The sequence below is a fragment of the Roseimicrobium gellanilyticum genome (assembly GCF_003315205.1).
Lineage (GTDB): Bacteria > Verrucomicrobiota > Verrucomicrobiia > Verrucomicrobiales > Verrucomicrobiaceae > Roseimicrobium > Roseimicrobium gellanilyticum.
In genome coordinates this window covers 230686-416269 of the sequence record NZ_QNRR01000008.1, presented here as the reverse complement: position 1 = coordinate 416269, position 185584 = coordinate 230686, and the positions used below count along the sequence as shown (strand labels likewise).

Genomic DNA, 185584 nt, shown 5'->3' with positions numbered 1-185584 from the left:
CACAACGCTCACGCACCCGGCGCAAACGCTGCGCGCTCAACTCAGAAAAAAACAGACAACCACTTCCGCGACTCCATTTATCTAACTAGACTTAACCATCTCAAACGCAACATCCTTTACGCCATTCCTCGCCAACTTCCCTTCATGGCATTGGGCTGAAGCCGAAGCTACTTTGGCCGAGGCATCACTGAGGCATCCAACAATCACCTATCAGCCAAACATGGTCTGTGACAGTGTCGCGCAGCGAGTAATCAAGCTGCCCCACTCGTCGTCGCCATCGCCACTCTCCTCCCCTCTGGCCGGAGCCACCATGAGGCCACGGTCAGCATCAGCAGAAAGATGCCGGGGAACGCTTCACCAAAGGGATGTCCTGCAATGAGGTGGGACACCGCGGCTCCAGATGCGAAAAAGAAGAAGCCTGCATAGGCCCACTCCTTCAGCAGCACGAATCCAGGAGCGAGTATCGCCGCCACACCGAGGATTTTCCACACCCCGAGAATGGGACCCAGATAGGCGGGATAACCCAGGTGCGTGATCACCTCCAAGCCCGCCTTCATCTGAAGCAGTTGGAAGATGCCGCTGGAGAGCATGCCCAGTGAGAGCCAGAGGGTGGCGATCCAGTAGAAGATTTTCCGGGTCTTTGTCATATCGGTGGTCAGGGTGATTCGAGTTGGGATGACTATTTCGCCTTCAGTTTCTCAGCGACTTTCTGCAGGCTGTTGTGCGCCATGTTGATGCCCCACGTCATGCCCATCTCCACCATCTGATCGCGGAGTGCGACGGAGCGGTAGATGATGTGCATATTCAGCTTGCTCGCGTCTTCCGTGAGCTTCTCAAACTCCAGGAACTCAAGCTGCGCTCCGAAGGGTGTGTTCTCCATCTCGAAGGTCCGCGTGATCTTCTCATTTGGGATGAAGTCATGAATGGTCCCGCTGAAGACATGCTTATTCCCCTTCGGGTCGGTCGTTTCGAAGTGCCAGGCACCGTGCTTTCTTCCTTCCAGCTTCAGCACCCTGGTGCCCATCCACTGCTCCACAATCTCAGGGTCGACGTGCGCGCGGAAGAGCAGATCCAGCGGCAGATCAAACTCGCGGGTGATCAGCAGTTCCTGTTTTCCGTCCTCGGCATGGACTTTCGTTTTGCGTTCCATGGTTCTTCTTTTTCTCTATTTTGGGGTTTTGTATTTCTTCATCACCGCTTCCAGTTTGTTGAACCGGTCATCCCACAGCTTGCGGAAGGGCTCGATGAAATCCGCGATCTCTCTCATCTTTGCGGGATTGAGATGGTAGTGAATCTCCCTGCCGCTCTGCTCCTGCTTGAGCAGCTCGCATTCGGTGAGGATTTGCAGATGCTTGGAAACAGTCGGCCTCGCGGTATCGAAGTTGGCAGCGATGGCGCCTGCCGTCATGGACTGCGTGGCTACCAGAAGAAGGATGGCCCTCCTGGTAGGGTCCGCGATCGCCTGGAAAACGTCTCGTCGTAGATTCATCGTGTAGCTATGTGGCTACATGATTACGCGTAGCCACTTGGCTACGCAACATCTTTTTTGAAGCGAGGGCTGCCTTTCAGCACGAATAGGCTCGCACTTTGCCCGTCTCCCACTCCACAGTACCGGTGAGCATGATGCGATTCTGGGTCACTTCGATCAAGGTCTACGAGCACGATGCCTCGGCATTCGAGTTCGGGGAACTTCGCTTCGATGGCATGTATGGCTTCGGCACGGAACGACCGCATAGCTATGAGGGTCCGCTCACCTACCTCAAGGATGGGGTCAGGCAGCAGGACTTTGGCCAGGCGGGGCGGGGCCACCGGAGGCTCAGTGGCTCCTTCAATCTTCTCTGGCCGCAAGATCCCGGCAAGGTGCCTGAGCCGCCCTTCCTGCTGGCAGGCACCGATCACATCCACGCCGGATTTGCAGGCCTCGTGGTCGTGGATGCGATCGGACCCGCTGCCGACGTGGCGTTATCGCACGAACCAGGGGGACAACTTCCTTTCGGCGGAGCCGATTGGTTCGGAGTCGCCACCTTCATCAGTCATGAGGGGACCAAGGCCCAGTTTGCACTGAGAACCTATTACACCACGGTACACCCTGCGGGACCGCAGGTGGGGGAAATGGTGGAGGCACTGGAGTACGGGGAGTCCATTGGACCGATTGTTTCGCTCAGGGAGGGTTTCCCCGACTAAGCGGCTTAAGTTTTGGTATAGTCGTTTCTACGCCGAAGGCGTTGTACATCGTCCAGCCCGAGGTCAGCTTGCGAAGCAAGCGCCACCTTGGGAAGTGAAAGCAAGATGCCGAACGCTGAAAGCGTTCCACGAACGCGCTGCACAATGTGGAAAGGTCACCTTGGTCAGCCGCTTTTCTGTGGAACCCATTCAGGGTTCGAATGCTATCCAGCCAACCCAAGGTGGCGTCCGCTTCGCGGCCTGACCTTGGGCTGGACAGTGTGTAACGCCTTCGGCGTAAAAACTCGCTTGGGCCTGGACTCGCATACATTGGTCAAAGCCAGCAAAATGATCCAAGAAACTTGCGTGACACCACACTAGCCTTCACGGATGGATAAACATTCGCCCAACCAGACGATCCCAGGGACCGTGCGGGGGCTGACTGTTTGGAGTGCTGGATCCCGCATGCGGGACAGCTTTCGGGAGCAGAGCTTGCTCTGCGTGAAGCGGCCTACCCTGCAGAATCCTCGAGAGGACTGTTGCCTCAGGTCTGGCTTCACGGCAGCAAGCTGCCTGCGCAAAGCTGTCCCGCATGCGAGATCCAGCACTCCAAATTCGCCGCCTTCCCCATGCCATGTATTGCAGCGATGAGAGAACCTCATGTCGCTTTGCATCATGGCATGATGTGATGTAATACACGAAACGGGCACTCCCGCCGAAAGCAACGACTGATACCACGATGAGTTGGAAACGGGTCTTTGAACGCGAACTTACCCAACGCGTTGCGGCAGGCCCAAGGAGGGAGAACGCCTCGTTCCCGTCAGCGGTCACCATGCCTGGTGATGTTGCATGCCGGGCAGTCCCCGTATTCCAAAAGAGCACTTCGGCGGATACACGTCATAGACCCTTTCACCCACGGGAACGCGGCGTTCCCGCTCCTTGAGCCTGTGTTATGTCCGCGTTCCATAGATACCCCTGCCGCATGAACCGTTCCAGGTAGTCCGACGCCTTTATATAGAGACTCGGTTTCACCTCCTTTTGGTATGAAGTCGCCGCTCCTTGGGAATGGACGGCCACCACTCCACCACTCCACCACTCCACCACTCCACCACTCCACCACTCCACCACTCCACCACTCCACCACTCCACCACTCCACCACTCCACCACTCCACCACTCCATCACTCCATCACTCCACCACTCACTCCATCTCCCCCAGCACTGTCTCAATCCTCCGTTTTACCTCGGCATCTTCGGATTGTTTGAAGGCTTCCTGCAGGGAAGGTTTGGCGAGTTCGCCGAGGAGGCGGAGTTCGCCGGTGGCTTTCTCGCGGACCTTCCAGTCATCATGGCCGAGATCCCGGATGAGCTGGCCCACGCGGGCGAGGGTGGCTTCGGCAATCTTCGGCACGGGATTCGCGATGCGCAGGATTTCATTCGTGGGCACGGTCCACTCGCCGCCGGGCACGCGGAAGCGCACGGAGCTCTCGCGCAGCTGACCCAGCACGGAGCCGCCGCCCCAGAGCTCAATCTGGAACCAGGGTGAATCATCCGCGCCCACCTGGGTCTGGGCGATGTCCTCAGTCACATTCCGCATGTCCTTGATACCGGTGGGATCGATGGGCACCACACCACCGGCAGTCACCGCGTGCAACACCGCATCCGCCACGGGAGCCACGAGCCGCTGCTCAGCGGGCAAGTCCGCAAAGGGCACCGTGGGTCCGGCCTCTTCAGCCGCCAGCTCCTCTTCACCACTCGCAGAGGCTCCAGTGGAAGCGACCACGAGGGCGCGAATCTGCACTCCCGGCACGGTTTGCTTTCCCAGGAGCGCGGAGGAAAACTCCACACTGTCCTGCGACCCCATCCACACACGGAGGCGCGAACCATCGCGGAAGGCAGCCACCGGAATGCTCCCCTCTTCCGCGCCGGAGGAGAGACCCACCAGGTCCGTGAGCTTCACCTCGCGCTGCCCCCACGCACTGGAGAGCCTGAAGGTCGTCGCACCTGCATCGCGCAAAGCCCAGCGCTCACCACTTCCCGTCTCCAACAGGGCGGCCACACCAGGGGGCCACTCTCCGGCAGGTCCCTGACCCGCGAGCACCAGGCGATCCAGCGCCTCGATCTTCATATCCATCTGCAAGCCGCTGCCGAGCACGAACTTGAGCTCCTCCGCCTCCAGAGTGCCGCGAAAGATTTGTCCATCCACAAGATAAACACGCTGCCCGCCATCATGCCGGCCGCCGGCGATGGCGGCCACCTGCTGCCAGGGGATGTCCGCCTTGCCATGGCGATGCTGCACGGAGAGCCGCGCGCAAGTAGCGCGTCCCCGCAGGCGCGTGCCCTCGCCCATCGCCAGCACATCCACGGCCTCACGCTTGATGCCCAGCAGCTCCTCAGGGAACCATGAAGCAAGATCCAGCGCACCTCCACCACCGCCACGCAGATTCACCAGGGTGGGCGCGGTGCCCTTGGGCAGCTCCCGCAGATGACGGGCCAGGGTGAAGGGCTTGAATGCCTTCTCCAGATCACTCGCATCCGGTCGCACAGAGAGGCGCGTCTGCGCCACGGTATGCATGAGGGACGCGGACTTCCCCGCGGGCACGGTGATGGTGAAGAAGGCAGACATCTGGTAGCGCTGGTTCTGCGCGGAGATGCGCGGCTTCACCTGGCTCTGTGGCGAGCTGTAGGTGAAGAGCCAGGCATTTGCCCCCGCCGAGGCCGGTACGACGGCGACACCGGACTCATGCTTCTCCAGCGTGCCCGGATTCTCCCTGCCACGATCGGAGATGATGGACTTCACCTGGCCACTGAAGTTCTGCCGCAGTTCGAAATTGAGCGTGATGTCACGTCCGGTGGGATTGTTGAAGACTTCCAGGTAACGCAGCCCACCCTCCTTCTCCAGGAAGCGGATGTGCCGCGTGACCTGGATGGCTCCCATGAAGGGCTGGTTTCCCTGGAGCATGAGCTCCTTCCCATCGGGCGTGCCCATGGGCTGGTTGCAGTAGAATTGCTCACTGCCGAAGACGAGCGACATGGCGCCGCTGAGGATGGAGTTCCCGCTGCTGTTGCGCGAGATCTGGCCGTTCTGCTCCACGTACCAATCGTTGCCCACCTTGTCCCGCCGCATCTGCGGTGAGGTTGGCACAAGGCCTTGCTGCTGGGCGCTGGCGGCCTCCGGCATGAAGGCGAGCGTGGTCGCGAGCGCCATGACCAGCAGCGATGTCATGGCATGGCGCGAAGGTTCGCGATGAAGTGTGCGGGAGGCGTTCATGAGAGATTTAAGGACGGGGACGAGAAGGTGCACGAGGAGGAAGGAGCTACCTGGACGGTGGTGGCGCAGGCGTGCCGTAGATGGAAACTTCCACAAACTGGTTCCACAGATCATTGCTGCTGCCGCGCCCGTAGAAGCGCACATAGCGGCCAGCAGCTTCCGCCTCGCAGCCGTCGATGAGCCTGCCGTGATTGGTTTCCATGTAGGCGACATCCTGCCCCACACCGAGGCCGGAGGAGTTGTCGTGATCGTTGTTGAAGATCGTGGTCACACCTTTGGTGAAAGTGGCGTCATCACTCACCTGCACAATGAGGTCATGACACACGACCCTGGGCAGATAGTGGCGCCAAAGCAGCACCTTCCAGACATGGCAGCGCTCGCCCAGGTCCACTTGAATCCACTGCGTACCGGGATCGAGCTGCACGGCGGAGGTATCATTGCCTACCGCAATACCATCGGTGAATTGCGCATAGTCGCCCTCTGGTGTGGGGTCAGAGCCCGTCACCTTCTTGCCCCGGGCGACATCCCTGGTTCCCTTTGGCACGAGGAAATTCAGCCGCATCTTCGTCACCTCCCCGTCCCACATCTCAAGGTTGGGCAGCATGTACACCTCACCTGACAGCGGGCCACTCACGAAGTGTGCCCGCGGGTAGGCGGGCCTCATCAGCTCAAGCTGCTCAGGAGCGAAGCCTTTGGGCAGGGCGAGTGGATTGTTGCGCGAGGGCTGTGGAGCCACGACAGGATCTGCCGCCAGCGCCGGATGCAAGAGAAGCAACAGCATCCCAGCAGCACGTAAAGCACATCGAAAGGTCACAGATGCTGTGGGATGAGTCATCACGGCAAGGTGCGCGAGAATCACGCGAAGGACACAGAAGTGATGCCGAGGGCCCTGGACTGCGCGCAGCCCTGCTGCCGCTTTCCCCAAGTGCAGCCCTGCTGCACGCTTCACCGCGACGAAGTCGCCAAGTTCTTCTGGACTCTCCACTCCACGAGCGAGTGTCACCTTCGCCACAGCAGGCTGTGGACTCTTCAAAGCGGCAGCAGGGCTGCACGCAGTCCAAGGACGCTTCGCGTCACCGCATCCAGACCTTGCGCCCGTATTCCCCTCTCCACCGGTATCCCACAGTTCTCTTCCCCTGACGCCCCTCCCCACTATCGACCCAAGGAACCCGAGGCTGGATTCCAGCATCCCTTCAGAGCGCAATTGCGGACAGCTCTTGAGAGCCCGGAAGCAAACCAAACGTGTCAATCCGTCGTGCACGAGTCAGTTGGAGTTGGTGATTGCAGCGTCCTCGACTTGCTGGCCATAGACCTTGATTTCCGAGAAGCGGTTCACATCCTCGCGGGAATTTCCCCGGCTGTACACGCGGATGTAGCGGGCGCGCGTGGCGAAGCCGGGCATGATCCTGCCAAACATGGTCTCGAGATAGGCGGGGTCGGTCCCCTTCCCCAGGCCGCTGGAGTTGTCATGGTCGTTGTTGAAGAGGGTGTGCACTCCCGTCTTGAAGTCGGGATCATCGCTCGCCTGCATCACCACATCATGATACACCACAGGGTCATTGATCTGGTGCCAGAGTCCCACAAACCAGAGGTCATAGGCCGCACCCAGGTCGACCTGCATCCATTGCAGCCCCCCGGGGAGCACCGGATCGCTTGGGGCGTGGATGAGACCGTCCGCGAAGCACTTGAGTATCGCAGCCCCGGGAGAGGAACTGGTGAAGCCCTGGCAGGTCAACAATCTCACCCCATTGGGCCGGGGAATGAACAGCCGGGAACGCTCCCGCTCGTAATCGAACTGCTCGAGGTGCGGGAAATCCTTCTTTTGCACGGTGACAGGACCGCCGTTCGGGAACGAGATGGTGTACCGCGGATAGTCCTTCGAGTAGTTCACCGAAGTGCCATCGGGAGCAGGTGGCCGGGACGTTTCCCCCCGTTCCGTGGTAGGCTCCACGGAGCCCGGGATGCCTGGTTCCCATGCACCGTATACCGAGACCTCACTGAAGTGATTGGCCTCATTCTCCGAGTTCCCCCTGCTGTAGCATCGCACGTAGCGTCCCAGCACCCCGCCGGCCTCGATGCGCCTGCCGAAGTTTGTCTCCACATAGGCAGGGTCCGTCCCCTTGCCCAGACCCGCAGAGTTGTCGTGGTCATTGTTGAAGACGGTGATCACCCCCTTTTCAAACTTCGGGTCGGAGCTGATTTGCACCACCACATCCTGATACACCACGGGGCGGCTGTGATTGTGCCACATGAGGATGTTCCAGATGCGGTGCTCCATGCCCAGGTCCACCTGCACCCACTGCAGCCCCGGCGGGAGTTCCAGCACATCATCATGATAGGCCACACCATTCGTCACCCGTCGCAGGTCCGCCTCCGGCACCTTGGCCACGGAGGCGCTCACGGGTTTGTGCAGCGCCGCATCCCGGTAGCTCCGGAGGGGCTGCCTGAGTTCCAGCCGCGCATGCTCCAGAACCCAGTCACGCTTCTCCAGATGCGGAAAGCGGGCGGCATCGACGCTGGCCGTCGCGAAAGTGCCCAATCCCGGAGCGCAGGCGGGATAGGTCGGCACAGTCCACAAGTTGTCGGAGGAGTTGTTGGCATCTTCGCGTGCACGCTGCTCTGCCGGGGACAAGGGCTTCTCTCCGGCGTCCGCTCCCGGTGGTCCCTGAGGGACGGGCTTCCCAAACACCATGATCTCCGTGAAGCGATTCAGCGGACTCGCTGTGCTGCCGCGAGTGGTGATGCGCACATAGCGGCCGCGCGCTTCGCAGCCATCGATGAGCCTTCCCAGATTCGTCTCCACATAGGCAGGGTCCACTCCCTTGCCAAGACCGGCGGAGTTGTCGTGGTCATTGTTGAAGAGGGTCTGCACCCCCGAGGCGAAGGTGGCATCATCACTGACCTGCACCACCACATCATGCACGATGCCCCACTGGAAGAATGCATGCCACAGCAGCACCTTCCCAATCTTCTTGCGCTCACCGAGGTCAACCTGCACCCACTGCGTTCCCGCGGGCAGAGTGACGACGTTTTCCCTCATGCCATCGGGGTTTCCATCCACGAGTTTGGAGAGTGCGCCCTGCTCTTGCGGAGGTGCGGAGCTGGTCACCGGCTTGCGTTCCGCCACATTGTGACTCCAGCGCAGTACCTGGAATGAAAGCCTCTTCCGGGTCGCTTCCGGATCCGCCCTCTCAAGATTCGGCACGTCCCGTTCCGCCTCGATCACGGGAGACGTGACATACAACGCCTTCGGATAGGTGGGGCTGATGGTGACGACCGCATCCAGGGGATTCACCTGCGGGATTGCCAGGGGATTGTTCGGCACCGTGGGCATCGGCTCATTGGGAAACGGCGGCTCCTTCTCTGCGCCATCCGTGGGTGTGCCGTACACCGCTGCCTCCACGTAGCAGTTCTTCCCGTCCGTGGTGTTTCCCCGGCTGTAGAAGCGCACATAGCGCGCACGGTGCCCGCCACCATCCATGAGCCTGCCGTAGCTGGTCTCGATGTACGCAGGGTCCGGTCCCTTGCCGAGCCCGGCGGTGTCATCGACGTCGTTGTTGAAAACCGTGACCACTCCCTTCGCGAAGTCCGGGTCATCACTGAGCTGGACGATCACGTCCTCATACACGTCGAAGCGCTTCACATCATGCCAGAGCAGGAGCTTCCAGATGCGATGCGAAACCTGCAGGTCAATCTGCACCCACTGCAGTCCCGGCGTGAGATTCAGGAAGGGCGGCTCCTTCCGCCATGGGTGGCCGTCCGTGACGAAGGCCAGGTCCTTGGAGCCAGCGTTGGCCTTGTCTGAAGTCGTCACCGGCTTGCCTGCGGAGACACGTGTGGTCCCGGCAGGGACGCGCAGATAGTCCGTCGCACTCAGGAGATCCATGTTGTGCTCCTGCTGGTGCACCAGCCTGTTGCGCGAATACATCGCGGGAGGCACTGGCGCGCCCCTGGGACGCAGCGGCCGGATGGTGATCTGTGCGTTCTCTAGAATACCCGGTGGCAGGGCCAGGGGATCCCGAGGCGCCTTGTGCGCGGCGGTCGAGGCCAGCTGCGCGGGCGTCGGCTTTGTGAGGAGCTGGGGAGCGGGCGACCCAGAGGCGGGCGCAGAGAGAGTCTTGGGCGGGGTGATGCCCGGTCCGGCAGCATGGGTGGTGGAAACCGTGGGAGCAGAGGCATCGGGCGCGGCCACTTTCGGCGACACGGGCGTGCCGAATACCATGGCCTCCAGATAGTCGTTCTTCTCGGAGTAGGAGTTTCCATTGCTGTAGAAGCGGACGTAGCGCCCCTGCGCTCCCGCGCCATCCATGAGCCAGCCGTAGTTCGTCTCCACGTAGGCGATGTCCGGTCCGGCGCCGAGGTTGGAGGAGTTGTCATGGTCATTGTTGAAGATGACCTTCACGTCCTTGCGGAAGTCCGGGTCATTGGACACCATGGCAATCACATCCTGATACACCACAGGCATGCGATGGTAGTGCCAGAGCAGCACCTTCCAGATGTGGTGGGGCTCGCCCAGATCGATCTGCATCCACTGCACTCCGCCCTCCAGAGCCACCTGCTCGCCGCCATCGTCCTTCGCGCTGCCATCGGTGATGTTCGTCAGCACGCCCACGGCGGAGTCCGGTGCGGAAACGGTGACGGGCCTTTTCAAGGCGGCATTGGTCGTTCCCTTCGGCACCAGGAAGGTGAGGCGCTTCTTCACACTCTCTTCATCACACTTGTCCAGACGTGGCAGACTGACACTGCCGGAGATGCGCAAAGGTCCCTCCGCGGTGGCCTTGGGATAGTCCACCTTCATCTCCACGAGATTCTCCTTTGGCACGCCCTTGGGCAGGGCCAGCGGATCATTCTCACCGGGTGCGCGTGCGGCATCCAGATCCACGGGCGTGGTTACCGCAGACTCCTTGCGCACCACTTCCTGCAGCCAGCCGGCAGGCAGTGTGACCTTGCGACTGCCGAGCTGCCACTCGAGAGATTCGCTCACGAGCTCTCCGAGCATCTTCGCACCGCTCCGCAGCTCAAGGCTCACGACATTGCCATTGGCAGCATCAAGGGTCATGCGTGCGACGTCCTCCGCCTTCAGTTCCACGTTGTTGCCTCCGGTGCGCACCGTGAGCGTGGGGCTGGCGATGGCGCCCACGAGCAGCGAACCATCCCGCAGCCAGCAGTAGCGTGCGGGCGGCTCCACCTTCAGCTTGCCGGTCTCGGGGCCCTTGTCTGTGGGCGCAGCGTCTCTTCCAGGCAGTGCCATTTCTTTGGCCAGGAGATCCGCCGAACCGAATCGCACGATCTCCGCCGTGCGCACTTCCGTGGGCAGGACCTTTCCTGCTGCGTCGAGTACGGGGAAGGTGATCACGGGTTGCTGCGCCACGCCATGGATGCGGCTGCCATCGGCGAGTGTGGCAATGAGATTGAAGGGCGGCTCCGCACGACGCTCCAGGGACCAGATTTCCGAGAAGGCGATGGGCAGTGCTCCGAAAACCGTCACGAGTTGCACGCCCCGCTGTTCCTGCGGTCCCAGCCAGTGGACGGCGCCATTCTGCAGCTCGACAAACGCAGCAGCGCCCTCTGGCGCCTTGCCATCTTCCGCCGTCACACGCAGGAGCAGGAGCTCGAACGCATCGGCATTCAGCGTGAGATTGCCGAGCTCACCCGCGAGTCGACACTCTCCCAGAGAGGCGCGCCCGGTGAGCACCGCTCCATTCCGCAGATACACACGGTGCTCGCGGCCACGCCCGCCACCGCCACGGATGCCGGCAATGTCTGCCAGCGGCACCTCAAGCGTGCGGCTGTCCATCTTTACCTGCACCGCCGTGCCCGTGACATCTCCACGGAGCTGCTCATCCTTCCCCATCCACAGCACATCCTTCTCCTCACGACCCACGGAAAGTTTTCCACACAGCTTGTCGAAATGCACCAGTCGTCCCGCCGGTTGCGAAAGTGACAGGGACGGCGCCGTGGAGGTGGCCTTCAGTGCCTCCGGGGTGAAATTCACCACCAGCGGCGCCATCTCCGCGGACACCATGGGATTCACCAGGCGGCCATCCTTCCAGAAGGCATCTGCCATGCGCTCCAGCTTTACCCCCTTGTCGAGACCGGCCACGCCCACCCAGTGCAGCAGGGCGATCTTTCCATTCGCCGGGACAGCACCCTCATAGCTGAGCGAGACACTGGAGCCCACGTCCTGGACATTCACCGTCCAGCGCGCGCCGGACTGTCCCCACACAAAGAACGGCAGCGCCTGGCTGTCCTGCCTTTCTGCAAAGACCACGGCCGCCACCGTATCATCCGGAACACCATTGCCATATTCGCGAGATTCCCCAGCCTGATTCAGCACGCCTCCGTAGCGCACACTACCGCGCTCGCTCATGGAGGTGCTGTAGTCCACACGGATGCTCCGCTCCTGCGCATCCGTATTGGTGATGATGTCGAGGATGCGCACCGCACGGCGCTTCGGGTCCACGCGCATCTCGCGTCGCAGGGAGATGTTCTGCCGCGGAGTATAGTCGGCATCGAAATCGAGATTGGAGGAATTCTCCGCGCGATCCGTCGAGGTCCTTTGGAAGGAACTCTTCGACAGGGAGGGAGTCGAGCCATCGATGCGAATCTGCATCAAGGGACCCGTGGAAAGGTTGCGTGATCGGAAGCCCTGCGCATCGCGCACACTCCACTCCTGATCCGGGGGCGGTGGTGTGGAGGATTGAGCGGAGGCAGACGGAGCCACGGCCCATGCCATCAGCACCAGAGCGAACGCCATGCCCAGCACCGCGCGCGGCCATGGGAGCTGGTGTGCGTGTGTATTCGTCGTGTGTGCAGGTGCATCTCTGATCGTTGTCCCTGCCCTTTGACCTGTCTTTGCCGAAAGTTTTTCCATGGCCACCAGTGAAGTGAGCGAGCTTGTGGAAATGCATCCACGCCGGGGGGTGCGCATGGCTCTGAGCCTAATGGGTGAAGCTGGGAGAGAAAACAGAAAAGTGTACGACGAAATATTGCGAGCAGGAGCGCGAAGGGACCTGCCGCCGTGGTGTCAAGGCTGAGGTCGTTGACGTTGATGAAAGGGGGAATCACCGACACGCTCTAACATTCATGCCCGATTGACACGAATAGGTGAGACACCGGGACACCATCGCCGACTGACCCGGATATGTGACGCGAAGCGTCCCTGGACTGCGGCAGCCTGCTGCCGCTTTCCTCAAGTGCAGCCTGCTGCACGCTCCACCGCGACGCAGTCGCCAATTTTTTCCGGCCACGCCACCCTACGAGCGAGTGTCACCATCGCCACAGCAGGCCGCCGCAATCCAGGGCCTTCGGCACAAGTCACCTTCAAGAACCTTGGCACATCGCACAGTCAACACAATGCATCCTACGCCGTGCCCTCCTGACCCCGCTCCTTCAGCTCATCCGGCTCCGGCGCGCACGCGTCGTGGATGGGCTCGTGACTCACACCCGCTGTCCAAGAAGGGGGATCGCTGGCGGGGAAGGACTCGAGCATGGCTTCATCGATACGTTCCTGGTCAGTGACGTGGTGACCATCGTCGGCTTTGTCCGTGCAGGAGGATGGATGCGTTTTCATGGGAAGTGCAGTGAGTGAATGAAAGAAACGAAGAGCAGTACGCGAACGGGAACAGAGAGTATCGAAAAAAAGGAGGGTGGTGCAGCGCAGTGCCGTGAGTTCGTCACTCAGCGCTTGTCGTCGTTGCGCCGCTTGAGTTCCTCATCAGAAGCCGCGGTCACCGGTGGTGCCGGGAGGACGTTCGGGTCCATGGAAAGGGTACGCTCCGGCTGCGACTTCGGCGGCTCGGTGGCGGAGATGTCACCCGGGATGGGTCCCGGAGGTCCGGCAGGGGGAATGATGAGCTTTTTCATGAGGGTCGGGCGCCAGGGGCGCAGTGGGGGTGTTCGTCTGCTTTTCCTGAATCGCAGGGGATGGCGAAGGTGCGGGGAATGCGTCACCCATCGGTGGCAACTCCAGCACGAAGCCCGTCAAGTCTTCCAAATGAGCACTTTTCGATGTCTGCGTGTGAGACACACCCTCCGTTCACGTTGTAGGATGGATTGCTGCATCTCCCTCAGCCCATGAGAAACCGCACCTTCACTTTGCTCGCTTCCTGCATCACTTTCCTGATCGCGTCCTGCGTGACGACGGAAACCCGTCGTGACGAACGATTCACCCCGATCTTCGGGAAACCGATAGAGACCGCGAAACCACTTTACCTCTATGCTCTCAACAAGACGCGCAACGGTGATCCGAGCCGACATGGCATAAGCGTAAGCAAAATGATCATGGATGACGAAAAGAGCGAGATTCTCGCAATTTTGCCTGTGGGACACCGCGTCACCTTCGAGAAGCTTCGGCGTACACCGCAGTCAGGCGGCGTGGCGGAGCGGCTTGTGGGATTTACTGTGTACAAGAACGTGAGATACCCGGTCACGTACCTTCTTGGATTCTCGGGAGCCAAAATAGGTTGGGAAGACAGCATCAAAGCATTCAAAATCCCAGGGCAGACACAGAACCCAATGTAAAAAGCCGGTCAGCAAGGGGCACTCGCACACACGTATCCACGACCAAGTTGTCAGCATTCGTTCCACCTCCTCCCATCATGAAAACCTTCACCACTCCCCTGCTCACGTTCGCACTCACCCTCCTGCTCGTGTGTGTTGCTGGCGCGACGGCGCTCCACGCCTACACGCCGGAGGAAGCCATGAAGCATGAAGGCGAACGCGGCACGGTGGAGGGCCTCATTGTGAAAGTCGGCAGCAGCCCGAAGGGCAATCTCTTCCTCAACATGGGCGCGCCATTTCCGAACCACACCTTCAGCGGTGTCATCTCCAAGCCGTCCGTGGAGAAGCTGGGCAAGGACTACATCATGTCCCTCGAAGGGAAATACCTTCGCATCACCGGAGACATCACCATCTACAAGGACAAGCCGGAAATCCTCGTCAATGACAAGAGCCAGATCGAGATCGTGAAGAAGTGAGCAACTGGACTCGATCGGAGGAACTCTTCCCCCTTTGTTATGACACGAGTTCTTACCAAACGTGCTCATTGACTTAGCCAGAGTTTGCTCCATCTCGTTCCCGTTATGGGTCGAGACTTGCTTTATGAGCTATCCAGTAAAGAGTTAAAAGATGCCATTGATGAAATTGTAGCTAATGACAGCAGGATCCTTCCAGCTCGAGGAAAAGTTTTGGCGGCTCTTGTGCAACTTCAGGGAAATACCGGCAAACCAGAGGTAGTTAATCACGAGAAGCTGAGCGAGTTGAAAAAAGCTGGCGGGCTTGAGATGGACGGCTTGCTAATCCCCCCTCACAGTTTAGCTTCTGAGTAACCTATGCCACTCCTAGAATGTCTCCACGATAGGATAGCCCGTGTGGTGAACACGACGGCTTTCGAGGAGTATTTGGATGCTCATGGCTCCAGCCTTATTGAGTTTCAAGCTACTTGGAATCAATGCAAAGGTGAGTTTTCCAATCTTCCGGAAGTGTTCCAAGGAGCAATTTTGGCCGGAGAGGCAGAGCTAAACGAAAGCGGAGCCGTAACGTTCGCCTGATTGTTGGCTGAGAGAGGCTTGGACGAAAGAGTCGGCAACTTTTGACCTGTCGAATTACAAAGGTCCTGAGTGCACCACGGATCTTCGCAAGATCCATGTCACTCTTCCCAGCCGCTCATCACTCGCTCTACTCACGGACTCTGCGAGTCTTCCCTCTCGGGCACAGGAAATGAACACTGGGCCATCTCCGTCGCTTCATACCGCCGCACCGATGCCGACGCATACTCGGCGCACATATGCTCTCCGCGGTAGAATGAGACACGGCCTTCGTTTTCCATGACCGAATCCGCTTCGACGAAAACGGTCCCCAGGGACGCAAGCACAACACGGTAAGTGGTCATGATACCCTCCATTTCTGCTCAGGACTGCTACGAGCGCTGGAATCGGCCTGCACAGGCCACCAATCGCAGACAGCGCGAAAGGTCGAACAAAGGCCGACCCCTGAAAGGAGCTTAGGGGGAGCGCCGGACAAAATCCACAGTTTTTTCGATACGAGTCAGCCGACATGGCCGACCGCGGATGATGCATTTCGCAACGTCGCGCCACCCTTAAATTCCATAGGCATGAAGAATATTCGCATCCACGAGGGCGAATCAGACTCGCCCAAGTCTCCATCCTAAATTTGGGCTTCTCAGGGTGGGTGCGGAGCCTTACGATTTCTTTTGAGCGACTGAAAAAAATCGAGGGGATTTTTGTGCTGAATGACACTGCCAGGACAAAACCCAAGTAGGGCGGTGTCACTTCATCGTAGTCGCAAAGGATTTACCGCCACCATCGCACGACACCTTTTGGTCATTTTCCTCCATCTGACACCCCCGGAAGAAGGCCGCATGCAGAGAGACTGTGTGCGGCTCGCGTCGTGGTGTCCACCCGGGTCGCCGCCATGGAGCGCTCGGTCAGCCGCTCCGGCCTAGGCCAGCCCTTTTCATCCACACTGAGTATGCAGCACACCAGACGCTTCCTCCTTGCCACTGCCGCCGTCTTCTGCCTCTACTCCTCGACCGCGCGAGCGGCGACGCTCTACTGGGACATCGACGGCACCACCCCCGGAGCGGGTGGCGGTGCTCCCGCCGGTACCTGGGACGGCACCAATGCCTTTTGGAACACCGCGCTGGATGGCACCGGCACCACCGCCGCGTGGAACAACGCTGCGTCCCCTTTTGACATCGCGGTCTTCGCTGCCGGAGGCAATGCGGCCCGGCCCTACCTCGTCACCGTCGCAGGCACGCAAAACATCGGCGGGCTGGTGTTTGAGGAAGGCACGGTCTCGCTGAACGGCGGCACGCTGCAACTCTCCGCCACGGGCGTGAACATGAGTGTGGCCTCCAATCTCACGGCCAGTATCGCCTCCATCCTCAGTGGCGGCGCGACCTCCACGCTGACCAAGACAGGGGATGGAACTCTGGTGCTGAGTGGTGCCAACACCTACGGCGGCCAGACCATCATCAATGCCGGCATCCTTTCGATTTCTGAAGATGCCAATCTGGGCGCGGCACCCGGAGCGCCGGTGGCAGATGCCATCACCTTCGGCGGCGGCACACTGCAGATCACGGGCACGCTGACTCCCACGCTCCATGCGAACCGCGGCATCACCATCAACAGCGGCGTGGTCGGCACGCTGCAAGTGCTCAGCGCCTCGAACACCGTGACGTACGGCGGCCTCATCACCGGAGTGGTCGGCACCACCTTCAAGAAGACCGGCGCAGGCACACTCGACCTCTCCGCGGACAGCACCGCCTCAATGCTCGGCACGGTGCAGGTGGATGGCGGCACCTTGCGTCTCAGCGGGAATGGACAGCTCGCCGGGGCTTCCTCCTTCGTCCTTGGAAATCGCGGTGTGCTGAGGCTCGATAACAGCGGGACCAATCTCGGCAATCGTGTTGCCGGACCGTTCATCAGCAACGGTGGCACGCTCGACCTCACAGGCAATGCCGCTCCCACCACGGAAACACTCGGTGCTCTCACGCTCAATGCAGGCGCCCTGACGATCAACAGCACTGCGGGCGCTGGTGGAAACGTCCTCACCATTCCCGCGATCACACGCAATGCGGGCGGCACCCTGTACGTGAATGGAACCGGCCTCGGGGCTGGGCTCAACCAGGTCGTGCTGACCACGGCGAATCCGCTGACCAATACCATCCTGCCCTGGGCCGTGGTGAATGATGGCACGGTGACCCGCTTCGCCACACATGGTGGAGATGGCACTTCGCTGGTCGCACAGACCGCGGGCTACCAGTCGGCGGAGACCGCGTGGACGGGCGCCACGGTCAATGCAATGCCCACCGCGAGCACGACCACCACCACGACCCGGACCATCGGTTCCCTCACATTGAACAACGGCGTGGACCTCACCGGCCCCGCCGGGGATCGCACACTGAATATTGGCAGCGGCGGTATCGGCGCCATCCTGCAGACCGGTGGCGCCAGCACGATTGCCAACAATGGCAACAACGGCATCAATCTCGTATTCGGCGCAAATGAGGCGCTCTTCCATGTCATCGGCACGCTGACGGTCAATCGCGGCGCGGACAACTCCACGGGGATGTCCGGCACGGCGGGCTTCACCAAGAGCGGTGCAGGCACCTTGATTCTCAATACCACTGGCAACATCACGACAGCATCAGGCGGTGGCATCAACCTGAATGAAGGTCTGCTGGAACTTCGCATCGCCAATTCCCTCATCGCAACCGCCTCGGGGTCGCTGGTCATGAACATGAACGGCGCCACGCTGCGCCTCACCAATGATGCCAATACGGTCTTCAACGGCGCCATGGCCGTGAATGCCGATACCACCATCCTGGTGGATCGCGTCAACGCCGCAGCCACGGTCACCACGCATAGCATCGGTGGCACCGGAGGAGGCGCGCTCACCCTCGCGGCGAATCGCACCCTCTCCCTCGTCTCCAATGACGTCACCTCGGGCACCGCCTATGGCCTGACCTTCATCGGCGCCGCCACCCTGCTGGGAAATGCGACCGTCGATATCGCGAATAATGGCGCAGGCACAGGCACACTCAGCCTGCTGTCCGTGAACAGCGCATTCACCCTCACGAAGGCGGGCCTGGGAGATCTTGTGGTCACCAGCACCACGGCCGGGTACTCGGGAACCGTGAACGTGCAGGCCGGTCGCATCGGGTGGAACAACGCCAGCGGCAGCTACACGGACAGCTCCGTCATCACCGGAGCGGGAGGCATCTTCAAGTCCGGTGCCGGTACCGTGCAACTCGACGGCAACAACACCTTCACCGGAGGTATCACGGTGAATACGGGAGGCGTGCTCGCCTTCAGCACGGTGAGCAACAATGACGGCCCGGCCAGCAATCTGGGCCAGGGCACGAATGGCATCACACTCGTCGGTGGCACGCTGAGTTTCGTGGGCGCCACCAATCAGTCGACCAATCGCGCGATCTCCATGACGGCATCCAGCGGGCTGCGCGCCAATGGCTCCGGAAGCATCACCTACGCGGGTGCCATCACCGCGACAGGAAACAGCACGTTGACTTTGACCGGCACCGGCGCAGGCACCATTGCCGGCGGCCTCATCCAGGACGGCGGCGTGGCTGATTTGCTGATCACCAGCGGGAACTGGACCTTCAGCGGCGCACCATCCGCACTAACGGATGACTTCGTGGCCTCCGGCGCCAGCACCGTGGTGAACCTGGACTCCACCGGAGTCATCGCCTGGGAGGCAAGTCCGGCCTCCAGTCCGTATTTCCACATCCGCGAGGGTGCCACGGTGAATCTGGGAGCCAACAACGCCGTGACCTTCGCCGGGACCAGCATCCTCTGGTTCAGCGACAACCTGGCGGCGACGAGCACGCTGAACATGAATGGCTTTAACCTCACGGTGCAGCGCATGGAATTCGGCAACCTGCAGGACAACTTCACCGGACAGATCGATGGCACCGGTACGCTCACCGTGACGAACGCCGCCGCTGGCCAGGGATTCAACCTCTTCCGCGGCGTCATCAATGCGAACCTCGCGGGGGCTGGCGCGATTGTGAAGCAGGGCCTGGGAGAAGTGACCTTCCGGGGTGACAACAGCGGGCTGGGCTCCACCACGGCGCGCATTGATGCAGGCACGCTCGTCCTCGACTACAGCAACAACAACGCCGACAAGCTGAGCTCCACCGCCGCACTCGACATGCGCGGCAGCACCCTCAAGCTTTTGGGCGACGGCGACGCAGACACCATCCAGTCCGTGCTCAGCTTCACCCTGGCCAGCGGTGGCAACAACAGAATCGAACTCACCAGCGGCACAGGCCGCTCGGTCACCTTGAACCTGGGAGCCATCACGCGCGCCACCGGGGCCGGCACCCTGCGCATCGTACAGCCGGTCAGCGGCGGCGTCACCACCACGACCGCCAACAACGCCACCACCGGGATTCTCGGTGGTTATCTCACCATCACGGATGCCACCGGCACGCACTTCGCGCGCAATGATGGCTCTGGAAATATCGTCGCCCTGACTTCGACGGTGAAGAATGATGTCTCCACCTGGGTGACCGGTGATCACATCACCAACGATGCAGCCTTCACCGGCACCACGAACTGCATCACCATCAACAGCCTGCGGTTTGACGCTTCCGTGGCCTCGACGCTCACCATCGGCAGCGGTGAAGTCCTGAACATCGCCAGCGGCGGCATCCTCGTCACCTCCAATGTCACCGCAGGCCCGGCCACCATCACGGGAGGCATGCTCAGTTCCTCAACGGCGGAGCTCATCTTCACCCAGGACAGTCTCGCGCAGAGTCTGACGGTCGCCTCCACCATCACGGCCAACACCGCAGTGACGAAGACCGGCGCGGGCACGCTGATCCTCAGCGGAAACAACGACTACACCGGCGTGACGCAGCTCTATGGCGGCACCTTGGTCGCCAGCGGCGGCAATGCGATTGGAGATGTCGCTGCGGTGGTGATTGCCGATGACCAGGCGACCACGCTGCAGATCACCAGCAATGAAGCCATCGGGCGGCTCTCCGGCGGCAATGCCAGTACGGGCATCTCCGCCGGCACGATTGCCATTGGCACCAACACACTGACCATCAATCAGGTGGGCGGGTCTGCAAACGGCACCTACGGGGGTGTCTTCACCGGCAGTGGCGCGATCATCAAGAATGGCTCCGGGCTCAACACCAATCTCTCGCTCACCGGTGCCAGCGGCTCGGGCTTCACCGGCACGGTGACGGTGAATAGCGGCCTGCTCTTCATTGGCGGGCTGGGCACCATGGATGCCTCGAACTTCACCATCAACAAGAGTGGCAGCTTCATGATCGACAACAACGGCGGCACGCGAAGCGGCACGCGCATCCTGGATACCGCCACCATCACGCTGAACTCGGCCGATGGCGCTTGGTCCGGAGATACCAAGCCGAGCGGTCTGGCCATCCGCTCCGACCAGGGGAACACGCTGAATGAAACGGTGGGTGTGATCCAGGTGAACTCCGGCGCGAACTACACGCGCCTGGAAGGTACCGCTACGAACGCGGTCACCGCCATCGTGGCGGACGACATTGTGCGCAGCAACTTCGCCACGCTCAATGTACGCGGCACCAACATGACCGCCACCACCGCCCAGCGCGCCAAGCTTCGCATCGGCACGGCAGCGAACCAGACCACGTTCATGAATGCCATGGTCGGGGGTGGTGGCGGCACGGGAACCAAGACCATCAGCATCGTACCCTGGGCAATCGCAGAAGAATTCTCCGCGGGTCTGGGAGATGCCAATATGGGCAACTCGCTCGCCGGCTACATCTCCGGCCAGGGCTTCCGTGCGCTGAACCTCACGACGGAATACAACACCTACGCAGCCTCCGCCATCGCCACGGAGAACATCCGTGAAGTCCTCACCGCGGATCTCACAGGACTGGCGAGCAAAACCATCAATGCGCTGGTGATTCACAACAACAGCACTGCGGCCTCCACCTTCAATGTCACCGGCATCGGTGCCGGTGGAGCGCTCACCGTGACCAGCGGTGCGATGCTCTTCACGCTCAACACCGGTGCCACTGCATCCACCGCACACCAGGTTGTGCTGGGCGGATTTGATGCTGGCATCTCCGTGGGCGCCACGAATGAATACGTCTTCCACGTGGTGAATCCTTCCTCCGTGGCGACCACGCCCACGCTGAGCGTGACCATCAACTCGCAGCTCATCTCCAACGCACACATCACCAAGTCCGGACGCGGCACGCTGGTGCTCACTGGCAACAACGCCGCGGGCGGCAACACACGGAGCACGACCATCAATGAAGGCGTGCTGGAGATCAGGGACCTGGACAACATCGGTGGCGACACGGGCAATCTCGTCTTTGCAGGCGGCACGCTGCGTCTGTCCGCCACGTACGCGGGTGATGACCTTTCCCTGCGCACCATCTCCATTCTCAACGGTGGCGCGACCATCGATACGAATGGACTGAACCTCGCCCTGGGCAACAGCTACGGTGGCGGCGGCAATGGCGGACTCACCAAGGCGGGCGCGGGCACACTCACGCTCAATGGCACTGGCAACTACACCGGCGCGACGAACATCACTGCAGGCACCGTGGTCCTGGGCATCAACCAGGGCATCGGCACCGGTGACCTGACCATCGGGGCGACCGGTACGCTGGACATGGGCACCTTCAACGCCAGCGTGGGCAATGTCACCCTTGCCGCAGGCACCGCGCTCAATGGCAGCGGCACCCTCAGCGCCACTGGCACCTTCATCGCCAGCCAGGGCACCATCAATCCAAGTCTCGCGGGGTCGATGAACTTCATCAAACAAACCGCGAGCCAGACGGTGGTGCTCAGCAGTGGCACGAGCACCTACACCGGATTCACGCACGTGCAGAATGGCACGCTCAGCATCGGCACGCTCGCGAATGCCGGAAGCGCCAGCTCACTGGGTGCGGCCACGGGAGACAATGCCGCCATCCGCCTCGGCAGCACCACCACGGCGGGCGTGCTGCTCTACACCGGCGATGGTGATACCACGGACCGGCAGATCTGGCTCTTCGGCACCACGGGTGGTGGTACCATCGACAACGATGGCACGGGAGCTCTCGTCCTCACTGGAGGTGTGGAGGTGGTGCAGCCGGGCACGAAGACGCTCACGCTGCAGGGCACGGCGGGCACCGCTCTCGACCCGAACATCATCAGCGGCATGATCGATCAATGCACCGGCCTGCTCACAGTGACCAAGGCGGAGGCAGGCACGTGGCTCCTGAGCGGAGCGAATGTCTACTCCGGCAACACGAATGTGAATGCCGGCATCCTCATCGCAGGAAACAATCTCGCCTTCGGCACCAGCCTGCTGAACCTGAATGCTGGTACGCTCCAGGGCGATGGCACGGCCCGCACGCTGGCAAATACGGTGCTGCTCAGCTTGAGCTCCACCATCGGAGGCACATCGGATCTCACCTTCACGGGCAACTTCAGCCAGACGAGCGGTGACCGCACTCTCACGGTCAACAACACGGGCATCACCAGCTTCACCGGAGCCTTCGCCCTCGACCGTGGCGCCACCAACGGCATCGTGACCATCAATGCGGGCACGGGTGCGGTGGTGAACCTCAGCAATCTGCAGGACGGCGCCGGCAGCGGCACGGGCAGCCTGGTGAAATCTGGCGTGGGCACGCTGAACGTGAGCAACGTCTTCACCATCGCAGGCAATCTCACCGTCAGCGCTGGCATCGCAAACTTCTCAGGTACTGGCAACACGTCCATCGGAGGCAATGCCACCATCAGCGGTGGCACCGCAACCTTCTCAGGCACGGGCACGACCACCATCAATGGGAACTTCTCCGGCAACAACAGCGTCACCACCTTCTCCGGCGAAGCGACCACGATCAATGGCAACTTCTCCGTCGGTCGCAACACCACCGCGACGGTGAACTACAACACGCCGGACGCCACCTTGAGCGTGGGCAGCGGCAGCTCGAACCTGGTGGAAATCGGCATCGCAACCACGGCGACTTCGGTGGCCACGCTCAACCTCAGTGGACTGAAGCAGTTCAACGCAAACGTCGGCACCTTCAGCATCGCGACCTCCACCAGTGGTTTGTCCAATGCCGACGTCACCCTGGCCACCAACAACACCATCACCGCCGCCACCTCCTTCATCTTTGGCAACTCGAACAACAGCGGCCTGACCGGAACCAACACGCTGCTCTTCGGCAGCGGCACCAACATCGTCACCACTCCCCTCTTCCAGGTGGCGGTGGGGAAAGCCTCGCCGAATGGAAGCACACTCACCCTTGCGACCGGTGGCACCTTCACCCTGAACAATGGAGCGGGAGTCGCCACGGACCTGCATGTGGGTGTGAACTACTCCACAGGCACCGCCACCACTCCTGTGGGTGTGATGGATCTCTCGGGCGGCACCTTCATCGCCACCCTGGACGAGCTCTTGATTGGTCAGAAAACCTCCGGCGGCAGCACGGGCACCGCCACCGGCACACTCAGCATCGGTGCCAGTTCCTCAAATGCCATCACGACAAACACACTGACCATCGGCTTCATGGCAGGCGGCACGAGTGGGGCCGGCCTGAGCAGCGGCACGCTGAACTTCGGCGGTGGCACCTTCACCGCCGCAGGAGATGTGCTCATGGGCAGCCTCGCGAATGTGGGCTCTGTGTTCGGCAAGCTGAACATCACCGGCGGCACCTTCACCATTGACGGAAACATCACCAAGACGGCGAGCACCCTCAGCACGAGTGTCCTCATCGTGGACGGCGCCACCACCGTGCTGGACATGACGGGCGGCACCATCAACACGAGCCAGCTTGCCTTCTTGAATGGCGTGATCAACAACATCGCTGCTGGTGGAGTGACGCTCGATGCCTTCAGCACCACAAACACCGGCACGGGCAATGTGGGTGACGCCCTGCTCCTGCGCGATGTCACGCTCAACAGCGCCGTGACACTCACCGGCGCCTCAGGCGGCGCCATCCACTATGAAAGCGCGAACGGTGGCAATGGCGCCACGGTGAACGGCCTCCTCTCCATGGGCGCGGTGGGCCGCACCTTCAACATTGAAGACTCCGCAGCCGCAGCCGTGGATTTCACCCTCAACGGAGATCTCACCGGCACGGGTGGATTCACCAAGACAGGCGCGGGTGCCATGAGCCTCACCGGAGCCACGGCTCAGACTTACACGGGCGCCACCGCCATTCAGGACGGCAGGCTCATTCTTGATGGCGGCGCGGACAATCGCATCGCCTCCACGAATGCCGTGACCCTCGGCGCGGGCGCGACCTCCGGTGTGTTGCAGCTCGGTGGTGCCGCAGGCAAATCCGACCTCGTGCTCGATTCGCTCGCGACCTTGGGTTCCGGCACGAACAATGCCGTGGTGGGTGGCCACTCCTCACTCTCGACGCTCACGCTCAATCTCGGCGCGAACGCCACCTTCGCCGGACGACTGGGCGGCGCAGGCACAAATGAGAACCGGCTGAACTTTGTGAAGAACGGCTCCTTTGAGCTCACCTTCACCAGTGCGGGCAATATCAATGGCTCCATCAATGTGACTGGCGGTGTGCTCAATGGCGGCTTTGGCTCCAGCGGCACCACCATCACGGTGGCGGGTGGTGCGGCGCTGAACTTCCTCGATGGCACAGCGGTCTCCCGCACGCTGACGGGTACTGGCGTGGTGCTGGATCTCGGAGCAGGCTCCAGCCTCGGCTTCGAAATTGGCAGCGCGGTGGATCAGATTCTTGGCGGCGCGAGTGCCACGGCCTCGGTGACCGGCCCCGTCACGATTGACCTGTTCTCGCTCGGCGGCATCTCGGCCGGCACCTACAACCTCATCTCCATGGGAGGCGGTGGTCTCACCTCCGGAGGTGGCAGCTACAGCATCAACAGCGCCCCGGGCGGATTCAGCTTCTCCCTCAATCAGACCGATACACTGCTGCAGCTTATTATCTCGGCCATCAACGTACCTACGATGTACTGGCGCGGCGGCATCGACAACAGCTGGAGCACGCTGAGCGGTGGCAATACCAACTGGACCACCGACCTGGCCGGCACCACCAATGCGCTGGCTACTCCCGCTGGCAGTACGGATGTGATCTTCAGCGCGACCAATGCGCCAACCATCGGCGGCAGCATCAACACGACGCTCGATGGCAGCTTCACCGTGAAGACGCTGACCTTCACCGCGAATCCCGTAGGAGTGAACTCCGTGGTCATCAGCCCCGGAGCGCTTCCCTCCAGCTCGCTCACCATCACCCCCACGAGCTCCACCACCGGCCTTGATGTGCAGGACAATGCTGGAAACATCACCATCTCCGCGCCGGTGGTGCTGGGTGCAGACCAGACCTGGTCAATCTCAAACGTCAACGCCTCACTCCACATCTCAGGGAACATCTCGGGCGCATTCAGCCTGACCAAGACAGGTGCAGGCACTCTCACCCTCACCGGCACGAACAGCTACGGAGCCACGACTATTTCCACCGGCACCGTGCAGGTGGGCAACGGCGGCACGACGGGAACACTCGGCAGCGGCACCGTGACGAACAACAGCACGCTCATCTTCAACCACGGCACGGGCGCGGACGTGACCATCAGCAGCACCATCAACGGCACCGGCACGGTGACGAAGACCGGAGCGGGGCGCACAGTTTTGGCGGGCTCCAACGGCTACACCGGAAAGACCCTCGTCAATGGCGGCACGCTTGCCATCTCGGATGAATCCGCGCTTGGCGCTGCTCCAGCAGCATTCACGGCGGACCAACTGACGCTCGACGGAGGCGCCCTGCAGGCCGTGGTGACCATGGCCATCGATGATGCGAACCGCGGCATCACGCTGGGCACGAACGGCGGTGTGTTCGATGTGAATGCCAGCGCTACGCTCACCGTCTCGACCACCCTGGGTGGAACTGGCGCACTCATCAAGGCAGGCACTGGCACGTTGAAGTTTGGCGGAGATCTCACACTCTCCGCTTCCACCAATCACCTCATCTTTGGCGCGACCAATGGCGCAGGAGCCTCGGGCGCCCTGGACCTCAGCACGGCCAGTGCGACCTTCGGAGGGAATCTCCTGGTGCAAACCAATACCGCGACGGCCAACAACATCACCATCGGTGCCGGCGAATCACTGACCATCAATGGCAATGTGACCATCGGCTCGAATCTCGGTGTCACCAGCGCGACCAATCTCACCGTCACCGGGGCGGGCACGATGAACATCGTGAAGGCCGGAGGCGTCGTGCAGGTGGGAGGCAGCACGGGGGCCACCCACAACAATGCGACGTTCAACCTGTCCGGCCTGAACTCACTGCAGATGAATCTGGGCGCAGCCGGCATCCTCAGGATTGGTGATGTGTCCTCGACCAACACCGGCTCCACGGGTATCTCCACCATGATTCTCGCGGTGAACAACACCATCACCGCCGGCACCGTTTCCGTGGGTGACTCCGGTCGTGACGCCCAGATGGTTCTCAGACTGGGCAGCGGGACCAACGTCATCAATACGAATACACTCAATGTGGGAAATGCCTTCCGCTCCGGCGGACGCCTGGACTTCTTCACCACCACCGGCACCGCGACGGTCCGTGCTCTGGATGGCACCAGCCGCGCAGTCATGAATGTCGGCGTGGGAGGCAGCGGCACCGCCACCAACGCGTCCTTTGCCGTGGACTTCACAGGGCACAGCGTGGATCTTCTGCTGAGCACGCTGACCATCACGGACCAGGCCCGCATGGGTACGGGAACGGTGAACACCTCGTTCATTTTTGAGGCTGGCACCTTGGATGCCACGACCATCAATATCTCCCGTCGAACCACGACCACCGCCGCGACTGGTGCATTCAATACCACGGTGGACTTCAAAGGGGGCACGGTGATTGTCGGCACGGGTGGCATCACCCTGCTGACGCAGAATGCCAACACAGGAAACAGCGGCGCCGTGAACAGCACCCTGAATATCACCGGTGGCACGGTGACCGTGAATGGCGACATCGTGCAGGCAGGCACCGGGACCGCCGCTCACAATGGCAAACTGAACCTCGACGGCGGCAGTCTCGACATGCTCAATCACAACATCGGTGGTGCAGGCGTTGCAGCCATTGACAATCTGGTCTTTGCCTCGGGCACCCTCAAGAACGTGAATGAGATCAACAACGGCGCCGACTTCAACAAAACCACAACCGGCACCCTCATTCTCGAAGGCACGAACAACTACACCGGCGTGACCAATGTGAATGCAGGCATCCTGCAGGTGGGCAGTGGCAGCACCACGGGAACGCTGGGCTCGAATGCCTCTGTCACCATCGCCACCAGTTCCACCCTGCGCACCAGCAGGAGCAACACCATCACCCTCTCCCAGGCCATCACCGGTCTTGGTGCGGTGGATGTAAGCAACACCGCCACGGGCATCACCGTCCTCACGGGCAACAACAATACCTATGCGGGCGGCACCACCGTGACCTCCGGCACCTTGCTGGCCAACAACACCACCGGCTCCGCTACAGGAACCGGCGCGGTGAACGTGACCGCGACAGGCACCCTGGGTGGTCGCGGCTTCATCACCACCAGCGGACTCACCGTGGCCAGTGGCGGCACGCTGAAGCCCGGCGATGCCACCGTGGCGAATGGCATTGGCACCCTCACCGTCACCGGCGCTTCCACGCTCAGTGCGAGCGGTGGTTCCATTCTCGATCTCCAGATCACCCACACCAACGGCACCAGCACCTCTGCAGCAGCGAATCGGAATGGCGATGGCACACTGAACTGGGGCGTCATCCTCGGAGCCAGCACCGTGGCAGGCACCTCGGACGTGATCGATGTCGTGGGCGCACTCACGATCAACAACACCGGCACCACGACGGTGCGCCTCTCTGCCGCCGATACCGGAACGTTTGAAATCGGGATGGTCTGGGACCTCCTGGACTGGGTGACCGTGAGCAGCACCAATCCGACCAGCTACTCGTATGACTTCTCCGCGCTCAATCTTGAGCTCGGCTCGCTGGGCATGGAACTCGATACCTCACGCTTCAGCACGGACGGCTACATCGGCATCGCCGCACTGGTCCCCGAACCAAGCCGCGCGCTGCTGCTGGTGCTGGGACTGGGTGTGGTGGTGATGCGGAGGAGGAGACCGGTGCGACGGTGAGCGGTGCGACGGTGTCATGGAGCGGCATTGTGCATGTGCCAGCACCCAAGCGCGTGGCCGTCGTGCTAGAACGAGTGAAGCAGTGAGGTGTGATACACCCGAACGATCCGGACGCTGTGACGCGAAGCGTCCCTGGACTGCGTGCAGCCTGCTGCCGCTTTCCTGAAGTGCAGCCTGCTGCACAATCCATCGCGACGAAGTCGCCAAGCTTTTCCGGACGCGTCACCCTCACCCGCGAAGGTCACCATCGCCACAGTCCCGCAAAGCGGGATGGACTCTGGAAAGCGGCAGCAGGCTGCACGCAGTCCAGGGCCTTCGGCACAGTTTCTCGGTCGTCAACTGGCGTTCACGTGGAAGGTGGGACCACTCTCGCACAACCGGGCATTCTCAGTCTCCGAAATTCCTCTGCGTCTCTGCGTCTCTGTGTTGAATCCAATGCAGCCTACCCCGCCCCACGAGCAGGGAACCAACCCCAACACCCTTCAGCACCCCATCCTCTCCCAATCTCCCCCCTACCGCAATTCCAAGCGATTTTCAGTTGCTCACCCCAATTCCCATCGTATTAATGGGATATGCCGCAGAGCGAATTCGCGGCAGCTCGCCGATCCGGACCACGGAAGGACATTGATTCCACCACCTCCGGAGCCCACCTGACTTGAGAAGGCGCACGGTTCAGTACTCACGCCGGGATGCGCCTTCCCCTATTTCTCACCCTCTCCATCATCAGCAGCACCGCCTTCGCCTCGCAGACACCGGAGGCCGAGGCCCAGCAGGCCGCGAAGCTGGAGTTCTTTGAAAAGAAGGTGCGCCCCATCCTGGTGAGCCACTGCTACTCATGCCACTCCGCGGATACGAAACCCTCCGGAGGATTGCGCGTGGACGATCGCAACGGACTGCTCATGGGCGGCAATGCCGGCCCTGCCGTCATCGCAGGCGATCCCACGAAAGGCCTGCTTCTGGATCGCATCCTGCACACCGACCCCAAGAAGCGCATGCCCAAGGAGGGCGAACTCCTCACCGAGTCCGAAGTGGAAGTGCTGAAGACATGGATCACCGATGGCGCGGTGTGGCCCCACGAGGCCCTGCCCAACAACATCGGCAAACTTTCGAAGAAGGCGGAAGAACTCAAGGCCACACACTGGGCGTGGCAACCGCTGAGCGAGCCGAAGGTCCCCGAGGTGAAGGACACGGCATGGCCGCGCACCAACATCGACCGCTTCATCCTTGCCACCCTCGAAGAGAAGAAACTGCGTCCTGTTTCTGAAGCAGACCGCGCCACCTTGCTGCGCCGCGTGACGTATGACCTCACCGGTCTGCCTCCCACGACAAAGGAAATCACCGGCTTCCTGGAAGACAAGGACAGCACGGAGATCGCCTTCGCCCGTGTGGTGGATCGTTTGCTCGCGTCCTCTGCCTTTGGTGAACGCTGGGGCCGTCACTGGCTGGATGTGGCACGCTATGGCGAGTCCACCGGCCCTTCACGCAACGTGCCATATCCCCACGCGTGGCGTTATCGCGACTACGTGCTGGATGCGGTGAATCGGGATGTGCCCTTTGATCGCTTCATCCAGGAACAGGTCGCCGGAGACTTGCTGGCCGCCGATTCGCCCGCCGAGCGTGATCGTCTACTCACCGCCACGGGATTCCTCGCGCTGGGTGTGAAGGACGTGAACCAGCGCTTCAAGGTGCGCTTCATCATGGACAATGTGGATGAGCAAATCGACGCGGTCACGCGCTCGGTGCTGGGCCTCACCGTGAGCTGCGCGCGCTGCCACGATCACAAGTTCGACCCCATTCCGGTGACGGACTACTATGCGCTCGCGGGCATCTTCACCAGCACGGACCACTGCGCCGGTGTGCGGAACAAGATGGGCGGCGGCGGTCTGGACTACTACGACCCTGCCATGCTCGTCGCGCTCTCCACCACCATGGAGGCCGCGCCGAAAGAGCAGGTGGAGAAGCTGCAAACGCAGGTCGCTGAAGCCAAGAAAGCGTGGGATGACATCCGTGGTACACCCGCAGGACTGAAGCTCACCGCGGATGGCCGCCCCACCCAGCGCGCATACCGCACGAAGTATGAAAAGCTGCAGGCGGACCTGCTTGCCCTCACCGATCCCGCTGCACGCGGTCATGCGGTGCATGGTGTGCGCGACAGCAAGGTCATCGCGGACACCGAAGTGCGCATCCGTGGTGAAGCAGAGCGTCTCGGTCCCGTGGTGCCACGTGGTTTCCTGAGCACCTTCACCGTGCCAGGCGCGCCCGAGGTGAACCCCGCGCAGAGCGGTCGTCTGGAGCTCGCACAGTGGCTCACCAGTCCGAACAATCCTCTCACCCCGCGTGTGATTGTGAACCGCGTATGGCAACACCTGCACGGCGTGGGCATCGTGAATACCGTGGACAACTTTGGTGTGAATGGCGACCATCCATCGCATCCCGCATTGCTGGACTACCTCGCCACGCGCTTCATGCGTGAAGGCTGGTCTGTGAAGAAGCTGGTGCGTGAAGTGGTGCTCTCGAAATCCTACCAACTCGGCACAGCAGTGCCGGAAGGATATCGCGAGATCGATCCCGCGAACCGCCTCGTGTGGCGCCATGCTCCACGGCGCCAGACCGCAGAAGAGCTGCGCGACTCCATGCTCGCCGCCGCAGGTCGTCTCGAATCGAAAGTCCCCGAGGGCTCACCCGCGAAAGACCTGAAGATGATCGAAATGCGCGACAACGGTGCGGAAGCCCGCAACATCCATGAAAGCGCAGACCGCAGCCTCACACGCAGTGTGTACCTGCCGCTGCTGCGTGGCGTCACTCCTTCGTCACTGGCGGCCTTCGACCCGGTGGAGCAGACGCTGGTGACCGGCCAGCGCGAGGCCACCACTGTGCCAACGCAAGCCCTGTACCTTCTGAATTCCACCTTCGTGCGGCAGCAGGCGCTGGTGCTCGCGGAGCAGGTGGTGGCAGAGAGTGGCCGCTCGGATGTAGAGGCCCTGCGCGAGGTATACCAACTCACCTTGGGCCGCCAGCCCACGGAGCAGGAGGCCACGCGCGCTGGCGCCTTCCTCGCATCCTATGAGTATTCCTATCAGGATGCATCACCTCCTGTGGTGCTGGCCTCCCTCACCAGCGAGCCTCGGCCCGCAGGCGCTTCGGATGCCAGGACGGACGCCATCCCGGTGAACCCCGATGATGTCGATCGCACCGAGCAGGCCGTGCGCGAAGAAACCGTGCAACCCCGCACCCCACGCGCCGCCGCCTGGATGAACCTCGTACAGGCCATCTACGCCTCCGCCGAGTTCCGCTTCGTCCGCTAACCCACTTCCCCTCTCCCCCTCTCCCCCTCTCTCATGTCTTCCCCCTTCACCCCCACCCTCACCCGCCAGACCCTCCTGCGCTCGGCAGGCGCGGGTTTTGGCTATCTCGCGCTCGCCGGTTTGCTGGGCCATCAGCAGCAGGCCTTCGGTGCCGAGAAGAAACTGGAGCATCCACTCGCGCCAAAGAAGCCGCACTTCACCCCACGTGCGAAGCGCATCATCTTCGTCTTCATGGAGGGCGCGATGTCGCAGCTCGATACCTTCGAGTACAAGCCGCAGCTCGTGAAGGATGGTGGCAAGGGCGGTCCGGGCGGTGGCACACTCACGAGTTCGAAGTTCAAGTTCAAGCAATATGGCCAGACCGGCTCGTGGTTCTCTGAACTGCTGCCGAACATCGCCACGCACGCAGACAAGTTCTGCTGGCTGCGCGGTCTGCATACGGATACGCCCGCGCATCCGCAGGCCGTGGTGCAGCTCCACACCGGCAGCGCCAACGCCGCACTCACCCGCCCCAGCATGGGCGCATGGCTGCTCTATGGTCTCGGCAGTGAGAACAATGACCTCCCCGGTTATGTGACCATCAATCCTCCGCCGAATTTCGGTGGCGCGGTGAACTACGGCAGCGCCTTCCTGCCTGCCGAGTACCAGGGCACGCGCATCAATGATCAGGGCCAGCTGCCCAACGTGAAAGCCTACTCAGCAAGGTCACTCCAGCGGAAGCAGCTCGACCTCATCCAGTCCATGAACCGCGATCTCGCCGCCACCTCCGGCGCGCCGGATCCGGTGGATGCCATCATCGAATCCTTCGAGCTCGGCTTCCGCATGCAGAGCAAGGTGCCCGAGCTGCTCGATATCTCAAAGGAGCCCGTGAAGGTGCAGGAGGCCTATGGCGTGAAGGATGGTCCGCAGGGCGCCTTTGCCCGCCAGTGCCTCATGGCGCGCCGGCTCAGCGAGGCTGGCGTGCGCTTCGTGGAAATCTGCCAGTCCGGTTGGGACCATCACAACAACCTGCACAAGGGGCTCATCGATCGGACCAGCACCATCGACCAGCCGGTTGCTGCATTGCTGCATGACCTGGAGACCCGTGGACTGCTGGAGGAGACCCTCGTGCTTTTTGGTTCCGAGTTCGGACGCCAGCCCACCGCGCAGGGGCAGGATGGCCGCGACCACAACATCACCGGCTACTCCATGGCGCTTGCCGGTGCCGGCGTGAAGGCAGGCTATGTCCATGGTGCCACCGATGAATATGGCATCAAGGCCGTAGAAGGCCGCATGCACACGAATGATCTGCACGCCACCCTGCTGGCACTCATGGGGCTGGATCACGAGAAGCTGCGCTATCGCTATGCAGGCCGTGATTTCCGGCTGACTGATGTCGCAGGAAATGTGGCGACGGAGATTTTTGCGTAGCAGCTCTTCAATCTTCAGAGAGAGAGAGAAACGCAAAGCAGCGGAGCAGCAAAGCAGCAAAGAGAGGAAATTTGTGAGGCGCAGCCTCCTTGGACTGCGGCAGCCTGCTGCCGCTTTCTAGAGTCCACAGCCTGCTGTGGCGATGATGCCTCCGGTCTATCACTCCGCCCACCTTTACACTGGTGGGGAGCTGCTGCGTCGGCTTCCTAATCAGGTGGGCGGAGGCGGTGTGGAACTGGTGCGTGATAAGCCGGTTTCACCCGGATGCTCCGCACCACCTCCGCCCGCTCTAGTCAGGAGGCCGACGCAGCAGCCCCCTACCGGTCAACAGGCGGGCTATGTCATGGACCAGAGGCGCACGATTCTTCTTTCTCCACCCGTTTCGTAACCTGCTCACTTCACCCGGTTCTTATCCACAATGCCCACGATGATCGTGAGGAAGGCTACCAGGCGCACGCCGTAGACCAGCGGGGCGAGCTCATTCTCCATGTCCAGCACCGTGCGCATGATTCGCTCCACCATGAGGAGAAGGAACGCCACCGCGAAATAGACAAACAGCCGGTCCTTTGTCTTCTGCCAGAAGCGCAGGAAGAAAGCCGCCGCTGTGAAACTCATGGCTGCGATGGCTCCAGAAATGAACGCGGCAACAATCATGGGAACGAAGGAAGCGGATTAGGCAGACTTGAAAATCAATCCGTACAGAAGAACACACATGGCGACCAGACTCATGCAACTGCGCCACAGGAGAAGGTCGACACCTGTGGGAATCAGGACCAGATCCACCACCAGAATGAAATTTGCGAAAGCCAGGATGATGAAACAGGTGGCGCTCCAGAAGAGGAGTTCATGTTTGGAGCGCTTGTACCCGCGCATCAAAAGCACGGCGCATAACAGGCATGCCAGAGAACAGAGGATGTAGACTATCTGGACCATGAGTTGCCAATCATGAAGGTTTCTTTCTGAGCCGGAAAGCATCCGCGAAATCCTGCGCAGGATCCGTCTGCGGCTTCCGCGGACGGTAGATCGCTTCAATCACTCGCACGGGATAGGCCTTGTAAGAAGCGCCCAACCGCTGCGCTGATTCAAGCAGAGTCGCATCCGCAGTCGAGAACTTGTAGCCCAGCGGTGGACCCGGATTGCACACTGCAAGATTCTTTGAGACCATCTCGTCCAGCCATCCCTGCACAGAGTCGCGTGTGCTCATGATGACTTGATAAACGGATTCCACGCTGAACTCTTGTTCAGGATTTCTCCCCAACAGCAGAATGATCTCGAGCTGCTCCACCGAGCGCACGTACTGCTCGATGAATTGCACGATGGATGATGAAAGCCCGTCTTCAGCCACGAGGAATTAGTCTTCTGGGATCAGGGCTTGTTGGATCGCATTTGATCTCGACTTCAGGTTTCGATTTCCGGAGAATGCTATTCGCATGTGCCGGGCTGGATGGATGGGTGCATGATTGGTTGGGTAAAAACTATACTTTGAGGGTGAGCTTGCCGCGTTCCATCAGCTATATTAATGCTGGCGCTCAACGCAAGACGTAACCTGACGTCAGCATCTTCCCTAGCCCGGGAGTATCTTGGATTGTGTCATCATGAAAGCACTGTCACCTCGGAAACGCACCGTCGCCAACACCGCTGCCGCAGCCCCTCCTGCCATCAATGGCTTGGCTGGAGCCAAAAGCAGCTCCACAGCCAAGAGCGCTTCTGGTTCCCCCCCTCCGACCGCGAAAGCATCCGCCCCGGCTGACAGTCCCGAGACCGCTGCCTTTGCCATTCTGGAGGCCATGCTGGCCCTCCGTGACGGAAACTTTTCCAAGAAGCTCCCGACGAACTGGACCGGCGTGTACGGAAAAATCGCAGACACCTTCAATGAGGTGGCCGGGATCAACGAACGCCGCGCCCAGGAGACCGCCCGCATCTGCCGCGTGGTAGGCAAGGAGGGCAAACTCAAGCAGCGTCTCCGCGTGCCGGGTATCGTCGGCGGCTGGGCCACCGAGGTGGAGTCGCTGAACGAACTGATGGATGACCTCGTGCGTCCCACCACGGACGTGACACGCACCATCGGTGCGGTGGCCCAAGGTGACCTCTCCCAGTCCATGGCCCTCGAAGTCGACGGCCGCTCGCTCCAGGGTGAGTTCCTCGTTTCTGCACGACTGGTCAACCGCATGATTGACCAGCTCTCCGTCTTTACCTCGGAAGTGACACGTGTGGCCCGCGAAGTGGGTACCGAAGGCAAGCTCGGCGGTCAGGCCCAGGTGAAAGGCGTGTCCGGGGTGTGGAAGGACCTCACGGAAAGCGTGAACCAGATGGCGGGCAACCTCACTGCCCAGGTCCGCAACATCGTGGACGTGACCATCGCCGTGGCGAACGGGGACCTTTCCAAGAAGATCACCGTGGACGTGCGCGGGGAAATTCTCCAGCTCAAGGAAGCCATCAACTCCATGGTGGATCAGCTCCGCTCCTTCGCCTCGGAAGTGACACGCGTGGCCCGCGAAGTGGGTACCGAGGGACGACTCGGCGGTCAGGCCGTGGTACCCGGTGTGGCGGGCACGTGGAAGGACCTTACCGACTCCGTGAACTCCATGGCCTCCAATCTCACGGCGCAGGTGCGTAACATCGCCGCCGTGACCACCGCCGTGGCGCGCGGTGACTTGTCCCGAAAGATCACCGTGGATGTGAAGGGCGAAATCCTGGAGCTCAAGGAAACCATCAACACGATGGTGGACCAACTCAATGCCTTCTCCTCCGAAGTGACGCGTGTGGCGCGCGAAGTGGGTACTGAAGGCAAGCTCGGTGGCCAGGCCCAGGTGCGAGGTGTCGCAGGTACGTGGAAGGACCTTACCGACTCCGTGAACTCCATGGCCTCCAACCTCACCGGCCAGGTGCGTAACATCGCCGACGTGACCACCGCCGTGGCAAGAGGTGACCTTTCCCGCAAGATCACGGTGGACGTGAAGGGGGAAATTCTGGAGCTGAAGAACACCATCAATACCATGGTGGACCAGCTCAACGGCTTCGCCTCGGAAGTGACCCGTGTGGCCCGCGAAGTGGGTACCGAAGGCAAACTGGGTGGTCAGGCTGCGGTGTCCGGTGTGGCCGGAACGTGGAAGGACCTTACCGACTCGGTGAACTCCATGGCCTCCAACCTCACCGGCCAGGTGCGTAACATCGCCGACGTGACCACCGCCGTGGCGAGAGGTGACCTTTCCCGCAAGATCACCGTGGAAGTGAAGGGTGAAATTCTCGAGCTGAAGAACACCATCAATACCATGGTGGACCAGCTTAATGCTTTCGCCTCCGAAGTGACTCGTGTGGCCCGTGAAGTGGGTACCGAAGGCAAGCTCGGTGGTCAGGCCGCGGTGTCGGGTGTGGCCGGCACGTGGAAGGACCTTACGGATTCGGTGAACTCCATGGCCTCCAACCTCACCGGCCAGGTGCGCAACATCGCCGACGTGACCACCGCTGTGGCGCGCGGTGACCTTTCCCGCAAGATCACCGTGGAAGTGAAGGGTGAAATTCTCGAGCTGAAGAACACCATCAACACGATGGTGGACCAGCTCAATGCCTTCGCCTCGGAAGTGAGCCGCGTGGCCCGCGAAGTGGGCACCGAAGGTGAGCTCGGTGGTCAGGCCGAAGTGGAAGGTGTGGCCGGCACGTGGAAGGACCTTACGGACAACGTGAACTCCATGGCCTCCAACCTCACGGGCCAGGTGCGTAACATCGCCGACGTGGCGACTGCTGTGGCGAACGGTGACCTTTCCAAGAAGATCACCGTGGACGTGAAGGGGGAAATTCTCGAACTGAAGAACACCATCAATACCATGGTGGACCAGCTCAACGGTTTCGCTTCCGAAGTGACGCGTGTGGCGCGCGAAGTGGGTACCGAAGGCAAGCTCGGCGGTCAGGCGCAGGTGCGTGGTGTGGCAGGCACGTGGAAGGACCTTACCGATAACGTGAACTCCATGGCCTCCAACCTCACCGGTCAGGTGCGCAACATCGCCGACGTGGCCACGGCCATCGCGAAGGGTGACTTGTCCCGCAAGATCACCGTGGACGTGAAAGGTGAAATCTTGCAGCTCAAGGAAACCATGAACACCATGGTGGACCAGCTCAACGGCTTCGCTTCCGAAGTGACGCGTGTGGCCCGTGAAGTGGGCACCGAAGGCAAGCTCGGTGGCCAGGCGAATGTGCAGGGTGTGGCAGGTACGTGGAAGGATCTCACGGATAACGTGAACTTCATGGCGAACAACCTCACCGCGCAGGTGCGTAACATCGCCGAAGTGACCACCGCCGTGGCGCGCGGTGACCTTTCCCGCAAGATCACCGTGGACGTGAAGGGCGAGGTGCTCGCGCTGAAGGACACCATCAATACCATGGTGGACCAGCTCAACTCCTTCGCCTCTGAAGTGAGCCGTGTGGCCCGTGAAGTGGGTACCGAAGGCAAGCTCGGGGGCCAGGCACAGGTGGGTGGTGTGGCCGGCACGTGGAAGGACCTTACCGATAACGTGAACTCCATGGCCTCCAACCTCACCGGCCAGGTGCGTAACATCGCGGAAGTAACCATCGCCGTGGCGAACGGGGACCTTTCCAAGAAGATCACGGTGGACGTGCGTGGTGAGATTCTCGAGCTCAAGGAAACCATCAATACCATGGTGGACCAGCTCCGCTCCTTCGCAGCGGAAGTGAGCCGCGTGGCGCGTGAAGTGGGCACCGAAGGCAAGCTCGGTGGCCAGGCGCAGGTGCCCGGTGTGGCCGGTACGTGGAAGGACCTTACGGACAACGTAAACTCCATGGCCTTCAACCTCACCGGCCAGGTGCGTAACATCGCCGACGTGGCCACGGCCATCGCGCGCGGTGATCTTTCGCGCAAGATCACGGTGGACGTGAAGGGCGAAATTTTGCAGCTCAAGGAAACCATCAATACCATGGTGGACCAGCTCTCGGCCTTCGCCTCGGAAGTGACGCGTGTGGCGCGTGAAGTGGGTACCGAAGGCAAGCTCGGTGGTCAGGCCGAAGTGGGTGGTGTCGCGGGCACGTGGAAGGACCTTACGGATAACGTGAACTCCATGGCCTCCAACCTCACCGGCCAGGTGCGTAACATCGCGGAAGTGACCATCGCCGTGGCGAATGGCGACTTGTCCCGCAAGATTACGGTAGACGTGCGTGGAGAAATTCTCCAGCTCAAGGAGACCATCAATACCATGGTGGAGCAGCTGCGCTCCTTCGCCTCCGAAGTGACGCGTGTGGCGCGTGAAGTGGGTACGGAAGGACGACTCGGGGTGCAGGCCGTGGTGCCTGGTGTGGCTGGCACTTGGAAGGACCTTACCGACTCCGTGAATGCCATGGGCTCAAACCTCACGGCCCAGGTGCGCAACATCGCGGAAGTGACCACGGCCGTGGCACGTGGTGACCTTTCCCGCAAGATCACGGTGGACGTGAAGGGCGAAATTCTCGAACTGAAGAATACCATCAACACGATGGTGGACCAGCTCAATGCCTTCGCCGCGGAAGTGACTCGTGTGGCGCGTGAAGTGGGTACCGAGGGCAAGCTCGGTGGTCAGGCCCAGGTGTCCGGCGTGGCCGGCACGTGGAAGGACCTTACCGACTCCGTGAACGTGATGGCAGCGAACCTCACCGACCAGGTGCGCGGCATCGTGAAAGTGGTGACTGCCGTGGCGGATGGCAACCTGCGCCAGAAACTCACCGTGCAGGCGAAGGGTGAAGTGGCCGCGCTTGCTGAAACGATCAACAACATGACAAACACGCTCGCGACCTTCGCCGACCAGGTGACGAACGTGGCGCGCGAAGTGGGTGTGGATGGACGTCTCGGCGGCCAGGCGAACGTGCCCGGTGCTGCCGGCACGTGGAAGGACCTTACCGGGAACGTGAACCTGCTTGCGGCAAACCTCACCACGCAGGTGCGAGCCATTGCTGAAGTGGCCACCGCCGTGACAAAGGGTGACCTCACCCGCTCCATCCAGGTGGAGACGCGTGGTGAAGTGGCCGAGCTGAAGGACAACATCAACACGATGATCTACAACCTCCGTGAAACCACGGAGCGCAACCAGGAGCAGGACTGGCTGAAGACGAACGTGGCGAAGTTCACCCGCATGCTGCAGGGCCAGCGCGACCTCTTCACCGTGGCGCAGATGCTCCTCTCTGAGCTCGCACCGCTGGTGGCCGCGCACCAGGGCACCATGTACCAGACCACCGGCACGGGTTCCGATCGCAGGTTCCTGCGTCTGCTCGCCGGTTTCGCCACGCCCAAGGGTCAGATGGATCGCCTCGACATGGGCGAAGGCCTCGTGGGCCAGTGTGCGGTGGAGCGCCAGCGCATTCTCCTCACGGACGTGCCACCCGACTACTCTCCGGTGCAGTCCAGCCTGGGCATGTCCACTCCGGCGAATATCGTGGTGCTGCCCGTGCTCTTCGAAGGGGAGACGAAGGCGGTCATCGAGCTGGCCTCCCTGCACCCCTTCACGGAAGGGCGCCTGAACTTCCTCGAGCAGCTCACGCAGTCCATCGGGGTCGTGCTCAATACCATCGAGGCCACCATGCGTACGGAAGGCCTGCTGCAGCAGAGCCAGCAGCTCACCACGGAACTCCAGTCCCGCCAGACGGAGCTCCAGCAGACGAACGAAGAACTCGAACAGAAGGCGCAGGAGCTCGCCGAGCAGAACGCGGAAGTGGAACGCAAGAACGTGGAAATCGAGCAGGCCCGCCGCGCCCTGGAAGACAAGGCCGCGGAACTCGCGCTCACCTCGAAGTACAAGTCCGAGTTCCTCGCGAACATGTCCCACGAATTGCGCACACCGCTGAACTCCATCCTGATTCTCGGACAGGAGCTCTCCGAGAATGCGGCGAGGAATCTCACGGACAGGCAGGTGGACTTCGCCAAGAACATCCACTCCGCCGGCTCCGACCTGCTCAATCTCATCAATGACATCCTGGACCTCTCCAAGATCGAGTCCGGTACAGTGACGGTGGAAGCAGAGGAGATTCCCTTCGACACGCTGCGCGACTCCGTGCGGCGCAACTTCGGCCACGTGGCGGAGAACAAGAACCTGCCCTTCATTGTGGACTTTGATCCCTCACTGCCGCGCGTGTTCTCCACGGACCTCAAGCGTCTGCAGCAGATCATCAAGAACCTGCTGTCCAATGCCTTCAAGTTCACCTCGCAGGGCAGTGTCACCATCAAGGTGCGGCAGGCCACGGAAGGCTGGAGCCCGGACCATCCCGTGCTGAAGCGCTCGCCGTATGTCGTGAGCATGGCCATCACGGATACCGGCATCGGCATTGCACCGGAGAAGCAGCGCCTCATCTTTGAAGCGTTCCAGCAGGCGGATGCCGGCACCTCGCGCAAGTACGGCGGCACCGGTCTCGGGCTCGCCATTTCGCGTGAGCTGGCCACGCTGCTGGGTGGTGAGATTCGCCTCACCAGCACCCTCGGTGAGGGCAGCACCTTCACACTGTACCTGCCACTGAACTTCACCGGCCCCGTGGCACAGAGCCTCGATCCTGTGAAGTCACGCGCCATGCAGGAAGTCTCTGAGACCGCCATGCGAAACTACCGCAGCACCGGCGAGGAGATCATCGAAGACGATCGTGACATCATCGCCAAAGGCGATGCCGTCCTGCTCATCGTGGAAGACGACCCCCACTACGGACGCGTGCTGCTGGGACTGGCGCGGGACAAGGGCTTCAAGGGACTCGTGGCCACCCGTGGTCAGCAGGCCCTGCTGCTGGCGCGGCAGTACGCTCCCACCGCGATCACGCTGGACATTTTCCTGCCGGATATGCTTGGCTGGACCGTATTGAACAACTTGAAGCTCGATCCTGCCACCCGGCACATCCCAGTGCAGATCATCTCCCTGGAGGAGGAGCGGCAGCACGGCCTGTCCCACGGTGCCTTCTCCTACATGGTGAAGCCTGCCACCACCGACGAGCTCGACCACGCCTTCGACCGCATCAAGACCTTCGCCCGCCCGCGCGTGAAGAATCTCCTCGTGGTGGAGGACAATGACATCGAAAGCCAGAGCATCGTGGAGCTCCTCGGTCACGAGGACATCCAGATCACCACGGCATCCACCGGCTCCGAGGCCATGAAGCAGCTCCTGGACAAGCCCTATGACTGCGCCGTGCTCGACCTCCGTTTGCCGGACATGAGCGGCTTCGAACTGCTGGACAAGATCCAGGAGGAACCCAGCCTCATGGAGGTACCCATTGTCGTCTTCACCGGAAAGGAACTCTCCGAGGAGGAGGAAAAGCGCCTCCGCACCATGGCCAAGAGCATTGTGCTCAAGGACGTGCAGTCGCCCGAACGTCTGCTGGATGAGACCGCCCTCTTCCTGCATCGCGTCATCGCCGAGCTCCCCGAGCCGAAGCAGAAGATGATTGCGCGCCTGCACAACTCCAATGAGGCGCTGGAAAGCCGCAAGGTCCTGGTGGTGGATGATGACGCCCGCAACATTTTCGCCCTCTCGATCGTGCTGGAAAACCAGCAAATGGAAGTCCTAAGCGCGATGAATGGGAGACAGGCGATTCAGATCATCGAGGACACACCGGACCTCTCCATGGTATTGATGGACATCATGATGCCTGAGATGGACGGTTACCAGACCATGCGCGAAATCCGTAAGAATCCCCAATTCCGTACGCTGCCCATGATTGCTCTCACGGCCAAGGCGATGAAAGGCGACCGTGAAAAGTGCCTCGAAGCCGGTGCCAGTGACTACATCGCGAAGCCCGTGAACACCGACCAGTTGCTTTCCCTGCTACGAGTTTGGCTGCATCGCTAAATTGGATGACGACGACGACGCCCGGCATCAATATTCTCCTGGTGGACGATGACCTCAAGAACCTGATGGTTCTTGAGACGATACTCGACGCTCCGGATCACCGTCTCATCAAGGCGACGACGCCGGAGGAGGCGCTCATGACGCTCATGTCCGAGCCGTGCGCTGCCATCATCCTCGATGTGCAGATGCCTGGCATGAGTGGCATCGAGCTCGCCCAGCTCATCAAGCAGCGGCGGAAGACACAGAACATCCCCATCATCTTCCTCACCGCTCACTACTACGAGGAGGAGCACATCGTCCTCGGCTATGGCGCCGGCGCGGTGGACTACATCACCAAGCCGGTGAACCCGGACATCCTGCGGTCCAAGGTGAGCGTCTTCGTGGAGCTCTACCGGAAGACCGACGCGCTGACGAAGCTGAATGACACGCTACAGGCGGAGATTCAGGAACGCCACGCTGCGGAGGAGAGGTTTCGTTTTGTCGTGGAATCCAGTCCCACGGCGATGGTGGTGACCGGGCAGGATGAAAAAATCGTGTTGGTAAACTCACGCGCCGAGAGCCTCTTTGGCTTCTCACGCGAGGAGCTGCTGGGCGAATCCATCCGCATGCTTATTCCCGAAGGCCTCGCGGATGACCTGAGCACAGACCCAAGAGCGAACTCCGGCGAGCCTGTGGAACTTGAAGTGCGCCGCAAAGATGCCGGCAAGGTGCCGGTGGAAGTGGGCCTCAGCCAGTTCGAGGCCAGCAGCGGAGCCTTCCACATTGCCTCACTGGTGGATATCACCTTCCGCAAGCAGGTGGAAGCCGCACTGATGGCCACGAATCGCGAGCTCGCCATCAAGAATGCCGAGCTGGAGCGCGCCGCTGAGGAAAGGACCAAGCGCATCCTCGCGGAGGCCGCGCGCGCCGAGGCGGAAGCGGCGAACCAGGCAAAGGATCGCTTCCTCGCCATGCTCTCCCACGAGCTGCGCACTCCCCTCTCCCCCGTGCTGCACGCCGTCGCCATCATCCGCGAGGAGTACCAGGTGGACAAGGGCATCCGCGAACTGCTCGATACCATCCAGCGGAATGTGCAGCTGGAGGCGCGGCTTATCGATGACCTGCTGGACCTTGCCCGCATCCGCAACGGCAAGATGCAGCTCCATCTCGAGAATGTGGATCTGCACACGCTCGTGCAGCGCGCCGTGGAGATCTGCCATCCCGAGCTGCAGAGAAAGAACATTCAACTGAAGCTCAATCTGGAGGCCAGGAACAGCCACAGCGTCGCGGACGCCGCACGCATCCAGCAGATCTTCTGCAACCTCATCGGCAACGCCATCAAGTTCTCGCCGCCCTCCTCCAGCATCTCCATCAACAGTGCGAATGCGGACGATGAGAAGACCGTGCAGATTCGCTTTGAAGACGTTGGCGAGGGCATCGCGCCCGAGCGCATCAACCGCATCTTCGATGCGTTCGAGCAGGCGCATGGAGACCGCTCCACGGGACTCGGTCTTGGGCTGGCCATCTGCCGTGCTCTGGTCGAGGGGCACCGGGGTTCCATCACGGCTTCCAGTGGCGGACCGGGACGCGGCAGTGTGTTCATCGTCGGCTTGCCCACCGCAGCGGAGCGCGTCACGACGGAGCGCACACCCACGCGGCCGGAAAAGGATTCCCCCGCTTCTCTACGTCTCCTTGTGGTGGAAGACCACCAGGACACCGCTGTGCAACTCAAACGCCTGCTCACGCGGCGCGGCTATGCCGTGGAGCTGGCTTCGAGTGTGGAGAGCGGCATGGCACTCATTCGCGACTCTTCTTTCGACGTGCTGGTGAGCGACATCGGACTTCCCGATGGTGAGGGCCTGCAACTCATGCAGCCCTTCATCCGCGCTGCCGGCGAGCGCCAGATAGGTGGCATCGCCCTCAGCGGTTACGGCATGGCGGAGGACATCGCCCAGAGCGAAAGGGCAGGCTTCGATTTCCACCTCACCAAGCCCGTGGATATCGGTGAGCTGGACAAGTGCCTGCACACCCTCGCTGCGAAAGTGCAGCCGGTGGGTGGCAGGGCGAGTTAGAGCAAGGCTAAGCGTAACTCGCGAAGCCCAACGTAGCTCGCGAGTCCCTTCGCGAGTAGTACGTATCACTGACGAGGCACACTAAACAGCCACTCTGCCGAAGCTTGATGCAGCACGCGAGGGGTACGTAAATCTCGCGAAGGGACTCGCGAGCTACGTTGGAGATTCGCTCCCTCCCGCATTCCGCACGATCACCCCCATCGTGCCATTCGCCACATGGATGCATCGAGTGATATTTTCGATCACGTTCATCTTCAAATATTGCCTGGGGTTGAATGCCACCGGCCCCTTGCCCGTCGATTCAGTTAGGAGACAAAAACCCAACCCAAAAACTGAATCATGAAAATTCTACCCCGACCGCTCATGGCGATGCTGGTGGCCGCGATTTCGCTGGCTCTCACTGGTGGCGACCTGATGGCGGCCAAAAAAGACAAGGGCAAAGGAGGCGGCGACCGAAAGGGCAAGAAGGAACAGGTGCAGCGCAAGGGCGGCGGAGACCGCGGCCCGCGTGTGGCACATTCCCGCCCCTCGTCCCCGAAACCTGACCGACGTGTCGTAGCACGATCCTCTCCGAAGCCCAAGGCGAACAAACCCTCGTCTCGTGATACCACCCGTCTGGCGGTGCAGCGCACCAAGGGACGCGATAACAATGTCCGCAAACGCTCCGACGACATCGCGCGCCATCAGTTGGCCGCGTCCTCGTCCCGTGATCGTGTAGCCGCGGCAAATCGCAAGTCCATTGAGCGCTCACAGAACCTCGCAAAGGCGAAGGAACGTGTCGACCGCGATCGCGATCGTGTCGTGAAGCGCGATGTCAACCGTGACCGCACGGATGTGCGCCGCGAGATTGATCGCCGCAACATCGCCACAGCGGCAGCGCGACGCGACAATGATCGCAACCGCGACCGCGATCGTGCCGACGTGCGCCGCGAGATTGATCGCCGCAACATTGCCTCCTCGGCAGTGCGCGACTCGGATCGCAATCGCATCGTAAGAGACCGGGATCGCGACGGCGACCGCCGCACGCATTCCCACCGTGACCGCAGTCACTACACCGTGCGCCATGACCACGATCACCATTCGCACGACTGGTATCGCAGCAATGGCTACGTGTACGACTACGACTACTACCGGACCTACCACAGGCACCGCTACTACAACGATGCCCTGGGCGTATTCATCTTCTCCCTGGTGGCGCCTCCTGCCTATGTGTATGAGTCAGCGCCCGCCTACTACGACTCCACCCCCAACTACTACAGCGGGTACGGATATGAAACTCGCGTAGCGGTGCAGGAAGAACTGGCTCGCGCCGGCTACTACGACGGCACCCTCGACGGCGTCGTCGGACCCGGCACGCGCTCGGCCATCTACGCCTATCAGCAGGACTACGGCCTGTACGCCACCGGCCGCATCGACGACCAGTTGCTACAGTCGCTGGGTCTGACGACCTACTAATGGTGCGGCGAACAACGAACTAGAAACCCAACATCAGATCCCAAGGCAGGCGCGGAAACGTGCCTGCCTTGTTTTTTCTGTGGAGTTGATGGTCTTTGGTCGATAGTTGATAGCCTGAGAAAGCCGGTGAATCAAAACGTGAGGATGCAAAGTCCGCGGGCCACGGATGCTACGACCTTGTTCCGCTTTCATCTGGCACGCAGAAGAAGCGCTTTGCGTCGTGGAGTGCGGTGGCACGGGCCTCCCTTGAGGCCGCGACACCGCTTTGAACAAAGGAGATCCATCCTGATGCTTCGGAAGACTTCACTGGAATCCAGCATCCAATATTCCCCCGTACAACAACACCACCACCTTGGGAACTTGGACCATGACATCGTTTCACAAAGTTCACTCCTTCCGTTCAAAGCGGTGTCGCGTCCCGCAAGGGGCGCGGTCTTGCCACCGCACTCCACGACGCAAAGCGACTCGGCGACGTGTGCCCGTATGTATCGCCTTCGGGCAAAGCAGGCCACCCTCTATCTCGCAAGAGAACTCTGTATCTCCTTATTGAACTCACCGACACAAAACGAAGCTTCCCCTGCCCTCGCGAGCCAGCTACACTCACCCCCATGAACCGCAAAATCGCATCCGAATTCGACCAGGAATTGCTCGACCTCTATGATGACTATGCGCACAGCCGCATTGATCGCCGCGCGTTTCTCGACCGCGCCTCGAAGTTCGCCGTGGGTGGCCTGACCGCCGCTGCGTTGCTGGAGGCCCTCAGCCCAAATTATGCCTGGGCCCAGCAAGTGCCCAAGGATGACGCCCGCATCAAGTCAGAGTATGCTGAATACGAATCTCCAAAGGGCGGAGGCAAGATGCGCGGCCTGCTCGTCACACCTGCGAATGCCTCCGGCAAGCTGCCCGGCGTCATCGTGGTGCACGAGAATCGCGGACTCAATCCCTACATCGAAGACGTCGCCCGGCGCCTGGGCGTCGCAGGCTTCGTCGCCTTTGCACCGGATGCACTCACACCCTTGGGTGGCTATCCCGGTGATGACGAGAAGGGCAAGGAAATGCAGGCCAAACGCTCCGGTGAAGAAATGGTGGAGGACTTCATCGCCGCCGCCCTCTGGCTGCAGAAGAACCCTGCGTGCGATGGCAAGATTGGCGTCGTGGGCTTTTGCTTCGGCGGACTCATGGCGAATACCCTCGCCGTACGCATCCCGGATGTCATCAAGGCCGCCGTGCCCTTCTACGGCCGCCAGCCCGCCGCCGCGGATGTGGCGAAGATCAAAGCGCCGCTGTTGCTGCACTACGCCGAGCTCGACACCCGCGTGAATGAAGGCTGGCCCGCCTACGAAGCCGCGCTGAAACAGAACAATGTGAAGTACACCGCCCACATGTACCCCGGCGCGAACCACGGCTTCCACAACGACACCACCCCACGCTACGACAAGGCCGCCGCTGAGCTCGCGTGGACGCGCACGCTGGAGTTCTTCAACAAGAACCTCAAGGGCTGAGTCAGCGCCATCAAAAACAGGCTCTTCTGCCTTTCCCCGACCCGTCTTCCCACCCTGACGCTCTTCGTACGAGCGTCAGGTTAACAAGCCATGTGGCATCATGAAGGAAGGAGATACCCGCAAATGACTTGGAAACCATGACGCGCAGCGTCCTTGGACTGCGTGGAGCCCTGCTGCCGCTTTCCCAAGTGCAGCCTGCTGCACGCCATGTCGCGACGAAGTCGCCAAGTCTTGAGGACGTATTGCACCACGAGCGAGTGCGACCCATCGTCAGAGCCTCTGGATCATTCTGCCCGTCCATTGTCCTCTGGAATCGCACATGCTTTCTTAACCTGGCACACAGGCACGGCGTAAAAAACAGCCACGGTTCGATTTACCAACCTCTACGCTGCCGCCGACCTTTGCGTGCTCTCAACTGCCGGCATTTCCGTGCAATTCTGAGCAACAACACCCAGCAGGGCTTCGACCTCTGTGGACGCCACAGGAATTTCGGAGACACCCCGCACCATCGCTTTGGGAAATTGGGCGACGATGAATCCTTCGCAGACGAAGCGGTAATCCACTCTGCTCTCGTGACACCCGTCCGCTAATATAGCCGACATACTACCCACCCTGGACTCAACGCGGTACGTTTTCATAGGCTTGGCGAAGCTTTATTCATAACGCAAATCCCTCTCAAAAATATACTTAATTTTCCTTTAGCTGCCCGTTTTTGCGCGCAGGACACACGAATTCACTAGGGAATCCAGCGGGCTGGCAATTTCTCTCGCTTCAGGACTCTCAGTTTTCCTGGCAATTATCAGGGCACTTTAAATAATGAAAGGGCCTCCCTTCAGCCTAACTCCGTATAGGACTGGAAAGTGGAAATCCGCGCTTCCCGCGAAGGCTCACACCTCAAACACTTCATCGGCGAGACCTTCCGGGAGCTCCCGATGCGTGACCACAATCAGGGTGATACCAGGTCTCGCACGACGGATGTTCCCATAAATCTTCCGCTCCATGTCGATGCTCACGGCACTCGCGGCCTCGTCCAGGATGAGGAGGTCCGGATGCGCGGCCAGCGCGCGTGCAAGAACGATGCGCTGCCGCTGACCTCCCGAGAGCCGGATGCCCTTCTCCCCCACCCGCGTCTGCAAACCCTCGGGAAGTTTCATCACAAAGTCATCAATCTCCGCCAGCCTCAGAGCGGTCTGCAGCTCCTCTTCAGCAATATCTCTCCCCAGCATGAGGTTCTCCGCCAGTGTGCCATCCATGAGCTCAAAGTCCTGCCCTGCGGCAGCCACACCGGAGAGCCACTGTTCGCGCTTCACGCGCATGAAGTCCTGCGCATCGATGGTGATGCGTCCTGACGCAGGCTTGAGCAGCTTCAGCAGCATGCTGACGAGCGTCGATTTCCCTGCGCCGCTCAACCCACGAATCGCAAGCACCGAACCGCGCTTGAGTTCAAAGCTGAGGTTCACCAGCACCGGCTCGTGTTCATAGGCAAAGGAGACCTTCTCGAATCGCAATGTCTGCCACGGCGAGTGGAGGGACAGGTCCTCCATCGCATCATCCCGCATGTCCGGCGCGCGGAGTTGCTTCAGGACGGCAGCCAGAGGCCCCTGCGACTTCACCAGGGTCAGCAGTGCTCCGTCGATTCTGCCCAGGTGCGGTTGCAGCCGGTACATGAGCGCAATCACCGTGGCCGTGATGGCGAGAGAGTCCCCCATGGCTGCGGAGAAGAAACACAGTGCCGCCATGACCACAAGAATCGAGACATCATTCAAGGGGCGCAGGTAGTTTTCCACGAGAGCCATCCTGGTGAAGACACCCGCCACCTCGCGGGAGAGCCCCTCGAACTGCGCCACCTCGGCCTTCTCGAAGCCATGGGCGCGGATGGTGCGGATGGCCTGCATGCGTGTGTACATGCGCAGCGCGAGCTCTTCATTCGTCCTTGTGGCCTCAAATCCCATGCGACGCAGCGGCTGCTTCAACCCGGCGCAGAGCCATCGCAATCCACCCCCGAGGATCATGGCGAGTATCCCGAGTGGCCATGAAATGAAGAAGACGATCACGAGATACACGACCAGGGAGCAGACAGCGATCATCAGGCCGCACAGCGAGCGCACCACCTCGGCGACATACCAGCTCTCCACCTGCAGCGCATTCGTCATGGTGCCGTAGTCCGTGCGCGCGAGGTCCTGGTAGGGCAGCGCCATGAACTTCTCGAACAACGAGAGCCGTGTCCTGTGATGAATGCTGTTCGTGAGGTGCGCGCTCAGCACGCTGTAGGCGCCCGCCACCAGGGCGCGTACCAGCGCGATGCCAATGACCGTGCCCCAGAGCACCACAGGACTCTTCTGCGCCGCCGCTTCGGCAAAAGATGCCAGCTCTCCAATCAGCCCTGCATCGGGCAAGGGGAAGTCACTTGAGATACCCTTGAAAACAATCAGCACCATGAGGCTGACGGCACAGCTATCGATCACCGAAGACAGCAGACCCAGCACCACCGCCACCGGCAGGGCACGCTTCAATCCGGAGATGAGCGGGAGCAGTTCCCGCGCGGTGCGCAGATCACCCGCGAGTGTGGCCACGAGCGGGAGGCGCCCCCACCACGAGTGCCTGGCCTTACGGAGCGCTGTCAATGCCTGCTGCATCCCGTTCGCATGCGTCGAGTTCCGGATCCTCCAGATCCATGCTTCGTCCAAAGGCCGTCAAATCCAGGCGCTCATCCACACGGATGCGCTGCAGCACCACCTGCCCCACGCGGGCCACCGCGTCTGCGCCGGCAGCGTAGATGGTGCGGTAGCCTGCCGCCTGGAAGATGCGCTGCTCCCGGAACCCCAGCGCCCCATACGGCGGTGCGATGCTGAAGACAGGCCTCCCCAATGCGTGCCCCAGTGTCGTTCGCGAGCGATACGCCTCCCTCAGCAGGGCGCCTGAGCTCAAGCTCGTGGCGGCTGTATGCGAGACGAGATGACTGCCGAAGGTCACGCCTTGGGCCGAGAGCTTCCGGATGTGCTCCCAGGTCATCAGCGTCTGCCTGTCGGCCTCGTCCTCGTCCTCTTCCCAGCTCGAAGTTCCCCCCACCTGTCCCGTGGACACGAACACATGCGCGGTGAAACCATTCCGGCGCAGGATGGGCCACGCCGTGGACTCGAAGTCCGCATAGCCATCATCAAAGGTGATGATGAGAGGCCGTCCCGGAAACTCCTGCTGCGGCCAGTCTGGATTGATGGCATCCGGCTCCAGGGAGTAGTAGCCGCGACGCCTGAGATAGCGCAGTTGCTTCTCGAACTGCGCAGGGGACACGCGATACTTTGCCAGCTTTGCCGCTCCCTCGTCGGCGATGCGGTGATACATCAGCACCGGCAGCTTGCGCGTAGCGGCTTCACCGCAGGCCTCCAGGCGCGTGCGGCGTGCGCCATGCCACACCACTCGCGCAGCCACATGCACCGGCAGCGGGGTACCATACATGCCTGTGACCAGCTTTGTTTCACCGCCCGCTGCTGGAGCTTTCTTCAGCAAATCAATGCGATACAGGTCCGTGGAGAAGGTGGCAGCCAGTGTCAGTTCCCCATTCTGCCGCATGGCCTTCACAATGCCCTCTGCTCCGAAGGCGTGTCCCCAATCAAAAGCTGTTTGGGTGGAGTCATCTGCCAGGAGACGCGCATGCGCCGTGAGGAGGCACCCACCCGGATTCAGCGCCGCGGCGAACTTCGCAATCACTGCATCAAGCTGCTCGCGGCTCTCCACATAGTACAGCACCTCACTGCACACGATGAGATCATAGGTACCCTCGATGGGCTGGGTCATGAAGTCGAGCGTGGCGAACTCGACATTCCCCTTCTCACGACAACGCTCCTGCGCACGGCGGATCGCGGTCTGCGAGATATCCACGGCATGGAGTCGCTTCACGCGCTCACAGAGCTTCACGGTGAAATGTCCCTCCGCGCAGGCGACTTCCAGTGCCGACTCGAAGGTCACCGGCGGCAGCAGATCCAGCGTCTGCTGGTACTTCGTCTGCTCATACACATTGCCATAGTCCCACGGGTCTTCGCTTTCGAAGAGCGACTCCCAGACATCCTCCTTGTCGAGCCTCTCCTCAGAGACAGCCGCCTCGGATGTCTCAGCCGCGCAGCAGGCCTCACCCGGGCAGGGTCCGGGTGAGGATTCGTATCCACGAGGGACGGGCCCTACCCCATAGATGGTCTGCACGGCCTCCGTCGCAGGCGTCTCTCCACGTGGCGGCAGGCCTGCCACACCCTTCAGCAAGGCACGAAGGAAGCGCCTCTTGCGCGACCAGGGCTTCACCAGACAGGCCAGCTCAAACGCAGCGATGCGAATCGTGTCCCACGCCTTCGTATGGGAGAGCACAGGGATGCCCGGTATACGGAACAGCTCCCCGTGGATCTGGCACTGCACATAGATCGCATCGACCTGCGGCGGCACCCAGCTTGGACGAAGCAAATCCGCAAAACGCACCAGCGCGACATCCCCCACAATCATCGGCTCCTCCAACGCGCAATAGTGGAACAGCTCAACCGCGAGATCCTTCGCCAGCAATGTCGCCAGTCCGCTCTTCCCAGTGCGCTCCTCCACCCTCTGAAACAGTGGCAACAGTCCCGTCTCCATCTGCGCCCATCTTCCCAGCAGTTGATGCACGGGCAGGTTCGCTCCCAGGCTCAGGCCTTCCACCAGTGCCTGGGTGTGCCAGCGGTCCGCTGGTCGAGGCGCCGCCAGTTCCCCTTCCGTGCCCGAAGGCTCAAGCGATGCATCTCCCTGCGCCGCAGCAATCGCCCCGGACCACAGGAGGAACCACGTCCGGCGGCAGGCTATCTTCCGCGCCTCCGGCTTGTAGCGCGCCATGGATGGTCCGTAAGCTTCACGCTGCTGACGGATCAGCACTTCATTGGCCCCGTGCCACATCTTCTGGCTGCTCTTGGAGAGCGATTGCGCACGGTTCCGATAGATGGCGAGACTCTGCGGTACGGTGGCGAGCGTGACTCCCTGTCCTGCGACCTTCAGCCAGAGGTCCCAGTCTTCACAGGCCTCCAGTGATGGATCAAAACCTCCCGCTTTCACAATCAGCTCACGTCTCGTGATCGCGGCGTGGATGGGAAAGTGCGCACTCGCAGCCAGCTCCACACAGCCATCCCGCGAAATGGGAGTGCGCTCACCTTCGAATATCTCGCCCTCGGGTCCCACGCTCCTCGCATAGCCACACACCACCATGTCCACAGCATGCTCCCGGGCAGCGGCCAGCATCACCTCCAGATGATTGGGAGCGATGGTGTCGTCGCTGTCCAAAAAGAGCACCCACTCACCGGCCGCCTGGGCAAGGCCGCGATTCCGCGCATGTGAGACCCCGGCATGCTCTTGGGAAAAACAACGGATGCGCGAGTCCTGCCCACTGAGCTCCCGGGCCATGTCACCGGTGCCATCACTTGAGCCATCATCCACGATGATGAGCTCCCACGTCTGGAAAGTCTGCGCCTGCAGGGACGCCACGCTTTCCTTCAGGGTGCGTGAGGCATCGCGCGCGGGCATCACCACTGAGATCTCAGGCAGGGCTGTTCGCGTGAGACTCATGAGGCATCCATCTCCATCTCTGGGTGCCAGCTCATGGAGCAACAGCGTCCCCTGCCGACTTCCCGGCGACCATCTGACTCAAGACCGGTGCTGAAGAGCAACCTTTCCATTACAGCGCGATATGCTCGATGACTCCGTGGAGGGGAAACAGACCACCCACACCAGCCGTCACTCTGCTGGCCACGGCAATTCCCACCTCCGGGAACCGGCGGAGCAAGCGACCCAACTTCGCGAGCACGAACTCGGTGAGGCACTCGATGATGTGCGTCACCTGGTGGAGGTCCCGCACCCACTTCAAGATTTCCATGCCTGCAGCCCTCTTGCCCTTGCTGTGGAGCACCACGCGCACGAGCGACCAGAGAATCTCGCTGGCATGCTTGCTCACGGACTCCTTGGGCAGCCCATACTTGCTGCACAGATAGGCATACATATGCAGCTGCGAATATCTCATCTGGACCAGGTCAGATGACATGTTTCCCGGATACTTCCGGTATCCCACCAGGTAATGGGGCACACACACGTACTGATACCGGCGAGCCAGCTCCAACTGGAACAGGAAGTCCTCACAACCCTGCGCGCCCTTTTCGAAAAGCAGCGAGGAGTACCCTCCCACTTCCACCGCGGCAGAGCGGCGCACGGTGAGCCCGCTGCCATTTCCCACCAGATTCTGCCCGAGTTGCCTCTCGAAGACATCTCCGGAATAGTTGTACAGCACCGACTTGGCGAAGGCCTTCCCATCCCGGTCAATGAGGTAGAAAGGGGAATAGGCCACCGCTGTGTCAGGACCTGCGGCCTCCAGCGCCTCCACATGCAACTGCACCCGCTTGGGATGCCAGAGGTCGTCCGCATCCAGCGGGGCGATATAAACTCCCCTGGCGGCCGTGATGCCTGCATTTCTCGCCAGCGCCACTCCGGACTTCCTCTGGCAAATCACACGGATGCGAGCATCCCTTTCAGCCAGCGCCCGCACGAGCTTGCAGGTGCCATCCGTAGATCCGTCGTCCACGACGATGATCTCCAGATTCTCGTACGACTGCCGCAAGACCGAGTTCAAGGTCTCCACGATGGTTCTTCCGGCATTGTATGCCGGAATGACAACAGAGACGAGAGGCATCGACATTGGTAAAACGCTAGGATTGAACTACATAGACCATGATGAGGATGTCCCCCTGCGGGCGACAGGTGCTCTTTAGCAATTCCTAAAGAAATAGACTAAAGAATTGCTTAGTTTTGCAATATATTGCAATTTGTGTCAATTCTTTACTTGGACGGAGAAATACCATAGGCCGGTAGTTCCTTGGTTTTGAAGCCACTCCAGCCCCCATAACACCTCTACGCAGAAATACTTACCACCCCTTGGATAGGTTGGAATACCTTCAAAGTCAGGCGCTTTCCAAGTTACCCGCAATCGCAGGCATATGGGCAGTGCTCGCTCTAAGGAGACTGCGCCAGCTTCTCGAGCATCTCCACCACGGCATCCACCAAACGCTCACCGGTCCCGGGCTCGGCATAGCTGTGAAAGCCGGTCCACACCTGGTAGCCGCCGAGTTTGAAGGCATCTTGATCCGGGATGTAGCCAATCCAGTCATTCGCCAACTCCGCGATGTACGTGTGTCGGTAGGGAGAACGATTCTTGATATCCAGCCCCAGCTTGGTGAAGAACTCCGCAGGCACTCCCACGATGGCCACGTCTCCTATGACCATGACCTGAATCCACGTGGTGCGCTCCTGCCCTTGCAGCGGAGCGAGCTCTTTGCGCATATTTCGAAAAACCCTCGCCGTGTCCTCCGCTCGTGTGGGGATGCGCTTCTGGCAGTAGGTGGTGACGGCATACTCTTCACGCGCCTCATCGAACTGGCGCACCTTGAAGACAAACGGCTGCTTCATCGCGGCGATGCGATACACTTCACGTGGCTGTGCCTTTGCCAGGGTCTCGCTCACACTCTGCTTCATCTTCGTGATGGCCGTGAGGGAGGGCACAAAGAGATTGTGCGTGGAGCCGGAGGCCCCTTCCAGAAAGGAGACCACACCACCCATGTCCTGCTCCAGCTCCTGCGCGGCAAGACCATAGAAAGAAGGCGAACGCTTCCCACCCGTGCGTAGGCCGATGGTGTGCGTGGAGTGATTGTACATCATCGCAAGCAGCTTCCCGGCGCTGTCGCGAAAGGCGAAGACGGGCAGCTCAGGATCGAAGGGTCCCGTAGGCCGTACAAAGTCACTGCGCTCACCCGTCCAGTAGATGGTGCCATCCGAGAGCATCTGCCGGCTGTTCTGCCCGATGGTATCCTCGTGCCCCAGGGCGAAGTGAAACTGGCAGTCCTCCGTCTGCTTCGCGAGATTCGCATCCGCTTTCTGCACCGCTTCGAGAATCTTCTTCTGCACTTCCTTGCAGAAGGCTTCGTTCCGTCCGTAGCCGTGCACCTTCACCGTGCTCGGCGCGTGATGCGTGTGGGTGCAGTTGATGAGCACATGTGAGGCAGGGATGCCGGTGGTCTTCTCAATCTCCGCCACCACAGGATCCAGCAGATCACGCGTGATCATGAGGATGTCGCACGCCACCATGGCCACCTTTGGGTGCGGCGCCTTCTCCAGTACCACGGCCACGGCGCGCAGTTCCCCCTCCTGCCCCGTCGCTTTGCCTGGGAGGATGCTGCCCGCGATCTCCATGGAATCATCCGCCACGAAACTCGCTGCTGCCGCGCCCACGCGCAGGCCGGGTGGGGTGGACTTCGCTTCACTTGCGAGTGGAAGACTCCCGGCAAGCATCACGCCGAGCAGCAGCGAGCGGATGGAACGTGCGGTCATGGGAAGAAGGGGAACAGCTTCTTTACCTCTTCATCCGTCGGCTGGCGCCCGTACTCGCAGATCTCAAAGGCCTCGGCAAACTTCACCGCAGCGCCTTTCTCCGGGCCATACCACTTCGTGAGCACTTCACGAAAACGATTCGCCTCCCCACCCTGCCGGCGCTCCCATCGCTCGCGCAGCCAGCCCATACGCGCTGCGACATCTCCTGCAGGCGGCACGTTCTTCACATGCTCTGCACTGCCGCTCGCCCCGCCTTCATACGCTTGCGAGGGCATTTCATGAATGGCCTTCAGCTTCTGGTCGAAGACATCATCCACCGAGACGATGATGTCTGCCTGGAAAGGATAAGGCTTCTTGAAGAGATCACTCGAATAGAGGAAGAGCGGATTCTTCTTCACCGGCGGCACCTCAGGACACACGAAAGGCACCGTGACCATGAAGGCCGCGTCCTGCACCAGGATGCCCACATAGCGATGGTCCGGGTGGTAGTCCCACGGGCGATGCGATATCACAATGTCCGCCTGCCACTCACGGATGAGCTTGATGATGGTCTTGCGATTCTCCAGTGAAGGCATGAGCTCGCCATCGTGAATGTCCAGCACCTCGGTGGTCGCGCCCACCACCGCATCCGCCTTCTGCACCTCTGCGAGTCGACGCTGTGCCAGCGGGCCACCCGCCGATTGCCAATGGCCGATGTCGCCATTCGTGACCGAGACGAGCTTCACATGATGGCCCAGCTTCGCCCACTTCGCCGCTGTGCCGCCCGCCTTGTACTGCGCATCATCCGGATGCGCGCCGAAGACGATGATGCGCAGCTTGCCGTCATCGGGTGGTGGCGACTTGGGTTTCTCTTTTTCTTGAGAGAAGGCAGATGCGGAGATGGACCAGCAAAGAGCCGCGCCCATGAGCGCGGAGATACAGAGGAAGCGTGTGCGTTTCATACCGGTGATGTGCAGTGATACGCGCAATAGCGTGCATCATTTCCGCGGAGCACAAGAAGCTCGGAGGTTAGGCCTTCCGGCCTGACAGCGGGCGTTAGGCTTTCCAGCCTGACGGTAGCTCGCCACATCCGCCTATCACACCACAAGGCCCCTTCCAGTTAACCGCAAAGCGGCAGAGAGGCAAAGGACGCGGAGGAGCATGAGGGTTGGGTGCTGGGATAGGAAGCGTGTTAGGGAGAAGTGACGTCTCGATGCAGAGGAGATGGAGCAGCAGAGCGGTACCACGAGAAGCCCATGGGATGACGTTGCGGCCTATCAAGGAGCGGGAACGCCTCGTTCCCGAACCCCTGACACGTCAAACACTCCGCCTGGTGCATACCGCGCCATCTACCACCGCATTCCTATCATGGGCCACCCGCAGCGCATGTCATGCTTCCCGCGAGTGCCATGTCAATCGCCCGGGAACGAGGCGTTCCCGCTCCTTGAGCTGCCGCTTCACGTCACCGTGGTACGGTGCGCAAACCCTCCGCGCTCTCTGCCTCCTCTGCATCGAGACGTGGCAATCTCACTGTGTGCCACACTACCCATCTTAAATCCCTCTCACTCCTCCGCGTCCTTTGCCTCTCTGCCCCTTTGCGGTTAACCCGAAATGACCCTGCGGCATGAAGCCCCGAATGCAGCATGGACATTCCCGTCAGGCCGGAAGGCCCAACCTCCGTCGCTGAAAGACAGACTGCCACATTCCACACCGTTTGTTGCTGCAATCCACGCTCTCTCGCATGCGCATTCTCCCACTCACCCTGCTCACGCTGGCCTGTCTTGCCTTCGTCACTTCATCTCCTGCGCAAGACTTCAAAGTCGGCGTCGCCAGGGCAGACATCACGCCTGCGGAACCCATTCGTCTCGCCGGATACGCGAGCCGCACCAAGCCGCATGAGTCCGTGGACCAACCCATCTGGGTGAAGGCACTCGCCCTGCAGGACAACGCAGGCGCCACCTCCATCATCATCACCGCGGATACCATCGGCACACCACGCTGGTTCAATGACACCCTCGCCAGCCGCATCGAGCAGGAACTCAAGGTGCCACGCGAACGTTTCCTCTTCGCGAACTCCCATAGCCATTCCACGCCCATCATCCATCAATCACTCACCGCCATGTATGGCCTGAATGAAATCGAGACGAAGGCGGTGGAAGCGTACACGAAGTCCTTCCTGGAAAAATCCTTTGCCGTCGCAGCCGATGCTGTGAAGAACCTGGAGCCCGCCACGCTCGACTTCGGCAAGAGCGAGGCCACCTTCGCCGGGAACCGGCGCCAGTTCGGCCCCAAAGGTGTGGGCTTCGGCATCAATCCCAACGGTGCCGTGGATCATGAGGTACCCGTACTGCGCGTGACGCGGTCCGATGGCACGGTGAAGGCCATCCTCTTTGGTTACGCCTGCCACTGCACCACACCGGGTGCCGGCCCCGAGGTGAGTGGCGACTGGGCGGGTCACGCGATGGCAAACCTGGAGCAGACCTATGCGGGAAGCACCGCGCTCTTCATCACCGGCTGCGGTGCGGATGCGAACCCCAATCCACGCGGCTCCATCATCCTCGCGCGCGCACATGGCCTGCACCTCGCGGGCGCCGTGGCTCGTGCCCTCACGGTCCCGATGCGGCCAGTGAAGGGAGCCATCACCGCTTCCTTTGGACGCGCCGACCTGCCACTCGCTCCTTTACCCGACCGCGCCTACTATGAGGCTAAGTTGCAGGACAAAGCACCCGCCGTGCAGCGTTATGCGCAAGAGCATCTGGCGAAGATGGACCGTGGTGAGAAATTCATCACCTCGTATGATGCGCCCGTGCAGGTGTTGCGCTTTGGAAACGCCTTCACCATGGTCGGCCTCAGCGGCGAGACCTGTGTGGACTATGCCCTGCGACTCCGTCGCGAACTGCCAGACGAGCGCCTGTGGGTCGCGGGCTATTGCAATGATGTCTTCTGCTATGTGCCCTCCATGCGCATCCTCACCGAGGGCGGCTACGAGGCAGACTTCAGCATGATGTACTACGGCTTCCCCACCCGCTTCGCCCCGGAGGTGGAGAATGCACTGGTGGGCAAAGCGCTGGAGTTGGTGAAGAAAACGGCGACGCCGTGAATGCATAGGTCCGAGAGCCGGATGCTCCTATCGAGAAGGGAGACTTACACGACAGATCCAGATGCTGTGACGCGCAGCGTCCTTGGACTGCGCGCAGCCTGCTGCCGCTTTCCAGAGTCCATCCCGCTTTGCGGGACTGTGGCGATGGTGACGCTTGCTGGTGATCTCACACTTCCGGGAAACGATAGGCGACTTCGTCGCGGTGTAGCGTGCAGCAGGCTGCACTTAAGGAAAGCGGCAGCAGGCTGCGCGCAGTCCAAGGCCTTCGGCACCGCGTCTATATCCTTACCCTCACGTTCACGTGCTCTGCGCAATCGTCACTCCTGCGCCACCGCATTGTCTGCTTCACCCTTCACCACCTCATACCGCATCTCCGCCATCGTCGCGCCCATCTGACGGACAGACACCAGCTTCAACTTCGGGCTCAGCACCCGGCGAGGGAACAGTTGCTTCCCCTTGCCCAGTGTCACCGAGCCAATCTGCAGGATGAGCTCATCCAGCAGACCTGCATCGTAGAACTGCCCTGCGAGATCGCCACCGCCCACGACCCAGATGTTCTTCTCACCCGCAGCAGCGCGCATCTCGGCATGCACGTCACACACATCACCTTTGACGAATCGAATGTCGGCACCTTCAATTGCAGGAAGCTCGCGGCTGGTGAAGATCCACGCCGGTTGCGTGTAGGGCCACGGGGAGCCCACCTCGGCAATCACCTGGTCCGCATTACGCATCATCCACTCATAAGTCGTGGATCCCATGGCCAGCGCTCCCACTTCCGCGATGAACTCCGGGTAGCTGGATTCACCCAACGCCCCAAGAGGAAACAACCACTCCAGCGAGTCGTCTTCCGTAGCAATGAATCCATCCAGGCTGGTGGCGGTGTAGTACTGGGTTTTCATGAGGGGGAGTTTGGCTTTTGTTCCGGGACCTATCTCCCAGCACACGCCATCGAGTCCAAGAAGAAAAAGAGCCAAATCAAACATCCGTGTCCGTTAGTGTTTGTTAGTGGCTTCCTCAACGAGCCACCCGCCCACTGCCATGCTCCTCCGCTCCATCTCCCGCCTGCTCTCTTTCCTTCTGCCATGCCTCACCACCACGGCTGCGGAGCCGCCTGCACCGCTCAAACCCCATCCCGCCGCCCTGCCCAGCATCCACGCCCCGGGCGAAGTGGATCGCCCGGAGATGGTCGCCTTCATCGTGAGTGATCCGGCCAAGCTCCCTGGCATCGTCGTGGATGAGACCTCCGCCACGCTGGAGGGCGAGTGGCAGTACTCCACGCACACGCCACCCTATGTCGGGCTCGGCTATATCCACGACATGAAGGCGGGCAAGGGCAAGAAGTCCGTGACCTTCACTCCGGACTTGCCGAAGGCCGGATGGTACGAAGTGCGCCTCGCCCACTGCTACAATGTACGCCGCGCCACGAACACGCCCGTGACCATCCACCACGCGGATGGCGAGAAGCAAATCCGCATCAATCAGCAGGAAGAACCCGAGCACGCCAAACTCTTCCGCTCCCTCGGCACCTTCCGCTTCGAGGCCGGACGCAGCAGCTGGGTGCGCATCTCCAATGAAGGCAGCGACGCCGGCAAGGTGGTCATCGCCGATGCTGTGCAGTTCATTCCTGCCGAGCAGCCCTCACAGCCGAACGCCGGACGCGGCCCTGGGAGCGCTGGCCTCTGGCCGGCGTATTCGAAGCTGTGCCTCATGGGTGAAAGCACCACCAACGCCGGCCGGAGGCCAGCGCTCCCAGCGCTCCCAGCGCTCCCATGTGTTGAATAACATCCACGACAAAAAAGATCTTCTGGCGTGAATATCCCAACGAATAACAACCGCATCATGCGCACCCTCTTGCTCCTGTTCCTGCTCACGCTCATTCTCCTGGCTCCCTCAGGAGCTCCCCTTCTCCACGCCCAGGCACCCATCCTCGCCTTCCCTGACGCCCAGGGCGATGGCGCAACGACGGTGGGCGGACGCGGTGGCAAAATCATCCGCGTGACCTCGCTGGAGAATACAGGACCCGGTTCACTGCGGGAAGCCGTGCGCACCAAGGGACCGCGCATCATCGTCTTTGAAGTCGGCGGCGTCATCGACCTGAAAAAAACCTCCCTGGTCATCTCCGAGCCGGACGTCACAATTGCAGGTCAGACAGCACCTTCACCCGGCATCACGCTCATCAAGGGCAGCCTCGTCGTTTCCACGAACAATGTCATCATCCGTCACCTGGCCGTACGCCCCGGCGAGGCCGGGCACGAGAAGAAGAGCGGTTGGAATGCAGACGGCATCACCACGGTCGGAGCCTCTCATGTGATCTTCGACCATCTCTCCTGCACGTGGGCCACGGATGAAAACCTCTCCACCTCAGGCGCCCGCTTCGAGGGCGCGACTCCGGAGGAGTGGCGGAAGAACACCTCCCACCACATCACCATTTCCAACTGCATCATCGCCGAGGGACTTTCGAAGTCCACGCACGACAAGGGCGAGCACTCCAAGGGCACACTGTTGCACGACAACACCTCACGCATCAGCGTCATCGGCAATCTCTATGCATGCAACGTGGAGCGCAATCCCCTGGCCAAAGGCGGCGCCCAGGCCGTCATCGTGAACAACTGGATCTCCAATCCCGCGCGCAATGCCATCCATGCCGCACTGGTTCCCAGCGAATGGAAAGGCCACGAGCACCAGCCCGCGAAGCTCAGCATCGTGGGCAACGTGCTGGAACATGGTACCGACACCTTGCAATACGTGTCCCTCCTCGGCTACTACGAGAAGACTCCCCTGCAGGTGTACATGGAGGACAACCTCGCCTTTGACCTGGAAGGCAAGCCCGCGAAGCTCACACGCGGCGAAGCACTCCCTCTTGAGAAGGAGAAACTCTTCTGGCCAGAACACTTGAAAGCGATGTCCTCGGACAAAGTGAAGGAACACGTCACCGCCAACGCCGGCGCCCGCCCCTGGGATCGCGATCCGATTGACCAGCGCATCATCGACGCCGCGCGGAACAAGAAGGGCAAAATCCTCAACAGCGAACAGGAAGTCGGCGGCTATCCCGAAGTGAAGCCCGCGACCAAGCAGGAGTTCAAAGAGAACGAGTGGGATTTGGAAACCATGGAGAAGAAGACGGGGAAGTGAAAGAGGTCGCAAAGCAGCAGAATCAGCAAACGCAGCCCATGGAGGTTAGGCCTTCCGGCCTGACGTGGAAGTTGGGTCTTCCGACCCGACAGAAACTCACTCAAAACCCGGTTTCAGCGAACTTCATCTCTGAATCCCCAGCCAATCCGCTCCCACTCCGGATTCACCCACCGTCGCCAGCGTTCCCGTGGAATGTCAGCCTTCGCGGGATTCCTTCCGATGTACTGCACCACTCGGGCAAGATGGCGCGCGTCCCGGACAATCGTATCAAAACTTTCCTGCACCCACACAGAGCCCTTCCGTGACAACATCTGGTTCATTTGATCTGCAGTGTAGCCCTTCCAGGAGTGAAGCACATCATCCAGAGAGTGATTGTCCAACGGTCTGAAGACCGCATGAACATGGTTGGGCATGACACAGTGGGCTCCCAGTTCATAGCGCTTCCCATGAAAGTGGAGCATCGAATTGCTCATCATTGCTGAAACATCCGTGTGTGCCAGCCAGCAGTCTCCTGAGCCAGCATCCAGCCAGGATTCCACGCGGCGCAGGATCTCGCGTCTGCGCTCGTCCTGTTCCTCGTTACAGGCGAACTTTTGCGTAGCGAACTGTTTGTATAGGATTCGCAATTCTTCCAACCTCTCCTGAGGCAGTGAATCACCGAGGTGAAACGTAACAAAGTAGGTGGCGCCGTCTTGCGTCCAATGCGGAAGGTGTCTGCGTGTGCGTTTGATCGCACGGGTGGGATCGAGAGGCTTGAATCCTGGAGGGCCGGAGATGAATTCCACGTGACATGCAATCCTAGTGACATTGGATGTCAAACTGACGGCAGATGAATTTTTACCATTAGCTGTCGGGTCGGAAGACCCAACATCCACGTCAGGCCGGAAGGCCTAACCTCCTTGGCTTTTTCTCTGATGCGTCGCCGCTCGCGTTTCCTCATCACACACCACGCACCCGCCGCACGCGCATCCACATTACCCTCCGCGCTCTCTGCCTCCTGCGCGTCGAGGCGTGGCTACTTCGATGCGCACCGCGCCATCCCTTCACCAAAACCCTTCAAACCTCTGCGTCCTTTGCCTCTCTGCCCCTTTGCGGTTAACCAGAAGTGGCCTTGTAGTGTGATGAGCGAGTGCAATGCGCGTCTGCAGCTATGCGCGCCGCATCGCACGCCGCAGTTTCCCAAGCCGCCGCAACACCAGAAACGCGAGCGACGCCACGCAAACCATCACCAGCATCACACGCAACGATGCTGCCGCAGGCAGCGAAATGCCAACACCTGTCGCGAGCGCCACGTAGCCCGCTACACACGCAGGGCACTTCGGCATGAGAGCCAGCAAGGCCGTGGGCATGAGCCATCCCATGACCTCGCCACCACGACTCCATCGCGAAGACGACCCCGGCGCAGGCCGGCGAGTCTCCTCGCCGGCGCACGTCTGGTGCTTGCTCGTGGCACAGCAGGAGCGCGTGCTCACGCGAGAGCCTCCTCCTTGGATTTCTTCGCGCTGCCACTGGCACAACCGCAGCCTCCGTTTGCCACTTCCTCAGGCGAGGACACCGGCCAGTAGGGCATATCTGCGTCCGCGAACTTCTGGTCTCCACCACTGTTCTCATAACGGTCGTGATAGCGCAGCCACGCCATGCCGAAGGGCAGCTCCTCTTCATCACGACCCTTCGGTACCATGTCGAGAATGCGGTAGGTCCCCAGGAGGATATCCAGCCCACGACCAAAGGTGGAGTAGGTGTGGAAGATTTCGCCCGCTTCGTTCTTGTAAAAGACGCTCAGCCCGGGTCCCTCTTCACTGGGAAACTCCGTCTCTTCATAGTTGTAGTACACCTTGCCCTTCGCCGTCTCTTCCTTGGAGAAGGAGACATGGTAGTCCTGGTTGAAGTCGGTGTGATAAGCGGACACCCACTGGAAGTTCCAGCCCATGCGCTTCTTGAAGGCCTCCAGCTTCGCCATCGGCGCGTGCGAGATGGCCACGTAGCTCACATCACGAGCGCCCAGGTGCGGCAGGGTGGCATTGTTGTGGTCAGACACGTAGGAGCAGCTCGGGCAGCCTTCTTTCCAATCAGGTCCAAACATGAAGTGATACACCACGAGCTGGCTGTGCCTTCCGAAGAGGTCCGCCAGCTTCACCTTCGCGCCGCCGGGGGCGTCAAAGACATAGTCCTTCGTCACCTTCACCCAGGGCAGCTTGCGGCGTTCCTCGGCGAGCTGGTCCAGCAGCTTGCTGGATTCCTTCTCCTTTTTCAGCAGCGCCTTGCGCGCGGTGGTCCACTCTTGTTGGGATACGACTTTATGTGGTTCGAGTTTCATGGTCACGATGATGGCTTGTTTATTTTTTCTACACAGTATTTGATTAAAAAGACATGAGCGTCCTCTGCACCTGGGCAGACCAATTCCGCCCCCGCGGGATCACACCCGTGGTTTTTTGTTTCTCATTTCACAGGCACGACGAACGAGCGGTCGACGCCCGGACAGGCGTGCCTGAAATTCTTCAGATGATGAAAGGCGTAAAAGTAATCGCTGGCCGTCAGGCCTTCGGCTTCTCCAGGAAGGCGGCCAGGCAATCGATGATGCGGCTCCAACCACGCGAGTGGCTGTCCCGGCTCTCCACCGTGGCAAATCTCGTGTGCGTGAAGATCATCTCCGTACGGTCACCGCGCTTCAGGAACTCCACCGTCACCAGGGTTTCCTTCCCCTCCGGTTCACCAAATTCCTCGCCGCTGCCGTCCTTCTCCCAGTCCCACGTGTAGACCAGCTTCTCCGGCGGCTTCACCTCGCGGAAGACGCCCTGCGCGGTGAAGTACTCCCCGTCCGTCTGCTGCATCTGGATGCGGAACTTTCCACCGACGCGCACGTCCATGACGGCGAAGGGAATCTGCATGCCCGGCTCCGGCTGCATCCAGAGTTTCACGTGCTCCGCAGAGGTCCACACCTGGTAGGCCAGCTCCTGGGGAGCATTCAGCACGCGTCGAAGAATGAGCGTGGCGTTGTCAGGCTTCTGCAGCTCGTTAGTTGTGGGTGTGGGTAGGGGCATCGTCATCGGGTTTGGTCTCCTTATTGGGTTGTAGTTTCTCCAGGTACTTCTCGAAGCCATCCAGGTTTGCCGTCCAGAACTGGCGGTAACTGTCCAGCCACGCCTGCGCCTCCTCCATCGGCTTCGCGTCCAGGGCCAGGGAGTGCACCCGGCCATCCTTCCGGCGTTTCACGAGTCCGGCCCTTTCCAGCACGATGACGTGCTTGGACACGGCCGCGAGGGACATAGCGTGGGGCTTCGCCAGGTCCGTGACGCAAATCTCCCCCTCCGACAACTGCGCCAGGATGCGCCGTCTTGTCGGGTCTGCCAGCGCCCCGAAGGTCTTGTCCAGCAGGTCTGAGTCATATTCAACCATACGGTTGAATGATAAGGCCAGCCTCTGGGAGCGCAAGACTATTTTTCAGTTTTTACTGGACCTGGCCGACTGCGGCGGTTCCGGGTAGGGGTGATGGTCTAGGGCGGTTTAAGTCACTGTGTAGCCATTTTTGTCTTAGGTCGCGCCACCCCCACCGCGACCAGCGGTCGCAGCCACAGGAGTACCACGACTGCTATCGCCGCGTAGGGGATGGCTCAGGCTGTGGCTGCGACCGCTGGTCGCGGTACGGCAAGTCCCCCTGATCCAAAACCACGACTTTGTTTAACCCGGTTGATAGCCTGAGGGACGGCAGTTCCATGCCGTTCGTCACCCGAGGACTTCAGGCTATCAACTCTCCCTACTTCAGCATCTCCGCGCTGCCCACCTTCGTCACGCGGCCCAGCAATTCTCCAGGAATGCGCCGCTCCTCCGTACCGGGATACGGATCCATCAGCTCCACATGCCCATCGACAAAGAGGATGTTCGCCTTGTTGCCGTGGCGGAAGTGAATCGTCTTGTACGATTCATTGATGATGTAGAACTCCTCAATCATCGGATTGCTGGGGCTCGCCGGCTTCTGGAAGGTATTCACCTGGCCACAGTCTCCCATGAGAATGACGGACGTGGCATGCTGCAGGTGGGCCACATTCATGGGATTGCCTGTCATGCGGCCGCCCAGTGCCCAGTTGTACCCGTAGCCGTAGCTTGCGCCCTTGAACTTCGCCTTCCACAGCGCGTTCCCATAGTTGAAGCCCTTGCAGACTTCCACGTTCCCCACCGATTCGATGTAGGGATAGAGAGGACCGGCCTCGCGATCCAGATCGCGCTTGCCCTCCGGCACCCCGGGCTGGTACGGCTCCTTGCCAAAGAACCACTCGCGTGAGCCGTCGCGATTCGTCTTCACATACGGTGGGAAAAATCCGCCATTGTCCGAAGTGTAGAGATTCACCGCCATGCTGAGCTGGCGCAGATTGTTTGAGCAATGTGCCCGTGTGGCCAGCCTGATATACAGGCGGTACCCACCAAAGGTGATCGTGGCCAGCACCGCCAGCAGTGTCACCACCACCAGCAACTCCACCAGGGTGAACCCCGCCACGCGCCTCCGCCTGCGATGCGCAGTGCCGCTGCAATCGATGGCTGCCGCGAGGGATGACCTCATAAATGAAGAGCGTGGATTCGGGTGATCACAGTGACCGTACCTGTAACTATCAGCCCATACACCAAACCGGCTTCCTGCGCGAGCGACGCGCCACGATGACGATAGCGCCCACCAGCAACAACATCGCCCTGCCCGGCTCCGGCACGGCAGAGATGCGGTACACGCTGTACGGCAGGCCAGAGCCCGAAATCAGCGTCTCCATGTACCCGGGGCCAGAGAAGTCCGCCAATGTGGGCTGCACACCCGAGGGAAGCGGCGGCACCATGATGGGCCCCCATTCATCCTCGCCCACCTGCGTCCCGGCAGCATACGACCACGCGTCAATACTGCCATCTTCCAGATAACGGTCAGACATCCCTGTGTAGGACCAGGTCCAGGTGGCGTCCGGGTAGTTTCCGATTTCCACAGGGTCTGCGAAGGTGTTCTCATAGCTCCCGCCTGAGACAAAATAGTTCCACTGCGCGCCGAAAGGCCACGGTCCGGGATACACCATGCCACCGCCCGAAAGCTGGAATCCGGAGAGGAATCCACCTCCGGCCTCGACCGTGCCCACCGAGTTTGTATACGTACCCGAGGGAACAGTCACGCCATTGCCGAAGATGGAGACCAGCAGTGCCTCACCAGAGTTCACCAGAGGCTGAGGGGAACCAGGGGGAGCCGGCTGATATCCTGGAATCGTCAGCAGTCCAGTGTACTCCACGCGGAATTTCTCCGTCACATAGGCGCCACCCGGCCCCAGAGGTCCCTGCAGCATGAAGTAGGAACTGGAGGTGCCGGACTGCGCCCACAGCGAGGCAGGCGCAAGCAAGGTGAGAGCCACGGCGCAGGTGGCCAGAAGTGAGGACAAAAAAACGTGCCGGGAACGAATCATCGGGGGGAGACGGATTGCTGTAGGACGCGAGCCCTTTCTTGTCTATGTCTTTCTTAGACAAATTCCCCCTTGTCCCCTCGCCGCTTCTGTCGTTTGATGCAGGCATGCTTCAAGACCGGGCTGATCAACGCTCCAACTCCGCCGCCACCACCATCTGGTTCCCCCTCATTCTCATGGCGGGAGCACTTCTTCTTCGCGTGCTGGCGCAGCAGGGCATTGTGACAGGCGTGCCGAATCTCAGCCCGCTCGTCGCGTTCGCGTTTGCAGGTGCCCTCATGTTCCCCCGCCCACTCCCCTGGTGGTCGTGGGCACTCATCCTCCTGGTCGTCGACTGGGCTTGCGATGGCTTCAGTTTCTCCGCCGTGACTCAAGGTGGTCGCTATGAGATTCTCCTCGCTTACGGCTGCTACGTCTTCGCCGCATGGTGGGGTTCCCGCCTTCGCGACCGCGCGGGCGTGGTGGAAACCTTGGGCGGCACACTCGCGTGCAGTGTCCTTTTCTACGTGGTGACGAATACCATGTGCTGGTGGATCGAGCCCTACTATCCCAAGAACGTCGATGGCTGGGTGCAGGCCCTCACCGTGGGCATCCCACCCTACCCCAGTACGCTCGTCTTCTTCCAGCACTCCCTGATTGCCGACCTCACCGGTGCCCTGCTGCTCGTGCTCGTGTACAACACCGAAGCCGTCCTGCGTCACCTGCGCGCGATGCCATTGATTGGCCGGCGCGCGGCTGCGGCTGCCTAGCGCGTACAGGTGAAACGCAAAGCAGCGAAGCAGCAAAAAAACTGACGGAGGTTAGGCCTTCCGGCCTGACGTGGATGTTGGGTCTTCCGACCCGACGGCGGCGCAACGCAACATTGCCCCTTCGCACCGCACGGCTGTTTCCGGCTCACCGCAAAAGGGGCAGAGAGGCAAAGGACGCACAGGGCACCTGCCATCCCAACCATTGCGTCTCTTGCGTTTTTTTGCGGCTATCCTTTCAATCGATGCAGGCGCAAGCCCCTCCCCAAACGGACCGCTCGCCCACCCTCCCACAAGTCTGTCATCATCCCTCGCGAGCATGATACAAATCCTCCCAGACCTGGCGCACGCGAGTCAGACCACCCTGCTCATTGCCTCGTTGTCATTGAGCGTCGTGCTGTCGGCCATCATCTTACGTTGGCCTCGCATGCTCTGGCTCGCCTTGGTCATCGCGGTCCTCTTCGGACTTGCGGGAGCACCACTTCTCACTCATCCCGGCTATCGCTATGCGGTGATTCATGAGCGTGGCATGCTCTACTTCCTCTCCAGAGCTCTGCTCTTTGCTCTCCCCCTGCTGGTGTGCTGTACCGCGCCGTTGCTAGGGACAAGGAGAACTCAGGCCACAGACTGACACAGCGCACCACCTCCACGCGGCGATCCCTGCGCCACTGTCGGGTCAGAAGACCCAACATCCACGTCAGGCCAGAAGGCCTAACCTCCGTGGAGTTCTTTGCTGCTCTGCTGCTTTCGCTGCTTTGCGACCTTCACAAAGCAGCTCAAACACATCCAACACGCTGCATTACTACAGCTTCCGCTCCGCCACCTCCGCGGTGATTTCCTCCACAAAAGCCGCCAGCGGCTTCACACCGAGGTCACCCTTCTTGGAGTGGCGGATGGCCACGTTGCCACTCGTCGCTTCCTTCTCACCAAGCACCAGCATGTAGGGCACGCGGTCGAGCTGGGCGTTGCGAATCTTCGCGCCAATCTTGTCGGAGTCATTCACCAGCGTCACACGCAGACCGGCGGCCTGCAGGGCGCTGAGTACCTCACCGGCGAAGGCATCGCTCTTCTCACTCACCGTGAGAATACGCACCTGCTCCGGCGCGAGCCACGTGGGGAAGTGACCGGCGAAGTGCTCAATCAGCACGCCGCAGAAACGCTCCATGCTGCCGAAGGGCGCACGGTGAATCATCACGGGACGATGCGCCTTGTTATCCGCACCCGTGTATGTGAGGTCAAAGCGCACCGGCAGCACGTAGTCCACCTGCACCGTGCCCAGCTGCCACTCGCGACCGATGACATCCTTGATCACGAAGTCGATCTTCGGCCCGTAGAAGGCGGCCTCACCGGGCTCCTCCGTGAAGGGCACGCCCAGGCTCTGCGCCGCGGCGCGGCAGGCGGCCTCCGCGAGGTCCCACTTCTCGGCATTGCCGGTGAATTTGCTGCTGTCCGGGTCGCGCAGACCCACACGCACGCGGTAGTCATGCATGCCCAGCGTGGTCAGCACCGTCTTCACCAGGGAGAGACAGCCGAGCACTTCCTGCGCCACCTGTTCCTCCGTGCAGAAGAGGTGCGCATCATCCTGCGTGAAGCCACGCACGCGCGTCATGCCGCCGAGCTCCCCGCTCTGCTCCCAGCGATACACCGTGCCGAACTCGGCGAGGCGCACCGGCAGGTCGCGATACGACTTCGGCGTCTGCGCAAAGATGCGGATGTGATGCGGGCAATTCATCGGCTTCAGCAGGAAGCCATCGTAAAGGTCATCATCCGGTCGCACACGCGACTCAGGAATCGTATCCGCACCCGTGCGGGAGTTGATTTCCTCACGCAGCTTCTTGGAGATGCCGTCCAGGCGCTCCATGACCTCGGCGCACGTGCAGCCCTCGGCGGCCGCCTTCTTCAGGTCGTCGTTCTCAATCACCGGGGAGAACTGCGAGTCCTTGTAGTACGGGAAGTGACCGCTCGTCTTGTACAGCTCCAGCTTGCCGATGTGCGGTGTGAAGACCTGCTGGTAACCCTGCTTGCGCAATTCTTCGCTGATGAAGTTTTGCAGTTCCTGACGCAGGATGGCGCCCTTCGGCAGCCAGAGGATGAGCCCCTGGCCCACCTTCTCATCAATCGCGAAGAGCTGTAGTTCGCGGCCCAGCTTGCGGTGGTCGCGCTTCTTCGCTTCTTCGAGCTGCTCGAGGTGCTTTGCGAGCTCTTCCGCCGTGGGGAAGGCCGTACCGTACAGGCGCTGGAGCTGGGGCTTCGTCTCGTCCCCCATGTAGTAAGCGCTGGCCACCGACATGAGCTTCGTGTTCTTGCACTTCGACGTGTAGTTCACGTGCGGCCCGGCGCACAGGTCCAGGAACTCGCCATTCTGGTAGCAGGAGATTTCCTCCCCTTCCGGAATCTTGGCAATGAGGTCCAGCTTGAACTGGCTCGGATTCCCCGGGCGCTCCGTAAGGCCGCCGAGACGCCCGCTCTCCGCAAGCGCAATGGCCTCCTCACGCGTGATCACCTTCTTGTCAAAGCGCTGGTTGTCCTTGGCGACCTTCTTCATCTCCGCCTCGATTTTCTCGAAGTCGTCCGGCGTGAGCCGGTGCTTCATGTCGAAGTCGTAGTAGAAGCCACTCTCCACGGGCGGCCCGTAGGCAAACTGTGCATCCGGCCACAGACGCAGGATGGCGGTGGCCATGACGTGCGCGCAGGAGTGACGCAGGCGCTCCAGATCAGACATCTGGGCGCGTTCTTCAAGGGTCTTGCGTTCGGCGGACATGGCGGGGAGGGGTCAGAAGAGGTGGTGAGAATAAAAAGGGGGCAGGCAAGATTGACCAGATGGGGAAATCATCAAGCTGATTGCGGTGGTCCGGCACCGGCAGCTTCGTCACAGGCAGCTTCGACTGGAGACGCCCACCCCATCGCTCAGGCCCTGCATTTGCTCCCGGAGGGAGCACGGCCGGTAGCCGGTCGGTGGAGGGAGTCTAGACGACCCCAACCACCGGATCTATGGCGAGAACATCAAGGCGTCCCGGAGGGCACGCCGGAAAGTGTGGCAAGACGATGGCACCTGAATCCGGCAAGCCACCCTTTCCGCCGTCACCTCCGGGACGGTATCTCTTTCCCTCTGCGTGATCCGGTGGTTGCGGTCGTCAAGACTCCCTCCACCGACCGGCTACCAGCCGCTGTCCCTCCGGGACAAATCCTCCATGATAACTTGAATTCGCACCCATGGTAAGACACTCCCAACGTACCTCGCCAGTCCCTTGGCGAGCCATCAAGCTCACCGCCCACTCAAAGGGCAGCGATTCGAGTGACTCGATTGGCGAATACCTTGAAGATTGTCTCACCTCCCGAAACTCCGAGACCCCACGGGGTCGAGGTATCAATGGTCCAGATTTTGGGATAACCCTCGCCAGTCTCTTCGGGTATCCACTTACAGGCCATCACACCAGGTTGGGGATAGGTGCTCTGCGCATCAAGGTTTGCCTCGGTGAACACCGGAACCTTGTCCACAAAGGACCATGCCTGACCAGCCGCATCCGTAAGCACGGCCTCCACCCAACCCGGAAAGTGACTCTCCACGTGCCGGACAATTTGAACTTCTACAATGCAGATGGAAGGCTCACCGAACTTTGGCAGTTTCTCAAACGGAGTGATGGGATTCAAAGACCGCCAGCAGCGGTCGCTGATCCACATATCGGGATCCAGCTTGTGAAAGCAGTGGTGACAAACCATCACCCATCTCCAGTCGGCTCCCTGACACTCCAGCATCCACAACGGACTGACTGGGTCATCAACAATACCATCCTCAGGGTATGGGTGAACTTCCTTCTTCAAAGGGTCCTTTTCCACCCCGCAGGCCATGCATTTGACTTTCATGAGCGTCCCCTACCTGATGTGATATACCTGTGAACCGCTAATCAGTTCGAAGCCCTCCCGCGCCCTGCTGCGTGTATTTGCCTCTTCCTTTCCTTCGACCGACAAAACGGTGCCACAAGCGCCCTGAGCAGACTGACGAGCACTCTGCGGAAAATGCCAGCCAGTGCCGCAAAGCCCTTCCCGATGTGCGCCCGGATAGACTTGGGAATCGACCCGACGGCCTTCCCCAAGGGCTCCATCAACGCCGTGAAAATCTCTGCAATCATGCGGTACCTAGGGTAATGATATGGAGAAAGCCCGTCCACCAGTTTCGATTGGGCCGGAAACGACGCAACCTTGTGAGCCAGAATTTTGCATGGGTTGAAACACCCGGTAAACCATACTCATATAGCGCAACTAACCAGTCCCTCAGTGAATCAGTACCCCGGTGCCCATTCCACCGCTGCCGCCGCTCTTGTCATCCATGCAAAAACCAGGCACAATAGGCCCATGAAAATGCCATCATGCTGGTTACTTCTGGTGTCGTTCGTTTTGTCATTGGCGACAGTTCCGGCTCATGGTGCCGGTGAGAAGAAGGACTATCCGCCGACTGCCGCGCAAGACGCTCTGGAAGCTGCCTGCAAACAGGCCTCCGCGGAGTCAAAAATGGTCTTCGTGAAATCGGGCTTTCCGGAATGCGGATGGTGCCGGGTCTTTGACCGCTACCACGCCGCCAGCGATGTGCAGCAGATCCTGGGCAAGTACTACGTGGTCGTCGCCATCGATACCAGCTACATGCCGGACGGGCGGGCAGTGTTCAGCAAACTCGCCAAGCCAGGCGCGCCTTCCTGGGTCATCATCGCGCCGGACAAAACCGTGATTGTTGATTCGTATGCCACCGCAGGAAACGTAGGGTACCCCCTCCAACCCAAGGAGACAGAGCACTACACCGCCGCTCTCAAGAAGGCGACACCCAAGATTACTGACCAGGAACTGCAAACGCTCTCCCAGCAGATTAAGAAAGCGGCGGGGAAGTGAAGCCAGCCCATTTGCTCATCCTCTGCTCTGGAGTTACCATCGCCCTGTGGCACGTTAAACGCCCCGCGCAAACACACTCGGCGCACATCCCACCTTCTTCCGGAAGGCCGTGCTGAAGGCACTGGCGGATTGATAGCCAATATCCTCCGCCAGCTCCTCCAGGCCCACGTCTCCCCGACGCAGTACATCCTGCGCCAGGCTCATGCGCCATAGGGAGAGATACTCCATCGGAGCACAACCTACCTTCTCAGAGAACCGCGCGGCAAAAGCAGAGCGCGACATGCCCACATGTTCCGCCAGATTCGCCACGGTCCAGCCGTGTTGCACGCGAGCATGCATGGCTGCCAGGGCACGTGCGATAAGTGGATCACTCAATCCCGCCATCAGTCCGGCGGCCATGCTGCTGGGGTCATAGTCATGAGACCGCAGGGAGTCCACGAGCAGGACCTCCAGCAGCCGCGCCAGAATCATTTCACGCCCCGGCCTGCTTCCCGAGTACTCCTCCATGATGAGCGAGACAAGGCTCGAGAGGCGGCTGGTGTCTGCCTCCCCGGAGCGGAGATGAATCCTGCCCGGCAGCAGTGCTAGGAGAAGCTTCCCATTCACCAGCTCCGTCTCAAAGGTGCCGCCCAGCATGCGAAAGTCCGGCCTCCCCTTCTGCTCGCCGTGCCTCACTCCCATGCGCGAAGGAATACCCGCGACATGGCGCACCCCGGGCTTGCTGTAGAGCGCGAACGCAGGCGTGGACGTCAGCAGGAGAAAGTCACCCTTCTCCAACCGCAGCGGTGCCTTGCCTTCCAGCGCCAGCCAGCATTGCCCTTCCAGCACCACGCAGAAGCTCGGCTTCTCATGCGCGGCATAGCGCACACCCCACTGACCCTTTCCCGAGATGGGCTTGGAGAAGACCGCATGGGGTCGCAGCAGGGCGATGATGTCATCTAGAGGGTTCATACACTCATTCTGGACGCTTGGTAATGTCTTGCGGACTCCTAATTATGGTTCGTCCAACGGTAACAGAGTACACTGCGCCATCACAATCCAAATCAAAACGAACCAAATCAAATCATGAACAAAACAAGAACCCTCTTCATCACCGGCGCATCCTCAGGTTACGGCAAAGCCACCGCACAATACTTCCTCGACCACGGATGGAATGTGGTGGCCACCATGCGCAAGCCAGATGCCGGACTCTTCACCGCCACCGAAGGCCAACTCCAGGTCCTGCCCCTCGATGTCACCAACGCGGACAGCATCAACAGCGCGCTCTCCCAAGCCACTGCCACCTTCGGTCGACTCGATGCCGTGGTGAACAACGCCGGCATCGGCCTGCTGGGCGCATTCGAGGCCACGTCGGACGCGCTGCTGCGCGAAATCTTCGAGACAAACACCTTCGGCGTCATGTCCGTCTGCCGCGCCGCCATTCCCCACCTGCGCGAGCAAGGCGGCGGTGCGCTCATCAATGTCACCTCCAGCACGGCCATCGCGCCCATGCCACTCGTCGCCGTGTATGCCGCCAGCAAGTGGGCGGTGGAAGGCTTCACCGAATCCCTCTCGCACGAACTCGCGCCCTTCGGCATCAGGACACGTATCGTGGAGCCCGGCTATGCTCCCACCACCAACCTCGGGGCCAACGGTGCCCACCGCATGCAGGGCCTGACTCCCCCACCCTACGATGCCTTCGCCCAGGCCTACTTCGCCAAGCTGCAAAACTATCCCACCGCCTATGCCACCGAGCAGGACATCGCCGAAGCCGTCTTCCGCGCTGCCACCGATGAAGGCGATCAGGTCCGCTACCCCGCAGGCTCAGACACCAGGATGCTCGCTGAACTCCGCTGGTCCACTTCCGAGGAGCATTATATGGCCAAGGTGCGCGAGATGTTCGGAGTCTCGAGCTAACACACCGCTGAACAAACGTTCATCGACCCACTCAATAAACCCCCGAAGTTTTATCGATTAGCACTCTGCCTCACGTGGGGATGCCTTGCCGTGGAGTTGCTCTTCCTCCCTCTGAGCCTCCACCGCCTCACCCGCGCCGCTGCTTGGGCAGCTCTGGTACTCATGCATGCTGGCATCCTTCTCGTGGTGGACTTCGCCGACCTCAGCATCGGCATGCTCATGATTCACCTCTTCACCTCTTCACCTTTGACCGCACCTGGATACCGCTTTCGTGGATGGACAGGCTGCAGGCAGGGCAGAAGAGCGTGACTTTAGTGAAAGCATGAAAATGGAAATGGAGCAGGCACGATGACCAGATGGTGAATCATCAAGCCGCTTAGAGAGCGAAGATGCCTCGCGGCAACACCGGCAGATGAGGTCCCACATCCGAAGATCTGGCGTCGATCGCAGCTCTCAAGAACTGTCCCGTAGAGGCGATGCACCCGGGCCGGCCCGTGGCAACGCTCTGTTCCCCGGGGAACAGGCGACACAGGAACACCCACCTTGTGGGAACACGAAGTATTTTTCTCCTTGTCAATGTTACCATTTTCGCCATATGCTCACCATATTACCCAATGGTAATCCTGCAACAATCAACATCAAACCTTGTAGCGCCATGATCTATCCCACATCCTCCGTCAGCAAGGAGCTTGAGTTCAGCTCGAACATTTCCAAGGGCGCTTCAGGAATGAAGGCGCGCCGCGTGCAGGAGTGGCTCACGTTTCACAAGGTGCCAACTGCAATAGATGGTGAGTTCGGCGACGCCACAAAGGCGTGTGTCCATGTCTTTCAACAGAACAATGGCCTGGCGCAAAGCGGCGTGGTAAACCGCAATACCTGGGATGCCCTTGTACTACCTTTGCGTACTGCGGTGGAGGCGACTGTCCCAGCGGGTACAGCCCTGGATCAGGCCGTGCGTCAAATAGCCCAGGCACACCTGGACGAAGAGCCAAGAGAACTTGGTGGTGACAATCGCGGGCCTTGGGTGCGCGCTTATTGCGGTGAAGATGGACCCGCCATGCGCTGGTGCGCGGGATTTGTCACCTATATACTGAAGCAAGCATGCCATTTCACAGGCAAGCCCATGCCAGTGCAAGGTTCCCTCTCCTGTGATTCCCTCGCTTATCAGGCCAAAGCCAATAAGCGCTTTATTCCTGGGAAGGCCGTCCAAAACGGCTCGTCGCCCTGGAGCAGCTTGGGAAACTGCCAGATCTTTCTCGTTCGCAAATCCTCCACGGATTGGACTCACACCGGCTTTGCATTTGGAGGCAACAAAAACGTGTTCTCCACCATCGAGGGCAATACCAACGACGAAGGCAGCGCCAATGGCTATGAAGTCTGCCAGCGTACCCGCTCGCTCGACGCAAAAAAGGACTTCATCTACCTGGCCTGAACCGGGAGTTGTGCTTTCATCCTCGCTACTCACACCCTCCGGCAACCGAGCGCATGCAGGCCTGACACCCCACCCTGCCACACCTTCGCCCAGGCCTATTTCGCGAAGCTGCAAGAGTATCCCACCGAACAGAAAATCGCCGAAGCCGTCTTCCGCGCCGCCACCGGTGAAGGCGCACCTGTCCGCTATCCCGCTGGCCCAGACACCAAGCTACTCGCCGAACTGGCTGGTCCACGTCTGATCGCGCTGCACTACTCCAGCTGCGCCACCACCTTCATCTTCCCCCACATGATGACCCAGTGGCCGGGGAAGGTGCAGACGTACTCGTACTCGCCGGGGGTGCCGGGAGCAGTCAGTTGCAGACGCGACTTTTCGCCGGGCTCAAGCATCTTGCTGTAGGCGCTGTCGAGGATGGCGGGATGCTTCGGCACGTAGAGGAAGCCCTTCGCATCGGGTGTGGCGGGCATGGTCTGGGCGGCGGTGCCCACCTCGGCATGCGTGCCGCCTTTGCAGAAGATGATGTTGTGCGGCATGATGTCGTTGTTCTCGAAGATGACCTCGAATGGCTTGCCGGCCTCCACGGTGATCTCGGGTGTATCATACCTCATCTGCTCGCGCACGGTGCGGATGACGAAGACGCTCACGCCGAGCTCGCGCAAACTCTTGCGCAGAGCAGGGCCGGTCTCCGCGGGCAGCAGGGCGCACAGCTCCGTGCCGAAGCGTGAGACTTCCACATAACCCATCTCGGTGCGCTGATTCGCGGGCACGGTCTTGGCGTAGGAAAGGATGCTCTCCACGAGCGAAGGCGCAAGACTCTTGTCCCAGGCGGTGCGCGGAATCTGCATGGCGGCCTGCGCCACCTGATCACGGTATTCGCCCTTCAGCAGCACCTTGGCGAGAATGCCAAAGTTCTGCAGGCCAAACTCGGCGCCGGTCAGTGGCAGCGCGGCGATGGCGGCCTTGCGCACGAGCGGCGGCAGGTTCGTGCCGCCAGCAGCGTCTGTGGCGAAGGTTTGATACTTCGCACGGAGCACGGGATCCGGGATGATGACGATGCTCTCCAGAAGCACGGAGATGGTTTCGTGATTGTCCTGACGCTCTTTTGCAACCTTCGCGGGGTCACCGGTCATGGTCACATAGGCAGCCATGCCAGCGACGCGGGCGCTGCGCACGCCGTGGTCCTTGAAGGCGAGACGCGTGATCTGTGCCTCAGCGGTCTTGAGCGCTTGAGGTGAGCTGGAGGCGAGAAGTTTGCCCAGCTCTGCGGACACAACCGTATTCACCTGCTGGTCATCGAAGCGCATGATGGCGGAGACGAGCTCCACTTCGCGCGTGGTGCCAAGCAGCTTCGCGAGGTCCACCGCAGCAGCTTCACGCGTAGCGGCATCCAGCCCCTTGCGCTCCAGCTGGGCTTTCAGGACGCCTTCCACGCGGGGCGCAGCCTTGAGTTCGTCATTGGTCATCTGGCCCAGCACATAGGTGAGAGCGGCGGGATTCGCTTTCACATCAATGGCGGAGGGCGAGGGCTTCAGCGCACGCATCGTTTCACCCAGGGTGTAGGTGATGTAGTAGTCCTGCGGCTGCTTCAGCGCTTCGAGCGCCACGTTCGCGGCCTTCGGGTCCTTCGAGAAGCTGCAGGCACGCACGGCTTCGAGGCGTACGAGGGGATCCGGGTCGTTCGCGGCCTTGGTGAGGAGGTCGAGTGCATCCGGCACGCGGTCCTGCCAGTAGCAGAGCACGCGCACTGCGGCGGCGCGGGCCTCGGGCATTCCAGAGGTGAGCACACGATGGAGCTGTGGCATATCCACTTTGTTCAGGTACTGATACACCCAGAGTGCTTCCACAAGCTGATGCTCCTGGCTGGCGGAGGTCTTGGTGATGACGGCATCGCGCAGTGGCTTCACCCAGGCATCGAGCGCCTTGAGCACTTCCTCAGACTTCCGGGTGGAAAGTTCCTGCTTCACACGCTCGCGCACGCGGTACTCAGGAGCACTGAGGAGTTCGAGAAGCTTCTTGATGGGCTCGCCCGCCACTTTTACTGGCTTCACCAGCGGCTTCTCAGCATTCCAGATGCGCCAGATGCGTCCATGTTTATGGTCGCGGAGCGGGTCGCGGATGCTGTACTGCATGTGGCCGATGAGTGCCTCCGCCCAGTCCACGATGTAGAGGGAGCCATCCGGCGCGAACTCCATGTCCACGGGACGGAAGTTGGGGTCGCTGTTCAGCATGAGCGGATCGATCTCTGTGGCTTCGTAGCCGGAGTCGACGGCCTTCACGGTGTGATTGAGTGTGCCTTGCACACCGATGCAGTTGTTCAGCAGGAAGTTCCCCTGCATGTCCTCCGGGAAGTTGCGGCTGCTGACGAACTCGCAACCGCTGGTGGGACGCACACGCTTCTTCAGGAAGGTCTTCATGGAGGCGTGCTTCTCAGGATAGGGAAGCTGGCCGCTGAAGGCCGTAGCGAAGTAGTTCATGCCACCGCTCGCATCGGCGATGAAGGTCTGTCCCCACTGATCAAACGCGATGCCGTGCGGGTTTGCGTAGTTGTAGCTCACGAAGACGCTGAGCTTCTGGGTACGCGGCTCATAGCGGTAGGTGCCCGCGTTCGCACAACGCACCGGGCCATAGGGCGTCTCCACCTGGGTGTAGTGGAAGGTGCCTTCCTGGAAATAGAGGTCGCCGCCGGGGCCCTGGGTGAAGGCATTGATCACATGATGGCTGTCCGCGCTGTCGAAGCCGCTGAGCATCACCTCGCGGAAGTCGGCCTTGTCATCACCATTCGTGTCCTTCAGGAAGGTGAGATTGCGCTGGTCACTGACGAGAATACCACCGTCATAGAACTCGAAGGAGATGGGCAGGTGGAGTTTGTCGGCGAAGGTATTGCAGTAGTTCGCTTTGCCATCGCCATCGCTGTCCTCCAGGATGATGATCTTGTCGATGAACTCATCCCCCGGTCTCCACTGCGGATAGCTGGGCATGGTGCAAACCCAGAGGCGGCCCTTGGTATCGAAAGCCATCGCGGTGGCATTGGCGAGTTCGGGGAAGTTTTCCTCGCTGGCGAAGCACTCGACTTTGAAGCCCTTGGCCAGCGTGAACTTCTTCTGTGTTTCGGCCACGGTGGGAATCTCCGCACTGCTGCCCTCGGCCGTCTTGCTGGTCTGTCCCGTGTTCGCGCCGGCGTCTTTCTTGATGCCCGCGCCGAACCAGGTCTTCACATCGAGGAAGGGAGGCACATTGCTGTCGTCGGCTTTGTCGGAAACCTTCTCACCCTGTGCGAGCTTCCAGATGCGGGCATCGCGGTTGGCCACCATGACATCGAGCACCTCGCGCTCGCGCTGCATGACATCGCGATTGGTCTGGTCGCCATCGGCGAACTTCAGGCCGCTGCGTCCGCCGTAGACATAGTAGCTGTCGACGATGCGGTAGCGGTTGTACCAATGGAAGTTCTTGGATTCGATTTCGGCATGGAGGGCACCTCGCGAACCTTCGCTCTCTCTGATGAAATCGAAACGACGCTCATTCTTCAACTCCTCGGATGTGGAAAAGAGCGCATCTTGGAGAATCATTCCAAAAACCGCGTCACCCTCGCGCTTGAGGTGCACTCCATTGATGGTCAGTGGGAATCCATACCCCTTCGCACCCGATTCGAACTGCTTCTTTGCCAGTTCAAAAGCATTCCCTGATCCTTCAAAGACGTTGGCAAACACCACCCCGTTCTTCTCCGCCACTTCCTGCATGGCCTTGGTATACAGAGCGAGGCGTGCATTCAGTTCCTTCAGCGCATCGCCTGTGAGCAGATTGGGATTCTCCAAATCCTCCGCCGCCATCGGCGACACCAGCGCAATCCTCGGCGCGCCCTTGCCATTGTAGCTCTGGGCCTTGGTGTGCTTGATCCACTCCTCGAGGTCGGTTTTGAACTTCTCCAGTCCCGCCTCGCCCGCGAAGGATTCGTTGAAACCGAAGAAAGCAATGACCACATCCGCCTTGCTGAAAGTGAGATGTTCATCCGGCGTGCCGAAGCCCTCCGCGCGCGGGCGCAGGGCCACTTCGTCCGCGGACCAGGAGAGATTGCGCACCACGAGGTTGTGCTTGGGGAAGCGCTGGTAGAGGAGCGTCTCGAAATGGTTGTGCCCCGGGAACTGCATGCGCTCGGCGAGGGTATTGCCGATGATGCAGATGTGGTCGCCTTCGCGGATTGCAAGGGTTGCCGGTGCGGCGGTCAGTTGTGTGACTGCACTGCTGAAGCACAGGAATGCGGGGAGCAGGAGGGTCAGGAGGCGGTTCATGAGTAGGAAGCGGGCAACTTAATCACACGTAGCGGGAATTTTGGGACAGGACAAGGGGGACTGGGAGTTGATGGTCTATGGTTGATAGTTGATAGCCTGAGGGATGCTGGGTGCGGCGAGGTGCATTGGCTTCAATACAGCGCCGAGCGGAGCGAGACGACTGCGAAGCAGCCCGGAGGGTGAGGACGAAGGACGAATCAAACACGGAGACGCAGAGGAACTTCGGAGACTGAGGAATACAGGTCGTGGTGCGGACGGAAGGTTTGGAAAAGAATCAAAACTGGCAGAACGAACTATCGTTTTCGAGGCATGATGCTGATTTTGAGCGGGGAGGAATGGCCGCAAAGGAGCGCGAAGGGCAGACAGGATGGGTTGGGAAATTGAGGGGAAAGTCTCAGGGGGACCACATGGGTAGGAGCTGCTGCTGGTGGTACATGGCCTTTCATGCAGAGCGAAGAGGGTTGGCACGTCGGGGTTGGGGAACGAGGCGTCCCCCTTCCTTGGGCCTGGTGCGGGGCCGTGGGGAGATGGGTGAAGCGGGGGCTTCGGGAGCTGTGTGGGAGGAAGGACGGCTCAGGGAGCTTGCCTCATTTTTTAATCGACACAAGTGTATCTCCAATCGTGTGAAGCAATGCGAGGTGGACTGACACCGCATCTGATGGCAACGATGCTGGCATCACCTTCGGGATGCGGTGATTTTTCTCGCTTGCCCGGTGGTGTCGCTTCGCTCAACCACCGGCTACATGCTGCCATGCCTCCGGCATGGGGGCTGCGCGGTTTGGTCCATGCTGCGGTTGGTTTTTCGAGATGGGTTCTTTGGCGTGGCGTCCTCGCGAAGGGACTCGCGAGCTACGTTGGTGGGGTGCCATGGAGTTTGGAACGTGATGTCGAAAGTGATGCCTGCCCCTCCGATTGAAAGCGGTGTCGCGCTTGAGCGCTTGCCACACGCACTCCAAGACGCAAAGCGTGTTCTCTGTGTGCCAGACGCAAGTGAAGCGGGGTCTTGATTTGAGACGGCCCAGCTTCGCTTTCTTGATTTTTCAGACTGGCCATGTGTGCAGAGCTGGTCCCGGCATCAACGGAGGTGTGGAGTGGTGCGTTACCCGAGTTCCTCAGCAAGGCCGACGATGATACCCTCTGGTCCGCGCACGTAGGCGAGGCGGTAGATGTCACCGTATTGCACCACTTCGCCGACGAGTTCAGCGCCGTGGGCAACGAGGCGGGCGACGACTTCATCGATGCCTTCGACGGCGAACATGATGCGGCGGATGCCGAGAGCGTTCACCGGAGTGTTCACCGGGCCGATGCGGATGGGGTCCGGTGTGTGGTACTTGTCGAGCTCAATGCGCCCCTGGCCGTCCGGAGTGCGCATCATGGCGATGGTGGCGCGGACGTTCTGAAGATTGATGAGGCGCTCCACCATGGGACCTTCGACGATGGTCTCGCCTTCCAGTTCGAGGCCCAGCGCGATGAAGAAGGCTTTCACGGCCTCAAGGTCTTCGACGACGATGAGGATGTTATCCAGGCGTTTGAGGGTAGCGGGCTTGGGGGATGGGGTTTCGGGCATGGCTTCGGCGTGGGTGAGGGCTGGGAGAACTTGCGTCACTTCAAGTTGACTGAGGGGCACGATCCGCAGTATTGGCCGCCAACGGTTGTTCCGAGTTCATCGTCGGTTCGGAATGCCACTCATGCGGAATGTCCCGCATGAGCAACGCATGATCCAAAACGATGCTTCCGGCTGGGAATATTGATACGTTATCAAAGTAGGATGAGCGGGCAATTTGAATGGCGAGTGGTGACACCCGCCAATCGGACACCCTCAAAGAGAGACCGTCGAGCACACAGGAATCTGGACGGGCGGAATACCCGATACAGCCTGACTCGAAGAATTGGGAAGAGTCCGCCAGGGAGTTGAAAATGGATGTTTCAGGAAATACTTCGGTCTCACTTGCTTCAAGGTGGACGAGTGGCGCTTCGATGCCCTCTGCAAGGATTCGCAGCGAGATCCTTCCGTTGTGGTCATCGACCGTAAACTTCGAATAATGGTGAACGCCTGGAAACACCCGCCCTCCCGCAAGGGCATTCAGTCGAGAGCTCGTGTCGCGTCGTGGAATATAAACGCCCTGTTGTGTCCTCCCTTCATCATCCTCCCACTCAACGGCGATCCGATGAGCGGCATTTTCGCTGGTGATGCCAAACGATCCCGGAATCCCCTTGGGACGGATGCCCTCCAATCGAATGAGACAAACGCCTGCTATCGCATAGGCGCCGACCAGCTTGGGGCGAAATCTCGAAGGGAGCACGGATTGCGCGACATCGGGCGCGACTCTGTAGTTCAGCAAGATTCGCCGCCGAATGATTCCTGTAATCGCCGGGATTTTCATTGCTTCGGCGAATGATCAAGCTGAGCCAGCAATGGAGATTTCTCGCCGTTGGCACCAATGTCTTGCTCGGCTTTAGACAGTCTCCGAATTGCGTGCCACTCGACATTCAAGGTGGCTGAGCCATCTCCGCTATCGGATAAGCGCACGCAAGCTCCATACTGTGGATTTCCTGGAGAAACCATCCTGGCAGTCCGTCCACGATGGGGCTTCTTCAATATTTCAACGACATCACCAGTCTCGAAAGGAGCTCCATTGATTCGCTCCCGCCACCGGTAGACTGGCGGCAGGATACATGAGCCAAAAATGAGCGACGCGAAGTAGGCGATGAGTCCACCCACAAGAATCACAAATACCAGCACAAACGAAGAAATAGAGAAGCCAAGAACACCGAAAGTTGGAATGAAGTGAATGATGGATGTGGAAATTGTCGCCGCAACGAATCCTACTTTCCAGACCTTCGCCATCCAGTTTTCGGCGAAAACAACTTGGAAGGGAGTGGCTTTCATACTTCTGCTGTGCAGGTAGATAGTCTGCAATGATGCAGGAAAATCAACACCTGCATAGCTTTTCAGAACAACGTCGCGATGAGGCTCCGCACCCATTTGCCCACCACCGGGACTTAGGCAAGTCCCGCTCCTTGAACGAGGGCCTGCTCACCCATTGGAGAGAGAAATGAGTCTGCGCTTTGCAGGCAACACGTTTTGCTCAAACTTCATTCGTTGCTGCTTTCGCTGCTTTGCGTTTCAACTACCAAGCCGCCCCGCCACCACGCAAATCTCATCGCGGTTGCCGGGGAGGTGGGTGGCGCGGATGGGACCGGGGGCGAAGTCGCGGATGGCGGTGAGGTTTTCCTGGAGGCTGGCGAAGACGGCGCGGTCGTTGATCTTCAGCGTGAGGATGAGGAGGCTGGCCTGCACTTGGGCCTGCATCTTTTTCACGAGGCGAATCATCACGGCGGGGGCGAGATTCAGGTCGGAGATGAGGAGGTCAGCTTGCGGCGGGAGGAGATTGGGGTCCACCTCACCGGCGGGCATCTGGAGATGCTTGAAGGGAATGCCTCCTTGAGGAGTGCGGTAGTTCAGCACACGTGGGTCCATGGCGCCAGGGTCGATGCCCATGACGCGCATGCCACGCTGGAGCAGGGCGTAGCTCGCACCACCGGGGGCGCTGCCGAGCTCCACGGCGATTTTTCCACGCAGCGGGTGGGTGTTTTTCGTTTCAAGTCCGGCGAAGGCGAGGGCTTGCACGAGCTTCAACCAGGCGCGGGAGGGTGATTCCAAGGGAATAACGGCACGTGGGATGCCGCCGGGAGTGGGATTGGTGTTGGCACCGTGGCGGTGCCATCCGGCGAAGAATGGGGCAGCGAGATCATCTTCCACGATGACATCCAGCACGGTATCGCCCAACACGGTTTCGCTATCATCATCCATCGCCACACCGGCATCGCGCAGGGATTTCAGCAGGCGAGTGCGGAAGGCATCGATGCGGGACCACTCCTCCAGCGGGAGGCCGTCTTCGGGAAACTCACGCGGATAGACGTGCAGCTTGAGCGTGTGTCGTTTCACCTCGCCCAGTTTGCTGGCGAGGTCCGCGGCGTCTTTGCACGTGCCGATGGAGTGGCCGCTCATGCGGGCAAAGATGCCGGGCAGCACGAAGTCCGCGGTGGGCGGGACCTCACATTTCCAGGTGATGAGGCCGGGGCGCATGAAGGCGGGGCGGAGGCCTTCGGGGATGGATTTGGCCTCATCCTTCAGGGCCTTTTCCCAGCCTTGCTTGCAGGTGGCGAAGACGAAGGGAGCCTTGGGGGCAGCGTTTCCGCTATGAGAGTCAGGTGAGTCAGGTGGCATTTCCGCGTATGCAGATTTTTTTGGGGTTTCTCAGTTCGGCTCGTGGAGAATGCGCTGTTGCCCGGTGGTTGGGTGAGGAGTGGTGCGATCTTCTCCTGGACCCCTTCAGGGTCCTAGTTTTTTCTACATCTACCCAGGGTGTCGGTCGCTTAGGCTCCCTAACCCTGGGCTGGGCTCCCGCAGTCCTTCAGACTGCAACTTCGAGTCGGGTTCAACCCTTGGTTGGAGTGGCGTGAGCAGAGAATGGTGTTCGGCATGAATGATGAGGGATGGAACTGCCCCAAGATTCCTTATTTAGTCGGCTGCCATCCGGAAATGGGGGCAGGAATACCCCCACTCCTTGGGTGATGGCGCTCGCTACTTCAACCTACGGTACCGGAAATCTGAATCAGGAGCCTTTGGTCTTTGCGGTGGTAGTGGCAGTGGCAGTGCCGTTTGCCTTCGTCCACTCTTCGCGGAGGGCGGGGTCGAGGATGGCTTTCCATTCGGCGTAGCCTTTTTCATTGAGGTGGAGCTTGTCCTTCAGGTAGACCTCGGCGGTACGGGGCTTGCCGTCTTTGTCGAGGAGGTGGGAAGCGGACTCGACCCAGCGGGACCAGTCGTGTTCCTTGCACCAGGCTTCGAGCTTCTTGTTGAGCGCAGTGACCTTGTCCATCTGGTCGATGCGCTTCTCGGAATACTTCACGGCATTCACCACCACGCGGGTGTTGGGAAGTTTTTCGTGGATGAGGTCGAGCACCTTGGTGTAGTCAGCGTAGGCTTCGTCCAGGGTGAGCTTGGCATTGATGTCGTTGCTGCCGGTGTAGAGCACGATGACCTTGGGCTGATAGCGGGCAATGACGCGGTCGAAGTAGACGAGGAGGTCATTCGCCACGGAGCCGCCGAAGCCGCGATTGATGACGGGGAGGTCAGGGAAGTCGGTCTTGAGATTCTTCCACATGCGGACGCTGGAGCTGCCGGTGAACACGATGCCGCCGCGCGGGGGTGGTGTGCTGGATTTTTCCTCGTCGTCGAACTTGGCGATGTCCTTGGCGAACTTCGCCGAGTCCGGGCGCTTGGTGCCGGTGGGGGTGGTGCCGGTGGGGGTGGTGGCGGTGGGGGTGGTGGCGGTCGCCGCTTCTGCGGCGGGTGTTTTCGCAGAGGGCTTGGGAGTTTCCGCGAGCAGGGAGCTGGCGAAAAGCGGCAGCAGCAGGACGGGAAGGAAGCGAGCGTGCCAGAGGCTGGAGAGGTGCATGGGCTGGGATGCTAATGGGATGGGTGGATGGTGGCAATGGCAATGAAATGGAGAGATGCAGCGATGAGGTGGAACGAGGGGAGGAACCACTAATGGACACTAATTTTCGCTAATGTTTGGGTGAGGGAGAGGCATCCGAGTGCTGGGAGTTGCTGCACGAAGTGCCACACCGCCTCCGCCCGCGAAAATTAGGAGGCCGACGCAGCAGCCCCCTACCGGTCAAAAGGCAGGCGGCGGCGTAGACCGGAAGTGTACGATTCTCCTCGCTCTATTTATTTAGACCCTTCGGACGCTGTCCGGTCTGGAGACCTGACTTCCTTGTGTGTCAGGACTAGGGAGAGGGAAACCGTACCCGCATGAAACAGGGACCACAGGGTCTGTTTTCATCTGGCAGGTAGAAGGCACGCTTTGCGCCGCGGAGTGCGTGCGGCAAGCGCTCGAGAGACACGCTTTTTCACCGGAGAGGATGAGCATCGTGGTAACCGTTATTGGTCAGACCGGAGGTCTAGAGCGGTTCAATTTACAGTGTAGCCATTTTCGTATTGGGGCGCGCCACCCCAACCGCGACCAGCGGTCGCAGCCACAGCTGCGGCCTGAACCATCCGCCACGGCAGTAAGTCTTGGTACCACTGTGGCTGCGACCGCTGGTCGCGGTGCGGCAAGCCACCCCTGATCCAAGGCCACGACTTTGTTTAAACCGCCCTAACATCCGCTGTCAGGCGAGGACGCCTAACCTCCTTCTTATCTTGTCGTCCCTCGGTGCTGTTCTCTCTCTTATGAGGTGCCCTTCCCCAGCGAATGCACTTTATTGGTGTCTCGTTGGTGTTCATTAGCGGTTCACCCTCAACCTACTCGCCTGCCACGCGCCACCCACCGGGCCGTTCCTCCCCTGCCCTCTCAAAATCCCTTCGCAGGGCTGAATTTCTTCTTGCAAATACTACATTCCGTGGCTTTTTCCCGGCTCCACAAAACGGAAAACCTGACCGCCAGGTTGGCGGAATTCAAACCATCTAATGAGCCAAGCCGCAACCACAGATACGAAGCCCTTCCAGATCCATGAGAAGGACACCGGAAGTGCAGACGTGCAGATCGTGCGCCTGACTGACCGCATCAACCATCTCACCGAGCACCTCGGCACGCACTCCAAGGATCATGCGTCCCGTCGTGGCCTCCTCATGATGGTCGCGCGCCGCCGCAAATTGCTCGACTACCTCAAGCGTACCGAGGAGCCGCGCTACAATTCCATCCTCAAGGCGCTCAAGCTGCGCCGCTAAACTTTGCCGAAAGGCGGGACTGTCACCGGTTCCGCCTTTTTTGCTTTGTGAGGATCGATGTCCGGCGGGCAGTTCACTGCCCAGGCAGCATTGCATTTCCGCCTGCTGCCCCCTCGCCCGGACGCCCGTATTGACTTGATCTCAAGACAACGCGGTCCCCTCGGTGCAGGCCATTCATGCCTGCCCGTACCCCCACGCCCCCGGCACACGGCCCTCGTCCCGCCAAAAACCCCAGTTCATCCGACCCGCTCAGGCACGTACACGCGTGAGCACCCATGGACCGCCGGAGGCATCACCCGAGCAAGACAGACAACACAGAACAAAAGAAAGTATCTTTTATGGCAATCCATAACATCACCGCAAGCCTTCCCGGCGGCGACATCTTTATCGAAACCGGCAAGCTGGCCAAGCTCGCTGACGGCGCCGTGACCGTGCGCCTGGGAGACACCATCGTCATCGTCACCGCCGTGTCCGCCACGAAGGTGAAGGAAGGCCAGGACTTCTTCCCCCTCTCCGTCGAGTACAAGGAAAAGGCCGCTGCAGCCGGCAAGTTCCCTGGTGGCTACTTCAAGCGTGAAGGCCGCCCCACCGAGAAGGAAATCCTCACCTGCCGCATGACGGACCGCCCGCTGCGCCCGCTCTTCCCGAAGGGTTATTACTTCGACACCCAGGTCGTCGCCCTTCTGCTGAGCGCGGATGGTGAAAACGACTCCGACATCCTCGCGATCAATGGCGCCTCCGCCGCGCTGTGCGTGTCTGACATTCCCTTCGCCGGCCCTGTGGGCGCCGTGCGTGTGGGCCGCGTGAATGGCCAGTTCGTGGTGAACCCCACGCACGCCCTCCGCGCCAAGAGCGACCTCGACCTCGTGTACGTGGGCAACAAGACCGACGTCATCATGATTGAAGGCGCCGCCCAGGAGCTTCCTGAGGCCGACTTCATCGCTGCCCTCGCCTTCGCGCAGGAGCAGGTGCAGGTGCTCGTGGCCGCACAGGAGCAGCTCGCTACCCTTGCCGGAAAAGAGAAGCGCCAGGTGAACCTCATGCTGGTGAAGGATGAACTCCTCGAAGTGGCTTACGAAGTGGCAGGCAGCCGCATCGAAGGCGCGCTCTACCGCCCCAGCAAAATCGAACGCAGCAAAGCCGTGGGCGCCCTGCGTGACGAAGTGGAAGCCGCCATCAAGGCAAAGTATCCCGAAGCCGGTGCTTTCGAAATCAGCCAGGCCTTCGACTACCTGCAGAAGAAAGCCTTCCGCATCTCCATCCTGGACAAGCAGTCCCGCTGCGACGGTCGCGCGATCGACCAGCTCCGCAACATCAGCGGCGAAGTGGGTCTCATCCCCCGCTCGCACGGCTCGGCCCTCTTCGCCCGTGGTGAGACACAGGCGCTGGCTCTGGCCACGCTCGCTCCCCTCGACGAAGCCCAGGAACTCGACACCTACGCCGGTGGCGAAGACACGAAGCGCTTCATCCTGCACTACAACTTCCCTCCCTTCAGCGTGGGTGAGACCGGTCGCTTCGGTGGCCAGAACCGTCGTGAAATCGGTCACGGCGCTCTCGCTGAGCGCTCCGTGGAGCCCGTGGTGCCCGCTCCGGAAGACTTCCCCTACGCCGTGCGCGTGTCCAGCGAAGTGATGGAATCGAACGGTTCCACCTCCATGGCCTCCGTGTGCTCCGGCGTCATGGCCCTGCTCGACGCCGGTGTGCCGCTCAAGCGCCCCGTCGCTGGCATCAGCGTGGGTCTCGTGAGCGAGTTCGACGCGAATGACACGATGACCCGCTACCTCACGATGCTGGACATCCTGGGCAGCGAAGACCACTTCGGCGACATGGACTTCAAGCTTTGCGGCACCGAACTCGGCGTCACCGGCTTCCAGCTTGACCTGAAGCTTCCGGGCATCCCGCTCAGCATCCTGAATGAAGCCATCGGCAAGGCGAAGGTCGGCCGTACGGACATTCTCGCCATCATGAACCAGGCGATCAGCGAAGTGAAGCCGCTCAGCAGCTTTGCTCCCCGCATCGAGAAGACGAAGATCAACCCCGACAAGATCGGTGAGCTCATCGGACCTGGCGGCAAGAACATCAAGGCCATCCAGGCCGAGTCGGGTGCGGACATCAGCATCAGCGACGACGGCACGGTGCTCATCTACGCCTCCTCCAAGGAAGCCCTCGAGCGCGCGCTGGAACTCGTCAACAACACCGTGGGCGAAGTCGAAGTGGGCCGTGTGTACACAGGCCGCATCGTCAGCACCACGAACTTCGGCGCCTTCATGTCGCTCGGCGGCAAGAAGGATGGCCTCATCCACATCTCCGAACTCGCCGACTACCGCGTGGAGCGCGTGGAAGACGTGGTGCGCACCGGTGACACCGTCACCGCGAAGTGCATCGGCGTGGATGACAAGGGCCGCGTGAAGATGAGCCGCAAGGCCGTGCTGAAGGAAAAGGACGCCGCGGCGAAGGCTGAGGCGGGCGCTGCCTAAGCGGGACGAACGTACATTCTGTTCCTAGATTCAAAAGAAGCAGGCAGCGATGCCTGCTTCTTTTGTTTCACGCCAGGACAAGGAGGTTAGGCGTCCCGCCTGACAGTGGGCGTTAGACCTCCGGTCTGACGGAAGTAAAAAGCAAGCGGCACAAAGCACCAGGAGCCATCTCCGAAACATCCCTCCGGAGCACGAAAGCTCCACGAAGTGCGCAGCATCACGTGTAGATCGACTTACTGCGGGACAGATGTCTCTGGTCAGACCGGAGGTCTAACGCCCACTGTCAGGCGAGGACGCCTAACCTCCTGCTGAAAATTCCACCAAAGCTCTGCTTCCACGTTCCCGCACCCTTGCTAAGGTCACCCTTCCGTTGCTGCTCACGCCTCGCTTCCTGCTTCCGCACCTCCTTGATGAAGTCCCTCCTCTCCATTGCCGCCATCACCCTGCTCTGGGCGCTCCTGTATCTCACGGGGCTCGGGCGGCGGGAGATTCGCGGGGAGGAGTGGCGGCGCACGCTGCCGGGGCGCACGATGCTGAACACAGGGAACTGGGTGGTGCCCTACTCCGGAGGTGAGCCCTTTGTGCGGAAGCCGCCGCTCATCAACTGGGTGAGTGCCGCGAGCTTCAAGCTCACGGGAGTGCAGAACGAATGGTCCGCGCGGCTTCCCAGCGTGCTCACCATGCTGGGCGCGTCCTTGCTCATGTATGGCTTTGGCCGCAGAGCCATCGGCGAGCGCGCTGCGTTGCTGGGAGTGGTGTGTTTTCTCACCAGCATTGGCTGCATTGAGAAAGGGCGGCTTGCGGAGATTGAGGTGTATTACATCGCCTTCACGGGTGCGGCCTTTGCCGCGTGGCTCGCAGGCTTTCTGGGCAAGGCAAACCGCTGGCTCACGTGGCTGGTCGCCGGGGTGCTGCTGGGACTCGCGCTGCTGGCGAAGGGGCCGGCGCATTTCCTCTTCTTCTACCTGCTGCTGGCTGGCGTGTGCTGGCAGACGAAGCGCTGGCGCGAACTCTTTTCCCTGCCGCATCTGCTCGGAATTCTGGTGTGCCTGGGCATCGCACTCGTGTGGGCCATCCCCTTCATGCAGGAGTATGACAAGCTGCTGCAGGTGCTGCACCAGCGCGCCGTGGCAGACGCACAGCTCAAGGGCCTGCCGGCGCCGGAGATTCCACGCAATGCGATGGACGCCTGGAGTCATGAAGTGACGAGCCGTGTCACCGGTGAAGAGAAGAGCTCCGTGAGTGACTGGATCGTGCGCGGGCCACGGGCGCTGGTGATGTTCCTCCCATGGATTCTCTTCCTGCCGCTCGCGTTTAGAAAGCGCACCGTCACTGGCGCACGTGAGACGGAGGACTGCACCCAGGTCTTCCGCGGCATCTTGTATGGAGCCATGACGGGTTTTGCGTTCATGGTGCTGCTGCCCAGCTCCAGCCCGCGCTATGTGGCGCCACTGCTCGGTCCCGTGGCCATGCTCTTGGGCTGGCTGCTCTCCGCGGGCTTCGCCGAAGGGCAACGCCGCGCCTTTGCCATCTGGAAACATGTGATGCTCGCCGTCGCGGTGGTCTCACTGCTGGGTCTCGCGGGATTGGTGCTTTTCGCCAAGGTGGATCTCTCACTGCCCGTGGGTGAGTCCGTGCTCTGGATCGTGGGCTTTGCGCTCAGCACCATCGCCTGTGTGTGGCTGCTGCGGCACCGCGAGTCTCTGGCAGAGAAGTTTGCCGTGTGGTCCTGCATTGGCCTCACGGCGGCGATAGGCTTCTACGGGGCGCTCACCGGGGTGTACGTGCACACGGATCACATCATCAAGCCCGTGGCGGATGCCATCAACAAGGCCATGGAACCGAAGGATGGCCCGCTGATGCTGCTGCACCTTGCGCAGATCCCCTACCCCTTCTACCTGCCGGAGGATACGTTCGAGATCTACGACATCAACACCATCCCGGACAGTGGCATCAAGTGGATGCTGACCACACCACAGATCTACAAGGACTGGTGGCTCTACTTTGAGCGCCGCTATGGCAAGGGCGAGATTCGCGGGCAGTTCACGGGCGAATGGGGTGAAGCTCGCAGCGAGAAGGAATTTGTGCTGATTCGATTCTCCGGGAAGTGAGAGAACGGCTCGCTGCATTCGTCGGTGGCAACTGGCCGTGAAGGTCGATACCTCTCGCGAAGTACATCGGCGATCTGGCCTGTCTTATTATGGGAATTCAGATGCCATCATGGTGATGTAACTCGGCTGACTGGACGAGGTGCGAAGGCTGGTATTGGCGGGGAGCCTCGTACCGAGGCGTGTTCTTGATTCTCACCCAGTCTCTGCTATCATAACTCGTCTGCCCGCTGATTGCATTGTGCAAGAGAGCTGGATACCATTCCCCTGATTTTTTCATAACGACAATCCATGGACCTGACAGGCGGCCAATGGCTAGACGGTGTGGAGCAGCAATTGGCACACCTCCGCAGGGAGAGCAACCGTACTGCGGCACAGTCTGTGGCGGCGCGGGAAGAGGCGGCTGATGCAAAGCTGCAGATATGGCTGCAGAAACTCACCGAACTACAGGGGCTGGCCAGTCGCGATGTGGCACTCACGTGGGCTCTTGAGGCAGCGACTTCCGTACTTTCAGCGGATTTTGCCAACGTCCAGCGGCTCCACCCCACAGGGCAGGGCTTGATACTGGAGGCGCAGCGAGGGTTCGGACGGTCGTTTCTGAACTTTTTCGAGTTCACCAATGACCGTCACTCCGCCTGCGGTCTGGCAATGCAGGAGCATCGACCGGTGATCGTGGAAGATGTGAATACCAGTCCCATCTTTGCAGATACCCAGAGCCTGGACGAACTGCAGAAGGCCAGCGTCCGCGCCGTGCGATCCATGCCGCTGGTGGATGGCACGGGCCAAATGCTCGGGATGATTTCCGTGCACTACTGCCGCCCCCGTGCGCACGTGGTATCGGAACTCAAACGACTGCAGCTTCTCGCCGCTGCCGTGGCGCGGCTGCTGAAGTGAGACAAGAGACGAGAGACGAGGATGGATGGAACCAGGCAGCGCGGATGATCCATTTCGTGGCCGCGAGGTTCAGTACAGCAAGCTGCCGCTGTTTGCAGAAGGGCGTATGTCACCCTGCCGGAGAAGGCTTCCACTCCCAGCGGACGGACTTCCATAGTCGGTACTGAGCAGGCTTTTGAATCCGGGGCTCGTGCCCGTGCTTTGCCGATTGTTGGATCGTGCTGAGGCACTTTCATGGGATGAATGATACGAACTGCCCGCACCTATCAGGCCTCCTCTGTAGGTAGAGTCCCCACTGTCGCATTGGACGCCACTCGTGCCATGCCACGAATTGAACGTCGTGAAACTGGAGTTCGACGAATCGCAGGAGCTCGTGGTGCGTGGTGTGTTGCAACTGACGCTGTAGCTGTAGCCGGAACTTGATGCACCGGCGTACACACTGGGGAGACTGTAGCTGCTACTCGTTATTGTTCCCCACCCCGTGTCACGGCTACTCGATGAGGCGCACCCTCCTGCATCAGAGGACGGAAGGTAGTACGACGTGCAGGAAGAGAGGCACAAACCCACCGCCATACTGGCAAGGCATCCGAGGCTTCGGGTCACTCGCATGATTCGCTGCTCCATCATAGTGTCGTAAGAGGCTGGGTTGAGGGGCTCACATGAAGTATTCATGCTGACCTCCGACACGGACGAGGGCATCCCAGAATTTATTCGACCAACATGAGAATGTTCCACCATGGCGATGGCAATACTCGCTCGTGGAGTGACGCACCCAGAGAGGTGTGCAGCATGCTGCACTTGAGGAGAGCGGCAGCAGTGCTGCGCACAGTCCAGGGCCTTCGGCACCGCCGTTGTATCCTCACACTCACGTTCACGCGCCCGCGGAATCAGGCAGCCACCCAATTTGAGTGGCTCACTGGCGCCCCGTCCGTCTATTGCGCTGCTCTAGAGCATTTTCCCTAAAACTGTAGCCGTAGATAATGAGAACAAAGGCGTATTCGTCCCGGAGGGACGCTGGATGGTAGCCGGTGGTGGAGGCCTGTAATCAGGCCGGGAACCACCGGATCATGGATGCCAAAGCTACTCCGTCCCGGATGGGACGGCGGAAGAGGCGGTCATGGTCTCTTCCTCGTGCCGGGGGTCTATGATACTCTTCCGGCGTCCCATCCGGGACGCAAGAACGTTTGATGCGTAGATCCGGTGGTTGCGGTCGCTGAGGCTCCCTACACCACCGGCTACCAACCAGCGTCCCTCCGGGACGAGCTGCCACAACTCAATTCGAACTGGCTATAGCTTTATTTAAAATGCTCTAATACATCAACCCGCGTCGTCCACGCAGCTTGTCATTCACATTTTCGCGCTTGTCCCAGTAGTCCTCGGCGCGATCACCGGGTCCACTGTAGTGGCGGCGATCATAGCGGTCTTCACGACGGTCCATGCGATCTTCCACACGATCGACGTGACCGGCGACACAGGAGGACAGGAGAGCGCTCCCCATGCAGGCGAGCAGCAAATGGGAAATCAGATTCGTTTTCATGGCAGTGTCTTTGGATGGGATGGTGATGCGGAGCGCCAGTGGTGCCGGCGCCCCGCACGGAAATGGTCATCTTCACTCCGCAGCCTCGCTGGCCATGCTGCGGATCTGCTCCTGGCTCTTCTCCAGGTTAAACGAACCCGTCGTCTGGCTCGGCGGATATCCGTCATGGTCATTGAGAAGTGCCCTGCCAGCGCCGGGATGGGCACCGATACGCACACGCGGTCGGGGAACCAGTCACTGCACGTGTTCGAGTGGTACTGCGATATCTGGAAGGCAGCCCAATGCCTGGCTCGTGTTGTTTTCATGTGCAATCGTTCCACGTTGCTCCGTTGCATGATTGCACGGACCAACCACCCGTTCCGCGCTTCGCTTGCTTGAGCATTGAGTAGTGATTCTCTCCAAATACCCGGCGTTTGCCTATTGTACCTTGGTGCAATAAGGCCTGAATGCCTGTGTACCTCCCCTCGCTCCCCTCCCAGCATGAATCAGCAATGTAATATCAATGGCAGCATGAGGTCATGGCTGTCCCGTACGGTGCCCATCGCTGGATGAGGCAGACACAGTCCAGGTCACCATCACAACGCCACCAAAGTTGGCGCCCCCACTGCGGAGGTCCTCGGTGCCAGCATCCGCCGCCTGCCCCACCTCCGAGCCCGGATGCGATTCCATGGTGGAGGAAAATGGGGCCGCCTCAGGGTCACATCCCTTCAATCACTACGCTGCCTGAGCCTCGCCAGCTCTGCTTTGGCCTTCTCGAGTTGATGCTCGTAGGCGGACTCTTGCAGAGACCACTCTTCAATTCCCGGATTCGTGGTGGCGCGATGCGTGTCCAGGAGCCGTTGGAGGAAGTTCACCCTCCATACGGCGTGCGCAAGTTCGTCTCCGGCATCCTTCATCGCTCATTCTGGTTTTTCTAAAACGTGAATCATTGCCCGAGTTTGCGCCACATAAATATGACGCTGAAAAAACGTGCATCTTGCTCGACGGGCTGGCTCAGATGGCGAGCAGCACCCAATCCCGAATCTCTCCGCGAGGTCCGGTGCCCAGTTCCTGGGCGTAGCGGTGGAGGGACATGCCGAAAGTCCGGTGAAAGTACTGCGCGAGATGGTACGGCGTCACGCCTACCAGCCGCGCCAGAGCGGCCACATCGCGGCTCAGACTGGGCCGTCGTTGAATGATGTCTGCCACTCGAGTCGCTATCTCCACCTCGAACTCTGACAATGCCATGCACTACGATGCGCGCAGGTATGCGGCATCACCATTAACAATACTGTTATTTTTTGCATCCTTGCAATTGTAAGCAACCAGCTTGCTGAGACTGGTTTGCTACAAGCGGAGAATCTCGACCAAAACAATGAAGCCGCCGCTCACTGTTGAGCCTGCTGCCCGTTCGATGACTTGAGGCTCACTTCATCCCTTTGACCCCGGTCTTCTGTTTCTGGCTCTCCTGAGGCTGGTCTTCGCCCTCTCCGCCGGTGCGAATCCTTGCGGTTTGGCGCACCTTGTTCGAGTCGCCATCCACTTCGAATTTCCCCTTCCCAAGCCTCACGATGCCGCTTTCCTTCATGGATTCCCGCACGCTGTCCTTGCGCTGAAGAGTGGATTTCGTGGGGTCCGTGATGTTGGAGACGTTCCCCACTTCGAAGCGTGCGGTGATCTTCTTTACTCCGCCAACCTCCATGCCCTTGGGCTCGGGCTGCTTCTGGGTCTGCTGCTGGCCGTCCACACCCACTTTCGCTTTGGGAGCTTCTACTTCCAGTTCGCTTTCGAGTTCGCTCAGGGCATCATCCCCGTCAATGCCAGGACCGTCATCTTTGACTGACTTGGAGGATGATTGGGATTGAGTCTGTGATTGGGAATGTCCCATGTCCACACCTTGGGATTGATTGAGGGATCTCTCATCATCCACCTCCTTCTTGGCGCTCTTCATCAGGTCCCGCTTCTCACCATCGAGCATTTGCTTCGCCTGGTCGTTGAGACGGTCGTCGATGTCCTTGAGCTTCTGCATCGCGTGCAGGCGCTTTTCATGGAAGGCGTCCTTCGCATTATCCACGCCGCCATAGCGCAGGGACTTGAGCGAGGCCATGGCATTGTGATGGTCGAGCTTGTCCAGGCGATTCTCGTAATGATCGAGATCCTTTTGAAGTTCACGCAGCTCCTTGAGCTCGGCCTTGGTCATGTTGTGACGGGCCTCGCCCTTCTTTTGGGCCAGGGTCTGGTCAGCCTTCTCCTTGTACTTCGCGTGCTCGGGACTGCGATCGATTTTGCCGGTGCTGTTCGTGGCGTTGCGCACACCGTTGGCATCGAGCTTCAAGGTCTGGTTCTGGTCCAGGCCAAGCTCGTTCTTGCGCCGTTCCATGTCGACGGTGCCGATGTAGGAGGTCTTGCGGGCGTCCGTGAAATCTGCGGATGTCGCCTTCTCGATACCGCCACCGTTCCAGTACTTGCTGCACTGGTCGACCACCTGCTTCTCCTGCGCCTGGATGGCTTCGTTGTAGGTTTGCTTGTCAAAGGTATCCACCACACGGCCGGACTCACGCATCGTGCGGATGTGACTTTGCATTTCCTGCAAGCGTGTCACGGCGCCATCGATTTCCGCGTCAGTCAGCTTTCCGCCACCGCCGGGGTACTTCACGCTGGAAAGCTGCGCGCGCAGGGCATCAGGGCTGGTGCTCTCGATCTTCCTGGCTGTCTCCGAGTGCATGTACCGGGGCAGGTTCGCCACGGGCTTGGCCTGCAGGTCGGTGTCACCACCAGCATCCGTGAAGAGGTGGTCCCGGGATACCTGGGGGAAGGCGAGGTCATTGTCGATGCCCTTCACTTGACCCGTAGCCGGGTCGATGAAGATATTCCCCGCGTGCCGGTCCACCTGTCCGGTGATGTAGTCCAGCGCTTCGAGGTCGTAGAGCCCCTTCTGCACATTGTGCGAGGAGTAGTCTATGTCCATGAAGTACTGCTTGCCGTTCTGCGCGTTCCCAGTGACGCCGAAGCCATCCACACCGACACTGATGCCCACGGGGCGGCCCTGCGAATCGACGCCGAACTTTTCCTTGGCGAGAACATTCGTGCCAATGAGTTCATCCACCTGGGAGCTGGCCACTGCGCGGGACAGCAGGTGCAGGTCGTTGGGCGCTTTGTTCGGGCCGGGCCGATTGACGCCGGTATAGGGAGACTCGGAGAACAGGTAGGCGGTGGAGTTCACCGTCTGCGCCAGCTTGTTGGACTGCATTGAGAGGTCTCTGGAGAGTTCCAGATCCTTCAGCTGATCCTTGGTGAAGCTGGTCAGTGTGCCTTCATAGGAGCCGACATCGAACGTACCATCACTCGCCCTCGCCTTGACCCAATTGAGCTGACGCTCCAGGTCCGTCTTGATGTTCGGATCTCCGTTGGGATCCAACGCACCGATTTGGTTGTTCAGGTCCTGCTCCAGTTCTCCCAGGCGTTTCTTTGCCTGAATATCGGCTGCATCACGCTGGTTCCACACCTGGACCTGCAGCCTGTCTACATCCATCTTGGCGATGCCCACCTGCTCGCCGCCTTCGCCGAGAGGTCGCACCCCGGTGGAACGTGCGACGTAGGTTTCGCTGGCCTGGTGCTGGCCTCCCGGACCGCCGCGGGCAGTCAGTTGGAAGTCGGTGGACTGCGCTTCCTCTGTGGGTTCGAAGTCTTCAGGCATGATGGAAAGGGTTGTTAATGATGAACTTGGCCGGATAACGCCACCAGCAAGTCGCTGGGCACAGGCGCTGTTGAAAGAATGTTCGGCCTTTTGGATGCTGCGTTACGACCTCGCAACAAAACTCAGCTTGCACTCCCATAAAAAAGCAGGCCGGGCTATACCCGGCCTGCCTTTTCATAATTTCTGGGATTGGGCTGTGTGGAATGCGTTACTTCTTCTCCACCGGCAACCACTGGACCACGTCGATGATCACGTGGCCGTCCGTGCCTTCGTTGGAGATTTCCACGCTGGCCTCTTCACCTTCATTGAAGGTGAAAGTGCCCACCGGTTGCAGATAACCTTCCACGGAGGGCTTGTTCTTCTGATTCACTTTCACGGTCTTCGAGCCGCCGACATAGCCGACCGTCACGGGTACGTTGGTCGCGCGATTGCTCAGCGCGGTGTAGCCAATGCGCACCTCGTAGCTGCCAGCCTTGGGCAGCTTCGCCGTGAAGACGGCCTTCTGCTTGCCCTTGTCCTCATTGTTGTCATGGGCATAACCTTCACCGATGTAGGGATGCGAGGTGGTGCCCTGCTTGTCGAAGCCGGTCAGCTTTGCCTGCGCGTCGTCCACAATGATGCCGCCAAGCTTCTCCTTCTCAATGACAGGAGCGACCGGCATGGGAGGTGACTCGAAGTCCAGCACCTGGCCATCTGCCAGCATGCGCTCCTTGAGCTTCGCATAGTCAATCTTCTGAATCTCCACGCCCTGCTCGATGGCCTGCACGGCAGCGGTGGCGGCACTCTGGCCCAGCACCATGAACACGGGTTCCATGCGGATGCTGCCGTAGGAAATGTGGGAGGCGCTGAGGCAGATGGGTACGAGGAGATTCGTGCACTCCTCCGCCTTCGGGCGGATGCTGCGATAGCTCACGGGATAGGGGCGCACGCCCACCTGCACGTCGCCTTCGTTGCGCACCTTGCCCTCCTTGGTGATGTAGCGCTGCACGTTGTGCGAGTCCATGTTGTACGCGCCCATGCCCACGCTGTCCTCCACCACTTCGAGACGGCGGCAGTTCTTCTCCGCCATCACGTAGTCGGAGATCATGCGGCGGGCCTCACGCACATAGAGCTGGCGGGGCCAGTGGCCGCTGTCGGCGAATTCATCCTTGCTCAGGCCGAGCCGGGAGAAGGCCGCGCGGATTTTCTCCGGCACACGGGGATGGTTTGCATAGGTCCACATGAGACCCATCTGGTAGTCGCGGTGCTGCTGCACAATCTTCTCGCGTGTGGCATAGTCCGCGTCCGGATAGTCATAGTTCATGCCGATGTTGTCCGTGCTGACGGCGAAGTTGTTGTTCGTGTCCGTCTTGCGGTTCGGCATCGGTGTGGGAGCCCAGGAGATGCGGTCATCACCCGCCTCTGCATTGCGCAGTGCGAGTTCGAAATGCTTCTCATCATAGTTCGCGGGCTTCGGCCAGGGGATGCGGTTCTGCTCGTCATCCGTGCTGCACATGCGGTAGTTGTAGGCCTGCACGCGGTGGTCACCTGCGAACTCCTCGCCGGGGCCTTCCTTCTGCACGCCGGGGATGATGCCGCTCTTGGGGTCGCCGGGCACCACATAGGGGTCCACGTCCACCTTGAACTGGTGATGCTTTGAGCGGCCGACCTGCACACCGTTGAGAGTCTCGCCATAGGTGGCGTTCGCCTCGCGGCCCACGTGGTACTTCACGCCAGCCTTTGCCATGAGGTCGCCTTCATAAGTGGCATCGATGAACATCTTCCCGGAGAAGCGCTTGCCGCTCTCCATGATGATCTCGGTGATCTTCGCGCCGTCCTTCTTCACGCCATTCTTCAGGTCGAGACGCTCACCGAAGACGACGGGCACCTTCGACTCCGCAATCCACGTGTCATACACCTTGCTGGCCACATGCGGCTCGAAGGTCCACATCGTGTTCTCCGTGGCGCTGTTGCCATGCGGACGCTTGGCGAAGTACTGCTCGCGCGTCTGCTGACGCCAGGCCTTGTCATCCTGGTAATGCTGCCAGATGCGGTGATAGAACTCGCGCGACATGCCGCCGATGGCTCTTTTGTTGCCGATGTCCGTGGCGCCGAGCCCGCCGGTGGTGAGGCCACCGAGGAATTTCGTGGGCTCGATGAGCACGACCGTCTTGCCCATCTTCACAGACTGGATGGCGGCCGTGACGCCGCCGGAGGTGCCGCCGTACACCACGACGTCATAGCTCTGGACGTCCTGGGCAGCGGAGAGTGAGGTGGAGCCAAAGGAGGCGGCGACCGCGGTGGCAGCAGCGGCCGCAGTGAGGAAGCGAGCAGCAGAATGGTTCTTCTTCATGAGGAGCGGGCAATGAGTACGCCGGCCAGCGGGAATCTTCTCAGCGAGCACTCCCACCGTGCCGACTCCAGATGAGGCCGGAAACAGGCGGATTGGACAGGGAAATTGTACCCCGTCCGGGTCAGCGCCACGCGGTTTCGAGGAACCGATGACCGTGCATGCCATCGAAGCACGCACACGCAGGTGCACTCCCGGCGTCGGCCAGCTCGCGGAATGAAGCAGCTCTCGTATTGATTTCTCCACAGGGGGGTATCATGATGGCCGCCGCCGCTGACCCACCGCGCGCGCCTCGCGCTCCCCTCACTCCCCCGCATGAAAAAGCTACTGGCCCTGGCACTCATTGCCTTCGTCATCTGGAACGCCTACCGCGTCCGCGGCGGGGAGGACTATCTCCTCCCTGAGCCGGGAAAGATCTATTACTACACGGTCACCCTGACTGCCAAAAGCGGCACGATCCTGGAAACTGAAGCCTCGTTCAGCAATGATGGCCTCGTGGATATCGACGACAAAGAATTCTACAAATTCGTCCTGAATGTCGACAACATTCCCGCCCTGAACAAGAAGGTCTTCTACTCCCGCATCGCAAAGGACGGCATCTACAGCCGCACCAGCAGCAAGGTGCGCATCCCCGAGTTCATGGATCTGCCGCTTCCTCCCGTGGTGGGCCACAAGTGGACTTATGAGGTGGAAGGCCAGCCCTATGACGCCGAGATTCTCGCCTCCGAATCCGTGGCCACACCGGACAGATCGTACCGGGGCTGTGTGAAGGTGGTCGCCCGAGGCGGCCCGGGCGGGCAGTTCCGGGAATCCACCACCTACTATGCACCCCGTGTGGGCATGGTGAAGCAGACCGTGGAATTCCTGGACGGGACCATGGAGTTTGTCCTGAAGAAGAACAACTGAGGCCTCCCAGGAGTCTCCGTCCCCGTCTTCCAGTTCTAGCCTTCCAGGTACGGATTTCCCTCCCGTTCCTCGCCGATAGTGGTCTCCTCCATGTGTCCCGGCAATACCCGGGTGTCATCCGGGAGGACGAGCAAGTGCTTCTGGATGCCCGCCAGCAATATTTCCAGGTTTCCGCCGGGGAAATCCGTACGGCCAATGCTGCCGGCGAAAAGGACATCCCCACCGAAGACCAGCTTCTCAGTCTCGCTGTAGAAGGTCACGCTGTCCGCCGAGTGCCCGGGGATGTGAGCCAGCTTCCACGTGAGTCCGCCGACTTCAATCGCGTCGCGTCCTTCCAGCACTTCGTCCACCGCATACTCCGCGACCGCGAAACTGGTGCCGCTCACGAACCCCATGAGGAACTCCAGGGTGAGTTCCCGCGAAAACGGCGCGAAGGCCCAGACTTTGGCTCCATGCTCCCGCTGGACAGCGGCGGCATCCTGGACGTGGTCGAAGTGCTGATGGGTCAGCAAAAGGTGGGAGACCTTCACCCCCTGACGCCGCAGCCAGTCAGCCACGCCATCCGGTGCATCCACCAGGAACGAATCCGTAGGCGTGTTCACCAAATAGCCATTGGTCTGGGCGATGCCGCCAGTGTAGGTCGAGATGCGTAGCATGGCACGGATTAGCGGGGAAAGAGGTGGACTTTTCAAACTAGAAAAGCGACAATCCTTCGAATTACCCCGGCTCGACCGGCGTATCATCTCTGACTGTGTCACGAAACACCCCTGTGCTTACTATGCGCAAAGCCTCATCGCTCTTTTCGACGGTGGCCCTGCTGACCGTTTTGGCTGCCGCTCCCACTCCTTCCCGCGCGGAGACCAATTTCGGCCAAGTGGCCATGCATGTAGCCTACATGCTGCAAAATCATCACCTCTCCCATCAGGAATTTGATGAGACCGTCTCCAAGAAGCTGCTGGAAGCCTACCTGAACTTCCTGGACTACAGCCATATTTACTTCACCCAGGAGGATGTGGACAAGTTCCGCTCCGACTACTCCGGTACCCTCGACAAGCACATCCACACCCGGAACATCAGCCCGGCGCTGGACATCTACTACCGCTACGAGGAGCGCGTGAAGGAGCGTGTGGCCTTTGCCAAGAAGGCGCTGGAGACCAAGAAATTCACCTTCGATTCCAGCCGTGTCATCGATGTAAAGCGCGAGAAGGCCCCCTGGCCGAAGGACGTGGCCGCCGCGGATGCCCTGTGGGTGGACCTGATTGAGGGTGACCTCCTTGCGGAACGCCTCTCCGACCGAGCCCGTGAGGATGCCCAGAAGCGCAAAGCCGAAGAAAAGGCCAAGGAAAAGGCCGCCAAGCCTGAGGGCGACAAGTCCGCCGCGGCTGAAGCTGCCCCGCCCAAGACCGAGAAGGTGGAAGAAGCGCCGAAGACCGCCAAGGGCGAGCCCGTGAAAAAGGCTGCCCCTGCCAAAGGCAAGGACGAGCCCGAAGAGACTCCCGAGCAGCGCGTGCTGAAGCGCTACGAGCGCCTGCTGGAGCAGCTCGCCGAGAACGAACAGGAAGACATTGTGAACTACTTCCTCTCCTGCCTCGCCGGCAGCTATGACCCGCACACGGAGTACATGAGCCAGCAGGAGACCGACAACTTCAAGATCACCATGCAGCACTCGCTGGTGGGCATCGGCGCCCTCCTGAGCAGCAAGGACAACCTGGCCGAAATCCAGGGCATCGTGGTGGGCGGCCCGGCGGACAAGCAGGGTGAGCTGAAGATTGGCGACCGCATCCTGGCCGTGGGTCAGGGAGATGGCACCGGCAGCAACAGCGACTGGGTGGACATCAAGTACATGAAGCTGCAGAAGATTGTGGAAATGATTCGCGGCAAGGACGGCACCGTCGTGCGCCTGAAGGTGAACCCCGCCGGCTCCGAGGACCCCTCCAACACCCACACCATCTCCATCGTCCGTGGTGAAGTGGAGCTGAAGGAAAAGCTGGCCAACGCGGAGCTCATCCAGACGCCCCCGGTCGATGGCAAGTCCAGCAAGCTGGGCTGGATCAACCTTTCCGCCTTCTATGCCGACATGGAAGAAGGCACCGTGAGCTGCACGGCTGACGTCCAGCGCCTGCTGAAGCGCCTCATGGCCGAGAAGATTGAAGGCCTCGTGGTTGACCTGCGCGGCAACGGCGGTGGTTCCCTTGAGGAAGCCATCAAGCTGACCGGTCTCTTTGTTCCGAAGGGCCCTGTGGTGCAGGCCAAGGACTGGAGGGACAACGTCACCTGGCGCGACTGCGAGAACGAGCGCGCCGTGTATGAAGGACCTCTCGTGGTGCTCACGGACAAGGCCAGCGCCAGCGCCAGCGAGATCTTCGCCGCTGCCCTGCAGGACTACCGCCGTGCGGTGGTCATTGGTGAGAAGTCCACCTTCGGCAAAGGCACGGTGCAGACCATCCTGCCGGTGGAGCGCTACATGCCCTTCTTCAGCGACAAGAGCCGCGCGGGCGCCTTGAAGGTGACCATCCAGAAGTTCTACCGCATCGCCGGTGGCTCCACGCAGCTCAAGGGTGTGATTCCCGACGTGCAGCTCCCCTCCCTCCGTGACGTGATGGAAATCGGCGAAGACTCGCTCCCGAACGCTCTGCCGTATGACACCATCCCGGCCCGTACCTTCACCTACGCCACGAAGACCCCGCTGCCGCTGAACGAGATCCGCAGCCGCGTGGAGACCCGCATCGCCGCAAACCCTGAGTTCCAGTACGTGGTGGAAGACACCACCCGCCTGAAGGAACGCATTGACCGCAACACCATCAGCCTGAACGAGAAGGAACGCCAGAAAGAGCTCGACGAGACCCGCGCCCGCAGCGAGACCCGCAAGACGGAACGCAAGGCTCGTGTGGAAGATCTGGCCAAGACCGCCAAGGCGGGCTTTGACCAGTATCGCCTGACCTTGGACAACGTGGACAAGCCGGACCTCGTGAAGGAGTCCAACTTCACCAAGGAACAGGCCACCGGCATGCGTGTGGCCGAGAGCGAAGACGATGAAGACGGCGTGGGCGATCTGAAGCAGTTCCCCTATGGCATGGACCCGGCGAAGCTGGAAACCCTGCACGTCCTGCGTGACCTCATCCAACTCTCCGGCCGCCCCGCCCAAACGGCGAACACGAGCGACGCGCGGAAGGCGAATGGGTCGTAAGAATCCTGCGAGACGACAAACTTACTAACGACAAAGGGCAGGCTGTAGAAGGCCTGCCCTTTGTTGGTTTTCTGGTGCCGGAGAAAGTGGCCAACTGCGGGAGAGGTGGTGTGGTCACCTGCATGGGATTCAACGCAGAGACACAGAGACGCAGAGGGAACTTCGGAGACTGAACGCACCAGGGTTCTTCAATGATTTGGTCATTGAGGCATCGAAAGTGGCCTTGATTGCGAGATGGCTTGCTTTTGTGTCATGGCTTCCCATTGTCTGTGGCCTGGTGACGTGACGTACCACCAATCAAAACTCAATATACTCTCTGGCCACATCATCGGCGCAGCCATTGAAGTACATCGTGAACTGGGACCAGGGCTGTTGGAGTCCGTCTACGAAGTTTGCCTGGTAGAAGAACTGCGAAACCGCAGACTCGATGTAAAGAATCGACTTGCTCTACCGGTGTTGTACAAGGGGCGTGCACTCGATAAGGAACTCGTGGTCGATATCATAGTCGAGAACACTGTCATTCTAGAACTGAAAGCAGTGGAAGGAGTGCTTCCAGTCCATCAGGCTCAATTGTTGTCCTACCTCAGACTTACGAACAAGCCTCTGGGACTACTACTAAACTTCCATGTCAGCATCATGACCAAGGGCATCACTCGGATCGTCAACGATCGGTCCGACGTCATTGAAGATGCTGCCGAGAATCTCGGTCGCAACCGTTCAAGAGGCTAGCCACCACCTTCCGTTCCTACCAACCGAGCACCTCAGCACTCAGTCTCCGAAGTTCCCTCTGCGTCTCTGTGTCTCTGCGTTGAATCCCATGCAGGTGACCACGCCCACATTCCCCCGGTGTTCCACCTCACGTCCCCCTCGTATTCCCATACAGATCCACGTGGATCCGGGGGCAATAACGCCACCCGCGCTGCTTGCACCACTCCACCACTTGCAGGGCGGACTCGTGCAAGCCTTGCACGGTCTTTCCCTCGGGCATGAGAAGCACATTCTCCGGCGGCGTCTCCACTCCGGCCCCGGCAATCATCTGCTCCACCTCGGCGCAATCCGCCTCACTGCCCACCACAAACTTGAGCTGGTGCTCATAGGCCTGGCACCACGCACGCACGACCTCCGGCTGCCAGCGCGTCTTCTCATGTCGATCGTGCCACGCCTGACCCGCCTGCGCCACACTCGGCGTGGAGTGATGCAGCTTCGGACTCAGTGAAGCCAGGTCACACGGCACCCCTTCCGGGGCAATCGTCCCCGCCGTCTCAATCGTGATGTGCTTCCCCGCATCCTTCAGCGCCTTCAGCAACTCCGGCATGCCCTTGGCAATCATCGGCTCCCCGCCCGTCACCACGACGAATCGGGTGGGATGCTTCTCCACCTCCGCAAGGATCTCCGCCACACTCATTTCCTCCCCCTCAGGATTCCAGGAAGCATAGGGTGTATCACACCAGTGACAGCGCAGATTGCAACCTGAGGTGCGGATGAAGACGGACGGTACGCCGGCCAGTCTCCCCTCCCCCTGTACGGAAAAGAACATCTCAGAAATGCGCATTGCGATTGGTGGGCGCCTTGGACAGCAACGGTACGTGTGCGGCTAAGGCGCGGACTTGATGGTCTATGGTTGATAGTTGATAGCCTGAAGGAAGTGAACGGGATGCTGGCCGCTGAGTGCTGAGCATCCACGAAGCCCTCAGTCTCTGAGGTAGAACTGTGTCTCTGCGTTGAAGCCCATTCAGGTGACCACACCCACTACCCTCAGGCCATCAACTATCAACCATAGACCATCAACTTCCCCAAGATGCCGCAGCGATGACTTGCGCATCGCGGTCGAAGGGTTCAGGGAAGGCGCTCCCCCCGACTTCGAGTTCTGTCTGGCCAGACAGGGCCTATTCATTTAAGATATCTTAAACATCCCGTGTCTCGTCGCCTGCTACACTTCCTTCTCGCCTGCGCTCCGGCACTGCTGCTGGTGCACTGTTCCTCCGCGCCGAAGAACTACGCCTACCGCTACGTGGAGGGCAAGACCGCTGTGCTGGAGGGTCGCTATGCCCGCGCTCCCAAAGACGCGCCTGAAGCCGTGAAACGCGCCATCGCCGCAGGCAACCGGTTGATTGGCAAGCCCTACATCTACGGTGGCGGCCATCGCCGTGTGGAAGACGTGGGCTACGACTGCTCTGGCACGGCCTCCTACGTGCTGTACCATGCCGGGCTACTCTCGAGTCCCATCTCCAGCACCGAGTTCCGGAACTACGGCAAGTCCGGCGCTGGCAAATGGATTACCCTCTACCCGCGACGCGGCCATGTCTTCACGGTCATCGCGGGCCTGCGCCTCGACACCGGTTACAACGGCCAGGGCGAAGGTCCCCAATGGAGTACCCGCAGCCGCCCCACCAAAGGCGCCGTCCTGCGCCATCCGCCGGGACTGTGAACCGGCGCGTGTGCGTGCCGTGTAGCGGTGGGACGCCAGACGGCAGAACAGAAAGACGAACAGAGGTTGAGCCATCTGGCCTGACTACGGTGCTGGATCTTCCGAGCCAATGGCAAATCTCGACGCCACTCTTCCCTCACAAAGACAGCGTCGAACTATCGCAAAAGTCCCAGAGAACTGAGGTGCACGTTATTTGGTCAGCGAGCAACGCGGTATCGTTTCCCGATCAAGATTCGATCAGGTTGGGGATGAAGCACCCGCTGACCGAGGGCTTTTTCCAAGGCGTGGACGACGAGTTGCCTTGTTGCCTTGCGTTGTGAAAAATCTGCTCGCGAAGGAACTTCCGAGGTACGTAAGTGAAATTCTCGAATATCCATGCCCACAAGTCCCGAAGATGCCCTGGCAGAGCGTGAGCGCTTTTTGAAACAGCTCTCGCCGGACACGGCATTCTACCGGCTCTTTGACCACATGCCGGATGTGTCCTTTTTTGCCAAGGACCGGAGCTTCCAGTTCATCTGTGCCAGCCGCCGTTTCTACGAGCGATTCGGTTTTTCCGCCGAGGCAGAAATCCTTGGCAAGAACGACTTTGATCTCTTCCCTCCCCGGCTTGCGGAAAACTTCCGTCGCGATGACGAGCTCGTGATGAACAATGGCGAGCCGAAGTTGAACATCGTGGAGCTCTTCTTCACCCAGCAGGGCATTCCGGATTGGTTCGTGACGAACAAGCTCCCCTTGAAGGATCGCAAGGGAAGGGTCATTGGCGTGATGGGCACGGTGCAGAGCTATGAAGGGCGCAAGCAGCTCCTGCAGCCCTACCTCCAGCTCGACCGCGCCGTGACCTACATCCGCGAGCATTTCCGCACCGGTGTGACCGTGGCGGAGCTGGCGGAGATTGTGCACCTCTCACCACGCCAGCTTCACCGGAAGTTCGTGGAGACCTTTGGCAGCAGCCCACAGTCCTTCATCATGAAGCTCCGCATCCAGGCCGCGTGTGAAGCGCTCCAGAAAGAGAGCAGCCAGATTGGCGAAGTGGCCCGTGAGATGGGCTTCTGCGACCAGAGCTCGTTCACGCAGCAGTTCCAGAAGCATGTGGGTCTCACGCCGATGCGATACCAGCGGCAGTTCAGGCTGCGTGTAGGATGATGTGAGAAGTTGAAGCCGAAGTGGGAAGCAGCAAAGGGGGGGGACCGATTGTCCAACCGGTGGGAAATACTCCTCGATCCAGGCACCGGTGTTCAAAGCGCAACGATGTCGATGTTGATGAGGTTGCCGGGATAAGCATAATGCGTTTTCACGCTGCTCGTGGCACGGCGGTCGAGTTGTCTACGTCGGGGAATCCATCCCAACGCCATCGCGGGTCATCCAGACATCCCAAGGTGGAAAGCGCGTGATGCACGGCCAGAGCCAGCTCATAGATGTCTGCAGGGGCTGCCGATGGTTTGCCTCCGAACAAGCGCCCTATCAAACCCGGGCGATGCGTCGGGCTGATTTGCAGCATCCACAGACTCGGCTCCTCAATGGACGCCAGAGTCACCTCCAGGCACGCCTCACCACGATTGCACTCAGCAAACCATCCAGCGTCGCGCCAGTTTTCCATATCGCCGGGCCGCCACCCTGCTGCTTCCAATCTGGCAATCAGTCCCCGCATCAAGGACGCACCCGGCGGATGCTCGAACTCCAAGTCTTCAGAACTTGTCGCAATGAAACGAAGGTTTTGTGATTGAGGCATGAAGGAACGCGGCAGGATACATGTCACAGTTCCATTTGTCTGCAACCACAGAAGTACCTGCCGGAAAAGCTTCACTCCTTCTCCGCGCTCACTTTCACCTCCGTCCGCTCACTGAAGTCAGCGCTGGACATCACGCTCAAATCCACGCCGGTCAGCTTCTCTGTCTCCTCAAACCGGAACCGCGCGAGATGCTGGCTGGAATCTGAATCTGCCACCACATAAATCATCTCCGCTGCATAGCGTCCTGACGACCACACCTCGCATCTGAACTTTCCCTTCGTCTTCTTGATGAGTTCCTGGGCCAGCTTGATGGCTTCGTCTTTGTTTTTGGAGTGTCCCGCAATCAGATACACCGGCTGCTTCGCCAACTGATCCCGCACCTGCTTGGTCTTCCGCGGAGGAATGGAGACGAGGCGCTGCCCGTACTCCTCGGTGGAAACGCTGAGGTACAGGCAATTTTCATCCTCATAGACTTCATCCAATCTCCACTCCAAATCGGAGTTCCTATCCTCCAGGAAGCGTTCCTTGATCCAGCCGGCCCACGCGAGGTTCGTCGATCCCAACCACAGTCCCTTGGAGGGTTCAACTTCGAGTTGGACCACATTCTCAGCGCTCCATTTCCGTGCCTGGCTGGGGTAGCGCTCCAGCAGGTCGGCGAGCTTCACTTCACCGTCTTTTTCATTCAGCTTCCTGGTCGTCGCCTCGGGGGTGAAGGGGTCATCCTGCGTGGCATCGTTTGTGGTGGTGATGTCCAGCAGCAGCTTCGCCTGAACTTGCGCGCCCAGGGCCGCTTCCTGCTTGGGGTCGGACGGTTCCTTGGAGTACTCCACGAGGAAACGTTGTGTGCGATTTCCGTAGTACGTGCCGAGATTGTCGACCTCCGTCCTCAGGGTGATGTATCCCGTGGGATTGCTCCCCAGCAGCTTCTCCTCCACCGTCACGATTTGGCCAGGCGTCGCCAGGGCCAGCGTGGTGGATGCGATCAAGAAGATAACGACCGCCGGGATGAGGAAGGTTCTTGCCATGGCTGATGAGAACTCTCCGCGCTTCACCACCCATTTCAACGGGATTGCGACTTCATTGTGTTTACATTTCCGCGGCCCCCTCCAGCCCACGCTCGGCGCAGGGCACAGGGCACAGGTCGCTCTTTTGCATTCAGTCATGATTGCGCCTATCATGCCTGGTTCTGATGGCACCTTCTCCCACCACGCTAGCATGGCTCATCCTTGCGCTGCTTGTGCTGCCGGCCTGCTATCTCGCCCTCTGCTACCGCATGCATCGTACGGGCATCACGCGCCCACCGCATGTCCCGTATTTCTTCCTATTCGGCACTGTAGGTGGATGGCTGCTGGCATTGGCCTTATCACCATCCGGATGGACGGCCACGACCATTATCTCGCTGATCACACTGGCTCCCATGGCCCTGCTGACATCCGCCTGGTGGCTCCGGAGCAGGCGCACCCTCAGCATCTACCATCGCGCGGCGTTTTACGGCTGTGTGGGATACCCGGGAATTGTCAGTGCACTTCTGTGCGTGGGTACGCTGCTCCATATCTTCACACGCTGATCACTCCCGGGAGGTACGCTCCGAGGCCGGGCTTTCATGTCCTGCATCGCCGCCTTGAGAAGGTGGAACGTCAGCCCGTGCGGGCAAGCCATGGCGGACGCAGGTGTGCGAAGGGCCTCCGGCCTTCCCACCCATGGACCGATGTGCCCTGAGACGTGCCAGTGGCACAGTGCCACACCGCTTCACGAGGCAGCCGAAAAAACTGAAATGCGATCTGTCGCTGTCGCGTTACCACAGGGCATCTACCAGATCACGCGTACCTACGCCCGCTCCGCATGCTCATGAAACGCGCCCTCCTTTCCGCACTGCTTCTCGCCTCGGCATCGCTCGCGCCCTGCGCCACATCATCTGCCGCCACGCTCGTGGAGAATGGTCAGGCACGCTCGGAGATTGTCATCGCGGAGAATGCGCTGCGACCGGTGCGGCTCGCGGCGCAGGAGTTGCAGGATCATCTGAAGAAGATCACCGGGGCGCATGTACCCATTGTGACCTCACCTACGACGCAGTCGCAAACAACGAAGATTCTCGTCGGTCGCAGTACGCATACGGACAAGCTCAGAATTTTCACCGATGGCCTGAAGGATGGAGCGTACCGCATCGTGTCGGGTGATGGCTGGCTGGTGCTCATCGGTGGGGATACCGAGTTCACCCCCATCGCACCCTTTGCGAGGAGCAACGCGGAGATTGCCAGCGGGAAGTTGCAACGCGAGTGGGACGCCATCATGGGTGAGCTGTGGGGCGTGCCCCATGCCGGCCTGTACAAGAATCGCTTCCGCCTGCCTGGCACCACCGGTCTGCCGGATGCCATGCGCACCACCGCAAATGCGTCCAGCATTTCCGCCCTTGAGATGTGGGGCTTCGATGAACGTGGCTCCTACAATGCGGTGTGCGGCTACCTGATGGATCTGGGCGTCCGCTGGTATGCTCCAGGCGAGATAGGCGAGGTGATACCCGCCCTCAAGACACTGCCTCTCCCCAAGGTAGACAAGACCGTGATCCCAGACTTTCCCCTGCGCCGCTTCAACGTGCGCCTCGGTGTCTTTGGCGAGGACGTCGCGATGTGGGCCATGCGTCTGGGACTGCGTGATCCCTACGGCATCCAGGTGGCCCACGGCCTGGATGACATGACGCATCGCAAGGAGATCTTTGAGAAGTATCCGGAGTGGTTCGCACTCTATGGTGGCAAACGTCACACCGCACCAGACCAGCGGCTGAACCAGCTCTGCTACTCCAATGAGGAACTCTTCCAGCACACGGTGCGCTACGTCCGCGCCCAGCTCGACCACTACAAGCTGGAGGCCATTTCCGTGATGCCGCCGGATGGCTTCAGTGCGATGTGCCAGTGCGAGAAGTGCAAAGGGAAGGACACGCCGGAACGCGGCGGCCAGGGACTGCTCTCCGACTATGTGTGGGACTTCGTGAACCGCGTGGCAAAGGAGGTGCGCAAAACACATCCAGAAGGGAAAGTGATGAACTGTGCCTACGGCGCGTACACACTGCCTCCACTGAAGATTGCAAAGCTGGAGCCGAATGTGGTGGTCTCGATTGTAGGTGGCCGCCGCCCGGCAAACAATCGCTCTGAGGAGCAGGCAGAAATCAAGGCGCTGCGGGAGAGCTGGCTGCCGAAGACCGCGAACCCGCTCATCAATTTCGAGAACTATCCCCTGACCGAGCGCGGCTGGTACCTGCCCGCATACACGCCACATGTCATGGGGAACAGCATCAATGCGATCAAGGGTACCTTCCAGGGAGAGGATATCTGGCTGAGCATGCGCCAGGATTTCGAAAAGACCGACCCGGGCTTCAATCACTACCTGGTCTACTTCACCCAGCGCATGTACTGGGGAGGCCCGCAGCAGGATGTGGACGCCATGTTCCGCGAGTACGTACGGCTCTTCTACGGTCCAGCTGAGCAGGAAATGCTCGCCTTCTTCGACTACTGCGAAAAGAACTGGCAGGACATGGAACAGGACAAGACGAAGGCGGACCACGCGCTCGCACTCTTTGCCACGGCGAAGGCGAAAGCGGAGCCCGCTTCCATCTTCAGTCGCCGCCTGGGTATGGTGGATGCCTTCCTCAATGGCCTGCGCAACAAGAGCGAACAGCTCGGCAAGAAACGCGGCCCGGTACCGGTGTTCCGTCTCGTGGGTGAGGGTCGCGGAAAGATTGTCATCGACGGGAAACTCGATGATGAGCCGTGGGCAAAAGTATTCCCCTCCGCCACGTGTCGTCTCCGCGAGTTGCAGACAGGGAGACTGCCCACCTTCGGCACGACCGTGAAAGGCACGCTCATCGGCAATGATTTGTATCTCGCCTTCATCTGCGAGGAAGAGCCCGGAACGAAACCTCAAGTCGGAACCTCGAAGAAGGATGATGCGGCGCTGTGGTATGGGGATTGCGTGGAAGTCCTGCTGGAGACGAACTCCCACTCCTACTATCAGATCGCGGTGAGCCCCAGCGGAGCCGTGGTGGACCTCGACCGCAAGGCACCGCGAAATGCGTGGCTCGCCTGGGACTCCCAGGTGGAGGCAGCCACGAGCATGAGTGATGGCCAGTGGATCGTCGAGATGCGCATCCCGATCACGGAGGACAAGAGCGATCCGCTTCACCAGGTCATCGGCCAGAAACCTACACGGAGCTTGCCATGGTTTGTGAACTTCTGCCGCCAGCGCGTGCGGGAGGATGGACAGGAACACAGCGCATTTTCCCCCACAGGCGCAGACCACTTCCACAATCCGATGAAGTTCGCCCATTTCTACAATGGCAACAGCTTCCAGTTCGACGCCGCCGAGCCTGATGCGGATTTTCTCACGGCCATGCGGAAGGCCTCTGACCTCGACACGAACAAGACTCGCGAACAGGCGCTGGAGGCTTATCAAAAGGCGGCGGAAGGTGACACTACGCCACTGCAGAAATCCTATGCACTGGAGAATGCTGCCCAAGCCGCCAGCCAGTTGCGCAAGTACGATGTAGCTGACCAAATCACCGCCTCCATTCCCGTTGACGCCGTGAAGAAGTCCGTGCGTATGCGGCATCTTCTGAATCAGGCGAAAGCGCCGCAGGTCATTGCCGAATACGCCGGTGAGGACATCACGAAGTGGCCCTTCTGGAAGCGTGGTGACGGCTACCTCGCCCGCGGTCGTGCCCATGCCGTCACGAAACAGGCGAAGGAAGCCGAGTCCGATCTCAGCAACGCCCTGCAGTGGATTGCCGACAAGCGCGTCCGGGATGCCGCGCTCCTCATCCAGGGCCAGAACCGAGAGACGAACCTGAAGGATGCGGATGGCGCTCTCACATCCTATCACACCATCGTGGACGGCGTGGCGCAGATTGGCTCGTCAGATCAGTACGCCGCCCTGCATGGCATCGCCCGCATCCAGACGCAGCGCGGACAGTTTGATGATGCGCTGAAGACGCTCCGCATCATTCAACTCGAAAAAGCACCCGGCATTCTGCGCACCACCACCCAGCTTGCCATTGGTGATACGCAACTCGCCGCCGGCAGAAAGGTGGATGCCATGGCCACCTACCAATCCATCGCGAATGACGCAACCACCGAGCCCCGATTCAAGAAGGCAGCAGAAGAGAAGATGGCGGGAATGAAGTAAAGCATTCACACCATCACCGCGCGGACCAGACTTGAACCGCGCTTCAAATTTCCCCACGCGAGCCCATGGCCCTCGACGTGCGGGGATGATTGAGCCACACATGGGGGCAACCTCTGGCCACTCAGCCTCCGGCATTTCGCAGGTGGCAGGTGCGTTCCGGGATCCTCCAGGGTGCGCCATTCACACAGCAGGGAGGGAACACCTCTTCAGGTCCTTCCTCCATCTCAACCCCACGAATTTCATGCCCGAACTCAGCGAAACCCAAAAGGCGCTCCTCGAAACTGCGGAGTTCAACCTGAAGCTCAGCCAGGACATCCGGAACCTTCCCGAGCATACGCCCAAGAACTACGCAGACAAGTTCGGGTATACCTCCGCCCAGGTAGGCGTCCTGCTCGAGCATCGCGCGAAGCTGGAGGGCCTGCCACCCGATGGTACGCATGCGGCAAGGCTCGGTGCAGTCATTGCCAGATTGGAGCGGGACATCACCCATGACCTAGGCTCCCTGCGCAACCTTTCCGCCAACTCCGGCGCCCCGAATCCTGAGAAGATCGCACAGCTACTCCGGATTCAGGGCCTGGCGGATGGCTTCGCAGCCATGAATGTGATGCCCGAGTCGCGCGAAGCTGCGCTTGCCATCAAGGGCGAGCTGCAGTCAGAGATTTACACGAGACAGAGCCCGGGATTTGATGTGCTCGTCGTCCCACCGGAACATCGCGAGTATCAGGACAACCTCCAATCCGTGGAGAATGCGATCCGCTCGCGCCGGATGATGGGGCAATTCATCCGGGAGGACGCGACCGCCGTCCTCGCAAGGGAACCGGACGCTCACACACTGATGCAAGTGAGGGAGAAGACGGGCAAACTCCAAGCCCGTCACCAGTCGCTCCTGGAGAAGATGGGGCCGGAAGCCTTTCAGAGTGCCCAGGATGAAATCAACCGCATCCGCATGGGCAGCTCAGACACCATCCAGGGAAAGAGCGGTGGTGGGGAAAAGGCAGGCGGCGCCGACCAGGCCACACGCAACTGGCTTGAGGCATCCCAGCGCGCCACGGAGATAGCGCGCTCCGGCCAACCCATCACGCTCCAGCAGATTCAGGAGCTCAATCGCATCCTCAACCAGAACATGCCTGCGAATGATGGTGTGGCGGGTGAATTCCGCGCCAAGACGGAAACTGCCGGCGGCGGCTCGCAATACCCCTACCCCGAGCATGTGCCGCAGATGATGGAGGAGTTCACACGATGGTTTGAGGCCAACCAGCATCGCGATCCCATCGAGCTCGCAGGTCTCTCGTATCAGAAGCTGGTGAGCATCCATCCTTTTGACGATGCCAATGGCCGCACCTGCCGTCTGGTGGTGGACTCCATCCTGCAGAGCAAGGGATTGCCACCCGCATCCTACGAAGGCGGCGAGGTGAATCTCGCTGCCTTTGGCCAGCCCCAGGGCGGCAAGCCAAACGTCACGCCGGATCAGGCCATCCAGACAGTGGCCACTGCCGTGGAGCGCAGTGTGAACGTGATGCGCAAACACCGGCTCGGGCTTGATGAGGGACTGGAGGAGATGCCTCAACTGGAAGACCCTTCACGTTCGGTGTCCAGTTCTTCGCACTCACCACCGAGCCCATCACCATCATCGTCGTCATCGTCATCGTCATCGAGCTCTTCACTCTTATCATCGAGTCCCTCGGAAGAACAGAGACCATCTCGGAGCGTGCGTGACACCATCGGGTGGACTCGCGGCGGCGTCGACCGCCAGCAACAACCGTCGCACGGCATGGGCGGCCACCGTACGCATCAGTGACCGCATCCTGTCTTTTGCCTAGGCAGATCTTCAGGAGCACCGCTCACTCGGGTGGAAAATGAGCCGAGCCTCAGATGACTCAGCAGCTGGCAGACATCAAGGTCATGAATGCAGATTACCCACGACATGATCATCGGCGCCCGTCTGGTGCAGATTCACCAGACGTACTCGCTCAAGGATGGGCTCGACGTTCGTGAGCACTACTTCACCTGCGATCATGGGTTCTCCTTCTGCCTGCCTCTTGCCGGGCACGAATGGCTCACTGAGGATATTCCATCCGATGCTGAACTCATGCCGCACCGCCTCACGACTCCCTCGTTCCGTGTGAAGCGAGGCTGGTTCGGGCTGCAATGGTTTGTCCGGCAACCCGACGTCGAAGACGACACCGTCGACAGACTCACGAAGCCTCATATTGCACAAGTTCTTTGCGGGCCTTTCGATGAAGAGTTCGGCTACTATGAAAGCACTACCATCCTCATGTCTGATGGTCATCGCCTCTCCTGCACTCCGGTTGCTCCGCATGGGACCGGCGCTGCAGGACTCTACTATCATCCTCCGGATGTCAGGCACATCGAGCGCCTGACCGACTACTTTACCATTCCCATCGCAATTCGAGTGTGAGGCGTATTCTCGAGCATTTTGAATAAAGCTATAGCCAGCTCGAATTGAGCTATGGCAGCTCGTCCCGAAGGGACGCTGGATGGTAGCCGGTGGTGTAGGGAGCTTCAGCGACCGCAACCACCGGATCTACGCACCAAACGTTCTTGCGTCCCGGATGGGACGCCGGAAGAGTATTATAGACTCCCGGCACGAGGAAGAGACCATGGCAGCTTCTTCCGCCGTCCCATCCGGGACGGAGTAGCTTTGACATCCATGATCCGGTGGTTCCCGGCCTGCTTACATGCCTTCACCACCGGCTACCACCCAGCGTCCCTCCGGGACGAATACGCCTTTATTCTCCTCATCTAAGGCTACAGTTTTAATGAAAATGCTCTCGCTCTCACGTGCGCACATCATATGTCTCCACCACCTCCGCCACTCTCGCGCGGGCACGCTGGAGGGCGGATTGTTTCAGTTCCTCACCCAAGGCAGTTCCTTCGATGCGGATGGTCTCCACGTCCGTGATGCCGATGTAACCGAGGATGGTGCGCAGATATGGCTCCTGGTGATCCCTGGCTTTCGCAGGGCCTTCCGAATAAATCCAGCCGCTGCCCAGCACGAGGATGGCTTTCGTGTTCTTCAACAATCCTTCCGGACCATTGGCGGTCATCTGAAATGTGTGGCCTGCTCGCACGATGTGGTCGAACCACGCTTTGAGCGTGGAAGGAATGGTGAAGTTGTACATCGCCGCTTCTATCACGAGCAGGTCCGCGTCCTTCAATTCAGTGAGGTATTCACGCGAAGCGGCAAGCACCTCCGCTTCAGGAGTCCCCAGTGAAAACAAGAATTCCGGGCTGATGTGCGGCGGTGCATGCACCGTAAGATCACGCTGGATGAAGGAGGCCGCGGGCTGCGCGAGTTTGAGCTTTTCCACCAGAAGTCCACCGATTTCCCGACTGGTGGAGCTGTGGGTATTCACACTGGAGAGCAGATGGAGGACCTTGTTCATGTGGAGGGAAGATGTTCGGATCGATTGAAGAGGTGGGCGCGCAGGGCGGGGTCATCGGTGAGGCTCGCCGCGCGCGTGAAGGCTTTGCGAGCTTCTCCGGTTCGACCCAGCAGGTGCAGAAGGTGCCCGCGTGCAGCCCAGTAAGGCTGGTAGTCGGCCACGCGCTCGCGGGGCACGGCCTCCAGCGCGGCGAATCCCGACGCAGCATCGCCCGCTTGCGCCATGGCCACAGCACGCCCCACCTGAGAGCCGATGGTCGGCGCGATTTTCACGAGACCCTCATAGAGCAGCAGGATCTCTTTCCAATCAATGAGGCCACTCACCGCGCGGTCCGCATGGATGGACTGGATGGCGGCCTCCAGTTGATAACGTCCCACGCGCTTGCAGGTGGAGGCATATCTCAGGTGTTGCTCAGCTTCCTCCATCATCGCGCGTGACCATCGCCTGGCGTCCTGCTCATCCAGCGGCACGAAGACACCCTCATTGGTGAAGCGTGCCTCACGCCGCGCTTCACAGTGCAGCATCAGCGCGAGCAGGCCACGAGCCTCAGGCTCCGTGGGCATGAGCTGTACCAGCATGCGTCCCATGGCGATGGCCTCCTCCGTGAGTGCCTGGTGTGTGGTTCCACTTTCATTCAGGCTGTCCCATCCCGTGGTGTAGGCGGAGTAGATCGCATCCAGCACGAAGGACACACGCTCATCCCACTCGGGCGGCTCCGGCACGGTGAAGGGGATGCCGGCGGCGCGGATTTTGTTCTTCGCACGTACGAGACGCTGTCCCATGGCAGTGGGTGATACAAGGAAGGCAGAGGCGATGCGCGCCGCATCCACGCCCAGCACGGTCTGCAGCATGAGCGGTGTGCGCGCTGCCACATCAATGGCCGGGTGTGCACACACGAAGAGCAGCTTCAGCCGCTCGTCCGGGAACTCTTCTCGCGAAACCTCCGCTCGTTGTGCTTCCTCAGCCGCGAGCCGCAAGGTCTCCTCGAAGGCTTGCTTCACCTGTCGACGACGCGCGGTGTCGATAGTGCGATTGCGCGCAACGTGCAGCAGCCATGCCTCCGGCTTCTCCGGCACGCCATCGCTGGGCCAGTGCTGGAGTGCGGAGACGAAGGCCTCACTGAGCGCATCCTGCGCTCCTGCGACATCCCCCGAGCGTGCCGCGAGGTAGGCGACAAGCCGCCCGTATGAACCTCGCACCACACTCTCGATGGCCGCATGTGCCGCGGACTCACTCATCAGGAGTCCTTCTTTGCACTCGTGGAGAAGTGCCCACCCAGAAGGGGACGCACCTCGATGGAGGTAACAGCCGCCGCAGGATGACGGGCCGCCCACTCCAAAGCGACATCCAGGTCCGGCACATCAATGATACCAATCCCGGCGAGGTACTCCTTGGTCTCCGCATAGGGGCCGTCATGCACCTGCCGCTTCCCGTCGCGGACAGACACCGTGGTAGCCGTCAGCGGCCCCTCCAAGCCAGCCCCACCAACGAGAACACCTGCCGCTTGCAATGCCTCGCCATAGGCCCTGCCAGCTGCGATGGCTTCGGCGTCATTGCGTTTTTCGAAGTACTCCTTGGGATGATGAACGAGTAGTGCGTATTTCATGGGATGGGTGGCTGAATTGAGTTTGGCAGGGGGATTTTGCGATGTTTGACCGCAGGTGGGAATCCCGCTTTTCACCCCGATGACGAGTCAGGCGGAGACGTTTCGACATTTGGGTGAAAATTCTTTTCCAAGGCGGATAAGAAAACCTGCCACCGCTGTCCGGCCAGGGGACCTTGTTCCCTTGGCTTCTCTGCTGCTTTGCGATTTTCCCGGCCTCCCACACGCCCCTTGCCAGCCGGGCGGGACACGCTTTCATAAGCCGCATGATTTCTCCAAGGTGGTGCACTCCCGCGCTCGCGTTGACCTTCTTCACATTTGTGGAGGTGTGTCCTCCACTCCTGTCCCAACAGCTCTCCACCGATCCGGCGTCCCCACTCCTCCTCAATGACGTACACTCGCGTCTGAACGCCACCCCAGTGGCGGAGGTGCTGAAGCCCACAACTGCGGACGAGGTCATTGCCGCCGTGAAGCGGGCTAAGGAGGAGAAGAAGAACATCAGCATCTCCGGCGCGCGACACTCCATGGGTGGGCAGCAATGGGCGAAGGACTCGCTCCATCTGGACATGCGAGGGCTGAGCAAATTCATCTCGCTCGACGCGGAGCGCGGCCTCGCCCGTGCGGAGGCCGGCATCACCTGGCCCGCGCTCGTGGATGCCCTGGAGAAGGCACAAGTCGGCAAAGACCCCATCCTCAGCATCACCCAGAAGCAGACCGGTGCGGATGAACTCACCCTTGGTGGCGCCGTCTCCACGAATATCCATGGTCGTGGCCTGCTCTGGCGCCCCTTCATCCAGGACATCGAATCCATCACCCTCGTGGATGCAGAAGCAAAGGTGCGCAAGATCAGCCGCACCCAGGAGCCGGAACTGTTCGGCCTGGTGGTGGGAGGGTACGGGCTTTTCGGCGTGATCACAGAGGTTGAGATTCGCCTGCGCCCGCGTCTGAAGCTGGAGCGCGTGGTGGAGGTGATGCCCATCACGGGAGTCACGCAACGCATCGAAGAGCGCATTCGCGATGGCTTTGTGCTGGGCGACTTCCAGTTCTGCCCGGATGAGAAGTCCGACAACTTCCTGATGGAGGGCGTCTTCTCCTGCTACAAGCCCTCCGCACCAGACACGGCCATGCCCGTGTCCCAGCTTTCACTCAACCCGGAACGCTGGCGCAACCTCATCGTGAAGGCGCACACGGACAAGGCGGCAGCATGGAACGACTACACCACCTACTACAAGAAGACCTCCGGCCAGCACTACTATCTGGACCGCGCGCAATTCAATCACTACGACGTGGACTATGAAGAGCGCATGCAGGCCGCTACGAAGGATGTGCCTGCAGGCTCCCTCATGATTCTAGAAGTGTACGTACAACGTCCGCTGCTGGAGGACTTCATGGCTGCCAACGCCGAGGACTTCCGCAAACACAACACCAACGTCATCTACGGCACCGTGCGCTTCATCAAGCGCGATGGCGAAAGCTTCCTCCCCTGGGCCAAGGATGACTACGCCTGCATCGTCTTCAACCTGCGCGTGACGCACACCCCCGAAGGCGTGGAGAAAGCCAAAGGCGAATTCCGCCGCCTCATCGACCGTGCCCAAGCCCGCGGAGGCAACTTCTTCCTCACCTACCACCGCTGGGCCACGAAGGAGCAAATGCTGAAGGGCTATCCCCAGTTTCCGCAGTTCCTGAAGCTGAAGAAGCACTATGACCCAGAGGAACGGTTCCAGAGTGAGTGGTATCGTTATTGGAAGGGGGAGTTCAATAAAGAGTAACCAGTAGATCAGTATTCAGTAACCAGTGTTCAGAAACTGACCCACACTTACTGCTTACTGCTTACTGCTTGCTGCTTGCTGCTTACTGCTTGCTGCTTGCTGCTTACTGCTTACTGCTTACTGCTTACTGCTTACTGCTTACTGCTTACTGCTTACTGCTTACTGCTTACTGCTTACTGCTTACTGCTTACTGCTTACTGCTTACTGCTTACTGCTTACTGCTTACTGCTTACTGACTACTGACTCCCCTCCCGTGCCCCACACCCTCCGCATCACCCTTCTCTGGCTTTGCACCGCGCTCTTCCTCGCGCGCGTGATGGGTCAGATCCTGGTGGGCGTGTACCACACACCACTGCTTCCCGAGTGGAAGGAATGGTACTCGGGACTGCTCCCCTATCCTTGGTTGCTGCTGTCGCAGTTATTGCTGCTCATGTTCATGACCGTGGTGAACGTGGACACCGCACGGCGCAGTGGGCGGTTCCATGTGGTGAGCACCACCGCGCGCGGCTGGCTGAAGCTCTTTGCCGCGCTCTACGCGGGCTCCATGGTGGTTCGCTATGCGTACCGCATGGTCACCATGCCGGAGGAGCGCTGGTTCGGCGGCACCATCCCCATCTGGTTTCACTTCGTGCTCGCCGCATGGGTATGGCTGGTGGGGATGCGGTCCCCTTCATCGACCAGCGAGAAGCATTGAACTTCCTCGCGGCAACTCGATGAATTGCTGCACCTCAAGCTCTCCATGCTTGAGGTGCTTCTTCTCTACTCGTACTCCGCTTTTTTCCAGCCAAGAAACACGGAGAGCTGCGGCGCAATCTCCTCAACGACCTCGCCGGAGTGATCGGTATAGTGTGTGTAGACGGGAGGATCCTCGCCACCCGGGCGCAGCCAGTACTCGCCACTGTCGGCGTTGGCGAAGCAGAGCATGACCTCGCCGGTGGCTGGACTTTTGCGCAGGGCACTCCGATCCGGTGGGACGAGATCGATCACGTGGAACCAGGCCACGCGATGGGGGCGGAGTGTCCATGATTTTTCCCGCCACTCGCTGCCGGGCTGCATCATGGCCTTGTAAGCGACGGGCAGGGTACAACCGAGCTGCTGCTCCAGGGAGGCGAAGTCAAGCTGCTCCCAGGCGCGCTCCAAGGACTCCGCTGCGGCGAGGTCCTTGTCCTCGGAAGTCACGGCTTTCGTGGACAGAGCCACGCGCATGATTCCCAACCCGAGAAACCTCACACCCACGCAGGTCAGCAGAATGATCACGCCTGCCACCATTTGTTTCGCCCCCTGCGTTTCCACCATCTTGGAGGCGGCGTGGTAGGCATTGTCCGCTGCCAATATCAGGATCCCCATGCCTCCGATCAACATCCAGAAGCTGACGAAGAGCCGCCATACCAGACTCCCCATTCCCTTGTCGCGCCGCCAGTTCAGATAGTGGATGACTTTGTACCCATAGATCATCGCGATGAAGGGACCACCCAGCGACAGGTAGATCATGATCGCGGGAATGATGATGACCCATGGTCCCTCCTTCGCATTCACCTTGTCGCCCGACATCGTGAGCACGAGCGCTCCTGCGAACCACAGCAGTGCGATGAGCCCGCATCCCCGCATGGACTTGCGTCCCTCGCGATGCATTTCCTCCACCGCAGCGTAGGCAGACCTTGCTGCGGTGCTTCCGTTGGACGACGCTGACTCGCTGCCTATTCCCACTTTCCTGTCTTCACGAAGCGGAGGACGCGCTCTTTATCTCCACGCGCGGCCCACACCACACGCAGGAAATCGGCCGGGTGAATCTTGTGCTTCTCAAGGAAGGCACGATCGCCGCCGCAGCCGAACATGGTATCATTGTCCATTTCACCGCGCAGCTTGGCCTCGGCCTTCGCGATGATGCGGGGCAGCCAGGGGATGCCGTCCATCTCCTCAGGCTTGGGAGGCAGCGCGCTCATGGGCACGATCTTCGTGCTGTGCACCCCCTTCTGCTCCACGAGGAAATAATCCCGGCGCACCGCTGCCACCAGCAGGGCGGTCTCAGGCGTGGGCTCATCACCTTCCGCCGTGCAGCAATCCTCCACGTAGTCGAAAATCTCCCGCGGCTTTGCCCCGATGGAGCTCAGGTAGGCAAGGTCTTCCTCATCGAACCATGCCGCGAAGTCCTTGTTGTCATCTTCATACTCATCACAGCAGCTCACGAAAAGTTCGCCAAACTGCGAGGCCCAGTGGAAGGAATTGGACATGGGAAAGGGAAAGTAGGGGGTGAAGAGGGTTTGCCTGGTTTTTGAGAATGCCTACGCAGCCCACCGAGAATGTGGTTGCGTCTGACATGGAAAACGCATGATAGGGACATCCGCCAAAGCGTCAAACGACCATCTCCGCGCCCGCCTTCCTCCTGCCACACATGTCCATGACCGACTCCGCCCCTCCGCCCGCTCGTGCAAGCCTCTGGCAGCGCCAGCGTGGTCGCTTTGGCACATCGGGGCTGGTGCTTCTTGGAGTGATGCTTGCCTTGCTGCTCGGCTGCGTGATCTACGCTGCGGAAGGAGAGAAGCCCTGGGGCCGTAGTGTGCAACGCCGTATCGCGAAGCAGGAGAAACTGAAGCCCCAGGAGTACGCCATCATCGGTACCTGGTGGGCTGCGGTGGTGAATGCCGGGGTGCTGGCGCTCCTCCTCGGCACCGCAGGAAAGTGGATGCCCCATCCATCTTCGGCGGCTTCAGCCTCGCGCTCACTTTCCCTTGCAAAGACAGAGTCAGAGACACCCGCCCAACCACCGTCCTCGTCCTCAAGTCAAGCGCCACCGGACTTCGCCAGGGGGAAGCTCCGCCTTCTCACGTTCATCCTGCTCGGCGTCGCGCTGGTGCTCGGTGCATGGGAGCGCTGGCCGCGCCTGCATCACAGCCTGTGGAATGATGAAGAGTACGCCGTGCGTCGGTTCTCCCACGGCGCCTGGGAACAGCAGAAGGATGGTGTGTGGAAGTTCGAGCCCGTCACGTGGGTGGATACCCTCTTCGAAAGCCGCAACGGAAACAATCATGTGGCGAACTCACTCTCCATGCGCTGGAGCCTCGACGCGTGGCGCGCCATCACCGGTGCCCCGCGTGAGGCCTTCACCGAATATGTCACACGTCTTCCTTCCTACGTCGCCTCCATCCTCACACTCCTGATGATCTTCCTGTTGGGGAAGGAACTCGGCTCACCGCTGGCCGGGCTCGTGGGCGCCTGGTTGCTGGCGCTGCACCCGTGGCACATCCGCTATGCGGCGGAGGCGCGCGGCTATGCGATGATGATGTGCTTCCTCTGCCTGAGTTTGTACGGTCTTCTCGTCGCGCTGCGCACGGGCCAGCTACGCTGGTGGCTGCTTTTCGCCGTGGGTGAGGCGCTGTATCTCCTGAGCTTCCCCGGAGCGCTCATGGTGGCTGCCATGGTGAATCTCCTCGCCCTCATCGAGCTGGTGCGCCGCCGCGGGTGGGAGAAGATTGGCACGCTGATTGCCATGAACCTGCTGGGTGCGGTCATCGTGCTGCAGCTCATGCTGCCGAACATCCCACAAATCCTCATCTTCCTGAAGGAACCGCAACCCAGCTATGTGACGGATGTGTGGCAGTGGTACCGCGATCTCGGCTCGGTGATGGTATCAGGCTGGCCGTACGAGAACTTCTTTCCCGATGCGCATCGCGGCACAGACTGGCTGCACGAGCAGGGTGAGTATTTCTTCTCACCGGGAGTCGCGCCCTTCATGTTCCTGCTGCTTGGCGGAGCAGCGTTGATCGTGGCCTGTGTGCAGAGTGCGGGCACGCGCATCGTGATTGTGGCCCCGGTGCTGGCGGGCGCCCTCACGTGCCTCATGAACGTACGGCCCGGCACACCGATGACGGTGTGGTACCTCATCTTCCTGCTCATCCCCGCCGTGCTCGCCCTGCCGCTGCTCATGGAGGAGGCAGCACGTCTGGTGCAGTGGCGCTGGGCCAGCACCGTGCTCATGGTGTGGGTCGTCTTCCGCTTTGGCACGGCCGCAGCGCATTCACGTGATCTGGTGCGGAATGTGGATCGCCAGCCGGTGCGCCAGACCATCGCCCTCATCCGTGAGCAAGCTCCCAACGCGATGACAGGCACCTTCGGCGTAAGCGACCGGCAGAGCGCCATCTACGATCCACGCGTGCGGATTCTGTACAATGTGGCGGATCTCGATGGCATCATTGCAGATAGCAAACGCACCGGCCTCCCCCTGTACCTCTACCACTGCAGCGACCAGCAAATCCCGCAGCGGGTAAAGGACCTCTACATGCGCGTCACGAAGTCGGGAGAATTCGATCGCATAGCCGAGTTGCCGGGCTCTGAGGAGCTTTTCAGCTATCGGGTATATCGCATGAAGTGAGGAGGAGAAGCAGGCGGTCAAGTCACACCAACGGCCGTTTCTCAAGCGCGCGGCCGCTCACCCTCGCTCGCCATCGTCTTCCTCCTGTCTCGCCCCCGACTCAGGCGGAGTCCCCTTGAACATGTCACCCTGGACGGGAAGCTCTGTCTCTTCCACGGCCTTCACTGTGGAGGGAAGGTACTCAGCCAGCAATTGCCCGGCACGATAAAACCGGACGGAGGAAGCGTCCTGGATGCAAGAATCCGCTTCAATGTAAGTGGGACCAAAAGAGTGAAGAACAACTCGAAATACCTTCATGTGCGGGCCGCACAGACTTTTGCATGAGTCTCTGCTTCGTCCACGCAATTCAAAACTTTTTTCCTTCAACTTGTTATTGCATTCTGCATGATTCACCCTGTCAGGGTGTAGGACACCATCCGTTCGGGGTGCGGAAGCTGCAGCCTGCTCAGCCCAGAGCTTCAGGCATCGCCTGCTTCCGCGCTGCGTCCTCCCATGCGGGCTCGGGTTGCTTCTCCGCCTGGAGCTCGCCTTCCGCCATGAACCAGAAATCCAGGTCACGCCCACTGGGTTCCCCGGCGATCTGCCAGAGCTCATAGGCCCGGACGGCAATCTCCATCTCCATGGACGAATGGCGTTGTGCCCTGCTATCGCCAGTGATGTTGATGTTGTCTTCCATGCGATCTCCTTTGGAAGGGAAATCGCCGCCGCCGCTTTCGCAGGATGGCAGCATGCCACCGCGGACGTTTTTTATTTGGCGCGAAGAACCACCTTGCGTGTGCTGCCGCTTCGCCCAACGCAACTGTGCAAAAGCTGCATCATAGGTGACTATTTAGTGAAAAGACCAAGAAGCGGGTCGTAGCGATGCCACGGAGGTGCTTTATTTGAGGCAGTGTCTTTCGTGGATCCCGAATCAGCGGAAACTCTCGCGTTGCTCCCCCAAGTGATTGCGATGGTGGAACTGCAGCTTTCCGAGCATCGGGCTCGGAAGGACCGGTCCCTGACCTGGGCTCTGGAGGAGGCCCGCCTGGTGGATCGCCTGGTGGCGGCCCGCACAGAGTTGCTCCACACCGCCGAGGACAAGCACCGGGAGGAAAGAGGCTAGGCTGCTAGATGGCAGCAATCAGCCACGGACGTGCCATGCCACGTGTGCGCCTGCTCTCCCACTCATGACGGGCGTACTCGGCCATCGACACTCCGTGGCAGAGGTGGAAGGCGCGCTCCAGATGCAAAGGGGTCATCTCGGCAATCGCGCACAGCGCCGCCACATCCACCGGTAATGAGGGCTCGGCGCAAATTGCCTTGGTCACCCGTCGCACGGCTTCCTGATAGAACGCCCATGCCGATGCTGATGCCATGGCGATGGCCGGTGAAGCTGAAGTAGACGAAGTGGTTGCTTCTTGGGAAAGGGAATCTGAAAGTGATCTTGCCATCCTTCTCGGTGCTTGGAATTGGATTTCGTTCTTGGCAGACTGTCAGCGCATCGAGGGAGACCTGCTCCCGGTGCGGACATTCATTGGCGCGGGTTGCGGACTCACTTGAGCGCAAGGATTGCGGTAGCCTTCCCTTGAGCACGAGTTCACGCCAGCCGTATGGACCGTGACAGGGGGCGCGACGCTGGCCATGCGCCCAGCTTCCACCGCCCTGCGTTGTATGCGTGAAAACCCTCTGCCCGCCATCAGTCTGCTGCTCGTCTGTAAGTATGGTTGCGTCCATTGGACGCAGGAGGGCTTGATTTCTTCATCGCGGGGGAAAGGTGACTCGCATTTAGGGAGCGGTCTAGGAATGATTCCTATATAGGACTAAAGTCCTATTAGAACGGCTCTTGAAAGAACTCTTGGCTGCATCCCTCAATCGTGCAACCTGCCTCTTCTGAATAGGTTCCTAATAATTACACTTTCGTGCAAATTCCAAACATCCATTCATGCATCCTGCCACGAATCCGGTGCCATTCGGGACTGATCCATGGAGCCTACGCCGGAAAACCTGAAGGCCTTTGGGCACGCCCGGTGGCGGGTGAAGTTCACCGCGCATCTGATCACCTTGCATGAAGGCGTGGGAGGCCGGGGCTCGCCCGACTGGGAGCTGGAACATGCCGAGCATGTCAATCGCCACCGCCTGGCTGAGGAAAGCCTGGCCGCTTTCCCCGCTGAGTGGGCAGAGCTCTACCCATGAAAAGTTCGCCTTCTACACAACCGCAGAAGTGAGCACCTGCGATGATCCGCGATTGCCGCTCCGGATGTCATGCACCCCCACATCCACGCCTTGGATAACCTCGAGCATGCGCACTGGAAGGTGAACTTCATCCGCCACCTCCTGCAGGCGCACTTGGTATCACCATGGAAAGGCACCCGTGAATGGCAGGAGCAGCACGCAGACTTCCTTCACCGCCTGGCTGCCGCGGAAGATGAACTGTCCATCTGCAGAAAGGCACTCGCCGTCCTGGAGAAGATCGTTGAGGGGCCCCGAGGATCTGAAACAGACCATGCTGAGGTCCGCCCGCCACGGTCACCGGCGCGCCTGCAGCCCGGAAACGAACCCGTGACTAGGCCCGACTCTCCCTGAACAACGGAGACGTGCTGAAAAGCTGCCCCTGCGGAGCAATGCCGGTTTCCTCCACACTCTTCACCGCAGACGCCAGATACTCTGCGGTGACATGACCTGCGCGATAAAATCGCACTGAAGTGCCCTGCTCATAAGTATCGGCTTCGACGAATGTGGAACCGAAGGAATTTAGAATCACGCGAAAGACCTTCATGAGCTGGCAAAGGTCCTTCCACATTCTGATTCGTCCAGAGAAATGAAACAGTTTCTCCTCACCGTTGTTATTGCATCCTGCACGAGGACGCTGACAGTTCGCGCAGGATGCATGCTTTGGTGGGTGCGCTGGCGGGGATTCGTGCCACACTCATTTGTACTCCAACCTGAGCCTTCCTTTGAACTCTGATGAACTTGCCGCCCGCATGGCGGAGGATATGGCCGCCATCGAGCGGATGCGCATGCCCTTTGGCAAATTCGGTCCCCAGCATTTTCCCCCGCATGGTGTGCCCATCTTTGATCTTCCGGCGGAGTACCTCGCCTGGTTCAACCAGAAAGGCTTTCCCAAAGGCCGGCTGGGGGAACTGCTCAAGATTGTGTATCAAATGAAAGTGGACGGGAGCGACCTTGCCTTCGACCCCATGCGCAAGCGCAACGGCGGAAGGACCATGCTGCGCGCGGAGCGCAAGAGAGAGTGGACGGCACCGGATGCGGAGTGAGTGAAAAAAGTAGCTTCAGCTTTAGCTGAATCAGTGGCGAATGGCATTGCCATCACAATCCGGCTGGAACCATTGCTCCAACCGGGGCCGCAAGCCTGCATCGCCCTTCGGCCGAATCCGAATCTATTTTTCCCCCACCACGCTCACCACGACGCTACGCGTATGCGGCGCACGGCGGTGCTCGAAGAGATAGATGCCCTGCCACGTGCCCAAGGTCATGCGACCTCGCATCACCGGAATCACTTCGCTGGTACGCGTAAGCACCATGCGGATGTGGCTGGGCATGTCATCCGGTCCTTCACAGGTGTGCACGAACCACGGAGTATTCTCCGGCACGAGGCGCTCGAAGAATTCATGCAGGTCCGTCCGCGCAGATGGATCGGCATTCTCATAGATCACCAGGCTGCAGCTCGTGTGCTGCACAAATACCGTGACCGTTCCCGTCTTGATGCCAGAAGCCTGCACGATGCGCTCCACCTGCGAGGTGATTTCATAGGTCCCCTTCCCTCGTGTGGTGAGGCTGAACTGATCCGCGTGGGCTGGCATGGCAGTGATGATGACAAATTCCGAAGTTCTATCTCCTCTCTCCCGACTGGCTCATTTCTTCCGTGCCGCCTTCTTTGCTGCCGCCTTCTTTTTAGTCTTCGGTTTTGGCGTTTCCTTCACGGCTGCCTTTCCTTCCGCCTTCACCTTCGGTGCATTCTTCTTTTTTGACTTCGGCTTCGCGTTTCGCAATGACGCCTCCACCCCGAGCAGTGCCCAGGGCTTCATCTTCATGGGACTGGAGAGGGCACTCTCCGGCGGCTCCCAATAGCTCATCACGGTCTCGTTGCCGTCCTTGTCCACAAACTTGAAGGGCTCGCAGCCGGCATCAATGAAGATCTGCCGGTTCTCCTCATCAGTTTTGAGGAAGAGCCGGCCGTAGGCTTCCAAGGCAAACATGATGCCATTCTTGTAGAAGCCCGTGCCGCCGAACATCCGGCGCGGGATGACTTCGCCCACGGAGGCGAGCAGGTCGAGCATGTCATCTGACGTCATGGCATCACTCCTCTCTTCGTCGTTGAATACTCAACAGCTCGTGGGCTCCTTGCGCGCCACCTTCACGGTATGCGGAATGGCGCCGAGCACAAAGCCGAGGCATTCCACCGCACCGCTCGGCTTGCCAGGCAGGGCGAGCACGAGGGACTGCCGCACGATGGCGCCGAGGCAGCGGCTGAGGATGGCATTCGGCGTGATCTCCAGCGACTTCATCCGCATGAGCTCACCAAACCCGGGAATCTCCACGCGCATGATGCCACGGATGGCCTCCGGCGTGACATCGCGGTCGGCAATGCCGGTGCCACCCGTGGTGAGAATGAGTCCACAACCCTGGGCTGCAAAGGAAAGCACCGCCTGCTGAATCGCAACCACATCATCCGGCACGAGTGCCTCTGCCTCCACACTCCAGCCTTGCTCCATGCTCGCCTTTCTCAACGCGGGCCCGCCGTGATCCTCATACACGCCGGCACTGGCGCGGTCCGAGACGGTGATGATGCCGACCGTGATCGTGGCGGCGGCGGTGGGAGCGGGAGCGGGTGTGGACATGGAGGTGCGTCAGAGTCAGCCTTTCTCGGCCAACTCCTTCGTCTTGCTCACCAGATGCACCCCGTCAAGCCGCATTGCCTTGTCCACGCCCTTGCACATGTCATAGATGGTCAGCAGGGATACGGTGACTGCGGAGAGCGCCTCCATCTCGACTCCGGTCTGGCAGATGGTCTTCGCCGTGGCGGTGGCGGTGATGCCCTCGGGATTCAACACGAAGTCCACGCCCACCTTGCTGAGCGGGATCTGGTGGCACAGCGGAATGAGATGCTGGGTGAGCTTCGCCGCCTGGATGCCGGCGATGCGGGCCACGGCCAGCACATCCCCCTTCTGAATCTGATTCTCCCGGATCAATTCCAGGGTCGCGGGCTGCAGCTTGATGTGACCGGTGGCCACCGCTTCACGACGCGAGACTGGCTTGGCCGAGATGTCCACCATCGCGGCTTCTCCGTTGGCATTGGTATGGGTGAGTAGCATGGCAGCAAAAAAGTTCAGGGTTCAGTCCTAGAGAGGCGTCAGATTTACGCCAGACAAAAACACGGTGCCTTCGCTGGAATCGCCAACGGCAAGCCCAGTGGTCTGGCCAATCTTACCCGTCAGCCACTCTTTCGCCCTGCGACAATTTCGCCGCCCGGCGCACGGCCTCGATCTTGTCGAATTCCTCTTTCGAAATCCCGTGCACCCAACACACCGCGGGCCAAAAGCGGAACAACTTCAGTCCAACCATGTTCCATCTGAATTTTACCTCCACCACTTCATTCCAAGGAATGGAAACAATCAGCTTTTCTCTGAGGTAAACATCCACATGTGTGGGTGAGACCTGCCAGAGGTATGTTTTCCGTTTCGGGTCCGCCCACATCAGGAGACCAGCCGCCAGGTAAGCGATCGGAAAGATGAAAACTTCCATCAGGAGCACGACTTCCACGATGATCCGAGGCAGACGCCCAGTACTGAAGTATATGACTGGAAGCAGCCCGAGGAAAATCCCCGACAAGCACGCCACCAGCCACCAGTAGGCGCTCCAGAAAGTCAGATTAGGGTTTTTGGATTCGATGCGCATAAGACACACGCCCGGGCACCACTCTACTCTTCCGCACCCGCCGCGCCAGCGAATCAGGACGCAATCGGATGCTCGGTGGCCAAGGTAGCTCCGGGTGAGCAACCGGGAGCTATTGCCGATTTCGTTGAAGGTGTGCTACTAGTAGGGATACAGGGACATCACCGGACCTTTGATTCAACATCTGGAAACCGTCCGCCGTCCAAACTTCAAAGTTTATTTCCGCCATGAAATCACTGCCTGCTCTGTTTGCTGCGGCTGCCTGTTTGTTGCTGGCCAGTTGCGCGTCGCCAATCGCGAAGCGCATTGAGCGCAATCCGGACATCTACAACAAGTTGAGCGAGCGTCACAAGAGCCTCGTCTCGCGCGGTGAGGTTGAAGAAGGCATGAGCAAGCAGGCTGTTTTCATTGCATGGGGACGCCCGGACCGTGCCTTCCGCGGCTCGCGCAATGGGCGCGCCATGGAGCAGTGGTCCTACCTCGCCTATGATGCCGTGCCTGGTGGGTGGTATGGTCCAGGATGGGGCTATGGCGGGTGGTATGGAGCGCGCGGTGGGTACGGCTATTGCTACGATCCCTTCTACTCGTACCAGCCGATGGTGAACTACGTGCCGTATGAACGAGCCAAGGTGGAATTCTCCAATTCCAAGGTGACGGCGTGGACGAGGTGATTTGAGGTGCGGAAAGCGAAGCCTCGACATCTCCATAGATCACGAGGACGCAGCAAAATTGGAGTGCTGGAGCTTGCTCCAGCTTTCCGCAGGGAGTTTGCTGCCGTGAAGCCAGACCTGAGGTGGCCACCCCTCGGCGTGTGCCAAGTCGTGAGTGGCTTCACGCAGAGCAAGCTCCAGCACTCCAAAAAGTTTGCTCGATGCGCAACGTGGCAATACAGAGCTTCCACGTGCCTGCCAAAGCGGTGCTCCGCGACAAGGTAGCACGGGACGCGATCACTCAACACATCGAGTGCCTATCCAGTCACGAGACATCTGACGACAAGGCGGACCGCGCTCGCACACCACTCTCGCCTCGATAATGAATCACGCCCGATCCGCCACTGACGCAGCACCATCCTCAGCCCCGGCACCACCTTTCACATCAATGCCGTGATGCTTCAGATACGTGGCGCAGGCTTCCTCTCCCATATACTTCCCGAGCAGTCGGGGATCGGTTTCCGTGATATTCACGAGGATGAGGCCGTCCAGGCAGGAGGAGAAGTCCTTGTCCACATTGAAGCTCAGCAGCGTGCCATTGAGCCTCAGGTAGTGCTTCAACAATGTGGGAATGCCTTTGCCGTCTTCCTCCAGACTTGAGATGAGCGCGGAGAAGTCATCCACATTGCCGAGCTCCGCGGAGATGAACTCGCGCAGCAGCTTGCGGTTCTTTCCATAGCGGAAAGGTTTCCGCGGCTTCACCAGGGTGGCGAGGTCCGGATGCAAATTGTTATCACTCAGGAACTCCACCATGAGCTTCCGCGAGAGGCCCTGGTATTCACCACTGATGCTCACCGGTCCGTAGAGCTTCTTGTAGTGCGGGTAGCGCGTCACCCACGTGAGCACGCCCTTCCAAAGGAGCGGCAGCGCGGCAATGCTGCGCTGATAGTTCGGCGCGATGAAGCTGCGCCCCATCTCCAGCGCATCATCCAGGTGCTGCAGGAAGGGTTTCTGGAACTTGAAGAGTGTGCTGGTGTAGAGCCCTTTTCTTCCATAGCGGCGCATGATCACGTCCGCACGTCCCAGTCGATACGCTCCGGCCACGCGACGTTCCTTTTCGTCCCACAGAAAGACGTGCAGGTAGTGATCATCAAAGCGATCCAGGTCGATCTCTTCACCCGTCCCCTCGCCCACGGCGCGGAAGGTGACCTCGCGCAGGCGGCCAATCTCCCGGAGCAGCACGGGAATCTCCGCTGCGGATCCGACAAAGACACTCAGGTTTCCCTGGCTGGCGAGATGACTGCCCTGGGCACGCAAGGCTTCCACTTCACGCTCAAACGCCTCCTGCTGGCTCTCTGCCTGGGAAGAAGCGACCACCGGCTTCACGTCCCGTGCTTCCACCACCTCCTCTGCCTCCTTGTGACGCCCCTCGGGCTTCCCACGCTGGCTCATGATGAAGGTATGCAGACGCAGATAGCGGGTGAGGCTCTCGTCGTCCTCGAACTTCTTCAGCCGGGAGAAGGGAATGGGCTGCCCCACCTTCACCTGCACGGGCTCCTTGCAGCGCTGGAAGAGCTCACGGAAAATCAACCCCGTGCGCATCAGCGGATGCAGCATGCCGGCAGCGTGGAACAGAGGACTGTTGTGCCCTTCGAAATACACAGGCAGCACCGTCGCCTTCGTACGGCGTACGAGCGCGCCCACATGAGAGCTCCAGGGGCTCTCCTCGATGCCGCGGCCCATCTTGTAGTGCGCGACCTCCCCACTGGGGAAGATGGCCAGTGTGCCGCCCTGCCGGAGGAAGCGCAGGGCCTCCTTCATGGGGGCAAGATTGCGCTGGGCGCTGTTCTCCCCATCAAAGGGATCCACAGCGATGATCCACGGACGCATCTCCTCCATCGTACCGAGGAGGTAGTTTGTCATGAACCGCACGTACGGGCGGTACGCAGACACGAGGTCCGCGAGGATCACAGGGTCCAGAATGCCGAAGGGATGGTTCGACACCACGATGAGCGGCCCCTCGGCGGGAAAGGTGAAATTCGCAGGCCAGTCGACCTCGTAGCGAGCACCGAGTTCCTTCAATCCTGAAGAGAACCAGGCACGGGAAGAGGGATAGTCCGGATGGTTGACGTAAGCGCGGCGCGTGCGCTCGTACAAATCATTGAAGCTCCGAATCGCCAGACCGCGCTCCACGAGAGGAGCAGCGAGTTTGTAGAGATTGCGCTGGAGTGGCTGCTGGATGCGGGAGGAAAGGTCAATCACCATGGCGCGTGCGGGCGTTGGTGGCGACTGGCGGCTTTCCGTTCAAAGGAGCCATGTAGGCTGCTCTAAAGGAAACGCCCGAGTCGTGGGGAGGGTGGAGCCTCGCTCCTGCCCTCCCATTGTCAAGATGGCGAAGGCATCCTTTCTGACACCTTCGCCTTCCTTGACCTTACGCACCACGAGGCTGTTTTTTCCGCAGGAGGTAGAACTCAAGGCTCTCCCGCAGAGCCTCCCAGCTCGCGTCGATGATGTTGAAATCCACACCCACTGTACCCCAGCTGTCCACGCCATCGGTACTCTCGATGAGCACACGCGTCTTGGCAGCGGTACCGGACTTGCTGTCCAGGATGCGCACCTTGAAGTCGCACAGGGACACCTTGGCCAGCTCGGGATGTGCGGTGGCCAGGGCCTTGCGCAGGGCCTGGTCCAGCGCATTCACGGGACCATCACCTTCCTCCACCGTGTAGATGCGCTCGTTGTTGAGCTCGATCTTCACCGTGGCTTCGCAAGTGTCCAGGCCACGCTCGCCATGCTGGCGGTGTGTGGTGTGATACTCCAGCAGCTTGAAGCTGGGCTGGTAGAGGCCAAGCTCGCGGCGCAGCAGCAGCTCAAAGGAGGCGTCTGCGGCCTCGTACTCATAGCCGTCATTCTCACGCTGTTTGATCTGGTCCAGGATGCGGCGGGACTCTTCACCACGCTTAAGGTCAAAGCCCATCTCCTGGGCCTTGCGCAGGATGTTGTCCTGGCCGGACATGTCACTCACGAGCACCACCTGGCGATTGCCCACGGCGGTGGGCTGGATGTGCTCATAGCTGCGCGCCAGCTTCTGCACGGCATTCACGTGCGTGCCGCCCTTGTGCGAGAAGGCGGTGCTGCCCACGAAGGGCGCGCGATTGAAGTGCGGCAGGTTCGCCACATCATCCACGAACTTCGAGAGCGCCGTGAGCTTGGTGAGATCCGGCACGATGCCTTCATAGCCCATCTTCAGGGCGAGGTTCGGCACCACGGTGGTGAGGTTGCAGTTTCCCGTGCGTTCACCATAGCCATTCATCGTGCCCTGCACCTGCACGGCACCAGCGCGGATGGAGGCAAGCGCATTCGCCACGCCGAGACCACCGTCATCATGTGAGTGGATGCCGATTTTCGCCCCGGGGAAACGGGCCTGCACCTTCCTCGTGATTTCTTCCACCTCATGCGGGAGGCTGCCACCGTTCGTCTCGCAAAGCACCAGGAAATCCGCGCCACCTTCCAGCGCGGCGGCCAGGGTGGAGAGGGCGTACTCAGGCTCGTCCTTGAAGCCATCGAAGAAATGCTCGGCGTCATAGATGACCTCGCGCCCGGCTTCCTTGCAGAAGCGCACCGTATCGCGGATCATGGCGCGGTTCTCCTCGGGCGTGGTACGCAGGACTTCCGTCACGTGCAGCAGCCAGCTCTTTCCGTAGAAGGTGACGACCGGCGTGCCGGCATCGATGAGCATCTTCACCTGCGGATCGTCTTCCACCGCAAGGTTCGCGCGACGGGTGCTGCCGAAGGCGGCGATCTTCGCGTTCTTGAACTTCTGGGTCTTTGCCAGCTCGAAGAACTCCATGTCCTTCGGATTGGAGCCCGGCCAGCCGCCCTCGATGTAGTGCATGCCGAACGCGTCCAGTTCGTGGGCGATGCGGAGTTTGTCGTGCGCGCTGAAGTTGACGCCCTCGCCCTGCGTGCCGTCACGGAGGGTGGTGTCATAAAGGGAAACTGCGGGTGACTTTGACATGTGATGCAATGAAAAAAGTTTGGCTCAAGGGGTGCGGCGGAAACCGCGGAATCAGTTGACGGTGAGCTGTCCCGGGGTGTCGTGGGGCCTTTGCTTACAGGCCGCCTGTGGAGGCGGGAAAGGCAGTGCCACGAGGCACGCGGAGGGGCAGCAAAGCTGAAAGGGGCTTCCAATGCAAGCGCACAAAACTTCTGTCTGGCGCGACGGAAGCCCTACCTAATTCGAATGAGCCGGATGCTGACGGCAACGGGATGCATGAGCCGGAGAGTCTAGCGCGCAGTTGCATGCGTGCAAATGGTTTTACGTTCACCAGGGACCGTCGGATGAAAAGCCCAGTCCCAGCGACAATCTGAAGGAAAATCCTGCGGATGAACCCGTTCTGAGAGGATGCCCCGCCTCTGCCTCCTCGCATTTTGGTACAGTCTGTTCACCGCCTTGGCTCTGCCCTCTCCTGCCAGCGCCGCTTCCAAGCCTCTCCCCAAGCTCGATGTCCCGGGAGTTCGCGAGGAACAGGTGATGCTCCCCATGCGGGACGGCGTGAAGCTCTCCGCGTACCTCTATTTCCCGGAGACCCCCGCGCAGGAAAAGCTGCCCGCCCTCTTTGAGCAACGCTACGCGGAAATCACTGGCCTGGGCACACGGAAAGCAGCAGCGACGCTGGCGGCGAAGGGCTTCGTGGTGGCCATGGTGAACTACCGTGGCACCCATGAGAGCGAAGGCACCTGGGTGGGCTATCGTGCCACGCAGTGGGGTCAGCAGCGCGATGGCTGGGATGTGTGTGAGTGGCTGGCAGCACAACCCTGGTGCACGGGAAAGGTCGGCACCTTTGGCAGCTCGCAGGGTGGCTATGTGCAGAACTACCTCGCCGTCACCCAGCCTCCCCACCTCGTGGCCCAGTACATGGTGGACACGGGATTGAGCCTCTTCCACGAAGGCTACCGCCTCGGCGGCGCGACTCGCCCGGAACGCTACAAGGCCATGGGCAAGGTCGCACGAAACTACGCCGACCATGAGGCTCTGCTCAAGACGTGGGACCGCCACCCGGACTACGATGGCTACTGGAAATCGGAGGACTGCAAACCCTACTTCGCCAAGATGAACGTGCCCTGCTTCACCATCGGGAGCTGGTATGACTTCATGATTCAGGGCAGCATTATGAGCTTTCAGGGAAGACAAAAACTCGGCGGTCCCCAGTCGCGCGACAACCAGTGGCTCCTGCTTGGTCCCTGGCTGCATGGCCGCCTGAACAAGGGCAGCAAGGTGGGTGAACTCATCTATCCCGAAAACGCCACCTGGCCCGAACTGGAACACATGACACGGTGGTTCAACCACTGGCTCAAGGGCGAGGCCAACGGCATCGACAAAGAACCGAAGGTGCGCTGGTACGTGATGGGCGCCACGGGTGAAGACAGCGCTCCCGGCAATGTGTGGAGCGAAGCCGCTGACTGGCCGCCGAAGCTGAAGGACACACGCTTCTTCTTGAATGCCGATGGTGTGCTGAGCACACGACGCACAGGCGCAAAGGGTTCACGCACCAGCTATGCGAGTGACCCACGCAAGCCCATGAACATTCCCGGCACGTCCTTCCCCGGCGCGAAGGACGCACGCTCCTTTGAGCAACAAGCCGAAGTGCGCACCTGGACCACCGAACCGCTTGCCGTGCCCATGGAGTGGACCGGCGAAGTGAAAGCGGAGCTCTACATCTCCTCCACGGCAGCCGATACCGACTTCATCGTGCGCGTGAGCGATGTATATCCGGACGGACGCAGCATCCTGCTCATGGATTACCCCATGCGCGCGAGATATCGCGACGGCTTCGACAAGCAACGCCTCCTCACGCCGACGAATGCCGAGGCGCTCGCCACGCGGAATGATCCTCGCTCGGATGAAATCGCGAAGCTCAACATGCATGTCGGCTGGACGAGCATCATCTTCAACAAAGGCCACCGCATCCGCGTGACCATTGCCAGCACGGGAGCGCCCTTGTATGAGCCAAACAACCAGACCGGGGGGCGACAGACGCTGGATTGGATGAAGGATACGCAGAGTGCGATCAATACCATCTGGCATGATGCACAGAGATCTTCGTGCGTGCGCGTGCCGTTGAGGGTGGTGGGAAAGTGAGAGGAACAGAGCTACCCAGCGCGTTGCCAGAGGCCCAAGGATCGGGAACGCCTCGTTCCCGTCAGCAGGTGACGTCCCTTAGAGACGTTGACTACTTCAAGGCTCTTCTATTGTGCCGGACGAGTGCTCGGCAGCTCCTCTCCATAGACCTATTCACGCTGGGAACGAGGCGTTCCCACTCCTTGGGCCTATGCCATGTCAGGGACGAAAAGGGGCTCAGTCGTAGGAGACACTCACTGCATTCATTTCACCCTACACCGACTCCCGCCTCGTAAACGTCGGCATCACGCGTACATTCCCCTCGCGCACCACCCCGTCCTGCACCAGTCCCACCACCATCCGGTGCACCCGCTTCGCGAAAGCCGCCGGACTCACCGCATAGCGGGCCACGCGCGGTTCGGTACTGTCCAGGTACGTATCATCGTCACGACAAACGAGTGCCATGTCCTGTGGAATGCGCACCCCGCGCCTCAACAGATGCGTGAGCACCGTGAGTGCTGCCGCAGAACGCGCCACCAGCAGCGCCGTGGGTCGCGGCTTCTCGGCCAGCATGTCATCCAGCTTTGCACACAGACCGGCATTTGTCCCATCGTGCCGACAGATGGTGCCGCTCACACCACGCTGGGCGAAGGACTCAAGCCCTTCCAGGAATCCACGCTCGCTTTCGATGTCACCACCCAACTGCTCTCTACGGATCAAAAGCGCAATACGCTTGTGCCGTCTGCCCGCAAACAATCCCACCGCATGACGGCATGCTGCACGATAGTCACGATCCACTGCTGACAAGTCCGTGCCGGGGAAGGATGAACCCACCACCACACAGGGTGTATCATGTTCTGAGAACCATCGCTGCATCGCCTCCGTGGCTTGGTACAGCACCCACGCAGCCGCAGGCGTCCCTGCAATGAGCGACTCCAACGCCCGCGCCGGATTCTTCCTGCCAAAACCCGCACGCCCCACCACCACTTGCAGGAGGTGCCCCTCATTCGCAAGCTGCCCGCGCAGCTCATCCACCCACAGCATCACAAAGGGCGGCATGGCATGCAGAGGCTCCGGACTCAGCAGACCGACTGTGAGCGTAACCGGTGACTTCGCCGGAGGCTTGGTGAGCACCTTCGTGCGGCAACCGTGCGCCACCTCCACCAGCTTCTCCCTCTGCAGCACCTCCATCGCCGCGCGCAGCGTGGGCCGGCTGATCTGCCACTGGGTGCACAGCACGCGCTCTCCGGGGAGATGTCCACGCCACAGCCCGGACTGGATGCCCTGCCGCAACACCCTCACCGTCTCTGCCACCAAAGACGAACGCTGCGGACGGATGGGCTGGCCCTTCATGCCGCGCACTGAAGCGGATGAGACACACGCTGGTCAAGGGATTTTACCAGCAGCACGGGAAGAAGTGAGCACTCGATTTCAACACGGAGACACAAAGCCACTGAGTTTTTTATTAAGTCTCTGTGCCTCCGTGGCTTTATGTCTCTGTGTTGAAATCCAAGACGACCTCTCGCCCACGGTCACCTCACCAGCACAAACTCCCCGCTCCCCATCACCTCGCCATTCACCATCACATCCACTAAGTGCTTTCCGGGATGATGATCACGCGTGGTAAAATCCACAAACCGCTGGGTCTTCGCCAGTGTCAGCACCGCTCCCGGCTCCAGGGTGCACTCCTTCCACTTGAAAACCTTGGCCGAAGTCGCCCCCGATTTCTTCACGTAGTGGATGGCGTAGTCGATGACAAGCCTCTGCGCCTTCTTCGCCTTCGATTGCAGATGCAGGGACATCGTCAGCCGCTCACCCAGTTTCACCTTCTGCGGCGACAGTGAAAACTCCACCACCTTCACCTCCGCCTTCTCCCCTGCCCCGATGACGGCCAGCGCGCGTTTATCCCCTTTCTTTATCAAGGTGCGCAAAGCACGCTTGGCAATCCAAGCCGTGTGCTCATGCTCCATGGGCCACTCAGCGAGAAGATCCAGTACCCAGTCAGGATGGTCCTTGGTGATGTCATTCAAGTGATTCGCCACGGACTTGCGCACGTACAGGCTCGGGTCCGCTTTGAGATTCGAGAGGATGGGCAGCACCGGCGACGGATCCTTGATGAGTGCATCCAGCCGGAAGGACCAGGGCAATCGCGGGCGGCACCCTTCGCTGGCGAGGCGGCGCACATGCTCGTCTTTGTCACGTGACCACCCGTGCATGACCTTGAGCGTGCGCTTCAGGTCCTGCCGCAAAAACGGACGAATCGCGAACTCCGCAGAGCCGAAAGGGGTGAAGAACTTCAGCGCCTCCATGGATGGCTCAAAGTGTTCCAACCCGTACTGGCTCACATAGTCCGGCAGCACCAACGTGACGAAATTGTGATCGATGCGCGGCGCCACGTTGCGCAGAATGCCGAGCGTCTTCTCATAGTCAGACGGCAACGTGGCATGCAACCCCTCCGTCATGCGCCGCAGACGCTGCATGAGATTCAGCGGCTCCAGCCCGGGCAATGTGGCTGCAAGGAAGGCCTTCGCATCGAACTTGGGATGCACCGCCACGACATCCGCCGCCATCGTACGAAAGCGGGCTTCATTGAACCACTCCTTCAGCGCAGGCGCAGCGGGCTCCTCGTTTTCAGCCATATCCGCTGCCTAGCACGGACAGCGCCTTGATGAAAGCAAATAGAGGGCTTCCAGGTACACGTTAAAATTTTAACGAAAGTGTTGACCTGCACGCCCGCTTTACGTTAAAAAAATAACGCAAAGATTTTGTCCGAGCCACGTCATGCACATCGGAAGCCACGCCTGCGCGCCTTCCCAGCCCCATCCTGCCATGCCTGATCCCACCGAACTTTCCCGTCGTGAACGCCAGATCATGGATGCCATTTACGCCATGGGCGAAGCGACCGTCCTCCAAATCCAGCAGGGCCTGCCGGACCCGCCCACCTCCATGGCCGTGCGCCGCATGCTGCACATCCTGGAGGAAAAGGGCCACCTGAAGCGCCGTCAGGAAGGTCGCGAAGTGATCTACGCACCCCGCGAAGCGAAGGGTAAGGCGGGCACGAGCGCACTTCGTCGTGTACTGGATACCTTCTTCGGCGGGTCCCTGGAGGAGGCGCTTGCGGCCCATCTCCATTCGCGGAAGGACGCCGTCAGCGCGGACGAACGGAAACGGCTTCTCAAGCTCATCGAACAAACCAGACATGAGGGACGCTGAGATGCCCATTCATACCACCATCGCTTCTTTGCTGGACGAAACGATCCCGTCGGTGTTGTGGGAGGCCCTGCTGAAAGGGACTGCTCTTATCCTGCTCGCAGGCGCAGCGACCCTCTTGATGCGCCATTGTTCCGCAGCGCTGCGTCATCTGGTCTGGTTGCTCACACTTGCCGCTTTTGTTCTTCTTCCCTTCGGAGCAGCAACATTTCCTGCGTGGCGCATTCTCCCAACGTGGTCGGCACCGGACGCGCGCCCGATGGCAATAGCCACCACCACCACGGCAGCGGCACCCCTCCAGGTCCATCATACTTCAAGCGAACTCCCCGCAGTCCCAGTCCTCACAGCATCGGACACATCAATCCTCACGGCGCCGGAAATCACTGGAGCGGCAGAAGGGCTCCCCGTCTCTGCCTCACCTTCGCGCCCGCTGCCGTGGCTCGGTCTCGCCTGGTTCGCAGGCATGGCTTTGCTGACCCTGCGTCTTGTGGCATCGCATCTCCTGCTCAGTCGGACAGCACGCCGTGCTCTCCGCATCACCACCGGCCCCATCGCCAATTCCGTCCAGCGAGCTGCAACCCAACTGAAGCTCCAAGCGCCACCAAGAGTCTTCCTCGATTCGCAGGATCGCATTCCCATGGTATGGGGCATCTGGCACCCCAAGCTGCTGCTTCCCGCCCAAGCCGCCTCATGGGATGACGAACGACTCGATGCTGTGCTCCTTCACGAACTCGCTCATGTGCGACGTCGCGACATGGGGACCCTCTGTTTTGCACAGGTGGTCTGTGCGTTCTTCTGGTTTCATCCTCTTGTCTGGCTCGCCGCATGGCGCCTGCGCATGGAGAGCGAGCAGGCCTCCGACGATCTCGTGATTCAGAGTGGCATGCGTTCGTCCACCTATGCGGAGCATCTCCTTCACCTCGCCACACATCTTGCCACGCCGCGCAGCATGCATGCGAGTGGACTGGCCATGGCCCGTCCCTCCCAACTGGAGACGCGCCTCCACGCCATCCTTGAGTCGCGTACGAATCGCCGTCGCGTCAGTCTCCGTCACGCCATCCTGACAGGCGTCTTCACGCTCACGCTTCTCATCCCCCTCTCGATGCTGCAGGCCGCAGAGCAGAAGGACACCGCGCCCACAGCCCAACCTCAGTCCACGCCTCCTGCCCCTGCCAGGGATCCTGCCAGCATCTACAGCTCCGATCCCGAGAAACCCTGGACTACACGCGGGCATGTGACTGAGTGGCCCTCGGGCAGACCTCTGGAGGGCGTTGAGATCTGGGTGCACGCAGGCATGGGCTCACTCTTCCGCACCGGCGTGGCCACCACGGATAAGGACGGACATTACAAGGTCACCTTCGGACGAGGCGTCATGATGCCTGTGGATACTCCCAATCTCCAGGTGGTGAACATCACCGCGCACAAGCCTGGATGGTACGAGATCAACCTCAACAAACATGGCGCCGGTGCAGGTGCCTTGCGCGCGGTCACCGAAGCAGATCTGGAATCCTATGGCGTCACCGCAGACAGGCTGTTGCTGCCGGACAAGCCTCGCACGGTGAACTTCGAGATGAGGCGTGCGACGAAGCTGCGGGTCACCTTGAAAGGCACTGGCTCCTTTCCCAATCTGCCTCCTCAGGCCTATCGGGTAAAAGACACGGAAAAACCCATCGCCGGACACACCGTGCTGAAAGACGCTCCTCTTGCCAAATGGAAGGTGTGGCTCACGGGAAAAAACCTTCCTCCCGGCAGCGGTGTGCTGGCGAGCGCTGAAACCGACGAGCAAGGTGAAGCCGTCTTCGAGGATGTACCCGTCGGTATGGCCTGGAAGGTTCAAGTGGATACCCACATGGAGCACAAGGAGCCGGTATCGCAGGACTTTATCCTCGGCGATGACAAGGAGCACCATCTGGAACTGCTCCTCAGCGAAGACCAAAAAGACCTGTCTCTTACAAGTCCGGAGAAACCCACCGGAACCACCATACAAGGTACCCTGACCTTTGGCCAAGGGCAGCCTTTTTCAGAAACGGCCGGATTCTTCCAAGGCGAGAAAGGACCGAAGGAAGCAGAAGGACGCCTGCTCCAGGCGATACGCCGTCAGGAACTGGTGTTGGCAAGTCCACGTAGCCAGGACGTCCTCAAGCGACTGCAACTGGAACTCGCCGTCATCCACGCCTACGAGGCCAGCCTCCCTGCGATCAAGAATGGCAACTACCACGAGATTAGCAAAGCTGCCTCCGCACTCAGCGCGCATCGCAGCAATCTGATGAAACTTCGCCAATACAAGTTGGAGCACAAGAAACTCACGCCAGCAGAACGCGGCATCATGGATGCGGAAGCCGAAATCGAGCGCACCCAGAGGGAAAGTGATGACCTCGCCTTGCCTGCCGCGATGGTACGTATGGCTGAGGCTGACCTCGCCCATGTGAAAGAACTGGAATCCAAAGGACAGGCCACGCCACGCCAGACTGAAATCGCCACACTGAATGTCGAGCTAACCCGCGCCCAATGGGAGCAAAAGGATCAAGCCCGCATGAATGCCATTCTGGAACAGCTCAAGAAGCTGCAGGGAAAGTAGGCTCTTCCCACAAAGTCATGTGAAAACGGAGAGACAGCGTGTAACATGGCCTTTCTCGAAAACCGGCCCATGGTCAGCTTCATCACGCCCGACGTTGCGATTGGAACCTATCTGGATGCTGAAGACAAGGCCGTGATTGCAGGGCAGGGCTTCCGCTCCATCCTGTGCCTCAATGGTCACCTCTACGGCTGCGAGCCAGCGGCATGTGGAGTGGAGGCCTTGAAGGTGTACGATTTCATCGATGGTCCGGGAAATGATCCATGGCTGGTGCGGCAGGCGGTGCTCACGCTGGAAAAGTTTGTGAAACAATCGCCGAAGGTGCTGGTGCATTGCCGCGCGGGAAGGAGCCGCTCGGTGGTGATTGTGGCCGCCTGGATGATGCGTACTGCCAAGCTCTCTCCCGAGGATGCTCTCGCGTTCATCGCAAAGCAGCGTGAAATCGCCCTGACACCGGGCATTGAAGACCTGCTGTACGAGGAGGATTGGGAGAAGTAGTGCTACTTTTTTCTCTGCTTGCTGAAGACTCGGGTCACTGCGCGAAATAGCTTGGTCCACCACGGTAGCCGCTGCGGAAACTCCGCGAGCTCCTGTGCTCCTCCCGGAAGCCCCTCCGACTCCGCCTGCAAATGACGGGCCATTCTTCCTTCCAAGTGCGGAAACTCAGCCAGGTCCTCGGCACTTCCTGGCCGCCCTTCTGACTTCGCCTGCAGATGACGAGCCATTCTCCCTTCCGACGTATCCACACCGGAATCGAGGAACATCTGAATGATCCGCTGATACTCAGGCCGCTTCAACACCTTTGGGGAATACAACTGCAATGTCTCCATCGCCATGATGAGACTCATCCCATCGCATTCCTCGGCATTGGCGCAAAAGTCCCGGATGACGTCTTGGGCCAGCTGGCGATGCAGCGGCAGGCCATCATTGAGAATCAGGGCCGCAGCGACGACTTTGCCTTCACTGGAGGTTGTAAGACTCGAATAGATCAACTCCCGACTCCCTACAGAGTACTGGAACTTTTCTCCATAGCACTCAGAACGGAGCTGAAAGAGCTTCAGCTGGAGACTGTCCTTGTTCAGGGGCAAAAATTTCACCGTAGCCAACCCTCCGCGTCACGAGAGCAAAGATCAACAGCAGATGGGACTCGGCAATCCCCTGTCACGACCGCCCACCATTTTCCCTGTCCAAGATTCCCCGGGCTGGACTTCTCTCCCAGTTCCCACCAGACTTTCGATTCTGCCGGACCTATTTCCCTCGACATGAAACGTCTCCTCCTCACTACCCTCCTGGCCGCCGCCTTGCTCACTCCCGCCCAAGCGGAAGAGCATGATGTGGTGATCTATGGCGGCACCTGCGCGGCTGTGATCGCCGCGGTGCAGGCCAAGAAAATGGGCAAGACTGCCATCATCGTCTCGCCCGACAAACATCTCGGCGGCCTCTCCAGTGGCGGCCTCGGCTTCACGGACACCGGTAACAAGGCGGTCATCGGCGGTCTCTCCCGCGACTTCTACCACCGCATCTGGCTGCACTATGACAAGGCTGAATCCTGGAAGCAGCAGAAGAAGTCCGAGTACGGCAACAAGGGCCAGGGTACACCGGCCATGGACGGCGCCGAGCGCACCATGTGGATCTTCGAGCCCAGCGCAGCGGAGAAGGTCTTCGAAGACTACGTGAAGGAGTTCAACATCCCGGTGAAGCGCGATGAGTGGCTGGATCGTGAGAAGGGTGTGAAGAAAGAAGGTGGACGCATCACCTCCATCACCACGCTGAGCGGCAAGACCTACAGCGGGAAGATGTTCATCGATGCCACCTATGAGGGCGACCTCATGGCTGCCGCGAAGGTGGACTACCACGTCGGCCGCGAAGCGAACAGCGCGTACGGCGAAAAATGGAATGGCGTGCAGGTGGGCATCCTCCACCACCGCCACCACTTCGGCGCCGTGAAGAAGCCCATCAGCGCGTATGTGGTGCCCGGCGACCCGAAGAGCGGCGTGCTGCCTCGCGTGAGCGCAGAGCCCGTGGGTGAGTACGGTGCTGGCGACAAGCGCGTGCAGGCCTACTGCTTCCGCATGTGCCTGACCGACCATGAAGAGAATCGCATCCCCTTCCCCAAGCCGGAAAAGTATGACGCAAAGCAATACGAACTGCTGCTTCGCGTGTTCGACGCCGGCTGGCGCGAGACGTTCGGCAAGTTCGACCCCATTCCGAATCACAAGACGGACACGAACAACCACGGCCCCTTCAGCACGGATAACATCGGCTTCAACTACGACTACCCCGATGCCTCCTACGAGCGCCGCAAGGAAATCATTGAAGAGCACAAGACCTATCAACAGGGCTGGCTGTGGTTCATCGCCAATGATCCCCGCGTGCCGAAGGATGTGCAGGATGAAATGAAGAAGTGGGGCCTGCCCAAGGACGAGTACACTGACAATGGCAACTGGTCCCCGCAGCTCTACATCCGCGAAGCGCGCCGCATGATTGGCAACTACGTGATGACGGAACTGGAACTCACCAAGCAGCGCCCCACCCCGGAGTCCGTCGGCATGGGCAGCTATACCATCGACTCGCACAATGTGCAGCGCTACATCACCCCGGAAGGGTATGTGCAGAACGAGGGTGATATCGGCGTGAGCACGAAGGGTCCGTATGAAATCGCCTACGGTTCCCTCGTGCCGAAGAAGGGCCAGGCAGACAATCTCTTCGTGCCCGTGTGCGTCTCCAGCACGCACATCGCCTTCGGCAGCATCCGCATGGAGCCGGTCTTCATGATTCTGGCCCAGAGCGCCGCCACCGCCGCCGTGATGGCCATCGACAGCAACATCCCTGTGCAGGATGTGCCCTATGAAAAACTCAAGGAACGCCTGCTCAAGGACGGCCAGGTGCTGCACTACAGCGGCCCCACCTCCAGCAAGGGCAAGGACGCCGGCAAGCTCGAAGGCGTGGTCATTGATGACCAGAGGGCAAGGACAACGGGTGAATGGGAAGAGAGCGGCGCGGCCAAGGTCTTCGTGGAAAACGGCTACCAGCACGATGGCAACGACAAGTCCAAGACGGTGACCGCCGTCTTCGAAGCCATCATCCCCAAGCCCGGCAAGTACGAGGTACGCTTCGCCTATCCCCCGAACAACAACCGCGCCTCCGCCGTGCCCGTGGAAATCGAGCATTCGGGTGGCGTGGAGAAGGTGACCGTGGACCAGCGCAAAACGCCATCCGTCGATGGGCTGTTCGTCTCGCTTGGCACTTTTGAGTTTGCCGCAGGCAAGCCTTCCACCGTGACCATTTCCAACAAGGGCACACAAGGCTTTGTGGTGATCGATGCTGTGCAGTGGGTGCCAGTGGAGAAGTGAGTGCGATGACGTGACGGAAGGCACTGGTCACCGGAAATCTCCAGTGAAGCTCGTGAGAAGGGCGCGTTGAATAGTCAACGCGCCCTTCTTTTCGTTATGAAACCCTTCCGGCATGCCTTCACCGCCCTCGCCCTGATTGCGACGGCCCTCGTCTTTCCCGCACACTCCCGCGCCGCCGAACCCCTGCTGGAGAAGCAGGACCTCTTCGAAGCTGGCCAGGGTGGCTATGCACTCTACCGCATCCCCGGCATGGTGGTCACCAGCAAGGGCACCGTGCTGGCCTACTGTGAAGCCCGCAAGGACGCGAAGGGTGACTGGGGTCCCATCGATGTGCTCATGCGCCGCAGCACGGATGGTGGCAAGACCTTCAGCCCACCCAAGGCCATTGTGGAAGTGAAGGGCGAGCTGCCTGTGAATCCTCTCGCCATTGCGCAGAATCTGGACAAGTCCGGCGACAACACGGTGAACAACGCCGTGGCCTTCGTAGACCACAAGACTCGCGCCGTGCATTTCCTCTACTGCCTGGAGTACATGCGCTGCTTCTACATGCGCAGTGACGATGATGGCGTGACCTGGACGGATCCGGTAGACATCACGAAGACGTTTGAGGACTTCCGTCCGGACTACGACTGGAAGATCCTCGCCACGGGACCAGCACATGGCATCCAGCTCAAGACTGGCCGCCTTGTGGTGCCGGTGTGGCTTTCCCTCGGCACGGGTGGACATGCGCATCGCCCCTCGGTCACGTCCACCATCTACAGTGATGACCACGGCAAGACCTGGCATCGCGGTGACATCGCCGTGCCAAACACGGAGGAATGGATCTTCCCCAATGAAACCGTCATCGTAGAACTGGCGAACGGCATGGTGATGCTCAATGTGCGCTCCGAGTCGAAGAAGCACCGCCGCATCGTGGTAGTCAGCAAGGACGGTGCAACCAAGTGGTCCAAGCCCCGCTATGATGAAGCATTGTTGGAACCCATCTGCATGGGCAGCATCGTGCGCTACACCGCCAAGCCCACCAGCGACAAGAATCGCATCCTCTTCGCGAACCCACACAATCTCGACCGTCTCGATGGAAAGGACCTCGAAGGGAAGTCACGCGACCGGCGCAATCTCTCCGTCAAGCTCAGCTATGACGAAGGCAAGACATGGGCCGTGAGCAAGTCGCTGGAGCCTGGCTACGGCGCGTACAGCGACCTCGCCGTGCTGCCGGATGGCACCGCCCTCTGTCTCTACGAGCGCGGCCGCGCCTCTGATGAAGAGCTGAAAAAGTCCACCAGCTACGCCTACCTCACGCTGGCACGATTCAATCTCGAATGGCTCACGGATGGGAAAGATACACTTGTTTCATCCCTCGATGGCAAGAGCCACTACGGTGCGAAGCGTGAAGACTTCAAGCTGGAGGACTTCGAAGCCTTCGTGATTCATCCCACCAATCCTGCGGCAAATGGTGCAAAACCCTGGGTATGGTATGCACCATCGATTGGGAATCATCCCAGCTCCGGAAACACCTGGCTGCTGAAGCAGCTGCTCGACAAGGGCTTCTACGTCGTTGGCGCGTACGTCGGCGAGACCTATGCAAACCCCAAGAGCCGCCAGCAGTTCGATGCACTGTACAAGCACGTGACGGAGAAGTATGGCCTCGCGCCCAAAGCCTGCCTGCTGGCGCAGAGCCGCGGTGGATTGAATCAGTACAACTTCACCGCAAATCATCCGGACCGTGTGCAGTGCATCGCCGGCATCTTCCCCGTGGGTGATCTCGCCAGCTACCCCAGCCTGAAGCGTGCCGCTCCTGCCTATGGCGTGACCCCTGATGAGTTGGAGAAGCAACTCGTCCAGCACAATCCCATCGACCGCCTGGAACCCATCGCGAAGGCGAAGATTCCGATTCTGCACGTCCATGGTGATGCCGACAAGGTCGTGCCGCTGGAGAAGAACAGCGCCGTCATTGCAGAGCGCTACAAAGCACTCGGAGGCGAGATGGAGCTCATTGTTGTCCCCGGCAAAGGTCACCAGAATGATCCGGCCTTCTTTGAGTCCGAACCCATCCTGAAATTTCTTTTGAAGCAAGGACTGGGAACTGCGGAATAGTGGTGGCAGGGCTGGGGCTGCACGCTCAGGTCCCGCCTAGCTTCACATGCCTTCCCAAGAATCACGCCCACACCCATCAAAGCCCTCCGCTGCGGAGGCTATGGGCCGCCCTGTCCGCTTCCTGTTCATCTGCAGCCGGAACCAGTGGCGCAGCCCCACGGCGGAAGCGCTTTTCAGAAATCATCCCCACGTCGTCGCGCGCTCCGCGGGCACGAGTCCGAATGCTGTGCATCATGTGAATGCCCTGGACTTGAAATGGGCGGATGTCATCTTCGTGATGGAACCCAAGCACAAGCAGCGGGTCGTTGCGGAGTTTCCAGAAGCGACACGCTACAAGGAAATGCACGTGCTGGACATCCCGGATGACTATCAGCGCGATGATCCGGAGTTGGTGCGATTGCTCACGGAGTGCCTGGCACCGTATCTGGAGAAGTGAGGCCCGATGAGGCTCCAGCTATTTTGAGACACCTCAACCCGTTGCTGTAGCGCTTTGCGTCTTGGAGTGCGGTGGCAAGCGCTAAGGCGCGACACCGCTTTGAGCGAAGGGATTTCATGTTGCGTGCTTTGCTTGCCCAATAGAAATCCACAATGCTGGAGTCACTATGGTTAGCAGACTTGTGGAGGATCGACTGCGCGACGTCACTCCGCTGAAAGCGGTGTCGCGGCCTCAAGGGAGGCCTGTGCCACCGCTCTCCAAGACGCAAAGCGCGGACTATGTCATCAGCGAGATTCCACTCACCACGATAGTGATCGCGATGGCGGCAAAACCAGACCATACACCCCCACCCTACTCTTCTTCACTCCTCGCACCCGCATTTCCCGCCTTTTCACCCAGGAACTTCACCGGCTTCTCATAGATGGCGAGCACGATGCACCCCGCCTCACTCACCACGCTGTGATGCGTGCCAGGTGGATGGATGCGCAGGGTCCCCGCATGAATGGTGCCACTCTGGTCGCGCTGGCTCCCTGCGAGTACAAAGATGTGCTCCCAGCCATCATGATAGTGCGTGGGCACGCGGCCCTCCCGGCGGAAGCGTATCAGCGCCGCCGTAGGTCCGGTGATGCCGTCGCCGTACAGGCGCACGATATCCACCCCATCACGGAAGTACTGCCAGGGCAGATTTTCCTCGTGTTGGACGATGTTGAAGAGGTCCTTCAGCTCAATGAGCGGAAAGGCCGGGGGCGTGGGGGTCGGGTCAGGGGCAGTCACAATGCGGCGGTAGCATAAGAAAACCGCATCGCGTGGCGAGCGAAAGTTTCATCCATGAATATCAATACAGGGGTTGAATCCACACTCATAGGTCTAATCACGTGGTGATGGCCTTGATGAATGCTGTCGAGTCACTGACGGCGCCGAAGACACCGCCCTGCATCTTGATCATCTTGAGCGCCGAGGTGTAGTTCCCCACATCTGTGGCTCCCGTGCAATCCGCCAGCAGCAAGCACTCATAGCCCCGGTCATTCGCCTCGCGCATGGTCGTGTGCACGCACACGTCCGTAGTGATGCCCGCGAGCACGATGTTGCGAATGCCCTTGCGGCGCAGCAGCATGTCCAAATCTGTGGCGTAAAAGGAGCCCTTGCCCGGTTTGTCGATGATGGCCTCACCCGGCAGTGGTGCGAGTTCCGGAATGATATCCCAGCCTGGCTCACCACGGGTGAGGATGCGACCACAAGGCCCCGCGTCACCTATGCCAGCGCCAATGCGCTGACTGCGCCATCGCTTGTTCTCCGGCAAATCTGAGAGATCCGGGCGATGCCCTTCACGCGTGTGCATCACGTGGTAGCCCTTCGCGCGCGCCGCGGCGAAGACTTTTTGGATGGGCTCGATGGGCGCCCGGGTGAGCGTGATATCATAGCCCATCTTGTCCACATAACCTCCCTGCCCGCAGAAATCCGTCTGCATGTCGATGACAAGGAAGGCAGTATTCTCAGGACGGAGATCACCGTCATAGGGCCAGGGATACGGATCAGATTCGACGAAAGCCATACTTGAGATGGAAAAGAGAAAGCAATTGATGTTCCAAGAGGACATGAAATGGCGATCCGGCAGTTTCCCACCGGATCGCCCGTTTTTTCACACCAGACCAGGCACAACGAAGAAAGGAGTAATGAGCAGAAGAGGGTGATCGTGTGGAGCAGGAGCGGGCTTCATCAGGCAGCGTCCGGCAGGGCGCCGTGTTCCTCCTCCGGCTCCTCCACAGGCTTCGGGGCTACCACGGCGAACTTCGCGCAACCGACAAGGACCACCGTTACCATGAGATAGGCCACCGTGACCACGGGTGACTGGGCCACACCAATGTGCTCACCATGCATCAGGCCAAAGAAGGTGAGCACCGCACCCGTGCCCGCGAAGGCGGCGGCATTCCAGAACTTCCGGTCGATGATGAACACCGCGATGGCCGCAAGAATGACCCCACTGAGAATCGCACCACCTCCCAGAATCTCCAGGCCGTGATAAAGCACGCCCACCTGGCCCATCTTGTCGAAACCCACGGCGGCAGCATTCGTACCGGCAGCGCCAAGGGAGTTGTCGATGAGCACCTTCGCCCACGCCGCAAGGTGAGGGAACAGCGCAAGCACAACGGCCGGCGCATGCGACTTGGGCGTTTCCTGGAAGGCCTGTGCACCAATCAACATGCCGATGTAGAGCAGAATCGGTGAGATCGCCACCAGCGGAATCAATGAAGACATCAGCGAGACAATTCCAAAGATGCATAACACCAGTACTGCAATGCCCGTGGCAGCAGAGTAGCCTATGCGCCCGCCCATCGACTTCCAACCGGGGTGGCCAATGTATACGGCATTGATGAAGGGATTGCCCAGGCAGCAGCCGATGAGGCTGATGACACCATCGGCCGTGAGCACCCGAGTGGTGGGAAACTCATCACCTGCCACCGCCGCGCTCTCCACATTATCCAGGGCCTCCACGAGGTCGTAAATACCGAAGGGGATGGCCGTGACCAGAATCACACCCAGGAACTCAAACCCGGAGAAGATGTGGTCAAAGGCCGGAATCGGAACCGAGAAACCAAAGCCGGTGAACGATTGCCCGAGCTTCTCCAAGGTCATGCCACCGTAGTTCAAGCCGAAGAGATTGGAGCCCCAGGCCATGAGTGTGCCCACACCAATGGCGATGAGACCCGCGGGAATACCCCGGAAGTAGCGCACACCACCAAACCAGCTCAGTAGGATGATGGCGAAGCAGGTGATGCCAATCACCGGTGTCATGAACATTTCGAGTGCGGGCCGCATGGAAATGAAGCTGATGGAAACACCCGCCAGCGTACCGAGCAGCGCGGCACGAGGGGTGATTTTGCGGATGATGGGCGCCGCAAATCCCCCCAGCATGAGGACGAAGCTCTGGATGAATACCCAGGTAAGACCTGCCTCCCACCCCTTGATGGGATCTCCCGTCTTGAGTGTGATGGGCAGCATGATGACAAAGGTCACCACAAACATGTGCGGCACGCTGGTCCCGGAAGGCAGGGCGCACACATCAGTACGACCGGTCTTCTTCGCAAGCTTGTAGGCCAGCCATGCATAGTAGACGGTGCTGAGACAGAGCATGACGCCGCATGCTGGCAGGATGCGGCCAAAGACCACATCCCCTGGCATCTTCACCACATACAAGAGAAGTCCTGTGAGGGTCAGAAGATTTACCAGGATGTTGGTCCCAAATCCAAAGAAGGCGTTCCAATCGCCCGGGACCCAGATTTTTGGCTTGAGGGTGGCTGAAGTGCTCATGGTGGTAGCAGTTGCATTGATGCTTGATGATGCGTGCTGATATGAAGTGATGTGATGATGATGATGGTGACGGAAATGATGCCCCCTAGGCATGGCCCACGGCCGCTATGATCTCTCCAGAGGTCGTGACCCAGCCGAAGATGCCGCCCTGGGCCTTGATCATGTTGAGCCCCATCTCCTGAAAGATGGGGAAGTAGGAGCCCACGCAGTCCTCCGGCACGAGGCACTCGTAGCCACGGTCATTGGCCTCACGCACGGTGGTATTCACACACACCTCCGTGGTGACACCCGTGACCACGAGCTGCTGGATGCCTCGATTCTGCAAGATGGCCTGGAGATCCGTGGCGAAGAACGCGCCCTTGCCCGGCTTGTCGATCACCGGCTCATCCGGGAGTGGATAGAGCTCGGGAATGATGTCATGCCCAGCCTCGCCACGGATGAGGATGCGGCCCATGGGGCCTTCATCACCGATGGTCTTTTCGCTCTTTCCGCGCACCTTCTTGGCAGGCGGCAGATCGCTGAGGTCGGGACGATGGCCTTCACGTGTGTGCATGACCTGGAGTCCCGCAGCGCGCCACGCATCAAGCAGCCTTTTGTTCGGCTCAATGGTGCGACGGAGTTGCGAGACATCGTTGCCCAGCATCTCACCGAATCCACCCGGCTCCAGGAAGTCCCGCTGCATGTCGATGATCAGCAGGGCACACTTGTCCGGTTTGAATTCGAAGGGATAAGGTTCGGCAGCAATGTTCGCGGTGTCCATAGCAGGGGTCTCCAGTCAGTCAGTGGGTTTGGGCAGTTCTGCGGCTCATGGAGCAACCTCCGCGCCTAGAAGAAGATGGAAATGCCGCCGTGGAACTGGACGAGGTCATCGCGATGCTCGTTTGCGGTCAGCACCGAGTTGCCATCCAGCAGGCCCTGATTGTCCAGGTGGTAGTACTTCACGCCGGCATAGAGGGTCCAGAAGCCCATGTCCTTCGGGATGAAGGTGAGCGGGATGCTGGCCTTCACCCCCGTGCAGAAGACCGCGAGCCCATCGCCACCGGGACTGCCGTCGAACTGCTGGTAGAAGTCGTCATCCACCAGGTTGATGAAGGTGGGAAACTCAAACTTCACCGGACCCGCCTTGAAGCCGGGATTGATACCAATGGTGAAGTAGAAGGACTCGTCTGAGGTAGAAGGGTCGAAGACGACCGTGGCCTTGTCTTCGAGTTCCTGCCAGTACGCGACCCAGGGATTCAGCGCAAAGCCGCCGCCCCAGAGTTTGGAGTCATCATAGGAAAGCTTCACCTCCAGGTGCTGCGAGGTGGGATAGGAATCCACCATGCTCTTGAAGGCCGTGTAGTTCACATCGAGCTTCACGCCTCCATCGAACTTGAAGCCAAGTCCCGCGATGGGGTCGAACTCATTCCAGTGCCCGGGATCGGCGCCCGATTCATTCGTATGGAAGGAACTCCACACCCCGGTGGTCAGGGTGATGTCCTGCAGGAAGGCATCCGGCTCGGAGTAGAGCGTCCAGAAGACGAGGAAGAGCGGCTGGAAGATGACACCTTCGTTCTCCACATTCAGACCACGAGGCGTGATGTAATGATCGGAGATGTCGACTTGCAGCAACGCGTGGATCCAAGGCTCAGCAGGTTTCATTTCGACCGGAGCCACGGCCTTGGTGCTGGGTGTGCCAGCGAAGAGCTGTGGAGTACCTGAGGCCAGAGCGCCAGCCATCGCCAAAGCAGCGAGACTGCGGGAGAGACACTTCTTGGGGAGTAGATTCATGGGTGTTGATGGAGCTTGTGTGGGAGTGTTCGGTGTCGGCGCGTGCGAGGATTTGCACAGGCGATGCCAAGTGACGCAGTGAGTCGTTTTTCACTGGCATCGAGACACTTACGCACACAACCACCTAACAAAGGTGACCATGGGAAGTGTTGCAGATGTTGCGTGGTGCAACACGGTGTGGCGTTGCAGAGGCGACTGCCTTCAAAGTAGCTTCGACTTCAGTCGAATGAGCGGCGTCGCAGACCGTACGGCTAAAGCCGTAGCTACTTTCTTAATCACGCATTCGGAAACTTTCGGTAAATCCGGCTCCGATTCACCTTCAGCAGCCTTGCCGCTTCGGCGACATTGCCACCGGTGTGCTCCAGCGCGCGCTGAATGAGCACATGCTCGGCAGATTCGAGATCAAAAGGAATGTCCTCCAACGCCGTCGATGGCGTTCCAGAACTCATTTCCCCACGAACACCGCCACCAGAGTACGCGCGGACATCCATTTCAATCTCCGCTCCCCTCTCCTGAAACAACTGCAGGTGCTCCTTCTGCACCGGTCCACCCGCACTGAGGATGAGTGCGCGCTCCATCACATTCTTCATCTCACGCACGTTCCCGGGAAACGGATAACTCTGCAGGGTACGCAGTGCCTCCGCGGTGATGCCTGGCACTGGCACGCCCATTTCATCGGAAAACATCTGCAGGAAATGCTTCGCTAGCAGAGGCAGATCTTCGGGGCGCTCACGCAACGGTGGCGTCTGCACAGCGTAGCGCGCGAGCCGGAAGTAGAGATCCTGGCGGAAGTCCCCACTCGCAATTTTCCCCGGCAGGTTCGCATTCGTGGCGCTGATCACACGCACATCCACGCGCCGTGGTTGGTTTGCACCCACGGGCGTCACCTCGCCATCCTCCAGCACGCGCAGCAGCTTCGCTTGCAGCGTCGCAGGCATGTCACCGATTTCATCCAAAAAGAGCGTGCCACCATCTGCCAGCTCGAAGTAGCCCTTCCGATCTGAAGTTGCGCCCGTGAAGGAACCCTTCATGTGGCCAAAGAAGAGTGACTCCGCGAGCTCCGCTGGTACCGCTACGCAGTTCACCGGAATGAACGCACCCGACGCACGCGGGCTGTGATGGTGGATGGCACGCGCCACGAGTTCCTTGCCCGTACCGCTCTCACCGGTGACCAGCACGCTCGTTTTGCCGAAGTGCTGCAAGCGCTCGATGTCCTGGATGATCCGCTTCAGATGCGGGCTCTCACCAACAAAGCCCGCCAGCCCCCAGCGCTGTGCTTCACGCGACATCAATGTTGAGAGCCGCTGATCCGCACGCTCCCTCGCGCGCTCCGCTTCACTCCGGCGGCGCATCTCCTCCTCCAGGGCGGCATTGCGCTCCTGCAGCTCACGCGTGAGCAGGCTGATCTTCAGATGCGTGGCCACTCGCGTCACCACCTCCTCCGCCTGATACGGCTTGCCAATGTAGTCCACGGCGCCCACGCGGAAGCCATTCAGCACACTCTCCGTCTCCTGCCGGCTGGTGATGAAGATGACTGGGATGTGCGCTGTCTCCGGCTCACGCTTCAGCATGCGGCACACGGAGAAGCCATCGTGCCCGGGCATCATCACGTCCAGCAGGATGAGGTCCGGCAGGGCTCGTGCAGCAAGCTGCAGCGCATCCTTGCCATGGGAGGCCGTGAGCACCTCGTGCCCCTGCGGCTCCAGCACGCTGGCCAGCAGGGAGAGGCTGGCTGGTGTATCATCTACTATCAGAATGCGTGCTTGGGGCTTCATCAGAATCAGGTGATGGGTATCTGGGCGACGAGTCGCTGGATGGACTTCATGTCATAGCTCGCGAGGAAGCCACGCAGGTGCTGCGCGAGGCGTTCGCCCGCAGGTCCCAGCTTCTCCACTTCACCCAGGCAGCTCTTCAACACGGTGGCGCTGTGCAGTTCCGCCGCCACCGCGAGACGGCTGGCAAGATCCTCGGGCAGAGCAACCTGCCGGAGGTCAATCGTATCCCCAGATTCATCCGGCGCGACGCGCTCCTTATAGATGAACCGGACGGAAGGCAGGTGCAGCAGGCACGCATAGATGCGCTCCGCACGAAACGGCTTGGCCACAAAGTCATCGCAACCAGCCTTGAGGTACTGCTCCTTCTCATGCGAGAGCGCGGAAGCGGACGTGGCCACAACTTTCACGCCCGTCTCGCCGAACTCCTCTGCGATGCGCCGTGTGGCCTCCACGCCATCCAGCTCTGGCATGCGCATGTCCATGAAGACAATCTGCGGTCGGGATACCCTCACCGCTTCCAGAGCCTGGCGACCATTCTCCGCCAGCACCACCTCACAGCCAATCTGCGTGAGCATGGTGGAGAGCACCTGACGATTCTCCGCAATGTCATCCACCACCAGCGCACGCACGCGGCAGCCGTCTGCCAGTCCCTTCACCTCGCGAAGCACGGGCGGCGTATGGCCACGGACGACCACCGCAGGCGGCAGCTCCACAGACACGGCGAAACACGAACCCACCTCCAGCTCGGAGCGCACCTCCAGCTTCCCCTTCATGATCTCCACCTGACGCCGTGCGATGGCCAACCCCAACCCTGTACCTCCCCTGCCCCGTGCTGCCGGCCCCTGTTGGAAAGGCTCGAAAATCTGCGTCTGCACAGCGGGCTCAATGCCCATGCCTGTGTCCTCCACTTCAAAGCGCCAGTGACCTTCTTCTCCCTGCAGCACACGCAGAGTCACGCGGCCCCGCGCGGTGAACTTCACCGCATTCGCCAGAAGATTGATCAGCACCTGACGCAGCTTGCCTTCATCTCCATGCACCCAGACAGGCTGCTCCAGAGCCGCGGCCTCCATGCGCAGGCCGAGCTTCTTCTCTTCGCAAGGGTGATGAAACATCGCCTCCAATTCGCGAACGAGCACCGTGAGATCGAAGTCCACCGGCTCCAGTTCCATGCGCCCGGCATCGATCTTCGAGAGGTCCAGAATCTCATTGATGATGTGCAGGAGATGATCACCGCTGCTCAAGATGGTGGTCACAGCATCCCGATGAAACGGATGCAGCCCTGGATCGCGGGCGAGAATCTGTGAGTAGCCAATGATGGCATTCATCGGCGTGCGAATCTCGTGGCTCATGTTGGCAATGAACTCGGACTTCGCGCGGTTGGCAGACTCAGCGGCCGCCTCCGCCTGCTTTCGCACATGCACCTCGGATTCCAGCGATTCATGGGAACGCCGGAGCTCCGAGGCACGCCGCGCACTGCTCCACAGGTAGCCCGTGAGCAGCAGGGTGATGAGCATGGTGCTGCAAGGCGCAAGCCACAGCAGCGTGTCCGAAGCCGGCGCAATGAAGCCTTCGATGGGTTCGAAACTCAACGTCCAGTGCCGTCCCGCGACCTCTACGGACGATTGCCACGAGGGACGATTCGGCAGCCTCTCACCCACCTGCCGGTAGAGCAGCGAGCCATCCGCCTGATCACGCACGGAGAGTGCGACACCATTCTCCCCCACGGTACGCAGGGAAAGACTCACCAGGTCTCCGATGCGGAAGACTGCGGTGGCAAAACCTCGCAACGCCCCTCGACGAGCCTCTTGGGTCCCTGGTGGCGGTCTCACGGAATACACCGGCAGGAAGACAATGAACCCCTTCTGCGAGCCAGGCTCCTGCGCCAGGCGGATGGGCACGGTGGCACAAGGCAGAGCTGTATCCCGCGCGCGCTCCAGGGCCTCGCGACGTTTTGGTTCCGCGCCCACATCGAAGCCGAGAGCCGCCACATTCCGTTGCAGGCTCTCCAGATAGTACACGGGAAAGTACTCCTCGCGTATCGCCGCTGGCACGATGACACCTTCCTCATGAGACTTCTCCTCCGTGAAGCCAAAGGTGGGGAATCCCTCTGCACGCGCGCGGTTCTCCCATGCGGTGCGCTCACTCCCGGGCACACGCGGGTCCCACGCCAGGGCCTGCAGCTCCGGCTGCCTCGAAAGGGCGCGATCCACAAAAACGCGAAACTCCGCGCGTGTAGCATCAGGATTCGCATCGAAGAAGGCAGCGATGGCGTGCAGTACCTCCATGGAGCGGAGGACTTGCCCTTGAATCACCTCCGCACGATCCTGCGCCAGCTTCCGCACCTCTTCCACCCACACGTGATCCTGCCCACGACGGAGCACCCCCGCCAGCACCGTGGACAGCAGTGTCCCCAGCACCAGGGCCAGCATGGCAGGTGCCTTGGCAGGCGAGCTTCGAGTTGATGTGGAGAGCATGAGGGCGCGACGCGCTTCCATGAGAAACAGCACCCATCATGCCAAAGGTCCCCCGGCTGGGCAGGTTTGACGCCCGGCGAGGTCCGATGGAGTCACTGGTGAGCAACCTTCACCAGTTAGTTCCAGGTGTGCGCACCGTTCCCTGTCACACGTTCACGCTTCCTCATCCCGGCATGTTTTCCCTCGGTCAGCTCCATCGCTCCATCCTTCACGCCGCCACCTTCGGCGCACTCGTGTTGGCGTCTTCCATGACCCATGCCGCGGAACCACTGTTTCAGACCGTTGGCCTCTTCCCGGTCACGCCGGACAACAAGCCGAACTACCGCATCCCCGCCATCCTTCAGGCGCAGAACGGAGACATCCTCGTCTTCGCCGAGAAACGTAACGATGGCCCCGGCGACATCGGGAATCACGACATCGTCCTGAAGCGCAGCGGTGACAAAGGCACAACCTGGGGCGAGGAGCAGACGATCTTTGACGACGAGAAGCGCGTCTCCACGGACATCACCGTGGGCATGGACCGCAGCAATGGAAAGCTGTGGCTCTTCCTCCTGCGTGACAAGAAGCAGTTCATCCACTTCACCAGCACGGATCACGGCCGCACCTGGCAAGGACCTGTTTCCATCCATGAACAAGTGACGAAGCCGGAATGGGACACACTCAAAGGCAAGCCGGATGCCGAGGAGCCCACGAATCCCAAGGGCCGCATGGCGATGTGGGAGAAGGATTGGGATCAGCGCTATGGCTGCGGCCCGGGCAATGGCATGGTGCAGCTCAGCCAGGGACCCAAGGCAGGCAGGCTTGTCGTGTCAGCACGGCATCGTGAGGACATTGGCAAAGGACGCCTGCGCAGTTTCGCACATTCCTTTTACAGTGATGACCACGGGACCACGTGGAAGCTTGGTGGAAACATCGGCATGCACACCAGCGAATGCCAGCTCGTGGAGCTCGCCGATGGCACGCTCATGGTCATGTCCCGCAACGAGAGCAACACCGATGCCCCAGACAACATCCGCCACCTCACCGCGCTGAGCACCGATGGTGGCGAGACATGGACCACGCCGAAGCGCGCGGAGGAACTCATCTCCCCACGCTGCCACGGCCCCATCGAACGCCTCACCCTCGCGGAGAATCTCGGAAAGAATCGCCTGCTCTTCTCCAGTCCTGCCTCCCCCTTCCGACAAGCCGAGCACCCGTACGGACGCTACAATCTCACCGTGCGCCTCAGTTACGATGAAGGCGCCACGTGGACCGCAGGCAAGACCATCTGGCCGCACCCCTCCTCCTACTCAGACATGGTGGTTCTGGATGACATGACCATTGGCTACATCTACGAGCGTGGACCGAAGGGCAGCACGCACTACTGGGATGAACTGCACTTTGTACGCTTCAATCTTGAGTGGCTCACCGATGGGCGTGACACGCTCACAGGCGTTGCACCCGTCTCTACACCATAAACGCCGCGCTTTCGCATGCTTCGCACCCTTTCTCTTTCCACCCTGCTCCTCGCAGCCATCCACACGGCGTACGCCGGGGAGCCTGCCGCCTACCGCATCGAGCACCAGGTACTGCTCAGCGGGAAGCAGGGACTGCACTTCACGCAGTCCCGCACAGCCATCATTCCCGGCAATCCACCACAGGTTATTCTCACCACGCAGGAGACGGAACTCCATGGCGCGCATGGCTATCGCGACATGCTTCATGTGTTCAGTGCAGACCTCGGCCGCACCTGGAAACCTCCAGTGCATATCGAGAACCTTCGCCGCACCACATTGGCAGACGGGTATGACATCGTGATTGGCGACGTGTGCCCCCAGTGGCATGGGAAGATGGGTGTGGTGCTGGCCACGGGCAAGACATTCAACTTCCGCGACAGCAAGACCGAGGACCGCGCCCGTGAGCGGGTGTCCTACACCGTCTACGACCCGAAGACCCAGGCATGGAGCGGCTTGAATATCGTTCAGCTTCCTGAGAAGGATCATGAGGGCAAACCCATGCTGGAGGCAAATGCCGGATGCCATCAACGCTTCGACCTTGAGAATGGCGACATCCTGCTCCCCATCCGCTACCGCAAGGATCCGAAGACGCGGCAATACACCACCATCGTGGCGCGCTGTGCGTTCGATGGAAAGACGCTCACCTACAAGGAGCACGGCTCTGAACTCACCACTGTGGAGTCAGGCTCGCGCGGCCTGTACGAGCCCTCCGTGACTGGATTCGGTGGGCGGTACTTCGTCACCATGCGCTCGGACAAGTCCGCCTTCGTGGCTCGCAGCAAGGATGGCATCAACTACGAACCCATCGTCGAGTGGAAGTATGACGATGGCCAGGTGCTCGGCAGCTACAATACCCAGCAGCATTGGGTGACGCACAGCGATGCGCTCTATCTCGTCTATACCCGCCGCGGTGCGCACAACGACCACGTCTTCCGCCATCGCGCGCCCCTCTTCATCGCTCAAGTGGACCCGGAGAAGATGTGCGTCCTGCGCAACACGGAACAGGTGCTCATGCCCGAGACCGGTGTGGACCTTGGCAACTTCGGTGTGATGGATCTCAATCCCCAGGAGACGTGGGTGGTGACCTCCGAGGCCAGCTTCCCCAAGGAACGGCTCGATGAGCCCAATCGCATCCTCCTTGCGCGCATTCACTGGGCAAGGCCAAATCAGACTGCTGCCGCGCAGCTCGGTGCCGCGAAATAGCTTCCACGCATCGCTCCACCCCACCCCTCCCTTTTCATCACATCCTCCATGAGTTCCAACCGCCCCATCGCCCATTCCGACCTGCTTCAGCTCAAACGCTGGAACACCCCCACCATCTACAACGGCTGGGAACAGGTCACCAAGCGCAATGCCTCACGCGACGCCTTCAATCTCGAGGAAACACGCGACTTCATGCCGCAGATGGGCCCCATGGTCGGCTATGCCGTGACTGTCGTCATCCAACCCGGCGAGAAGAGTCATCGTGATGAAAACCCGAAGGGCTGGACCGAGTACCGTGAATACGTGGCCAGCATTCCTGGACCAAAGATCGTGGTCGTGCAGGATCTCGACAAGCCACACACCTACGGCGCCTTCTGGGGCGAGGTGAACAGCAACATGCACCGCGCCCTCGGCTGCGTGGGCACCATCACGGATGGAGCCATCCGCGACGTGGATGAAATGACCAACGCGGGATTCAAAGCCCTCGCCCGGCGCATGTGCGTAGGTCACGCCTATTCGCACCCCGTACGTTGGAACTGCGAAGTGGAGGTCTTTGGCCGCAAGGTATCGCCAGGAGACCTTATCCATGCAGACAAGCACGGTTTCCTCGTGGTGCCCGAGAATGAACAGGCGAATCTGCTGGAGGCCTCGCGCTTCATGGATGCCAACGAATGCCTGACCGTCATCCCGGCCGCACGCGATACCGCGGGCAAGAGCACGCGCGAGATTCTCGATGGACTCAATGCCGCCGCCGCGAAGTTCGGCGAGAACGTCAAAGGGAAGTTCCAGCGTCACGGTGAGTGGTGATCGCGCCACTCTTATCAACTCCATTTCCCTCACACCATCTTTGCTTCCTCATCGCATGAAACTCCTTACTTGCTGCACCCTCCTCTCCCTCGCACTTGCCTCCGTCGTACCCGCCCGAGCGGCAGAGCCCTTCCTTGAAAAGATCGACCTCTTCAAGGCCGGTGAAAACGGTTACAAGCTCCAGCACATCCCTGGCATCGTGGTCACCGCCAAAGGCACCGTACTCGCCTGGTGCGAAGCCCGCTTGAAGGGCGGCGACTGGGATCAAATCGATATCCTCCTGCGCCGCTCCACCGATGACGGCAAGACCTGGAGCGAGGCGAAGAAGATTGCGGACGTGCCTGGTCCGCACACGAAGAATCCCTTCTCCCTGGTAATGAAGAATGTGGATCCGAAGGATGTGACCTACAACAACCCCGTCCTTATTGCGGACAAGGACGGCACCGTGCACATGCTCTTCTGCATCGAGTACATGCGCTGCTTCTACCAGCAGAGCAAGGATGACGGCGTGACGTGGAGCACCCCCGTGGAGATCACGGCCACCCTTGAGAAGTTCAAGATGGACTACGACTGGAAGGTGCTCGCCACCGGTCCGAACCACAGCATTCAGACCAAATCCGGTCGCCTCGTGGTGCCCGTGTGGCTCTCCACCGGTACGGGTGGCAATGCCCACCGCCCTTCCGTGACCTCCACCATCTACAGTGACGACCTGGGCAAAACCTGGGTCGCCGGTGACATCGCCGTGCCCTGCACGGAGGAGTGGATCAACCCCAACGAGACCGTCGCCATCGAACTCGCGGACGGCAGCGTGATGCTGAATGTGCGCAGCGAATCCAAGGCGCATCGTCGCCTCACCACCATCAGCAAGGACGGCGCCACCGGCTGGAGCACGCCGAAGTTCGATGATGCCCTGCTCGAGCCCATCTGCATGGGCGGCATCGTGCGCTACTCCACGGAAGCCACCGGAGGCAAGAACCGCATCCTCTTCAGCAATCCCGACAACTTGAAGAAGGCCACTGGCAAGGGAGAACCCGGCAAGAACCGCGACCGCCGCAATGTCTCGGTCAAGCTCAGCTACGACGAAGGTAAGACTTGGACCGTGAACAAAGCCATCGAGCCCGAGTGGAGTGCCTACAGCGACATCGCCGTGACGAAGAGCGGCACCATCCTCTGCTTCTACGGTCGTGGGGAAAAAGCTGGCTTCGCTGGGGACAAGCTCACCGTGGCCCGCTTCAATCTGGAGTGGCTCACGGACGGCAAAGATGTGCCGCAGAAGAAGTAGTCACGCCACTCCCACTTACTCATCTTCCTCATGCGCTACGCTTTCCTTTCCTGTCTGCTTTCGCTTCAAGTCTTCGCCGCCATCCCCGTCATCGAAAAGACCGACATCTTTGTCGGTGGCGAGGGTGGTTCGGCGCTCTACCGCATCCCTGGCATCGTGGTCACCACGAAGGGCACCGTGCTCGCCTACTGCGAAGCTCGCCGTAAGGCGGGCTCGGACTGGGGAGAAATCGAAATTCACCTCCGCCGTAGCACTGACGGAGGCCAGACATGGGCTGCTCCCCAGCACATCGCACACAGTGGTGAGCGGATTGAGGGCAATCCCCACAAGCACGACGAAGAAGGGGCGAAGGAGCAAACGGTGAACAACCCTGTCGCCATTGTCGACCGCGACGGGAAGACCATTCACTTCCTCTACTGCATCAACTACGCGCGCTGCTTCTACATGCGCAGCACGGATGATGGCCTCTCCTTCTCCAAGCCGGTGGAGATCACCTCTGCCTTCGAAGCCTTCCGTCCGAAGTGCCCCTGGAATGTCCTCGCCACCGGCCCCGGTCATGGCATTCAGATCAAGAGCGGCCGTCTCGTGGTGCCCGTGTGGCTCGCCTACGGAAAGAAGCCCGGAGACCACGCGCCCTCCATGGCTGGCACCATCTACAGCGATGACGGCGGTACCACCTGGAAGGCGGGCGACATCCCCCTGCCCAACGAAGGCGAGCTCAAAAACCCCAACGAGACCTCTGTCGCGGAGCTCTCGGATGGCCGTGTCATGCTGAACTCGCGCAGCGTCTCCAAAGCCAGCCGCCGCCTCGTCACCACGAGCGCGGATGGCGCCACCGGCTGGAGCACTCCCATCTTCGATGATGCCTTGTGGGAACCCATCTGCATGGGTGGCATCGTGGCGCACCCCAAGAAGCCCGGCATGCTGATCTTCAGCAATCCCCACTCCCTCGAACTCAACGCAGAAGGCAAGCCCCTCCCCGGAGCTCGCGGCAAGCGGCGCAATCTCTCCATCAAGATCAGTTACGACGACGGCAAGACGTGGCCAATGAATCGCACGCTTGAAGATGGTCCCAGTGCCTATTCCGACCTCGCCGTGCTACCGAGTGGTTTCATCCTCTGCTTTTACGAACGCGATAAACGGCTGACGGTAGCATGCTTCCCTCCGGCTTGGGTGACAGGCAATCCCCGCGAAGCTCCCTGACCCCATCCCGGCTCAACGCTATTTGCTGAGAGATCCACCGGATCGAGTTCGTCTTTCGCCAACGCCTTTCTGCACTGCTTACGGGTCCTCTATCGTTCTGCCGCCACACCTCTCCTCGCCATGAAACGTCGTTCCCTCTTCCTCGCTGCCTTGCTGGCCGCGTGCGCCACCACGGACGCCCGGGCCAATGTGAAGCTGAACTCACTCTTCTCCGACCACGCGGTCCTCCAGTCAGGCGTGCCCGTGCCCGTCTGGGGAAAGGCGGACCCCGGAGAGGAAGTCACCGTCACCATCGCCGGCCAGTCCGCCACGGCGAAGGCAGACGAGGCAGGCAAGTGGAAGGTCACACTCGAGAAGCTTTCCGCCACCAAGGATCCGCAAACGCTCATCGCGAAGGGCAAGAACACGATCACCGTGAAGGACATCCTCGTGGGTGAGACCTGGCTCTGCTCCGGCCAGTCCAACATGGGCATGCGTGTGAGCGGTGCGCTGAATTTCGAAGATGAGAAGAAGAACGCGAACCTGCCGCAAATCCGCATGTACATCGAGCCCTCCCAGGGCTCAGCCACCCCGCAGGAGGAGGGCCGCGGCGCATGGTATGTGTGTTCGCCTGAGACTGTCGGCACCTTCTCCGCCACGGCTTACTTCTTCGGTCGTGAGCTGCATCAGAAACTCAACATTCCAGTGGGCCTCATCAATTCCTCCGTGGGAGGCACCCGCATCGAGGCATGGATCAGCGCGGAGGCGCAGCAAAAGGAACCGGCGCTGAAGGAATTCATCACCCAGAATGACGCCACACGCACCGCCTTTGATGCTGCGGCAGAGAAGACCAGGTTCGATGCCGAGATGGCCCGCTTCAATGAAGGAGTGAAGCGCGCCAAAGCCGAAGGCAAACCCCTTCCCACCCGCAAGCCACGCGATCCCGTCGCCAGCCATGAACGCGCCACAGTGCTGGGGAATCTCTTCAACGGAAAGATTGCGCCACTCGTCCCCTACGCCATTCGCGGTGTCATCTGGTATCAGGGTGAAAGCAACGCCAGCCCGCAGCTCGCGCGCTTCTACAAGACTCAACTCCCCCTCCTCATCAAAGACTGGCGCACGCGATGGAATCAGCCGGATCTCCCCTTCGGCTTTGTGCAGCTTCCCAATATCCAGCGTTCCCCCTCCTGGGTCGACGTCCGCGAGGCCCAGGACAAGACGCTCAAAAACGTACCTCACACCGGCATGGCCGTGACCATTGATGTGGGTGAAGTACGCGATGTGCATCCGCACAACAAGCAGGCCGTGGGCAAGCGACTCGCCGCCTGGGCCCTTAGTGATGTGTACAAGGTGAAGGATGTCGTCCCCTCCGGCCCACGCCTCGCCGGCCATGAAGTGAAGGATGCCAAGGTGACCCTCACCTTCACTCACACAGAAGGCGGATTGAAAGCGAAGGCTGGCCAATTGGAGAGCTTTCAAATCGCCGGAGCGGATCGCAAATGGCACACCGCTGATGCTGCCCTCGTGAAAAACACCGTGGAGCTTTCCAGCCCTGAAGTCACCCAACCCGTCGCGGTGCGTTATGCGTGGACAGACAATCCCAACACCTCGCTCTACAATGGTGCCGGCCTGCCCGCTGCGCCCTTCCGCACGGATGATTGGAAGCAGGAGCTGTCACTCCCCGCGATCTTCTCTGATCACATGGTTCTGCAGGCCGAGGCTATCATCCCCGTGTGGGGCTGGGCCGTACCGTATGAAGATGTCACCGCGACCTTCAATGGTGTCTCCAAAACCATTAAGGCAGACGTGAGCGGCAAGTGGATGATTCGCCTCGGCAAGTTCAAGGCCTCCGCCAAACCTTCCGAATTCGTGGTGAAGACCGCGACGAAGGCGATCACCCTCAAGGACGTGCTCGTGGGCGAAGTATGGCTCGCTTCCGGCCAGTCCAACATGGCTTACATGTTCTCCCGCGGACAGTATCCCGAAGAAGAACGCCAGGCCGCCGCACTTCCCGAGCTGCGTATGTTCACCGTAAAGCAGAACTCCCAACGCGCGCTGCAGGCCGATTGCGAGGGCTCGTGGGTCGTGGCATCGCCCGATGCCGTGGGTGCCTTCTCCGCCGTGGCCTACTTCTTTGGTCGCGAACTGCACCTCGCCCTGAAGCAACCGGTGGGCATGATCAATTCCTCCTGGGGCGGCACCGACATCGCCGCCTGGACCAGCGAGGACGCCCAGGCGAAAGTGCCCGCACTCAAAGCCAAACTCAACCAGTGGGCCACGGATGAACTCATCTATGACGCCGATGCCGTCTACGCCCGATGGCTGAAGGCGGACGAAGCGTGGAAGGTCAAGGTAAAGGACGCCAAGCTGACCGCCGTGAAGCCGCCCGCTCGTCCCAAGCTGAACAAGCAGCCCGAGCGTGACCAGAATCATCCTGCGAATCTGTACAACGGCATGATCGCCCCGCTGCTGCCCTATGCCATCAAGGGAGCCATCTGGTATCAGGGCGAGCACAACTGCTCCGGCCTGGAGAAAGCCACGCTGTACAAGACCCAGCTCCCACTGCTCGTGAATGACTGGCGCGCCCGCTTCGGCATTCCCGAGATGCCATTCGCCTGGGTGCAGCTCCCGAACTTCGAGCATGTGGGCTACCGTCCGCTTGTACGTGAAGCCATGCTGGAAAGCCTGAAGGTGAAGAACACCGGCATGGCCATCACCGTGGACATCGGCGAAGCCAAAGACAACCATCCACGCAATAAACAGGGCGTGGGCCAGCGCCTCTCCTACTGGGCGCTCGGCACCGTCTACAAGAAGGACGTTCCCGCCACCTCCGGTCCACTGTTCCAAGGCGGAGAAGTCCAGAATGGAAAGATGGTCATCACCTTCGACCACACCAACGGCGGTCTCGCGGCCAAGGATGGTCCGCTGAAGGGCTTCCTCATCGCGGGAAAGGACAAGGTATGGAAACCCGCCACCGCGGTCATTGAGGGCGACAAGGTAATCGCATCCAGTCCTGATACACCATCCCCCGTCGCCGTGCGTTACGCCTGGGAAGCCAGCCCCGTATGCAATCTCTACAACGGCGCCGGTCTTCCCGCCTCCCCCTTCCGCACCGACACCTGGCCACTGGAGGACATCTTCGCTCCCAAGCCGCCCGCCGCCGTGGACCTTTCCAAGGACACCGCGCGTCAGGTCGTCATCGCCCAGGGCACCGCTGAGGAATATCAAGGCCACCCCACCACCGTGCTCCTGCCCGATGGCAAGACCATGTACTGCGTGTGGACCTACAAGCACGGGGGCAATTGCGGTCCGCTGAAGCGCAGTGACGACGGTGGCAATACCTGGAGCGACCTCCTCCCGGTGCCCGAAAGCTGGAAGACCTTGAAGAACTGTCCCTCCATCTACCGTCTCACGGATCCGAAAGGCAAGGCACGCCTCTTTGTCTTCGCCGGTCAGGGTCCCGATGGCACGATGCATCAGTCCGTTTCGGAGGACGACGGCAAGACGTGGTCTCCCATGGTCTCCAACAAGCTCGTGTGCGTCATGCCTTTCTGCACCATTATTCCCGTCGAAGGTGGGAAGAAGCTGATTGGCCTCACCAACATCCGCCGTCCCGGCGAGACAAAGGACACGAAGTCAAATATCCTGACCCAGAGCATTTCCGAAGACGGCGGCTTCACCTGGAGCCCCTGGAGGATCATTCTCGACATGGGTGATCTGAAGCCTTGCGAGCCCTACCTCGTACGCTCTCCGGACGGGAAGCAACTCCTCTGCCTCATTCGCGAGAACAAGGAGCGCGTGGCGCTTTCCATGGTGAGCAACAACGAAGGTAAAACATGGTCTCCTGCGAAGCCGCTTCCTGCGGGGCTGCACGGCGATCGTCACATGGCGCACTACGCAGAGGATGGCAGACTCGTCGTATGCTTCCGCGACACCGGCCTCAAGAGCTCCACCAAGACTCACTTCGTCGCCTGGGTCGGCAAGTATGAGGACATCATCTCCGGTCGTGATGGCCAGTATCGTCTGAAGCTGCTCCACAGCTACAAGGGCGGCGACTGCGGCTATCCCGGACTTGAGTTACTGCCGGACGGCACCTTCGTGGCCACCACTTACATCAAGTACCGTGAAGGCCCCGAGCAAAACTCCGTCGTAAGCGTACGCTTCAACCTGCAGGAGACGGACAAGCTCGCCAAAGAACGCCGATAGGACCGCCTCGCAATTTTGGAGCCCCCATCTCATCCCTTCTCAGTCTCCGAAGTTTCCTCTGCGTCTCTGTGTCTCTGTGTTGAAGCCAATGCAGCCCGCCACACCCAGCACCCTCCCCGTGGCATGCCAGCCCACAGCCCCCAGTCCGGCGTTCCCGTTCGACATTCCGCATCCGTCATTCAGACTTGGCGCACACCATGCGACTCCCACCTCTCCTCCTCCCCCTCCTCTGCCTCGCACTCGGCTTTGCCACTGCGAATGCCGAGGACCTGCTGCCCACCCTCATGACCACACGAGGAAAACTCCTCGTGCAGCAGGACTTTGAGAAGCCCCTGCCGCCCTTCGATGGCAAGTCGAACGGCTTCGCCAGTGGCTTCAAGGCCTGGCGCTACAACTCCGCCGCACGCGGCGGTCACTGGGACGTGGTGAATGGCACCTTCGTAGGAAAGGAGAATCCCGCCGTGCAACACCCCGCTACCGCCTCCTACGGCTTCGACTTTAAGGACGTCGTCATACAATGCGAAGTGCAGATGCATGATGTCCCCATGGAGGGCCGCCCCAAGCGCCATGTGCAGGTGCGCACCACCGATACCAAGGACTACATCTGCAGCGTGGGCATCGATGAAAAGGGCTTCAACATCCGCAAGGATGACAACGACCACGGTGGTCCCGACAAGGCCGTGCCACTCGGACTCACTCTCACGCCCATGGCCCTCGGCGAATGGCACACCGTGCTCTTCGAGATCCTCGGCGACGAAATGACCCTCACCGTGGATGGCAAGACGATGACCGGCCAGCACCCCCTCATCACCTCGGCGAAGTGCAGCGTCATGTTCGTGGCCGGCGTGGAGAGCGCCGTACGCAATTTCAAGGTGTGGGAAGCCACGCCCAATTCCGACTGGGCCAAGAACAAGGCGACCATCCTAGCCAGCATGAAGGCCAGCAAGGCCCTGCCCGCAGCTCCCGCGACGAAGCCTAAGAGTTGAGTTCTCTCAAACGTCTTTCGCACACCATGCGCCTCTTCCTTGCCTCCGCCCTCACCCTCCTCCTCGTCTGCGCGACCGCCTCCGCACAGTCACCTGGCGAGACCCGCATCGCCAAATGGAAGGATGATCGCACTGCGGTCTTCCTCCTGATGTTTGACGACAGCTGGCCGAGCCACTGGCAGGTGGCCGCTCCGGAACTGGTGAAGCGCGGCCTCACCGCCACCTTCTACATCTGCCCCGCCAAGGGCGAGTACAAGCACTCCATCGAAAAATGGGAAAAGGAACTGTGGAAGAAGGGGATGGTCTACGGCGTGCACACCATGACGCACGGCGGCATCAAGGACGCCGCGCATGGCGAGTATGAGATCGGCGAGAACGCCAGCTACATCCGCACCATCGTCCCGCACACGAAGGACAAGCTCGTCTCCTACGCCAGACCAGGAACGAAACCCGGCACCTGGAACATCACGAATGAAGAAGAGGCCGCACTGCTGAAGAAACATCAGCTCATCGACCGCCCTCCCTTCAAGGATCACGGCGCCGTCTACCATCTCAAGACCACTGAGGAGATGATCGCCCTCGCGGACAAGGCCATCGCCGCCAAGGACATGGAGTACCTCGTGGTGCATGGCGTGGAGCGTGTGGGTCCCGTAGTGAAGTACCAGGACTTCTGGCCGCTCGCCCAGGCAGTCTTCTTCCCATTGCTGGACGGCTTGAAGGAACGCTCCGACAAAGGCGCACTCTGGGTCACAGACCACATCTCCTATCACCAGTATCTCACAGAGCGCGAAAGCGCTGAGGTGAAGATCGTAGAAGCAACGGACAAATCCATCCGCCTCCAGTTGACCTCCAAAGCGGACCCCAAGCTCTACGATCAACCACTCACCCTACTGACCCACGTGCCCACGACATGGAAGAAGTGCAGAATCACGCAGGGCACGCAGAAGACCACCGTCAGCGTGAGCAACGGCACTGCACGCTACGATGCGCTTCCTGGCGGCTCGGACATCGTGCTTCAGGAAGACTCCACCCCATAACGCCCATGCGTCCTCTCCTCTCCCTCAGCATCGCATGCTGCCTGCCGCTCCTCATCAGCACAGGCGCCTTCGCAGAGGAGAGGAGCATCACCCTGGGAGAGCTACCGCTTCTCTTCGCGGACGACGGTGGTATCGCGACGAAGAGCGGCGTTACCCGCACCATTCATCCCGCGAAGCAATCAAGCTCTCCTGTACTCCAGGCAGACAAACCTTGGGAGGGCGACCGTGTTTACATCCACGGTTCCGTCTATCCGGATGATGCCACCGGCGGCTACCGCATGTGGTACCTCACGCGGCAGGAGGCCATTCCGGACATCAAGAACATTGCCGTCCCCGGCTTCCGTAGGAATCGCTATGATGTGACCCTGTACGCCACCTCACGCGATGGCCTCACGTGGGAGAAGCCATCACTCGGGCTGCACGCCTTCGCAGGCTCGAAGGAAAACAACATTGTCTTCGACCTGCACAGCCCCAGCGTGCTGCTGGATCAGCACGAGACTGACCCAGCCAAGCGCTGGAAGATGCTCGGCTACTTCGGAGGTGACTACTACGCCGCCGTCTCGCCCGATGGCCTGAAGTGGAAGAGCCATCCTGATAAGAAGCCCATTTTCCCCGAGGGAGATAACATCAGCCTCGCGCAGGATCCCATCACGGGTGAATACCTTGCCTACCATCGCCTGCACGCCACTCTTCGAGGCACCTCACGTCGCACCGTGTGGCTCTCCCGCAGCAAGGACTTCGCCACATGGAGCAAGGCAGAGCTCACCTTCGCCCCGGATGAAATCGATGATGCCTGGGTCACCGAACCCAAGCAACGCACCGAGGTGAATAACATGTCCGTGCTCACGCACGCCGCAGGCTACCTCGGTTTTCCCACCATCTTCCGCGTCACCGCTCCCGACCGGAAGAACCTCTCGCCCGAGGGCAAGCCCATCCCCTTCCCCAAAGGTCAAAGCCCCACGGACGGCTACATCGATGTGCAACTCATCACCAGTGCCGATGGACTCCACTGGCAGCGCACTGAGCCACGCATTGCCATCATCGCCCGTGGCAAGCCTGGCACCTTCGACGCCGGCACCATCCTCGGCGTCTCCAGCACCGCTGTGCATGTCGGAGATGAGACATGGATGTACTACACCGGCCTCACCACTTCTCACGGAGGAGCTCTTCCGGAGAAGCGCAATTCCATCGGTCGCGCCGTGTGGCGGAGGCACGGCTTTGCCTCACTCGATGCAGGAGAGCAAACAGGCACCGTGCAGACCATTCCCCTCCGCCACGCTTCACCGCACCTCATCATCAATGCTTCCACCTCCAACGATGGTCTCGTCCGCATCGCAGTGCTGGAGAAACACGGCGCGCCCATTCCGGGCCTCTCCCTCGACGAAAGCAACGAACTTCGTGCAGACGCCACCCAATGGAAAGCCTCGTGGAAATCAGGCACCGCCATTCCTACCGACCGTCCCGTACGCATCCTGGTGGAACTGAAGAACGCCCGGCTCTACAGCCTGTATGCCCAAGCCGCCACCGAGCCTTGATGAGAATGGGAGTGTCTGGTCAAATGGGACGTCCAAAAAGCCACCTCACGGACTTCTTTCCCTTATGAATCGCCTTCTTCTCTCATTGGCCACCGCCGCCTCGTGCATCGGTGCCGCCTCTCTCGCCCCCGCGGCTGACGTTCCTGCCACTCCAAATCCCGGCCTGCGCTACTACTACCCCGTGCCTGCGGCGAATCCGGCTCAGACCATCCAGGTGGACGTGTGCGTCTACGGCGGCACCCCCGGTGGCGTGGCCGCAGCGACCCAGGCGCATCGCATGGGAAAGAAGGCTGCGTTTGCCGTGTTTCGTCGTCACGTGGGTGGCATGACCTCAGGCGGTCTTACCGCCGTGGACGTGGGAAATGCGCGCTCCATCGGCGGCATGGGCGCCGAATTTCTGAAGAGCGCCAGCACCGCGAAGCGTGAAGCCATGAATGATGTGAGTGGCGAGTTGGGCTTCCGCCCTTCCCAGGCCGAGACCATCTTTCGCAAGATGCTCAGCGACGCCAATGTGCCCGTATACTACGAGCACCGCCTCAAGACCGTGGAGAAGGACGGCACCCGCATCACCGCTCTCGTCTTCGAAAACGGCAATCGCATCGAGGCGAAGATGTTCATCGATGCCACCTACGAGGGCGATCTCTTTGCCCGCGCCGGAGTGAAGTACTTCGTGGGCCGCGAGGACAACAGCGCCTATGGCGAAACCGTGAATGGCTTCCAACTCGCGCGCACTCACCAGTTCCGCTTCGCCGTGGATCCGTATGTGAAAGCGGGCGACCCTAGCAGCGGACTCCTCCCAGGCATCACCGGCGGCCCTCTCCCCGCTCCCGGCACCGGCGATAAACTCGTGCAGGCCTACAATTTCCGCATGTGGGCCGTGAAGGCCGCCGATGGCATCGCCTGGCCCAAGCCTCAAGGCTACAACCGTGGCGACTTCGCCCTGCTCGAGCGCTACCTTACCACCGACCTCAATGCCGAGTGGAAGTTCACCTACGGCAGCGGCCCGGTGAAGCTGAACATTGGCGACTGCAACAACGCCGGCCCCATCTCCACGGACTTCGTCGGCGCCAGCAATGACTGGCCGGATGCGGACTATGAAGCGCGTGAAAAGATCTTCCAGCAGCACGTGACCTACCAGCAGGGCATGATGTGGTTCCTCGCGCATGATGAGAAGCTGCCTGAGAAAGTGCGCGAGTTCACGAAGAGCTTTGGCCTGCCCAAGGGCGAATTCGCGGAAACGAACGGCTGGCCGCATGAGCTCTACGTGCGCGAAGGCCGCCGCATGGTCTCCGACTATGTGATGACGCAGAAGAACTGCGACAGCCGCGAAGTCGTGCCGGATAGCGTGGGCCTCGCGAGCTACACCATGGACTCCCATCACACCTCCCGCGTGCTCGTGGATGGCAAGGTGAAGGCGGAGGGCTGCATCGAGATCAAGGTGCCGCATCCCTATCCCGTCAGCTATCGCAGCATCGTGCCGCGTGAATCTGAGTGCTCGAATCTCCTCGTCTCCGTGTGCCTCTCCTCCACGCACGTGGCGTACGGCTCCATCCGCATGGAACCTGTCTTCATGATTCTCGGCCAATCTGCCGCCACCGCCGCCGTACAAGCAATCGATGCCGGAGTGACTGTGCAAAAGGTGGACTACACCAAGCTCCGCGAACGTCTCGTCGCCGACCACCAGGTGCTCGAGTGGACGAAGGAGATGCAGGAAGCTGCTGAGAAAAACAAAAAGAAAAAGTAACACGACCTTGTGAAATGAACGCCCGCGAACTCTCCACCGCTCTCCACGAGGGACAGCATGTCTTTGGCACGCTGATTGTCTCCCCCTCCCCACGGTGGCCGGAGGCGGTGCGGAGTTGCGGGCTGGACTTCGTCTTCATTGATACCGAGCACATCGCGCTCGATCGCGAGCAACTCTCGTGGATGTGCCAGATCTATGCCGGCATGGGTCTGGCACCGCTGGTGCGCATCCCCTCGCCCAGTCCCTATGAGGCCACCATGGTTCTGGATGGTGGTGCCGCAGGCATCATCGCGCCCTACATCGAGACTGCCGCGCAGGTGCAGGCCCTGCGCGGTGCGGTGAAGCTGCGCCCCATCAAGGGTGGAAAGCTGCAGTCCATGCTGGAGGGTGCTGCCGCAGAGCCCGTGTTGCACGACTACATCACCTCCGCCGCTTCCGACCGCATTCTCATCGTCAACATCGAGAGCCAGCCCGCCATCGATGCGTTGGATGAGATCCTCGCCGTGCCCGGCCTCGATGCCGTGCTCATCGGCCCTCATGATCTCTCGTGCAATCTCGGTGTGCCCGAGCAGTACGACCATCCTGACTTCCTCGCCGCGTGCGAGACCATCTTCCGCAAGGCGCGTGCCGCTGGCATCGGCGCAGGCATCCACTTCTGGGGTAGCATTGAGCAGCAGGCCCGCTTCCTGAAGCTGGGGGCCAACCTGCTCATCCACAGTGCGGACATCCTCCTCTTCAAAAAGCACCTGCCGCTCGAGCTTGCCGCGGTGAAAGAAGCCGCAGGCATCAGAAATGTCTCGAAATCTGCGACAGCGGAGATCAACATCTAGGCCACCTTGCATGAAGCCGCTTCCCTTTCTCGCCATCGTCACTGCCGCACTGGCCCTCTTCTCCGGCGCTGGCGGTTCTGCCCAAACGCCCGCCGGCAATGACACGGCCAGGAAGCCCCTCGCGGTCGTCCTCAAGCTTGATGACCTCGTGAAGGGCGGCAAGCCCCCCACCGCCACCGTCTCGCCCCGCTTCCAGCGCACCACGGACTTCCTCGAGGGTGAGAAGCTCAAGTATTCCTACGGCATCCTCTGCGACTCCCTCGAAGGCGATTGCCCCGCCTACGTCGCCTGGATCAAAGAGCGAGCTGCCAAGGGCTACATCGAGTTCTGGCACCACGGCTACTACGCCCGCCTGCTCCCGCAGGAGATGAAGGTGAATGGCCGCACCGCCGAGTACATGGGCGGCACCCCCGAGGACCAGGCCGCCATGTTCCGCAAGTCGATCGACCTCATGAAGCAGAAGACCGGCATCGAGATGAATGCGTTCGGTCCGCATAGCACCGCCATCGATGGCACCACCTACAAGGCTCTGGAAGGCATCCCGGAAATCAAGATGGTCTTCTACTACGGCCCGCCCAAGGACGTGCCCACGAGCAAGTTTGTCTTCAAGCGTCTCATGGAACTGGAGAAGCCCCTCTTCGTTCCCAATCCGGAGAACGTAAAAGCCACCTACGAGCAGAAGAAGGACACCGTGCCCTACTTCGTGATCCAGGGCCATCCCAACCAGTGGGACGACGCTCGCTTTGAGAACTTCAAGAAAGCCGTCCTCTACCTCCGCGACCAGGGCTGCCGCTTCCTCACCCCATCTGAACTTCTCAAGGAACAGACCGCGGCAAAGTAACAAGCGAAGGGACCAGACGTGGTGGTCCGCACACTCCGTGTGCGGTCAGTAGCAGGTGGAGAAAAGAGGGCATCGCACCTCAGGTCTATGACGCAGCCCACCTGTTGACCGGTAGGGGGCTGCTGCGTCGGCCTCCAAATTTCCGTGGGCGGAGGGGGTGTGGAACAGCGTGCGGCACGCACCACCCTCAGGTACTTCGTCCACTTCCGCGTCCTCTGTTCAGGAATCCAGCGTAGCGCTCTCATTCCTAAAAGACCCGTCCACTTTCTCCGTATCATCGCCATCACTCATGACGGCGACTCTCTCTTTTTTGCCCCGCCTTTCCAGAATCTCACTGCTGGCAGCAACCTTCCTCTCACTCGCTCCGGCACAGGGCCAGGCGCAGACCCCGCCCCCATCGTCCGTCCCGAAGATTCTCTTCGACACCGACATGGATACCGACTGCGACGACGCGGGTGCCATGGCCGTGCTGCACGCTCTTGCGGATCGCGGAGAGTGCGAAATCCTCGGTACGGTAGTCAGTGTCACCCACCCCGGTGCCGCGCCCACGGTCGCCGCCATCAATGCCTACTACGGCCGCCCCCATCTTCCCATCGGAGCTCCGAAGAAACATGGCACCAGCCATCCCTCCAAGTATGTGGATCAAATCACCCGGGAGTTCCCCACCGCACTCAAATCCACCGCCGATGCGCCTGACGCCGCCCTGGTATACCGCGACATCCTCGAGAAGCAGCCCGACCATTCCGTGACCATCGTCACCGTGGGTTACCTCACGAACCTGGGAAACCTCCTGGAACTCCCCGCAGAAGGCACCCGCCTCTCCGGAGCCGACCTCGTGAAGCGCAAGGTGAAGCTCTATGTGTGCATGGGCGGCAACTTCATCGGCTCACCTGCGAAGGATGACCTGAAGCTGGGCAATGTGAACTTCCAGCGCGAGCCCGCCTCCGTCTTGAAGGTGATTCGCGAATGGCCCACCCCCATCGTCTTTGCCGGTCGTGAGGTGTGTTCCGTGCCTAGTGGTCTGCAGATTGGCAAGAGCCTTGCGAAGACACCCGCGAACAATCCCGTCCGCCGCTCCTATGAGCACTACTTCGGCGGCACCGCGAAGGACCGCCACGTGGCGGATCTTGCTTCCGTGCTCTACGCGGTGCGCGGTCAGCGGGACTATTGGGACCTGCAGTCCACGGGCTTCATGGATCTGAAGGACGACATGACCTTCGAGTGGAAGTCCGAGCCGGACAAGGACCAGTCCTACCTGCTCAAGAAGAAGGACGCCTCCGGGAAGCCCAATGACCGCTACATCGAATCCGTGCTGGATGAACTGCTCATCCAGCCTCCCACGACTGTCGGAAAGCCGCAGGACAAGAGGACCGGCGACACGAGCAGTGAAGAACTCATCAAACAAGCGGGGAATGCGCAGGATGAGACCGAACGCCAGCGCCTGCTCAGGGAGCTTTCGAAATCATCTACCGCCAGCCCTTCTCTCCAAGCCGAAGCAGCCACGCTTGCCGCGTTTGTTGAAAAGTGGAATCGCAGCGGCCTGAAGTTCTACGGGAAGCAGTGGGATGCCTACGACTTCGGCATTCCCGAGAGCTCGCCCCTGCACGTCATCACCGCATTGTATCAGGGCCGCATGCGTGCGTGGCAGTTGATCGAGAACAGCACCATCCGCAGCCATCCCGTAGAGGGGCCAAAGCTGCATCAGCGAGCCTGCGAAGACTTTCGCCGTTACCAGAAAGCCTTCCCGCAGAATCCCATCCCCGGCATGTATCTGGGAAAACCCATCCCATGGTTGAATTCAGTCTCTCAAACATCCTTTGATACAAATTCACTTCCTGATACACCCGATGCCCCCGAGTGGGCCGTGCTCCAACGCGAGCAGATTGAGCGCCTGCGGGAAATCATCCACTGGTGGATCGATAACCGTCAACGCGAAGACGGCCAGTTCGGCGGCGGCTGGGGCGACGACTGCGAAATGTGGCGCTGGTGGGCCTCCGTGCTCTTGGGCTTTGACGACAAGAAATCCCTCACAGCCCAGCTCAAGTTCTCCAAGTCCGCCATGAACCGCCCGCATCTCAAGGGCGGCTTCAATCAGGAGATCACCGATGTGGAGCACGCCGCTGAGGACACCACCGACAATCTCATTCCCCTCATGGTGCTGGAGCCGCAGCAAAAGCGGTGGAAGGATTGGGCTCTGAAGATGGGCCCCTTCATGCGCGATGCTTGGACGGGAAAAAATGAGCGCGGCCAGCTCCAGTTCAAGAGCTTCTACTTCAGCGCCACGGGCACCAGTCCCGCTCCGGCTCGCGCATTCGATGTGATGGCCGACGTGGGAGCGCTGCATCCCGCCTTCCTCATCTGGCAGCAGCAGAATGATGCGGTGCTGGATGACCTCCTTCCCGCATGGCTGGACACCTGGGTGGATGCCACCGCCCGCGCAGAGAATGGCAAGCCCGCCGGCATCCTCCCGGCCTCCATCCGCTGGCCCGATGGTGCCACCGCTGGCGCGGAGAAGCCGTGGTGGGAACCGGTGAAGCCAGGTGGCTACATGCACTCCTACTACATCTGGCCCAGCGTCATGACCGAGCTCACGGATGCGATGGTCATCGCCCACGTGAAAACCGGCAAGGACAAGTACCTGCAACCCCTGCGCTCCATGGCCGCCATGCGTCTGAAGTGGCTGAAGCAGAAAGAACCCAGCCATGCGAAGCCCGGCAGCGACGCCTGGTGCGCGGAGAATCTCGGCCCTCGTGAAAATGCGAACAGCAACTTCGGCGCTCTGGTGAAGTCCCTCGCCCGTTGCAAAGCCCTGACCGGCACCACGGAATTCGATGAACTGCTCGCCCTGGAAAGCGCCCAGCACACCCTGCGCTCAGACGCCACGGGCCGCGAAGAGATCACCGCCGCCCTGCGCGACAGCGCCAAAGCTCTGCGCGTGAACTTCCCCGGCTTCACCAGCGAAGTGCGCTCGACAGACCGCGTCATGCGCTTCGCCCAGTTCCTCGCGGAGGATTACAAGTTTGATGACTACAAAGGAGTCACCCTGCCCAAGCACGAACTGCTCTACCGCATGGTGAGCGGCGATACGAATGCACCCCGCTTCCCCCAAATGGCCGTGCGCTGGGTCACTCCCGCGCAGGACATGGCGGTGTTCGTAACGAAGGCGAATACCACCCACCTCACGGCAGAGTTGTTTCACTTTGGCGAGGAAGATCGCTTTTTCGAAGCCGAACTCCGCCTGCTGAAACCCGGAAAGTACAAAGCAATGCTGGAGGAAGGTGGAAAAGAAGAACCGCTTCCGGCATTCGACGTAATCGCGGGCACCTTCTCAAAGCTCCCCATCAAACTCCCCCCCTGGAACGCTCGTAACACTGAAACTTCAGCCCGCCAACTGAAGATCACTCGCCACCTCGCAGAGTTCTCAAGTCGATATCACTCTCATGTGATCGCACGCTGCCACGCGCTTGCCACTAAACATTGCGACGCAACGAACTTGGACTGCTGGAGCTTGCTCCAGCTTTCCGCAGGCAGCTTGCTGCCGTGAAGCCAGCATCAACACGGCTATCCTCCACCAGACAAAAATGCTCGACAGCTTCTCGCAGAGCAAGCTTCCGCACCTCAAATCACCATACCGCGTGCACCACCGCTTAGACCACTCCCCCACCTCAGTCTCCGAAGTTCCTCTGCGTCTCTGTGTTTGATTCGTCCTGCCGTCCTCACCCTTCGGGCTGCTTTGCAGTCGTCTCGCTCCGCTCGGCGCTGCGTTGAACTCACTGCACGTGACCACACCCCTCACCGCCCCAAATGCACCCACGTGTCATAGTCAATCGCCACCTTGCCCTCGACCTCATACTCCCGAAAAATCCTCTCCAGCTCCGCCATCATCTCCTCATGCCCCGCTTGCCCCACCGCAGGTGCATAGGAAGAAGACAGCAGCCGTCCCTTGAGCCCATCGTAGTCGAAGTACTGCGCGTTTGGAAATGATGTGGAGCTGAACTTCCCATCGCGAAAAAAGCTCGCGAGCACCTTGTCATCCACGAGCTCGTGCCGCACCTGTCCGTAGTCCGTGGCATGTTTTAATAACAGCGCCTCATACGCTACGAGGAAGGGCGTAGAATCCACCTTGCGCACATTCCAGATTAACGCGACCCAACCTTCCGGTTTCAGGATGCGATCGAACTCCGCCCGCGTCGCCTCTCCCGCGAACCAGTGAAACGCCTGCGCCGCCACAACCAGATCCACCGAGCGCTCTGGCAATGTCGTGGCCGTCGCAGCTCCCGCCACGCTGTGAAATCCCGCTCTACCACTCAGCATCAACTCCGCCGCCGCACGCATGTCCGCATTCGGCTCCACCGCGTGCACGGTGCATCCTACCTGCAGCAGAAACTCCGCCGAGATGCCCGTGCCCGATCCGATATCCGCCACCATTGACCGAGCACTCAGCCCCACCTTCTCCCGCAGCAGCTCCAAGATCCCATCCGGATACCCAGGACGATACTTCACATAATCCGCCACACGGTTCGAAAACCGCTTCTCAGGGTCACGGGATACGTCAGACATGCGTCAAAGTCATTGAGGGGGGATATGGCGGCACCCACCGCACTACTCCATTACTCCATTACTCCATTACTCCATTACTCCATTACTCCATTACTCCCATCAGCCCAAGTCGTTCTTCAACACCACGCGATAGCGTGCTTTCCCCGCGCGCACATGATCCAGCGCCTCGTTCACCTGGCTCATGGGAAACTCCTCGGTGATCGGCGGAATCTTATGCCTCGAAGCGAAGTCCAGCATCTTTGCAACCGTAGCCGGACCTCCCACCGGAGAGCCTGAGATGCTCTTCTGCCCTCCAATGAGGGAGAACGCTCCCACCGGGATGGGCTCCAACACTGCCCCCACCAAGTGGAGTCGTCCCTTCGGCGCGAGACTGCTCAAAATGGCATCCCACGGCATGGCGACATTCACCGTGCTGATGATGAAATCGAGCGATCCTGCAATCTTCTTGAGCTGGGCCTCATCACGCGAGTTCACAATCTGGTGCGCTCCCATCTTCATCGCCTCCTCCCTCTTGGAATCACTGGAGGTGAAAGCAAAGACCTCGCAACCCCACTTGCTGAGGAACTGCACCGCCATGTGACCGAGTCCACCAATGCCAATCACACCCACACGATCCGTCGGCCGCACTCCAAACTGCACAATAGGATTGAACACCGTAATGCCTCCGCAGAAGAGCGGCCCGGCGCTCGCGCCATCCAGCTGCTCAGGCAGGAGTGTGGCCCACGCCCAGTGCGCACGCACCCGATTGGCAAAACCTCCGTGGCGATTCACGATGGTGCCCTCACCATTCGGACACAGGTTGTGATTTCCCGAGAGACACTGCGCACAGTGCATGCAGCTTCCCGAAAACCAACCAACTCCCACGCGCTGCCCTACCTTCAGTCCCTTCGCGTTGCCCCCCACTTCCACGATGCGTCCCACGACTTCATGCCCCGGCACCAGGGGATAGGCGGACATCCCCCACTCGTTGTCGATCATGGAAAGGTCACTGTGACACACGCCGCAGTACTCCACGGCGATTTCCACCTGCTCGTCACCCAACGGACCCGGGTCGAAGGAGAAGGACTCCAGTTTCTTGCCTTTTTCGAGAGAGGCAAATCCGTGAAAGCTGCTTTTCATGGGAAGAATAGGCTGAGGTTGAATGAACCCATCGACCACGGCCTGCCGCAGCCTTCAGTTCAGATTCGATACGGACCACCAGTAGAGTCCGGTCATACAAAACTCACAAGCCCTTTAACATTTCCAGCGCCCGCTTCTCAAACAGCGCCTGCCACTCCGGCGCGACCAAAGTGTCACAATCCTCCTGCGCATAGCCTGTGTTGTTCCGCTGGGCCACCGTAGGCGTGTAGTAGATGTAGCCATTCGTGTACCCTGCGACAAAGCAGTGCGGATGTGGAGCAGCCTTCTTGATGTTCAGCCCCACCTCCACCGTCACCTCCCCGGGGAAGGTCACCAGGCGAAACTCTCCCACCCTCACCGAAGCCATCTCCACGTCCAGCGTGGTGTTACCTGCCGCCACAGTCTGCGCCTGATGCTTCTTCAGCAGCGCGAGATTCGCATTCAGTCGCGTGAGCTTCTCCATTACCTCGATGTTGTGCAGATATGCCTCGATGCTCGCGCGGTTGTCCGCATCCAGGCGCGTGTAGTCCTCCCTGCCGCCATCCTTCTGTCGCAGGTATTGCTGAGCGTGCGCCGCAGGCTGCTCGGGAAAAAGACGATGCTGCATCAGCAGGGGCAGAAAACTTTTGAAGTTCAGATTGGTCCCACGAAGGGACCTCGTGAGCTTCACCTGCTCTGCCTCATTGGCCGCGATACGGCGCTCAAAGTCTGCCGCGCGTGGCAGCGCCAGCGTCGTGCTCGCAATGCCCAACGACTCATCCGCCCTCGTCTTCATCTCCCTCACGGCACGCATCACACTGAGTCCCAGCATCGTGCCCAGCGGCTCCGCCTGCGGAGGGTGCGCCACGCCCTTGTAGCCAATGGGATTGATGTCACCGCCACAGCCCTGCACAAACAATGCCACCGCGCCATTGCCAAGCTCCTCTTCAATCACCTTCGAAGCAAAGCCGGGATAGTCCGCCGAGTTCCCCGTGCTGGGCGGGTTCATGATGGGATGGCACGCAAAGTTGTACACCACCGCCATCGCCTTCCCATCGGCATGGTCCACACGCAGAATCCCTATCTCAGGATCAATCGGCCCCACCGCCTTCACATCTTCATCTCGTGGCAGCGGGTAGGCACGGCGCATGTCCACCTCGCTGCCATCCTTCATCTTGATGCGGCGATTTTCACTGATGCGCTGCTCACTGCCCCTGCCAGCAGCGACATGTGCTGGCGCCATCTTCTGCCATGCCTCCTTCACCGCCTGCACCGTGAGCGCAGCCGTGTCCGGTCGCGGCACTCCATGGCAGTGGCTTGCATTGATGATCACGCTCTCCGGCGCGATCCCGAGTTCCCTCTTCAGCTCTCCACGCACCGTGGCCAGGAATCCATTGCCAATGCGGCCTATCTCACCCATCGAAACCACGTCCAGCGTGATGATCACCACCACAGTTTTCTCGCTCTTGAGCACCAACGCCTTCGCATAGAGCGGGTCATTCACCACGGGCACCGTCCGGTCCGTGATTTCTACACGCGCAGCTCCTGCCTGCAGTGTGGCAGCCTGGGTCGCTGTGCTCGCCACACTCCACGACAACAGGCCCAGCATCAGCCCCATGAACAACCTCACCACACTACCGTAGCCTGCGGCTCTCTCGCCGACACTGGACCCATGACGGCCGGGAAAAAATGGAATTCGGGACATGGCGGATGAACTGCTTGATGAATCAAGATGCAGACTGCGGAAGTCTGACCTACCCGGCCCGCTCCGCCTTTCTTTCACGTCCAACCTTTTGAGGCAAAACTGACGACAAAAAATTGCAGCCAATTCCAGCGACTCATGCGATGCTGAAAAACCATGAAACAAAAAGCATCAGCAATCTGGAACGGCGGTCTCAAGGACGGAAGCGGAACCATCACCACGGGTTCCGGCGTGCTCTCTGGTGTCCCCTACTCCTTCCGCACCCGCTTCGAGGGTGAGAAAGGCACGAACCCCGAGGAGCTGGTCGGTGCAGCGCATGCCGGATGTTTCTCCATGGCTCTCTCCATGATTCTCGGCCTGGCAAACATGACACCCCAAAAGATTGAGACCGAGGCCACGGTCACGCTGGAGAAGGTTGGCGATGGCTTCCAGGTCACCGCAAGCCATCTCGACGTGAAGGTCACCATCCCTGGCGCAGATGAAACCGCCTTCCAGGAAGCCGCCGAAACCGCCAAGGCGAACTGCCCCATCTCAAAGCTGCTGAACGCCAAGATCACGATGACTGCCACGCTGGTGGCGTAGTTCAGACGCGCATCTCTCTGTCACGGAGGCAGCCCGCAAAGCTGCCTCCTTTTTTGTTGATTCAAGCCACCTCCACTACGAGCCCTTCTTCGCCCCCGGCGCGGCAGCAGCGGGAGCCCCATTCGGCGCCGGCGCTTCCGGCTTCGGCTCGGGCGGCAGGCCCAGCTTCTCGCGTACGGTATCCACCGTCATTCTCGCCACGGGAATGTCATAGCCCAGCGTGTCGCCATTCGCCTGGAATCCATTTCCGTCCACATCCACATAGATGGGCGTGTGGTAGGCCATGGGGCGCAGGCGCGCCTGGTCACTGCTGCCGTAGCCGGTCTTCAGGTCACCCTCTTCTTCTACAGCCACCACGATGAGGTGCGCGTCCTTCTGCAGCGGCACGGTGATGGTCTGGTCAAACTGCACCACACCATCCTTGAATATCTCAGGATGTGATTTGCGGGTGAAGTTCAGCGTCGGCTCCTTGCGCGAGTTCACCAGCACCTGGATGCGGTCAATGTTCACCCAGTCCGTGCACTGCACCTTTACCTTCAGCTGCACCACCCCATTCACACGCACGTCATCACCCGGCACCTTTCCATCCGCCGTGGTGACGTTGAGGAAGGGTCCGGTGGTCAGGAAATAGTGCCCCGCTTTCGCCTGCGCCGCGAGGTCACCGGTCCAGTCAATCTTTGCGGGTTCATCCGTCTTGCTCGGCAGGTACATGCGCCAGCCACCCACCCCATTGCCGAACACCGTATGCGCATCTGCCACCGCCACCGGCTTCACCCGGAAGCCGGCATTGAGAAGCTGCAGCCAGATGAACTGGCGCACGTAGCTCACCTTCGTGGCGAGGGCACCCTTGGGACGATTCAGCGTCCACGGGGAATCCGCGAGAATCCCATCGCCGATGAAGTTCTCCGTCTCCATGCCATCCACCATGGCTTCGATGCCCACGAGGCCGCCGTCCGGCTTGCTATCCAGATTGCGGTCATTGAAGAGGAAGGCGTTGTCCGGATGATTCACCTGCACCCAGCGATCCACGCGTTCGCCCTGCCAGCCACGCAGTGTCAGCGCCGTGATGCGCGCATCCAGATTGTACACGGGTGCACCATTGTCCTGAAGGAAAGGCTCCACCGTCAGCGGAAAGCAATTGAGGTGCGCCGCGCTGCCCGTGAGCTCCATGCCCACCACAGTCTGGATATCATTCTGTAGCCCCAGCTTTTCAATGAGAGGCCGCCAGTCGTAGATGCGGTTGTGCTCCGTGGTGGGGGCAAACTCGATGTGTTCAGCAGCGATATTGATCAGCCGATCGGGTGTACCGCAGATGTTGTCCCCGCTCTGCGTGGAGTGGTTGTGGAAGTCCGCGCTCACCCAGCCGGTGCTGTCCACCAGCCTCTTCAGCGTGCCCTTCACCTCAATCTCCTGCCCCGGAGCCAGCGTCACGTCCTGCGCCAGGTGGCTGTGCTCGATACCACGCGTCACCACCACTCGATAGTTCCCGGCCGGCACCTGCACGGTGAAGTCACCACGCTCGCTGTGCCATTGATCACGGCAACCATGTGCCCTCATCGTAGGACCAAGGTCCACCGGCTGCGTCTCTCCTTGTGCGAGGATCTGCGCCTTGCAGGGGATGCTGCGCCCCCTTTCATCCGTGATGGTGAACTTCAGCTTTGTCGCAGATTCCAGGGCCGCACCGATGGACGCTGTCTTTCCGGAGGCGATGCTCACCTCCTGCGTCACCGCCGGCCGTCCCATATCCTCTACCACCACCGTGTGCCTGCCTGCGGGGAGCGCCAGCTTCACCTCCCCCTTCTCGTCCGGGTATCCCTTGAGCACATTCTTGTCATCCACCAGCGAAACAGAAGCCGACAATACTGGTTGCCCTGCCTTGTCTGCCACCTTCACCGTCAGCATGCCTTCCTTGCCCTCGCGCTTCTCACGCACCCGGCTCCAGGCCTCCGCCGGAGACGTCCCCACCGCCAGAAAGCGAGCCCACGTCACCTGTTCACCCGGTACCAGCTCCACTTCCTCAGCGGGTGGCTCTTTCTTCCAGTCTTCCAGGGGGAGGTTCGCATACGCATAGCCCGCCTTGTCCCGGGGGTCTACCGCGTCCGCCCACTGGATGCCATCCTTCTGACCGCTTTCGTTGAAGCGGGTCCAGGCATCCTTGGTCTTCGCTTTTGTTTTTTCCTTCCCCTCGTTGCGCAGAGTCGTGATGATCCAGAGACCATGCTCGCCATCTCGCACGCGGTACTCATGCCGCTCGTAGAGTCCTCCATTCTTCGCTGCGGTGATCACCGTCTCCACACCCGCACTGTTTGCATCATCCTCCGCCACCACCCGCACCCAGGAAACCTGCCCCTTCTGCCCCGTGGGTCCGAAATAAATGAGCTGGTCATTCTGCGCCCCCACCAGCGTCAGGTCATAGAGGCAGCCGGGGGTCACGCCATCCGCCCCGTAGAAGGTGCTCATGTTCGCGCGCCTCAGGGGGGCATTCTGGGATACCAGCGCCACGATCTTGTCATTCTTCAGGACAAAGTCCCCGCGGATGCCATCCGCCTCCTTCCCTTGGGGCAGCTCGCCCTCCTGGCCTTCGCCTATTTCAAACGAATCCGCAGCAGGGACAGAGGCCGTCAATGACAGGCAGGCCAGAAGGGTGGAGAG

General features: G+C 60.3%; 134 protein-coding genes (1 of these 134 cut by a window edge). 61 read left to right on the top strand and 73 right to left on the bottom strand.

The features are described 5' to 3' along the window. Positions 1-251 precede the first annotated feature (251 nt). The 3 genes from DES53_RS21965 to DES53_RS21955 are packed head-to-tail and all read right to left on the bottom strand — an operon-like array spanning position 252 to position 1489. Positions 252-647, bottom strand: a complete 396-nt coding sequence (locus DES53_RS21965; RefSeq protein WP_113960456.1) for a DoxX family protein — start codon at positions 645-647, stop codon at positions 252-254. Between the two features lie 32 nt (positions 648-679). After that, positions 680-1150: an SRPBCC domain-containing protein gene (locus DES53_RS21960; protein ID WP_113960455.1), complete on the bottom strand. Its 471-nt coding sequence runs from the start codon at positions 1148-1150 to the stop codon at positions 680-682. A gap of 15 nt (positions 1151-1165) precedes the next feature. Continuing rightward, entirely contained in the window at positions 1166-1489 is a 324-nt protein-coding gene (locus tag DES53_RS21955) for an ArsR/SmtB family transcription factor (RefSeq protein ID WP_113960454.1), read from the bottom strand. Between the two features lie 131 nt (positions 1490-1620). Between DES53_RS21955 and DES53_RS21950 the strand changes: the two genes are divergently transcribed. After that, a complete protein-coding gene (locus DES53_RS21950) occupies positions 1621-2184 on the top strand; it encodes a hypothetical protein (RefSeq protein WP_113960453.1) in 564 nt (187 codons plus the stop codon). A 1179-nt stretch (positions 2185-3363) separates the two neighbouring features. Here DES53_RS21950 and DES53_RS21945 read toward each other — a convergent pair. From DES53_RS21945 to DES53_RS21925, 5 genes are all read right to left on the bottom strand, one after another. Further along, on the bottom strand, positions 3364-5433 hold the full coding sequence (locus tag DES53_RS21945; RefSeq protein WP_113960452.1) for a hypothetical protein: 2070 nt from the start codon (positions 5431-5433) through the stop codon (positions 3364-3366). A gap of 46 nt (positions 5434-5479) precedes the next feature. Further along, positions 5480-6214, bottom strand: coding sequence for a hypothetical protein (locus DES53_RS21940; RefSeq protein WP_147263543.1), 735 nt, complete (start codon positions 6212-6214; stop codon positions 5480-5482). Between the two features lie 483 nt (positions 6215-6697). After that, positions 6698-12190, bottom strand: a complete 5493-nt coding sequence (locus tag DES53_RS21935; protein ID WP_147263542.1) for a discoidin domain-containing protein — start codon at positions 12188-12190, stop codon at positions 6698-6700. Between the two features lie 606 nt (positions 12191-12796). Then, positions 12797-13006: a hypothetical protein gene (locus DES53_RS21930; protein ID WP_113960449.1), complete on the bottom strand. Its 210-nt coding sequence runs from the start codon at positions 13004-13006 to the stop codon at positions 12797-12799. A 107-nt stretch (positions 13007-13113) separates the two neighbouring features. Beyond that, positions 13114-13299, bottom strand: coding sequence for a hypothetical protein (locus tag DES53_RS21925; protein WP_113960448.1), 186 nt, complete (start codon positions 13297-13299; stop codon positions 13114-13116). Between the two features lie 210 nt (positions 13300-13509). Between DES53_RS21925 and DES53_RS21920 the strand changes: the two genes are divergently transcribed. The 6 genes from DES53_RS21920 (at position 13510) to DES53_RS21890 (ending at position 32789) form a co-directional block, all read left to right on the top strand. Beyond that, positions 13510-13956 (top strand): hypothetical protein, encoded by a 447-nt coding sequence (locus tag DES53_RS21920; RefSeq protein WP_113960447.1) that lies wholly within the window; start codon positions 13510-13512, stop codon positions 13954-13956. Positions 13957-14033: 77 nt separating this feature from the next. Continuing rightward, entirely contained in the window at positions 14034-14411 is a 378-nt protein-coding gene (locus DES53_RS21915; protein WP_113960446.1) for a hypothetical protein, read from the top strand. 105 nt (positions 14412-14516) lie between these two features. Next, complete coding sequence (locus DES53_RS32565; protein ID WP_170157299.1) at positions 14517-14762, top strand: hypothetical protein; 246 nt, start codon at positions 14517-14519, stop codon at positions 14760-14762. Positions 14763-15924: 1162 nt separating this feature from the next. Continuing rightward, entirely contained in the window at positions 15925-28074 is a 12150-nt protein-coding gene (locus tag DES53_RS21900; RefSeq protein ID WP_170157298.1) for an autotransporter-associated beta strand repeat-containing protein, read from the top strand. A 689-nt stretch (positions 28075-28763) separates the two neighbouring features. Then, positions 28764-31379 carry a PSD1 and planctomycete cytochrome C domain-containing protein gene (locus DES53_RS21895; protein WP_113960442.1) on the top strand — a complete coding sequence of 872 codons (2616 nt, stop codon included), beginning with the start codon at positions 28764-28766 and terminating at the stop codon, positions 31377-31379. Positions 31380-31412: 33 nt separating this feature from the next. After that, positions 31413-32789, top strand: a complete 1377-nt coding sequence (locus DES53_RS21890) for a DUF1501 domain-containing protein (RefSeq protein ID WP_113960441.1) — start codon at positions 31413-31415, stop codon at positions 32787-32789. Positions 32790-33182: 393 nt separating this feature from the next. Here the strand turns inward: DES53_RS21890 and DES53_RS21885 are convergent, their stop codons facing one another. The 3 genes from DES53_RS21885 to DES53_RS21875 are packed head-to-tail and all read right to left on the bottom strand — an operon-like array spanning position 33183 to position 34134. Further along, entirely contained in the window at positions 33183-33443 is a 261-nt protein-coding gene (locus tag DES53_RS21885) for a DUF5985 family protein (protein WP_113960440.1), read from the bottom strand. An 18-nt stretch (positions 33444-33461) separates the two neighbouring features. Next, a complete protein-coding gene (locus tag DES53_RS21880) occupies positions 33462-33722 on the bottom strand; it encodes a DUF5985 family protein (protein ID WP_113960439.1) in 261 nt (86 codons plus the stop codon). A 10-nt stretch (positions 33723-33732) separates the two neighbouring features. Further along, a complete protein-coding gene (locus DES53_RS21875) occupies positions 33733-34134 on the bottom strand; it encodes a hypothetical protein (protein ID WP_113960438.1) in 402 nt (133 codons plus the stop codon). Between the two features lie 442 nt (positions 34135-34576). Here DES53_RS21875 and DES53_RS21870 point away from each other — a divergent pair, with 442 nt between their 5' ends. The 4 genes from DES53_RS21870 to DES53_RS21855 all read left to right on the top strand — a co-directional run bounded on the left by DES53_RS21870 (position 34577) and on the right by DES53_RS21855 (position 46598). Beyond that, positions 34577-41590, top strand: coding sequence for a HAMP domain-containing protein (locus DES53_RS21870; RefSeq protein ID WP_425468385.1), 7014 nt, complete (start codon positions 34577-34579; stop codon positions 41588-41590). A 5-nt stretch (positions 41591-41595) separates the two neighbouring features. Continuing rightward, on the top strand, positions 41596-43641 hold the full coding sequence (locus DES53_RS21865; RefSeq protein ID WP_113960437.1) for a response regulator: 2046 nt from the start codon (positions 41596-41598) through the stop codon (positions 43639-43641). A gap of 339 nt (positions 43642-43980) precedes the next feature. Beyond that, positions 43981-45096: a peptidoglycan-binding domain-containing protein gene (locus DES53_RS33580; protein WP_211325641.1), complete on the top strand. Its 1116-nt coding sequence runs from the start codon at positions 43981-43983 to the stop codon at positions 45094-45096. Positions 45097-45704: 608 nt separating this feature from the next. After that, complete coding sequence (locus tag DES53_RS21855) at positions 45705-46598, top strand: dienelactone hydrolase family protein (protein WP_113960436.1); 894 nt, start codon at positions 45705-45707, stop codon at positions 46596-46598. Between the two features lie 887 nt (positions 46599-47485). Here the strand turns inward: DES53_RS21855 and DES53_RS21845 are convergent. From DES53_RS21845 to DES53_RS21825, 5 genes are all read right to left on the bottom strand, one after another. Then, positions 47486-49171, bottom strand: coding sequence for an ABC transporter ATP-binding protein (locus DES53_RS21845; RefSeq protein ID WP_170157297.1), 1686 nt, complete (start codon positions 49169-49171; stop codon positions 47486-47488). A gap of 34 nt (positions 49172-49205) precedes the next feature. Further along, positions 49206-52169 (bottom strand): trifunctional glycosyltransferase/class I SAM-dependent methyltransferase/polysaccharide deacetylase, encoded by a 2964-nt coding sequence (locus DES53_RS21840; protein ID WP_113960433.1) that lies wholly within the window; start codon positions 52167-52169, stop codon positions 49206-49208. Between the two features lie 109 nt (positions 52170-52278). Next, positions 52279-53283, bottom strand: coding sequence for a glycosyltransferase family 2 protein (locus DES53_RS21835; protein WP_170157296.1), 1005 nt, complete (start codon positions 53281-53283; stop codon positions 52279-52281). Positions 53284-53603: 320 nt separating this feature from the next. Next, complete coding sequence (locus DES53_RS21830) at positions 53604-54974, bottom strand: hypothetical protein (protein ID WP_113960431.1); 1371 nt, start codon at positions 54972-54974, stop codon at positions 53604-53606. Next, positions 54971-55915, bottom strand: a complete 945-nt coding sequence (locus tag DES53_RS21825; protein WP_211325640.1) for a PIG-L deacetylase family protein — start codon at positions 55913-55915, stop codon at positions 54971-54973. Before DES53_RS21825 ends, DES53_RS21830 begins: the two co-directional genes overlap by 4 nt. A 779-nt stretch (positions 55916-56694) precedes the next feature. On the opposite strand from DES53_RS21825, the gene DES53_RS21820 reads away from it, so the two are divergent. After that, a complete protein-coding gene (locus DES53_RS21820; RefSeq protein ID WP_113960430.1) occupies positions 56695-58053 on the top strand; it encodes a neutral/alkaline non-lysosomal ceramidase N-terminal domain-containing protein in 1359 nt (452 codons plus the stop codon). A gap of 317 nt (positions 58054-58370) precedes the next feature. Here the strand turns inward: DES53_RS21820 and DES53_RS21815 are convergent, their stop codons facing one another. Beyond that, entirely contained in the window at positions 58371-58952 is a 582-nt protein-coding gene (locus DES53_RS21815) for a dihydrofolate reductase family protein (RefSeq protein ID WP_113960473.1), read from the bottom strand. 139 nt (positions 58953-59091) lie between these two features. Between DES53_RS21815 and DES53_RS21810 the strand changes: the two genes are divergently transcribed. Next, a complete protein-coding gene (locus DES53_RS21810) occupies positions 59092-59835 on the top strand; it encodes a golvesin C-terminal-like domain-containing protein (RefSeq protein WP_211325639.1) in 744 nt (247 codons plus the stop codon). Positions 59836-59892: 57 nt separating this feature from the next. Then, positions 59893-61185 carry a pectate lyase family protein gene (locus DES53_RS21805; protein WP_113960429.1) on the top strand — a complete coding sequence of 431 codons (1293 nt, stop codon included), beginning with the start codon at positions 59893-59895 and terminating at the stop codon, positions 61183-61185. Between the two features lie 113 nt (positions 61186-61298). Here DES53_RS21805 and DES53_RS33145 read toward each other — a convergent pair whose 3' ends face one another. The 7 genes from DES53_RS33145 to DES53_RS21775 form a co-directional block, all read right to left on the bottom strand. After that, positions 61299-61646, bottom strand: a complete 348-nt coding sequence (locus DES53_RS33145; protein WP_281270188.1) for a transposase — start codon at positions 61644-61646, stop codon at positions 61299-61301. Between the two features lie 687 nt (positions 61647-62333). After that, entirely contained in the window at positions 62334-62657 is a 324-nt protein-coding gene (locus DES53_RS32560) for a hypothetical protein (protein WP_147263539.1), read from the bottom strand. Next, positions 62654-63502: a DUF899 domain-containing protein gene (locus DES53_RS21795; protein ID WP_113960427.1), complete on the bottom strand. Its 849-nt coding sequence runs from the start codon at positions 63500-63502 to the stop codon at positions 62654-62656. Before DES53_RS21795 ends, DES53_RS32560 begins: the two co-directional genes overlap by 4 nt. Positions 63503-63719: 217 nt before the next feature. Further along, positions 63720-64226 carry an SRPBCC family protein gene (locus DES53_RS21790; protein WP_170157294.1) on the bottom strand — a complete coding sequence of 169 codons (507 nt, stop codon included), beginning with the start codon at positions 64224-64226 and terminating at the stop codon, positions 63720-63722. Beyond that, positions 64201-64581 (bottom strand): ArsR/SmtB family transcription factor, encoded by a 381-nt coding sequence (locus DES53_RS21785; RefSeq protein ID WP_113960425.1) that lies wholly within the window; start codon positions 64579-64581, stop codon positions 64201-64203. The genes DES53_RS21790 and DES53_RS21785 overlap by 26 nt, the downstream gene beginning before the upstream one ends. Positions 64582-64939: 358 nt before the next feature. After that, on the bottom strand, positions 64940-65740 hold the full coding sequence (locus DES53_RS21780; protein WP_113960424.1) for a prepilin-type N-terminal cleavage/methylation domain-containing protein: 801 nt from the start codon (positions 65738-65740) through the stop codon (positions 64940-64942). 49 nt (positions 65741-65789) lie between these two features. Continuing rightward, entirely contained in the window at positions 65790-66560 is a 771-nt protein-coding gene (locus DES53_RS21775) for a PEP-CTERM sorting domain-containing protein (protein WP_211325638.1), read from the bottom strand. A gap of 155 nt (positions 66561-66715) precedes the next feature. On the opposite strand from DES53_RS21775, the gene DES53_RS21770 reads away from it, so the two are divergent. Both DES53_RS21770 and DES53_RS21765 read left to right on the top strand, forming a co-directional pair. Continuing rightward, positions 66716-67357 carry a DUF6580 family putative transport protein gene (locus tag DES53_RS21770; RefSeq protein WP_113960422.1) on the top strand — a complete coding sequence of 214 codons (642 nt, stop codon included), beginning with the start codon at positions 66716-66718 and terminating at the stop codon, positions 67355-67357. Positions 67358-67673: 316 nt separating this feature from the next. Further along, complete coding sequence (locus tag DES53_RS21765) at positions 67674-67985, top strand: hypothetical protein (RefSeq protein WP_113960421.1); 312 nt, start codon at positions 67674-67676, stop codon at positions 67983-67985. A gap of 171 nt (positions 67986-68156) precedes the next feature. Here the strand turns inward: DES53_RS21765 and thrS are convergent, their stop codons facing one another. Then, on the bottom strand, positions 68157-70115 hold the full coding sequence (thrS, locus tag DES53_RS21760) for a threonine--tRNA ligase (RefSeq protein ID WP_113960420.1): 1959 nt from the start codon (positions 70113-70115) through the stop codon (positions 68157-68159). Positions 70116-70630: 515 nt separating this feature from the next. After that, positions 70631-71218 carry a hypothetical protein gene (locus DES53_RS33575; protein ID WP_211325637.1) on the bottom strand — a complete coding sequence of 196 codons (588 nt, stop codon included), beginning with the start codon at positions 71216-71218 and terminating at the stop codon, positions 70631-70633. A 489-nt stretch (positions 71219-71707) separates the two neighbouring features. On the opposite strand from DES53_RS33575, the gene DES53_RS21745 reads away from it, so the two are divergent. Then, positions 71708-72235, top strand: coding sequence for a DUF255 domain-containing protein (locus tag DES53_RS21745; RefSeq protein WP_113960418.1), 528 nt, complete (start codon positions 71708-71710; stop codon positions 72233-72235). A 54-nt stretch (positions 72236-72289) separates the two neighbouring features. Here the strand turns inward: DES53_RS21745 and DES53_RS21740 are convergent, their stop codons facing one another. Beyond that, positions 72290-73186, bottom strand: coding sequence for an AraC family transcriptional regulator (locus tag DES53_RS21740; protein WP_113960417.1), 897 nt, complete (start codon positions 73184-73186; stop codon positions 72290-72292). A gap of 114 nt (positions 73187-73300) precedes the next feature. Between DES53_RS21740 and DES53_RS21735 the strand changes: the two genes are divergently transcribed. The 3 genes from DES53_RS21735 to DES53_RS21725 all read left to right on the top strand — a co-directional run bounded on the left by DES53_RS21735 (position 73301) and on the right by DES53_RS21725 (position 75563). Next, positions 73301-74131: an SDR family oxidoreductase gene (locus DES53_RS21735; protein WP_113960416.1), complete on the top strand. Its 831-nt coding sequence runs from the start codon at positions 73301-73303 to the stop codon at positions 74129-74131. A 90-nt stretch (positions 74132-74221) separates the two neighbouring features. Next, a complete protein-coding gene (locus tag DES53_RS21730; RefSeq protein WP_113960415.1) occupies positions 74222-74440 on the top strand; it encodes a hypothetical protein in 219 nt (72 codons plus the stop codon). 346 nt (positions 74441-74786) lie between these two features. Further along, the gene (locus DES53_RS21725; protein WP_211325636.1) at positions 74787-75563 is read left to right on the top strand and encodes a peptidoglycan-binding domain-containing protein; all 777 of its coding nucleotides are present in this window, start codon (positions 74787-74789) and stop codon (positions 75561-75563) included. A gap of 251 nt (positions 75564-75814) precedes the next feature. Here DES53_RS21725 and DES53_RS21720 read toward each other — a convergent pair whose 3' ends face one another. From DES53_RS21720 to DES53_RS21695, 6 genes are all read right to left on the bottom strand, one after another. After that, positions 75815-79849 (bottom strand): PVC-type heme-binding CxxCH protein, encoded by a 4035-nt coding sequence (locus tag DES53_RS21720; protein ID WP_170157292.1) that lies wholly within the window; start codon positions 79847-79849, stop codon positions 75815-75817. A 1099-nt stretch (positions 79850-80948) separates the two neighbouring features. After that, positions 80949-81416 carry a VOC family protein gene (locus DES53_RS21715; RefSeq protein ID WP_113960471.1) on the bottom strand — a complete coding sequence of 156 codons (468 nt, stop codon included), beginning with the start codon at positions 81414-81416 and terminating at the stop codon, positions 80949-80951. Between the two features lie 40 nt (positions 81417-81456). Continuing rightward, the gene (locus DES53_RS21710; protein ID WP_113960413.1) at positions 81457-82233 is read right to left on the bottom strand and encodes a DUF2071 domain-containing protein; all 777 of its coding nucleotides are present in this window, start codon (positions 82231-82233) and stop codon (positions 81457-81459) included. Next, positions 82230-82835 (bottom strand): hypothetical protein, encoded by a 606-nt coding sequence (locus tag DES53_RS21705; protein ID WP_113960412.1) that lies wholly within the window; start codon positions 82833-82835, stop codon positions 82230-82232. The genes DES53_RS21710 and DES53_RS21705 overlap by 4 nt, the downstream gene beginning before the upstream one ends. 141 nt (positions 82836-82976) lie before the next feature. Further along, a complete protein-coding gene (locus DES53_RS21700; RefSeq protein ID WP_113960411.1) occupies positions 82977-84080 on the bottom strand; it encodes an SAM-dependent methyltransferase in 1104 nt (367 codons plus the stop codon). A gap of 388 nt (positions 84081-84468) precedes the next feature. Further along, the gene (locus tag DES53_RS21695; RefSeq protein WP_113960410.1) at positions 84469-85314 is read right to left on the bottom strand and encodes a GDSL-type esterase/lipase family protein; all 846 of its coding nucleotides are present in this window, start codon (positions 85312-85314) and stop codon (positions 84469-84471) included. A 1013-nt stretch (positions 85315-86327) separates the two neighbouring features. Here DES53_RS21695 and rpsO point away from each other — a divergent pair. From rpsO to DES53_RS21675, 4 genes are all read left to right on the top strand, one after another. Further along, positions 86328-86588 carry a 30S ribosomal protein S15 gene (gene rpsO, locus DES53_RS21690; protein WP_113960409.1) on the top strand — a complete coding sequence of 87 codons (261 nt, stop codon included), beginning with the start codon at positions 86328-86330 and terminating at the stop codon, positions 86586-86588. Between the two features lie 338 nt (positions 86589-86926). Next, positions 86927-89065: a polyribonucleotide nucleotidyltransferase gene (locus tag DES53_RS21685; RefSeq protein WP_113960408.1), complete on the top strand. Its 2139-nt coding sequence runs from the start codon at positions 86927-86929 to the stop codon at positions 89063-89065. 410 nt (positions 89066-89475) lie between these two features. After that, positions 89476-91176, top strand: a complete 1701-nt coding sequence (locus DES53_RS21680) for an ArnT family glycosyltransferase (protein ID WP_113960407.1) — start codon at positions 89476-89478, stop codon at positions 91174-91176. A 288-nt stretch (positions 91177-91464) separates the two neighbouring features. Next, complete coding sequence (locus tag DES53_RS21675; protein WP_113960406.1) at positions 91465-92067, top strand: GAF domain-containing protein; 603 nt, start codon at positions 91465-91467, stop codon at positions 92065-92067. 1309 nt (positions 92068-93376) lie between these two features. On the opposite strand, the gene DES53_RS21670 is transcribed toward DES53_RS21675, so the two are convergent. The 7 genes from DES53_RS21670 to DES53_RS21650 all read right to left on the bottom strand — a co-directional run bounded on the left by DES53_RS21670 (position 93377) and on the right by DES53_RS21650 (position 99612). Further along, positions 93377-93604 (bottom strand): hypothetical protein, encoded by a 228-nt coding sequence (locus DES53_RS21670; protein WP_113960405.1) that lies wholly within the window; start codon positions 93602-93604, stop codon positions 93377-93379. A 72-nt stretch (positions 93605-93676) separates the two neighbouring features. Next, entirely contained in the window at positions 93677-93820 is a 144-nt protein-coding gene (locus tag DES53_RS33140; RefSeq protein ID WP_170157291.1) for a hypothetical protein, read from the bottom strand. A 300-nt stretch (positions 93821-94120) separates the two neighbouring features. After that, positions 94121-94273, bottom strand: coding sequence for a hypothetical protein (locus tag DES53_RS33135; RefSeq protein WP_170157290.1), 153 nt, complete (start codon positions 94271-94273; stop codon positions 94121-94123). A 38-nt stretch (positions 94274-94311) separates the two neighbouring features. Next, positions 94312-94500, bottom strand: coding sequence for a hypothetical protein (locus tag DES53_RS21665; protein ID WP_113960404.1), 189 nt, complete (start codon positions 94498-94500; stop codon positions 94312-94314). A 97-nt stretch (positions 94501-94597) separates the two neighbouring features. Beyond that, positions 94598-94831, bottom strand: a complete 234-nt coding sequence (locus DES53_RS21660; RefSeq protein WP_113960403.1) for an AraC family transcriptional regulator — start codon at positions 94829-94831, stop codon at positions 94598-94600. Positions 94832-95009: 178 nt separating this feature from the next. After that, positions 95010-97280 (bottom strand): hypothetical protein, encoded by a 2271-nt coding sequence (locus DES53_RS21655; protein WP_113960402.1) that lies wholly within the window; start codon positions 97278-97280, stop codon positions 95010-95012. Between the two features lie 208 nt (positions 97281-97488). Further along, the gene (locus DES53_RS21650; protein ID WP_113960401.1) at positions 97489-99612 is read right to left on the bottom strand and encodes an FAD-dependent oxidoreductase; all 2124 of its coding nucleotides are present in this window, start codon (positions 99610-99612) and stop codon (positions 97489-97491) included. A gap of 312 nt (positions 99613-99924) precedes the next feature. Here DES53_RS21650 and DES53_RS21645 point away from each other — a divergent pair, with 312 nt between their 5' ends. Beyond that, the gene (locus tag DES53_RS21645) at positions 99925-100515 is read left to right on the top strand and encodes a hypothetical protein (protein ID WP_113960400.1); all 591 of its coding nucleotides are present in this window, start codon (positions 99925-99927) and stop codon (positions 100513-100515) included. A 35-nt stretch (positions 100516-100550) separates the two neighbouring features. Here DES53_RS21645 and DES53_RS21640 read toward each other — a convergent pair whose 3' ends face one another. After that, positions 100551-101171 (bottom strand): MBL fold metallo-hydrolase, encoded by a 621-nt coding sequence (locus DES53_RS21640; RefSeq protein ID WP_170157289.1) that lies wholly within the window; start codon positions 101169-101171, stop codon positions 100551-100553. 122 nt (positions 101172-101293) lie between these two features. On the opposite strand from DES53_RS21640, the gene DES53_RS21635 reads away from it, so the two are divergent. Continuing rightward, complete coding sequence (locus tag DES53_RS21635; protein WP_113960398.1) at positions 101294-103702, top strand: carboxy terminal-processing peptidase; 2409 nt, start codon at positions 101294-101296, stop codon at positions 103700-103702. A gap of 252 nt (positions 103703-103954) precedes the next feature. Continuing rightward, entirely contained in the window at positions 103955-104431 is a 477-nt protein-coding gene (locus DES53_RS21630) for a GxxExxY protein (RefSeq protein WP_113960397.1), read from the top strand. 127 nt (positions 104432-104558) lie between these two features. Here DES53_RS21630 and DES53_RS21625 read toward each other — a convergent pair whose 3' ends face one another. After that, complete coding sequence (locus DES53_RS21625; protein WP_245958231.1) at positions 104559-105239, bottom strand: 7-carboxy-7-deazaguanine synthase QueE; 681 nt, start codon at positions 105237-105239, stop codon at positions 104559-104561. Positions 105240-105617: 378 nt separating this feature from the next. Between DES53_RS21625 and DES53_RS21620 the strand changes: the two genes are divergently transcribed. After that, positions 105618-106130 (top strand): NlpC/P60 family protein, encoded by a 513-nt coding sequence (locus DES53_RS21620; protein ID WP_245958230.1) that lies wholly within the window; start codon positions 105618-105620, stop codon positions 106128-106130. A 375-nt stretch (positions 106131-106505) separates the two neighbouring features. Then, the gene (locus DES53_RS21615) at positions 106506-107273 is read left to right on the top strand and encodes an AraC family transcriptional regulator (protein ID WP_245958229.1); all 768 of its coding nucleotides are present in this window, start codon (positions 106506-106508) and stop codon (positions 107271-107273) included. 148 nt (positions 107274-107421) lie between these two features. Here the strand turns inward: DES53_RS21615 and DES53_RS21610 are convergent, their stop codons facing one another. Both DES53_RS21610 and DES53_RS21605 read right to left on the bottom strand, forming a co-directional pair. Continuing rightward, on the bottom strand, positions 107422-107859 hold the full coding sequence (locus DES53_RS21610; protein ID WP_147263537.1) for a hypothetical protein: 438 nt from the start codon (positions 107857-107859) through the stop codon (positions 107422-107424). Positions 107860-107930: 71 nt separating this feature from the next. Next, a complete protein-coding gene (locus tag DES53_RS21605) occupies positions 107931-108884 on the bottom strand; it encodes a hypothetical protein (protein WP_147263536.1) in 954 nt (317 codons plus the stop codon). Between the two features lie 164 nt (positions 108885-109048). Here DES53_RS21605 and DES53_RS21600 point away from each other — a divergent pair, with 164 nt between their 5' ends. The 4 genes from DES53_RS21600 to DES53_RS21585 all read left to right on the top strand — a co-directional run bounded on the left by DES53_RS21600 (position 109049) and on the right by DES53_RS21585 (position 115453). Next, positions 109049-109426 carry a hypothetical protein gene (locus DES53_RS21600; protein WP_113960393.1) on the top strand — a complete coding sequence of 126 codons (378 nt, stop codon included), beginning with the start codon at positions 109049-109051 and terminating at the stop codon, positions 109424-109426. 281 nt (positions 109427-109707) lie between these two features. Then, positions 109708-113034 carry a DUF4838 domain-containing protein gene (locus DES53_RS21595; RefSeq protein WP_170157288.1) on the top strand — a complete coding sequence of 1109 codons (3327 nt, stop codon included), beginning with the start codon at positions 109708-109710 and terminating at the stop codon, positions 113032-113034. A 241-nt stretch (positions 113035-113275) separates the two neighbouring features. Continuing rightward, positions 113276-114832 (top strand): Fic family protein, encoded by a 1557-nt coding sequence (locus DES53_RS21590; protein WP_170157287.1) that lies wholly within the window; start codon positions 113276-113278, stop codon positions 114830-114832. Positions 114833-114940: 108 nt separating this feature from the next. After that, on the top strand, positions 114941-115453 hold the full coding sequence (locus tag DES53_RS21585) for a hypothetical protein (protein ID WP_113960390.1): 513 nt from the start codon (positions 114941-114943) through the stop codon (positions 115451-115453). 379 nt (positions 115454-115832) lie between these two features. On the opposite strand, the gene DES53_RS21580 is transcribed toward DES53_RS21585, so the two are convergent. The 3 genes from DES53_RS21580 to DES53_RS21570 are packed head-to-tail and all read right to left on the bottom strand — an operon-like array spanning position 115833 to position 118047. Beyond that, the gene (locus DES53_RS21580) at positions 115833-116441 is read right to left on the bottom strand and encodes an FMN-dependent NADH-azoreductase (RefSeq protein ID WP_113960389.1); all 609 of its coding nucleotides are present in this window, start codon (positions 116439-116441) and stop codon (positions 115833-115835) included. Then, positions 116438-117679, bottom strand: coding sequence for an RNA polymerase sigma factor (locus DES53_RS21575; protein ID WP_113960388.1), 1242 nt, complete (start codon positions 117677-117679; stop codon positions 116438-116440). Before DES53_RS21575 ends, DES53_RS21580 begins: the two co-directional genes overlap by 4 nt. After that, positions 117679-118047 carry a YciI family protein gene (locus DES53_RS21570; protein ID WP_113960387.1) on the bottom strand — a complete coding sequence of 123 codons (369 nt, stop codon included), beginning with the start codon at positions 118045-118047 and terminating at the stop codon, positions 117679-117681. The genes DES53_RS21575 and DES53_RS21570 overlap by 1 nt, the downstream gene beginning before the upstream one ends. A 263-nt stretch (positions 118048-118310) precedes the next feature. Here DES53_RS21570 and DES53_RS21565 point away from each other — a divergent pair, with 263 nt between their 5' ends. Together DES53_RS21565 and DES53_RS21560 are read left to right on the top strand one after the other, a co-directional pair. After that, complete coding sequence (locus DES53_RS21565) at positions 118311-119813, top strand: FAD-binding oxidoreductase (RefSeq protein WP_113960386.1); 1503 nt, start codon at positions 118311-118313, stop codon at positions 119811-119813. Between the two features lie 253 nt (positions 119814-120066). After that, a complete protein-coding gene (locus DES53_RS21560; protein ID WP_113960385.1) occupies positions 120067-120507 on the top strand; it encodes a hypothetical protein in 441 nt (146 codons plus the stop codon). Between the two features lie 65 nt (positions 120508-120572). On the opposite strand, the gene DES53_RS21555 is transcribed toward DES53_RS21560, so the two are convergent. Both DES53_RS21555 and DES53_RS21550 read right to left on the bottom strand, forming a co-directional pair. Then, complete coding sequence (locus DES53_RS21555; protein ID WP_113960384.1) at positions 120573-121445, bottom strand: SMI1/KNR4 family protein; 873 nt, start codon at positions 121443-121445, stop codon at positions 120573-120575. 65 nt (positions 121446-121510) lie between these two features. Then, the gene (locus DES53_RS21550; RefSeq protein WP_113960383.1) at positions 121511-122044 is read right to left on the bottom strand and encodes a hypothetical protein; all 534 of its coding nucleotides are present in this window, start codon (positions 122042-122044) and stop codon (positions 121511-121513) included. Between the two features lie 167 nt (positions 122045-122211). Here DES53_RS21550 and DES53_RS21545 point away from each other — a divergent pair, with 167 nt between their 5' ends. Beyond that, a complete protein-coding gene (locus tag DES53_RS21545; protein WP_170157286.1) occupies positions 122212-124182 on the top strand; it encodes a glycosyltransferase family 39 protein in 1971 nt (656 codons plus the stop codon). Between the two features lie 445 nt (positions 124183-124627). On the opposite strand, the gene DES53_RS21535 is transcribed toward DES53_RS21545, so the two are convergent. Then, positions 124628-124912, bottom strand: a complete 285-nt coding sequence (locus DES53_RS21535) for a DUF2934 domain-containing protein (RefSeq protein ID WP_113960380.1) — start codon at positions 124910-124912, stop codon at positions 124628-124630. Positions 124913-125080: 168 nt separating this feature from the next. On the opposite strand from DES53_RS21535, the gene DES53_RS21530 reads away from it, so the two are divergent. Then, complete coding sequence (locus DES53_RS21530) at positions 125081-125284, top strand: hypothetical protein (protein WP_147263534.1); 204 nt, start codon at positions 125081-125083, stop codon at positions 125282-125284. Positions 125285-125288: 4 nt separating this feature from the next. Here the strand turns inward: DES53_RS21530 and DES53_RS21525 are convergent, their stop codons facing one another. Next, positions 125289-125537 carry an AraC family transcriptional regulator gene (locus tag DES53_RS21525; protein ID WP_113960378.1) on the bottom strand — a complete coding sequence of 83 codons (249 nt, stop codon included), beginning with the start codon at positions 125535-125537 and terminating at the stop codon, positions 125289-125291. 607 nt (positions 125538-126144) lie between these two features. Between DES53_RS21525 and DES53_RS21515 the strand changes: the two genes are divergently transcribed. Beyond that, the gene (locus DES53_RS21515; protein ID WP_113960376.1) at positions 126145-126354 is read left to right on the top strand and encodes a hypothetical protein; all 210 of its coding nucleotides are present in this window, start codon (positions 126145-126147) and stop codon (positions 126352-126354) included. A 370-nt stretch (positions 126355-126724) separates the two neighbouring features. Here DES53_RS21515 and DES53_RS21510 read toward each other — a convergent pair whose 3' ends face one another. Continuing rightward, positions 126725-126937 (bottom strand): hypothetical protein, encoded by a 213-nt coding sequence (locus tag DES53_RS21510; RefSeq protein ID WP_147263533.1) that lies wholly within the window; start codon positions 126935-126937, stop codon positions 126725-126727. Between the two features lie 178 nt (positions 126938-127115). Here DES53_RS21510 and DES53_RS21505 point away from each other — a divergent pair, with 178 nt between their 5' ends. Continuing rightward, on the top strand, positions 127116-127436 hold the full coding sequence (locus tag DES53_RS21505; RefSeq protein ID WP_211325634.1) for a DUF3820 family protein: 321 nt from the start codon (positions 127116-127118) through the stop codon (positions 127434-127436). A gap of 123 nt (positions 127437-127559) precedes the next feature. Here DES53_RS21505 and DES53_RS21500 read toward each other — a convergent pair whose 3' ends face one another. From DES53_RS21500 to DES53_RS21480, 5 genes are all read right to left on the bottom strand, one after another. Continuing rightward, positions 127560-127982: a secondary thiamine-phosphate synthase enzyme YjbQ gene (locus DES53_RS21500; RefSeq protein ID WP_113960374.1), complete on the bottom strand. Its 423-nt coding sequence runs from the start codon at positions 127980-127982 to the stop codon at positions 127560-127562. A gap of 51 nt (positions 127983-128033) precedes the next feature. Then, positions 128034-128474 (bottom strand): TfoX/Sxy family protein, encoded by a 441-nt coding sequence (locus DES53_RS21495; protein ID WP_113960373.1) that lies wholly within the window; start codon positions 128472-128474, stop codon positions 128034-128036. Positions 128475-128504: 30 nt separating this feature from the next. After that, positions 128505-129020, bottom strand: coding sequence for a MogA/MoaB family molybdenum cofactor biosynthesis protein (locus DES53_RS21490; protein WP_113960372.1), 516 nt, complete (start codon positions 129018-129020; stop codon positions 128505-128507). A 15-nt stretch (positions 129021-129035) separates the two neighbouring features. Then, positions 129036-129494 carry a cyclic pyranopterin monophosphate synthase MoaC gene (gene moaC / locus DES53_RS21485; RefSeq protein WP_113960371.1) on the bottom strand — a complete coding sequence of 153 codons (459 nt, stop codon included), beginning with the start codon at positions 129492-129494 and terminating at the stop codon, positions 129036-129038. Positions 129495-129606: 112 nt separating this feature from the next. Next, a complete protein-coding gene (locus tag DES53_RS21480; RefSeq protein ID WP_147263532.1) occupies positions 129607-130077 on the bottom strand; it encodes a hypothetical protein in 471 nt (156 codons plus the stop codon). A 224-nt stretch (positions 130078-130301) separates the two neighbouring features. Here DES53_RS21480 and DES53_RS21475 point away from each other — a divergent pair, with 224 nt between their 5' ends. Then, positions 130302-130745, top strand: a complete 444-nt coding sequence (locus tag DES53_RS21475; RefSeq protein ID WP_113960369.1) for a hypothetical protein — start codon at positions 130302-130304, stop codon at positions 130743-130745. A gap of 366 nt (positions 130746-131111) precedes the next feature. Here DES53_RS21475 and DES53_RS21470 read toward each other — a convergent pair whose 3' ends face one another. Together DES53_RS21470 and cimA are read right to left on the bottom strand one after the other, a co-directional pair. Beyond that, a complete protein-coding gene (locus DES53_RS21470) occupies positions 131112-132989 on the bottom strand; it encodes a bifunctional lysophospholipid acyltransferase family protein/GNAT family N-acetyltransferase (RefSeq protein ID WP_113960368.1) in 1878 nt (625 codons plus the stop codon). A 166-nt stretch (positions 132990-133155) separates the two neighbouring features. Next, positions 133156-134742: a citramalate synthase gene (cimA, locus tag DES53_RS21465; RefSeq protein WP_113960367.1), complete on the bottom strand. Its 1587-nt coding sequence runs from the start codon at positions 134740-134742 to the stop codon at positions 133156-133158. Between the two features lie 435 nt (positions 134743-135177). Here cimA and DES53_RS21460 point away from each other — a divergent pair, with 435 nt between their 5' ends. Further along, complete coding sequence (locus DES53_RS21460; protein WP_245958228.1) at positions 135178-136866, top strand: CocE/NonD family hydrolase; 1689 nt, start codon at positions 135178-135180, stop codon at positions 136864-136866. 252 nt (positions 136867-137118) lie between these two features. Here DES53_RS21460 and DES53_RS21455 read toward each other — a convergent pair whose 3' ends face one another. Together DES53_RS21455 and DES53_RS21450 are read right to left on the bottom strand one after the other, a co-directional pair. After that, on the bottom strand, positions 137119-138198 hold the full coding sequence (locus DES53_RS21455) for a substrate-binding domain-containing protein (RefSeq protein WP_113960366.1): 1080 nt from the start codon (positions 138196-138198) through the stop codon (positions 137119-137121). Positions 138199-138377: 179 nt separating this feature from the next. Beyond that, positions 138378-139484, bottom strand: a complete 1107-nt coding sequence (locus DES53_RS21450) for a DNA alkylation repair protein (protein WP_113960365.1) — start codon at positions 139482-139484, stop codon at positions 138378-138380. 190 nt (positions 139485-139674) lie between these two features. On the opposite strand from DES53_RS21450, the gene DES53_RS21445 reads away from it, so the two are divergent. Genes DES53_RS21445 through DES53_RS21435 form a run of 3 tightly spaced genes read left to right on the top strand, consistent with a single transcriptional unit; the run spans position 139675 to position 143128 of the window. Next, entirely contained in the window at positions 139675-140058 is a 384-nt protein-coding gene (locus DES53_RS21445) for a BlaI/MecI/CopY family transcriptional regulator (protein WP_170157285.1), read from the top strand. Position 140059: 1 nt separating this feature from the next. Further along, a complete protein-coding gene (locus DES53_RS21440) occupies positions 140060-142633 on the top strand; it encodes a M56 family metallopeptidase (protein WP_170157284.1) in 2574 nt (857 codons plus the stop codon). Between the two features lie 45 nt (positions 142634-142678). Continuing rightward, the gene (locus DES53_RS21435; protein WP_113960362.1) at positions 142679-143128 is read left to right on the top strand and encodes a dual specificity protein phosphatase family protein; all 450 of its coding nucleotides are present in this window, start codon (positions 142679-142681) and stop codon (positions 143126-143128) included. Between the two features lie 2 nt (positions 143129-143130). On the opposite strand, the gene DES53_RS21430 is transcribed toward DES53_RS21435, so the two are convergent. After that, complete coding sequence (locus tag DES53_RS21430) at positions 143131-143727, bottom strand: hypothetical protein (protein ID WP_147263531.1); 597 nt, start codon at positions 143725-143727, stop codon at positions 143131-143133. 165 nt (positions 143728-143892) lie between these two features. Between DES53_RS21430 and DES53_RS21425 the strand changes: the two genes are divergently transcribed. The 3 genes from DES53_RS21425 (at position 143893) to DES53_RS21415 (ending at position 148513) form a co-directional block, all read left to right on the top strand. Next, complete coding sequence (locus DES53_RS21425) at positions 143893-145983, top strand: FAD-dependent oxidoreductase (RefSeq protein WP_113960360.1); 2091 nt, start codon at positions 143893-143895, stop codon at positions 145981-145983. 96 nt (positions 145984-146079) lie between these two features. Next, positions 146080-148077: an exo-alpha-sialidase gene (locus DES53_RS21420; protein WP_113960359.1), complete on the top strand. Its 1998-nt coding sequence runs from the start codon at positions 146080-146082 to the stop codon at positions 148075-148077. A 100-nt stretch (positions 148078-148177) separates the two neighbouring features. Then, entirely contained in the window at positions 148178-148513 is a 336-nt protein-coding gene (locus DES53_RS21415) for a low molecular weight protein tyrosine phosphatase family protein (protein WP_113960358.1), read from the top strand. Positions 148514-148864: 351 nt separating this feature from the next. Here DES53_RS21415 and DES53_RS21410 read toward each other — a convergent pair whose 3' ends face one another. The 7 genes from DES53_RS21410 to DES53_RS21380 form a co-directional block, all read right to left on the bottom strand. Next, a complete protein-coding gene (locus DES53_RS21410) occupies positions 148865-149287 on the bottom strand; it encodes a cupin domain-containing protein (RefSeq protein ID WP_113960357.1) in 423 nt (140 codons plus the stop codon). 97 nt (positions 149288-149384) lie between these two features. After that, a complete protein-coding gene (biuH, locus tag DES53_RS21405; RefSeq protein ID WP_113960356.1) occupies positions 149385-150065 on the bottom strand; it encodes a biuret amidohydrolase in 681 nt (226 codons plus the stop codon). Between the two features lie 164 nt (positions 150066-150229). Further along, positions 150230-151822, bottom strand: coding sequence for a regulator (locus DES53_RS21400; protein ID WP_211325633.1), 1593 nt, complete (start codon positions 151820-151822; stop codon positions 150230-150232). 85 nt (positions 151823-151907) lie between these two features. Continuing rightward, complete coding sequence (locus DES53_RS21395; RefSeq protein ID WP_113960355.1) at positions 151908-152582, bottom strand: cysteine hydrolase family protein; 675 nt, start codon at positions 152580-152582, stop codon at positions 151908-151910. A 65-nt stretch (positions 152583-152647) separates the two neighbouring features. After that, complete coding sequence (locus DES53_RS21390) at positions 152648-153592, bottom strand: hypothetical protein (RefSeq protein ID WP_113960354.1); 945 nt, start codon at positions 153590-153592, stop codon at positions 152648-152650. 275 nt (positions 153593-153867) lie between these two features. After that, on the bottom strand, positions 153868-155367 hold the full coding sequence (locus DES53_RS21385; RefSeq protein ID WP_113960353.1) for a sigma-54-dependent transcriptional regulator: 1500 nt from the start codon (positions 155365-155367) through the stop codon (positions 153868-153870). Positions 155368-155372: 5 nt separating this feature from the next. Continuing rightward, positions 155373-157841 carry a CHASE domain-containing protein gene (locus DES53_RS21380; RefSeq protein WP_170157283.1) on the bottom strand — a complete coding sequence of 823 codons (2469 nt, stop codon included), beginning with the start codon at positions 157839-157841 and terminating at the stop codon, positions 155373-155375. A gap of 173 nt (positions 157842-158014) precedes the next feature. Between DES53_RS21380 and DES53_RS21375 the strand changes: the two genes are divergently transcribed. The 13 genes from DES53_RS21375 (at position 158015) to DES53_RS21315 (ending at position 178534) form a co-directional block, all read left to right on the top strand. Next, positions 158015-159298, top strand: a complete 1284-nt coding sequence (locus tag DES53_RS21375; protein WP_170157282.1) for a sialidase family protein — start codon at positions 158015-158017, stop codon at positions 159296-159298. Positions 159299-159313: 15 nt separating this feature from the next. Continuing rightward, positions 159314-160540 (top strand): sialidase family protein, encoded by a 1227-nt coding sequence (locus DES53_RS21370; protein WP_113960350.1) that lies wholly within the window; start codon positions 159314-159316, stop codon positions 160538-160540. 48 nt (positions 160541-160588) lie between these two features. Then, positions 160589-161347, top strand: a complete 759-nt coding sequence (locus DES53_RS21365; protein WP_113960349.1) for an RraA family protein — start codon at positions 160589-160591, stop codon at positions 161345-161347. Positions 161348-161402: 55 nt separating this feature from the next. Then, entirely contained in the window at positions 161403-162629 is a 1227-nt protein-coding gene (locus DES53_RS21360; protein WP_113960348.1) for a sialidase family protein, read from the top strand. A 30-nt stretch (positions 162630-162659) separates the two neighbouring features. Continuing rightward, positions 162660-163832 (top strand): sialidase family protein, encoded by a 1173-nt coding sequence (locus tag DES53_RS21355; RefSeq protein WP_113960347.1) that lies wholly within the window; start codon positions 162660-162662, stop codon positions 163830-163832. Between the two features lie 120 nt (positions 163833-163952). Continuing rightward, positions 163953-168017, top strand: a complete 4065-nt coding sequence (locus DES53_RS21350; RefSeq protein WP_113960346.1) for a sialate O-acetylesterase — start codon at positions 163953-163955, stop codon at positions 168015-168017. A 197-nt stretch (positions 168018-168214) separates the two neighbouring features. Continuing rightward, positions 168215-169003 (top strand): LamG domain-containing protein, encoded by a 789-nt coding sequence (locus DES53_RS21345; RefSeq protein ID WP_113960345.1) that lies wholly within the window; start codon positions 168215-168217, stop codon positions 169001-169003. A gap of 26 nt (positions 169004-169029) precedes the next feature. Then, positions 169030-170040, top strand: a complete 1011-nt coding sequence (locus tag DES53_RS21340; protein WP_113960344.1) for a polysaccharide deacetylase family protein — start codon at positions 169030-169032, stop codon at positions 170038-170040. A gap of 5 nt (positions 170041-170045) precedes the next feature. Continuing rightward, positions 170046-171575: a glycoside hydrolase family protein gene (locus DES53_RS21335; RefSeq protein ID WP_113960343.1), complete on the top strand. Its 1530-nt coding sequence runs from the start codon at positions 170046-170048 to the stop codon at positions 171573-171575. 64 nt (positions 171576-171639) lie between these two features. Next, positions 171640-173319 (top strand): FAD-dependent oxidoreductase, encoded by a 1680-nt coding sequence (locus tag DES53_RS21330; protein ID WP_113960342.1) that lies wholly within the window; start codon positions 171640-171642, stop codon positions 173317-173319. Positions 173320-173333: 14 nt separating this feature from the next. Then, on the top strand, positions 173334-174149 hold the full coding sequence (locus DES53_RS21325; RefSeq protein WP_113960341.1) for an HpcH/HpaI aldolase family protein: 816 nt from the start codon (positions 173334-173336) through the stop codon (positions 174147-174149). A gap of 10 nt (positions 174150-174159) precedes the next feature. After that, complete coding sequence (locus tag DES53_RS21320) at positions 174160-174990, top strand: polysaccharide deacetylase family protein (protein WP_113960340.1); 831 nt, start codon at positions 174160-174162, stop codon at positions 174988-174990. Between the two features lie 289 nt (positions 174991-175279). Then, positions 175280-178534 carry a nucleoside hydrolase gene (locus DES53_RS21315; protein ID WP_113960339.1) on the top strand — a complete coding sequence of 1085 codons (3255 nt, stop codon included), beginning with the start codon at positions 175280-175282 and terminating at the stop codon, positions 178532-178534. A gap of 248 nt (positions 178535-178782) precedes the next feature. On the opposite strand, the gene DES53_RS21310 is transcribed toward DES53_RS21315, so the two are convergent. The 3 genes from DES53_RS21310 to DES53_RS21300 all read right to left on the bottom strand — a co-directional run bounded on the left by DES53_RS21310 (position 178783) and on the right by DES53_RS21300 (position 182353). Continuing rightward, a complete protein-coding gene (locus DES53_RS21310; protein WP_113960338.1) occupies positions 178783-179550 on the bottom strand; it encodes a class I SAM-dependent methyltransferase in 768 nt (255 codons plus the stop codon). Between the two features lie 99 nt (positions 179551-179649). Next, positions 179650-180669: an NADPH-dependent aldehyde reductase Ahr gene (gene ahr / locus DES53_RS21305; RefSeq protein WP_113960337.1), complete on the bottom strand. Its 1020-nt coding sequence runs from the start codon at positions 180667-180669 to the stop codon at positions 179650-179652. Between the two features lie 103 nt (positions 180670-180772). Continuing rightward, a complete protein-coding gene (locus DES53_RS21300) occupies positions 180773-182353 on the bottom strand; it encodes a hypothetical protein (protein WP_245958227.1) in 1581 nt (526 codons plus the stop codon). Between the two features lie 153 nt (positions 182354-182506). Between DES53_RS21300 and DES53_RS21295 the strand changes: the two genes are divergently transcribed. After that, positions 182507-182932 (top strand): OsmC family protein, encoded by a 426-nt coding sequence (locus DES53_RS21295; RefSeq protein ID WP_113960336.1) that lies wholly within the window; start codon positions 182507-182509, stop codon positions 182930-182932. A 75-nt stretch (positions 182933-183007) separates the two neighbouring features. On the opposite strand, the gene DES53_RS21290 is transcribed toward DES53_RS21295, so the two are convergent. Next, a protein-coding gene (locus tag DES53_RS21290; RefSeq protein WP_113960335.1) for a CehA/McbA family metallohydrolase crosses the window boundary here: on the bottom strand, positions 183008-185584 show its 3' portion. It continues 18 nt past the right edge of the window; only the last 2577 of its 2595 coding nucleotides appear in the window; the start codon falls outside the window, past its right edge; it ends in the stop codon at positions 183008-183010.

What these genes read in the sequence shown, in the direction of transcription:
- DES53_RS21440 (WP_170157284.1), top strand. Translation starts at nt 140,060, where the DNA reads ATGCCCATTCATACCACCATCGCTTCTTTGCTGGACGAAACGATCCCG.
- DES53_RS21660 (WP_113960403.1), bottom strand. Translation starts at nt 94,831, where the DNA reads ATGGCATTGTCAGAGTTCGAGGTGGAGATAGCGACTCGAGTGGCAGAC.
- DES53_RS21605 (WP_147263536.1), bottom strand. Translation starts at nt 108,884, where the DNA reads ATGGCAAGAACCTTCCTCATCCCGGCGGTCGTTATCTTCTTGATCGCA.
- DES53_RS21700 (WP_113960411.1), bottom strand. Translation starts at nt 84,080, where the DNA reads ATGCCACCTGACTCACCTGACTCTCATAGCGGAAACGCTGCCCCCAAG.
- DES53_RS21500 (WP_113960374.1), bottom strand. Translation starts at nt 127,982, where the DNA reads ATGCCAGCCCACGCGGATCAGTTCAGCCTCACCACACGAGGGAAGGGG.
- thrS (WP_113960420.1), bottom strand. Translation starts at nt 70,115, where the DNA reads ATGTCCGCCGAACGCAAGACCCTTGAAGAACGCGCCCAGATGTCTGAT.
- DES53_RS21965 (WP_113960456.1), bottom strand. Translation starts at nt 647, where the DNA reads ATGACAAAGACCCGGAAAATCTTCTACTGGATCGCCACCCTCTGGCTC.
- DES53_RS21645 (WP_113960400.1), top strand. Translation starts at nt 99,925, where the DNA reads ATGAAAAAGCTACTGGCCCTGGCACTCATTGCCTTCGTCATCTGGAAC.
- DES53_RS21635 (WP_113960398.1), top strand. Translation starts at nt 101,294, where the DNA reads ATGCGCAAAGCCTCATCGCTCTTTTCGACGGTGGCCCTGCTGACCGTT.
- DES53_RS21710 (WP_113960413.1), bottom strand. Translation starts at nt 82,233, where the DNA reads ATGAAAATCCCGGCGATTACAGGAATCATTCGGCGGCGAATCTTGCTG.
- DES53_RS21820 (WP_113960430.1), top strand. Translation starts at nt 56,695, where the DNA reads ATGCGCATTCTCCCACTCACCCTGCTCACGCTGGCCTGTCTTGCCTTC.
- DES53_RS21435 (WP_113960362.1), top strand. Translation starts at nt 142,679, where the DNA reads ATGGCCTTTCTCGAAAACCGGCCCATGGTCAGCTTCATCACGCCCGAC.
- DES53_RS21340 (WP_113960344.1), top strand. Translation starts at nt 169,030, where the DNA reads ATGCGCCTCTTCCTTGCCTCCGCCCTCACCCTCCTCCTCGTCTGCGCG.
- biuH (WP_113960356.1), bottom strand. Translation starts at nt 150,065, where the DNA reads ATGGCTTTCGTCGAATCTGATCCGTATCCCTGGCCCTATGACGGTGAT.
- cimA (WP_113960367.1), bottom strand. Translation starts at nt 134,742, where the DNA reads ATGTCAAAGTCACCCGCAGTTTCCCTTTATGACACCACCCTCCGTGAC.
- DES53_RS21525 (WP_113960378.1), bottom strand. Translation starts at nt 125,537, where the DNA reads ATGGCATCAGCATCGGCATGGGCGTTCTATCAGGAAGCCGTGCGACGG.
- DES53_RS21705 (WP_113960412.1), bottom strand. Translation starts at nt 82,835, where the DNA reads ATGGGTGCGGAGCCTCATCGCGACGTTGTTCTGAAAAGCTATGCAGGT.
- DES53_RS21915 (WP_113960446.1), top strand. Translation starts at nt 14,034, where the DNA reads ATGAAAACCTTCACCACTCCCCTGCTCACGTTCGCACTCACCCTCCTG.
- DES53_RS21535 (WP_113960380.1), bottom strand. Translation starts at nt 124,912, where the DNA reads ATGCTGCCATCCTGCGAAAGCGGCGGCGGCGATTTCCCTTCCAAAGGA.
- DES53_RS21345 (WP_113960345.1), top strand. Translation starts at nt 168,215, where the DNA reads ATGCGACTCCCACCTCTCCTCCTCCCCCTCCTCTGCCTCGCACTCGGC.
- DES53_RS21665 (WP_113960404.1), bottom strand. Translation starts at nt 94,500, where the DNA reads ATGAAGGATGCCGGAGACGAACTTGCGCACGCCGTATGGAGGGTGAAC.
- DES53_RS21365 (WP_113960349.1), top strand. Translation starts at nt 160,589, where the DNA reads ATGAGTTCCAACCGCCCCATCGCCCATTCCGACCTGCTTCAGCTCAAA.
- DES53_RS21920 (WP_113960447.1), top strand. Translation starts at nt 13,510, where the DNA reads ATGAGAAACCGCACCTTCACTTTGCTCGCTTCCTGCATCACTTTCCTG.
- DES53_RS21490 (WP_113960372.1), bottom strand. Translation starts at nt 129,020, where the DNA reads ATGTCCACACCCGCTCCCGCTCCCACCGCCGCCGCCACGATCACGGTC.
- DES53_RS21330 (WP_113960342.1), top strand. Translation starts at nt 171,640, where the DNA reads ATGAATCGCCTTCTTCTCTCATTGGCCACCGCCGCCTCGTGCATCGGT.
- DES53_RS21595 (WP_170157288.1), top strand. Translation starts at nt 109,708, where the DNA reads ATGAAACGCGCCCTCCTTTCCGCACTGCTTCTCGCCTCGGCATCGCTC.
- DES53_RS21900 (WP_170157298.1), top strand. Translation starts at nt 15,925, where the DNA reads ATGCAGCACACCAGACGCTTCCTCCTTGCCACTGCCGCCGTCTTCTGC.
- DES53_RS21625 (WP_245958231.1), bottom strand. Translation starts at nt 105,239, where the DNA reads ATGTTCTTTTCCGTACAGGGGGAGGGGAGACTGGCCGGCGTACCGTCC.
- DES53_RS21510 (WP_147263533.1), bottom strand. Translation starts at nt 126,937, where the DNA reads ATGAAGGTCTTTCGCGTGATTCTAAATTCCTTCGGTTCCACATTCGTC.
- DES53_RS21495 (WP_113960373.1), bottom strand. Translation starts at nt 128,474, where the DNA reads ATGACGTCAGATGACATGCTCGACCTGCTCGCCTCCGTGGGCGAAGTC.
- DES53_RS21960 (WP_113960455.1), bottom strand. Translation starts at nt 1,150, where the DNA reads ATGGAACGCAAAACGAAAGTCCATGCCGAGGACGGAAAACAGGAACTG.
- DES53_RS21785 (WP_113960425.1), bottom strand. Translation starts at nt 64,581, where the DNA reads ATGGTTGAATATGACTCAGACCTGCTGGACAAGACCTTCGGGGCGCTG.
- DES53_RS21955 (WP_113960454.1), bottom strand. Translation starts at nt 1,489, where the DNA reads ATGAATCTACGACGAGACGTTTTCCAGGCGATCGCGGACCCTACCAGG.
- DES53_RS21770 (WP_113960422.1), top strand. Translation starts at nt 66,716, where the DNA reads ATGCTTCAAGACCGGGCTGATCAACGCTCCAACTCCGCCGCCACCACC.
- DES53_RS21640 (WP_170157289.1), bottom strand. Translation starts at nt 101,171, where the DNA reads ATGCTACGCATCTCGACCTACACTGGCGGCATCGCCCAGACCAATGGC.
- DES53_RS21805 (WP_113960429.1), top strand. Translation starts at nt 59,893, where the DNA reads ATGCGCACCCTCTTGCTCCTGTTCCTGCTCACGCTCATTCTCCTGGCT.
- DES53_RS21680 (WP_113960407.1), top strand. Translation starts at nt 89,476, where the DNA reads ATGAAGTCCCTCCTCTCCATTGCCGCCATCACCCTGCTCTGGGCGCTC.
- DES53_RS32565 (WP_170157299.1), top strand. Translation starts at nt 14,517, where the DNA reads ATGGGTCGAGACTTGCTTTATGAGCTATCCAGTAAAGAGTTAAAAGAT.
- DES53_RS21930 (WP_113960449.1), bottom strand. Translation starts at nt 13,006, where the DNA reads ATGAAAACGCATCCATCCTCCTGCACGGACAAAGCCGACGATGGTCAC.
- DES53_RS21945 (WP_113960452.1), bottom strand. Translation starts at nt 5,433, where the DNA reads ATGAACGCCTCCCGCACACTTCATCGCGAACCTTCGCGCCATGCCATG.
- DES53_RS21855 (WP_113960436.1), top strand. Translation starts at nt 45,705, where the DNA reads ATGAACCGCAAAATCGCATCCGAATTCGACCAGGAATTGCTCGACCTC.
- DES53_RS21815 (WP_113960473.1), bottom strand. Translation starts at nt 58,952, where the DNA reads ATGAAAACCCAGTACTACACCGCCACCAGCCTGGATGGATTCATTGCT.
- DES53_RS21830 (WP_113960431.1), bottom strand. Translation starts at nt 54,974, where the DNA reads ATGACCGCACGTTCCATCCGCTCGCTGCTGCTCGGCGTGATGCTTGCC.
- DES53_RS21555 (WP_113960384.1), bottom strand. Translation starts at nt 121,445, where the DNA reads ATGCATCGCGAGGGACGCAAGTCCATGCGGGGATGCGGGCTCATCGCA.
- DES53_RS21630 (WP_113960397.1), top strand. Translation starts at nt 103,955, where the DNA reads ATGGCTTCCCATTGTCTGTGGCCTGGTGACGTGACGTACCACCAATCA.
- DES53_RS21675 (WP_113960406.1), top strand. Translation starts at nt 91,465, where the DNA reads ATGGACCTGACAGGCGGCCAATGGCTAGACGGTGTGGAGCAGCAATTG.
- DES53_RS21935 (WP_147263542.1), bottom strand. Translation starts at nt 12,190, where the DNA reads ATGGCGTTCGCTCTGGTGCTGATGGCATGGGCCGTGGCTCCGTCTGCC.
- DES53_RS21395 (WP_113960355.1), bottom strand. Translation starts at nt 152,582, where the DNA reads ATGGACACCGCGAACATTGCTGCCGAACCTTATCCCTTCGAATTCAAA.
- DES53_RS21455 (WP_113960366.1), bottom strand. Translation starts at nt 138,198, where the DNA reads ATGAAGGGCCAGCCCATCCGTCCGCAGCGTTCGTCTTTGGTGGCAGAG.
- DES53_RS33145 (WP_281270188.1), bottom strand. Translation starts at nt 61,646, where the DNA reads ATGCTCCACTTTCATGGGAAGCGCTATGAACTGGGAGCCCACTGTGTC.
- DES53_RS21950 (WP_113960453.1), top strand. Translation starts at nt 1,621, where the DNA reads ATGATGCGATTCTGGGTCACTTCGATCAAGGTCTACGAGCACGATGCC.
- DES53_RS21570 (WP_113960387.1), bottom strand. Translation starts at nt 118,047, where the DNA reads ATGAAATACGCACTACTCGTTCATCATCCCAAGGAGTACTTCGAAAAA.
- DES53_RS21515 (WP_113960376.1), top strand. Translation starts at nt 126,145, where the DNA reads ATGGAGCCTACGCCGGAAAACCTGAAGGCCTTTGGGCACGCCCGGTGG.
- DES53_RS21375 (WP_170157282.1), top strand. Translation starts at nt 158,015, where the DNA reads ATGTTTTCCCTCGGTCAGCTCCATCGCTCCATCCTTCACGCCGCCACC.
- DES53_RS21685 (WP_113960408.1), top strand. Translation starts at nt 86,927, where the DNA reads ATGGCAATCCATAACATCACCGCAAGCCTTCCCGGCGGCGACATCTTT.
- DES53_RS21585 (WP_113960390.1), top strand. Translation starts at nt 114,941, where the DNA reads ATGCAGATTACCCACGACATGATCATCGGCGCCCGTCTGGTGCAGATT.
- DES53_RS33135 (WP_170157290.1), bottom strand. Translation starts at nt 94,273, where the DNA reads ATGGAATCGCATCCGGGCTCGGAGGTGGGGCAGGCGGCGGATGCTGGC.
- DES53_RS21715 (WP_113960471.1), bottom strand. Translation starts at nt 81,416, where the DNA reads ATGCCCGAAACCCCATCCCCCAAGCCCGCTACCCTCAAACGCCTGGAT.
- DES53_RS21650 (WP_113960401.1), bottom strand. Translation starts at nt 99,612, where the DNA reads ATGAAGAAGAACCATTCTGCTGCTCGCTTCCTCACTGCGGCCGCTGCT.
- DES53_RS21745 (WP_113960418.1), top strand. Translation starts at nt 71,708, where the DNA reads ATGAAAATGCCATCATGCTGGTTACTTCTGGTGTCGTTCGTTTTGTCA.
- DES53_RS21655 (WP_113960402.1), bottom strand. Translation starts at nt 97,280, where the DNA reads ATGCCTGAAGACTTCGAACCCACAGAGGAAGCGCAGTCCACCGACTTC.
- DES53_RS21590 (WP_170157287.1), top strand. Translation starts at nt 113,276, where the DNA reads ATGCCCGAACTCAGCGAAACCCAAAAGGCGCTCCTCGAAACTGCGGAG.
- DES53_RS33580 (WP_211325641.1), top strand. Translation starts at nt 43,981, where the DNA reads ATGAAAATTCTACCCCGACCGCTCATGGCGATGCTGGTGGCCGCGATT.
- DES53_RS21320 (WP_113960340.1), top strand. Translation starts at nt 174,160, where the DNA reads ATGAAGCCGCTTCCCTTTCTCGCCATCGTCACTGCCGCACTGGCCCTC.
- DES53_RS21370 (WP_113960350.1), top strand. Translation starts at nt 159,314, where the DNA reads ATGCTTCGCACCCTTTCTCTTTCCACCCTGCTCCTCGCAGCCATCCAC.
- DES53_RS21790 (WP_170157294.1), bottom strand. Translation starts at nt 64,226, where the DNA reads ATGCCCCTACCCACACCCACAACTAACGAGCTGCAGAAGCCTGACAAC.
- DES53_RS21840 (WP_113960433.1), bottom strand. Translation starts at nt 52,169, where the DNA reads ATGAGTCTCACGCGAACAGCCCTGCCTGAGATCTCAGTGGTGATGCCC.
- DES53_RS21550 (WP_113960383.1), bottom strand. Translation starts at nt 122,044, where the DNA reads ATGTCCAATTCCTTCCACTGGGCCTCGCAGTTTGGCGAACTTTTCGTG.
- DES53_RS21740 (WP_113960417.1), bottom strand. Translation starts at nt 73,186, where the DNA reads ATGAACCCTCTAGATGACATCATCGCCCTGCTGCGACCCCATGCGGTC.
- DES53_RS21835 (WP_170157296.1), bottom strand. Translation starts at nt 53,283, where the DNA reads ATGCCTCTCGTCTCTGTTGTCATTCCGGCATACAATGCCGGAAGAACC.
- DES53_RS21720 (WP_170157292.1), bottom strand. Translation starts at nt 79,849, where the DNA reads ATGAACCGCCTCCTGACCCTCCTGCTCCCCGCATTCCTGTGCTTCAGC.
- DES53_RS21470 (WP_113960368.1), bottom strand. Translation starts at nt 132,989, where the DNA reads ATGGTGATTGACCTTTCCTCCCGCATCCAGCAGCCACTCCAGCGCAAT.
- DES53_RS21400 (WP_211325633.1), bottom strand. Translation starts at nt 151,822, where the DNA reads ATGAGCACTTCAGCCACCCTCAAGCCAAAAATCTGGGTCCCGGGCGAT.
- DES53_RS21360 (WP_113960348.1), top strand. Translation starts at nt 161,403, where the DNA reads ATGAAACTCCTTACTTGCTGCACCCTCCTCTCCCTCGCACTTGCCTCC.
- DES53_RS21610 (WP_147263537.1), bottom strand. Translation starts at nt 107,859, where the DNA reads ATGCCTCAATCACAAAACCTTCGTTTCATTGCGACAAGTTCTGAAGAC.
- DES53_RS21545 (WP_170157286.1), top strand. Translation starts at nt 122,212, where the DNA reads ATGACCGACTCCGCCCCTCCGCCCGCTCGTGCAAGCCTCTGGCAGCGC.
- DES53_RS21890 (WP_113960441.1), top strand. Translation starts at nt 31,413, where the DNA reads ATGTCTTCCCCCTTCACCCCCACCCTCACCCGCCAGACCCTCCTGCGC.
- DES53_RS21315 (WP_113960339.1), top strand. Translation starts at nt 175,280, where the DNA reads ATGACGGCGACTCTCTCTTTTTTGCCCCGCCTTTCCAGAATCTCACTG.
- DES53_RS21335 (WP_113960343.1), top strand. Translation starts at nt 170,046, where the DNA reads ATGCGTCCTCTCCTCTCCCTCAGCATCGCATGCTGCCTGCCGCTCCTC.
- DES53_RS21480 (WP_147263532.1), bottom strand. Translation starts at nt 130,077, where the DNA reads ATGCGCATCGAATCCAAAAACCCTAATCTGACTTTCTGGAGCGCCTAC.
- DES53_RS21580 (WP_113960389.1), bottom strand. Translation starts at nt 116,441, where the DNA reads ATGAACAAGGTCCTCCATCTGCTCTCCAGTGTGAATACCCACAGCTCC.
- DES53_RS21300 (WP_245958227.1), bottom strand. Translation starts at nt 182,353, where the DNA reads ATGTCCCGAATTCCATTTTTTCCCGGCCGTCATGGGTCCAGTGTCGGC.
- DES53_RS21880 (WP_113960439.1), bottom strand. Translation starts at nt 33,722, where the DNA reads ATGGTCCAGATAGTCTACATCCTCTGTTCTCTGGCATGCCTGTTATGC.
- DES53_RS21765 (WP_113960421.1), top strand. Translation starts at nt 67,674, where the DNA reads ATGATACAAATCCTCCCAGACCTGGCGCACGCGAGTCAGACCACCCTG.
- DES53_RS21615 (WP_245958229.1), top strand. Translation starts at nt 106,506, where the DNA reads ATGCCCACAAGTCCCGAAGATGCCCTGGCAGAGCGTGAGCGCTTTTTG.
- DES53_RS21795 (WP_113960427.1), bottom strand. Translation starts at nt 63,502, where the DNA reads ATGAAACTCGAACCACATAAAGTCGTATCCCAACAAGAGTGGACCACC.
- DES53_RS21895 (WP_113960442.1), top strand. Translation starts at nt 28,764, where the DNA reads ATGCGCCTTCCCCTATTTCTCACCCTCTCCATCATCAGCAGCACCGCC.
- DES53_RS21600 (WP_113960393.1), top strand. Translation starts at nt 109,049, where the DNA reads ATGGCACCTTCTCCCACCACGCTAGCATGGCTCATCCTTGCGCTGCTT.
- DES53_RS21445 (WP_170157285.1), top strand. Translation starts at nt 139,675, where the DNA reads ATGCCTGATCCCACCGAACTTTCCCGTCGTGAACGCCAGATCATGGAT.
- DES53_RS21810 (WP_211325639.1), top strand. Translation starts at nt 59,092, where the DNA reads ATGCTCCTCCGCTCCATCTCCCGCCTGCTCTCTTTCCTTCTGCCATGC.
- DES53_RS21295 (WP_113960336.1), top strand. Translation starts at nt 182,507, where the DNA reads ATGAAACAAAAAGCATCAGCAATCTGGAACGGCGGTCTCAAGGACGGA.
- DES53_RS21575 (WP_113960388.1), bottom strand. Translation starts at nt 117,679, where the DNA reads ATGAGTGAGTCCGCGGCACATGCGGCCATCGAGAGTGTGGTGCGAGGT.
- DES53_RS21780 (WP_113960424.1), bottom strand. Translation starts at nt 65,740, where the DNA reads ATGAGGTCATCCCTCGCGGCAGCCATCGATTGCAGCGGCACTGCGCAT.
- DES53_RS21725 (WP_211325636.1), top strand. Translation starts at nt 74,787, where the DNA reads ATGATCTATCCCACATCCTCCGTCAGCAAGGAGCTTGAGTTCAGCTCG.
- DES53_RS21450 (WP_113960365.1), bottom strand. Translation starts at nt 139,484, where the DNA reads ATGGCTGAAAACGAGGAGCCCGCTGCGCCTGCGCTGAAGGAGTGGTTC.
- DES53_RS21565 (WP_113960386.1), top strand. Translation starts at nt 118,311, where the DNA reads ATGATTTCTCCAAGGTGGTGCACTCCCGCGCTCGCGTTGACCTTCTTC.
- DES53_RS21385 (WP_113960353.1), bottom strand. Translation starts at nt 155,367, where the DNA reads ATGAAGCCCCAAGCACGCATTCTGATAGTAGATGATACACCAGCCAGC.
- DES53_RS21380 (WP_170157283.1), bottom strand. Translation starts at nt 157,841, where the DNA reads ATGCTCTCCACATCAACTCGAAGCTCGCCTGCCAAGGCACCTGCCATG.
- DES53_RS21865 (WP_113960437.1), top strand. Translation starts at nt 41,596, where the DNA reads ATGACGACGACGACGCCCGGCATCAATATTCTCCTGGTGGACGATGAC.
- DES53_RS21355 (WP_113960347.1), top strand. Translation starts at nt 162,660, where the DNA reads ATGCGCTACGCTTTCCTTTCCTGTCTGCTTTCGCTTCAAGTCTTCGCC.
- DES53_RS21310 (WP_113960338.1), bottom strand. Translation starts at nt 179,550, where the DNA reads ATGTCTGACGTATCCCGTGACCCTGAGAAGCGGTTTTCGAACCGTGTG.
- DES53_RS21825 (WP_211325640.1), bottom strand. Translation starts at nt 55,915, where the DNA reads ATGAAACGCACACGCTTCCTCTGTATCTCCGCGCTCATGGGCGCGGCT.
- DES53_RS21420 (WP_113960359.1), top strand. Translation starts at nt 146,080, where the DNA reads ATGAAACCCTTCCGGCATGCCTTCACCGCCCTCGCCCTGATTGCGACG.
- DES53_RS21885 (WP_113960440.1), bottom strand. Translation starts at nt 33,443, where the DNA reads ATGATTGTTGCCGCGTTCATTTCTGGAGCCATCGCAGCCATGAGTTTC.
- DES53_RS21870 (WP_425468385.1), top strand. Translation starts at nt 34,577, where the DNA reads ATGCTGGCCCTCCGTGACGGAAACTTTTCCAAGAAGCTCCCGACGAAC.
- DES53_RS21940 (WP_147263543.1), bottom strand. Translation starts at nt 6,214, where the DNA reads ATGCTGTTGCTTCTCTTGCATCCGGCGCTGGCGGCAGATCCTGTCGTG.
- DES53_RS21390 (WP_113960354.1), bottom strand. Translation starts at nt 153,592, where the DNA reads ATGAATCTACTCCCCAAGAAGTGTCTCTCCCGCAGTCTCGCTGCTTTG.
- DES53_RS21695 (WP_113960410.1), bottom strand. Translation starts at nt 85,314, where the DNA reads ATGCACCTCTCCAGCCTCTGGCACGCTCGCTTCCTTCCCGTCCTGCTG.
- DES53_RS33575 (WP_211325637.1), bottom strand. Translation starts at nt 71,218, where the DNA reads ATGAAAGTCAAATGCATGGCCTGCGGGGTGGAAAAGGACCCTTTGAAG.
- ahr (WP_113960337.1), bottom strand. Translation starts at nt 180,669, where the DNA reads ATGAAAAGCAGCTTTCACGGATTTGCCTCTCTCGAAAAAGGCAAGAAA.
- DES53_RS21415 (WP_113960358.1), top strand. Translation starts at nt 148,178, where the DNA reads ATGGGCCGCCCTGTCCGCTTCCTGTTCATCTGCAGCCGGAACCAGTGG.
- DES53_RS21325 (WP_113960341.1), top strand. Translation starts at nt 173,334, where the DNA reads ATGAACGCCCGCGAACTCTCCACCGCTCTCCACGAGGGACAGCATGTC.
- DES53_RS21350 (WP_113960346.1), top strand. Translation starts at nt 163,953, where the DNA reads ATGAAACGTCGTTCCCTCTTCCTCGCTGCCTTGCTGGCCGCGTGCGCC.
- DES53_RS21735 (WP_113960416.1), top strand. Translation starts at nt 73,301, where the DNA reads ATGAACAAAACAAGAACCCTCTTCATCACCGGCGCATCCTCAGGTTAC.
- DES53_RS21925 (WP_113960448.1), bottom strand. Translation starts at nt 13,299, where the DNA reads ATGAAAAAGCTCATCATTCCCCCTGCCGGACCTCCGGGACCCATCCCG.
- moaC (WP_113960371.1), bottom strand. Translation starts at nt 129,494, where the DNA reads ATGCTACTCACCCATACCAATGCCAACGGAGAAGCCGCGATGGTGGAC.
- DES53_RS21670 (WP_113960405.1), bottom strand. Translation starts at nt 93,604, where the DNA reads ATGAAAACGAATCTGATTTCCCATTTGCTGCTCGCCTGCATGGGGAGC.
- DES53_RS21475 (WP_113960369.1), top strand. Translation starts at nt 130,302, where the DNA reads ATGAAATCACTGCCTGCTCTGTTTGCTGCGGCTGCCTGTTTGTTGCTG.
- rpsO (WP_113960409.1), top strand. Translation starts at nt 86,328, where the DNA reads ATGAGCCAAGCCGCAACCACAGATACGAAGCCCTTCCAGATCCATGAG.
- DES53_RS21425 (WP_113960360.1), top strand. Translation starts at nt 143,893, where the DNA reads ATGAAACGTCTCCTCCTCACTACCCTCCTGGCCGCCGCCTTGCTCACT.